The sequence below is a fragment of the Streptomyces sp. NBC_00683 genome (assembly GCF_036226745.1).
Lineage (GTDB): Bacteria > Actinomycetota > Actinomycetes > Streptomycetales > Streptomycetaceae > Streptomyces.
This window is the reverse complement of record NZ_CP109013.1, coordinates 5,844,548-6,073,285: the sequence shown is the minus strand read 5'-3', so window position 1 is coordinate 6,073,285 and position 228,738 is coordinate 5,844,548. Positions and strand designations below refer to the sequence as shown.

The 228,738-nt window shown below is 70.0% G+C and carries 211 protein-coding genes, 5 tRNA genes, 2 pseudogenes and 1 riboswitch (2 of these 219 only partly in view); of the genes and pseudogenes, 128 read left to right on the top strand and 90 right to left on the bottom strand.

Translation table 11 applies throughout. The annotated features are described in order from the left end of the window. Positions 1-700, top strand: the 3' portion of a protein-coding gene (locus OG257_RS27095; RefSeq protein ID WP_329211612.1) for a hypothetical protein. The gene continues 158 nt to the left of window position 1, outside the view; the window shows 700 of its 858 coding nt (coding positions 159-858); the start codon falls outside the window, past its left edge; it ends in the stop codon at positions 698-700. Here the strand turns inward: OG257_RS27095 and OG257_RS27090 are convergent. Further along, positions 651-2,090 (bottom strand): RNB domain-containing ribonuclease, encoded by a 1,440-nt coding sequence (locus OG257_RS27090; RefSeq protein WP_329211610.1) that lies wholly within the window; start codon positions 2,088-2,090, stop codon positions 651-653. The two genes, OG257_RS27095 and OG257_RS27090, sit on opposite strands and share 50 nt — an antisense overlap. Before the next feature lie 167 nt (positions 2,091-2,257). Here OG257_RS27090 and yaaA point away from each other — a divergent pair, with 167 nt between their 5' ends. Both yaaA and eda read left to right on the top strand, forming a co-directional pair. Beyond that, entirely contained in the window at positions 2,258-3,058 is an 801-nt protein-coding gene (yaaA, locus tag OG257_RS27085) for a peroxide stress protein YaaA (RefSeq protein WP_329211608.1), read from the top strand. A 59-nt stretch (positions 3,059-3,117) separates the two neighbouring features. After that, a complete protein-coding gene (eda, locus tag OG257_RS27080) occupies positions 3,118-3,759 on the top strand; it encodes a bifunctional 4-hydroxy-2-oxoglutarate aldolase/2-dehydro-3-deoxy-phosphogluconate aldolase (protein ID WP_329211606.1) in 642 nt (213 codons plus the stop codon). Between the two features lie 28 nt (positions 3,760-3,787). Here eda and OG257_RS27075 read toward each other — a convergent pair whose 3' ends face one another. From OG257_RS27075 to OG257_RS27055, 5 genes are all read right to left on the bottom strand, one after another. Next, the gene (locus OG257_RS27075; RefSeq protein WP_329211604.1) at positions 3,788-4,573 is read right to left on the bottom strand and encodes a sulfite exporter TauE/SafE family protein; all 786 of its coding nucleotides are present in this window, start codon (positions 4,571-4,573) and stop codon (positions 3,788-3,790) included. 9 nt (positions 4,574-4,582) lie between these two features. Further along, positions 4,583-5,827, bottom strand: coding sequence for a bifunctional RNase H/acid phosphatase (locus OG257_RS27070; RefSeq protein ID WP_329211602.1), 1,245 nt, complete (start codon positions 5,825-5,827; stop codon positions 4,583-4,585). Next, entirely contained in the window at positions 5,827-6,570 is a 744-nt protein-coding gene (locus OG257_RS27065; protein ID WP_329215376.1) for a zinc ribbon domain-containing protein, read from the bottom strand. Before OG257_RS27065 ends, OG257_RS27070 begins: the two co-directional genes overlap by 1 nt. Next, entirely contained in the window at positions 6,567-7,403 is an 837-nt protein-coding gene (locus OG257_RS27060) for a Nif3-like dinuclear metal center hexameric protein (RefSeq protein WP_329211600.1), read from the bottom strand. Before OG257_RS27060 ends, OG257_RS27065 begins: the two co-directional genes overlap by 4 nt. A gap of 85 nt (positions 7,404-7,488) precedes the next feature. Further along, positions 7,489-8,529 carry an ABC transporter substrate-binding protein gene (locus OG257_RS27055; protein WP_329211598.1) on the bottom strand — a complete coding sequence of 347 codons (1,041 nt, stop codon included), beginning with the start codon at positions 8,527-8,529 and terminating at the stop codon, positions 7,489-7,491. Between the two features lie 522 nt (positions 8,530-9,051). On the opposite strand from OG257_RS27055, the gene OG257_RS27050 reads away from it, so the two are divergent. From OG257_RS27050 to OG257_RS27005, 10 genes are all read left to right on the top strand, one after another. Continuing rightward, positions 9,052-10,491, top strand: a complete 1,440-nt coding sequence (locus OG257_RS27050) for a hypothetical protein (protein WP_443054578.1) — start codon at positions 9,052-9,054, stop codon at positions 10,489-10,491. Between the two features lie 463 nt (positions 10,492-10,954). Further along, on the top strand, positions 10,955-11,908 hold the full coding sequence (locus OG257_RS27045; protein ID WP_329211596.1) for an ABC transporter ATP-binding protein: 954 nt from the start codon (positions 10,955-10,957) through the stop codon (positions 11,906-11,908). Then, positions 11,908-12,630 (top strand): ABC transporter permease, encoded by a 723-nt coding sequence (locus OG257_RS27040; RefSeq protein ID WP_329211594.1) that lies wholly within the window; start codon positions 11,908-11,910, stop codon positions 12,628-12,630. Before OG257_RS27045 ends, OG257_RS27040 begins: the two co-directional genes overlap by 1 nt. 11 nt (positions 12,631-12,641) lie before the next feature. Further along, positions 12,642-13,808: a sensor histidine kinase gene (locus tag OG257_RS27035; RefSeq protein ID WP_329211592.1), complete on the top strand. Its 1,167-nt coding sequence runs from the start codon at positions 12,642-12,644 to the stop codon at positions 13,806-13,808. A gap of 144 nt (positions 13,809-13,952) precedes the next feature. Then, positions 13,953-14,768: a DUF899 family protein gene (locus tag OG257_RS27030; protein WP_329211590.1), complete on the top strand. Its 816-nt coding sequence runs from the start codon at positions 13,953-13,955 to the stop codon at positions 14,766-14,768. 60 nt (positions 14,769-14,828) lie between these two features. Beyond that, a complete protein-coding gene (locus OG257_RS27025; protein ID WP_329211588.1) occupies positions 14,829-15,134 on the top strand; it encodes a barstar family protein in 306 nt (101 codons plus the stop codon). A 276-nt stretch (positions 15,135-15,410) separates the two neighbouring features. Next, positions 15,411-16,925 (top strand): MFS transporter, encoded by a 1,515-nt coding sequence (locus OG257_RS27020; RefSeq protein WP_329211587.1) that lies wholly within the window; start codon positions 15,411-15,413, stop codon positions 16,923-16,925. Positions 16,926-17,027: 102 nt separating this feature from the next. Beyond that, complete coding sequence (locus tag OG257_RS27015) at positions 17,028-17,684, top strand: class I SAM-dependent methyltransferase (protein WP_329211585.1); 657 nt, start codon at positions 17,028-17,030, stop codon at positions 17,682-17,684. Positions 17,685-17,706: 22 nt separating this feature from the next. Next, positions 17,707-18,684 carry an N-acetylmuramoyl-L-alanine amidase gene (locus OG257_RS27010; protein WP_443054492.1) on the top strand — a complete coding sequence of 326 codons (978 nt, stop codon included), beginning with the start codon at positions 17,707-17,709 and terminating at the stop codon, positions 18,682-18,684. A 188-nt stretch (positions 18,685-18,872) separates the two neighbouring features. Beyond that, positions 18,873-19,700: a hypothetical protein gene (locus tag OG257_RS27005; RefSeq protein ID WP_329211583.1), complete on the top strand. Its 828-nt coding sequence runs from the start codon at positions 18,873-18,875 to the stop codon at positions 19,698-19,700. A gap of 77 nt (positions 19,701-19,777) precedes the next feature. Here OG257_RS27005 and OG257_RS27000 read toward each other — a convergent pair whose 3' ends face one another. Both OG257_RS27000 and OG257_RS26995 read right to left on the bottom strand, forming a co-directional pair. Continuing rightward, the gene (locus tag OG257_RS27000; RefSeq protein ID WP_329211581.1) at positions 19,778-20,557 is read right to left on the bottom strand and encodes a maleylpyruvate isomerase family mycothiol-dependent enzyme; all 780 of its coding nucleotides are present in this window, start codon (positions 20,555-20,557) and stop codon (positions 19,778-19,780) included. 41 nt (positions 20,558-20,598) lie between these two features. After that, entirely contained in the window at positions 20,599-21,183 is a 585-nt protein-coding gene (locus OG257_RS26995; RefSeq protein ID WP_329211579.1) for a hypothetical protein, read from the bottom strand. Between the two features lie 140 nt (positions 21,184-21,323). Here OG257_RS26995 and OG257_RS26990 point away from each other — a divergent pair, with 140 nt between their 5' ends. Further along, positions 21,324-21,617: a hypothetical protein gene (locus OG257_RS26990; RefSeq protein ID WP_329211578.1), complete on the top strand. Its 294-nt coding sequence runs from the start codon at positions 21,324-21,326 to the stop codon at positions 21,615-21,617. On the opposite strand, the gene OG257_RS26985 is transcribed toward OG257_RS26990, so the two are convergent. From OG257_RS26985 to OG257_RS26975, 3 genes are read right to left on the bottom strand one after another with little or no spacing between them, the layout of a single operon-like run. After that, positions 21,614-22,687: a prenyltransferase gene (locus tag OG257_RS26985; RefSeq protein WP_329211576.1), complete on the bottom strand. Its 1,074-nt coding sequence runs from the start codon at positions 22,685-22,687 to the stop codon at positions 21,614-21,616. The genes OG257_RS26990 and OG257_RS26985 overlap by 4 nt on opposite strands. Then, entirely contained in the window at positions 22,684-23,415 is a 732-nt protein-coding gene (locus tag OG257_RS26980) for a class I SAM-dependent methyltransferase (RefSeq protein ID WP_329211574.1), read from the bottom strand. The genes OG257_RS26985 and OG257_RS26980 overlap by 4 nt, the downstream gene beginning before the upstream one ends. Positions 23,416-23,467: 52 nt before the next feature. After that, complete coding sequence (locus tag OG257_RS26975) at positions 23,468-24,781, bottom strand: glycosyltransferase family 4 protein (RefSeq protein WP_329211572.1); 1,314 nt, start codon at positions 24,779-24,781, stop codon at positions 23,468-23,470. Positions 24,782-25,121: 340 nt separating this feature from the next. On the opposite strand from OG257_RS26975, the gene OG257_RS26970 reads away from it, so the two are divergent. The 7 genes from OG257_RS26970 to OG257_RS26940 all read left to right on the top strand — a co-directional run bounded on the left by OG257_RS26970 (position 25,122) and on the right by OG257_RS26940 (position 31,541). Further along, a complete protein-coding gene (locus OG257_RS26970; protein ID WP_329211570.1) occupies positions 25,122-25,742 on the top strand; it encodes a TetR family transcriptional regulator in 621 nt (206 codons plus the stop codon). A 139-nt stretch (positions 25,743-25,881) separates the two neighbouring features. Continuing rightward, positions 25,882-27,111: a substrate-binding domain-containing protein gene (locus tag OG257_RS26965; RefSeq protein ID WP_329211568.1), complete on the top strand. Its 1,230-nt coding sequence runs from the start codon at positions 25,882-25,884 to the stop codon at positions 27,109-27,111. Positions 27,112-27,114: 3 nt separating this feature from the next. Continuing rightward, positions 27,115-27,906: an ABC transporter ATP-binding protein gene (locus OG257_RS26960; RefSeq protein ID WP_329211566.1), complete on the top strand. Its 792-nt coding sequence runs from the start codon at positions 27,115-27,117 to the stop codon at positions 27,904-27,906. Beyond that, entirely contained in the window at positions 27,903-28,652 is a 750-nt protein-coding gene (locus tag OG257_RS26955; protein ID WP_329211564.1) for an ABC transporter ATP-binding protein, read from the top strand. The genes OG257_RS26960 and OG257_RS26955 overlap by 4 nt, the downstream gene beginning before the upstream one ends. Beyond that, positions 28,652-29,539 (top strand): branched-chain amino acid ABC transporter permease, encoded by an 888-nt coding sequence (locus tag OG257_RS26950; RefSeq protein ID WP_329211562.1) that lies wholly within the window; start codon positions 28,652-28,654, stop codon positions 29,537-29,539. The genes OG257_RS26955 and OG257_RS26950 overlap by 1 nt, the downstream gene beginning before the upstream one ends. Then, on the top strand, positions 29,536-30,642 hold the full coding sequence (locus tag OG257_RS26945; protein ID WP_329211561.1) for a branched-chain amino acid ABC transporter permease: 1,107 nt from the start codon (positions 29,536-29,538) through the stop codon (positions 30,640-30,642). The genes OG257_RS26950 and OG257_RS26945 overlap by 4 nt, the downstream gene beginning before the upstream one ends. Further along, on the top strand, positions 30,639-31,541 hold the full coding sequence (locus OG257_RS26940; RefSeq protein WP_329211559.1) for an alpha/beta fold hydrolase: 903 nt from the start codon (positions 30,639-30,641) through the stop codon (positions 31,539-31,541). The genes OG257_RS26945 and OG257_RS26940 overlap by 4 nt, the downstream gene beginning before the upstream one ends. 30 nt (positions 31,542-31,571) lie before the next feature. Here the strand turns inward: OG257_RS26940 and OG257_RS26935 are convergent, their stop codons facing one another. Together OG257_RS26935 and OG257_RS26930 are read right to left on the bottom strand one after the other, a co-directional pair. Further along, positions 31,572-33,560: a helix-turn-helix domain-containing protein gene (locus tag OG257_RS26935; protein WP_329211558.1), complete on the bottom strand. Its 1,989-nt coding sequence runs from the start codon at positions 33,558-33,560 to the stop codon at positions 31,572-31,574. 36 nt (positions 33,561-33,596) lie between these two features. Then, positions 33,597-34,391: a 3-hydroxybutyrate dehydrogenase gene (locus tag OG257_RS26930; protein ID WP_329211556.1), complete on the bottom strand. Its 795-nt coding sequence runs from the start codon at positions 34,389-34,391 to the stop codon at positions 33,597-33,599. A 273-nt stretch (positions 34,392-34,664) separates the two neighbouring features. Between OG257_RS26930 and OG257_RS26925 the strand changes: the two genes are divergently transcribed. Continuing rightward, entirely contained in the window at positions 34,665-36,146 is a 1,482-nt protein-coding gene (locus OG257_RS26925; protein WP_329211554.1) for an extracellular catalytic domain type 1 short-chain-length polyhydroxyalkanoate depolymerase, read from the top strand. Here the strand turns inward: OG257_RS26925 and OG257_RS26920 are convergent. Next, positions 36,128-36,592 carry a hypothetical protein gene (locus OG257_RS26920; protein WP_329211553.1) on the bottom strand — a complete coding sequence of 155 codons (465 nt, stop codon included), beginning with the start codon at positions 36,590-36,592 and terminating at the stop codon, positions 36,128-36,130. The two genes, OG257_RS26925 and OG257_RS26920, sit on opposite strands and share 19 nt — an antisense overlap. Positions 36,593-36,796: 204 nt before the next feature. Beyond that, positions 36,797-36,950, top strand: a riboswitch (cobalamin riboswitch). An 89-nt stretch (positions 36,951-37,039) separates the two neighbouring features. On the opposite strand from OG257_RS26920, the gene OG257_RS26915 reads away from it, so the two are divergent. The 6 genes from OG257_RS26915 (at position 37,040) to OG257_RS26890 (ending at position 43,369) form a co-directional block, all read left to right on the top strand. Then, on the top strand, positions 37,040-38,287 hold the full coding sequence (locus OG257_RS26915) for a prenyltransferase/squalene oxidase repeat-containing protein (protein ID WP_329211551.1): 1,248 nt from the start codon (positions 37,040-37,042) through the stop codon (positions 38,285-38,287). After that, the gene (locus OG257_RS26910; RefSeq protein ID WP_329211550.1) at positions 38,284-38,958 is read left to right on the top strand and encodes an SCO2322 family protein; all 675 of its coding nucleotides are present in this window, start codon (positions 38,284-38,286) and stop codon (positions 38,956-38,958) included. The genes OG257_RS26915 and OG257_RS26910 overlap by 4 nt, the downstream gene beginning before the upstream one ends. Further along, a complete protein-coding gene (locus OG257_RS26905) occupies positions 38,955-40,103 on the top strand; it encodes an energy-coupling factor transporter transmembrane component T (RefSeq protein ID WP_443054490.1) in 1,149 nt (382 codons plus the stop codon). Before OG257_RS26910 ends, OG257_RS26905 begins: the two co-directional genes overlap by 4 nt. Then, positions 40,100-41,833, top strand: a complete 1,734-nt coding sequence (locus OG257_RS26900; RefSeq protein WP_329211548.1) for an ABC transporter ATP-binding protein — start codon at positions 40,100-40,102, stop codon at positions 41,831-41,833. Before OG257_RS26905 ends, OG257_RS26900 begins: the two co-directional genes overlap by 4 nt. Next, a complete protein-coding gene (locus OG257_RS26895) occupies positions 41,830-42,654 on the top strand; it encodes an ECF transporter S component (RefSeq protein WP_329211546.1) in 825 nt (274 codons plus the stop codon). Before OG257_RS26900 ends, OG257_RS26895 begins: the two co-directional genes overlap by 4 nt. 274 nt (positions 42,655-42,928) lie before the next feature. After that, entirely contained in the window at positions 42,929-43,369 is a 441-nt protein-coding gene (locus OG257_RS26890; RefSeq protein WP_329211545.1) for a lytic transglycosylase domain-containing protein, read from the top strand. Between the two features lie 71 nt (positions 43,370-43,440). Here OG257_RS26890 and OG257_RS26885 read toward each other — a convergent pair whose 3' ends face one another. Genes OG257_RS26885 through aroQ form a run of 3 tightly spaced genes read right to left on the bottom strand, consistent with a single transcriptional unit; the run spans position 43,441 to position 46,616 of the window. Next, positions 43,441-45,225 (bottom strand): bifunctional sugar phosphate isomerase/epimerase/4-hydroxyphenylpyruvate dioxygenase family protein, encoded by a 1,785-nt coding sequence (locus OG257_RS26885; protein WP_329211543.1) that lies wholly within the window; start codon positions 45,223-45,225, stop codon positions 43,441-43,443. Between the two features lie 60 nt (positions 45,226-45,285). After that, positions 45,286-46,149: a shikimate dehydrogenase gene (locus OG257_RS26880; protein WP_329211541.1), complete on the bottom strand. Its 864-nt coding sequence runs from the start codon at positions 46,147-46,149 to the stop codon at positions 45,286-45,288. Further along, positions 46,146-46,616 (bottom strand): type II 3-dehydroquinate dehydratase, encoded by a 471-nt coding sequence (gene aroQ, locus OG257_RS26875; RefSeq protein ID WP_329211539.1) that lies wholly within the window; start codon positions 46,614-46,616, stop codon positions 46,146-46,148. The genes OG257_RS26880 and aroQ overlap by 4 nt, the downstream gene beginning before the upstream one ends. A gap of 144 nt (positions 46,617-46,760) precedes the next feature. On the opposite strand from aroQ, the gene OG257_RS26870 reads away from it, so the two are divergent. The 3 genes from OG257_RS26870 (at position 46,761) to OG257_RS26860 (ending at position 50,085) form a co-directional block, all read left to right on the top strand. Beyond that, positions 46,761-47,423, top strand: a complete 663-nt coding sequence (locus tag OG257_RS26870) for a TetR family transcriptional regulator (protein ID WP_329211537.1) — start codon at positions 46,761-46,763, stop codon at positions 47,421-47,423. Positions 47,424-47,685: 262 nt separating this feature from the next. After that, a complete protein-coding gene (locus OG257_RS26865) occupies positions 47,686-49,047 on the top strand; it encodes an MFS transporter (protein WP_329211535.1) in 1,362 nt (453 codons plus the stop codon). Positions 49,048-49,116: 69 nt separating this feature from the next. Continuing rightward, positions 49,117-50,085, top strand: a complete 969-nt coding sequence (locus OG257_RS26860; RefSeq protein WP_329211534.1) for an AEC family transporter — start codon at positions 49,117-49,119, stop codon at positions 50,083-50,085. A gap of 140 nt (positions 50,086-50,225) precedes the next feature. On the opposite strand, the gene OG257_RS26855 is transcribed toward OG257_RS26860, so the two are convergent. Further along, a complete protein-coding gene (locus tag OG257_RS26855) occupies positions 50,226-50,756 on the bottom strand; it encodes a DoxX family protein (protein WP_329211532.1) in 531 nt (176 codons plus the stop codon). Positions 50,757-50,972: 216 nt separating this feature from the next. Here OG257_RS26855 and OG257_RS26850 point away from each other — a divergent pair, with 216 nt between their 5' ends. Beyond that, entirely contained in the window at positions 50,973-51,923 is a 951-nt protein-coding gene (locus OG257_RS26850; RefSeq protein ID WP_329211531.1) for an Lrp/AsnC family transcriptional regulator, read from the top strand. 13 nt (positions 51,924-51,936) lie between these two features. On the opposite strand, the gene OG257_RS26845 is transcribed toward OG257_RS26850, so the two are convergent. Together OG257_RS26845 and OG257_RS26840 are read right to left on the bottom strand one after the other, a co-directional pair. Beyond that, complete coding sequence (locus tag OG257_RS26845; RefSeq protein ID WP_443054577.1) at positions 51,937-53,964, bottom strand: bifunctional glycosyltransferase 87/phosphatase PAP2 family protein; 2,028 nt, start codon at positions 53,962-53,964, stop codon at positions 51,937-51,939. Positions 53,965-54,182: 218 nt separating this feature from the next. Next, positions 54,183-55,289 (bottom strand): serpin family protein, encoded by a 1,107-nt coding sequence (locus OG257_RS26840; protein ID WP_329215371.1) that lies wholly within the window; start codon positions 55,287-55,289, stop codon positions 54,183-54,185. A 61-nt stretch (positions 55,290-55,350) separates the two neighbouring features. Here OG257_RS26840 and OG257_RS26835 point away from each other — a divergent pair, with 61 nt between their 5' ends. After that, positions 55,351-55,827, top strand: coding sequence for a GNAT family N-acetyltransferase (locus tag OG257_RS26835; RefSeq protein WP_329211527.1), 477 nt, complete (start codon positions 55,351-55,353; stop codon positions 55,825-55,827). Between the two features lie 53 nt (positions 55,828-55,880). Here OG257_RS26835 and OG257_RS26830 read toward each other — a convergent pair whose 3' ends face one another. After that, the gene (locus tag OG257_RS26830; protein WP_329211525.1) at positions 55,881-57,923 is read right to left on the bottom strand and encodes an MDR family MFS transporter; all 2,043 of its coding nucleotides are present in this window, start codon (positions 57,921-57,923) and stop codon (positions 55,881-55,883) included. Positions 57,924-58,062: 139 nt separating this feature from the next. Here OG257_RS26830 and OG257_RS26825 point away from each other — a divergent pair, with 139 nt between their 5' ends. Together OG257_RS26825 and OG257_RS26820 are read left to right on the top strand one after the other, a co-directional pair. Next, positions 58,063-59,079 (top strand): peptidoglycan-binding domain-containing protein, encoded by a 1,017-nt coding sequence (locus tag OG257_RS26825; RefSeq protein ID WP_329211523.1) that lies wholly within the window; start codon positions 58,063-58,065, stop codon positions 59,077-59,079. A 198-nt stretch (positions 59,080-59,277) separates the two neighbouring features. Further along, positions 59,278-59,940, top strand: a complete 663-nt coding sequence (locus OG257_RS26820) for an HAD-IA family hydrolase (RefSeq protein ID WP_329211521.1) — start codon at positions 59,278-59,280, stop codon at positions 59,938-59,940. A gap of 78 nt (positions 59,941-60,018) precedes the next feature. On the opposite strand, the gene OG257_RS26815 is transcribed toward OG257_RS26820, so the two are convergent. Continuing rightward, complete coding sequence (locus tag OG257_RS26815; protein ID WP_329211519.1) at positions 60,019-60,753, bottom strand: ABC transporter permease; 735 nt, start codon at positions 60,751-60,753, stop codon at positions 60,019-60,021. Positions 60,754-61,032: 279 nt separating this feature from the next. On the opposite strand from OG257_RS26815, the gene OG257_RS26810 reads away from it, so the two are divergent. From OG257_RS26810 to OG257_RS26795, 4 genes are all read left to right on the top strand, one after another. Continuing rightward, entirely contained in the window at positions 61,033-61,677 is a 645-nt protein-coding gene (locus OG257_RS26810; protein ID WP_329211518.1) for an HNH endonuclease family protein, read from the top strand. 167 nt (positions 61,678-61,844) lie between these two features. Next, on the top strand, positions 61,845-63,530 hold the full coding sequence (locus tag OG257_RS26805) for an alkaline phosphatase D family protein (RefSeq protein WP_329211517.1): 1,686 nt from the start codon (positions 61,845-61,847) through the stop codon (positions 63,528-63,530). A gap of 110 nt (positions 63,531-63,640) precedes the next feature. Further along, entirely contained in the window at positions 63,641-64,099 is a 459-nt protein-coding gene (locus tag OG257_RS26800; protein WP_329211515.1) for a DoxX family protein, read from the top strand. Positions 64,100-64,313: 214 nt separating this feature from the next. Then, positions 64,314-64,976 carry a DedA family protein gene (locus tag OG257_RS26795; protein ID WP_329211513.1) on the top strand — a complete coding sequence of 221 codons (663 nt, stop codon included), beginning with the start codon at positions 64,314-64,316 and terminating at the stop codon, positions 64,974-64,976. A gap of 37 nt (positions 64,977-65,013) precedes the next feature. Here the strand turns inward: OG257_RS26795 and OG257_RS26790 are convergent, their stop codons facing one another. The 5 genes from OG257_RS26790 to OG257_RS26770 all read right to left on the bottom strand — a co-directional run bounded on the left by OG257_RS26790 (position 65,014) and on the right by OG257_RS26770 (position 67,828). Continuing rightward, positions 65,014-65,238 carry a DUF2277 domain-containing protein gene (locus tag OG257_RS26790; RefSeq protein WP_329211511.1) on the bottom strand — a complete coding sequence of 75 codons (225 nt, stop codon included), beginning with the start codon at positions 65,236-65,238 and terminating at the stop codon, positions 65,014-65,016. A 52-nt stretch (positions 65,239-65,290) separates the two neighbouring features. Next, positions 65,291-66,676: a DUF1254 domain-containing protein gene (locus tag OG257_RS26785; RefSeq protein ID WP_329211509.1), complete on the bottom strand. Its 1,386-nt coding sequence runs from the start codon at positions 66,674-66,676 to the stop codon at positions 65,291-65,293. A gap of 1 nt (position 66,677) precedes the next feature. Then, a complete protein-coding gene (locus OG257_RS26780) occupies positions 66,678-67,106 on the bottom strand; it encodes a DUF7144 family membrane protein (RefSeq protein WP_329211507.1) in 429 nt (142 codons plus the stop codon). 156 nt (positions 67,107-67,262) lie between these two features. After that, a complete protein-coding gene (locus OG257_RS26775; protein ID WP_329211505.1) occupies positions 67,263-67,607 on the bottom strand; it encodes a hypothetical protein in 345 nt (114 codons plus the stop codon). Positions 67,608-67,612: 5 nt separating this feature from the next. Then, positions 67,613-67,828, bottom strand: a complete 216-nt coding sequence (locus tag OG257_RS26770; protein WP_329211503.1) for a hypothetical protein — start codon at positions 67,826-67,828, stop codon at positions 67,613-67,615. Positions 67,829-67,947: 119 nt separating this feature from the next. On the opposite strand from OG257_RS26770, the gene OG257_RS26765 reads away from it, so the two are divergent. Both OG257_RS26765 and OG257_RS26760 read left to right on the top strand, forming a co-directional pair. Then, entirely contained in the window at positions 67,948-68,460 is a 513-nt protein-coding gene (locus OG257_RS26765; RefSeq protein WP_329211501.1) for a DinB family protein, read from the top strand. Between the two features lie 4 nt (positions 68,461-68,464). After that, a complete protein-coding gene (locus OG257_RS26760; protein WP_329211499.1) occupies positions 68,465-69,157 on the top strand; it encodes a hypothetical protein in 693 nt (230 codons plus the stop codon). A 202-nt stretch (positions 69,158-69,359) separates the two neighbouring features. On the opposite strand, the gene OG257_RS26755 is transcribed toward OG257_RS26760, so the two are convergent. Then, on the bottom strand, positions 69,360-69,920 hold the full coding sequence (locus OG257_RS26755; RefSeq protein ID WP_329211497.1) for a DinB family protein: 561 nt from the start codon (positions 69,918-69,920) through the stop codon (positions 69,360-69,362). A gap of 135 nt (positions 69,921-70,055) precedes the next feature. Here OG257_RS26755 and OG257_RS26750 point away from each other — a divergent pair, with 135 nt between their 5' ends. Continuing rightward, positions 70,056-70,481 (top strand): hypothetical protein, encoded by a 426-nt coding sequence (locus OG257_RS26750; protein ID WP_329211495.1) that lies wholly within the window; start codon positions 70,056-70,058, stop codon positions 70,479-70,481. Between the two features lie 76 nt (positions 70,482-70,557). On the opposite strand, the gene OG257_RS26745 is transcribed toward OG257_RS26750, so the two are convergent. The 4 genes from OG257_RS26745 to OG257_RS26730 all read right to left on the bottom strand — a co-directional run bounded on the left by OG257_RS26745 (position 70,558) and on the right by OG257_RS26730 (position 73,877). Continuing rightward, complete coding sequence (locus OG257_RS26745; RefSeq protein ID WP_329211493.1) at positions 70,558-70,803, bottom strand: hypothetical protein; 246 nt, start codon at positions 70,801-70,803, stop codon at positions 70,558-70,560. A gap of 112 nt (positions 70,804-70,915) precedes the next feature. Further along, positions 70,916-71,377, bottom strand: a complete 462-nt coding sequence (locus OG257_RS26740; RefSeq protein ID WP_329211491.1) for an SRPBCC family protein — start codon at positions 71,375-71,377, stop codon at positions 70,916-70,918. 333 nt (positions 71,378-71,710) lie between these two features. Next, positions 71,711-73,342 carry an ABC transporter substrate-binding protein gene (locus tag OG257_RS26735; RefSeq protein WP_443054488.1) on the bottom strand — a complete coding sequence of 544 codons (1,632 nt, stop codon included), beginning with the start codon at positions 73,340-73,342 and terminating at the stop codon, positions 71,711-71,713. A gap of 316 nt (positions 73,343-73,658) precedes the next feature. After that, a complete protein-coding gene (locus OG257_RS26730; RefSeq protein WP_329211488.1) occupies positions 73,659-73,877 on the bottom strand; it encodes a hypothetical protein in 219 nt (72 codons plus the stop codon). 257 nt (positions 73,878-74,134) lie between these two features. On the opposite strand from OG257_RS26730, the gene OG257_RS26725 reads away from it, so the two are divergent. The 7 genes from OG257_RS26725 to OG257_RS26690 all read left to right on the top strand — a co-directional run bounded on the left by OG257_RS26725 (position 74,135) and on the right by OG257_RS26690 (position 81,124). After that, positions 74,135-74,551: a hypothetical protein gene (locus OG257_RS26725; RefSeq protein ID WP_329211486.1), complete on the top strand. Its 417-nt coding sequence runs from the start codon at positions 74,135-74,137 to the stop codon at positions 74,549-74,551. A gap of 1,713 nt (positions 74,552-76,264) precedes the next feature. Further along, entirely contained in the window at positions 76,265-76,561 is a 297-nt protein-coding gene (locus tag OG257_RS26720) for a GYD domain-containing protein (RefSeq protein ID WP_329211484.1), read from the top strand. Positions 76,562-76,732: 171 nt separating this feature from the next. Then, positions 76,733-77,479, top strand: coding sequence for a hypothetical protein (locus OG257_RS26715; protein WP_329211482.1), 747 nt, complete (start codon positions 76,733-76,735; stop codon positions 77,477-77,479). Positions 77,480-77,667: 188 nt separating this feature from the next. Continuing rightward, positions 77,668-78,099, top strand: coding sequence for an SMI1/KNR4 family protein (locus OG257_RS26710; protein WP_329211480.1), 432 nt, complete (start codon positions 77,668-77,670; stop codon positions 78,097-78,099). Positions 78,100-78,390: 291 nt separating this feature from the next. Continuing rightward, the gene (locus OG257_RS26705) at positions 78,391-79,083 is read left to right on the top strand and encodes a hypothetical protein (RefSeq protein WP_329211478.1); all 693 of its coding nucleotides are present in this window, start codon (positions 78,391-78,393) and stop codon (positions 79,081-79,083) included. Positions 79,084-80,048: 965 nt separating this feature from the next. Next, a complete protein-coding gene (locus OG257_RS26695; protein WP_329211476.1) occupies positions 80,049-80,489 on the top strand; it encodes a peptidoglycan-binding domain-containing protein in 441 nt (146 codons plus the stop codon). Between the two features lie 236 nt (positions 80,490-80,725). Continuing rightward, positions 80,726-81,124 carry a peptidoglycan-binding domain-containing protein gene (locus tag OG257_RS26690; protein WP_329211474.1) on the top strand — a complete coding sequence of 133 codons (399 nt, stop codon included), beginning with the start codon at positions 80,726-80,728 and terminating at the stop codon, positions 81,122-81,124. Between the two features lie 388 nt (positions 81,125-81,512). Here OG257_RS26690 and OG257_RS26685 read toward each other — a convergent pair whose 3' ends face one another. After that, positions 81,513-82,877: a glutamate decarboxylase gene (locus tag OG257_RS26685; RefSeq protein WP_329211472.1), complete on the bottom strand. Its 1,365-nt coding sequence runs from the start codon at positions 82,875-82,877 to the stop codon at positions 81,513-81,515. A 697-nt stretch (positions 82,878-83,574) separates the two neighbouring features. Between OG257_RS26685 and OG257_RS26680 the strand changes: the two genes are divergently transcribed. From OG257_RS26680 to OG257_RS26665, 4 genes are all read left to right on the top strand, one after another. After that, on the top strand, positions 83,575-84,087 hold the full coding sequence (locus tag OG257_RS26680; protein ID WP_329211470.1) for a hypothetical protein: 513 nt from the start codon (positions 83,575-83,577) through the stop codon (positions 84,085-84,087). 239 nt (positions 84,088-84,326) lie between these two features. Then, positions 84,327-84,848 carry a flavoprotein gene (locus OG257_RS26675; protein ID WP_329211468.1) on the top strand — a complete coding sequence of 174 codons (522 nt, stop codon included), beginning with the start codon at positions 84,327-84,329 and terminating at the stop codon, positions 84,846-84,848. Positions 84,849-85,116: 268 nt separating this feature from the next. Then, positions 85,117-85,788, top strand: coding sequence for an enoyl-CoA hydratase-related protein (locus OG257_RS26670; RefSeq protein ID WP_329211466.1), 672 nt, complete (start codon positions 85,117-85,119; stop codon positions 85,786-85,788). Between the two features lie 253 nt (positions 85,789-86,041). Then, positions 86,042-86,509 (top strand): DUF4240 domain-containing protein, encoded by a 468-nt coding sequence (locus tag OG257_RS26665; protein WP_329215370.1) that lies wholly within the window; start codon positions 86,042-86,044, stop codon positions 86,507-86,509. A 73-nt stretch (positions 86,510-86,582) separates the two neighbouring features. Here OG257_RS26665 and OG257_RS26660 read toward each other — a convergent pair whose 3' ends face one another. Beyond that, positions 86,583-86,756 (bottom strand): hypothetical protein, encoded by a 174-nt coding sequence (locus OG257_RS26660; RefSeq protein WP_329211464.1) that lies wholly within the window; start codon positions 86,754-86,756, stop codon positions 86,583-86,585. Positions 86,757-87,095: 339 nt separating this feature from the next. Here OG257_RS26660 and OG257_RS26655 point away from each other — a divergent pair, with 339 nt between their 5' ends. Next, positions 87,096-87,482, top strand: coding sequence for a hypothetical protein (locus OG257_RS26655; RefSeq protein WP_329211462.1), 387 nt, complete (start codon positions 87,096-87,098; stop codon positions 87,480-87,482). A 212-nt stretch (positions 87,483-87,694) separates the two neighbouring features. Further along, positions 87,695-87,769, top strand: a tRNA-Trp gene (locus OG257_RS26650). Positions 87,770-87,836: 67 nt separating this feature from the next. Here OG257_RS26650 and OG257_RS26645 read toward each other — a convergent pair. After that, positions 87,837-88,043 carry an Imm32 family immunity protein gene (locus OG257_RS26645; RefSeq protein ID WP_329211460.1) on the bottom strand — a complete coding sequence of 69 codons (207 nt, stop codon included), beginning with the start codon at positions 88,041-88,043 and terminating at the stop codon, positions 87,837-87,839. A gap of 1,384 nt (positions 88,044-89,427) precedes the next feature. On the opposite strand from OG257_RS26645, the gene OG257_RS26640 reads away from it, so the two are divergent. The 4 genes from OG257_RS26640 to OG257_RS26625 are packed head-to-tail and all read left to right on the top strand — an operon-like array spanning position 89,428 to position 95,211. Continuing rightward, positions 89,428-90,582: a DNA cytosine methyltransferase gene (locus tag OG257_RS26640; protein ID WP_329211458.1), complete on the top strand. Its 1,155-nt coding sequence runs from the start codon at positions 89,428-89,430 to the stop codon at positions 90,580-90,582. Then, the gene (locus tag OG257_RS26635; RefSeq protein WP_329211456.1) at positions 90,579-92,942 is read left to right on the top strand and encodes an ATP-binding protein; all 2,364 of its coding nucleotides are present in this window, start codon (positions 90,579-90,581) and stop codon (positions 92,940-92,942) included. Before OG257_RS26640 ends, OG257_RS26635 begins: the two co-directional genes overlap by 4 nt. Continuing rightward, positions 92,939-94,591, top strand: a complete 1,653-nt coding sequence (locus tag OG257_RS26630; RefSeq protein WP_329211454.1) for a helicase-related protein — start codon at positions 92,939-92,941, stop codon at positions 94,589-94,591. Before OG257_RS26635 ends, OG257_RS26630 begins: the two co-directional genes overlap by 4 nt. After that, positions 94,591-95,211: a hypothetical protein gene (locus OG257_RS26625; RefSeq protein ID WP_329211452.1), complete on the top strand. Its 621-nt coding sequence runs from the start codon at positions 94,591-94,593 to the stop codon at positions 95,209-95,211. Before OG257_RS26630 ends, OG257_RS26625 begins: the two co-directional genes overlap by 1 nt. On the opposite strand, the gene OG257_RS26620 is transcribed toward OG257_RS26625, so the two are convergent. Then, positions 95,162-95,575, bottom strand: a complete 414-nt coding sequence (locus OG257_RS26620) for a very short patch repair endonuclease (protein WP_329215368.1) — start codon at positions 95,573-95,575, stop codon at positions 95,162-95,164. The two genes, OG257_RS26625 and OG257_RS26620, sit on opposite strands and share 50 nt — an antisense overlap. A gap of 587 nt (positions 95,576-96,162) precedes the next feature. Between OG257_RS26620 and OG257_RS26615 the strand changes: the two genes are divergently transcribed. After that, a complete protein-coding gene (locus tag OG257_RS26615; RefSeq protein ID WP_329211451.1) occupies positions 96,163-96,540 on the top strand; it encodes a hypothetical protein in 378 nt (125 codons plus the stop codon). 594 nt (positions 96,541-97,134) lie between these two features. Here OG257_RS26615 and OG257_RS26610 read toward each other — a convergent pair. Continuing rightward, the gene (locus OG257_RS26610; protein WP_329211449.1) at positions 97,135-98,070 is read right to left on the bottom strand and encodes an S-4TM family putative pore-forming effector; all 936 of its coding nucleotides are present in this window, start codon (positions 98,068-98,070) and stop codon (positions 97,135-97,137) included. Here OG257_RS26610 and OG257_RS26605 point away from each other — a divergent pair. The 3 genes from OG257_RS26605 to OG257_RS26595 all read left to right on the top strand — a co-directional run bounded on the left by OG257_RS26605 (position 98,009) and on the right by OG257_RS26595 (position 99,858). Then, the gene (locus OG257_RS26605; RefSeq protein ID WP_329215561.1) at positions 98,009-98,221 is read left to right on the top strand and encodes a hypothetical protein; all 213 of its coding nucleotides are present in this window, start codon (positions 98,009-98,011) and stop codon (positions 98,219-98,221) included. The genes OG257_RS26610 and OG257_RS26605 overlap by 62 nt on opposite strands. A 300-nt stretch (positions 98,222-98,521) precedes the next feature. Beyond that, positions 98,522-98,719, top strand: a complete 198-nt coding sequence (locus tag OG257_RS26600; RefSeq protein ID WP_329211447.1) for a helix-turn-helix domain-containing protein — start codon at positions 98,522-98,524, stop codon at positions 98,717-98,719. Then, on the top strand, positions 98,719-99,858 hold the full coding sequence (locus tag OG257_RS26595; protein WP_329211445.1) for a tyrosine-type recombinase/integrase: 1,140 nt from the start codon (positions 98,719-98,721) through the stop codon (positions 99,856-99,858). Before OG257_RS26600 ends, OG257_RS26595 begins: the two co-directional genes overlap by 1 nt. A 70-nt stretch (positions 99,859-99,928) precedes the next feature. Here OG257_RS26595 and OG257_RS26590 read toward each other — a convergent pair whose 3' ends face one another. From OG257_RS26590 to OG257_RS26575, 4 genes are all read right to left on the bottom strand, one after another. Next, positions 99,929-100,468, bottom strand: a complete 540-nt coding sequence (locus OG257_RS26590; RefSeq protein WP_329211444.1) for a restriction endonuclease — start codon at positions 100,466-100,468, stop codon at positions 99,929-99,931. Beyond that, positions 100,455-101,360, bottom strand: a complete 906-nt coding sequence (locus OG257_RS26585) for a hypothetical protein (protein WP_329211442.1) — start codon at positions 101,358-101,360, stop codon at positions 100,455-100,457. Before OG257_RS26585 ends, OG257_RS26590 begins: the two co-directional genes overlap by 14 nt. 341 nt (positions 101,361-101,701) lie before the next feature. Next, the gene (locus OG257_RS26580) at positions 101,702-103,327 is read right to left on the bottom strand and encodes a hypothetical protein (RefSeq protein ID WP_329211440.1); all 1,626 of its coding nucleotides are present in this window, start codon (positions 103,325-103,327) and stop codon (positions 101,702-101,704) included. Positions 103,328-103,866: 539 nt separating this feature from the next. Then, positions 103,867-103,941 (bottom strand) — tRNA-Val (locus tag OG257_RS26575). A gap of 197 nt (positions 103,942-104,138) precedes the next feature. Between OG257_RS26575 and OG257_RS26570 the strand changes: the two genes are divergently transcribed. The 4 genes from OG257_RS26570 to OG257_RS26555 all read left to right on the top strand — a co-directional run bounded on the left by OG257_RS26570 (position 104,139) and on the right by OG257_RS26555 (position 107,400). Beyond that, a complete protein-coding gene (locus tag OG257_RS26570) occupies positions 104,139-104,942 on the top strand; it encodes a DUF4097 family beta strand repeat-containing protein (protein WP_329211439.1) in 804 nt (267 codons plus the stop codon). A gap of 73 nt (positions 104,943-105,015) precedes the next feature. After that, a complete protein-coding gene (locus OG257_RS26565) occupies positions 105,016-106,383 on the top strand; it encodes a hypothetical protein (RefSeq protein ID WP_329211437.1) in 1,368 nt (455 codons plus the stop codon). Positions 106,384-106,599: 216 nt separating this feature from the next. Beyond that, a complete protein-coding gene (locus tag OG257_RS26560; RefSeq protein WP_329211435.1) occupies positions 106,600-107,166 on the top strand; it encodes a DUF4383 domain-containing protein in 567 nt (188 codons plus the stop codon). A 9-nt stretch (positions 107,167-107,175) separates the two neighbouring features. Next, positions 107,176-107,400, top strand: a complete 225-nt coding sequence (locus tag OG257_RS26555; protein WP_329211433.1) for an FmdB family zinc ribbon protein — start codon at positions 107,176-107,178, stop codon at positions 107,398-107,400. Positions 107,401-107,474: 74 nt separating this feature from the next. Here OG257_RS26555 and OG257_RS26550 read toward each other — a convergent pair whose 3' ends face one another. Genes OG257_RS26550 through OG257_RS26540 form a run of 3 tightly spaced genes read right to left on the bottom strand, consistent with a single transcriptional unit; the run spans position 107,475 to position 111,955 of the window. Continuing rightward, complete coding sequence (locus tag OG257_RS26550) at positions 107,475-108,281, bottom strand: HAD family hydrolase (protein ID WP_329215366.1); 807 nt, start codon at positions 108,279-108,281, stop codon at positions 107,475-107,477. A 17-nt stretch (positions 108,282-108,298) separates the two neighbouring features. Further along, positions 108,299-110,788 carry a phosphoribosyltransferase gene (locus tag OG257_RS26545; protein WP_329211431.1) on the bottom strand — a complete coding sequence of 830 codons (2,490 nt, stop codon included), beginning with the start codon at positions 110,786-110,788 and terminating at the stop codon, positions 108,299-108,301. Positions 110,789-110,794: 6 nt separating this feature from the next. Next, positions 110,795-111,955, bottom strand: coding sequence for an HpcH/HpaI aldolase/citrate lyase family protein (locus OG257_RS26540; protein ID WP_329211430.1), 1,161 nt, complete (start codon positions 111,953-111,955; stop codon positions 110,795-110,797). Positions 111,956-112,165: 210 nt separating this feature from the next. Here OG257_RS26540 and OG257_RS26535 point away from each other — a divergent pair, with 210 nt between their 5' ends. Continuing rightward, positions 112,166-113,035, top strand: coding sequence for a TerD family protein (locus tag OG257_RS26535; protein WP_329211428.1), 870 nt, complete (start codon positions 112,166-112,168; stop codon positions 113,033-113,035). Positions 113,036-113,068: 33 nt separating this feature from the next. On the opposite strand, the gene OG257_RS26530 is transcribed toward OG257_RS26535, so the two are convergent. From OG257_RS26530 to OG257_RS26505, 6 genes are all read right to left on the bottom strand, one after another. Further along, positions 113,069-113,803, bottom strand: coding sequence for a TerD family protein (locus OG257_RS26530; RefSeq protein WP_329211427.1), 735 nt, complete (start codon positions 113,801-113,803; stop codon positions 113,069-113,071). 147 nt (positions 113,804-113,950) lie between these two features. After that, positions 113,951-115,099: a DUF475 domain-containing protein gene (locus tag OG257_RS26525; RefSeq protein WP_329211425.1), complete on the bottom strand. Its 1,149-nt coding sequence runs from the start codon at positions 115,097-115,099 to the stop codon at positions 113,951-113,953. A 69-nt stretch (positions 115,100-115,168) separates the two neighbouring features. Then, complete coding sequence (locus OG257_RS26520) at positions 115,169-115,744, bottom strand: TerD family protein (protein WP_329211423.1); 576 nt, start codon at positions 115,742-115,744, stop codon at positions 115,169-115,171. 130 nt (positions 115,745-115,874) lie between these two features. Next, positions 115,875-116,450 carry a TerD family protein gene (locus tag OG257_RS26515; RefSeq protein ID WP_329211422.1) on the bottom strand — a complete coding sequence of 192 codons (576 nt, stop codon included), beginning with the start codon at positions 116,448-116,450 and terminating at the stop codon, positions 115,875-115,877. A 139-nt stretch (positions 116,451-116,589) separates the two neighbouring features. After that, positions 116,590-117,048: a peroxiredoxin gene (locus OG257_RS26510; protein ID WP_329211420.1), complete on the bottom strand. Its 459-nt coding sequence runs from the start codon at positions 117,046-117,048 to the stop codon at positions 116,590-116,592. Positions 117,049-117,212: 164 nt separating this feature from the next. Next, entirely contained in the window at positions 117,213-117,653 is a 441-nt protein-coding gene (locus OG257_RS26505) for a DUF3052 domain-containing protein (RefSeq protein ID WP_329211418.1), read from the bottom strand. Positions 117,654-118,135: 482 nt separating this feature from the next. Between OG257_RS26505 and aceE the strand changes: the two genes are divergently transcribed. After that, entirely contained in the window at positions 118,136-120,877 is a 2,742-nt protein-coding gene (gene aceE / locus OG257_RS26500) for a pyruvate dehydrogenase (acetyl-transferring), homodimeric type (protein ID WP_329211417.1), read from the top strand. A 59-nt stretch (positions 120,878-120,936) separates the two neighbouring features. Here aceE and OG257_RS26495 read toward each other — a convergent pair whose 3' ends face one another. Both OG257_RS26495 and OG257_RS26490 read right to left on the bottom strand, forming a co-directional pair. Continuing rightward, positions 120,937-121,362 carry a peptidase inhibitor family I36 protein gene (locus OG257_RS26495; protein ID WP_329211415.1) on the bottom strand — a complete coding sequence of 142 codons (426 nt, stop codon included), beginning with the start codon at positions 121,360-121,362 and terminating at the stop codon, positions 120,937-120,939. 196 nt (positions 121,363-121,558) lie between these two features. Further along, complete coding sequence (locus tag OG257_RS26490; RefSeq protein WP_329211413.1) at positions 121,559-123,169, bottom strand: MFS transporter; 1,611 nt, start codon at positions 123,167-123,169, stop codon at positions 121,559-121,561. A 114-nt stretch (positions 123,170-123,283) separates the two neighbouring features. Between OG257_RS26490 and OG257_RS26485 the strand changes: the two genes are divergently transcribed. The 5 genes from OG257_RS26485 (at position 123,284) to OG257_RS26465 (ending at position 128,654) form a co-directional block, all read left to right on the top strand. Continuing rightward, positions 123,284-123,952: a TetR family transcriptional regulator gene (locus OG257_RS26485; RefSeq protein WP_329211411.1), complete on the top strand. Its 669-nt coding sequence runs from the start codon at positions 123,284-123,286 to the stop codon at positions 123,950-123,952. Between the two features lie 224 nt (positions 123,953-124,176). Further along, positions 124,177-125,391 carry an alpha/beta hydrolase gene (locus OG257_RS26480; protein WP_329211408.1) on the top strand — a complete coding sequence of 405 codons (1,215 nt, stop codon included), beginning with the start codon at positions 124,177-124,179 and terminating at the stop codon, positions 125,389-125,391. Positions 125,392-125,477: 86 nt separating this feature from the next. Next, entirely contained in the window at positions 125,478-126,416 is a 939-nt protein-coding gene (locus tag OG257_RS26475; RefSeq protein WP_329211406.1) for a DUF4429 domain-containing protein, read from the top strand. A gap of 163 nt (positions 126,417-126,579) precedes the next feature. Further along, positions 126,580-127,968: a sensor histidine kinase gene (locus OG257_RS26470; RefSeq protein WP_329211404.1), complete on the top strand. Its 1,389-nt coding sequence runs from the start codon at positions 126,580-126,582 to the stop codon at positions 127,966-127,968. Further along, on the top strand, positions 127,965-128,654 hold the full coding sequence (locus OG257_RS26465) for a response regulator transcription factor (RefSeq protein WP_329211402.1): 690 nt from the start codon (positions 127,965-127,967) through the stop codon (positions 128,652-128,654). Before OG257_RS26470 ends, OG257_RS26465 begins: the two co-directional genes overlap by 4 nt. A gap of 46 nt (positions 128,655-128,700) precedes the next feature. On the opposite strand, the gene OG257_RS26460 is transcribed toward OG257_RS26465, so the two are convergent. Together OG257_RS26460 and OG257_RS26455 are read right to left on the bottom strand one after the other, a co-directional pair. Then, complete coding sequence (locus OG257_RS26460) at positions 128,701-129,720, bottom strand: aldo/keto reductase (protein WP_329211400.1); 1,020 nt, start codon at positions 129,718-129,720, stop codon at positions 128,701-128,703. Between the two features lie 4 nt (positions 129,721-129,724). Then, positions 129,725-130,180: a MerR family transcriptional regulator gene (locus OG257_RS26455; RefSeq protein WP_329211398.1), complete on the bottom strand. Its 456-nt coding sequence runs from the start codon at positions 130,178-130,180 to the stop codon at positions 129,725-129,727. A gap of 74 nt (positions 130,181-130,254) precedes the next feature. Between OG257_RS26455 and OG257_RS26450 the strand changes: the two genes are divergently transcribed. The 8 genes from OG257_RS26450 to OG257_RS26415 all read left to right on the top strand — a co-directional run bounded on the left by OG257_RS26450 (position 130,255) and on the right by OG257_RS26415 (position 137,172). After that, positions 130,255-131,076: a serine hydrolase domain-containing protein gene (locus OG257_RS26450; protein WP_329211396.1), complete on the top strand. Its 822-nt coding sequence runs from the start codon at positions 130,255-130,257 to the stop codon at positions 131,074-131,076. A gap of 109 nt (positions 131,077-131,185) precedes the next feature. After that, a complete protein-coding gene (locus tag OG257_RS26445; protein ID WP_329211394.1) occupies positions 131,186-131,386 on the top strand; it encodes a DUF2191 domain-containing protein in 201 nt (66 codons plus the stop codon). Between the two features lie 31 nt (positions 131,387-131,417). Continuing rightward, the gene (locus tag OG257_RS26440) at positions 131,418-132,113 is read left to right on the top strand and encodes a maltokinase N-terminal cap-like domain-containing protein (protein ID WP_329211392.1); all 696 of its coding nucleotides are present in this window, start codon (positions 131,418-131,420) and stop codon (positions 132,111-132,113) included. A 49-nt stretch (positions 132,114-132,162) separates the two neighbouring features. Beyond that, on the top strand, positions 132,163-132,513 hold the full coding sequence (locus tag OG257_RS26435) for a hypothetical protein (protein ID WP_329211390.1): 351 nt from the start codon (positions 132,163-132,165) through the stop codon (positions 132,511-132,513). Between the two features lie 91 nt (positions 132,514-132,604). Next, positions 132,605-133,009: a hypothetical protein gene (locus OG257_RS26430; RefSeq protein ID WP_329211388.1), complete on the top strand. Its 405-nt coding sequence runs from the start codon at positions 132,605-132,607 to the stop codon at positions 133,007-133,009. A 111-nt stretch (positions 133,010-133,120) separates the two neighbouring features. Then, positions 133,121-135,325: an MMPL family transporter gene (locus OG257_RS26425; protein ID WP_329211386.1), complete on the top strand. Its 2,205-nt coding sequence runs from the start codon at positions 133,121-133,123 to the stop codon at positions 135,323-135,325. 4 nt (positions 135,326-135,329) lie between these two features. After that, positions 135,330-136,514 (top strand): sensor histidine kinase, encoded by a 1,185-nt coding sequence (locus OG257_RS26420; protein ID WP_329211383.1) that lies wholly within the window; start codon positions 135,330-135,332, stop codon positions 136,512-136,514. A 1-nt stretch (position 136,515) separates the two neighbouring features. Then, a complete protein-coding gene (locus OG257_RS26415) occupies positions 136,516-137,172 on the top strand; it encodes a response regulator transcription factor (protein ID WP_329211381.1) in 657 nt (218 codons plus the stop codon). A gap of 12 nt (positions 137,173-137,184) precedes the next feature. On the opposite strand, the gene OG257_RS26410 is transcribed toward OG257_RS26415, so the two are convergent. Next, on the bottom strand, positions 137,185-137,853 hold the full coding sequence (locus OG257_RS26410) for a pirin family protein (RefSeq protein ID WP_329215364.1): 669 nt from the start codon (positions 137,851-137,853) through the stop codon (positions 137,185-137,187). An 81-nt stretch (positions 137,854-137,934) separates the two neighbouring features. On the opposite strand from OG257_RS26410, the gene OG257_RS26405 reads away from it, so the two are divergent. From OG257_RS26405 to fabF, 5 genes are all read left to right on the top strand, one after another. Then, positions 137,935-139,134: a PucR family transcriptional regulator gene (locus OG257_RS26405; protein WP_329211379.1), complete on the top strand. Its 1,200-nt coding sequence runs from the start codon at positions 137,935-137,937 to the stop codon at positions 139,132-139,134. 89 nt (positions 139,135-139,223) lie between these two features. Next, positions 139,224-140,138, top strand: a complete 915-nt coding sequence (locus OG257_RS26400) for an ACP S-malonyltransferase (protein ID WP_329215362.1) — start codon at positions 139,224-139,226, stop codon at positions 140,136-140,138. A gap of 13 nt (positions 140,139-140,151) precedes the next feature. Beyond that, positions 140,152-141,153, top strand: coding sequence for a ketoacyl-ACP synthase III (locus tag OG257_RS26395; RefSeq protein WP_329211377.1), 1,002 nt, complete (start codon positions 140,152-140,154; stop codon positions 141,151-141,153). 63 nt (positions 141,154-141,216) lie between these two features. Further along, positions 141,217-141,465, top strand: coding sequence for an acyl carrier protein (locus OG257_RS26390; RefSeq protein ID WP_014045780.1), 249 nt, complete (start codon positions 141,217-141,219; stop codon positions 141,463-141,465). 79 nt (positions 141,466-141,544) lie between these two features. Continuing rightward, positions 141,545-142,807, top strand: coding sequence for a beta-ketoacyl-ACP synthase II (gene fabF / locus OG257_RS26385; protein ID WP_329211375.1), 1,263 nt, complete (start codon positions 141,545-141,547; stop codon positions 142,805-142,807). A gap of 152 nt (positions 142,808-142,959) precedes the next feature. Here fabF and OG257_RS26380 read toward each other — a convergent pair whose 3' ends face one another. Further along, positions 142,960-143,454: a DUF3145 domain-containing protein gene (locus OG257_RS26380; RefSeq protein ID WP_329211373.1), complete on the bottom strand. Its 495-nt coding sequence runs from the start codon at positions 143,452-143,454 to the stop codon at positions 142,960-142,962. Between the two features lie 362 nt (positions 143,455-143,816). On the opposite strand from OG257_RS26380, the gene OG257_RS26375 reads away from it, so the two are divergent. From OG257_RS26375 to OG257_RS26365, 3 genes are all read left to right on the top strand, one after another. Continuing rightward, positions 143,817-144,731: an SGNH/GDSL hydrolase family protein gene (locus OG257_RS26375; protein WP_329211371.1), complete on the top strand. Its 915-nt coding sequence runs from the start codon at positions 143,817-143,819 to the stop codon at positions 144,729-144,731. A gap of 11 nt (positions 144,732-144,742) precedes the next feature. Further along, entirely contained in the window at positions 144,743-145,735 is a 993-nt protein-coding gene (locus tag OG257_RS26370) for an aldose epimerase family protein (RefSeq protein WP_329211369.1), read from the top strand. Between the two features lie 124 nt (positions 145,736-145,859). Next, positions 145,860-147,782 (top strand): flavin monoamine oxidase family protein, encoded by a 1,923-nt coding sequence (locus OG257_RS26365; RefSeq protein ID WP_443054487.1) that lies wholly within the window; start codon positions 145,860-145,862, stop codon positions 147,780-147,782. 16 nt (positions 147,783-147,798) lie between these two features. On the opposite strand, the gene OG257_RS26360 is transcribed toward OG257_RS26365, so the two are convergent. Together OG257_RS26360 and OG257_RS26355 are read right to left on the bottom strand one after the other, a co-directional pair. Further along, the gene (locus tag OG257_RS26360) at positions 147,799-148,407 is read right to left on the bottom strand and encodes a LysE family translocator (protein WP_329211367.1); all 609 of its coding nucleotides are present in this window, start codon (positions 148,405-148,407) and stop codon (positions 147,799-147,801) included. Between the two features lie 12 nt (positions 148,408-148,419). Further along, positions 148,420-149,202: an EI24 domain-containing protein gene (locus OG257_RS26355; protein ID WP_329211365.1), complete on the bottom strand. Its 783-nt coding sequence runs from the start codon at positions 149,200-149,202 to the stop codon at positions 148,420-148,422. A 111-nt stretch (positions 149,203-149,313) separates the two neighbouring features. On the opposite strand from OG257_RS26355, the gene OG257_RS26350 reads away from it, so the two are divergent. The 7 genes from OG257_RS26350 to OG257_RS26320 all read left to right on the top strand — a co-directional run bounded on the left by OG257_RS26350 (position 149,314) and on the right by OG257_RS26320 (position 157,666). Then, a complete protein-coding gene (locus tag OG257_RS26350; protein WP_329211363.1) occupies positions 149,314-150,468 on the top strand; it encodes a mandelate racemase/muconate lactonizing enzyme family protein in 1,155 nt (384 codons plus the stop codon). After that, positions 150,465-151,484 carry a zinc-dependent alcohol dehydrogenase gene (locus OG257_RS26345; RefSeq protein WP_329211361.1) on the top strand — a complete coding sequence of 340 codons (1,020 nt, stop codon included), beginning with the start codon at positions 150,465-150,467 and terminating at the stop codon, positions 151,482-151,484. The genes OG257_RS26350 and OG257_RS26345 overlap by 4 nt, the downstream gene beginning before the upstream one ends. 93 nt (positions 151,485-151,577) lie before the next feature. Beyond that, entirely contained in the window at positions 151,578-152,567 is a 990-nt protein-coding gene (locus OG257_RS26340) for a hypothetical protein (protein WP_329211360.1), read from the top strand. A 2-nt stretch (positions 152,568-152,569) separates the two neighbouring features. Further along, positions 152,570-153,676, top strand: a complete 1,107-nt coding sequence (gene chvE / locus OG257_RS26335) for a multiple monosaccharide ABC transporter substrate-binding protein (protein WP_329211358.1) — start codon at positions 152,570-152,572, stop codon at positions 153,674-153,676. A gap of 35 nt (positions 153,677-153,711) precedes the next feature. Beyond that, entirely contained in the window at positions 153,712-155,232 is a 1,521-nt protein-coding gene (gene mmsA / locus OG257_RS26330; protein WP_329215358.1) for a multiple monosaccharide ABC transporter ATP-binding protein, read from the top strand. Positions 155,233-155,238: 6 nt separating this feature from the next. Beyond that, positions 155,239-156,480, top strand: coding sequence for a multiple monosaccharide ABC transporter permease (mmsB, locus tag OG257_RS26325; protein WP_329211356.1), 1,242 nt, complete (start codon positions 155,239-155,241; stop codon positions 156,478-156,480). Between the two features lie 28 nt (positions 156,481-156,508). Further along, positions 156,509-157,666 (top strand): aldose epimerase family protein, encoded by a 1,158-nt coding sequence (locus tag OG257_RS26320; RefSeq protein ID WP_329211354.1) that lies wholly within the window; start codon positions 156,509-156,511, stop codon positions 157,664-157,666. Between the two features lie 49 nt (positions 157,667-157,715). On the opposite strand, the gene arfA is transcribed toward OG257_RS26320, so the two are convergent. From arfA to OG257_RS26305, 3 genes are all read right to left on the bottom strand, one after another. Next, a complete protein-coding gene (gene arfA / locus OG257_RS26315; protein ID WP_329211353.1) occupies positions 157,716-159,233 on the bottom strand; it encodes an arabinosylfuranosidase ArfA in 1,518 nt (505 codons plus the stop codon). Positions 159,234-159,414: 181 nt separating this feature from the next. Further along, positions 159,415-159,843 carry an organic hydroperoxide resistance protein gene (locus OG257_RS26310; protein WP_329211351.1) on the bottom strand — a complete coding sequence of 143 codons (429 nt, stop codon included), beginning with the start codon at positions 159,841-159,843 and terminating at the stop codon, positions 159,415-159,417. Positions 159,844-159,909: 66 nt separating this feature from the next. Beyond that, the gene (locus tag OG257_RS26305; RefSeq protein ID WP_329211349.1) at positions 159,910-160,938 is read right to left on the bottom strand and encodes an NADP-dependent oxidoreductase; all 1,029 of its coding nucleotides are present in this window, start codon (positions 160,936-160,938) and stop codon (positions 159,910-159,912) included. 115 nt (positions 160,939-161,053) lie between these two features. On the opposite strand from OG257_RS26305, the gene OG257_RS26300 reads away from it, so the two are divergent. After that, positions 161,054-161,521: a MarR family winged helix-turn-helix transcriptional regulator gene (locus OG257_RS26300; RefSeq protein ID WP_329211347.1), complete on the top strand. Its 468-nt coding sequence runs from the start codon at positions 161,054-161,056 to the stop codon at positions 161,519-161,521. 31 nt (positions 161,522-161,552) lie between these two features. On the opposite strand, the gene OG257_RS26295 is transcribed toward OG257_RS26300, so the two are convergent. Next, entirely contained in the window at positions 161,553-162,254 is a 702-nt protein-coding gene (locus OG257_RS26295; protein WP_329211345.1) for an SCO2400 family protein, read from the bottom strand. A 123-nt stretch (positions 162,255-162,377) separates the two neighbouring features. Between OG257_RS26295 and OG257_RS26290 the strand changes: the two genes are divergently transcribed. The 3 genes from OG257_RS26290 to OG257_RS26280 all read left to right on the top strand — a co-directional run bounded on the left by OG257_RS26290 (position 162,378) and on the right by OG257_RS26280 (position 165,641). Continuing rightward, a complete protein-coding gene (locus tag OG257_RS26290; protein WP_329211344.1) occupies positions 162,378-162,950 on the top strand; it encodes a hypothetical protein in 573 nt (190 codons plus the stop codon). 133 nt (positions 162,951-163,083) lie between these two features. Next, positions 163,084-164,121, top strand: coding sequence for a rod shape-determining protein (locus OG257_RS26285; protein WP_329211342.1), 1,038 nt, complete (start codon positions 163,084-163,086; stop codon positions 164,119-164,121). 14 nt (positions 164,122-164,135) lie between these two features. Further along, positions 164,136-165,641, top strand: a complete 1,506-nt coding sequence (locus tag OG257_RS26280) for a GAF domain-containing sensor histidine kinase (RefSeq protein ID WP_329211341.1) — start codon at positions 164,136-164,138, stop codon at positions 165,639-165,641. On the opposite strand, the gene OG257_RS26275 is transcribed toward OG257_RS26280, so the two are convergent. Next, positions 165,619-166,050 (bottom strand): Lrp/AsnC family transcriptional regulator, encoded by a 432-nt coding sequence (locus OG257_RS26275; RefSeq protein ID WP_329211339.1) that lies wholly within the window; start codon positions 166,048-166,050, stop codon positions 165,619-165,621. The two genes, OG257_RS26280 and OG257_RS26275, sit on opposite strands and share 23 nt — an antisense overlap. 160 nt (positions 166,051-166,210) lie before the next feature. Between OG257_RS26275 and OG257_RS26270 the strand changes: the two genes are divergently transcribed. After that, positions 166,211-167,422 carry a nitrate/nitrite transporter gene (locus tag OG257_RS26270; RefSeq protein ID WP_329211337.1) on the top strand — a complete coding sequence of 404 codons (1,212 nt, stop codon included), beginning with the start codon at positions 166,211-166,213 and terminating at the stop codon, positions 167,420-167,422. 54 nt (positions 167,423-167,476) lie between these two features. Here the strand turns inward: OG257_RS26270 and OG257_RS26265 are convergent, their stop codons facing one another. Next, a complete protein-coding gene (locus OG257_RS26265; protein WP_329211335.1) occupies positions 167,477-169,657 on the bottom strand; it encodes a ThuA domain-containing protein in 2,181 nt (726 codons plus the stop codon). Next, entirely contained in the window at positions 169,654-172,104 is a 2,451-nt protein-coding gene (locus tag OG257_RS26260) for a PQQ-dependent sugar dehydrogenase (protein ID WP_329211334.1), read from the bottom strand. The genes OG257_RS26265 and OG257_RS26260 overlap by 4 nt, the downstream gene beginning before the upstream one ends. Positions 172,105-172,436: 332 nt before the next feature. On the opposite strand from OG257_RS26260, the gene OG257_RS26255 reads away from it, so the two are divergent. The 3 genes from OG257_RS26255 to OG257_RS26245 all read left to right on the top strand — a co-directional run bounded on the left by OG257_RS26255 (position 172,437) and on the right by OG257_RS26245 (position 176,128). Further along, a complete protein-coding gene (locus OG257_RS26255; protein WP_329211332.1) occupies positions 172,437-173,894 on the top strand; it encodes an acyl-CoA synthetase in 1,458 nt (485 codons plus the stop codon). Between the two features lie 19 nt (positions 173,895-173,913). Continuing rightward, positions 173,914-175,251, top strand: coding sequence for a carboxyl transferase domain-containing protein (locus tag OG257_RS26250; RefSeq protein WP_329215356.1), 1,338 nt, complete (start codon positions 173,914-173,916; stop codon positions 175,249-175,251). A gap of 427 nt (positions 175,252-175,678) precedes the next feature. Beyond that, positions 175,679-176,128, top strand: coding sequence for a DUF2690 domain-containing protein (locus tag OG257_RS26245; protein ID WP_329211331.1), 450 nt, complete (start codon positions 175,679-175,681; stop codon positions 176,126-176,128). A gap of 190 nt (positions 176,129-176,318) precedes the next feature. Here the strand turns inward: OG257_RS26245 and OG257_RS26240 are convergent, their stop codons facing one another. Further along, a complete protein-coding gene (locus OG257_RS26240) occupies positions 176,319-177,587 on the bottom strand; it encodes an MFS transporter (RefSeq protein ID WP_329211329.1) in 1,269 nt (422 codons plus the stop codon). A gap of 163 nt (positions 177,588-177,750) precedes the next feature. On the opposite strand from OG257_RS26240, the gene OG257_RS26235 reads away from it, so the two are divergent. After that, on the top strand, positions 177,751-178,119 hold the full coding sequence (locus OG257_RS26235; protein WP_329211326.1) for a cupin domain-containing protein: 369 nt from the start codon (positions 177,751-177,753) through the stop codon (positions 178,117-178,119). Positions 178,120-178,192: 73 nt separating this feature from the next. Here OG257_RS26235 and OG257_RS26230 read toward each other — a convergent pair whose 3' ends face one another. After that, entirely contained in the window at positions 178,193-179,416 is a 1,224-nt protein-coding gene (locus tag OG257_RS26230; protein ID WP_329211324.1) for a saccharopine dehydrogenase family protein, read from the bottom strand. A gap of 128 nt (positions 179,417-179,544) precedes the next feature. Between OG257_RS26230 and OG257_RS26225 the strand changes: the two genes are divergently transcribed. The 5 genes from OG257_RS26225 to OG257_RS26205 all read left to right on the top strand — a co-directional run bounded on the left by OG257_RS26225 (position 179,545) and on the right by OG257_RS26205 (position 185,883). Beyond that, entirely contained in the window at positions 179,545-180,288 is a 744-nt protein-coding gene (locus OG257_RS26225; RefSeq protein ID WP_329211322.1) for a TetR/AcrR family transcriptional regulator, read from the top strand. 447 nt (positions 180,289-180,735) lie between these two features. Further along, the gene (locus OG257_RS26220) at positions 180,736-181,230 is read left to right on the top strand and encodes a hypothetical protein (protein WP_329211320.1); all 495 of its coding nucleotides are present in this window, start codon (positions 180,736-180,738) and stop codon (positions 181,228-181,230) included. A gap of 37 nt (positions 181,231-181,267) precedes the next feature. Next, entirely contained in the window at positions 181,268-183,568 is a 2,301-nt protein-coding gene (locus OG257_RS26215) for a hypothetical protein (RefSeq protein ID WP_329211318.1), read from the top strand. Between the two features lie 63 nt (positions 183,569-183,631). Continuing rightward, a complete protein-coding gene (locus tag OG257_RS26210) occupies positions 183,632-184,195 on the top strand; it encodes a hypothetical protein (RefSeq protein WP_329211316.1) in 564 nt (187 codons plus the stop codon). A 281-nt stretch (positions 184,196-184,476) separates the two neighbouring features. After that, positions 184,477-185,883, top strand: coding sequence for a hypothetical protein (locus OG257_RS26205; protein ID WP_329211314.1), 1,407 nt, complete (start codon positions 184,477-184,479; stop codon positions 185,881-185,883). A 302-nt stretch (positions 185,884-186,185) separates the two neighbouring features. On the opposite strand, the gene OG257_RS26200 is transcribed toward OG257_RS26205, so the two are convergent. After that, a complete protein-coding gene (locus OG257_RS26200; RefSeq protein WP_329215354.1) occupies positions 186,186-187,076 on the bottom strand; it encodes a LysR family transcriptional regulator in 891 nt (296 codons plus the stop codon). Between the two features lie 388 nt (positions 187,077-187,464). Between OG257_RS26200 and OG257_RS26195 the strand changes: the two genes are divergently transcribed. Both OG257_RS26195 and OG257_RS26190 read left to right on the top strand, forming a co-directional pair. Next, positions 187,465-187,998 carry a hypothetical protein gene (locus OG257_RS26195; RefSeq protein ID WP_329211312.1) on the top strand — a complete coding sequence of 178 codons (534 nt, stop codon included), beginning with the start codon at positions 187,465-187,467 and terminating at the stop codon, positions 187,996-187,998. A gap of 199 nt (positions 187,999-188,197) precedes the next feature. Then, positions 188,198-188,332, top strand: coding sequence for a hypothetical protein (locus OG257_RS26190; protein WP_329211310.1), 135 nt, complete (start codon positions 188,198-188,200; stop codon positions 188,330-188,332). A gap of 422 nt (positions 188,333-188,754) precedes the next feature. Here OG257_RS26190 and OG257_RS26185 read toward each other — a convergent pair. The 4 genes and pseudogenes from OG257_RS26185 to OG257_RS26170 all read right to left on the bottom strand — a co-directional run. Beyond that, positions 188,755-188,931, bottom strand: a pseudogene (locus tag OG257_RS26185) (VapC toxin family PIN domain ribonuclease); the annotation flags it as partial. Positions 188,932-189,082: 151 nt separating this feature from the next. Then, positions 189,083-189,156: transfer RNA gene (locus tag OG257_RS26180), tRNA-Ile, on the bottom strand. Between the two features lie 212 nt (positions 189,157-189,368). Beyond that, positions 189,369-189,441 (bottom strand) — tRNA-Asn (locus tag OG257_RS26175). Between the two features lie 5 nt (positions 189,442-189,446). After that, positions 189,447-189,519, bottom strand: a tRNA-Asn gene (locus OG257_RS26170). Positions 189,520-189,700: 181 nt separating this feature from the next. Between OG257_RS26170 and OG257_RS26165 the strand changes: the two genes are divergently transcribed. The 4 genes from OG257_RS26165 (at position 189,701) to OG257_RS26150 (ending at position 195,303) form a co-directional block, all read left to right on the top strand. Further along, positions 189,701-190,012 (top strand): YtxH domain-containing protein, encoded by a 312-nt coding sequence (locus OG257_RS26165; protein ID WP_329211308.1) that lies wholly within the window; start codon positions 189,701-189,703, stop codon positions 190,010-190,012. A 70-nt stretch (positions 190,013-190,082) separates the two neighbouring features. After that, entirely contained in the window at positions 190,083-191,528 is a 1,446-nt protein-coding gene (locus OG257_RS26160) for an FGGY family carbohydrate kinase (RefSeq protein ID WP_329211306.1), read from the top strand. Between the two features lie 116 nt (positions 191,529-191,644). Next, complete coding sequence (locus tag OG257_RS26155) at positions 191,645-193,378, top strand: ABC transporter ATP-binding protein (protein WP_329211304.1); 1,734 nt, start codon at positions 191,645-191,647, stop codon at positions 193,376-193,378. Next, complete coding sequence (locus OG257_RS26150; RefSeq protein WP_329211302.1) at positions 193,378-195,303, top strand: ABC transporter ATP-binding protein; 1,926 nt, start codon at positions 193,378-193,380, stop codon at positions 195,301-195,303. Before OG257_RS26155 ends, OG257_RS26150 begins: the two co-directional genes overlap by 1 nt. A gap of 71 nt (positions 195,304-195,374) precedes the next feature. Here OG257_RS26150 and OG257_RS26145 read toward each other — a convergent pair whose 3' ends face one another. From OG257_RS26145 to OG257_RS26125, 5 genes are all read right to left on the bottom strand, one after another. Further along, positions 195,375-196,463 (bottom strand): RNA polymerase sigma factor, encoded by a 1,089-nt coding sequence (locus OG257_RS26145; protein WP_329211300.1) that lies wholly within the window; start codon positions 196,461-196,463, stop codon positions 195,375-195,377. A gap of 199 nt (positions 196,464-196,662) precedes the next feature. After that, a complete protein-coding gene (gene dnaG, locus OG257_RS26140; protein WP_329211298.1) occupies positions 196,663-198,573 on the bottom strand; it encodes a DNA primase in 1,911 nt (636 codons plus the stop codon). A gap of 91 nt (positions 198,574-198,664) precedes the next feature. Next, positions 198,665-199,924, bottom strand: coding sequence for an NAD(P)/FAD-dependent oxidoreductase (locus OG257_RS26135; RefSeq protein ID WP_329211296.1), 1,260 nt, complete (start codon positions 199,922-199,924; stop codon positions 198,665-198,667). 105 nt (positions 199,925-200,029) lie between these two features. Then, complete coding sequence (locus OG257_RS26130) at positions 200,030-201,370, bottom strand: deoxyguanosinetriphosphate triphosphohydrolase (protein WP_329211294.1); 1,341 nt, start codon at positions 201,368-201,370, stop codon at positions 200,030-200,032. A gap of 36 nt (positions 201,371-201,406) precedes the next feature. After that, a complete protein-coding gene (locus OG257_RS26125; protein WP_329211292.1) occupies positions 201,407-202,324 on the bottom strand; it encodes a sirohydrochlorin chelatase in 918 nt (305 codons plus the stop codon). A 190-nt stretch (positions 202,325-202,514) separates the two neighbouring features. Here OG257_RS26125 and OG257_RS26120 point away from each other — a divergent pair, with 190 nt between their 5' ends. Both OG257_RS26120 and OG257_RS26115 read left to right on the top strand, forming a co-directional pair. Then, positions 202,515-203,255: a SanA/YdcF family protein gene (locus OG257_RS26120; protein ID WP_329211290.1), complete on the top strand. Its 741-nt coding sequence runs from the start codon at positions 202,515-202,517 to the stop codon at positions 203,253-203,255. Positions 203,256-203,322: 67 nt separating this feature from the next. Further along, positions 203,323-205,401, top strand: a complete 2,079-nt coding sequence (locus tag OG257_RS26115; protein WP_329211288.1) for a molybdopterin oxidoreductase family protein — start codon at positions 203,323-203,325, stop codon at positions 205,399-205,401. Here OG257_RS26115 and OG257_RS26110 read toward each other — a convergent pair. The 3 genes from OG257_RS26110 to OG257_RS26100 are packed head-to-tail and all read right to left on the bottom strand — an operon-like array spanning position 205,364 to position 206,798. Beyond that, entirely contained in the window at positions 205,364-205,813 is a 450-nt protein-coding gene (locus tag OG257_RS26110; protein WP_329211286.1) for a gamma-glutamylcyclotransferase family protein, read from the bottom strand. The genes OG257_RS26115 and OG257_RS26110 overlap by 38 nt on opposite strands. After that, positions 205,810-206,148 (bottom strand): divalent-cation tolerance protein CutA, encoded by a 339-nt coding sequence (gene cutA, locus OG257_RS26105; protein ID WP_329211284.1) that lies wholly within the window; start codon positions 206,146-206,148, stop codon positions 205,810-205,812. The genes OG257_RS26110 and cutA overlap by 4 nt, the downstream gene beginning before the upstream one ends. Before the next feature lie 59 nt (positions 206,149-206,207). After that, entirely contained in the window at positions 206,208-206,798 is a 591-nt protein-coding gene (locus OG257_RS26100; protein ID WP_329211282.1) for an NADPH-dependent FMN reductase, read from the bottom strand. Positions 206,799-206,868: 70 nt separating this feature from the next. Between OG257_RS26100 and OG257_RS26095 the strand changes: the two genes are divergently transcribed. The 4 genes from OG257_RS26095 (at position 206,869) to OG257_RS26080 (ending at position 209,759) form a co-directional block, all read left to right on the top strand. Beyond that, entirely contained in the window at positions 206,869-207,663 is a 795-nt protein-coding gene (locus tag OG257_RS26095; protein ID WP_329211280.1) for an aminotransferase class IV family protein, read from the top strand. Positions 207,664-207,718: 55 nt separating this feature from the next. Further along, the gene (locus OG257_RS26090; protein WP_329215352.1) at positions 207,719-208,180 is read left to right on the top strand and encodes a DUF5990 family protein; all 462 of its coding nucleotides are present in this window, start codon (positions 207,719-207,721) and stop codon (positions 208,178-208,180) included. Positions 208,181-208,514: 334 nt separating this feature from the next. Continuing rightward, on the top strand, positions 208,515-209,102 hold the full coding sequence (locus tag OG257_RS26085) for a pentapeptide repeat-containing protein (RefSeq protein WP_329211278.1): 588 nt from the start codon (positions 208,515-208,517) through the stop codon (positions 209,100-209,102). Between the two features lie 24 nt (positions 209,103-209,126). Continuing rightward, on the top strand, positions 209,127-209,759 hold the full coding sequence (locus tag OG257_RS26080; protein ID WP_329211276.1) for a class F sortase: 633 nt from the start codon (positions 209,127-209,129) through the stop codon (positions 209,757-209,759). Between the two features lie 17 nt (positions 209,760-209,776). Here OG257_RS26080 and OG257_RS26075 read toward each other — a convergent pair whose 3' ends face one another. After that, positions 209,777-210,568, bottom strand: coding sequence for a sulfite exporter TauE/SafE family protein (locus OG257_RS26075; RefSeq protein WP_329211275.1), 792 nt, complete (start codon positions 210,566-210,568; stop codon positions 209,777-209,779). Positions 210,569-210,715: 147 nt separating this feature from the next. Between OG257_RS26075 and OG257_RS26070 the strand changes: the two genes are divergently transcribed. The 4 genes from OG257_RS26070 to OG257_RS26055 all read left to right on the top strand — a co-directional run bounded on the left by OG257_RS26070 (position 210,716) and on the right by OG257_RS26055 (position 216,190). After that, positions 210,716-211,963, top strand: coding sequence for an NAD(P)/FAD-dependent oxidoreductase (locus tag OG257_RS26070; RefSeq protein WP_329211274.1), 1,248 nt, complete (start codon positions 210,716-210,718; stop codon positions 211,961-211,963). Then, positions 211,963-214,548, top strand: a complete 2,586-nt coding sequence (nirB, locus tag OG257_RS26065) for a nitrite reductase large subunit NirB (RefSeq protein WP_329211272.1) — start codon at positions 211,963-211,965, stop codon at positions 214,546-214,548. The genes OG257_RS26070 and nirB overlap by 1 nt, the downstream gene beginning before the upstream one ends. Further along, positions 214,548-214,907, top strand: a complete 360-nt coding sequence (gene nirD, locus OG257_RS26060; protein WP_329211270.1) for a nitrite reductase small subunit NirD — start codon at positions 214,548-214,550, stop codon at positions 214,905-214,907. Before nirB ends, nirD begins: the two co-directional genes overlap by 1 nt. Before the next feature lie 116 nt (positions 214,908-215,023). Further along, positions 215,024-216,190 carry an alkaline phosphatase PhoX gene (locus OG257_RS26055; RefSeq protein WP_329211268.1) on the top strand — a complete coding sequence of 389 codons (1,167 nt, stop codon included), beginning with the start codon at positions 215,024-215,026 and terminating at the stop codon, positions 216,188-216,190. A gap of 64 nt (positions 216,191-216,254) precedes the next feature. On the opposite strand, the gene OG257_RS26050 is transcribed toward OG257_RS26055, so the two are convergent. From OG257_RS26050 to OG257_RS26030, 5 genes are all read right to left on the bottom strand, one after another. Continuing rightward, a complete protein-coding gene (locus OG257_RS26050) occupies positions 216,255-216,677 on the bottom strand; it encodes a VOC family protein (protein ID WP_329211266.1) in 423 nt (140 codons plus the stop codon). A gap of 164 nt (positions 216,678-216,841) precedes the next feature. Then, positions 216,842-217,858 carry an ArsR/SmtB family transcription factor gene (locus tag OG257_RS26045; protein ID WP_329211265.1) on the bottom strand — a complete coding sequence of 339 codons (1,017 nt, stop codon included), beginning with the start codon at positions 217,856-217,858 and terminating at the stop codon, positions 216,842-216,844. Positions 217,859-218,358: 500 nt separating this feature from the next. Then, complete coding sequence (gene ppdK / locus OG257_RS26040; RefSeq protein WP_329211264.1) at positions 218,359-221,070, bottom strand: pyruvate, phosphate dikinase; 2,712 nt, start codon at positions 221,068-221,070, stop codon at positions 218,359-218,361. A 569-nt stretch (positions 221,071-221,639) separates the two neighbouring features. Beyond that, the gene (gene dusB / locus OG257_RS26035) at positions 221,640-222,788 is read right to left on the bottom strand and encodes a tRNA dihydrouridine synthase DusB (RefSeq protein ID WP_329211262.1); all 1,149 of its coding nucleotides are present in this window, start codon (positions 222,786-222,788) and stop codon (positions 221,640-221,642) included. Positions 222,789-222,834: 46 nt separating this feature from the next. Beyond that, on the bottom strand, positions 222,835-223,695 hold the full coding sequence (locus OG257_RS26030; RefSeq protein WP_329211261.1) for a helix-turn-helix transcriptional regulator: 861 nt from the start codon (positions 223,693-223,695) through the stop codon (positions 222,835-222,837). Positions 223,696-223,796: 101 nt separating this feature from the next. Between OG257_RS26030 and OG257_RS26025 the strand changes: the two genes are divergently transcribed. Next, a complete protein-coding gene (locus OG257_RS26025; protein WP_443054485.1) occupies positions 223,797-225,269 on the top strand; it encodes an MFS transporter in 1,473 nt (490 codons plus the stop codon). Between the two features lie 60 nt (positions 225,270-225,329). Here OG257_RS26025 and OG257_RS26020 read toward each other — a convergent pair whose 3' ends face one another. The 4 genes and pseudogenes from OG257_RS26020 to OG257_RS26005 form a co-directional block, all read right to left on the bottom strand. Further along, on the bottom strand, positions 225,330-225,563 hold the full coding sequence (locus OG257_RS26020; protein WP_329211259.1) for a DUF6243 family protein: 234 nt from the start codon (positions 225,561-225,563) through the stop codon (positions 225,330-225,332). 145 nt (positions 225,564-225,708) lie between these two features. Next, positions 225,709-227,336, bottom strand: a pseudogene (locus OG257_RS26015) (IS200/IS605 family accessory protein TnpB-related protein). 94 nt (positions 227,337-227,430) lie between these two features. Next, a complete protein-coding gene (locus OG257_RS26010; protein ID WP_329211258.1) occupies positions 227,431-227,634 on the bottom strand; it encodes a hypothetical protein in 204 nt (67 codons plus the stop codon). Positions 227,635-227,726: 92 nt separating this feature from the next. Then, on the bottom strand, positions 227,727-228,738 hold the 3' portion of the coding sequence (locus tag OG257_RS26005) for a glycine--tRNA ligase (RefSeq protein ID WP_329211256.1). It continues 371 nt past the right edge of the window; the window shows 1,012 of its 1,383 coding nt (coding positions 372-1,383); the start codon falls outside the window, past its right edge; its stop codon occupies positions 227,727-227,729.

The window sequence follows — 228,738 nt, the reverse complement described above, 5'->3', positions numbered from 1 at the left end:
GTGGCCGCTGTACGCCGGGCGGAGGCGGGCGGGTTCGGGCCGTCGGGAGGCGCTGGGGTCGGCACTGCGGGTCCTCGTCCCTGTCCCGGTCCGCCGCCTGGTCGCGCACGAGGTGCGGGCTCTGCACAGTCTGTGGCTGTGGCTGCTGCGGCGGCGTCACGAGGTGCCGGCCGAGGCGCTGGCCGTCCCGTACACCGGGCCGCAGACCGCGATGATGTACGGGCTGCTCTTCGTCTCCGTCGTCGAGACGGTGATGCTGGCCCTGGTGATTCCCTGGCCCGTGGTGCACCGCGTCCTGCTCGTACTGGACGTGTACGGGGTGGTTCTGGTCCTGGCCATGCACGCCGCCTGTGTGACCCGGCCGCACGTCGTGGGCGAGGACGGCTCCCTGCGTCTGCGCTACGGCGGGCTCTTCGATCTGCGGATCCCCGCGTCCTCGGTCACCGCCGCGCGCGTCGACCGGCGTTACCTCGAAGGCAGGCTGGTCACGCTGCACCCGGACGGGGTGCTCGATCTCTCCGTGGGCAGTCAGACCACGGTGACCGTGGAGCTCACCGGTCCGGTCAGGTTCGTACGGCCACTGGGGAGGACCGGTGTCGCGCACACCGTCCGCTTCCACGCCGATGACCCGCGCGCCGCGGTCGCCGCCCTCACGCGGGCGCGAACAGCACCTTCGACGAGCCAGGGTCCGCCTGCGTGAGCCGGACCCGCAGCCGTTCACCGAGCGGGAGAGCGGTGCCGCCCTCGATCCGGGCGACGATCGCCGGGTCCTCGATGTGGACGGTGCCGACGGCCGGTTCGTCGTCCTTGACGTCGATCACGTACCCGTCGAAGACGGCGCCCACCTGGTCCTTGAGCAGCGCGGCCTCGACGAGGTCGACGCACTCGCGCTCCACGGTGTTGGCCCGGCGGGTTCCCTCCGCCATCTCCTTCGGCAGTGCGGGCAGCGCCCGGAGCACCCACTCGGGCGGCTCACCGCCGGCGAACGCCGCGAGACACAGTTCGGCGGCGTACCGGTCGACGAGGCGGCGCAGCGGCGCGGTGCAGTGCGTGTAGAGCTCGGCGACGGCGGCGTGCACGGCGGGCGTGGGGAGGTCGCCGTGCTCGAAGACGGTGTAGCCGGCCCCGCGCAGGAGTGTGGTGCACTCCTGCAGGAACGCGGCGTGGTTGCCCCGGTGAGGGTCGAGCGAGCGGACGACCTCGGCGTACGGGACGTGGTGCGGCCAGTCGATGTGCAGGGCCTGGGCACAGAGCCTGAGGCGGGCGACGGCACCGTCGGGGGCGACCGGCAGTGTGCGGAGGATGCCGGTGCCCGACTCCGTCATGATCCGGGCGGCCGCCATACCCGTGAGCAGGGAGATCTGGGCGTTCCAGGCGTCGGCGGGCAGGGGTGCCCGGTAGTCGAGGTCCAGGGTGCCGTCCCGCTCGACGATCTCCTGTTCGGGCACGTTGAGCGAGATGCCGCCCCGGGCGACTTCCTGCTCCTCGCGCAGCAGGCCGATGTCCTTGAGCAGGGCGAGCGGCTCCTCCGCGGTGCCTGCGTCGATCTGCCGCTGAACCCCGGCGTAGTCGAGCTTGGCCCGGCTGCGTACGAGGGCGCGGCGCACCTCGCAGGCGATCTGGCGTCCCTCGGAGTCGAGGTCGATCTGCCAGAGCGCGGCCGGGCGGGTCTCCCCGGGGAGGAGGCTCGCGGCCCCCTCGGAGAGCAGGGTGGGGTGCAGGGGCACTTTGCCGTCGGGGAAGTAGAGGGTGGTCACCCGGTGGTGGGCCTCGGCGTCCAGCGCCGAGCCCGGCCTGACGAACGCGGCGACGTCGGCGATGGCGTAGTGCACCCGGTAGCCGTCCCCGCGCCGTTCCAGGTGCATCGCCTGGTCCAGGTCCGTGGAGGTGGGCGGATCGATCGTGAAGAAGGGCAGGTCCGTGGCGTCCCGGTGGCCCGACAGGTCCGGGGACTTCGCGGCCTCGGCCGCCTCGGCGAGTACGGCGGGAGGGAAGTCGGCCGGCAGATCGAGCTCGGCACGCAGACCGCGCAGGGCCGCCCGCAGCGGGGTGTCGGCTGCGCCGGTCATATGGAGCTGGCGGCGAGGCATGCCACCGAGCGTAGGCCGGGGCGGTGCGGTCGGCATCCCGGTCGGCCCCGCGGGCGCCCCGGGGGCCTCGTGCGCCGGGCCCGTACCCTTACCGGGGGGTTCGGGCGCCGCTACGGGCCTCTGCCACGCCTCTGTCACACCCTCTGTCACGTACGAAGGAGACACCCGTGCTCGTGCTGTTGCCGCCCTCCGAGGGAAAGGCCGCCTCGGGGCGCGGAGCACCCCTGAAGCCGGAGGCCCTGTCGCTTCCGGGCCTCGCCGGGGCGCGGGCCGCGATTCTCGACGAGCTGGTCGAGCTGTGCATGGCCGACGAGGAGAAGGCACGTGAGGTGCTCGGCCTGAGCGAAGGGCTGCGGGGCGAGATCGCGAAGAACGCGGAGCTGCGCACGGCAGGTACCCGGCCGGCCGGGGAGATCTACACGGGGGTGCTGTACGACGCCCTGGACCTGGCCTCACTGGACCCGGCGGCCCGGCGGCGGGCGGGGAAGTCCCTCCTGGTCTTCTCCGGGCTGTGGGGCGCGGTGCACATCGGCGACCGGATTCCTTCGTACCGCTGCTCGATGGGCGTGAAGCTGCCGGGTCTGGGCGCGCTCAACGCGTACTGGCGCGCGCCCATGGCCTCGGTCATGCCGGAGGCGGCCGGGAGCGGGCTCGTGCTGGATCTGCGGTCGTCGGCGTACACCGGGGCGTGGAAGCCGGCGGGCGAGGTCGCGGAGCGTACGGCGAGCGTGCGGGTACTTCAGTCGCAGATGGTGAACGGGGTGGAGAAGCGGTCGGTGGTCAGCCACTTCAACAAGGCGACCAAGGGCCGGATGGTCCGCGACCTGCTGCTCGCGGGGGCGCGGCCGAAGGGCCCGGCGGAGCTGGTCGAGGTGCTGCGGGACCTCGGTCACGTGGTCGAGGCGCAGGCTCCGGAGCGGGCCGGCCGGGCGTGGGCGCTCGATGTGGTGGTCACCGAGATCCACTGACGTTGCAGCATGCGCAACGGTCGTTGCGTGGAGTGCGGTGAGCGCGGCAGGATGAGGTCATGACCTCATCCGCGCCTTCCGCGTCCCCTTCCGTGCTGGACCTCGCCCCCGTCGTCCCCGTCGTCGTCCTCCAGGACGCGGCCGACGCGGTGCCGCTGGCCCGCGCACTCGTCGCGGGCGGACTCCCGGCGATCGAGGTGACGCTGCGGACGCCCGCCGCACTCGACGCGATCCGGGCGATCGCCGCGGAGGTCCCGGACGCCGTGGTGGGTGCGGGCACGGTGATATCCGTGTCGCATGTGACCGAGACGGTCGCCGCCGGGGCGCGCTTCCTGGTCAGTCCGGGCTGGACGGACACGCTCCTGGACGCGATGAAGGCGTCGGGGGTGCCGTTCCTGCCGGGGGTCTCCACGACGTCCGAGGTGGTCGCGCTGCTGGAACGCGGCGTCACGGAGATGAAGTTCTTCCCGGCCGAGGCGGCCGGTGGTACGGCCTACCTCAAGGCCCTGTCCGCGCCCCTGCCGCAGGCCAGGTTCTGCCCCACGGGCGGGATCTCGCTCGCGTCGGCAACGTCGTACCTGGCCCTGCCGAACGTCGGCTGCATCGGCGGCAGTTGGATGGTGCCCGGCGACGCCGTGGCCGCGAAGGACTGGGCGCGGGTGGAACGGCTGGCACGCGAGGCGTCCGCGCTGCGCGACTGAGCGGGAGGACCGGCCGGCTGAGCCGCGGTCAGCGCAGGACCTGGACGGCGTACAGCGTGCCGATCCCCAGGGCCAGGGAGCCCAGCAGGAGCCGCAGCGCCGTCTCGGGAAGGCGGGGCTGGAGGCGGGCCCCGAGGTAGCCGCCGCAGAGTCCGCCGAAACCGCAGACCAGGCCGAGCGGCCAGTCCGGTGCGATGTCGCCCGTGGCGGTCAGCGACAGCAGTGCGTAGGTGCCCGCTCCCGCGAGGGAGGTCACGAACGTGCAGGCGAGGGCCGCGGGTGCGACCTTCGCGACCGGGACCCCGCGCCCGACGAGGATCGGACCGAGCAGGGAACCGCCGCCGATCCCGTAGATACCGCCCGCGACACCGACCGCTACGGCGAGAGCGGTGGTGGCACGCGGTGAGGGCTGCGCGGAGGCGGCGGCGCGGCGCGAGGGGCGCAGGGTCCGGGCGCACAGCCAGGCCCCCAGGGGGAGCAGCAGGACGGCGATGAACAGACGGAAGACGACCGGTCCCGGCACGGCGAAGACCCGGATCACCGCGCCGACCACGACGCCCGGCACCGCGCCCACGACGAGCAGCCGGGTCAGCGGTCCGCGCAGTCGGCCGGTGTTGCGGTAGCGCAGCAGCGCCCCGGGGCAGGACACCACGTTGTACAGCAGGTTGGTGGGGGTCACGGCGGGGCTCGGCACGCCGAGCACGCTGACCTGGACCGGAAGCAGGAACACGGCGCCGGACACGCCCACGGGCGCCGTCGCCACCGATATCAGCAGGCCCGCCACGAAGCCGAGCAGTCCCGTGGACCAGGTCACAGCATCCCGCTACCGCAGGTGCGAGGTGTCGTTCAGGAGCCTCAACGAGGCGTTGCCGTCCGCGTAGTAGGCGACCGTCGAGACGGAGGCGGGAAGGAGCTCCATGCGGAACATGGAGTCCGGCGGGGCTCCCAGTGCCAGTCTGACCATGGTCTTGATCGGGGTGACGTGGGTGACCACGAGCGCCGTGCGGCCCGCATAGCGGGAGATCAGGCGGTCCCGGGCCGCGGAGACCCGGTCGGCCACCTCGGCGAAGCTCTCGCCGCCGCCGGTCGGTGCCGCGTCTGCGGAAGCGAGCCAGGTGGTCAGGTCGGGGCCGTAGCGCTCCCGTACCTCGGCGAAGGTCAGGCCCTCCCACGCACCGAAGTCCGTCTCGCGCAGGCCCTCCTCGATGCGGACCTCCAGGCCGAGCCGGTCGGCGACGGCGGCGGCCGTCTCGCGGCACCGGCGCAGCGGCGAACTGACGATCTCCTGGACCGTGCCGCGGGCCTCGAACGCCTCCGCGGCACAGGCGGCCTGGTGGCGGCCGGTGGCCGAGAGCTCGGGGTCGCTGCCGCCGCTGCCGGAGAACCGCTTCTCGGGGGTGAGGGCCGTCTCTCCGTGCCGGAGCAGGATGAAGGTGGCGGGCGCACCCAGGTCGGGTGAACTCCCCCAGCCCACCTGCGGGGTGACCGCCGCGGCCGGGCGGGCCGCGGCCATCGCGGCGCGTACCTTCGCCGCGCCAGCGACGGCGTCCCCGGGCGGACCGGCCGGGGCCTGATCCGGGGCTGCGGGCGTGCGCCGCGGGGCGTCCAGGGCGGCCGTCGAGGACGACGGCTCCCACTGCCTGCCCCGCTTGCCGGCGTCCATCGCCTCGTTGGCGAGCCGGTCGGCGTGCTTGTTCTCGGCGCGCGGGATCCACTCGTACGTGACGGAGGCGGCGGGCAGGATGCGCGCGGCCTCCGCCGCGAGGGGCTTCATGTCGGGGTGCTTGATCTTCCAGCGCCCCGACATCTGTTCGACCACCAGCTTGGAGTCCATCCGGACGCGCACCTGCACGGGCGCGTCAGGGAACAGGGCCTTCGCCGCCTTCAGACCGGCGATCAAGCCCTTGTACTCGGCGACGTTGTTCGTCGCGACGCCGATGTACTCGGCGGCCTCGGCGAGCGTCTCGCCGGTGACCGGGTCGATGACGGCCGCGCCGTAACCGGCGGGCCCCGGGTTGCCCCGGGAGCCTCCGTCGGCCTCGACGACCAGCTGGTGGGGAGCGGCCATTACAGGCCCGACTCCGAGGTGCGGACCAGGATGCGGTGGCAGTTCTCGCAGCGCAGCACGGTGTCCGGGGACGCCGCCTTCACATCGTTGACCTCGGTGATGTTGAGCTCGAGACGGCAGCCCTCGCAGCGGCGCTGGTAGAGCCGGGCCGCGCCGACACCGCCCTGCTGGGCGCGCAGCTTGTCGTACAGCTTCAGCAGGTCGGCGGGGATCGCGCCCGCGACGACCTCGCGGTCCTTGGTGACGGTGGCGGACTCGGCGTCGAGCTCGTTCGTCGCGGCGTCACGGCGGGCGGTCGCGTCGTCGAGCTTGGCCTGGACGGCACCGACGCGTTCGGTCAGCTCGGTGACGCGCTCCTGGGCGGACTCGCGGCGCTCCATGATCTCGAGGACGACGTCCTCCAGGTCACCCTGGCGCTTGGCGAGCGAGGTGAGCTCGCGCTGCAGGCTCTCCAGGTCCTTCGGCGAGGAGACCGCACCGGAGTCGAGCCGCTGCTGGTCGCGGACGGCGCGCTGGCGCACCTGGTCGACGTCCTGCTCCGCCTTGGTCTGCTCGCGGGTGGTGTCGCTCTCCTCGGTCTGCGAGGCGACCAGCAGGTCGCGCAGCTGGGCGAGGTCGCTGTTGAGCGAGTCGATCTCGGCGTGCTCGGGCAGGGACGTGCCCTTGTGGGAGAGCTGCGACAGACGTACGTCGAGGGCCTGGACTTCGAGGAGTCGGATCTGGTCGGCGGGCGCGGCGTTCAGTTGGGGGCTCCAGAAGAGTGGTGGGTGGTCCAGGGGTCGGTGACCTGCTTCGAGACGTGGACCCGCAGGCCCCATCCGTGGCGGTCGGAAATTGCGTCGAGCTGCGCGGCTGCCTGCTCGCACCAGGGCCACTCGGTGGCCCAGTGTGCGGCATCGACCAGGCCGAGCGTCGAGTGCTGGACGGCCTCGGAGGCCGGGTGGTGACGCAGGTCCGCGGTGAGGAAGGCGTCGACACCACAGGCGCGTACCGCGTCGAAGAGGCTGTCGCCGGAGCCGCCGCTCACCGCGACCCGGTGCACGACGGCGTCGGGGTCGCCCGCCAGCCGGATGCCCTGCGCGGTGGCGGGCAGGCGTGCGGCGGCGCGTGCGGCCAGGTCGCGGAGGGTCTCGGGGTGGTCGAGCTCGCAGATCCTGCCGAGGCCGCGGCGGCCCTCGGGGTCGGTGGGGTCCGGGACGAGGGGGCCGGTGACGCGCAGGTCGAGGGCGCCCGCGAGGGCGTCGGAGACGCCCGGGTCGGCGCTGTCGGCATTGGTGTGCGCGACGTGCAGCGCGATGTCGTGCTTGATGAGGCCGTGCACGACCCGGCCCTTGAAGGTGGAGGCGGCGACCGTCGTCGTACCGCGCAGATAGAGCGGGTGGTGGGTGACGATCAGCTGGGCGCCGAGGCTGCGGGCCTCGTCGGCGATCTGCTGCACGGGGTCGACGGCGAACAGCACGCGGTCGATCTCCGCCCCGGGATCGCCGCACACCGTGCCGACCGCATCCCATCCCTCGGCACGCTCGGGGGGCCAGAGGGCGTCCAGCTCGGCGATGACTTCAGACAGACGGGGCACGGAGGAAAGGCTACCTGTCCTCCGTGCCCCGTCGGCCATGGCTGCGGGCACCCGTGCGGGAGGACCGGCAGCCGGTTGTCAATCGTTACTTCACGAGGTCGGCGCGGAGGTCGCCGAGGACCAGGTTCGCGGAGGTGACGCCGAGGCCGAGGTACCAGGTCTCGTCCGAGACGTCCTTGGCACGGCCTGCCTTGACCGCCCCGAGGTTCTTCCACAGCGGGTTGGACCGGGCGGTGTCGCGCTCGGTGGCCTTCGCGTCGCCGTAGACGCCGGTGAAGATCCAGTCGGCGTCGGCCTGGTCGATGTTCTCCGGGCTGATCTCCGCGGCGAGGTCGTCGATCTGCTGGTTCTCGGGCCGCGGCAGTCCGGCGTCCTGAAGGATCGTGCCGATGAAGGAGGCCTTGGCGTAGAGGCGGATCTTGTCCGGCAGGTAGCGGACCATCGAGATGGTCGGCTTGTCGGGGCCGATGTCCTCGCCGAGCTTCTTCGCGTTCGTCTCGTAGGCGGCGAGCTCGGACTTCGCCTTCGCGGTCCTGTCGAGCGCGGCCGCGTTGAGGAGGTAGTTCTCCTTCCAGGTGAATCCCGGGCGGATGGAGAACACCGTCGGCGCGATCTTGGAGAGTTCGTCGTACTTGTCGGCCGCGCGCAACTGGCTGCCGAGGATCAGGTCCGGCTTCAGGCCCGCGATCGCCTCGAGGTTGAGGCTGTTGATGGTGCCGACGTTCTTCGGGTTGCCCGCGTCCTTCTTCAGGTACGACGGAATGGCCGCGTCGCCCTCGGAGGGGGCGTAACCGACGGGCTTCACTCCGAGCGAGACGACGTTGTCGAACTCGCCGACGTCCAGGACGACGACACGCTTGGGTGCGGCCTTGATCTCGGTCCGGCCCATGGCGTGGGTGAGCGTACGGGGGAACTGGCCGGCCTTCGCGTCCGTGCCGTACTCCGCCGTCTTCTTCGCCGCGTCGCCGAAGTCCTTGCCGCCCGTGGCGACGGCGGCCTTCTTGTCGCCACCCGCGTCGGCGGCGGCCGGACCGCCCGATGCATCGTCTCCTCCGCATGCCGAGAGGGAGAGGGCGGCAGCCACCGCCAGGCCGACTGCGGCGGTACCGCGGCGTCGAAGGGACATCACGTGCTCCAGTTGAACATCACACAGGGAATCCTTAGGGATGCCTTACCTTAGTCACGCGTGTCATCACGGTGCACAGTCACCCCCTTCCCCTCAGTCGAATCCGAACATCGCCACCCTTATGTGTGAAGTGCGATGGCTCGTGTTGTTCGGCAGGAAGTGCGAAAACTAGCTTCGGTTGCCGGAGGTGACCGAAACATGACTGCCTGTGTCATCGAGAACAAGTCCGTGGGGGCCTCGGGGGCTGCCGCGACGGTCGGACCCGTACCGGAAGAGCCCGCGGAGCCGGACGATCCCGCGGAGCCCGAGAAACCCCGCAGAACCGCCGAGCCCGGCATGACCGGCGGAACCGACCCGGCCGACGGGCCCGGATCCGCCGCCGCCCCGTCCCACGGGACCACCGCGTCGGGTGGCACCGGCAGCGCCGGCGGCCCCGCTGTTCCCGGCGTGGCAGGCGCGTCCGCCGCCGCGCCGCTCGGGATCGGTATCTCCCTCGGGACGTACGGGCCGCGCGGGACCGGTATGACGTCGGGGACGTACGCGCCGTCCGGGGCAGGCACGGCCCCCGGGGCGTACGCGACCCTCGCGACGGGCGTGCCCCTGACGCCCGGTGGGACGGACAACGCCCCCGGCATCGCGCCCACCGAGGGCACCCTGACCGCAGCCGCCTCCGGCAGGGGCGACGGGTACGGCCCCGCCGGGACGCCCGGACCGCCCGGTGCCGCCGACGGGAGCGGCGAGCCCGCCCCTCCCACGGCCCCGCCCCGCGACGCCGCACCGGCCGCATCCGGCCACCGTGCCGCGCCGGCCGCCCCGCCGACCGCCCAGCCCACCGCCCCGCCCCGTGCGGAAACGTTCGTACGCTGCCTGCCGCCCGTCCTCACCATCGCCGCGGACCGTACGTACGCGGCGAGGCTCACCACCGCCCCCGGAACCTCCGATCCCGCCTGGTTCCCGGAGCGCTGGACGCTCGACGGTCCCGAGCCCTACGCCGTTCCCCTGCCCCTCGGTCAGCCGGAGGAGGCGGACTCCGATGTGCTGCCGCTCTCCGACGGGCGGGTGCTGATCCGGCGGCGGGTGGCGGACCGGCACACGTTCTCGCTGCTCTATCCGACCGGTCCCGGCACCGGCGAACTTTCGCTGGGCGCCATCGAATGCACGGACCTGACACTCCTGCCGCCGTCACCGGACGGCATGAGCGCCTACGCCCTGCTCCCCGGCGAACGCAGCACCGGTGTATGGCTGGTGGCGGGCGGCGCCTTCGGTCCCGAGCATGTCGCGGATGTGCCGGGCCACTGCTCGGGCGGGACGTGGCTCGACCGTGAGGGGCGACTGCTCTCACTGGACCGGCAGCTGCCCGGCGGCGGGCCGGTGAAGGCGGTGGCCGTGGATCTGGGGCGGGGCGGCGAGGTGACGCCGCTGCTGCAGATCGCGCCGGAGAGCAACGACCGGCTGCTGCTCGCCGATGCCGACAGCGGGCTGCTGCTGCTCCGTTCGGACGCGCCCGGCCATGACCGCCTCGGCTGGGGTGTGCTCGGCAGCTGCCTGCCGGTGCGTTTCCCGGAGTGCCTGCGGCCGGCGGATGTGGCCGTGACGCCGTTCGCCGTACAGCCGGGCCAGGTGCTGATGCCGGAGAGCTGCGCGGTGGCACTGCGGATCGACGGAGCCGCGGGCAGCTGGGTGGGTGTCTGGCGTCCCGCGGGACGGCGGCTGCACCATCTCGCCGCGCCGGAGGGCTGGTTGACCGGTGCCGGCTTCTGGAGCCGGGAGGGGGTGCTCCACCTGCCGTACGAACAGACCGGCGCGCCGTGCGCCGTGGCGCTGCTGGACGCCCCGGCCGACGACGTTCACGGAGTGGGCGCGAACGGAACGCAACCGTCCGTGGAGGCTGCGCCTCCTGCTGTGTGCAAGCCCGTTCCACTGGGCCGGGCGCCTCTCACCGGGCGCCGGGTACCTGGATAAACTCCGACCAGGGCTACGCAGCCGTTACGCGTGGGTGCCGACGGTGACCACGTCGGGTGGCGGTGGCGGGGCTTGCGACACACACGTAAGCGATTGCAACGGGGTGACTTCCCACATGTCTGAAGCCCGAACCGACACGACCCAGACGCGTCCGCCGGGGGCGGACGCCGCACGGGCCGAAGCCGGCGGCTCCGGAAAGCACCGAGGGGGTGCGTCGGCGGAGAACACGAGCGTGCAGCCGCACGGCCGTCACCGCCGTCCCTCCGAAGGGGGTGGCGGAGCGGCGGCCTGATCCGCGCCGCACGGGGCAGAGGGCCGTCACAGCCGCGAGGCTGTGACGGCCCTCTGTCTGTCCCCCGGCCCGACCCGGACCGACACCGCGCCCTTCCATGACATTTGTCATCGCGGACTCCGTACACCCGGCCCCTGCCGTCCGCGCGCCGTGCTCCGTAGCGTCGTGGTCATGACGCAGACAACGGGGACCGCGACGAGCGGACCCGCGGTGGTCTTCACCGCGGTGGTCAAGACGTTCGGCAGGGCGGAACGCACCGTCCGGGCCGTGGACGGCATCGACCTGGCCGTCGGGCGGGGCGAGACCGTCGCCCTGCTGGGCCGTAACGGCGCGGGCAAGTCCACGGCCATCGGCCTCCTGCTCGGGCTCGACGACCCCGACTCCGGCACGGTGGAGCTCCTCGGCCGCAGTCCCGACCGGGCGGTGCGGGCCGGACTGGTCGGCGCGATGCTCCAGGACGGGCGCCCGATCCCCCGGGTGACCGTGCGTGAGCTGATCACCTTCGTCGCGTCCACCTATCCGCATCCGATGCCCGTGGCCGAGGCGCTCGCCCTCGCGGGAGTCGCGGAGTACGCGGACCGGCGCATCGACAAGCTCTCCGGCGGCCAGACCCAGCGTGTCCGCTTCGCCGTCGCGCTGGCCGGCAATCCGGAACTGATCGTGCTGGACGAACCGACCGCCGCCCTGGACGTGGAGGCGCGCCGGGCGTTCTGGGACTCGATGCGGTCCTTCGCGGGGCGCGGCAACACCGTCCTGTTCTCCACGCACTATCTGGAGGAGGCCGACGAGAACGCCGACCGGATCGTGGTCATCGACCACGGCCGGATCGTCGCGGACGGCAGCGGCGACCTGATCAGGCGTTCCGCGGGCGGCAGCCTGGTCTCCTTCGACCTGGCCGGCCGGACGGCCGCAGGGCTGGAGTCGCTGCCTGGGGTCGTGGGCGTCGAGGTGCGCGGGGACCGGGCGCTGCTGCGTACGGAGGACTCGGACGCGACCGTCGTCGAACTGGCCAGGATCGGGGCCGTACGCGGGCTCCAGGTCACCAGGGCCACGCTGCAGGACGCGTTCCTCGCCCTGACCGCGCCTGCGGACCGCGTCGCCGACCACCACAAGGAGACCGTGTGATGTTCCCGTACATCGTGCTCGAAATCCGGCGGACCCTGCGCGACAGCGTGTTCCTCATCTTCGGGACCGGCATGCCCGTGATGATGTACCTCCTCTTCACCAACCTCGGCGGGGCCGGCGACTACGGCGACTGGAAGGCCGCGTCGATGGTCGGCATGGCCGCGTACGGGGCGCTCGGATCGGCCATGGCGATCGGTACGGGCATCGCGTCCGACAAGTCCCTCGGCTGGCTGCAGCAGTTGCGGATCACCCCGCTGGATCCGGGCCGTGCCGTGGCGGGCCGTGCGATCAGCGGCTCGGTGACGGTACTGCCGACCATCCTGGCCGTTCTGCTGGCGGGTGCGCTGGTCAACGGGGTGCGGCTGGCGGCCTGGCAGTGGGTCGCGCTGGTGCTGGTGCTGTGGATCGGCGCGCTGCCGTTCACCCTGCTCGGCATCGGCAACGGCTACCGGCTCACCCCGCAGGGCACGGGTGTGGTCAATGTGGCCTGTCTGATGGGTTTCGCGATCGTCGGCGGACTGTGGTTCCCGCTGACGGAGTTCCCCGGATGGGTGCGCTCCATCGGTGAGTTCACCCCCGCCCACGGGTTCGCGGACCTCGGCTGGGCAACCGTGGCCGGCCACGCGCCGGGCGCCGGGTCGGTCACCGTACTCGCCGCGTGGCTGCTGCTGTTCGGCGGATACGCCATGCTCTCCTACCGTCGGTCCGCCAGGACCGTGTGAGGGGAGCGACGATGGCGCGCGCAGGAAAGAGGCCCCGGCGTCCCGGGCCGCCCGGTCCCTACGCCCTGGTGCCGTGGCTGTTGATGGGGCTCGGTGCGTTCTCCAACCTGTGGCAGGGCGAGTCGCCGAACCCCTGGGTCGGCGGCCTCGGGCTCCTCGCCTTCAACTCCCTCTACATCTCGGTGGTGTTCCGCGGGTTCGACAACAACAGGCGGGACACGCCCACCTCGTACGTGCTGCTGGCCGCGATGGCCGCGGTCACCTTCGGTCTGGCGATCGGCTACGGCGGCAGCTGGCTGCTGTTCTTCCCGCTGCTCTCCCTGGCCTGCGGAACGATCCTGCGGGGCAGGCGGCTCGTCCCGGCGCTGGCCTTCCTCGCCGCCTGCGCGGTGGGCGTCACGGTGTGGCGCGGCGACCACGTCTCGGAGCCGTGGACGATCGGCTACGGCACGTTCCTCTCGGGTGCCGTGACGGCAGCGATCCTCACACTCTCGGAGACGGTGACGGAACTGCGGGCGACCCGGCAGGAACTGGCCCGCACCGCGGTGGAGAAGGAACGGCTGCGCTTCTCGCGCGACCTGCACGATCTGCTGGGGCACACGCTGTCGGTCATCGTCATCAAGTCGGAGGCCGCGCGCAGGCTCGCCCCCCGCGACATCGACGCCGCAATCGCCCAGGTCACCGACATCGAGTCCGTCGGCCGCCAGGCGCTGACCGAGATCCGTGAGGCGGTGACGGGGTACCGCGAGGGAAGCCTCGCCACCGAGCTGGACCGGGCGAGGTCCGCGCTGACCGCCGCCGGTATCGAGCCGGTGGTACGCCGCTCGGGCCCGCCGCTCACCTCGCGGACCGAGGCGCTGCTCGGCTGGGTGGCGCGGGAGGCCGTCACCAATGTCGTACGGCACAGCGGCGCGACCCGCTGCGTGTTCGTGGTCGAGTCCACGCCCGAACGGGTCCGGCTGACCGTCACGGACGACGGCCGCGGTCCGGGCGAGGTGCGGGGCACGCGGCAGGCCGGTGGCACCGGCCTGAAGGGCCTGACCGAACGGCTCGCCGCCGCGGGCGGCTCCCTGGAGTCGGGCCCCGGCGCACAGGGCGGCTTCGCCGTGGCCGCGGAACTGCCCGTGGACACGCCGTCGGCTCCTCACGGCGACCCGTGTGCTGCGCCGAGTCCGTGACCGAGGCCGCGGGCAGGCCCCCGGGCAGCCGCCTCCGGCCCATCGGCCCCAGCGATGAGTTCCGGCCGGGCCGGGAGTCTGTTCCGGTGAGCGTCTCGGGACGTCCTGCGGCGCCGCCCGGTACGAGACACCACGGAGGACACCATGACCACCACGCCCGGCAACGCGAGCAGCGACCTCCCTGGCAAGCCGCCGATCGTCGACCTCGCCACCTGGCAGGCGGCACGCGAGGAACTGCTGGTCCGCGAGAAGGCGCACACCCGTGAGGGTGACGCGATCGCCGCTGCCCGGCGGCGGCTGCCGATGGTCGAGTTCGACGGCACGGTCGAGGTCACCGGTGCCGACGGGCCGGTCCCGTTCCTCGACCTGTTCCAGGGCCGCGACGAGCTCGTGGCCTACCAGCACATGTGGTACGACGGCGCCCCGCACCAGGGGCAGTGCGAGGGCTGCACCACCACGGCCTGGCACGTGAAGGACGCCGCCTACCTCAACGCCCGGGGCGTCTCGTTCGCCGTCCTGACCTCGGGTCCGTGGAAAGAGGTGGCTTCCTACGTCGAGTTCATGGGGTACACCCAGCCCTGGTACTCGGTGCGGGGCGTGGACGCTCCGGTCGGCGGAGACATGGGGTACCTCGCCTGCTTCCTGCGCGACGGCGACCGCACCTTCCTCACCTATTCCACGACGGGCCGGGGCAACGAGCGGGTCAACGCGTCCATGGGCCTGCTCGACATGACGCCGTACGGCCGCGGCGAGGCGTGGGAGGACAGGCCCGAGGGCCGGCCCGTGATCGGCGATGTCCACGACGGGTACCCGTCCGTGGCCGGCCAGTCCTGCTGGAGCTGGCGCTCGGACGCCGACGGGGTCGCCACCTGGGGCCCGACCAGCCGGCCGGTACCGCAGTGGACCCGCCCCGGCGCGACCCCCGTGGAGACGCTGGGCCGGAAGGGCGACCACCACTGACGGGCGTTCGCCGGCGGCCTACCGGACCGCTGTCCGGACGGGGCTGGCTACTCTGCTGCAATGGTCGTGAAGACGGAGTCCCCATTGGTGGTTGACCTGCGAGGACGGTCGATCGAGACTCTCGATGACTTCTGGGACGCCGTCGCCGAGCCCTGTGGACTGCCGGAGTGGTTCGGCCGGAACATCGATGCCTGGCGGGACACCATCCAGACCAGGGGCATCTCCGCGGTCATCGACAGCCACGACATCCTGGTCGTCCACGTGGACAGGCAGGGAGTCTTCGCGGCGCGGAACCGTGAGTCCCGGACGCTGCGTAGCGCTTTCGCCGGGCGACGGTCGCGACTGGTCGTGCACGCCTTGCCCTGACCGCCACACCGTGGCCGGTCGTCACGGCTCAGCGGTGGTCCGGGGGGTCCGTCGTCCCCGAAGCAAGCACTCTCCAGGCGGCGCCGCCCCCGGGGACCCGCTCTCCGGTGAAGCCTCCGGTCTTCTCCGTTCACCGGAATACGGCGGCGGAATACAGCGTGGACACGAAAGCGTTCAGGGTGCACACACTTGGCGGTCGGTGCTGCCCTCGGGCGCACCGCCGCACGCTCGACCCCACCCTTCCCCTGACTTTCCCCCTGCCCGGAGGCCCCACGTATGCAACGGACGACAACCGAACAGCAGGCCGGGGGGCTTCCCGACCCGCGCAAGGGCCGGTCGGGCGGCGTCGTGCCCGTGCTGGCGTTCGCGGGGATCACCGTCGCGGTGATGCAGACCCTGCTCGTCCCCGTCATCAAGGACCTGCCGGCCCTCCTCGACACCGACCCCGCCAACGCCACCTGGGTGATGACGGCCACACTGCTCGCCGGAGCCGTCTCGACGCCGATCATGGGACGGCTCGGTGACCTCTACGGCAAGCGGCGGATGCTGCTCGCCAGTCTCGCCGTGATGGTGATCGGCTCCCTGATCTGCGCGACCACCGACGACCTCGTGGTCATGATCGTCGGCCGTGCGCTCCAGGGCTTCGCCATGGGCGCCATTCCGCTCGGCATCGGCATCATGCGTGATGTGCTGCCCCGCGAGAAGCTCGGCTCGGCGATGGCCCTGATGAGCTCCTCGATCGGGGTGGGCGGCGGGCTCGCCCTGCCCGCCGCGGCGCTGATCGCCCAGCACGCCGACTGGCACACGCTCTTCCTCGGCTCGGCCGCGCTCGGGGTGGTGGCCATGGGCCTCACCGTCCTCGTCGTGCCCGAGCCCTCGCTGCGCGCGGCCGGGCGCTTCGACCTCGTCGGTGCGCTGGGGCTCTCGCTCGGCCTGGTCTGTCTGCTGCTCCCCGTCACCAAGGGCGGCGACTGGGGCTGGACCTCGCCCGTCACGCTCGGGCTGATCGCCGCTTCGCTGGTGATCCTGGTCCTGTGGGGGATGTTCGAGCTGCGCAGCCCGGCTCCGCTGGTCGACCTGCGTACCAGCGCCCGCCGTGAGGTGCTGCTCACCAACCTCGCCTCGATCATGGTCGGGGTCGCCTTCTACGCGGTCTCGCTGGTCCTGCCGCAGCTGTTGCAGCTGCCCGCGTCGACCGGCTACGGGCTCGGGCAGTCGATGGTGGTCGCGGGGCTCTGCGTGGCGCCGCTGGGCGTGACGATGATGTTCGTGGCGCCGCTGTACGCCCGGCTCTCCGCCCGCCGCGGCCCCAAGGTCTCCCTGATGCTCGGCCTCCTGATCATCGCGATCGGCTACGGGGCGGGGCTCGGCCTGATGAGTGCCGCCTGGCAGACCGTGGTGATCGCGGTGGTGCTCGGGGCCGGGATCGGACTCGCGTACTCCTCGCTCCCCGCACTGATCATCGGGGCCGTCGACGCGTCCGAGACGGGCGCGGCCAACGGCCTGAACACGCTGATGCGGTCGATCGGTACCTCGCTGTCGAGTGCCGTCATCGGCATGGTGCTCGCGAACACCTCGGTGCGCATGGGGTCGGTGGAGGTGCCCACCATGGAGGGCTTCCGGACCTCGTTCATGATCGCGACGGGTGCCGTGCTGATCGGCCTGCTGCTGGCCGCGTTCCTGCCGGCGCAGCGGCCCGCGCGCCCGGTCCTGCTGGCGAGCAGTGCGGGCGACGCGCTGGCATCCGCGGCCTCCGACGACGTCCAGGCCCCGGCTTCCGTGCGCCCCTGACCTGCCAGGACCCGCGCAGCCGCACGCCCCCGCCGACAGCACCGGCGGGGGCGTGCGGCACGATGGGGCGCCGATCGATGCCGCACCGCCTGGAGGAAGCCCGTGACCGCCGAGTCCGCCGTCGCACCCGAGCCGGAGGTCCTCGCCGCCTTCGAGGCCGCCAAGGGCTTCATGCCGCTGCGCGAGGGGCTCGCGCTGTACGCCGCGGCGGCCGGGGCGGCCGCGCTCGGGCTGCCGCTGCTCGAGGTGGGCACCTACTGCGGGCGCTCCACGATCCTGCTCGCCGGCGCCGCCCGCGCGGCGGGCGTGAGCGTGCTCACGGTCGACCACCACCGGGGCAGCGAGGAGCAGCAGCCCGGCTGGGAGTACCACGACCCGACGGTCGTGGACCCGGAGATCGGCCTGATGGATACGCTCCCGTCCTTCCGCAGGACCCTGTACAGGGCGGGCCTGGAGGAGCACGTGGTGGCGCTCGTCGGGCGGTCGCCGCAGGTCGCCGCCGTCTGGGGCGGCAAGCTCGGCTTCGTCTTCATCGACGGCGGTCACACCGACGAGCACGCGAACGGTGACTACGAGGGCTGGGCCCCTCATGTCGCCGACGGCGGGCTGCTCGTGATCCACGACGTGTTCCCCGATCCGGCGGACGGCGGCCAGGCCCCGTACCGCGTCCACCAACGGGCTTTGTCCTCCGGCGCGTTCACGGAGATCTCGGTGACGGACTCCCTGCGGGTACTGCGGCGTACGGGACCGGGGATCTGAAGGTCACGGATAGCATCGCGACGTGCGCTACGACGACAGCAGTCCCCCCACCCCGCGCGTTGCCGCCCCCCTGCGCGCCGCCGCGCCCCGCAGGCCCGTGCTCGCCACCGTGGTGCTGGCGTCCGTCTGCCTGACCGCCGCGGGGTGCGGGGGAGACGGTGGTCCCGCTCCCGGGCAGGCACAGCCCCTGCCCGGCAGCAGCGCGGCCGCACCGTCCGGGTCCGCGTCGTCCTCCCCGCCCCCGGCGGCGTCGAAGAGCCCCTCCCCCACGTCCCCGCCGGCGTCCGGGTCCGCCTCCGTGAAGCCGCCGAAGCCGCTGCCGAAGGGCCCGCTGACGGGCAGGACCGTGGTGATCGACCCGGGGCACAACCCGCGCAACCGCGACCGCACGAGCGAGATCAACCGCCAGGTGGACATCGGTACCGGGCACAAGGAGTGCGACACCACGGGCACCGCCACCAACTCCGGTTACGCGGAGGCCCGGTTCACCCTGGATGTCTCACGCCGGCTGCGCACGCTGCTGGAGTCCCAGGGTGCGAAGGTCGTCCTCACCCAGGACGACGACCGCCCGTTCGGCCCGTGCGTCGACGAACGGGCCCGGATCGGCAACGAGGCCCACGCCGATGCCGTCGTCTCGGTCCACGCGGACGGTTCCGCGGCCGGCAACCGGGGTTTCCATGTGATCCTCCCCGCCCAGGTGCGCGGCGGCGACGCGGACACGGCGAGCATCGTGGCCCCCTCGCGCGATCTCGGCGAACGGATCGCGGGAAAGTTCGTCCGCATTACCGGAAGCGCACCCTCCAATTACATCGGCGGCAATACGGGGTTGGACACCCGCAAGGACCTGGGCGGCCTGAATCTGTCGACCGTGCCCAAAGTCTTCGTCGAATGCGGCAATATGCGTGACCCGAAGGACGCCGCTCTGCTCATGAGCGCGGACTGGCGTCAGAAGGCGGCCCTCGGCATCGCCGAGGGCATCAGCAGCTACCTCAAGCGGTAGAACTGCGGTGATAGTGGCGAGACATTGGGGGGATAGCCCGTCCGAGGTCCGGGCAGGCACACAACCCGCCCGGGCAGACGATAGATTCATCCGTACGATGGGGAGCCGCCCCCGAGCTTCGCGCCGTACCCGCCGTACAGGCGGCATCGACGACCGCCCCGACGAGACGACCGACTAAGGACCTTCACGTGAATATCCGCTCCCTCACTCGAGGCGACGGCGTGGTGATCGGAGCAGCGGTCGTGCTGTTCATCGCCTCTTTCCTCGACCTCTCCGGTTTCGACTGCCCCTCGGGCGTCGACTGCTCCGGCTACAGCGCGAACGCCTGGGACTCGCTCTCGCTCCTGATGAGCATCTACCTGGCCGGCATCATCGGCGCGGCGCTGCTGATCGTGAGCCGCTCCATGCCGGGCCGCAAGGTCGTGGGGCTCGACCTCGGTCAGTTCGGCGCCGCCTTCACGGTGTTCGCCCTGTGGACCATGTTCTGGACGATCATCGACGCCAGCAACGCGGGCGCCGGCCTGATCCTCGGACTGCTGGCGACCATCGCGCTGGCCGGCGGAGCGGTGGCCACACCGCTGGTTCCCGCACTCAAGGCCCCGCTCGTGGGCGCCCCGCGCCCCGCGCAGGCCGTGCAGGCGCCGTACGGCGCCCAGCCGCAGCCCGGCCAGGGCTACGGCTACCCCGGTGGCCAGCCGCAGCCGTACGGTGCGCAGCCCGGTCAGCCCCAGCCGTACGGTGCGCAGCCGGGCCAGCCCGGTCAGCCGGACCCCCAGCAGGCGCCGCAGGCTCCGCAGGGCGGTGGAGCACCGGCCGGTGACTTCACACCGTTCTGGTTCGCGGTGCCGGTGGCCCGTCCGCTGTACGGCGAGGACGGCGGCCCGAACCCGATTGCCGAACTCGCGCCCGGTACCTGGTACCTCGCGGTCGAGCAGCGTGGTCCGGGCCTCATCGCCCAGACGCAGGACGGCCGTCGCGGTGTGCTGCAGGACACGACGGGCATCCAGCGCGGCTGAGTTGTCCCTCGAACGATCAGCGGCCCCCCGCCCTTCCGGGCGGGGGGCCGCTGTCGTACGTGGGTCCGGGCGGCCGCTCAGCCGAACGACGAGCGGTCCAGCCAGAAGTCCAGCAGGTCCCTGTCCCCCAGTACTTCCAGTCCTCCCTCGTCCGGCTTCTGCCGCCGGTTGAACGCCAGCATCAGCTCGGTCAGCGGGCCGCGCAGGGCCACCGTCGCCTTCTCGTGGGCGCGGCGCCAGGTGAAGTCCTTCTCACCGAACTCGATCAGCCACTCGGCACTCGGCACATCTGTCGCGTGCAGGTGCAAGGAGCGTCCCCCGCCGCGCAGTTCGGCCGCCTCCGGGTCTCCCTCCGCCTGGGAGAAGGCGACGATCTGGAGCCACTCGTCGATCGTGTCGGCCGCCAGGTCGGGTACCACCTCGTAGACGGTCCCCGTCGCCAGGGCCGCGTCCGCGCGGTGGACGACGGTCTCGTGCGCCATGCGGCGGGCCCAGAAGGCTGTCCGCTGTTCCCACGCCCAGGTCCAGACGGCCGTGTCCGGACCGGCCTCGCGCAGGGCGGCCACGGTCCCTGCGGCTCCTTCGGCCAGCCAGGCGTCGAGCGCGCCCGGATCGTCGCCGCCGGGCCCCTCGGCGTCAGGAACCTCTTCGTCGGGGATCTCCGCGGCGGCCCGGGTGCGGACGATCTCGCCGGCCCAGCGGTGGGCGCCCCCGACGTGGACGACGAGATCGCGCAGACTCCAGTCGGGGCAGGTCGGGACTCTCGCCGTCAGGTCTGCGCCCGTGACCGCTGCTCTCAACGCGTCCGTCTGGAACAGGATCTCGTCGCAGTAGCGGTCGTGCGCAAGGGAGGTCATCCTCGCACCCTAGTACGGCGCGCAGGGTCTCTCAGCTGGATTCATCCGCCCAGTTGGGAGGTGGACGGCACTTTGTCCGTCACCACGGCGCCCGCGCTCTTTCCGGCGTCCTTGATGCTGTCGATGACGCTCTCGAACGCGCCGACGTCCCCGGCACCCGCCTCGCCCTTGGCGAGCTTGGTGGCCATCCCCTTGAGCGATTCGATTCCCGCGGTCAGCGGTGCCACGGCCTTCGCCAGGAGCGGGTCGCCCTTGGCGTTGTCCGCCGCCGCCTTGAGCCTGTTGTACGCGAACGCGCCCGCGAGGCTCGCCTTGACCACCGCGAACGTGCGCCCGTCGGCCCCGCTCTTGAACTTGCCCGCGCGGTAGGGCTTCACGATCCACTGGTACGCGGCTCCGGCCGCCAGTCCCGCGTTGGCCACGAACCGGGCCTTGGCGAACTTCTGGGCCTCGGCCGAGGTCGTGGGGCTCGCCGTCGTGCCACGGCTCGCCGTACCGCTGCTGCTCGCCGTAGCGCTGCTGCTCGTGCCGGTGTCACCGTCGCCGCAGGCGGTCCCGCCCACGAGCACGGTGCAGGACAGCAGCAACGCCACGAGCAGCCGGCGGAGCGGGGCGGAACGGGGCACGGCGGGCCTCCCTGACCGGGCGTCTCACGGTGAGTGACGCGGCTCGGCACTCGCCGCCAGGCTCGCCCGCGCGGAGGCGGCCCGCCACTCGGCACAGGCCGTACGGGTTTCACTTACCGGAAAGCGGCAACCCGGAGAGCATGTCTCCCAGAACAGGCACAGGAAGCAGTACCGCCGCACGACTCATCGCCGTCGTAGCGGACATCATGGCGTTCATCATCATTCTGTGGATCCTGATGTACCTGCTCGACGCCAACCGGGCCAATGACTTGGTGGAGTTCGTCCAGGACTCGGCCCGCTGGCTGGCCGGGTGGTCGTACGACCTGTTCACCTTCGACGAAGCGTGGGCGCGGGTCGTCACGGGCTACGGTCTGGCCGCAGTCGTCTACCTCTTCATCGGGCACGCCGTGGCGGGCCGGGTCCGCCGGTTCTAGCCGCAGCAGTCGGGTTCCAGGCCCGTCGGCAGCCGTTCGCCGCTGAAGACCGCGGTGGTCGCCTCGTCCCCACCGAGCGCGGCCACCGCCAGCAGCAGTGAACCCACGGTCCAGGTGGTGAGTTCCTCGGGCCAGAAGGCCCGCTCACCCTCGAAGACGTACCCCGTCCAGTACATGCCGCCCTCGGCGCGCAGGTGCTGGACGGACTGCAGGATCTCCAGCGCCCTGTCCGACTCCCCGGTCACCCAGAGCGCCAGCGCCAGTTCACAGCTCTCGCCGCCCGTCACCCAGGGGTTGGGCAGCACGCAGCGCACACCGAGGCCGGGCACGACGAAACGGTCCCAGCCCTCCTCGATCCGCTTGGTCGCGGCAGGCCCGGTGAGCGCGCCGCCGAGGACCGGGTAGTACCAGTCCATCGAGTAGCGGTCCTTGTCCAGGAAACGCTCGGGGTGGCTGCGGATCGCGTGGCCGAGCGCTCCGGCCGCCAGCTCCCAGTCGGGCTGCGGCTCCTCGCGCTGTTCGGCGAGGGCGAGGGCGCAGCGCAGCGCCTGGTGGATGGAGGAGGAGCCGGTCAGCAGCGCGTCGGTGACGGGGGTGCCGTCGGGTTCGCGCTTCCAGCCGATCTGGCCGCCGGGCTGCTGCAGTCGCAGCACGAACTCGATGGCGGCGTAGACCGTCGGCCACATCCGGTCGGCGAACGCGTCGTCGCCGGTGGCGAGGTAGTGGTGCCAGACGCCGACGGCCACGTACGCGCAGAAGTTGGTCTCGCGGCCGAGGTCGGTGGGCTGCTCGGGGTCGCCGTCGTGGTAGGCGGCGTACCAGGAGCCGTCGTCGTTCTGGTGACGGGCCAGCCAGGCGTAGGCGCGTGCCGCGGCCTCGTGCTCACCGGCGGCGTCGAGGGCCATGGCGGCCTCGGTGTGGTCCCACGGGTCGAGGTGGTGGCCGCGGAACCAGGGCAGGGCCCCGTCCTCGCGCTGCACGGCGCGCAGCGCGGCCACGGACTCGGCGGCCTGCTCGGCGGTGAGGACTCCGGGCAGGACGAGGTGTTCGGTCCGCTCGGGTGTGCTCACGCCTCGGCCTTCGGGAGGTGCGGCTTGGTCGCGTACGCCACGAAACTCTTGCCGACTACGGGGTTGAGCAGTTGCTCGGCGACCCGGGTGGCCATCGGCTTCTTCATGATGTCCCAGACCAGCAGCTTGTGGTAGGCGCGCACCGGCAGCGCCTTGTCGTTGTCGACCCCGAAGGCGCACTTGAGCCACCAGTAGGGGCTGTGCAGCGCGTGCGCGTGGTGGGTGCCGTAGGGCTTGAGCCCGGCCTCGCGGATCCTGCCGAGCAGTTCGTCGGCCTTGTAGATCCGGATGTGCCCGCCCTCGACCTCGTGGTACGCGTCGGAGAGCGTCCAGCAGATCTTCTCGGGGCCGTAGCGGGGCACGGTGATCGCGATCCGGCCGCCGGGCTTCAGCACGCGGACCATCTCGGCGAGCACGCCCTTGTCGTCGGGGATGTGCTCCATCACCTCGGAGATGATCACGACGTCGAAGGAGTCGTCGGGGAACGGCAGGTTGAGCGCGTCGCCCTCCATCGCGGTGGCCGTGGCGCCCTCGGGGGCCTCGCCGGCCTCCTTCATCGCGGCGAACCACTTCGCGACCTCGCGGATCTCCTCGCCGTTCTGGTCGAGAGCCACCACCTGGGCGCCGCGCCGGTAGCACTCGAAGGCGTGACGGCCGGCGCCGCAGCCCAGATCGAGCACCCGGTCGCCTGCGGCGAGCGGGAAGCGGGTGAAGTCGACGGTCAGCACGGGGGCCTGCCTTCGAGGTCGGAGGTACGGGGTCCGGGGGCCGCGGCGGAGGTCACCTGCGGGCTCCCCTGGCGGCGATCGCCTGACGGTACAGCTCGGCGGTGCCGAGGGCCGCCCTGGCCCAGGTGAAGTTGGCGAGTACCCGCGCCCGGCCTGCCGCGCCCAGGCGGGCGCGCAGCTCCGGGTCGCCGAGCAGCCGGCCGAGTGCGGCGGCCAGGGCCCCCGCGTCGCCGGGAGGCACGGCGAGGCAGGTCTCCCCGTCGGGGCCCGCGACCTCGGGGATGGCGCCGCCGGTCGTGGCGACGAGCGGGGTGCCGGTGGCCATGGCCTCGGCGGCGGGGAGGGAGAAGCCCTCGTACAGCGACGGGACGCAGGAGATCTGGGCGCTGCGGACGAGGCCGACCAGTTCGGCGTCGCTGATGCCCTTGACGAACTCGACGGCGTCCTGGAGTCCGTAGCGCTCGATGGCCTGGGCGACGGGTCCGTCCTCGGCCCGCTTCCCGACGACGACGAGGTGCGCCTGCGGGTTCTCGGTGCGGAGCTTGGCGAGCGCCTCGACGAGGTGGACGAGTCCCTTGAGCGGGACGTCGGCGCTGGAGGTGGTGACGATCCGGCCGGGCACCTCGGCGACCGAGGGGTCGGGCGACCACAGGTCGGTGTCGGCGCCGATGTGCACGACCCGGACGCGGTCCGGGCGTACCCCGAGGTGCTCGACGATCTCCTGCTGGGAGGAGCCGGAGACGGTGAGGACGGACGGCATCCGGCGGGCGACGCGCTTCTGCATGCGCGTGAAGGCGTACCAGCGGCGCACGGAGAGCCGGCGGAGGCCGGATTCCGCTGCGTCCAGGTCGAGTTGACGGTCGACGGTGATGGGGTGGTGGATCGTCGTGACGAGGGGGGCGCCGAGGTCGCCGAGCAGGCCGTAGCCGAGCGTCTGGTTGTCGTGCACGACGTCGAAGTCGCCGCGGCGGGCCAGGAGATGGCGCCGGGCCCGCAGGCTGAAGGTGAGGGGCTCGGGGAAGCCGCCGGTCCACATGGTGGCGACCTCGGCGAGGTCGATCCAGTCGCGGTACTCGCCGCGTCCCGGGGTGCGGAACGGGTCGGGCTGCCGGTACAGGTCGAGGCTGGGCAGTTCGGTGAGCGGAACGCCTTCGTCGAGCACGGGGTAGGGCTGGGCGCCGATCACTTCGACGCTGTGGCCGAGCCGGGCCAGTTCGCGTCCGAGGTGGCGCACGTACACACCCTGGCCGCCGCAGAAGGGGTTGCCCTTGTAGGTCAGGAGGGCGATGCGCAACGGACGGTCACTGTCGGTGTCCGACGCGCCGCTGCCCGTGAAGGGGCCTGACTCTATGGCCTCAGCGGTCACACTCGGCCCCCTTCTCACTGCGTTTTCGCCGGAGCGTAACCGGTCGCGTTAATCTAGAACAAGTTTCAGACTCGTTCGTTCAACAAGCACCGAATCTACCGGCAGGTAGCGTCGGCGTGACGGCCGGATCAGGTGATTCGCGCCACGGCGGGCGCCCTGGCATGCTGTGCGCCCCCGGGGGCCGGTGCCCGCCGGGGAAGGGAACCGGTTCCCTTCCCCGCGGACCGACCGGCTTCGCAGGTCAGCGGCGCGGGCAGCGGCGCCGGTCCACGCCGCGGAGCCGCGGTGCGAACCAGCGGTGCCGCCCTCCGGTGCGGACGGAAGCCTTGGATGGGGACAGATGAGAGCGGAACCCGGACCGGCAGCGCCTCCCCTGACGGAACGCCAGGAGGCACGCCGCCGCCGCATTCTGCAGGCGGGCGCCCAGCTCGCCGGCCGGGGCGGTTTCGAGGCCGTGCAGATGCGCGAGGTGGCGGACGCCGCCGAGGTCGCCCTGGGAACGCTCTACCGCTACTTCCCCTCCAAGATCCATCTGCTGGTCGCCGTCATGCAGGACCGGCTCCAGCATCTGCAGCTCACGCTCCGTAAGCGGCCGCCCGCCGGGGACGACGCCGCCGAGCGGGTCGCCGAGACCCTGATGCGGGCCTTCCGGGCGCTCCAGCGCGAACCGAATCTGGCGGACGCGATGGTGCGGGCACTGACCTTCGCCGACCGCAGTGCGAGCACGGAGGTGGATGCCGTCTCGCGTCTGACGACGGCGATCGTCGTCGATGCGATGGGGCTGGAGGACCCCAGCCAGGAGCAGTTGGCCGTGGTCCGCGTCATCGAGCACACCTGGCACTCGGCGCTGATCACCTGGCTTTCGGGACGGGCGTCGATCGCGCAGGTGAGGGGGGACATCGAGACGGTGTGCCGGCTGGTCGGCCCGCCTGCCGCGGAACCCGGAACCGCCGGGCTCTGAGCGACACGGCCCGGCTTTCCATGTACGGCACCCACACGGTGCCCCCGCCAGGTGAGGTGCCCTGCACCATATCGACGGCGCCACGGTGTTCATACGGTTCGGCCGACATCACCCGAACCATGCCGAGGAGCCGGTCCCCATGCGTCGCAGAGCCGTAGGCACCGTCCAGCACAGAACCCTGACCGCGGCCACGCTGGCGGCCGCCGGACTGCTCCTGGTGGGGTGCACCGCCGCGGGGCAGGCGGGCAGCGACTCCTCCGCCGGCAAGGACGAGGCCGTCAAGGTGGGCCTCGTCTACTCCCGTACCGGACTGCTCGCCGCGTACGGGAAGCAGTACCGCGACGGGTTCATGGCGGGCCTCGACCACGCCACCGGGGGCACCGGCAAGGTCGACGGTCACACCATCGAGGTCACCGAGCAGGACGACGCGGGCGACCCCGGCAAGGCCGTCTCGGCCGCGAAGAACCTGATCGGCAAGGGCTACAAGGTGCTGGCCGGCACCACCGACTCCGGCGTCGCCCTCCAGATGGCCCCGCTGGCCGCCCAGAACAAGGTGCTGTACGTGAACGGCCCGGCCGCCACGGATGCCGTGACCGGGATCAACGAGTACACCTTCCGCTCGGGCCGGCAGTCCTACCAGGACATCCTCACCGCGGGCACGATGCTCGGCGACGCCGCGGGCAAGAAGGTCACCGTCCTGGCTCAGGACTCCACCTTCGGCCAGGCCAATGTCGCCGCGGTCAAGGCGGTGCTCGGCGCGAAGGGCGCGACGGTCGGCTCCGTCCTGGCCCCGCCCAGTGCCACGGATCTGACCCCGTTCGCCCGGCAGGTCAAGGCGGGAGGCCCCGATCTGGTCTTCGTCGCCTGGGCCGGGGCGACCGCCCCCGCCCTGTGGACGGCCCTCGACCAGCAGGGGGTGCTGACCGCGAGCAAGGTCGTCACCGGACTCGCGGGAACGGCCTCGTACCCGGTCTTCGGAGCCGCCGGGGCCAAGGTCTCCTTCCTCGCGCACTACTTCCCCGGCGCGGGCGGCGGGAACGCCGTGGAGAAGGCCATGCTCGACGGGGTCACGAAGGCGGGCGGCACCCCCGACCTGTTCACCCCGGACGGTTTCACCGCGGCGCAGATGATCGTGCAGGCCGTCAAGGAGGGCAGCGCGACCGACACCGCCGCCATGGTGAAGGCCCTGGAGGGCTGGACGTTCGACGGTGTGAAGGGCCAGGAGCAGATCCGCGCCGAGGACCATGCGCTGATTCAGCCGATGTTCGTGGCCAGGCTGAACGGCAAGGGCGCCGCCGCCGAACCCGAGCTGCTGAGCACGCAGCCCAAGGACGCGGTCGCACCGCCCGCGAAGCCCTCGGCGGGCTGAGCGGTGACGGCACCCGGCGCCATCACCGCGCACGACGAGGGAGCGCGTACGACTGCTCCCGTGCTCCGGCTGGACGGGCTCGGCTGGAGCGTCGGCGGGGCGACCATCCTCCAGGACATCACGCTGAGCGTCCGTGAAGGCGAGTTCCTTGCCTTCATCGGCCCCAACGGAGCAGGAAAGACCTCCCTGTTCAACCTGATCAGCGGGCTGAACCCGCCGACCGGGGGCACCCTTTCGCTGGACGGCGCGGACATCACGGGACTGCCCGTGCACACCCGTGCCCGGCGCGGGATCGGCAGGACGTTCCAGACCTCCAGCCTCTGGCCGCAGATGACGGTGGCCGAGCACATCAGGCTGGCCGCACAGGCGCGCCACGGCGGCTCGTACCGCCTGTGGCGGCGCGCTTCCCCGTACACCGCCGAGGTGACCGGCGTGCTGGAGCGCACCGGTCTCGGCCACCGCGCCCGGGCGACGGCCGCGGAGCTGTCCCACGGCGAGAAGCGCAAGCTGGAACTGGCGGTGCTGCTGGTGGGTGAGCCCCGGCTGATGCTGCTCGACGAGCCGATGGCCGGGGTGAGCGCGGAGGAGGTCCCGGCGCTCACCGAGTTGATCCGCACCCTGCACCGGGACGAGGGCCGCACCGTCCTCATGGTCGAGCACCACATGGACGTCCTGCTGGGCCTCGCCGACCGGCTCGCCGTGATGCACCACGGCCGGCTGCTGGCGCTGGACACCCCGCAGGCCGTGACCGCCGACCCGGTCGTCCAGCAGGCGTATCTCGGGGAGGGGCTGTGACGTCCGACCCGAAGGTGCTGCTCGCCGTGCGGGACCTGCGGGTCCTCATCGGCGGCCGGCACATCCTGCACGGCGTGGACCTGGACGTGGCCCGCCACGGGGTGACCGCGCTGCTCGGCCGCAACGGCGCCGGGAAGACCACGACCGTGCGCGGCATCCTCGGTCTCGTCCCGCGCGCCGGGAGCGTGCGGCTCGACGGCGAGGAGACCGTGGCGATGCCCACCCACACCCTGGTCCGGCGGGGCATCGGATACGCCCCCGAGGACCGTGGGATCTTCGCCGGACTGACCGTGGCGGAGAATCTTCGGCTGGCCGAGCGCCGCGGCGCGGGCGAGCCCGCCTATTCCCTGGTGCATGAGCTGTTCCCCGAACTGAAGCTCAGGCAGGGGCAGTTGGCGGGAACCTTGTCCGGCGGCCAGCAGCAGATGGTGGCCATCGGCCGGACCCTGCTCAACGGCAACCGGCTGATCATCGCCGACGAGCCCACCAAGGGCCTGGCACCGAAGGTGGTCACCGAGGTGGCCGGGGTGCTGGAACGGGCGGCGGAGGCCGTGCCCGTACTGCTCGTGGAGCAGAACCTCGCCGTCGTACGGCGCCTCGCCGAACACTGCGTGGTGCTCGCCGACGGCCGGACGGCCCACCGGGGCACGGCGGACGGGCTGCTCGGCGACGCGGAGGCGACCCGCCGGCTGCTCGGCGTCGGACAGGGACCGCTCACCACACACCCCGCGGAGGCGGATTCCTGATGTCCACCATCGTGCTGCTCACCATGACCGGTCTCGGTCTGGGTGCGCTCTACTTCCTCATCGCGTCCGGGCTCTCGCTGATCTTCGGCCTGATGGACGTGCTCAACTTCGCCCACGGCGCGCTCCTTTCCATCGGTGCGTACGGCACCTGGTGGGCGGCCTCCGGGAATCTGCCCGGTGCGGGCGCCGACGGGCCGGGCTTCGTCCTCGCGGTGCTGTTCGGTACGGCGGTGGGCACGCTCGCGGCCGTGCTGCTCGAACTGGCCGTCGTACGCCCCCTCTACACCCGCCCGCGCGAGCAGGTGCTCGCCACGGTCGGTGTGGGACTCGCCGTCCCCGCCCTCCTGTCGGGCATCTGGGGTTCGGACGCCCGGACCTTCCCCGGACCGCAGGCACTGTCCGGCACCTTCGGGCTGCTGGGCGCCGAGGTCCCGGTCAACCGGCTGGTCCTGATCGCGGCGGCGGTGCTCGTCCTGGTGGCGCTGCGCCTCTTCCTCGGCCGGACCCGGCACGGCCTGGTCGTCAGGGCCGGGGTGGAGGACCGGGCGATGGTGACCGCGCTCGGCATCGACGTCCGCAGGGCGTTCACGCTCGTCTTCGCGATCGGTGGCTGCGCCGCCGCACTCGGCGGGGCGCTCGGCGGGCTGTACTTCGGCTCGGTCGACCCCCGTCAGGGCACTTCGCTGCTGATCTTCGCGTTCGTCGTGGTGGTCACCGGAGGCATGGGGTCGGTGACCGGTGCCGCAGTGGCCGCCGTGGTCATCGGCCTGGTCCAGCAGTTCGCCAACTACTACACCGCAGCGGGCCTCGGCGACCTGGCCGTCGTCGTCCTGCTCGCCGCGCTGCTGCTCGTCCGGCCGCGCGGACTGACCGGGAGGCTCGCGTGAGTACCGCCACCCAGACACCCGACCGTACGGACGGCGGGCCGGCACTCACCGTGCCCCCGGCATCCGGGAGGGCCGCCCGGCTGCTGCGCCGGTGGCCGGTCGCCGTGCTGGTCGTCCTGATCGTCGCGCCGTTCAGCGCGCTTCCCCTCCCCGGCCTGCTGGACGGGCCGGTCGGCAGCCCCGGAAGTCTCCAACTCCTCGCCACCTGCCTGCTGTTCGGAGCCCTGGCCACGGGCTACGACCTGCTGCTCGGCCGTACGGGCCTGCTCTCCTTCGGGCACGCGCTGTACTTCGCCGCGGGCAGCTACGCCACCAACATGTTCCTGCTGGAGGCGGGCCTGCCGTTCGCCGTCGCCGCGGTGCTGGGGCTGTGCTCCGGAATCGCGCTCGCCCTCGTGCTGGGGTCGGTGAGCCTGCGGGTCACGGGCATCGGCTTCTCGATGGTGACGCTCGCCTTCGCCCAGGCCGGCTCGATCCTGGTCTCCCGGAACCCCGGCGGTCTCACCGGCGGCGAGGAGGGCCGGGCGGCCCCGGCGGAGCTGCTGCCGTCCTCACTGGTCGGCATCGACAACACCGCGAACCTGTACTGGATCGCCCTCGCCTACCTCGTCCTCACCCTCGGCGTCGTCCACTGGGCGGTCCGCTCCCCCACCGGGCGGGTCTGGGAAGGCATCAAGGAGAACGAACGCCGGGTGGAGATCCTCGGCCTGAAGCCGTACGGGTTCAAACTGACGGCCTTCGTGCTGGCCGGAGCACTGGCGGCGGTCGGCGGCCTCGTCCACCTCCTGCTCACCGGCGGCTCCACCCCGCAGACGACCACCTCCGACTTCACGCTCTCGCTGCTGGTGATGGTGGTCCTGGGCGGATCCGGCACCCGCTGGGGGCCGATGGTCGGCGGCATCCTCTACACCTGGGCGGACCACCGGCTCGGCGACCTCGCCGGCTCGGGAGCGGTCGCCGAACTGCCCGCCGTGCTGCGGGTGCCGCTCTCCCAGCCGCTGTTCCTGCTCGGGGTGCTGTTCGTGGCCGTGGTACACCTGCTGCCCGGCGGCCTGGCCCGCCTGCCGTCCCGTCTGCGCCGACCCCGTAAGGAGAACCCGTGACACCGTACGAGGAGATACGTGTCCCCGTGACCGGCGGCGAACTGGCGGCGCTGCGCTGGCCCGCCCGGGACCCCGGCGCGCCGGTGATCGTGGCCCTGCACGGCATCACCGCCAACGCGCTCTCCTGGGGCGCCGTGGCGGGGGTGCTCGCGGGCCGCGCCACCCTGGTCGCCCCCGATCTGCGCGGCCGCGGCGCGAGCGCCGCGCTGCCCGGCCCGTACGGCATCGCCGCGCACGCGGACGACGCCGCCGCACTGGCCGGGGCGCTCGGCCCCGGCCGGGTGGTGCTGGCCGGCCACTCGATGGGCGCGTTCGTGGCGGCGCTGGCCGCCGTGCGGCACCCGGGCCGCTTCGGTCCGCTGGTGCTTGTGGACGGCGGATTCGGCTTCCCCGCCCCCACGCACCTGTCCGCGGACGAACTGCTGACGGCCGTGATCGGCCCGGCCATGGACCGGCTGTCGATGACGTTCACCGACCGTGCCGCGTACCGGGCCTTCTGGCAGGCCCACCCGGCGTTCCGGTCGGATGCCTGGTCGCCGGAGGTGGACGCGTACATCCAGCGCGACCTGACGGGCGAGGAGCCCGCGCTGCGCTCCGGCTGCCGGCTGGAGGCGGTCCGCACGGACGGCATGGGCCTGTTCGAGGACGAGGTGCTGTCGGCGGTGCGCAAACTCCAGGAGCCCGCCACGCTGTTGTGGGCGGAGCGCGGCCTGATGAACGAGGAGCAGGGCCTGTACGACGAGACGCGACTGGCGGCGGCGGGCCTCTCCGGCACAGGGGTACGGGCGGTACGGATCGACGGCGTCAACCACTACACGGTGCTCACGGGCGAGCCGGGAGCCACCCGGATCACCGAGACTCTGCTGGCGGCCTGCGGACCGGAGAGGCAAGGCGGCTGAGAGCAGGACCCGCACCCCGGGCGGCCCGGATCACTCGTCCCGGCCGCCCGACAGCAGTTGCAGCCGCAGCGCCAGCTGAAGCTCCAGCGCCCGGTCCGGCTCGTTCCAGTCGCGGCCCAGCAGCACCTGGATCCGGTCCAGCCGCTGCACCACCGTGTTCACATGGACGTGCAGCTCGTCCTTGGCCCGGATGAGGCTGCCGCCCGCGGCGAAGTACGCCCTGAGCGTCCGGACCAGGTGCGTGCCGCGCCGCTCGTCGTACCGCAGCAGCGGGCCCAGCACCGCCGTGACGAAGCCGTCCACGTCCTTCGCGTTGCCCAGCACCACACCGAGGAAGCCGAGTTCGTCGACACAGGCGCCCTCGCCCGCACGCCCCAGCACCCGCATCGCCCGCAGACAGCGCGCGGCCTCCGCATGGGCGGCGGCCAGTTCGCGCGGGCCCCGGGCGGGCCCTGTGCCCGCGACGGTGACGGGTGCCTGGACGAGGTGCCCGAGCTGCGTGGCCGCCGCCCGCGCGGCCTCGCCCGCGGCCGCGGCGGACATCGGTGTCCGGCCGTCGCAGTCGATCAACAGCACTACCGTGCCCGCGTGTTCGGCACTCACTCCGTGGATGTCGCCGCCGAACAGGTACCGCATCGCCGCGCCTCCGAGCTTCTCCCGGGCCGCCGCCTCCGCCACCAGCAGCAGATGCGGCCGGTCCAGATCGATGCCGAGCCGTCTGCCCCGCTCGGCGAGTCCCGCCGGGTCGCGCTCCGGGTCGCTGAGCAGATCACTGATCAGCTCGCCGCGTATCCGGTTCTCGGTCTCGGCGACCGTGCGGCGCAGCAGCAGGAGCAGACCGGTGACGACAGCGGCGCGTTCGAAGAGCCGCCGGTCGGAGTCGTCGAGGCGGTCGGGCCTGTGCAGCACCAGACTGGCCAGGAGTTCCTGCCCGGCGAGCACGGCGCAGATCCACCGCCCGTCGCGGTGCACCGCGCGCCCCCCGTTCCGGGACTCCTCCGCGGTCCCGGCGAGCCAGCCCGCGTCCATGCTGTCGACGGCGAACACCCCGCCCTGCGGTGATACGGCCGCCAGCGGCCGCCCGACCGGATCGTGAATGGTCAGGGCGCTGTCCAGCAGCCCCGCCACGGACGCGGCGACATCCTTGACGTCGCCCCCGCGCAGCACCAGGTCGGTGAGCCGGTCGTGGGCCTCCTCGGCCCGTTGCATGGCGGCCGAGTGGGCGCGTACGGCGGCGTTGGCCTCGGCGAGTTCCGCGTTCGCCCCGGCGAGTTCGGCGAGGGCCGATCTGGTGTCGTCCAGCGCCCGGGCGGTGTCGATCGCGATCGCGGCGTGGGCGGCGAGCGAGCACAGCAGGGCCACCTCCTCGGGACTGAAGACGCGGGGGGCCCGGTCGGCGGCGAAGAGGACGCCGATGACCTTTCCCGTACCGCCACGGCTGGAGCCGAGCAGCAGGGGCACTCCCAGGATCGCGACGAGCCCTTCGTCGAGCACCCCGGCGTTGATGTTGTGGGTGTGGCGGAAGCGGTCGTCGGTGCGGTAGTCGGGGGTGGCGTACGGGCTCGCGGTCTGCGCCACGAGTCCGCCGAGGCCCTCGCCCAGTTCGAGGCGCAGCCGCTGGAAGAGGACGGACACCGATCCGTCGGTGACCCGCATGTAGGTGTCCCCCGCCTCCTCGTCGGGGAGCGTGAGGTAGGCGGTGTCGGTGCCCAGCAGCATCCTGGCCCGCCGCACGATGGCCTTCAGCACATCGTCCAGGTCCCGGGAGGCCGCCAGGTCGCCGGCGGTGTCGAAGAGGGCGGTGAGCTGGAGTTCCCGGCGCCGGTGCTGGCGCAGGACTCCCCTGATCCGCAGTGCGGTCGCGGCCGCCCGCTCCACCTCGGCCAGTTCGGCGGCGGGCACCCCGGCGGCCCTGGCCTCCGAGGTGACGACGCCGAGCTCCTCGGCGGGGGCGTCGTCGGCCAGCAGGTCGAGGAGGCGCGCCAGGAGAGGGGCGGCGGAGGGGGACGGTTCAGACATGGGCGGCCATCGTTCTTCGGGGAGCGGGGGGGGAGGTCAGTTGGCGGTCCAGCCGCCGTCCATCGCGAGGGAGGTTCCGGTGATGTGTCCCGTGCCGGGACCGCACAGCCACAGGACGGCGCCGGCCACGTCGCCGGGTTCGATCAGCCGCTTGATGGCGCTGCGCTCCAGCATCACCCGGCCCACCACGTCCTGCTCCGAGATGCCGTGGCTGCGGGCCTGGTCGGCGATCTGGTTCTCGACGAGGGGGGTGCGGACGTAGCCGGGGCTGACGCAGTTGCTCGTCACCCCGTGCTCCGCCGCTTCGAGTGCGACCACCTTGCTGAGTCCCTCCAGTGCGTGCTTGGCCGAGACATAGGCCGATTTGTAGGGGCTGGCGCGCAGCCCGTGTACGGACGAGATGTTGACCACGCGCCCCCAGCCGCGTTCGTACATGCCCGGGAGCGTACGGCGCAAGATGCGGAACGGTGCTTCCACCATCACCCGGTGGATCAGTGTGAAGCGGTCCGGCGGGAAGTCGTGCACCGGTGCCACATGCTGCAGCCCCGCGTTGTTGACCACGATGTCCGCGCCGTCGGGCAGTGCGTCCACCGCCTCGGCGACGGAGAGGTCGGCCACCCAGGCCGTTCCGCCGATCCGGTCGGCCAGTTCCTTGACGGCGTCGGCGGCCTTGTCCACCACGTGCACATGGGCGCCCGCGGCGGCGAGGGCCTGCGCGCAGGCCAGCCCGATGCCGCTCGCCGCACCGGTGACCAGGGCGGTGCGCCCGGCCAGGGACCGGTCCGCGGGGGGCGTGGGGGGTTCGTGATCGGGGGTCCGGGAAGTCTGCATGAGCGTCACCGTAAGGACGTCTCCGCCCGCGTCACACGGGGTCGGTGCACACACCCTCGGGCGACGGCATGGTGGCGGCGTACATGGTGCGGGCGCAGCGGCGGGCGGGGGTATCCGGGGCGGGAGCCGGACGCCGGAGGGCCGGGGGCCGGACGCAAGAGGAGTGCCGCACACAGCACGGCGCAGCGGATGTCCCCCTGCCACATGGGCGGCGACCGGCCCGGCTCATAGGTTCCGGCAGCAGTCCGCACGTCCGACCAGGGAGGCCCCACCGTGCGCCCACCGATCCTCCGACGCCTGTTCCGCCGCGTCGCCTCCACCGCAGTCCTCGGTCTTCTCGCCGCGACCCTCGGTACGGCCGTGACCGCCCCGCCGGCCGCGGCCGCCGCCGGTCTGACGCAGGTCACCGGCTTCGGTACGAACCCCGGCAATCTGCAGATGTTCGCGTACACCCCGGACAACCTGGCGGCCGGAGCGCCGCTGGTCGTCGCCCTGCACGGCTGCACCCAGACGGCCAACGCCTACTACACCAACTCGGGCTGGCCGAAGTTCGCCGACGCCTGGGGCTTCGACGTCGTCTTCCCGCAGACGACGTCGGCGAACAACTCGCTGTCCTGCTTCGGCTGGTTCGACCAGGCGGAGAGCACCCGGGGCCGGGGCGAGGCCGCGTCCATCGTGCAGATGGTCGAGTACGCGAAGCGGACGTACGGCTCCGACGGCCGCCGGGTGTACGTCACCGGGCTCTCCGCGGGCGGCGGCATGACGGCCGATCTGCTCGCCGCGTACCCGGATGTGTTCGCGGGCGGGTCCGTGGCCTCCGGGCTGCCCGCGCAGTGCGCCACCAGCCAGGCCGCCGCGTCCGGCTGCCAGACCGGGCCGCAGAAGCTGACGCCCGCCCAGTGGGGCGACAAGGTCCGCAACTCCTACCCCGGCCACACCGGGCCGTGGCCCCGGGTCGCGATCTGGCAGGGCACCTCGGACTACACGGTCTACCCGGCCAACGCCACCGCGCTGCGCGACCAGTGGACCGATGTCTGGGGCATCGGCCAGACCCCGTCCAGCACCCGGAGCCTGCCCGGCAACACCACGCAGACCACGTACGACGACGCCTCCGGCCGGCCGGCCGTGGAGATGTTCTCCGTGTCCGGCATGGGCCACGGTCTGCCGGTGAGCCCGGGCTCGGGTGCCGATCAGTGCGGGTCGACGGCCGCGTACTTCCTGAACACCATCTGCTCCGCGTACCACACGGGTGTGTTCTGGGGTCTGGACCAGGGCGCCCCGGGCGGTGGGGACGGGCTGCCGGCCCCCGCCGGGCTGAAGGTCACCGGGGTCACCGACAGCACCGCGTCGCTGTCGTGGAGCGCGGTCGCGGGAGCGGCCTCGTACAAGGTGTTCCGCGACGGCACCGCGGTGGGGTCGCCCGCGTCGACGTCCTTCACCGACACCGGGCTCTCCGCCGGGGCCTCCTACCGCTACACCGTGGCGGCTGCCGACTCCTCGGGCACGGCCGGAGCCGTCACCTCCGCGGTGACCGCGACGACCTCGGGAGGCTCGGCCCCCGCACAGTGCTTCACCGCGACGAACTACGCACATGTGGCCGCGGGGCGCGCGTACACCTCGGGCGGTTACGTGTACGCGAACGGCTCCGCGCAGAACATGGGGCTGTACAACGTGTTCGTCACCCACACGCTCAGGGAGTCACCGGCCGGCCACTTCGTGATCGCCGACTCCGGTTGTCAGGCCGGGTCCTCGTAGTCGCCGCGGATCGATGCGGGCAGCTCGCAGCCGTCCTCGACGGCTGTGAGCGACACGATCTGCTCCGTGCCGAAGCCCTCCATCGCGTAGTGCCGGGCGTACACCTTCCAGCCCCGCTTGGCGAGGGTGCGGAAGGTGACGTCCTGCTCGGCGTGGCTGGAGACGATCTCCCAGTCCTGGCTGCGCAGCGCCTTGACCGTGGCCTCGAAGGCCCGGGCCGCGTCCGCCGCGGGCGCGTCCCCCATCCAGGGCGCCACGCAGTCCTGCCAGGCCCCGTCGGGCATGCCCGCCGTGGAGGTGTCGCCGGGCGGGAGCCCCGCCGCGTCGGCGAGGGCCGCTATCTCGTCGCCCACCGTCTGCTTGGTGAACGGTGCGGTGGGCGAGGGTGACGCCTTCGGCGCACTGTCGCTCCCGCCGAGAGGACCGCAGCCTGCGGCCATGGTCATGAATGCGCTCACCGCGGCCGTCACGGCCACCGTTCTTCTTGTACGCACAGGTGCTTCCCGCCCCGGTCGTTCCTCCCCACGGGCGGGTGCCCGTGCGATCCCCGCCGGAGTTTCGCATGCACTCTGACCTGCTGGGAAGGCCTTTCCTCCGTCGTCCTGCGGCTGGTCCGCCGCGTGCGGAGCCGTCCGCACACAGAGGCCCCGAAGCGCCCCGGTAGAGTGAGCGCGTCGTCATCATGCCCGTACGGGGGGAAGCCGGTGCGAATCCGGCGCTGACCCGCAACCGTCATCCGCCTCAGGGGCGGAGAGCCGGAATGCCCCGTCCGTGAGCGTGACCGGCTCGCGCCACCGGAACCCCGGTGGCCGGCACCGTCGAGGTATACGGGGCCGGAGCCCGGTGCATCCGTGTGCCCGTGCCCGGTCCTCGCAGGAGAGGCCCAGCCCGCCATGACCGTACGCCGCCGCGCGGCAGCACTCGCGATCACCGCCGTGCTCTGTTCCGCAGCCGCCCCCGCAGCGGTCGCCGCACCGAGTCCTTCCCCGTCGGCGGACCTGCCGGCCGGTCTGTACGGGACGAAGGACCCCACGTACGACGGTGTGTGGCGACAGTCGCTGGCCTTCCTCGCCCAGAGGATCGAACTGGTCACGCCCGCCACGGAGTCGGTGGACTGGCTGGTGGGCCAGCAGTGCGACGACGGCGCCTTCGCCTCGTACCGTGACGCGTCCAAGCCCTGCGACGCGAAGACGGTGGCGGACACCAACGCGACCGCGGCCGCGGTCCAGGCCATGGTCGAGCTCGCCGTGCACCGCGAGGTCGTGGACATGGGCGTCGGCTTCCTCAAGTCCGTACAGAACGAGGACGGCGGCTGGGGGTACAACCCGGGCAGCCCGAGCGACGCCAACTCCACCGCCGTCGTGATCGGAGCGCTGGCCCGCGCGGGTGTGCCGCTGGCCGACATCACGACCGACTCGGGGAAGACGCCGTACACGGCGCTGCAGACGTTCGCCCTGCCGTGCGGCGGCGAGGGCGGCGGCGCGTTCGCGTACCAGCCGGACAAGGACGGCAAGCTCACCGCCAACGCGGACGCCACGGCGGCCGCGGTGCTCGGCGCGATGGGCAAGGGCATGGCCGCCGGCAACTCCAACGCGGTGAAGGCCCCCGTCTGCCACAAGGGCACCGGTCTCACGGCCGAACAGTCCGCGCAGAACGGCGCCTACTACCTCGCGGGCGCGCTCGCCAAGTCGGGCCATCTGGACCTCCCCCCGATGCCGGGTGCCGAGGACTCCGCACCGCAGCCGGACTTCGGCAACACCGCCGACGCGGTCGTCGCCCTGGCCGCGTCCGGCCACAAGGACAAGGCGGCCGGAGCGGTCACCTACCTGCAGAAGAACTCTCAGGCCTGGGCCAAGGAGGGCGGCCCCGCCGCCACCGCCCAGCTGGTGCTCGCCGCACACGCGACGGGCGCGGACGCCCGTGACTTCGGCGGCGTCGACCTCGTCAAGCAGCTCAACGCGTCCGGGCCCAAGCCTGCCGCCACCGCCGTGCCCTCGCCGACCGCGTCGGCGCAGCAGTCGAAGGACACGAGCAGCGACGACGGCGGACTGGGTGTCTGGTGGCTCGTCGGTATCGGTCTCGCCTTCGGTGCGGGCATCGGCTTCCTGCTCAGCGGACGCCGGAAGAACCAGGGCCTGTGAGGCGCACGCCGGTCACCGCGGCGCTTCTCCTCCTCATCGGCGTCCTGCTGACCGTGCTGGGCGCGGGCAGCGCGCAGGCGGCCGGTTACCGCTACTGGTCGTTCTGGGAGGGCGACGGCGGCAAGAACTGGGCGTACGCCACGCAGGGCCCGTCCCTGGTCCGGCCGGACGACGGCGCGGTGCAGGGTTTCCGGTTCTCGGTGAGCGAGGACTCCCAGGATTCGGCGCAGCCGCGCAGGGCCCCGGACTTCGGGGCGATCTGTGCGGGGACCCCCGCGAAGGACGGCACCAAGCGGATCGCGCTGGTCATCGACCCGGGCACGGCGGCGGACGCCCCGGACGGCGAGAAGCCGCCCGCGCTGCGTACCGCGTGCGCCCAGGTGGAGCCGGACGCGAGCACCGCCGAGGCGCTCGCCTCCGTGGCGAAGCCGCTGCGGTACGACAGTTCCGCGATGCTCTGCGCGATCTCGGACTATCCCGCTTCGGGCTGCGGTGAGCAGGTCGGCGAGGACTCCGGTGCCTCGGACACCGGCGATCCGGCCACGGCGTCCGCCACGGACGACGCCTCCGACGGCTCCGGCGGCGGCCCGTCGGCCGGTGTGCTGGCCGGGGTCGGCGCGGTCCTCCTGCTCGGTATCGCCGCGGTGCTGCAGGCCCGACGCCGGCGATGACGCGTTCCACCGGCACGGCCCGGCTCCACCGTGCGCTGCTCGCGCCCGAGGCCACCCGCAGCAACGCGCTGCCGGCCGGGGCCTGGTGGCTGTGGGCGCTCGGCCTCGCCACGGCCGCGTCCCGTACGACCAATCCGCTGCTGCTCGGGCTGCTGGTGGGTGTGGCGGGCTATGTCGTGGCGGCCCGCCGCACGGACGCGCCGTGGGCCCGCTCGTACGGTGCCTTCCTCAAGCTGGGGCTGTTCGTCGTCGGTGTGCGGCTGGTCTTCTCGGTGTTCCTCGGATCACCGATCCCCGGCACGCACACGGTGTTCACGCTGCCCGAGGTTCCGCTGCCCGACTGGGCGCGGGGGGTCAGGATCGGCGGCCGGGTCACCGCGGAGCAGCTGGTCTTCGCGTTGTACGACGGGGCGAAGCTGGCCACCCTGCTGATCTGTGTGGGGGCGGCGAACTCGCTGGCCAACCCCGCCCGGCTCCTGAAGTCGCTGCCGGGCGCGCTGTACGAGGCGGGAGTCGCCGTCGTCGTCGCGATGACCTTCGCGCCGAACATGGTCGCCGATGTGGTGCGGCTGCGGACGGCCCGGAGGCTGCGGGGGCGTGCGACCGGCGGGGTCGGGGCGGTGCTCCAGATCGGTCTGCCGGTGCTGGAGGGCGCGCTGGAGCGTTCGGTGGCCGTGGCGGCGTCGATGGACGCCCGGGGGTACGGGCGCACGGCCCAGGTCCCGCCCGCCGTCCGGCTCACGACGAACGCGCTCACGCTCGGCGGGCTGCTGGGTGTGTGCGCGGGAACGTACGGGCTGCTGGCCGTGCAGGGCGCGGTGTACGGGCTGCCGCTGCTGCTCGCCGGGCTGGTCGCGGCAATGGCGGGGCTCAGGCTCGGCGGGCGCCGCTCCGTCCGTACCCGCTACCGGCCGGACCGTTGGGGTGTACGCGCCTGGCTGGTCGCGGGCTCGGGCGCGGTGGTCGCGGCCGCGATGATCTGGGCGGGGAGCGCCGATCCGGCAGCGCTGCGCCCCGGTGTCGTACCGCTGACCGCTCCCGTACTGCCGCTGTGGCCCGCCGCCGCGGTGCTGGCCGGGCTGCTGCCCGCCGTGGTGGCGCCCGTCCCGCCGCCGAACTCCCGCACGTCCAAGGAGCAGCCGTGATCCGGTTCGAACAGGTTTCGGTGCAGTACGAGGGCACGGACCGTCCCACGCTCTCGGGCGTCGACCTCACCGTCCCGGAGGGTGAGCTGGCGCTGCTCGTCGGCCCGTCCGGGGTCGCCAAGTCGACGCTGCTGGGCGCCGTCTCGGGTCTCGTGCCGCACTTCACCGGCGGTGTGCTCAGGGGCCGGGTCACGGTCGACGGCCGTGACACCCGTACCCACAAACCGCGTGAACTCGCCGATCTCGTCGGCACGGTGGGCCAGGACCCGCTCGCCCACTTCGTCACGGACACGGTCGAGGACGAGCTGGCGTACGGCATGGAGTCGCTGGGCCTCGCCCCCGATGTGATGCGGCGGCGCGTCGAGGAGACGCTGGACCTGCTGGGTCTGGCCGAACTGCGCGACCGTCCGATCGCCACGCTCTCCGGGGGCCAGCAGCAGCGCGTCGCGATCGGCTCGGTCCTCACTCCGCACCCCAAGGTCCTGGTCCTCGACGAGCCGACGTCCGCGCTGGACCCGGCGGCCGCCGAGGAGGTCCTGGCGGTGCTCCAGCGTCTGGTGCACGACCTGGGGACGACGGTGCTGATGGCCGAGCACCGGCTGGAGCGGGTGGTGCAGTACGCGGACCGGATCGTCCTGCTGCCCTCGCCCGGCGCCGCCCCGGTCATCGGCGCGCCCGCGGACATCATGGCCGTCTCGCCCGTACGCCCGCCGGTGGTGGCCCTCGGGCAGCTGGTGGGCTGGGAGCCGCTGCCGCTGTCGGTGCGCGACGCCCGGCGCCGGGGCGCGGAGCTCCGGGAGCGGCTGGCGCAGGTGCGGCCGCCGTCCGGGCCCGCCGCCTCCCCGTCCCCCGTCGTCGCCCCGCTCCCCGCTCTTGCCGCCGCGCCCCCGGGGCTGATCGGCCGGCTGCTCGGCCGTGGCCCGCGCACCGCGCCCGGACCCGGTGCGGACGACCCCGTCACCCGGGTCGAGAGGCTCGGCGTGCGGCGCGGGCGCGTCGAGGCGCTGCGCCGGGTGACGCTGTCCGTCGCGCCCGGCGAGACCGTGGCGCTGATGGGCCGCAACGGTGCGGGGAAGTCGACCCTGCTGTCCACGCTCGTCGGAATGATCGAGCCGACCACGGGTTCCGTACGCGTGGGCGGCCTGGTCCCCTCCCGTACGGCCCCGCGCGACATGGTGCGCCGGGTCGGGCTCGTACCCCAGGAGCCACGCGATCTGCTGTACGCCGACACGGTCGCCGGCGAGTGCGCGGCGGCCGACTCCGACGCGGGCGCGCCCGCGGGCAGCTGCCGTGCCCTGGTCTCCGAGCTGCTGCCCGGTGTGCCGGACGACACCCACCCGCGCGACCTGTCCGAGGGGCAGCGGCTCGCCCTGGCCCTGGCGCTGGTGCTCACCGCCCGGCCCCCGCTCCTCCTCCTGGACGAGCCGACGCGCGGCCTCGACTACGCGGCGAAGGCCCGCCTGGTCGGGGTGCTTCGCGCTCTGGCCGCCGACGGCCACGCCATCGTCCTGGCCACCCACGACGTGGAGCTGGCGGCGGAGCTGGCCCAACGGGTGGTGATCCTCGCCGACGGAGAGATCGTCGCCGACGGCCCGACCCGGCAGGTCGTGGTCTCCTCCCCCGCGTTCGCCCCGCAGACCGCGAAGATCCTGGCCCCGCAGGAGTGGCTGACCGTGGCACAGGTACGTTCGGCGCTGGAAGCGTCCGACCCCGGGGAGCCCACCGCATGACCGGCTCCCGTCCGGCGCGCCCGGTCCGTATCGGCCCGCGTGCCGCTGCCGCACTCGTCCTGGTCAGCGCGATCGGGGTGATCGCCTTCGGCTGGCCGCTGCTGGCCGGCGAGGGCTCCGGTGTCACCGCCCACGCCCAGGACGCGCCGTGGCTGTTCGCCGCGCTGCTCGTCCTGCTCGTCGGCGTGGTCGTCGCGACGATCGCGGACGGCGGCCTGGACGCGAAGGCGGTCGCGATGCTCGGCGTCCTCGCGGCGGTGGGCGCCGCGCTGCGCCCCCTGGGGGCGGGCACTGCGGGCCTTGAACCCATGTTCTTCCTGATGGTGCTGAGCGGCCGGGTCCTGGGCCCGGGCTTCGGTTTCGTGCTCGGCTCGGTGACGTTGTTCGCCTCCGCCCTGCTCACGGGAGGGGTGGGTCCGTGGATGCCGTTCCAGATGCTGTCGATGGGCTGGTTCGCGATGGGCGCGGGCCTGCTGCCCGGGCCGGAGCGGCTGCGGGGCAGGGGTGAGGTGCTGATGCTCGCCGCGTACGGATGTGTGGCGGCGTTCGCGTACGGCACGGTGATGAACCTGCAGGGCTGGACGCTCGTGACGGGCCTCGGGTCCGGGATCTCCTTCGTCGAGGGCGGCCCGCTGCACGAGAACCTGGTCCGCTTCCTCGCGTACTGCGTGGCCACCTCGCTCGGCTGGGACCTGGGCCGCGCCGTCCTCACCGTGGTCCTGACCCTCACGATCGGGCCCACCCTGCTGAAGGCGCTGCGGCGGGCCACCCGGCGTGCGGCCTTCGAGGCCCAGGTCACATTCGAGGTCCCGAAGGCGTGAGGGCGCCCACAGGACCTCGGTCCTGTACGACCCGGCCCCGTAGGGCGTGATCCCCGGCCGGGGCCGCGTTCCGGGCGGCGCGTCCGTGGCTTTCGGCCCCCTGGTACTACGCAGGGTCGTATCAGCGGTCGTTGCGCGGCCCGGTCCGCGTCGCTGACGATGGATGACGTCGCCGAGCACCGCAGCGTCCGTACGGACGGACCGCGGTCCACGAGTACCGGTCCCGCACATCAGGACCGGCCGCGACCTCCCCGTCCCCGACGTTAGGTTCCACGTGTCGTTTGCCCGTCGCATCCTCGCCCAGCCCCGCATCACCCGTCGCAGGGCCGCTGTCACCGGCGCCTCCGTGCTGCTGGGTGCCACCGGACTGGCCATCGGCGTGACCCCGGCGATGGCCGCTGCGCCCGCCGCCGCTCCGACGACCGCGGCGAGCGCGCAGGACACGGCGAAGAAGATGATCGACGACAGCGCCCAGTACGAGTGCTTCAACAAGATCGTGGACCACGAGAGCGACTGGGACGTGCACGCCTCCAACGCCTCCTCCGGTGCGTACGGCCTGGTCCAGGCCCTGCCCGGCTCGAAGATGGCATCGGCGGGCTCCGACTGGCAGACCAATGCCAAGACGCAGATCAAGTGGGGCGTCGACTACATGGAGGACCGCTACGGCAGCCCGTGCGGCGCCTGGGACTTCTGGCAGTCCAACGGCTGGTACTGATCCAGCGGCAGACACATGGCACAGGGCCCCGACCGGTTCACCGGTCGGGGCCCTGTGGTGTGCGGTCACGTTCACGTCCGCTGGGCGGCGAGCCGGACGGGGGCGTTCTGGGCCCCGTAGCCGTCGTATCCGCCGGTGCGCTCGACGAGTTCGAAGAAGAGACTGCCGGTCGTCACCGTGTAGCAGTGCCGGAACTCCCCCTTCTCGTCACGGTCGTAGAGGATGCCGAGTTCGCGGTACGTCTCCAGCTCGCCGGGGGCGAACTCGTGGCGCGCGGCCAGGTCGTCGTAGTAGTTGGCGGGCACCGGCAGCAGTCGCGCGCCGGCCGCGCGGGCCCGGCGGACCGCGGTGACCAGGTCGTCGGTGGCCAGGGCCACGTGCTGAGGGCGTGCGGGGTCGTCCGTGGGGGACGCCCCCACGCCGAGGGCGATGCGTACGGTTCCTTCGGGATTGCTTGCGGCTCGGCTGCGGAGCAGGCCGTACGGGTCCGCGAGGTCGATGCTCGCGTGCGGCAGGAGGCCGAGCACGCTGCGGTGGAAGAGGGCCGCCTCGTCGAACTGGTGCCAGGGCTGCGTCAGCGCGACGTGGTCGATGCGGGTGACGCCGATGCCGCCGGGCGGCGTGTGCGGGGCGGGTGCGAAGTCGCCGGTCCAGTCGGGGTGCCCGGGACGGCCCGTGGCGCAGAAGAAGAACTCGGTGCCGTCGGGCGCGGCCACCGCGTCCAGCGGTGCGTCCCGGGGTGCGCGGCGCCTGGGCAGTACGGGGGCGAGGAGGGACTCGGCCCGGGCGGACGCCGCCGCCGGGTCGGGGTTCTCCAGGCCGATGGCGGTGAGCGAGGGGTCCGGCCGGTGGCTGCCGGTGTCGGTATCGGTGTTGAGGAGGATGCGGGCCTCGCCCTGTTCCCAGAGGTCCACCGGCTTGCCGGAGTGCCTGGCCGTGCGGGAGAAGCCGAGTGCGGTCAGCAGGGGCGTGATTCTGGCCGTGTCGGCGGTGGCGATCTCGACGAAGGCGAATCCGGTGGGGACGACCGGTGCCGGAGGCGCGGTCAGACCGGCGGACTCCTGCAGCAGGGCGAGGGAGCGCTGGGCGTCCACCGCGGTGCGGCCCGCGTCCGCCTGACGGAAGACGTCGTTGAAGACCTCGAGGGAGAGGGGGCCCTGGTAGCCGGCCCGCACAGCGGCCCGGACCAGCCCGGCGACGTCCAGGTCCCCCTGGCCCGGGAAGCAGCGGTAGTGGCGGCTCCACTGCAGGACGTCCAGGGCCATCAGCGGGGCGTCGGCGAGCTGCAGGAAGAAGATCCTGTCGCCGGGGATGTCCGCGATCCCCGCGGGGTCGGAGCCCCGGGCGAGGATGTGGAAGCTGTCCAGGCAGACGCCGAGAGCCGGATGGTCCGCGGCTTCGACGATGCGCCAGGCGTGGTCGTACGTACTGACGTGACGGCCCCAGGCCAGCGCCTCGTACGCGATGCGGATGCCGGACTCCTGGGCGAGGTCGGCGAGTCGGCGGAGCTGGCCGGCCGCGAGCGCGTCGTCGTCGAGGGTCTGCGGGGAGACGCTGGAACAGACCAGGACCGTGTCGGCACCGAGCCGCCGCATCAGCCGGAACTTGTGCTCGGCACGCCGCAGGTTGCGGGCGAACACGTCCTCGGGGACGGCCTCGATGTCACGCATGGGCTGGTAGAGGTCGATCGTCAGGCCGAGGTCCGCGGTCCGTTCCCTGATCTCCTCCGGTGTGAGAGGGCTGCCGATCAGGTCGTTCTCGAAGATCTCGACGCCGTCGAAGCCTGCGCGCGCGGCAGCGGTGAGCTTCTCGGTGAGCGGGCCGCTGAGCGAGACGGTGGCGATGGACGTACGCATGTCGGTCCTCCGGGCTTCGGGGATCGGGGATCGGGCTTCGGGGGTCCGGGGGTCCGGGGTTCAGCGGGTGGACGTGAGATCCGCGATGTCGGCGAGCATGCGCGCGGTGTCGGGTTCACGGCCGGTGAAGAGCCGGAAGGAGTCGGCGGCCTGGTAGGCGGCCATGCCGCCGCCGTCGAGGGTGGCGCAGCCGAGCGCGCGGGCGGTGCGTACGAGGGTCGTCTCCAGCGGGCGGTAGACGACCTCGGCGACCCACAGGCCGGGGTGCAACAGGTCCGCGGGGAGCGGGAGTCCGGGGTGGGCGGCCATCCCGATGGGGGTGGCGTTGACCAGTCCGTCGGCGTCGGCGGTCCGCTCGGCGATGTCGAGGAGGTCCGCGGCTTCCGCCCGCCCAGGACCGAAGTGCAGGTTCAGGGAGCCGGCGAGGGCCGCGGCCCGTTCGGGAACGGCGTCCAGCACGGTGAGCCGGCCGGCGCCCAGGGCGAGCAGGGCGTGGGCGACGGCCGCTCCCGCGCCGCCGGCGCCCAGCTGCACGACCCGGTCCAGTGCCGCGTCGGGCAGCCCTCGGGCGAAGGAGGCGGCGAAGCCCGTGGCGTCGGTGTTGTGGCCGGTCGCCCTGTTTCCCTCGAAGACAACGGTGTTGACCGCGCCGAGCGCCTCGGCCTGCGGGGAGAGCGCGTCGAGGTGGTCCAGGACCTGCTGTTTGCAGGGGTGGGTCACGTTGAGGCCGTCGTACCCCATGTCGCGTGCGGCGCGCACGAGTTCACCGGTCCTCTCCGGCGGGACACCGAGTGTGCCGATGTCGATGAGGCGGTACAGGTAGCGCAGCCCCTGCCGGTCGGCTTCCCGTTCGTGGAGCGCGGGGCTGAGCGAGGGGCCGATGCCGGAGCCGATGAGGCCGACGAGGTACGAGTCCGGGCTCAACGGTTCTCCTCCAGGAGCTGGGCGAGGTGGGCGAGGGCCATGGCGTACCCGTGGGCACCCGCCCCGCAGATGACCGCGTCGGCGACGGCCGAGACGTGGCTGTGGTGGCGGAACGCCTCACGCCGGTGGATGTTCGACAGGTGCACCTCCACGACGGGCAGCTCCACGGCGGCGAGCGCGTCGCGCAGGGCCACCGAGGTGTGGCTGTACCCGGCGGGGTTGATCACGATCCCCCGGTGGGCCGTTCGGGCCTCGTGGACGGCGTCGATGAGCACGCCCTCGTGGTTGCTCTGCCGGCAGTCGGCGCGCAGACCGTGCTCCTGTGCGGTCCGGCGGCAGAGCTCCTCGACGTCGGGGAGGGTGCCCGTTCCGTAGACGGCGGGCTCGCGCAGACCGAGGAGGCCGAGGTTCGGCCCGTTCAGCACGAGGACCGGGGCGCCGTGGGGTGTGTCGGCGTGGTTCGGCATCGCTCACCTCCCATTAATGTACGGACTGGTTAGTTAGTCTTACCGAATGTGGGCCGCCCTGGGAAGACCCCGGCCCGGATCGGCCGCCCCGCCCCCCGGCTCCTAGAATCGCGAGCACTCACCGACTGCCCGCGAAGGATCCGGATGACCAGCACCGAAGGACCCGCCCAACCCGCTGGGCGCACCCGCGACGCGGCCCGCACGCGGGAGGAGATCCTCACCGTGGCCACGCGGGAATTCGCACGTCTGGGCTACACGGGGGCCCGGGTCGACGAGATCGCGGCCAGCACCCGCACCACGAAGCGCATGATCTATTACTACTTCGGCGGCAAGGAGCAGTTGTTCACCGCGGTGCTGGAGCGGGCGTACAGCAGGATCCGGGAGGCGGAGCAGCTCCTGGACGTCGAGCACCTCGACCCCGTGGCCGCGGTCCGACGGCTGGCGGAGTTGACCTTCGACCACCACGAGGACCACCCGGACTTCATCCGGCTCGTCAGCATCGAGAACATCCACGAGGCCGAACACATCGCCGCTTCCGCCGAGTTGAGCCGCATCGGCTCCCCCGCGATCGATGTCCTGCGGCGCATCCTGGACTCGGGCCGCGCATCGGGGCTGTTCACGGCGGACGTCGACGCCGTGGACCTGCACGCGATGATCAGTTCCTTCTGCTTCTTCCGGATCGCGAACCGGCACACCTTCGGGGCGCTCTTCGGCCGCGACCTGGTCGCCACGGACCGGCGGGAGCACTACCGGACCATGCTCGGCGACATGATCATCGCCTATCTGACGGCCGACCGGGCAGCCTGAATCCCGCAGCCGGGGCCGGTCCGGGAGCAGGGCCGGCCGAGGCGGCCGGGGAGCGGGCCGGGTGCACCGCGGACCGGGTGAGTTCTGCGCGGACTCTTGACAGGGGCGTCATCTCCTCGCAGCATCCGTAGCCATCCGCAACTAACTACCTAGTGCGTTAATTAGCCGCACCGCCCGCTCCCCCGCTCCCTCCACCCGCTCGCCCCACCCGCTCGCCCCACCCGCTTGCCCCCCGCACGGAACGTCCCCGAAGGAGTACGACGTGACCGTTCACGACCCCGCCACCGGTCCACCGCTGCCTCAGACCCAGCCCCGTAAAGCCGCGCTCGCCGCCTGGATCGGCAGCGCCCTGGAGTACTACGACTTCTTCATCTACGGCAGCGCGGCCGCGCTGATCTTCCCGAAGGTCTTCTTCGACGAGTCCGATCCCGCGAACGCGACGCTGCTGTCGCTGGCCACCTTCGGTGTCGCCTACGCCGCCCGTCCCGTCGGCGCGCTCTTCCTCGGCCATGTCGGAGACCGGGTCGGCCGTAAGAAGATCATGGTCTTCACACTGATCCTGATGGGCCTGTCGACGTTCCTCATCGGCTGTCTGCCCACCCGGGAGCAGATCGGTGGTGCCGCTCCGGTCCTGCTCGTGCTCCTCCGCATCCTCCAGGGCATATCCGCGGCGGGTGAGCAGGCCAGCGCCAACTCCATGAGCCTGGAACACGCACCGGCGCACCGGCGCGGCTACTTCACCAGTTTCACCATCAACGGAACGCAGGCCGGTCAGCTCATCGCGACCCTCGCCTTCATCCCCGTCGCAGCCCTCCCCGAGGAGCAACTGCTCTCCTGGGGCTGGCGCGTCCCGTTCTGGCTGAGCATCGCCGTCGCGGTGACGGGTTACGTCATCCGCCGCACCCTGGAGGAGACACCCGTCTTCACCAAGCAGGCGGCGACCGAGGGCGTGGCGAAGCTGCCGCTCGCCGTGCTGCTCCGCGACCACTGGGCCGATGTACTGCGGGTCGTCGGGTGCGCGGTGGTCGCCACCGTCAGCACGATCTTCACCGTCTGGGCGCTGTCGTACGCGACCAGCGACGCCGTGGGCATGGGCCGCACCGGGATGCTGTGGGTCGGCGCCCTGGCCAATCTGGTCGCCCTGTTCACGATTCCGCTGTGGGCCCGGCTCTCGGACCGCATTGGGCGCAGGCCCGTCTTCCTGATCGGCGCCATCGGAAGCGCGGTGGTCATGCCGCTCTACCTGTGGGCGATCTCCACCGGCAGCTACCCCCTGGTGCTGGGGCTCGGCATTCTCGTCTTCGGTGTCGTCTACAGCGCCGCCAACGGCATCTGGCCCTCGTTCTACGCCGAGATGTTCCCCACCCGGGTCAGGCTCTCGGGCATGGCGATCGGCACCCAGACCGGCTTTGCCATCGCCGGTTTCGCCGTGGCCTTCGCCTCGCAGATCGCCGGCCCCGACGGGGACAACTGGGCAGGCGTCGCGCTCTTCGCGGCGGCACTCTGCCTGCCGCCCGTCATCTCGGCGCTCACCGCCCGTGAGACCGCCCATGTGGCGACGGAGCACCTCGGGGAGCGGAGCGGCGAGGTCACCCCGAAGGCCGGGATGTCGGTGGGGGTCTGACCCCCGCCCCGCCCCGCATCCTGCTGTGGCCCGGCCCCCCGTACGGCCGGGCCACGGCACGCAGGGATCATGAGCCGCATGCATGACCTGCTCTCCGCCTTCGCCCCCATCTGGACGCTGACCGCCATCGGTTACGCGGCCGGGCGGGGGCGACTGCTCGGGGAGCAGGCCGAGGCGGTACTCGGCCGCTTCGTCTTCCATGTGGCCATGCCCGCGGCGTTGTTCATGATGGTCTCGGACGCGCGGCTTGGTTCGTTCGTGAACGCGACGGTGATCGCCTTCGCCGCGGGCACGGTGCTCGTCTCCGGTCTCGGCCTGCTGGTGGCCCGGCGCTTCTTCGGCCGCAAGACGGCCGACGGTGCGATCAGCGGAATGGCGTCGGGCTACGTGAACTCGGCCAACCTCGGAATTCCGGTGGCCGTCCAGGTGCTGGGCGACGCGTCGTTCGTCGCCCAGGTCATCCTGTTCCAGGTGCTGGTGGTGTCGCCGGTGATCCTGACGCTGCTGGACTCCGGCACGGACCGGGTGAACACTCACTGGCGTGCGGGTCTGCGCCGCATGCTGACCATGCCGGTACGCAACCCGGTCATCATGGCCTCGCTGCTCGGCGTCTGCGTGTCGGCCACCGGCCTGCGACTGCCGGAGGCGTTCACCCACTCCTGCGATCTCCTGGGGTCCGCAGCCGTTCCCACGGCCCTGATCACGCTCGGCCTGTCGCTGCACACCCGCCCGGAACCGGCGGCATGCGCGGCCCCGGTCGGCCGGGCGGAACTGGGGACCGTGGTGGCTCTCAAGACGCTCGTGCAGCCCCTGATCGCCTTTGCCGTCGGCGGCCCCCTGCTCCTGGACCTCGACGGCCCCCAGCTCCTCGCGGTCGTCCTGTGCTCCGCGCTGCCGACCGCCCAGAACGCCTTCATCTACGCCGGCCAGTACGGGCTGGACACCACGCTCGCCCGCAATTCGGTCGTGGCGTCAACGGTCGTGTCGATGGCCACGCTGTCCTTGGCGGCCTGGGCGCTGGGACCGTCGCACGGCTGAGCCGTTCGAGTGGCGGCCCCGCGGTTTCGGGCGGATGCTGGTCAGACGCGGCGATCCCGGCCGAAGGGGTACCGGGGAGGCGGAAGTCTCCCCGGTACCCCTTCGGCCACTCCCGCAGCCCCCTCGGAGCTCCGTCCCCGTCATCGGCGGGCCACGGCGGTGTCGTCGGTGCCGCGCCGGATCACACCCGGCCACGGCCGACCGGTGTCACGGGCGGCCGCCCACAGGGCTACGGCGATGAAGACCAGCTGCTCGGGAATCCTGAACCACAGCGGCGTGGCCGGGTCGCCGTCGAACGGGATGTTCTCGACGGCGGCGTAGACATTGGCCGGGAACATCAGCACGAAGAGCACCGCCAGGCCGATCCCCGCCGCCGTACGTGTGCGGGTCCGGACGAGGCCGACCGCGCCGGCGAGTTCCAGTACCCCGGTCAGGTAGACCATCACGCGGGGAAACGGGACGAACGGCGGCACCATGGCTGCCATGTCGTCGTGGCCGGGCATCATGCCCATGCCCCGGGGGGCGAAGTGCGCGGTCGCGGTGGCCACGAGCATGACGGCAAGGCCGTGTGCCGCACTGGTTCGCCCGCTCGCGAACCGGCTGACACCCAGCAGACCGAGGAGGCGGAATCCCAGCGTCGGGCCGGCAAGGAGCATGAGGGTTCCGAACACGGTGTCCTCCGACAGAGACGAGATGCGCAGAGCGAACAGGGCTGCGCGGGAACGGCTCAGCGCTCCCGCGGCGTGAACTTCAGGCGTGGCGGCCGTCGTTGCCGTGCGCACCGGTCGAACAGCGCCGCCATGGGCTCGATGCTGCATCGGCCGCGAGCTCCGGATCCCCAACTCCCGTCCCCACGCCGCAATCCGACACCGCCCTACACTGGTCCGGTGGATTCGGTCACGCTGGACGCACTCGATCTGCGGCTCCTGCACGCCCTCCAACTCGACGGGCGCGCAGCCTTCAGCAGGATCGCCGACGTCCTCGATGTCTCCGACCGCACCGTGGCCCGCCGCTTCGGCCGGCTCCGTACCACCGGGATCGCCCGCGTGGCCGGGGTGACCGACAGCCACCGCACCGGCCATGCCGAATGGCTGGTGCGTCTGCGCGTCCCGCCCCCCGGCATCGTCCCGCTCGCCCGCGCGCTGGCCCGCCGCCCCGACACCGCCTGGGTGACGGTCGCTTCCAGCGGCACCGAGATCATCTGTGTCTTCCACGTCGCCGAAGAGGGCCCGGCACCCCTGGGCGCGCTGGGCCGCCTTCCGCAGGGCACGCAGATCGACGCGCAGCGTCTGCTGCGCCCGGCGATGGACCACCGCTGGACGGGCCGGACGTCGGCGCTCACCGAGGAGCAGATCGCCGCGCTGAGGCCGGCCCCGACCGCCGGCACCGCTCCGGTCCCCCTCACCGGCCTCGACCGCCGGCTGCTCCCCGCCCTCGCCGCGGACGGCCGTGCCGCCTACCCGGATCTCGCCCGGCAGGTCGGCTGGTCGGAATCCGCCGTACGCCGCCGTCTGGACGAACTCCGCCGGTCGGGCGTTCTCCGGTTCGACGTCGAGATCGACTCGCGCCTCTTCGGCTTCTCCGTGCAGTGCCTGCTCTGGCTGACCGTCACACCCGCCCGGACCGCCGGCGTCGCCCGGGCCCTGGCCTGCGATCCCGAAGCGGCGTTCGTCGGCAGCACGACAGGCACCCACAACCTGTTCGCCATCGCCGTCTGCCGGGACGCCGACGCCCTTCACACCTATCTCACCGACCGCATCGGCTCACTCGACGGCGTCGACCGCATGGAAACCGTGCTGATCACCAGCTACACCAAACGAACCGCCCCGGCGCCCTAGGGACCGGGGTACGTCAGCGTTTGCTGCCCACCGGCTCGCCCACCGGGTTCCCCGCATCCTCCGCAGGTCCGGTTCCGGCCGCGGGACCCGCCGCCGCAACAGGCTTGCGCCGGAGGGTCCGGGGCCCGGACAGGACGTACGTCAGGCCGAAGCCCATGCCCACGACGGCTGCGCCGCCGACCGCGTCCAGCACCCAGTGATTGCCCGTGGCGACGATCGCGGAGACCGTGAAGAGCGGGTGCAGCAGGCCGAGTGCCTTCATCCACGCCTTCGGCGCGAGCATCACGATCACCACACCGCACCACAGCGACCAGCCGAAGTGCAGCGACGGCATCGCCGCGTACTGGTTGGTCATCGACGTCAGCGTCCCGTAGTCCGGCTTCGCGAAGTCCTGTACGCCGTGGACGGTGTCGATGAAGCCGAGGCCCGGCATCAGCCGCGGCGGGGCCAACGGGTAGAGCCAGAAGCCGATCAGGGCGAGGACCGTGGCGAAGCCGATGGAGCTGCGGGCCCAGCGGTAGTCCGTGGGCCGCCGTACGTACAGCACACCGAGGATCGCGAGCGGCACGATGAAGTGGAACGTCGAGTAGTAGTAGTCGAAGAAGTCCCGCAGCCAGGTGACCTCCACGACCGCGTGGTTGGCCCAGTGCTCGATGTCGATGTGCAGCCACTGCTCGATGGAGTGGATCTGCCGGCCGTGCTCCTCGGCCGTGGGGCGGCCCGCGGTCGCCGCCAGTCGCACCTTCGCGTAGGCGGAGTAGACGACCCGGATCAGCAGGAGTTCCAGAAGCAGGTTCGGTCTGCTGAGCACCCGCCGCCAGAACGGCAGCAGCGGCACGTGTCTGAAGCGCGAGGCGACGGGTTCGGCGTAGTCCGTGGGGACCGGCCGCTGCCAGTGCGGCGAGGTGCGCGACAGGAACGGCGCCACGCAGGCCGCCCCGAGCGCCGCGATGAGCAGCACGTTGTCGCGTACGGGAAGGAGCACTCCGATGTTCGGCAGCAGCATCTTCCCGGGCAGCGTGAGGACGAGCACCACGACGGCCGGCCAGACCAGCCGGTCCGAGGCCCGGGTGCCGACCCGTCCCACGACGGCGAGGAGCACCCACAGCAGCTGGTGCTGCCAGGCCGTCGGCGAGACGGCGACCGCCACACAGCCGGTGACGGCGACGGCGAGGAGCAGCTGTCCGTCCTGGGCGTAGCGCACCGCGCGCCGCAGCCCGAGGAAGGTGACACCGGCGGCCAGGACCAGGAGGAGCGCGATCTCCAGGGGGCCTTCGAAGCCGAGGCGGAGCAGCGCGCCGTGCAGCGTCTGGTTGGCCAGGCTGTCCGGGCTGTCGCCGAGTCCGGCGCCAGCGACATGGTGCACCCAGTAGGTCCAGGAGTCGCGCGGCATCGCCGCCGCGGCCAGCGCGGTGCAGGCGGCGAAGGCGGCACCGCCGGTCACGGCGGCCTGGCGTCGGCCGGTGAGCCAGAGCAGCCCGGCGAAGAGCAGGACGGCCGGCTGGAGGGCCGCGGCGATGCCGATGAGCACACCGGGAAGGCGTTCGCCGCGCGCGGCGAAGCAGGCGACCAGCACCAGCAGGACGGGCAGGATGCTGGTCTGTCCCAGGTACAGGGCGTTGCGGACGGGCAGCGACAGCATGAGCAGGGCGATCGCGACGGGCGCCGCGAGGAACGTGGTGCGGCGGCTCACGGGGGTGGGCAGGGCGCGGGCGGCGACCAGGCCGAGCGCCGCGACGAGCAGCAGGGACCCGAAGGTCCACACCACGCCGAGGGTCTGCTCGGCCGAGGCCGTCAGGGGTTTCAGCACCAGTCCCGCGAAGGGGGTGCCGGTGAACCGGCCGGCGTCGTACACGGATCCCGCCACGTGCAGGACCCCGTTCTCACCGATCCAGGTCTCCAGGTCGGTGAGGCGTTCGCCGGGGGGCTGCCGCAGCACCACCGCCATCTGCCGTACTGCCAGCACGGCCACGAGCAGCCAAAGGACTGTCCGGGCCGCCCCGGTCCTCGTCCCCAGGTCCGCCGTCGCGTTCCCCCGCACACTGCGCTCCGCATCTGCCACGCGCGCCGCCCCTCCCACCGTTCGTGCACCATCCCCTCGAGCCGGGTATGTGCGGATGAAGCCTCGCATTGCCCCATCAGGAAGACCCAATCAACCCCCTCTTCGCCTGACTGTCACCACGCATTTGCCCGAAAGAATGCTCAGAACATGAAAACCGTCCCTCCGCGGTGCCCGGAATCCGGCGGTCCGGTTGCTCGTCAGCCCTCGTGGACGGGGGCGTCCGCCTGCCAGCCCGCGAACAGGGGCACGTCCGCGGAGCCGTCCAGGACGACGATCCCGAACGGGCGGTCGAACGCGAGGTGCCGCACCACCCGGGGCCGGGGCGCGGCCGCTCGTCGCATCGCCACGACCGTGACCGCCGCGGCCTCCACACCCTCCTCGGCGATCGTCAGCACGGCCTCCTGGACCACCTCCGAGACATGGAGGGGCTGGGACGACAGCCCCGAGAAGTCCGCTTCGGCCGCACTGGTCGCGAGCCGTACACCGAGCGCGGGCAGCTGTTCGGTGACCTGGACGTTCGTACGCAGGGTGAATCGAGGAACCCCGATGGTCGCCTGGTCGGCGTCCAGCGGGGCACCCTCCTCCCGGGGCGCCCACGCGAGGGGCAGGACCTGCGCCGCCCCCGCACCGGGCTCCCCGAGGACGAGCCTGACGCGTGCCGGAGCCGCCCCGCCCGGCTCCGTACGGCAGCGGAGCTCCACGACGTACGCGCCCGCCACCGCCCACGCGTCCCGAAGCGGCACCGACGCGTGCATCGTCGCTGCCGGGCGGGTCCTGCCCGCCGCGTCCGTGAACGGGACCTCACGGGTGCGGTTCGCGTCGAACGAGGTCTCCCAGAACGCCTTCAGAGCCAGCGCGTTGACCAGCGCCAGAGCGACGCCGTCGAGCTGCAACGGGAGCCGTTCGATCAGGCCGCCGGTCCTCTCGCGCACCCAGGCGTCGATCTCGTCCGAGTCGAGCGGCCCGAACCCGATGTCCGGCAGGGCGTCCATGTACTCCTGACGGACAGGCACCCTGCTCCACACCCGGGTCGCCACCCTCAGCGCCTCGGTACGCCCCCACTCCCGCGCCGCCTCCGTCACGACGGCTGCCGCCGCCTCCTCCGCCACCCCGAGCACCGAGCGGAGTTCGTCGGCCGTCGCCCCGCGGGCTCCGGCGGCGACGGCGGCCATCGCCAGCCACAGCCCGGCCGGCGAGCAGACGAAGCCGCCTTCCTGACCGGGCCCGGCCAGCTCCCGTATCCACTGCTCGCCGAGCCGCTGCACCGCTGCCGCCCGGGCCGCCGGGTCGGAGTACTGCACCATCACTGCCCCCTGCACGTATTAATGGTTCGTCATCCGGTCGTACCGAAGCCAGAATGAACCAATGACCTGGATCGTTGCCCCCGAGCACTTCGGCACGCCCGACGCGGAACTCCTGCGCAGGGACTACTACGACGAGGTGGCGAGCCGCTACTGGGGACGGCCTGCGACCACCGGGGAGATCGACGAGGGGCTGACCGGCGACGGCGTCGAACTCCTCGCCCGGCCCACCGGCGAGTTCGTCGTCGGCAGGTACGGCGGCAAGGCGGCGAGCTGCGCGGGACTGCGGCTGGTCGACGCGGGGACCGCGGAGCTGACCCGGGTGTACGTACGCCCCGGATTCCGCTCCACCGGGGGCGGCGGGCTGCTGCTGGCGGCGATCGAGAGTGCGGCACGTGCCTTGGGAGTGCGGCAGATCCGGCTGGACACCCGCAACGACCTGGTCGAGGCACGCGGGCTGTACGCGAAGCACGGCTACCGTGAGGTTCCGGCGTTCAACCAAGGGCCCTACGCGGAGCACTGGTTCGCCAAGGAGCTGTGAGCCGCGGCCCCTGTATCCCGTAGGACACGGGATACAGGGGCCGGTCGGGTCCGTCAGGCCAAGTGGTCGCGGGGCGGTTCGGGCATGTGCGGCCGTTCCTTGCTCGACCCGCTGACCTCGGCGGTCAGCTCCGCGACGAGACGCACCAGGTCGGTGGGCCGCTCCGGACCCCACCAGTCCCCCAGCATCTCCGCCAGGGACTCCTCACGGGCATTCGACAGCTTGACCACGGCCTCGGCACCCAGGTCGGTCAGCACCATCTCCAGGCCCTCGCGCCGGACCAGGCCGCGCTCCTCCACCTGGCGGGCCGCCGCGAGGATCACGTGAAGTGGCACGGGGGCGGCCTCGGCCAGCCTGGCGGGTTCGACGGTGCCGTGCCGCTTGATCCGCAGCAGCAGCCAGCTGGACGCGGGCAGCAGGTCGTATCCGGCCCTGGCGGTGATCTTCTCGTAGATCTCCCGGCGCCCCTCCCGAGTGGCGAGCACCGAAAGGGCGCGGGCGCACTCGTCGTACGAGGAACGCTGGACCGGGTTCGACGCCAGGGTCTCGCTGGTGTCGGGGGCCCTCACCGAACCGCGCAGGGGGTCCTCCCTGAGGAACCAGGCGACGACGAAGGCGACCACGACGACGGGTGCCGCGTAGAGGAAGACGTCGGTGATCGAGGTCGAGTACGCGCTGAGGACCGAGGGGCGCAGGTCGGCCGGGAGCCGGCTGATGGCCCGTGGGTCGGCGGCGAGGGCCTCGGCGTCGACTCCGGGCGGCAGGGAGCGCCCGGCGAGCGCGTCGCCGAGTTTGCCGGTGAGCCGGGTGGTGAAGATGGTGCCGAAGACAGCGACGCCGAACGAGGCCCCGATGGACCGGAAGAAGGTCGCTCCGGACGTGGCGACCCCGAGGTCCTCGTAGCTGACGGCGTTCTGCGCGACCAGGACCAGCACCTGCATGACCAGGCCGAGCCCGGCGCCGAAGACGAAGAAGCAGATGCTCATCTGCCAGGTGGAGCTGGTCTCCGAGAGCTGGTGGAGCAGCATCAGACCGGCTGCGGTGAGGGCGGTCCCGACGAGCGGGAAGACCTTCCAGCGGCCCGTCCGGCTGACGATCTGCCCGGAGGCGGTCGAGGTGATCAGCATGCCGAAGACCATCGGCAGCATGTGCACACCGGACATCGTCGGCGAGATGCCGTGCACCACCTGGAGGAAGGTCGGCAGATAGGTCATCGCACCGAACATCGCGAAGCCGATGATGAAGCTGATGACCGCGACGAGGCTGAAGGTCCTGATCCGGAACAGCTTCAGTGGCAGTACGGGTTCGGCCGCCCGGCGCTCGACGCCGATGAACGCCACGAGGAGCACGACGGCGAGGACCGCGAGGGCGATGATCTGGACGGAGTCCCAGTCCCAGGTGGTGCCTCCGAGTGAGGCGACGAGGACCAGACAGGTGGCGACGGAGGCGATGAGGAAGGTGCCCAGGTAGTCGATGGTGTGCTTGGTGCGGCGGACCGGAATGTGCAGCACCGCCGCGATGACGAGCAGTGCGACGACCCCGATGGGCAGGTTGATGTAGAAGACCCAGCGCCAGCTGAGGTGTTCGGTGAAGAAGCCGCCCAACAGCGGCCCCAGGACGCTGGTCACACCGAAGACCGCACCGAACAGTCCCTGGTACTTGCCACGTTCACGCGGCGCGACGATGTCTCCGACGATGGCCATGGACAGCACCATCAGCCCGCCGCCGCCGAGTCCCTGGAGCGCTCGGAAGCCGATCAGCTGCGGCATGTTCTGGGCCATGCCGCAGAGGGCCGAGCCGATGAGGAAGATGACGATGGCCGTCTGGAAGAGCTTCTTGCGGCCGTACTGGTCGCCGAGCTTGCCCCAGAGCGGGGTCGCCGCCGTCGCCGCCAGCATGTAGGCGGTGACCACCCAGGACAGGTGGTCCAGGCCGCCCAGCTCGCTGACGATCGTCGGCAGTGCGGTGGAGACGATGGTCTGATCGAGTGCGGCCAGCAGCATGCCGAGGAGCAGTGCGCCGATGGCCACCAGGACACTCCGCCGGGACCTGCCCTCGCCCGGTGCAAGGGGCGGCGGGCTCAGCTGCTGGGCCATGAACGTCTCCTCGGGTCCGCTTCTCCCCCATCCTGGCCGCTGTGTCACGTTATGGCCTGCCGAGCAGCGGTGCGGGCGTTGGGCTTCCCGGCGGCGGCCTGCATAATCGCAGGCAGTTCAAAGGGGAGGGGAACCCACGATGACCGGACATATATGCCCGGAGTGCGGCGGCGAGCAGAGTGCGAGACCGGGACCCGGGGGTGCGGGCCCCGGGAGCACAGGGCACCGGTGTGCCTGCGGGACCCGTACGGCCCAGTTGCCGGGCGAGGAGCACCGGGCCGCACGCTCGGCCGAGATGGCCGCGGCCGAGGACTTCGATCCGCTCCGGATCCGGCCGTACGTGACGCTGTCGAGTGACGCCGGTCAGGAGCACACCGCCCCCGCGGCGGCCACGACGATGCCGATCTTCATGGGCGGTGCGGCGGGTGCCGGTGCCGTGGGAGCCGGTGCGGCGGGCGATGCCGCGGGCCGGTTCCCCGACGCCGACCCGGTGGACGAGAGCCGTCGGCGTACCGCCGCCGCCTACGCGGGCGGTGGCCCCGAACCTGTTCAGCCGCGCCGTCGGCGGCCGTTCGCCGTCCTCGCCGCGGGCGTGGCTGTGGTCGCGGTGGTGGGGACGGCCGCCTTCGCGGGCGGCCTGTTCGACAAGGATGACAGCCGGGAGGAGGCCCTGCCCGAGGTCGCGACGAGCGTCCCTGACGCGAGCGGACCCGCGGACTCCGTGTCGGAGTCCCCGTCCGCTTCCCCCTCGTCGACACCCTCGCGGTCCGCCTCCGCGTCACCGTCGTCGTCGCCCTCGGCGTCCGCGTCGAAGAGCCCGTCCGCGTCCCCTTCCGCCACTGCCTCCCGGACGCCGTCACCCTCGGCGACCGCGACGCAGTCCCCGGAGGAGACTTCGGCGCCGCCCGCCCAGATCGCCGGGCCCACGCTGCGGCGCGGTGACCAGGGCGCGGAGGTCGCCGAGCTCCAGCGCCGGCTGCAGGAGATCTGGGTCTACCGCGAGCCGGACAACGGGGAGTACTCGGAGCGCGTGGAACGGGCTGTCCGCGAATTCCAGACCTGGGTGTCGGTCCAGAGCGACCCCCCGGGCGTGTACGGACCGGAGACCCGTCGCGCGCTGGAGGCGCAGACGACCGGCAACGGGCGGCATTCCTGACGCGCGGATGTACGGGAAGGGGCGGCCCGGCCGTGCGGGAAGGGGCCCGGCCTGCGGGATTGGCGTTCCGGCGACGGTTTTTGTATCGTGATGGAACAAAGTAGCCTCCGCCCGTTTCCCCTGACCGGCGGGCGGGGCTGCTTGTTCTCTTGACCTGCCCCGTGCCGGTCGCACTTCCCCGCGCTCTGGAGCCTGCCGATGTCGGCCACCGTCCTCGAAGCCCGCGCCCTCCTGTTGGACATGGACGGCACCCTCGTCAACTCCGACGCGGTGGTGGAGCGCTGCTGGCGGCGCTGGGCGCTGAAGCAGGGGCTCGACCCCGAGGCGGCGCTCAAGGTGGTCCACGGACGCCAGGGGTACGCCACGATGGCCGCCCTGCTGCCGGACCGCCCCATGGAGCAGAACTACGCGGAGAACCGGGTCATGCTCGCCGAGGAGACCGCCGACATCGACGGCGTGGTGCCCATCGGCGGCGCCGCCGCCTTCATGGCGTCCCTCGCCGGCCTCCCGCACGCGCTCGTGACCTCGGCCGACGCGGCGCTCGCCCGGGCCAGGATGACGGCAGCGGCCCTGCCGATGCCGGAGATCCGGGTCACCGCCGAGCTGGTCGGCGCCAGCAAGCCCGACCCCGAGGGCTTCCTCAAGGGTGCGGCCGAGCTGGGCTTCGCCCCGGCGGACTGCATCGTCTTCGAGGACTCCGAGGCGGGCATCGCCGCCGGCCGGGCGGCCGGCATGCGGATCGTGGGCATCGGCCCGCGCGCGGCGGCGCTCTCCCCGGACGCCCACGTCGAGGACCTGACGCGGCTCCGGGTGGAAGCGGTCGGCGACGGTTCGATCCGTCTGCACATCGACGCGGCCTAGCCCTCACCCTCACCCCGCGTACCCACGCGCCTCACATCGGCGCGCCCCGGCCCCCGCACGCGCCACACCCCGCACGCCTCATCCGCGGTGCAGGCGCCCCCGGGCCACCAGTTCCAGCACGAGCGCGACGGCAACCGCCTGCACCGCCATCAGTGCCACCAGGACGAACAGCTGCACGGCGCCCGCCTCCACGGGTGAGGCGCCGCCCAGCAGCATGCCGACGAAGGCACCGGGGAGCGTGACGAGCCCCACGGTCCGGGTCTGGTCGAGCCCCGGCAGGAGCGCGTCCGACGCCGCCGGGCGGGCGATCTCCAGCCGGGCGTCCCGGTCGGGCAGGCCGAGCGCCATCCCGGCCTCGACCTCGCCCCACCGGGTCCCGAGCTCGTCCAGCGCGCGCCGCCCGCCGAGCACGGTCGCGGTGAGCGCGCCCCCGATGAGAATGCCCGTGACCGGGATCAGCGCGATGCCCCGCACCGGGACGAGCCCGGTGAGCAGCAGCGCACCGACGACGGGGACGACTCCGGCACCGATCGGCAGCGCCGCCCACCGCCAGGTGCGGTTGGTGGTGATCCGGCGCCCTGCCGTCCACACCGCCACCGCGAACATCAGCGCCAGGAAGCCGAGAAGCGGCCCCGCCGAGCGCACCACCCAGCCGATGAGCAGGGATACGACGGTGAGTTGCACCGCGGCCCGCAGCCCGGCGACGACGATCTCCCGCGCGCGCCCGAGCGAGGCCGCCGCGGCGACCGTGGCGGCGAACACCAGGAGTACGGCGAGAGCGACACCGAGCGTGGGGGTGACCGGAAGCAACACCCGGCCACCCTAGGTGTTTTGGGAGCTCTCGCCCGCTCACACCGCCACGAACCACCCGGAACCGGATCGCGCACGCCCGGCCGAGCCGTCCCGCCGCCAGATCCCTTCCTCGAACACACTTCGGACCGGACGTCAGACCGAGTCGCCCTACCTCTTGATGTGACGTGCGCATGTCGCCACTCTGTTACCTGGCGACCATCCCCTGGAAACCCGGCGCCGCCAGGATGACCGGGCCCACAGGCCGCCCGCCCAAGTTCCCCCCACATCAAGGGAGTTCTTATGTCCGGTATCTACGCGCGTCGCATAGCCGTCGTCGCCGCCTCCGCCGCACTCGCCGCCACCACCGGGCTCCTCTCCGCCCCGGCCGCCCAGGCCGCCATGCCCACACCGGTCAGCGCGTCGACCGCCCGCACGTACCTCAGCCAGCTCACCGTCTCCGCAGAGGGCTCCTCGACCGGCTACAGCCGCGAACAGTTCCCGCACTGGATCACCCAGTCGGGCGCCTGCAACACCCGCGAAGTCGTCCTGAAGCGCGACGGCACGAACGTCGTCCAGGACTCCGCCTGCGCCGCGACCAGCGGCAGTTGGTACTCGCAGTACGACGGCGCCACCTGGACCGCCGCCTCCGACCTGGACATCGACCACATGGTCCCGCTGGCCGAGGCATGGCGCTCCGGAGCGAGCAGCTGGACCACGGCCCGGCGCCAGGCCTTCGCCAACGACCTGACCCGCCCCCAGCTCATCGCGGTCACGGACAACGTCAACCAGTCCAAGAGCGACCAGGACCCGGGCGAGTGGCTGCCGTCGCGCACCGCGTACCGCTGCACCTACGCGCGCGCCTGGGTGCACGTGAAGTACTACTACGGCATGAGCGTCGACTCGACCGAGAAGAGCGCGCTGCAGTCCGTGCTGAACGGCTGCTGACACCGAGCGGCCACGGAACCGCTCCTTGACCGGCCGCCGCCCAGGCCCGGGCCCACGGAGCGGAACCATCCCGCCCTCCTCCGTCGTTCCGTACCGTACGGAGCCATCGGCCACGGCGACCCGTACCGTACGGAGCCATCGGTCACGGCGACGCGAGGAGGGCACACATGGCCGGGCTACGCCTGGGACCACTGCTGCGGTACGTCGACTGGGAGTCCGGTTCCCGGGCGACGGTCTGGGTCGAGGCGAGCCGGCCCTGCACGGCCGAGGTCCGCTGCGCGGACGGCGCGTCGGGTTCCACCCCGACCTTCGCGGTGCAGGGGCACCACTACGCGCTGGTGGTGGTCTCGGGCCTGACGCCCGGCTCGACCACGGCCTACGAGGTGTTCCTCGACGGCCGCCGCGTCTGGCCGCCCGAGGACTCACGCTTCCCCGCGAGCACCATCACCACACCCGCTGTTCCGCGGCCGGAGGAGACCGGACCCGTCCGGATCGCCTTCGGCTCCTGCCGCTGGGCGGCCGCGCCCGAGCAGGAGCGCGACCCCATCGGCCCGGACGCCCTCGACACCCTGGCCGTCGAGCTCGCCGCCGACCCCACGGCCGTACGTCCCGATGTGCTCCTCCTCCTCGGCGATCAGGTGTACGCGGACGAGACGTCGCAGGCCACCCGGCGCCGGCTCTCCGCACGCCGCGACCTGAACGAGCCGCCCGGCGCGGAGGTCGCGGACTACGAGGAGTACACCCACCTCTACGACGAGTCCTGGCGCGACCCGGAGGTGCGCTGGCTGCTCTCCACGGTTCCCAGCTGCATGATCTTCGACGACCACGACGTCATCGACGACTGGAACACCAGCGCCGCCTGGCTCGAGGACATGCGGCGCACGCCGTGGTGGCACGAACGGATCGTCAGCGGCCTGATGTCGTACTGGGTGTACCAGCACCTCGGCAACCTCTCCCCCGACGCCCTGGCGGCCGACCCGCTGTACGCGGCGGTACGCGCCGCCCCGGACGCCACAGAAGTACTGCGGGAGCACGCCGCCCGTGCCGATGCCGATCCCACACACACCCGGTGGAGCTACCGGCGTGTTTTCGGCCGAGTACGGCTGCTGATGGTCGACACCCGGGCGGCCCGGGTTCTCGGCGAGCAGCAACGGTCGATGCTCGACACCGAAGAGGCCCGCTGGATGCGCGACGAGGCCCTCGCCGACCCGGACGCGTACGACCATCTCCTGATCGGCACCTCACTGCCGTGGCTGCTGCCGCCGCTCATCCATGACGCGGAGAGCTGGAACGCCGCGCTGTGCCGTGGCGAGCGCGGCGGCCCCGACGGGCGCTGGGCGCGCTTCGGGGAGAAGGTGCGCCGCGCCTCTGACCTGGAACATTGGGCGGCCTTCCCCGAATCCTTCAACGAGTTGACGGAGCTGCTGCGGAAGGTGGCCGGCGGGCCGGACGCTCCTGCCACGGTATGCGTGCTCTCGGGCGATGTGCACCATGCGTACATCGCCGAACCCCACTGGCCGGATCCCTCACCGGGCGCCACTCCCGGCGCACGCATCATGCAGCTGACCTGCTCCCCCGTGCACAACTCGATCCCCGCCACGATAAGAGCCGGATTCCGTTTCGGCTGGAGCACGCCCGGCCGGTGGCTGGGACGCGCGCTGGCGCTCCACGGCCGGACGGGAGCGCCGCCGATGCGCTGGCGCAGGACGGGCGGACCATGGTTCGGCAATCAGCTGATGACCTTGACCCTGCATGGCCGGAAAGCTGCGCTGACATTGGTTCAGGCCAGACAACAGCCCACAGGCGCGCAGTTGGAGACGGTCCTGGAGCGCACACTGACATCGAACAGCTGATCATTTTCAGCCAGTTGCGAATATGTTGAACTTGCAAGTAATAATGAGGTCTACCTAACCTGAAGGGCCCCGCTCGGTTCACGTCCCCAGACCGAAGGAGCCAACCCCCCATGTCCGCACGTCTGAACAGGGCCCAGCCCTACGCACTCGGACTCTTCCGTGCCGTCATCGGTTTCCTCTTCGCCTGCCACGGCGCCGCCTCGCTCTTCGGCGTCCTCGGCGGCGCGATGGGCGGCGGCACCGTGCCTTCCGGCACCTGGCCGGGCTGGTACGCAGCCGTGATCCAGCTCGTCGGCGGCACCCTGGTCGCGCTCGGCCTCGGTACCCGCGCAGCCGCCCTCGTCGCCTCCGGATCCATGGCGTACGCGTACTTCAAGGTTCACCAGCCGGAATCGCTGTTCCCCCTCCAGAACGGCGGCGAAGCGTCGGCCGTCTTCTGCTGGGCCTTCCTGCTGCTGGTCTTCACGGGCCCCGGTGCCGTGGCCGTGGACCGGCTCTTCTCCTCCCGCACGAGCGCCGCCGGCGAGGACCAGCGTCCCCGCGAGAACTCACCGGCCGTCCCGGTCTGACCGACCGGCCGCCGGCCCCGGTCACGTACGCCCCGGCACCCCGCTGTCATGGGGGGCCGGGGCGTACGTGACCTGCACAACATCACCCGCCCCACGGCGAACTCCGGGGAAACGGCAGGCGTACTCTGAACCGCTGACCCTGCCGCTCCTGCCGCTCCCCTGCGACGCCGCGGCGTTGACACGGTGACATGGGGAAACGGACGGGGAGTAGAACGTGCTCGAGAGTGTGGGTGCGCTGACCGGCAGCCCATGGATCTACGCAGTGGTCGCCCTCTCGGTACTTCTGGACGTCTTCCTGCCCGTCCTGCCCAGCGGTGTGCTGGTGATCACGGCGGCGACGGCTGCCGCGGCGAGCTCGACGACGGTCACCGCCAACCCCGGCGAAGCCACCCAGCAGGTGCCTTCGCTGCTGGTGCTTACCCTGTGCGCTGCCACGGCCTCGGTGCTCGGCGACCTCGTCGCGTACCGCCTCGCATGGCGCGGCGGCGACCGCCTGGACCGGGCCATCGCCCGCTCCCGCCGTCTCACCACCGCACAGGAGCGCCTCGGCGCGGCGCTGAGCCGCGGCGGCGGCGCCCTCGTCGTCATCGCCCGCTTCGCCCCGGCAGGCCGCTCGGTCGTGTCCCTGGGCGCGGGCGCCGCCCACCGCAAGGTGCGGGAGTTCCTGCCCTGGTCGGCGCTGGCCGGGGTGGCCTGGGCGGGCTACAGCGTGAGCCTCGGCTACTTCGGCGGCCAGTGGCTGGGCGCGAGCTGGCTGGGCACGGCCGTCTCGGTCCTCGCCCTGTTCCTTGCGGGCGCCCTGGCGGCGCTGGTCGTCCGGCGGCCGCCCCACGCCCGGCGAGCACCGGTCGTCACCGGAGCCCCGGCAGGCAGCTGACACCGCCCGACCGGCGGCCGGTCAGGCGGTCCCGGGCTCACACCCGGGCGGCGCTGCCCCGGATCTCCAGGCCGTCGAGCAGGCGGTGGGTCGCCTCCGCGATCTCGGCGACGGCACGGTCGAAGACCTCCTGGTTGTGCGCGGCGGGCGCACGGAAGCCCGACACCTTGCGTACGTACTGCAGGGCGGCGGCTGTCATCTCCTCCTCGGTGGCCTCTTCGGGGATGGCTGGCGGACGAAGCGTCTTGATACTGCGGCACATGTCTCCAGTGTGTACCGCGGCACCGACAGCGGCACCGAAGAGAACCCGCGGCCTACCGTTCGTCGAGCCGCTCGACGGCCGGGATCACATAGCTCCCGTCGAGAACGGCCTGCTCAGGGGTGTGGAGCCGCATCACGGCCCGGAAGTCACCGGCGGGCGCGGGCAGCCAGTTCGCCGCCTGGCCGGGGTCCGTCGGCCGCTGCCGGGACAGGTACAGCGTCAGCGACCCGTCGGCCGCGTGTACGACACCGGGGGTACGGTCACCGATCGCGTACCGGTCCGCCGGATTCTCGACCAGGTGGTTGCCCGGGACCTCGTACACGGTCACGGACCAGAACCCCTCGACGGGAGGCGGCCGGCCCAGGCGCAGCGCATAGCTGTGGGTCCCGCTGAGCAGGCGTCCCCGGGAGTCGCTGCGGGTGTGCGCGCACACCGCCTCGTATCCGTGCGGCCCCCAGAGCGCCTGCCGTGCCGCCACCGCCCTGACCAGGTACGACGCCTCGCGGTCCGGGATCCTCCACTCCGGCGAGCTGATCGTGCCGACGCCGAAGTGGTCGAGGTTGTGGTCGAAGAGGTGCGGGTTCATCTCCCACGCGCCCGGCGCCGTGTCCGCGCCCTCCCGGGCGTCGTCCCGGTATCGGCACGCCTCCGCCACCCGCGCCCTGCCCAGCGCGAGCCCCTGTGTCAGCGCCCGCAGGAGACCGGGCCCGGCCGACACGTACGGCGAGAGGCCCTCCTCCAGGAGCCCCAGGGGCTGGAACCGGTCCTGGTAGGCACGGTCGGCGGCAGCGGGCGGGAAGTCGGCCATCCACACCCGGAGCCGTTCGAAGAACCGGAGGGCCTCGGGTACGTCGGAGTCGGGCGCGGGCAGACCGGTCCGGTGGGCGTGGGCTCCCAGGTGCGTGAGCGTGAGCTCCTGCTGGAGCGCCCGGACACGGGGCATGTCGTCGGGCCCGTCGCACGCGATGCGGCCGACGAGGGAGACGACGGAGGTGGGTGCGTCGATCACCCCCGTCACCACGTCGGGCACGGTGCCGGACCAGCCGGGCGGCACGATCAGCCAGTCGCCCTCGCCCGTACCGGTCGCCCGCCGCCCGACATAGGCGAAGGTGCCGCTCCACGCGTCCACGAACTGCAGCGCGTAGTACGCACCGCCGGTGTCCGGCACATGAAGCCTGACCGGGCCGCCGGACAGGTCGAGCTGCGCGATCGCGTCGACGGTGTCGACCGCCGCGTTCGCGACGTTGTCGGCGGGAACGGCGGGCCGCGCGGCGTGGGCGAAACTGTTGAAGGGTGTCGGCGCCAGGACCCCGAAGCCTTCCTGCAGGCACGCTTCGACCGCCGACAGCGCGAGGACCAGCGGGGAGCCGTAGACGTATGCCTCGGCGGCCAGGGCAGCCGTACCGTCCCGCTCCCGGCCACCGCGCCCGCCACTCACGTCAGAAGGCCGCCTTCGTCCGGTCCGTGCACAGGGCCCAGATCACGAAGGCGTCGATGGCGATCGAGACGATCGCCCACACCGGCTGGTACGGCAGCCACATGAAGTTGGCGATCAGGCTCAGCGCGGCCAGCCCGACGCCCACGCCGCGGGCCCAGAGCGCGCCCTTCAGGATGCCCGCACCGACGATCACGAGGACGATGCCGAGAACGAGGTGGATCCAGCCCCAGGACGTCACGTTGAACTTGAACGTGTAGTCGTTGATGCGGGCGTACACGTCGTCCGACGCGATGCCCGCGATCCCCTTGATCACGGCCAGGACACCGTCGACGAGCAGCAGGACACCGGCGAACATCACGCCCCCGGACGCCCACGCGCTGCCGGACCCCGGGCTCGGGGAGGTGCCCGGCGTGGGTACTGACTGGGCCATGGGTACTCCTTCGGTCGTCGGATGCCCGCCGCCGCGGCCACGGGCAGGTCCGACGCTGCGCGACACGGCCGCCCGCGACTACCCGGACGCAGCCGTTCGGGTGAGGGGGCCACGCCGCGGTGCAGTCCGAGCCCTCCGCTCGTGCGGGGTCCGGGCTCAGGGGCCGCCGACGCTCACGACATGCCCCTGGGCGTCGACGGTGAGGGCGACCCGCTCGACCTTGTTCGTCAGCGCGACAGCGACCCATACGGCGCCCCACACGAAGCACGAGAAGACGGTCAGGAAGGCGTGCAGCACATGGTTGACCGGCTGCCCGCGCACGAGGACGGCCTGAGTCCCCGACCGGGACTCCACACGCCATCCGCCGGCGATCCGCCGGCTCACCACCCAGTCGAGAATCAGCCCACGCTGTATGACGTCGGGTGCCGCCCCGCCCGCCCCGTAATACCCGGGAGGAGGTTCGAGGGACGCCTCGCCCCGGCGCGCTCCACGAAGCTTCATGGGGCTCACCTCCAGGTATCGAGGTCTCCGCCTCGCCACTCGATCAGCTCGGGTTGGTCCAGGTCGATCTCCTCCACCCCCACGGCGAGCCCGGCCTGCCGCAGAAAGGCGGCCACATCCCCGCGCCCGTGCGCCAGCCCGACGATCTGCCCCCGCACGGTCACCCGCCGCCCGCCGGTCGGCGAGGGCGGATACACGATCACAGGTGGATGTCCGGACATGCCTCCACGGTCCCCCGCCCCCCGCCGGACCGCATCCCGGGAGGCACTTCAGCGGCTGCGTTCGTCCGCTGTGAAATCCCGGTGCGCCGGGTCCCCCGCCCCGACTAGCCTCGGCGCCCATGCCACTTCCTCGTACACGCCCTGATTTCACAGCGGACGAACGCAGCCAGCTCGTGGGCTGGCTCGACCTCCAGCGTTCGATCGTGCAGTGGAAGTGCGAGGGGCTCTCGGACGAGGACGCCCGCCGGTCGGTCCTCCCTGGGTCCCCCTTGATGACCGTGGCCGGGATCGTCTCGCATCTGCGCTGGGCGGAGCACTGCTGGTTCCAGGTTCTGTTCCTGGACCACCCGGCAGCGGGCAACCCTCAGTTCTCGGGTGTCGAGGACGCCGACTTCACGGCCGAGGGCATTCCGCTCCCCCAACTCCTCGCCGAGTACGACCGCCAGTGCGCCGCCTCCAACGAGTTCATCGCCACGCACGCGCTGGACGACATCGGCCGGAACCGCGCGTACAAGGCCGGCTCGGCATCACTGCGCTGGATCCTGTTCCACATGATCGAGGAGACGGCCCGCCACGTCGGCCACCTCGACACGATCCGCGAGCTCCTCGACGGAGAGACAGGCCATTACTGACACCATGGGCGCAGCCACGGATGGAGCCGCCGCGTGGGACGCACGGCTGGGCTGGGCGTTCGGGCTGACGGCGGAGGACCCGGCCGAAAGGGCTGCGGCGCTGGACGCCCTCGCTGATGCCCAGGAAAACGTGCGGGCGGCTCTGGGCCGGTACAACGAACTGTGGTCGCTGAACCTGTCACCGGCCGGCAAGGACCCGTGGCAGGATCCGGCCTTCCTGCGCGCCTACGAGGCGTACCGCGAGGCCGGGAGGCACGCGCTGCCCGACGCACTGTGGAACCGCCCGCCCGGGGACATCAGGACCTGGCCGGGCCTGCCGTACGCACTGCTCTTCCTGGAATGGGAGGCACGGTTCCCGCAGGAGTGGACCAGGCACGCCAAGAAGTGGGGCACGAAGCAGCTGCTCCTCCGCGCCGTGGCGGTCCCCGGCCACGGCGAGACCGCCCGGACGAAGCTCACCGACCTGGTCGAGATCGTCGTACGGAGGCCCTACCGCTGCAAGGACCGCGAGTACGTACACGTAGCCCGAGCCATCGACAGCGAGGATCTGCGCCGCCGGCTGGAGACGGCGGCCCGGTCCGACACCCCGTGGGCGAGACGGCACGCAGGCTATGTGCTCCGGCTGCTCGATCACCCCGAGGTGCCCAACACGATCCATGTCTGGCAGAAGTGGCTTGCGGCGGAACGAACCGGATGAGTCCGAACCACTGTCCCAGGACGGCCGGTTACCCACCGCCTCGTGACACCTGCCGGCGGCGGCCTCGACCTCCGACCGCCTCCCGAACGGCCCCCGCCACCGCGGACGACCGTCCAACCCCCGTACCGACCGACGACGTCGACACAAACTGTGGACGGGCTGCCTCAGACCACAGGACAACGAGCGGCGCCCACCGCCTCCGTCACTGACCCACCCGTCCGTCGACGCACTCGCGCAACAGATCGGCGTGCCCGCAGTGACGGGCGTACTCCTCGATCCTGTGCACCATCAGCTCCCGTACGGCGATCCCGTCCTTACCCAGACGCTCGCCCAGATCCGGGTGTCGGGCCAGCGCGGCATCGGTCGCTGCCTGCTCGCGCTCCAGATCGGAGTACGCGGCGTCGACCACGGCCTGGTCGGCGACAGCTCCGTCGAAATCCGCGTCCCTCTTGCCGTACAGCTTCGGCACCGGATCACCGTCGCCGATCCAGTTCTGCCAGTCCCGTTCCACCTCGACGAGGTGGCGGAGCAGCCCGAGCAACGACATGGTCGACGGCGGAACCGACCGCCGGGCCAACTGCTCCGCATCCAGGCCCTCGCACTTCATCCGCAGGGTCAGGCGGTAGTCCGCCAGGAAGTCCTGCAGCGTCGCAAACTCGCCCTCCGAACCGGCACCTTCGCTGTTGCGGGGGTCCTCGTCCGGGTCGGCCCACATGTCGGGGTAGGTGGTTGCCTGGGTCCATCGTGCGGGTTGATCATTCATGCGCCCATGCTCGTCGGCGAGAGCCTGGGGCCGCTACTTCTTTACGGTTGGCCGCCGAGGGACCGTACCCCTCCTCGCCCAGCCGGCGCGCATGCTCAGCGATGCGGTGTGGCATCGATCATGGAGAGAGGTCATATGCGAACCCATCGCTACAGAGTGCAGAAGGGTGGCTTCGGGCTGTTTCTCGGAATAGCGGCCGAGGCCACCAGGCTGTCCGCCCCGCCGACCAACGGCACCCCCGTAAGCAACCGGGTCTGGCTGGACGCTTCCGAGGTCCGCAACGCCTATTACGGGAGTCGGCTGACACTCACCGAGTCTGAAGTCGCCTCGCTGCAGGTCGGCCTGGGCAAAGTCTCCGGCGCCATCGAACTCGTCGAGAGCAGCCCCTACGTCCTGATCGCAGTCCGAGCACTGGAGATCGTCGAGGCCGACTACGCGGAGGTGGCTCTTGCTCCGGCAATCGCAGGATGGGCGGAATCGGAGTGGTCTCTGGCGCCCCGCCGCTGCAGCGCCCTCCGTGACAGCACCACCGGCCAGTACACGCTGCACTGGGACGAGTGACCTTCGCACCCGATGGTGCCGTCGTTCGGCTGCTTCCTCTCAGGCAACGTCCCTACGCTGCCCAGTGATCAACCCATCACGAACTCTCGGTGAAGCGGACGGACCAGGCGTAGCCGCTCAAGCTGTCGTCCGGAACTCGCCGGACCTCTCTGACCTGGCAACCGTCGTGGGCGTACTTGAGGGCGAACCGGTCGTGACGCTGCGCGTCGGTGAGATCCTCCATGGACAGAGGCGCTCCGACGACGAGGTCTTCGTGAAGGACTGAGTCCTGCGCGGCGCTGTCCGAGCATGCCGAGCAATGATGCGTTTCGGGTAGGGCCATGCGATCAGTGTGCTCCTACCTGGGAGCCCCGACGCGCACAGAGCTCGTCGCCGCGCTGTCGGTGTGGTCCTCCGATGGCGATGCTGCGGTCAGGGCGCCGCGATCATTCGTCTCAGGTGAAGGTGCCGCAAGCGCTTCCGTCATGTTCGCGCATCGCGATCCGGGCGAGCTTCGTCAGCATCATTCCGTTGCGGACCGCGACGAAGTAGTCCACGGGGAGTCCGTGCATCCGGGTGCCGGGGCCCCGGAGGGGATGCCAGTCGAGGGTGAAAAGAGTGTTCCCGCCCCAGGGGATCAAGGTCATGGCGATGCGGGCCGCACCGAAGGGATCTGCCTTCGCTTCCAGTTCCAGGCGGTGTCGGGGCTCACAGATGCGGACGACGCAGGTGTCGTCGAGGCTCAGGGGGCCGGCGCCCACTCGGACGTTCAGGCGGGCTCCCACCTCTGGCCACTGCGGGTCCACGGCGAGGACCTGCTGGGTTCCTGTCACCCACTCCCCGTAGCGGTGGCCGTCGGACAGCAGGCGCCACACCTCGGACGGCGAGCTCAGGATCAGACGGCGGTTCCGGGCCACGCTGATCACGCTCCTTCTGGAGGCTGCGGACATGGAAGGCGCCGCCGATCATGTCCGGCCGCCCATGGGCTTGGCCTCCAGCCTCCTGCGACCGCACCACATGCACAGTCCGACAGGTCCAGACGGGTGGGTCGACCTGCCCTCACTCACTCCACAGGCGGACGGGCTGGGCCCCTCGGCCGGCGGAATCGAAGAGAAACGAGGAAGGCCCAGGCTCCCGGTTCGGTACCGGAAGCCTGGGCCTTTGCCGTGGTTCCTGAAGGATGCCCAGAGGTTCGGGCCTGAGCGGTCCGCCTCGTCCGGCTAGAGCTTGATCAAGCTGACAAGGCTCTACTAGAACTTGCTGATCTCCCAGAAGCGGAAGACGGTCGACGCGTCCAGGGTCCATTCCAGACCGGAGACGTTGTCGTACGCCACCGCGTACTGCTTGCCCTGCCACAGCGGCAGGATCGGCAGGTCCTTCGCCACCGTGTCCTGGAGCTCGTCGAAGGCATCCTGGGTGGCGCCGCGATCGGCCTGGGCGGAGGTGCCCGGGATGATCCGGTCTGTGATGTCGTTGTTCTCGTAGCCGTTCTGCAGGACGTTGTCCTTGCCGAAGAACGGCTGGGTGAAGTTGTCCGGGTCGGGGTAGTCCGGGACCCAGCCCTTCACATAGACCCCGAGCTCACCGGCCGCGATCCGCTCCTCGTACTGCTTGATGGGAAGAGACTTGACCTGCGCGTCGAACAGTCCGCTCGCGTTGAGCTGCTTGGCGATCGCCCGGAACTCGTTGTCGGTGGCGGGGCCGTAACGGGTCGGCGTGGACCACAGCGTGAGCTTCACCTTGTCGGTGATGCCCGCGGAGCGCAGTACCTGTTCGGCCTTGGCCGGCTGCGGGCTCCCGCCGTACTTGTCGAAGAACGCGGTGTTGTGGGCGGTGATACCGGCCGGGACGATCGAGTACAGCGGGCTGGCCGTGGAGTGGTAGACCTCGCTGACGAGGGCATCACGGTTCACCAGGTACGCGATGGCCTTGCGCACGGGGAGCTTCCCGACAACCGGGTCCTTCATGTTGAAGACCAGGTGCTGCACTTCCGCGCTGGTGCCTTCGACGATGTCGATGCCCTTGTCGGCCGCGGCGCTGGATTCCTCCAGCTGGGCAATGTCCTGCGCGGCCAGACCACGGTAGGCGACGTCGATGTCCCCCTTCTGCAGCGCGGAGGCCAGCTTCTTCTGGTCGCCCCGGAAGAATTCGAGGGTGATGCCCGAGTTCTTCACCCGCGCTGTGCCCTTGTAGCCGGAGTTGACCGAGAACACGGCCTTCGACTTGTCGAGGGACTTCAGCGCGTAGGGCCCGGAGCCGACGGCCTTGCCGTCCTTGCGCAGGCTGTTCGCCGGGTACTCGCTGTGGTCCACGATGGAACCGGCGCCCGAGGCGATCTTGCTGGGGAAGGTGGCGTCGGGAACCTTGAGCCGGAAGACGACCGTACTCGGGTCCGGAGCGGTGATCTTCGCGATGGTGGAGAGCAGCGGCGCGGGGCCTGCGGGGTCGTCGATCCTGATCGCCCGCTCGAAGGAGTACTTGACGTCCTCGGAGGTGAGGCTGTTGCCGTTGCTGAAGGTCAGGCCGTCACGGAGCGTGCACCGGTACACCTTGTTGCCGTCCTCGAACGCACAGGACTTCGCCGCTTCCGGCTCCGGTATCGAGCCGGCTCGGGGAAAGCTGAGCAGTGACTGGAAGACGTTGTTGAACAGCAGCCAGGACCCCGGGTCGTAGCCCGAGGCCGGATCCGCGGACAGGACGTCGTCCGACATGCCCACGACGACCGATTCGCCGTGTTCGGCCGCGCCTCCGTCGGTCTGGGTGCCGCAGCCGCCCAGCAGAGCCACCGCGAGACCGGCCCCGATGGGAGCGATTGTCCGCCGTTTGAGTACGTTCACAGAACTGCCTCTTGATTTTCTGGCGGCCGCGCGGGGGGCAGTCATCGCTGCTCCTAGCCTCGGTCCGCGGTCCCCTCCAGGCATGCGGAGGCTCCGCAAATCCGGACCGGGGAGGTGAGCACCTTTGCCCCGATCATAAGGGTGAGGGGGAAGCCCCTCGTCTGCCCCCATTGCCTTGGCCAGCTGATCTTCGGCAGCCGGTGCCGCGGGGCGGCCGTCGGAGGCGACCCGCAGTGGTGCGGCCGGTCAGCTGGAGGGACGCCCCGCGTCGTGGTTCCGTTCGGCCACCGCTTGCGTGGCGGTTGCGTCAGGACGACGGCGGCAAGCAGTCGACCGCTGTCACACAGGTCTGCGAGACCCCTCAGTTGCGGTGAAGCATGCCCCTGCCAGTTGTCAGTGCGTGTCTTCCGGATGAGGCCGTGGGGCGGCGGCGGGCGCGGACCAGGTGGACGCCCTTCAGGGCGTAGACGGCGGTCAGGAGCGCGAAGCCGGAGAGGGCGAGCCAGAAGCAGGATTCCGACACTGCGAGAGACAGCAGCAGGCCACTCAGGAGCAGCGGGGAGCTGACGGTGTCCAGCAAGTCGAGACGCGCCTTGGAGCGCACTGCGGAGCCGGGTCCGCGCAGCCGGCTCCGAGGCAGTGAAAGCCCCGGACCGTAATCGGTCCGGGGCTTTCAAGGCGGTCACAACGTAGAAGCGGCTGAGCCGGTAGTTCGCTGGCCTGCGGGCGAGCCACGACGTGACCGTCGTTCCCCGTAGCCCCCTCTCGCTCTCGACCGGTCGGGCACGCAAGGGGCACACCACCCGGCTTGCTGAGCGGCTCGGCTAACCTGCGCGCGTGCGTGCCGAAGAGATCTCCACCTGGATCGTCGACCACGATGCTTCGATCAGCACGGTCGAGCTTGCTGCGGCGTTCGACGCCTATCTCTGCACCCTCCCCTGGGCGGGGCAAGGCATCGACTGGCGGGGGCTGCCATGCCGGACCCTCGCGCTCGATGGCATCTCGGACGATGAGGTAGTGCGTTGGGCTGGAGCGACGCCTACGGGAACTCACGACCACGTCCTGGTGATCGACTCTGCAACCGAACCCGGTGTCATCTGTGCTTTCGACGATGCCGTGCGTGACTTCGAGCTGCTGTCGAACCGCCCAGAGCTCTACATTTGCGGCTTGGACCTATTGGGCCCATCACCCGAGCCGATGTTTGAGCACTTCATCGAGCGTCGCTCGTTCATGACCCTCAACGCAAAGCTGTGAGCTACCGAGGCAAGCCGGATGCCCTCATCAGGCAGGGGAAGGAACAGCCATGATTCTTCGCGGGGTGCTCGAACTGATCGCCGGAGGGGGCCTGATAGTAGTGGCCTGCGACTACCGCAACGTAGCCCTATGGGTTTGGGATTGGGCGGATGTGGCGGTTACGCGGAGGTCCCGATGGGGAACGCCCTGGAAGAGCCCTGCCCGCATGCGAACCGGGTTCGGGATCGTGGGAGCCGTGTTCGTGGTGCTGGGTCTGGTGACCGTGTCGGGCTGACAGCGCGACCACCCGACCCGCCTCTGTTGCCCCATCCCCGTCAGGTCGGTAGACGGACACCCACCACGGAAGATCCCGAACCTCGCAGCACCGACCTGCCGCCTGCGTCCATCGGGACTCGCCAAGAAGCGGCCGCCATTGGTGTCAGCCGTTGATGTCATCGCGCGATGGCGGTCTCGACAGACTCTCGCTCTGCCGCAGCAGCGTGTGCGGTGCAACCGACATCGGCGGCCTGCCTTGCCTCGGTCTACCGCGCCCCCGTCCTGAACCACTTGACAGCCACTACGGCGACACCTGCGGCGGCAACGACCGCGACGACTACACCGATGACGTCTCCCGGGCCCAACAATCCGAACATCTGCGTCTCCTTCGCTGCCTTGTGGCAGTAGCCCGCGACACACGATCGTGTTCCGCGTGGAGATCAACATGGCAGCCAGTCCCCGCCTTTGGAAGCCCAAGCGGCAAGTCTTGAGGACCATCTGAGCTTGGCTCGTACCTGACGGGGGCACATGGCGGCCGAGGGACCGCCTGCGCGGAAGTATTCCGTTCGTGATGGAGAAGGGCAGCCGGATCGTCCACCAGGGCGGTGAGATCGACCCCGTTGGGTGGAGGGTGCTGGCGAACTGGTGCTTCACCGGCGGCCATTGACGTCAGGCAATTGCGGCGAAAGCCCCGGGGCGCTCAGCCACGCTGTTCGTCGGCGCTGTCACACAGTTGGACACTCACCGCTCAACGGCCAATCACCTACAAGGCCGTTGTCAGTGCCGGCCTTTAGGGTCTCAATCGCGCGGTCGGCTTCCGGGGGTTCCAGCTCTGAAGTGAATGGTTGCATCCCCGGCCTGTCTGGGGGCGGCCCGGAGAATCGTCCGGGACCTAACCGACGGTCGGGCTTCGTCGATGGCCAGCAGACCACCTGCCAGAGCCGACCGCGCACCTTCCTTCTCGTGGGCATCACTTGATCCGTAGCTCTATCCGGATCGGGCAGCAAACGTCACGCCGACCACGGCGAAGCGCCGGAGAGACGTCGGCGAGCGGGGGTGATTGCTGAGGTCTCGGTACGGCACTGCTGTGCGCCTAGTTTGGCTCGGTGGTCTTGCTGCTCCGGCGAGGTATCCCGCGGTAGGTGACCCGGAGGCTGACGAGAGCAAGCACCGCTCCGCCGATCGGCCGGCCCATGGAGCCTCCGTCGCGGTAGTCCCTGATGCCGTTCGCGAAAAGGAGGGCGGACAGGGCAGGAGTGAGCCATCTGGATCGCACGGTCAAGCGACGCTCGGGCCGTGAGCAATCGCCCCCGTGAACATCAGAACTGGCTGTCAGCCCGCCCCGGGATGCCTGTGGTCGCTCGTGTTGCTCGTTCGGATGCGCATCTCGTGCATGTTCTGGCTCAAATGTCCACGCTTGACCTCACGATGTGTCACTCCTCGTGAAGGTGAAAGAACATGCCGACGTACGTCACCTTGCTGAGCTGGACCGATCAAGGGATCCGTAACTACAAGGACACCGCAAAGCGCTCCGAGGCCTTCGGGTCAGCGGTACAGAAGCTCGGCGCGAAACTCCTGAGCATCTACTGGACCGTCGGTCCGTACGATCTCGTGGCCATCGTCGAGGCGCCCGACGACGAGACTGCCACGGCAGCACTCCTGCAACTCGGCGGGGTGGGCAATGTCCGTTCCACGAGCCTGCGAGCTTTCGGCCCGGAGGAGATGGAGCGCATCGTCGCCAAGGCGGCCGGCTGACGACCCACGCCGTTCAGGACACGCAGCGCGAGGTGGTGAGTCACCTGGTCCGGACGCTGAAACGGCAGCGTCCGGACCGCGGGTAACCACGTCCGACCATGATCGGTTGGGGGCCTTTGCACTAGTGGGCGCGGCCATAGTGTGTGAGAGCTCAGCACTAGGCTCCCCCGCATGAATTCCTCTTCGCCTCCTGGTCCCGCACCGCTCAGGCAGGAGCCTCTCGAGGAGCCGAGCGTCAAGGACGAGAACGACGATGCGCTGATCGAGAAGCTTCGTGCTCGGGCGTGCGATCCGGGACGGCGCTTCGACACGGCTGACGTTCCCGCTCTATGGATTTCCGAGCGCTATGGCAGCGCGCGATTGGAGCAGCGCCAGGACGTCATCAGGTCGTACTGCAGCGACGGGACGGTACAGCTCAAGTCCGACGTCGAGGAGGTGGCCGCCTACTACGCTGACGCTCCCCGCGGCCCACTGTTTCCGCCGCTCTCCATCGCGGATGCCGATAAGGCAGAACGCAGAATCGGACGCCGTCTTCCCGAGCTTCTACGGCGCGTCTACACCGAGGTCGCCGATGGAGGCTTCGGTCCCGACAGCGGTCTGGCCTCGCTCACCGACGGCAACCGGGCCCCGGGGCACCTGACTGACTGGCCGAGCGCGGTCAGCATCCATGAACGCAACCGTACAAGCGGAGTGCCGGCTACGTGGCTGCACCTCGCTTACGGCGGATGCACGATGGAGTGGCACCTCTCACTCACCGCGGTCGGTAACCCGGTACTGCTCTACGACGCCGACGGTTGGGTGCCCAACGGGGGCCAGGACGCGCACGACGGCCTGAGACACGCATCGTCCTCACTGCGTAATTGGCTATGGACCTGGGCGGATGGCGGAGACGTTTGGGATGAGGCACTCAACCGGTGAAGGCTCGCCATGGCAGGTGTCACCTTCTGATCTGTGGCTCTGCAGAGATCGGCCGGAGACGGTCGTACAGGTCGCGTTTCGGCTCCACGAGGACGCTACGGGGTGGGGGCGGTTGCTGTGTTTGCCGTACCCGGCTGCTGTACAGCGCCTGCCGTCTGGACTGTCGGCCTTCGACCTAAGCTGCGCCTATGTGGAAGGAAGCCGCTGCCGAAGCCTTGCCCGAAGTCGAGTTCCGGGCACCCGTTGACGCGACCGCTCTCGCTGAGGCAGTGCGTCGCCTTGGCCGAGACTTGCCGGCGCAACTCACTGCTTTGCTGATGGAGACGGACGGGATAGTCGGCGAGTACGGGACAGACGTCGTCTGGTCCCTGGATCGGATTTTGGAGCAGAACCTGCTGTTCCGGTCCCCCGATACGTTCCCGGACCTGTACATGCCCTTTGATCCGTTGCTGTTCTTCGGCGACAACGGCGGGGGCGACCAGTTCGCGTTCGTGCTGACGCCCGAGCGTCCGGACATCTTCGTCTGGGATCACGAGGATGACAGTCGGCTGTGGGCTGCGCGCGAGCTGAAGGACTACCTGCACCGTTCCCTCGCGGGCGATGGCGACTGGTACCGGTAGAAGGACATGCTGGCCTCTGTGTCCCTGGTTCGGAAGAGGCGTATGCGGCTGGCAGCTGCCTAGCCTCTCCCCGGCCTCAACGGAGCGCGATCGGCACCGCTGTTTCCCATGGGCCCCCGCTGCGTCCCGCTGGACCGGGCACGCAACGGGCACGGCCAGGCACTGTCCGGGGCGGATCACGCGACCGTCGGATTGTTCGTTCGTCGTTCCCGGCGTGGGGCGGGGTGATCTGACGAATGCCGAGCGTCTGGCTGGAGCCGTACCTGCCGGCGCCAGGCAGAATACGGACGCATGACACACCCCGCGGCGGACTGGTCGCAGCTCACACATGCGTACGGGCCCGCAGACGACATACCTGGCCTCTTCGCCCGTCTCAACGGCGGCAAGGAGGACGAGAAGGTCTGGCACGACCTCTGGTCGGCGCTTTGTCACCAAGGCACCGTGTACGAGGCGAGTTACGCCGCCCTGCCGGCCCTCGCCGACATCGCGTCTGGTCGCGCGCCCGGCGAGCGGAAGCAGGCGGTACTCATGGGCGGCTTGATCGTCGCCGAAGCCGACGCGACGCTGCGTGGCCGTTACGCCTCCCAGATCACTGAGTTGACGTCGGTGACCCACGCCTGCCTGACTGACGTCCCGGCCGACGAGCCGGAGACGTTCGTGTACCTCGCGCAGTGCCTGCTCGCCTTCGAAGGTGTGCCGATCTGGTCTCAGCAACTTGAACTGCTCTTCGAGGAGTTCGAGGCCGAGTGCTCTGAGTGCGAGGCGCTCACCTGCATTCTGCTGGGCGAATACGCGGACCAGAGTGACGCCGAACTGCATCCGGCGAGCCCGGACGAGCTGACCGGCGTCGGCGGCCGGATCTACAACATGGCGCGTGACGCCGGCCATGACCAGGTTGCCGCGTGGGTAACCCACCTCTTCGGGCATGCGAACTGTCCAGAGTGCGGAACAAGGTTCAGTATCCCGGTGTGTATTGCCGGCTAGGGACACCCTTACACGATGGTGCGCGCGAGGCAGTCGACCGAGCGGGCCGCGCTGAGCCACCCGCAATCGGACCTCGAGCGGCAGCGGGAGGTTGCGGCCGGCCTCGACCAGCTCGTACGGGCTCGGCGTGAAGGGGCGGATGACCAGGCTCCCGGCACGGATATGGCACGCAGACTTCTTCGTCCCGAAGCAATGCGAGCGACTGGGTAACCTGCGGCCAAACCGGTCGTGACCTAGGCGGACCGACCGCGAGTGTCCGTGATTGTGTGCCCGGGTACGGGGCCGTTCTAGCGCAGTTGGACGCTCAGCCGCATCTGGTGAATGTAGCCCGGGGTGTGCAGATCGAGTCGGGTGGAGGGCTTGGACTGCTACTACGGGCCATCGCCCCTGCCGGCCTCCGCCGACTACCCACCTCTGCTCCTATCCCGTCTGCCGTCGACCCACACTCCGTGGAGCGGGCGTGGTTCAGGGCGTCAAGGTGGAGCGCGCCACTGTACGAACGACCTTGACGCCCTATGCGCGCGACTGCTCGGCTCTGCCTGGGTCGGTGGTCGGGATGGGAACCCCACGACGCTCACCTCGAATCCGCCGACACCCACGAACGGCGCCCCTGCCATCCCGGAGTCTGAGCGCCCCCGCCGGAGGCATGCCCTTGGCCCGCGGATCGGTCTCGACTCATGCCCTCGGGCCTATTAAGCGGGAGCGGGCGAGCCCGGCGGCGTCCACGGTGAGCTCGATCATGACCCTCTCACTGTCCGGTGCGCTGGGCCTGCGGCCGTCCCTTCGACTCTGATCGAAATTGGTCGCGGTAGCAGGCCTGATTACCACAGTCTGGTGGTCCACAGTGTTGGGGCCTTGATGCTGCGGGAGAGCTGCGATGCGAGGACGCGAGGGATCACGGGAGGGCCGCAGTACCCGTATCCCTCAAGGCTGAAGCGCGTGCCACGAGTAGCAGTCGGTCTGCGGTGATCGTCAACGGATCACGGCACGAGAGAAGCGAGACGACCTTGCGCAAAAACATCGCGATTGCCTTGACAGCTGCGACGTTGATCGCCGGCACCGTAACCGCTCCTGCAGCCTTCGCCGGGGCTAGTAGCGCTCAGGCGTACACCTGTCGCTACTCCGTTTCGGGAGACAGGGCGTATGCCGGCTACTACAGCGGCAATACGGTCATCCCGAGCTCCAGCGGGGTGTCGAGTGCGGGCATCGAGGCTCAGTGCCTGCTCAAGAGGGCAAAATTCGACCCCGGCACGATCGACGGTGTCTTCGGGCCCAACTCCCGAGCCGCTACCAAGAAATTCCAGACCCTGATGAACAACGCGTTCGGCTACGGCATCGCCATTGACGGCATCGTCGGCCAGGACACATGGCCTGCGCTGCGGTGGTACGCCGAGTACAACGCCTGAGCAGCCGTCACCGTCCACGGCTCGGAACTTATTGATCAAGAACGCCGTCCCGGCGCCGTCGGCGCCGGGACGGCGGCTTACACGGAGTCGGAGCAAGCGGCCGTCGTCCGTGTCGGCGCCGGGCTCCACACACCCGCAAGCAGCAGGCCGGCCGTCCTGAGCCGGAGCACCCGCCACCAGCAGCAGTTGCCCGACGGCCGTGCTGCCGGACCACGACATGAGAGAGACGAGACGACATGCGCAGAAGCATCGCGACGGCTTTGACAGTCGCCACACTGATTACCGGCACCATCGCCGCGCCTGCCGCCTTCGCCGGCACCACCACCGCTCAGGCGTACAGCTGCGGCTTCGACGTCCAGGAGCCCTATGCGTACGCCGGCTACTACGAGGGCATGACGGTCGTTCCGAGCTCCAGTGGGGTGTCGAGTTCGGGCATCGAGGCTCAGTGCCTGCTCAAGTGGGCAGGATTCGACCCCGGCACGATCGACGGTGTCTTCGGGACCAACTCCCGAGCCGCTGCCAAGCGATTCCAGACCATGATGAACAACTCGTACGATTACACCCTCGCAACCGACGGCATCGTCGGCAGCAAGACATGGCCTGCTCTGCGAACCTACGTCTGCTACCGAGCGTGATCATTCGTTCCGCCGGCTCTGTGTACCTGCCGTATGCACGGTGAGTTCGAGCGCGGCCCTCCCGCTGTCCCATCCTGCTGATCCGGCTCGGCCGGGTCCGAGCTCGGTCGGCTGTGCGGAAGATCTTGTTCCCCACGGCTGGCCCAGGGCTCAGACCCCGGCATTTGCCCAGCTCGCCCGAACCTGGGTCGGCTGATGTCGGCGGCGGGCCCCAGGAGCAGGCGAGCACGGCCCCGTGTGGAGCTGGTGTACGGGGCTGACGTCTGGCCACTGGACGAACCACGTCGGGGCCCGGCAGATCGAGAGCTCCCGTGGGCCTCCTGGGGGCTGCACACCGGGCATCGGGTGACTGAGCGTTCGTTCTGGCACGGCTGGCTTTAAGAGCGCGTCAGTAGCCGGTTCCCTGCTTGACCTGGGCCCGCTCGGCTTCGTGGGTCATGCCCTTGTCGTCCAACGTGCGACAGGCGTCCTCGATGTCCTGACTGAGGCGATCGATCTGCTCCCGGCTCAGGGTTTCCTTGACCAGGGCGCGCATGATCTTCACCCGCTCCGCGTTGGGCGGGAGCGTGTACGCCGGCACCATCCAGCCGCGCTCGGCCGAGAGCTGCCAGGCAACGTCTGACTCGTCGTAAGCGTGCTTACCGGCGAGACGGAATGCGACCAGGGGCAGCTGCTCGAGGTCACTGCCGATCACTTCGAAACGGCCGCTGCTCCGCAGGTTGTCCGCCAGCGCACGGGCGTTCTCCTGCATCATCTTCATCACGTACGTGTAGCCCTGGCGACCGAGCCGGACGAAGTTGTAGTACTGCGCGAGCACCATCGACGCGCCGGTGGAGAAGTTCAGTGTGAACGTCGCGTCGGTCTTACCCAGGTAGTTCTCGTAGAACACGAGGTCCTTGGCCAGGTCGGACTCCTCGCGGAAGATCAACCAGCCGATACCGGGGTAGACCAAGCCGTACTTGTGACCCGAGACGTTGATGGAACGGACCTGTTCGAGCTGGAAGTCCCATTTGGATTCCGGGTAGAGAAAGGGCCATACGAAGGCGCCGCTGGCTCCGTCGACGTGGATCGGAATGTCGAGGTCCCGTTCCTTTCGGACGTCCCGCAGGAGCTTGTCGATGCCGACCACGTCATCCTTGTGGCCGGTGAACGTGGTGCCCAGGACGGCGACGACGCCGATCGTGTTCTCGTCGAGGTGGGGCTCCACGTCCTCCGGGCCGATCGTGTACTTGCCTTCGGCAAGCGGGATGATCCGCGGCTCGACGTCGAAGTAGCGGCAGAACTTTTCCCACACCACGTGGACGTCCCCGCCGAAAATCAAGTTGGGCCGGTCGATCGACAGGCCGGCCGCCTTGCGGCGTTCCCGCCACTTCCACTTCAGCGACAGCGCGCCGAGCATGATCGCCTCGGAGGATCCCTGGGTCCGGCATCCGGCTGTCTTGCCCGGCGCGTGGAAGAGATCGGCGAGCATGCGCACGCAACGCTGCTCGATCTCGGCGGAAATGGGGTACTCGGCGTGGTCGATGAAATTGCGGTGGAGGTTCTCGGCGATGAGCCGTTGCGCCTCCGGCTCCATCCATGTGGTGACAAATGTGGCGAGGTTGCGCTGTGGATCTCCCTCCATCGCGAGATCCACATCCACCAGCCTCATCGCGTCCGTCGCGGCCATGCCTACCTCGGGGAAGGCCTCCGAGGGAGCGGGCACGGTCAAGAACCGGTTACCGAACAGGGCCCCGTCGTCACGCTTGGTCATGCCGAGGATTCAAACAGCGCCGGTGCCTTCCTGCGCGAGGGACACGCTGAGGCAGGCAGTTGGGCACCACCAACAAACGGTCTCTCGGCCCCCAGGATTCCACCGCGCACTGGGTGGCTGCAGGGCGGGATCCGAGCATGGATCTGCTTGCTGCGGGATCTGTCGTCGGCTTCTACGGTAGGGCCCCTACCGGGACGGTCACCGCGGTTGCTTCGGCCTCGGCCCCCGGAGTGATGGGGCTTCGGCGTGCGGAACCGGTACAGCAGGACGAGGGCCACTGCGGGGATGGCCAAGTAGAGCAGCAGAACGATGAGGGCCTGCGTGGTGCCGTGACCGTCGAAGTAGATCGAGTTGCGGAGCAGGATGTACGCGTTGCGGGGTGGCAGGTACGGCCCGATGTAGCGCCAGAACGCCGGGAGGTATGAGCAGCCGCACCCAGTCACACCAAGGGCGACGGTGCTGTTGACAGCCGCTCAATACTGCTGCCGTCCGCCGTCGTTGATGTCAGTCGCGGATGTCAGGCTGCCCTCTCTGCCCCTCTCTGCTGCACTGCTGACCGTCCATCACATCGCCGTCAGCCCTTACCACATGAGGCTTCGACCATGCCATCCAAGGGTCACCAACAGCATCTTGAACATGTTCAACTTTTGTGCCAGGGTATCGAGGACACTTACACCGATGAGATCGGCACAGCAGGATGACGATCGCTCGTGCGGGCACGATGCTCGGCGTCGCAATAGCTGGCGGCGCGATGTGCATGCTGCTTACTGGTTGCTACAGCCTCGCCGTTGCGATCCACGATGCCCCGATGCCCCCGGGTACACCTCAAGCCGTCGCCGATGAGCAACTGGTCGGGGCTTGGCGGGACGAAGAAGGTGGGAGTGTCACCTTCGCCGCAAACGGCACTTTCGTTGCCAAGGGCATCTGCGGCGATTTCTCGGACTGGAGTGGCCAGCTTCCGGACCCTGTGGATTCCCACTCACTGAGTGGCAGCGGGTCGTGGAAATCGTCCACCTGGACTCCCCCCGACGAGTCCGAGCCCGTCACTGAAGTCACGATCCGCTTTTCCGGCTCAAAGAAGGTGTCTGGGCAGTACACGGCTGGAGGAACCGCAGGCTCGGTCAAGCTCTGGGTGTACATGGGCAACTTGGACAACTATGACCTGTGCGTCGCGAGCAGGTCTTCAGCGTCATCAACCACGGCTGACTGAACCGCATGACCAGTTCTCCTGGGTCTTGCTGCCGCTCTCTTTTCGGGGACAGCGACCGCCTCGATGCGAACTATCGGCACAGCGGTCACTGAGGGCTGTCGACGTGTCCACACGGGGGCTGGGGATCAGCTGATGGTCGCTGTGGTTGCGGTACTTCTCTGCTGTACTGCTGGCCCTGGGGCGGACCGATACGGGGCGGTGGAACGGTGAGCGTAGGCAGTCGCGGAGTGCTGGGAGTTGTGGGCACAGCAGCCGATGGAGTCGAGCAACTACGCACCGGACTGGTAGAGCCAGCCATCGCCCTTGGCTGGCAGGTGGCCGTGACCCTGACGCCGAATGCCGGCCGATGGCTGAGGGCAAACGGCGAGCTGCACCGACTGGAGGCACTGACTGGTCTGCCCGTGCGGGACACACCTCGTCTGCCGACTGAGCCCCGCCCCCACCCGGTCGCCGACTGCTACGTCGTCGCCCCGGCGAGCGCGAACTACGTTGCCAAGCTCGCGACGGGAATCGCCGACAGCCAAGCCCTGACGCAGGTAAGCGAGGCGCTGGGCACCATCGAGGTCCCAGTGGTGGTGTTCCCTCGGATCAACGCGGCCCATGCGCGGCACCCAGCATGGGAGGGGCACATCGAGACTTTGCGAAAGGCGGGTGTGGAGCTGGTGTACGGGGCTGATGTCTGGCCGCTGGACGAACCACGTCGGGGCCCGGCGGATCGAGAGCTTCCTTGGGCCGCGATCTTGATGGCAGTCCAGGCCTGAGCCGCGTCATGGAGCGCATCACCATCGCAGGTGTCCCCCTCTCCTGGCCAAACCCTCTGGTGGTGGACGGAGGGCTCGCGGCACCCCTCGCATCCAGAGCCCTCCGCCCTAGATACGTTACCGGTAGTTCCGTTATTATTCGTACTGGCCAGTAACCGTCGAGCCGCCGCAGTCCCTGTGATGCCGGTGCGGCACTGGTCTGACCTGAGCGGTCGCGCTGCAGCCTTGACCGGCCACCTTGCGATCGATCCACTCTGAAGGAGCCGCTATGCCCACGCTTGACCGTCAGGACAACGTCTTCGTTCTCGACCTCGGCGACGGCGAGAACCGTTTCCACCCCGACTGGATTGCCTCGGCCAATGCCGCACTGGACGAGGTGGAGAAGGCCGGAGGACCCCGCGCCCTGGTGACCGCCGCCACCGGGAAGTTCTACTCCAACGGCCTGGACCTGGAGTGGCTGTTCGCCCACGCCGACCAGCACCAGGGCTACGTCGTCTCGGTCCAGGAGCTCTTGGCGCGGATGCTGTCCCTGCCGGTGGTCACCGTGGCAGCTCTGCAGGGACACACCTTCGCAGCCGGCGCGATGCTCTCCCTGGCACACGACTTCCGAGTGATGCGCGCCGACCGCGGCTACTGGTGCCTGCCCGAAGCGGACATCAACATCCCCTTCACCCCGGGCATGTCCGCCCTCATCCAGTCCCGGCTGGCACCGCAGTCCGCCCACGAGGCGATGCTCACCGCCCGCCGCTACGCAGGCGGCGACGCCCTGACCGTCGGCATCGTCGACCGCGCAGTTGACGAGGACGCTGTCCGCACCACCGCCATCGAGATCGCCCAAGCTCAGGCCAGCAAGGCCGGCGACACCCTCGGCACCATCAAGGCCCGCATGTACGCCCCGGCTCTCGCCGCCCTGCGGGACACGACCAACCCCCTCGGCTAGACACGAATAGTGCACAGCTGTGGATGCCAGAAGGGCCCCACCTCCGGAAGTCCGGAGGTGGGGCCCTTCTGAACTGGTGCCCCCGGCAGGATTCCCACCTGCGACACCCGCTTTAGGAGTTCGGTTGGCGTCCTGGCCGTGGGTGGGGCGCTGCTGACGGCTGCTGCGGACAATCGAGTGCGACCGCCTCCGTCCGCCGTCGTTGATGTTGGCCGTGGATGTCAGACCAGCCTGGCATGCTGCGCCCGTGAGAATGCCATGGGCCGACTTCTGGGCGCTGATAGCCACCCTGAACGGCGAAGCAACTGAAGAGAGCTGCCGTCGCCTCGCTGAGGAGCTGAGCCGCCGCCCTGTCCCCGACATCATCGGTTTCGCGGAGCGCCTCGCCGAGGCCGTCTACCGCTTGGATCAAGAGAAGTTCGGCACCCTGCCGGTGGTCGACCTGAAGGCCCGGCTCGGCAGCCCGTTCCCGCAGTCTTCCGACGTGTTCCTGTACACGCGTTGCGCTGTGGTGGCCGCGGGGCAGGCCGTGTGGGAGAGCGTCTTCTTCGACGCCGACAAGTTCGCGCCCTACACCTCAAGCGAGTGTGACGGCGAGTGGCTGCTGTACGTGCCGGACAAGGCGTACGAGCTGGCCACCGGTGAGGAGTGGGACCGCTCGACCCGGTACTGCTTCGAGAGCTACTCCAATCGAGACGGTTGGCCAGACCTGCGGGACTGAGTCGCGCTACCGCTTGATCCGTGAGCGACCGTCGTCCCCCGCGGGTTCCCGCTCGTTCGGGCAGGCGGGCACGCTAGCCGCGCGGGGTGGGAACCTGCTGCCAGCCGTCGACCGACCTGGTGACGAACAGCACACGGTAGACCTCGCGGGTCCATACCGAAGCCCCTTCCACGTGCTCGGGGAGCTCCTCGAACGCTTCTTCTTCCGAGTCGTAGCTGTACTTCCGGCCCTTCGAGTCCCGGATCATCCATTCTCTGCCAGGCAGTCCCGCTAGTCCCATAGCCACGACGATCTTCCCTCCCCATTGGTGTGGGCGAGATCGTAGCCGCTGAGTCTCGGTAGTGGCCGACGATGAGCTTTGTGCTGTGGCCTCATCCTTATCAGGTCGGTTACACACCGCTGCTGGGCCAGGAGATGCAGTCGGTTCATCGGCCTCGGTGGTCGTCGGTGATCGGCCGTGACCGCCCGCGTTTGCTGCTGTTGGTGTCAGGCGCTGATGTCAAGAGAAGCGCCGGGCTGACTGGCACGACGAAGACGGCCTCGCCAGGTTCGCGCCGGAAGACTTGGCCGTACGGAGGAGAAAACGATGAAGGAGTGGACCGAAGATGAGTACCTCCTCTATGTGAACGCCAGGGAGGGTTCCTGCCTCTGGGAGATCCTGGCGGACCGTACGCAGAGCGAGGACGAGGAGCTCTGGAAGAAATACATCCCGGTCTTCTCCCAACTCATCGTGCGCTGGCAACGCCTCGGGTTCCTTAACGTTCGCCGAGGGCCCGAGTGGCCGGCAGCGTACGTCGGCGATGACGTTCCGACCGATCAGGTGGCTGCCCTCGTACAGGACCCAGCCAGCTGGAAGTACGAGGAGGAGCCGACCATCTTCATCGCGGTGACGGTCGGGGACCGGCCAATCACGGAACTGGAGGAGCACATAGGGGAATCTCCATGGACCAGCCAGTCCGACCAGCGATCTTGAAAACCGTCGTCGCAGCGATGTGACCGTGGGTTCAAATCCCACACCCACCACAGATGAACGGCCCCTGACCAGGTGATTCGGTCAGGGGTCGTTCTCATACGCGCTGTCCGTCAGTAACCGTGGTTCCCCGTCAGTTCCCGGCCGAACGGGCACGGGAAGGGCACGGATACTGCCTCGGCAACAGCGGGAGTCCTTAGGATGGTGGACGGGGCGGAGCTGTAGCGCAGAGGTCGTCGCGCGCGGTCTCCAAAATCGCGAGGACGCTGGTTCGAATCCGGCCGGTTCTGCCTTCTCGCCGTATCCGGCGAGTCTGCCGTGTACCAGACGGTACTGGTACTGGTTCGGAGTGTGGCCCTACATCGCTTCGTCTCGGGCCAGAATCAGGCTGACCGAACCCTCTTCGAGATTGATGCCGCCCTCAAGATGCTCGTGGTACCCGTCCCGGAGTTCGGGATCTGCGAGCCCTATGAGTCGCTCAGCCAAGTCGCGCAACCCTGCGGCATTGGCCACAACGGTGATTTCGGTTGCTGAGCCGTACACCTTGATCCTGGGTTCATCCATGAGGTCACGCTATAGCGGGCCTTCACCACCCATCTCAACCCACCACTCACCCCAGTTCGGCCGGCACCCGCGAACGGCGCCCCCTCCATCCCCGGAGTCTGAGCGCCCCCGCCCGAGGCACCTCTTTGGCCCTCGGAGGACCTCATAGCTTCGCTCGCATGCACGGAGCGCGCCGCCGGGCGCGGCCAGCCGGGGCGAAGACAGAGGCAGGCCGCGCCGCTGAGGCGGCGCGCGCCCGCGCCGTGCGCGGGTCTTGATGAAGTAGAGAAAGTTCTACCGCACGTGTGAGTGGTCCGGCCGGCAGAGTTCGACGACGCTCTAGCACGACACCTTGGCACGACACCTCCCCCCCGCTGAGAAACGAACAAGGCCCAGGCACCCGGTTCTGTACGGTGACCTGGGCCTTCGTCGTGCTTCCTGCTGGGTGGGCGCGGACGGTTTCGAACCGCCGACATCTGCTTTGTAAGCCTGGCGCCGACCGAAAACCGGTCTCGGCTGGTCATCAAACTCGCGAGGCCACCGGGCCCATCTACGCACACTGCACCACTACACACCCGGGTTGACCGCGGCTGACCGCTCCATCTGGCACGGAACTGGCACGTCTGCCCTCGGAATCGACGCCACCAAGGTCCCGGTCTTACGGACCTCTTGGGTAAATCGTGCTCCCACATTGCGCCCATGCCATCTTGCGTGCATCGGGAGCCTGGACGCACGGTTCAGGTGTTACTGCTCAGCGTGTTCGGCGCTCATCAGGGAGGGGCGGTACTCGTGGGCTCAGCAAGTGAATGGGCACGTGAAACGTTCGGCGATGCAGTTGGCGAACTGGTGGACTTGATCCCAGCGTGCCTCTTGCGGGCTCGCAACGGGCATGAGGGCGTCCACACTCAGGCGAGGACCCTGGTTCAGAGGTGACGGTTGAGCATACGTCGGTGCCGCACGTCGCACGCGGTGCTCGGCGAGAAGGCCGGCAGCGGGACGCCGACGACGCTGCGCGTCAGAGGTTGGTTGTTTCCTGGGCAGCACGCTGAACTACGCCGTTGGCAACATGCGCGCCCGGTTGTTGACTTGCTCGCACCAGGCGCGACAGGCGTCAGCTAGGTCGGTGAAAGTCCAAGGGCGGCGCGGAGGCGACCGCGCGCATCCAGCCGCCAGCTATCTCGGCGACGTCGCCTGAACCGCGACGCCAAGTAGCCACAGCCCAGAAGGTGATCAGGAGATCCGTAGGTCCTGGCGAGGTCGTCCGATCGTGCGGCATCATGATATTCGGACTAAGACTATGGTTGGAAAGAAGTGCATGTCTGAGACTGCGGTCGTTCCTGCGCGCGTTGCCGCTCGCCACCCCTCCCTCCTGTTGATGAGGAACACGCACGCTCGGCTCGCGAGTGTGGAGTTGTTCGCGGGCGCTGGCGGGCTCGCACTGGGTTGTCAGGAGGCTGGGTTCGACCCGTTGGCGACCCTGGAGTTAGACAAGTGGGCCTGTGACACGGTGCGACAGAACCAGGCCCGCGGAAGCGAGCTCGTCGCGAACTGGCACGTCGAGGAGGGCGATGTGCGGGACTTCAACTGGTCCCGCATCACCGACGAGGTGGATCTCGTCGCCGCTGGCCCGCCGTGCCAGCCGTTCTCCATTGGTGGCCGCGGCAAGGCGGACGACGACGAACGTGACATGTTCCCGGCCACGGCGGAGGCGATCGCCCACCTGAGGCCCCGCGCGTTCATCATCGAGAACGTGAGGGGTTTGGCGCGCCCGAGGTTCGCCGACTATTTCCAGTACATCCAGGCCAGGCTTTCGCTGCCCCTCCTCGCCGCGAAGCCCGACGAACTGTGGGGCGACCACCTGCGGCGGCTCCGGGCGGCAGGCGAGGACGTCACCAACCAAGAGTTGGCCTATCGGGTCACCCCGGCCTTCGCGAATGCAGCGGACTACGGCGTGCCGCAGCAGCGCCAGCGCGTCTTCCTGGTCGGTTTCCGTAACGATCTCGACGTGACCTGGGAATTCCCGCATGTCACGCACTCGAGGCGCGCGCTTCTGCATGCTCAGTGGACAACTGGCGAGTACTGGCAGGAACATGAAGTGCCCAAGGCGAAACGCCCGGAACGGCCTAACGTCCCCATACCTGCGGAACTGCGGCCAGACGAGGTCCAAGCGCGCTGGCGCACCATACGCGACGCGCTGACCGGTCTTCCAGAGCCAACGGTGATAGGTACTGCGGGCGTCCTCAACCACGTCCTTCAACCGGGAGCTCGTTCCTACCCTGGTCACACCGGCAGTCCGGTGGACTGGCCCGCGAAGACGCTGAAAGCAGGGCGTCACGGGGTCCCCGGCGGCGAGAACATGCTGCGTGAGGCGGATGGCTCCATCCGCTACTTCACGATCAGGGAAAGTGCTCGCTTGCAGACCTTCCCGGATGACTACGAGCTGCATGGCCCTTGGGGCAAGGCGATGCGCCAGCTCGGCAACGCGGTCCCAGTCGAGTTGGCGCGGGTCGTGGCCGACAGCGTCCGCGCCGCCCTGCGCGCGGAGGGATCCGAAGCATGACGGAGACGGAGACGCGACCCGGCACCCTCAATTTGACGCCCTCCCCCCGGATCTTGGAGATGATCGCGGAGGTCGACCTCCAACTTCACCAGTGTCTATGTGAGTTGATCGACAACTGTCTCGACGAACTCGTCGAGGCCACCCGTGTCGATGAAACGCTGGAACCTCGAATAGACATCACCCTGCCCACCGCGGGCAAGGTGAACCGGGGTGCCAAGGTCGTCGTGAGCGACAACGGCCGGGGGATGTCTCCGGCGGAGTTGCGGTACGCCCTGAGCGCCGGCACGTCGGGGAAGCAACGGTTCGGCAGCCTCGGCCTGTTCGGCATGGGCTTCAACATCGCCACGGCCCGCCTTGGCACGATAACGGAGGTCCGTTCGGGACGGCGTGGCGACGACCAATGGATCACCGCCACCATCGATCTTAGAGAGATGCAGCGACGGTCGTCGTACGAGGTGCCCCTACGTTACGAGCAGAAGGATCCCGACGAGCACGGCACTCTCGTCTCGGTGACGAACCTCCGCGAAGACGTAGTCGTCAAGTTGAAGTCGGCGAGTTCGATCCGGGAGGTCAGCAAGAACCTAGGGCGGATCTACACGTACATGCTTCGTGATCCCGACGGCCCTCATTCGGGCGCGCAGTTGATGGGCGGTTTGAACCAGCGCCTGTACGTCAACTCTCGCCAGGTGCCCCCTCTCGTGCCGTGTATCTGGGACCCGACCCGGTCGGTCATGTACAAGGCTGCGGAGGCGCCTGCTGCGAACCAAATCCACGTGCCACTCACCAACGCCTTCGCCTGTATGAACTGTGGGCGCTGGTACACCTCAAGGTACGACCGGTGCGTCGATTGCGAGAGCACTGACATCGAGGAGCGTGAGCGCCGGATCGTGGGCTGGCTGGGCGTGCAGAGGTTCGCTGATAAGTCCGACTTCGGTCTGACGTTTCTCCGGAGCGGGCGCGCGATTACGACAAGGGACAGGTCTCTGTTCGACTGGGAGGGGCCAGACGGAGACATTGAGCTGGAGTATCCGATCGAACTCGGTATGGGCCGCATCGTCGGCGAGATCCATCTCGACCACGCGCCGGTCAACGTCCGCAAGACCAATTTCGACACGTCGTCACCGGAGTGGCGATACATGGTCGAGAAGGTACGAGGCGACCTGCCCTTGCGTCCACAGCTGGCCAAGCGCCTGTTCAATCGCGAGAACGACTCTCCGATGAGTCGGTTCTTCAACGCCTTCCGGGAGAACAAACCGGGTGTCCGGTACCTCATGCCGGGCAACGGCAGTACCGCCATCCATAATGAGGCGAAGAGATGGGCACAGAAGTTCCGCAGCGGGGATCCGGAGCATCAGACCGACGATAAATGGTACGAGGCTGCGGCCGATCATGATCGGGTCAAGAATGGGCCACCGCCGGAGCCGGCACCGCCCTCCGACGAGGATGACTGGCTCAAGGGAGAGGGGCTTGGACATCTAGGGACGGCGGCGGACGACGGCGACGGCCACTCACCGTCCCAAGATCAGAAGCAGCCGGAACCAGCCGCGGAGACACGGCCGGAGACCGAGGAGCAACGCTTCGCGAGGTACAGGGAGCACGCGACGCTGCTTCCCGACACTGACCGTGAAGTTCGCCTTGGTACCGCTCAGGCGATCCTTCGCGTCTACGTCACGTCCGGAGTCGAACTGCTCAAGGACGGTCAGCGGCAGCCAGCGGTGGTTCGGATCGTAGCTGGCGAGGTAGAGATCTACGTGGACTCCAATACCACGCTGATCGCGCGGTACGGGTGGTCCCCACTGAACGTCGCGCTCGTCTGCGCGGCACCGCAGTTGAAGAGCGTGTACTCCGTATCGGGCTCCATTGACGGATTGGTGACCTCGATCCTCGAGCAGTTCCCGGACCGGCGGGTGGACTCCAGCGCGGTGCGTAGTCGCGCGGAGATGCTGCTGGAGGGCTTGCGAGATCGGCTCGCCGATCTCACCTCGAAGGACGCGGCCACGTTTTGGTCCGCCCTGTCCGGTCAGTCGAAGAGGGCCGCCGAGTCGTACGCCATCGCGGTGGCACCGGACGTCGATTGGAAGGCGGCGGTGGAAAACGGAGAGTTCGCGCGCTACCTGGGAGTCGAGGGCGTCCTCGACCTCGTCTCGAGCGGTCCCGAACTGGTACTGGACGGCGGGTTGTTCCGCACCACTTACGCTGCGCTCGGCGAGGAGACGCAGGCGGACCAAGTGGCCCGTGTTAGCGCCTTCCTCACCGACCTTAAACGGATGGTGACGGGCCCACCCCTGCAGAACACCTTGGAACTGTCCCGCCTGCTCCTTACCGCGGACCTACTAGACGCGGAGATCGTTCAGGCATGAACAGATCGTTCCTAGAGTCGGCCTTCCTCGTTGAGGAAGGCCCGAAGGGCTTCACGCGCCAGCTGGAGCGGTTGCTCGGCCTGATCTCGTTCACGGATGTGGTCAACATCGATGGTCCCGGGGATAAAGGTGCTGACCTCCTTGGCCGACTCAACGGTGAGGATTGGATCTTCCAGTCGAAATGGAAGAAGTCGGGCAATGTGGATCGCGATGCCGTGGACGAAACCCACGCGGCCATGCGGCATTACGCGATTCACCGAGCGGTCGTGGTCACCAATCGGGCGTTCACCCAGAAGGCCAAGAACCGGGCGGACGCACTGAGGGACGTCGGAGTCAACGTGACCCTCTGGGACGGCCGACGGCTGGCGACGATCTACGATCGCGCTCCGGAGAGAGTCACACCGTTCAACCTCCACCCCTATCAGGACCGTTCCGTGGAAGCGGCCTGGGCCGCCCTAGAGGACACCAGCGAGGCACTCATCTACCTCGCTACGGGCCTTGGCAAGACGGTCGTCGCCGGCAGGTTGCTGCGACGATTCCTCCTCGCCAACCCAGGAGCCAAGGTGCTGGTCACCGCGCACATGATCGACCTCGTGGAACAACTCGAACGGGCGATGTGGCGGGACATCCCCAAGGACGTGCCGACCCGTCTGCTGCACGGCGATTCGAAACCCGATTCCCTGCCAGGCGTCACCTTCGGCGTATCGAACACAGCACGTGACTACATCCAAGCGGGCTACGCCCCCGAGCTGGTGATCGTGGACGAGGCGCACCACGTGGGGGAGACCGGGAACTACGCCACGATGATGGGTCTGCTACCCAAGGCCAAACGGATGGGTGTGACGGCCACGCCCTGGCGGGGCGACCGATACGACATTGAGCGGACCTTCGGCGAACCAGTCGAGCGGGTGTCCATCTCGGAGGGCATGAGACTGGGCTACCTCGCTGACGTGAAGTACCGCGTGTTCGCCGACAACATTGACTGGGACTTCGTCCGCCACGCCTCCGAGCACGGCTATTCCATCAAGGACCTGAACAAGCGTCTCTTCATCCCCGAGCGGGATGAGTCGGTTCGGGGACACCTCGAGAAGGTCTGGGACCAGACCACGAACCCGCGGGCCATCGTCTTCTGCCAGACGATCGAGCACGCCGAGCGGATGCGCGACCTGCTCGCCCGACGGCCCGGCTGGGAGCGGTCCGAGACGCTGCACGCCAGGCTGAAAACACGGGAGCGGCGGGCACGGCTGCTCAACTTCCGTACAGGAGAAGTGCCCATCCTCGTCGCCGTGGACATCCTCAACGAAGGCGTCGACGTGCCCGACGTCAACATTCTCTGCTTCGCGAGGGTGACCCACAGTCGACGCATCTTCGTGCAGCAGCTCGGCCGCGGACTCCGCCTTCGCAAGGGAAAGACCCACGTGGAGGTACTGGACTTCGTTAGCGACATCCGACGGTTGGCCGAGGTATACGACATGCGAGAACAGGTATCCGAGGGCGAGATCGAGCAGGTATCAGTCGGACGGAACCAGTTCGAGTTCGAGGACCTGAGGGTAAAGGGACTCTTGGACCAATGGATGGCCGACGTGGGTGACCTCGGGGGAGCCGATGACAACGTCCGTTTGGAGTTCCCGCCCGTCGAGGGGGGCTGATGGCGACCCTGCCGGAACCGATCCGCTTGGAGATCTTCGCGGAGCTAGCCCGCCACTTCGACGCCATGCGTTGGGAGGAGGTCTCTTCGCCCGCAGCGACGGAGATGTACGACCGGTTCGTCAAGGATCCCAAGATCGGCGGGCGACTCGCTAGGTTCTTGCCCACGGAGAAGATACGCCCGTGGATCAAGGACGGACCGGCGAAGCAGTACCGTCGGGCGCTCGAAGGTGTCGGGCCGATGGCTCAGATGACGAGACGCGAGTACCCCGGTCCGCAGTCGGTCGTACGGCTCGCCATGGGCTCGGGGTGGACCCTCCGCGCGCAGACACTTGACGTGAAACCGATGCGTTGCCTCGCCGATGGCCCCGATAGTGAGTCGGCCTTCATCACCTGGGGCCCAATGAGCAGCCTGCAGGGCATGGTCTGGCACGCTTGCCTACGCCGGGCGGAGTCCGAGTCGCAATTGATCACCATCGCCGTCACCAAGCCCAACACCGCACCGCTGCCCGACGACGATTGGCGCCTCTCGCTCTCTCTAGCCACCATCTTGAGAGCACGATGCGAGCAGATCACCTACGCGGTATCTCGGAAGGCGACCGCCGACGCACGGACCGTCTGATCACTTCGTCCTCGATCTTGTCGGCTACCTCGACCGGGTCAGCGTGCTCCCAAAAACGAAGAACGGTCCATCCCGCCAACGTGAACTCCCTGGTGGAGTCCTGATCACGACGTTGATTCTCAGCGATCTTGGCCGCCCAAAACTCCTTCCGGTCCCCCTTTGCCGGCCGAAAGTGCTCCGGACAGCCATGCCAGAAGCACCCGTCGATCAGGACAGCGACTCGCTGCTTTGTGAAGGCAATGTCGACCGTCCGCTTCAATGTGGGCACGGGCTTGAAGTTCACCCGGTACCGGAGACCGCGCCGATGCAACTCCCGACGCACTTTTATCTCGGGTGCGGTGTCGCGCCCTCGGATTCGGGACATACGCGCACTGACGACCGGGTCGACACCCGCAGACATCAGACCCCTCCACTCGAACTCTTAGACTCCAGCGGCGACCTCGACAGTTCACACGTCCGTCAGACGCCGACGAGATCCGCTAGAACGAAGTCCGCGACGAGGTCGACGGTTGCATGAGGCGAAGCGAGGAACCGGTCGTCAGGCTAACCCCGACTTCAGCCCGTCTCCCCGGCACCGAAGGCCAGCCGGCGGGCACTGAACCGCTCCGGGGCTGGTGGAGGCGGTCTGCCCCGCCGCCGATTCCTCGGGCGGGCGCTTCCGGTCGGAAGGTCGCCGAGGTAGCCAGGATCCTGAACATCAGCGAGTAAACCAACTTCAGCTCAGTCCTCTTGGTCCGGCCTAGCTACTATGACACTCCCGTCCACAGGCTGCAGCGCGACACCAGCAGAGGTCTTGACGGGCCCGGCGCTTCGAGGAGGCCACCGATGCGGGATGACGCCGCTAGACGGTCGCCGCTGAACAGCACCACTTCTGGACGATGAAGTGCATCGACTCGCACCATTCATTGGCTCCTCCCTGCCATCCTTGAGATCCGCGAAGGAGGGGGAGCCATGGCAGACGAACGACGGTCGGAAATCCTCGACCATCTCAAGGACCAGCACGGTCTCGCCCGGGTCACTATGGCTTGGGTGCGCAACCGGTACGACACCAGTTGGGACAAGCTCAGCCGACCGAGAGCAGATGCGATTGCAGCCTGGCTCAAGTCTCAGGGGATTATTCACCAACCGGCCGAATTGCCATCTCGTGAAACCGAACGTGTGATCTTGTACGCTCAGTTCACCAGCATCGGCATCTTCATGGCAGCGGCGCGGGGAGAGGGATTCTTCGAAGACAACTCGGAGGCCGCGCTACTGATGTTGCAGGGCTACGCCGCGTCCTTGGCCAAGCACGAGTCGAACGGCGTCGCGGAGAGCGCGACCGTCGAATGATCACGCAGGCATCGAACGCTGTGGTTAACCTCTCGCCCCAGCAGGTACCCGGCCATCCGTCGCCGGCGGCGTCCTGGCGGCCGCAGTCTCTGCCCGCGCCCATCCCGCCCGGCGGAGCTGCCGGTGTCCCACTGGTGCTTTGCCCTGTCCGCCCGCCACTGTAGTTCCCTGCAGTTCCCCGCACGTCCGATCGCAATGGGGCACGGACCTCTGTGACCCGAAGCAACTCGGGATATTCGCTGTCCTTGGGCTGCTCTACCTGTCACCTGCGCTGATGGTCCGCTGACGTCCACGGTTGTCTACGGGTGTGCGTTGTGGTTGTCGCGCAGTTAGGCACTCAGTGCGTCTCGCGCGTGGAGCTGTGGTGCAGCCTCGTAAAGGTCGCCGTAGGCTTCCCAGCAGTCGATGCTGCCGTCGTCGTACACGCTGCCGATTTACCAGTCATCGTCATCGCCGGGCTTCACGAGACACATGCTGTGGAACCCGAAATCGATCTCTGGCGCGGCATCTCGTGCCCCTTGCCGACACTGACCCACTTCATTGGCCGATCGGGACCTAGGGCGAGAGCCTTTCCCGACCAGTTAATGGACGGACTTACGCCAGCCCTCGGGTACGAGCCTGGTCTACGTAGTCGTTCGAGCTGACGCGCATCACCTTCTCGGCCTTCTTGCGGAAAATCCAATAGAACCAGTCGGGGATGATTGCATTCGTCTGCCGGATCAGGCAAAGGCGATCTTGAATTTCGCGACACTTTTTGATGCTCGGTAGGCCGCGGCCTTCCAATGCAGATTCCCATATTTCGGAAATCTTCGATTCGGTCTTTTCTTTCACTTGTACACTCTCCGCGTTGGAGCGCCACATCTCGATGTACTCGCGAAATGTAGGGACGAGGGGCGTTACCACGGCAAACATTGAACTGGCGAAGGAAAGCTGAAGGAAGTAGCAGACAAGCACAATTGCAGCAATCCATGTGATCATGGCTGACATGATCACTGCTGCCCATCTGCGATGGCTAGATACACCCCAGGCTAGATTGCTGCGCTGGCAGACAAGAATATCTAGAGGGCGGACGAGCGTGCTGGTGTTGCCATACCAATTTTCGAGGCCGCCGCCTTTGTGTCGATGGGCTGCCTCGACTACTAGGGCGTTGGTTGGACGATCAGACAGCACACTGTTCCAGGGAAGTTGGAATACACTGGTATCAAACTCCTCCTGTACGCTAGCAGCTTCCTTACTCTTTCTCTTTTCTCTCGCGCTACCCAGAACGCTAATCAACAGGAGAATGGCGGCTGAGGTGAATCCAATATGGGCCCGAGCTGCTGGGAAGTAGAGCGCCAGGGAGACGCCAATCGCGCCAGCCGTCAATACAATTGTCAACCGTATATTGTGAATCAGCTTGGCGTCCTGGTAGAGCCGACGTTGAGCCGCAAGGAGGCGCACTGATCTTTCGGTGTTCTGGGCTTCACTGATGAAGGGATTTGTGGGCCGGGAGTTGTTCCGGGGCCTGTCACGCGGCGACTTCCCCGTCATGAGCGACCTGGACCCTGCCCTGGTCCTGCTCGAAGAGCACGGATGGATCCGCCAGCAGCCCGTGCCCCCGCGCACCGGACGCGGCGGCCGGCCCCCTCCCCCGCGCTTCGACACCCACCCCAGCATCACCCCGCCGCTCGCTGGCGCGTGACAGAACCCCGAATCCGCTGACAGAACTGACAGAACTCCCGCCCTAGCCCACTGACCTGCGGAAACAACCGTGATCATGGTTGTGACAGAACCTCCGAAAACTCTGACAGAACCTCCCCGCCCAGAAACGGGCGCTCTGACAGAACCCCGCTCCCGGAGGTTCTGTCAGAGTTTTTTGAGGTTTTGTCACGCGGCCAAGAACCGGAGAAACAGCAGGTCAGCGGGCTACCAGCGAGGTTCTGTCAGTTCTGTCACGGAATCCCGGCCCATCGCCCCCACCTGGACGATCCGAGGAGCCCCGGTGACCGCCCCTCTGCCCACCACGCACAGAGCACTGACCGTTCCCGAAGTCATGGACGCCCTCAGGCTCAGCCGCTTCACGGTCTACAACCTCATCCGCTCGCGGGAGCTGGCGAGCATCACCATCGGCCGAGCCCGCCGCATCCCCGCCGAGTCTCTCCGCACGTTCATGGAAACCAAGCTGGAGGAAGCCGCCTGATGGCCCCGAAGAAGAGGAACCCCAACGGCGCCGGAAGCATCTGGCAGCGCAAGGACGGCCGTTACGAAGCCCGCGTCTATGTCCCCCAGCCCGACGACACCCGCAAGCGCAAGACCGTCTACGGCGCCACCTGGGAGGAATGCGACACCAAGCGGCAGGAGTTGGTCCTGCGCGACAGGCAGGGCATCCCGACCCCCACCAGGTCGGCCAAGCTCTCCGAGTGGCTGCCCTACTGGCTTGAGGAGTTCGTCAGGAACGACCGCAAGAAGACGACCTACGCCAAGTACGAGACACACGTCCGCCGCTATCTGATCCCGCACATTGGCTCCAAGCGGCTGGAGACCTTGGGTGCAGCGGATGTGCGGCGCCTGCTCACAACTGTGACGGCGCAGGCATCGACTGCCACAGCCAAGGAGTCGCACCGCGTCCTGCGTAGCGCGCTCACAGCAGCCTGCCGCGAGGAACTGGTCAGCAGGAACGTTGTGATGCTGGTGCCAGCCCCGCGGGTGCAGCCCCGAGAACTGAAGCCGTGGGACCTAGAACAGACGGTCGCGTTCCTCGAAGCCGCTAGGAACGACCCGCTCTACGCGGCCTTTGTTCTCGCTGCGGCTCTCGGACTACGACGGGGCGAGACCCTGGGGCTGCGCTGGTCTGACATCGACTTTGAGCGCCGCACGCTCACCGTGCGGAATCAGCTTCAGCGCGTACAGAAGGAGTTGTACGCCGACTCGACAAAGAACCGGCGTACGCGCGTCATCCCCGTTCCGCTGATGTGCGTCGCGCCCCTGCGCTGGCAGCGTCTGCGGCAAGCCGCCCAACGCCTGGCAGCAGGAGGTGCGTGGCATGGCAGTGACTACGTGTTCACCACTCGTACCGGCCGCCCTAACGAGCCGAGGAACCTGAGCCGCTCCTTTGAGCGCATCGCGGAGGAGGCGAAGCTGCCACGTATCCGGCTGCACGACGTTCGGCATGGATGCGCGACTCTCCTGTTCGCCGCTGGTGTCCCGGCGCGCGTCGTTATGGAGATTCTGGGACACTCCCAGATCGCCGTCACCATGAACATCTACACCCACGTTTCCGACGAGAATCGTCGCGAGGCGATGGGGCACATGGACCGTCTCCTCAAACGTCGCAAGTGACCTAAATAGCGGAGCAGCAGTCCCTCGCCAGCAGGCGGGGGACTGCTAATGCTCACCGTTACCCGCGCCCTTAGGCGAGCGTGAAAGTTCCCGCGCAATGCAGATCCAAGAATCTCTTGTGAAGCAGACTCACAAAGTCTTGGGTCGTCGCAATTTTGGAAATGTCATCAGACGTTACTAGAAGAATTTTAACGCCTTCAAACAGTGACAAGCTGGCCTGATGAAAGGCGGAGGTTTTCTGAACGGGATCCCCCGTGACACCATTCGCCGCAACCAGAACACCCAGCGAGCAACCGCGATGACGTATCTTGGTCGCAAAGAATGCTACTGCCGCCGAATCGACTGGCGCGCTCCAGTTTTTACACTCTACGAGAAATATTTCGGGCAGCATCTTAAGCCCGTCAGGCTCTCGAAAATTACTGATCGACAAGTCAACTTCTTCAGAGATGAACTGATTCAGGCTATTCCTCTGAGCTTGACACCCGGGCACATTGCTGAATAGATATTCGAGAACATCTTCGTAAAATCGCCCCCGGTCCGCAGTTCCGTTACTAAGATTTTGGGCCGACGCGAGAAGGTTGGCCAGCCTCTGCGCATCAATGACTGTCACGCCGACCCTCCCGATGCATGAGTTCATTTCGGCGCGCCACGATGATGCGGTTGAGTGAACCGGCTTCCACTGCATCAATCAGCTCACGAGCAGACAGGGCCCATATTGGAAGACGAGGATGGAAGGAATGGAGCTCGTTAGACCCAGCCAAGTCGTGATAGACGATCAGACCAAAATTCACAGATCGCATATACATCACGTCGGTGAGCTTCTCGGCGTCCTTCCTCAGCACCCCGGGCCTAATCTTTTCACCGATCTTGCATTGCACCAAAATGGGGCCGCCAAGGACTTCGCTTGCGCCATCCACCCAGACAGCTAGATCGAATCCGCCATCCGGCGCCCCAGGCTGGCTCAGAGCAGAAACTGTACCAGCACCAGCAAATACATCCTGGATGAGCTTCTCATATTCCCAGCCGAAACGGCCGGTGGCGTAGCTACCACCCCCAAGAGCCTTAATTGACCCACCCGATAGCCGATCAAGACGACCGTTAAAGTCGACTGCCACTCTAGAGGCGGTTGAGGTTGACTTCCCCTTAGTGTGTCGCCCTCGTCTCGCCCGGAGTTTTTCCGCGAACTGCTCGATATGCTGGCTGATAGCCTCGCGATTCGCCAACTCAACTTCGACCCTTTGAAGTCCAGCAAGTGCCAGCGGTATATTTCGAGGGGAATTTGTAACGAGGAGGACCGGAATCTCTCGACCTAGCGCCACGCCAATTTCAAGGTAGGTCACAGCCGGAATCGATTCAGACTGGCCATCGAGCACAGCACAGAGAAAATCGATATCGGGAATGGACTCTGAAAGCCAGTCGTCCTCCAGATCCTTGCTCAGGATGAACTCTATGCCGCCAGCAGCGAGCGGCGCGATGGGGGCAGTGAACGACTGATCGCTCACGGATAGGAGGCACTTCACGCACTCACGCTACAGCCGAACAACAAGGCACGGCAGCCGATCTGGAAGTTCGTAGGCGCCCGACCGCAGGGGCAACCATGGCCTTCCGTCACCTACTACCGCCAACGCCCCCGCAGCGGGCCGCTGCGGGGGCGTTCTGGCTGGTGGGCGCGGTCGGTTTCGAACCGCCGACATCTGCTTTGCAAGCCCTGGCGCCGATCATCGGAGAGTCTTAGCTGGTCAACAGCGCCACACCTGCGAGCGCTTGTCTACACCGCCGCACACCCCGGTTGACCGTGACTGACTGCTCGATCTAGCACGCGCTACGTCTCAGCCAGCTGCGATCACGTGGGCTCATGGCGGGGCAACAGTCGTGCCTTATAGGACGCGCTATGGCCTGGAACGATACGCAGCTGAAGCAGCTCATCACTTTCCTGCTCTGCCACCGCCGGCCACTCAGTCACCTGAGCGCTTTCAAGAATGTTCTCTAGGCGACCAAGATGCAATTCTCTTCCTGCGATGCGTAGAGACATCTCTTGAACAGCTTTAAACGCAACAGCATTGTCCGCACTTACGGCGCGCCAACGCTCCACACCTTCCCTGGTGATGTCGATTACTACTTCATTCCAAGTACCAGAAGTTTCCTCACCCTCGATCAGGCGCACAGCACGCCTCAAATCAATCTCCTCCGCACGCGTCAGCTCGTCCGGGATGGGGAAGAAGACACCTGCCGCCTGTTGGACTTTCGCTAGCGCCGAAAGGAAAGCATAATACTCATCACCATCCGGGAGTAGCTCCTCGTCCACCGGGAAGAATTCGATCGGCTGTGAGACACCTACACTAAAGGCAAACTTATTACCGGGCCGCATGGTCGCCCAGAACCGGGCAGTCGGCAGAACCATCATCGGAAGCACTCCCGATTTAGGTACCACAGTAAAGTTAATGTTGACCCTCTTGGTCTCGAAGTTCGTCCGCACAGTCACACGGAAAAGGCCAGAGTGGTCAATCAGCTCCATCTGCCCTCCCTTACTTCCAACGTACCGAGTGTCAACGCACATTGGAATATTGGCCAGGACTCGATCACTGTCATCCACAGTGATCAGTCGGAAGTCGATGTCCCTTTCCCCCTCAAGCCGAGCACCGCCCAGTTGCAAGCTACCACCGGACCATTCCCCGCCGAATCCCGACGGAGCATCGATAGAAATACTATGGATGTACTCCTCGGCCACTTTGCCTGGAACGCCATAGTTCAGAGTCTCCTGAAAGCGCTCTGACGCCGAAACTCCTTCTGGGGTTTGAGGAAAGGCGAGCTTCGTTCTAACCGTAATCGGCCTATCGAGTTCAGCGCCCACATAACGCGGCATTACAGTGGCCCTTACACTGCCATCAGAATGCGTAGCAAGCTGAAACACATAGTGAGGATCGATCTCATTCAATCGCACAGAAAGCGATCTGGCCCGGGCGACGGCATCAGCCACACCGTTCCCCAGAGCCGCCTTTTCTTGCCCCATTTCCTTCAGTGCCTGGATGATCTCAGAATTACTATCCCCGATGTAATAGCGAGCAATCTCGGGATGCTTCGCCATTTGCCCATCCAGCCACGTGCGACCTCGCGTGAACTCGCTCATGAATGGGAAGGCCTTTCTGAGGTCGTTATACCAAGTGAGCTCACCAGGCGTGAGGTCTGTGGGCATGACGAGGTGCCAGACGTGCGGGTTCAGGGCCTTCGCCTTCTTCAGCGACCTTTGCACTTGTGCGCGTTGGGCCTTTTCGACCCTCCTGGTAAAACTCTTGATTTCATAGATAACTAGACCGCTTGGCTCTGGGACCTGCACGTCCCGTCCACCGTCTCCACCAGAGCCATCAATCCGCTGGGTTTGCTTGTGGAGTCGACTGATCAAGACCGCAATGAGATCTTCGATCTTCTTAGGGTCAATGTCTCGCCAAGGCACAGCATTGGGGACGTTCACAGCGACTCCTCAAGCCCGTCAAGCGGCAACTATCGGACCATCCTCCTGCAAGACGGAGGACAGATCACGTCCTTAGACCAATACGTCCGGCAGCACCAAACTGAGGGGGTGGAGCAGCTTTGGCCGCTGTCCTACCCGGGTTTGGGAGAGAGCATGATCGGGGGGCCGTACGCTGGCCGGCAGCTCGGGCAGGCTGTGATCCTGCCCGGAATCTGAACGAGTGGCCCCCTGGTCTTGCTCGACGCGGGACCCGAACCGGGGAGGTGGCTAAAGCCGTGGAACCGACCGCCCCAGCCGCAGCGGGTCTCCCCACCCCATGCCGGCCGTTTCTCTCGGGCTGGTGTCGCGCTCGGTGGGCCACCGCCCGGCCGGGGCAGCCGGGGCGAAGACAGAGGCGGCGCGCACCGTGCTTGCGCGCCGCCTTGAACCCGTCGGGAAGGTTTCTACTCACGCAACCCGGCACGCTTACGGCCCGAGAGACTGCCGTCACCCACTACCGTCAACGCCCCCGCAGCGGCTCGCTGCGGGGGCGTTCGGGCTGGTGGGCGCGGACGGTTTCGAACCGCCGACATCTGCTTTGTAAGAGCAGCGCTCTACCCCTGAGCTACGCACCCGTGGATGAGGCAACAGATTACATGGCTCACGCCCCCGCCCGGCAATCCGGTTACGTGACGGACCGGCCGGGAGCCGGTGTGGTGGCGTGCGGGGGGTAACCCCACCCCCGAGAGGGGAGCCGTCCGGATCGTTCGCGGGGTGCGTCGTACATACGGTGGGAGCACACCGGCAGCGCTCTCAGGGGGATCCGATCGCCATGACTTCTCGTACCCGTACCCGTACCCGTACCCACACTCGCTCACGTACCGGGACGCTCGTAGCGGCCGCCGGTGGGACCGTTCTTCTCGTCGTGGCCCTCAGTGGCTGCGGCAGTACGGATGTGGAAGGTGCGCCCGCCGAGCACAAGTCGTTCGCCTTCAGTGGGAAGACCCTCACCATCGACGCCGGGAACTCCTCGCTGGACCTCGTGCCCGCCGATGTGAAGGAAGTCGAGGTGACCCGACGTGTCGACGGCTGGGTCGTGCTGGGCAACGGTCCGGATGCCAGCTGGAAGCTGGAGGGCGACAAGCTGACGTTGAAGGTGAAGTGCGAGGCGATGATCAGTGACTGCGCCTCGCATCACCGGGTCAAGGTGCCCCGCGGGGTGGCGCTGAGCGTGAACGCGGACAACGGCAGGGTCACCGCGTCCGGGTTCGACACCCGGCTCGTGCTCGACTCCGACAACGGCGGGGTCGTCGTACGCGACTCGAGCGGGCCGCTCCGGCTCCAGAGCAACAACGGGTCTGTCGTGGCCGAGGAGTTCTCCGGTTCGTCGGTGGTCGCGCGTTCGGACAACGGGTCGATCAGGCTCGGGGTCACCCGGGTACCGGACCTGGTGGACACCATCAGTGACAACGGGGGTATCACCATCGAGCTCCCGAAGGGCGACGGGACGTACGCCGTGACCGCCCAGGCGGACAACGGTGACGTCTCCGTGGACGTACCGCGCAGCGACAGCAGCCCGCATGTGGTGAAGGCGCGCAGCGACAACGGTGAAGTCACCGTCCGAAGCGCGAACTAACGGACCCGTGTGTTCGTCCTTACCGGGTGGGAGAATGTACCGGGGACAGGGCGAATCGGCACGGGAGAGGGATGTGACGGCGACACACGCGCGGCCGCAGGCGAAAGCGAGTGGAAGTTCCGCCGTCAAGGACGTCCTGGTGCTGATGCTGCTCCCGGTGCCCCTGATCGCAGCCGCACTGCCGGCCGCCTTCGCGGGCGGGGGCACGCGGCGCTGGTTCGGTGGGCGTGGTGAGAACCAGAGGGCCGAGGCCCAGGCGGCGAAGGACGAGGCCGCTGCCGCGTTCTACGAGCTGGACACCGCCCAGCGGGATCTGCAGATCTCCATCGAGACGATCACCGCGGTCGACAGTTCGTCCCGTGCCCGCAAGGCGGCGGAGGACTTCGCCGCTCTGGGCAGACGGATCGACGAGGTCAGCCACACGTACATCACCGCGGTCGACGCGCACGACCTCGACCGCGACGATCTCGAGCCCGCCGCCGCGGCCGGTGCCAGGACCCAGCTGACGCGGGCCAAGGACGATCTGGTGCGGGTGAAGGGCGAGCTCGACCGCTTCGCCGCCGGACTCGGGTCGCTGCTCGGCAGTGCGGAGACGCAGCTCGCCCGGCTCGCTCCCGCCGTGGAGCGGGCCCGGCAGGCGCTCCTCGGCGCAAGCAACGCGCTCGACGCCGTACGGGCGTCCGGTCTGCGTGCCGATGATCTCGCCGCACGGCTGGCTGCTCTCGCGCCGGAACTGACCAAGCTGAATCAGGGTGCCGGGCGGCACGGCGTGGCCGAGACGCTTCAGCGCGCCGACCAGGTGCTGCGCGATGCCGAAGCGATGCGGGCGGAGGCGGAGAGGCTTCCGGAGCGGGCTGCCGAGATCGACCGCAGGCTCGTGTCGCTGCGTACCCGGGCCCAGGCGCTGACGACGCGCGCCGGGCAGGTCGAGCCGGTGCTCAGTGAGTTGCGGCGGCGCTTCTCGGCGGCCTGCTGGCAGGACCTGCAGCCCGTTCCCGACCAGGCCGCGGTCAACATCCGGCAGGCGGAGGAGAAGCTCGCGGAGGCCGCTACGGCTCGCGACGAGCAGAGCTGGGCCGATGCGACCGCCCGGCTGAGTACGGTCCGGGCCCTGCTCAACGCGACCGACGAGGCGGTGTCCGCCGCCGGTGACCGGTTGCAGCGTCTGGACGCCGTGGCCAAGGATCCGCAGGTGGAGATCGACCGGACCCGGTTCGCGATCCGGGACGCGCAGCGCCTCGCCATGGCCGGACGCCACACCCCCGATCCGCTCCATGCCCGTCCGCTGGACGATGCCGTGGCCCGGCTCGAGCGGGCCGTCGCCGGGCTCGAGGGGCGTCACCCCGACTACTGGCACTTCCTGACCGAGACCGAGGCGGTACGGCAGACGACGGCCCGCGTGGTCTCCGCGATCCGCGAGGAGCGTGGCGGCGGCGCCTAGGGACCGCCAGCGGACCTGCCGGGGCCGGGACCCCTGCGGCCCGAGGTACGCGCACGTCCGGGCTGGGACGGCCTCGCGTACGTCCGGCAAGCCCCACCACCGGTCCGATTTGTCCATGGCGGCCGGTGGGCCGATCCTGGAGGTACGCCGCGGTTCCCGCTGGTGTGTTCTGGCCGCACGGGCCGGTTCTGGCCGCACGGGCCGAAGGAGGCCGCCATGGCCACTCATGTCCTGCATCCCACGGGCCGGCGCCGCAAGGCCACCCGGCTCAACGAGCATCTGCCGGTGGACCACCGGCTCAGCCAGGTCTACCGGGTGGGAGCCGGACTTGCCGGGCTGTTCCTCCTCGCCTTCGGCATCCTGGGGCTGATCGACCGGATCGGTTTCTTCGACACCGGCGGCGACACGGTGGCGGGCCTGAACACCAACGGTGCGCTGAGCATCCTGTCCATCTGTGTCGGGCTGCTGCTCTTCGTCGGGATGGTGATCGGCGGGAACTTCGCCTCGACCCTGAACATGGTCCTGGGCATCGTCTTCATCCTCAGCGGCTTCGTGAATCTGGCCCTGTTGGACACGGGCCTCAACTTCCTCGCCTTCGAGATGCAGAACGTGCTGTTCAGCTTCGTGATCGGGTTGCTGCTGATGATGTTCGGCATGTACGGGAGGGTCAGCGGCGGTCTGCCGCACGACAATCCGTACTGGCGGTCCCGTCACCCGGAGCAGGTCATGCGCGAGGAGCGCCGCAGCCGCCCGATGCCGGAGGTCGCGAAGAAGAGGCCCTAATCTGGGGCCATGCCTCGTTACGAGTTCCGTTGCCGCCCCTGCGGCGAGACGTTCGAAGTCAGCCGTCCCATGGCGGAGTCCTCCGATCCGGCCTCCTGCCCCGCAGGGCACGAGGACACCGTGAAGCTGCTCTCCACCGTGGCTGTCGGCGGCTCGTCCGCCGGTGCAGCGGCCTCGGCTCCCGCACCGTCCGGCGGTGGCGGTGGCTGCTGCGGGGGCGGCTGCTGCGGTTGATCCCAGCGGGGCGCCGCGTAGAGGGTGATCCCAGCGGGGTGCCCCGTAAAGGGTGATCCGTCGGCGGGGCCCGCTCAGCGGCCCGCCCGCGGCGCGGACGCGCGCAGCAACCGGCTCAGGATCTCTTCGCCCGCGGCAACGCCCCGCTCCCGCAGCACCTGGACGTTCGGCGCCCGCCAGCCGCTGTCCGCGAGTTCCCCGTGCCCCGGGCGCCAGGCGTGGTCGGCGGCGAGCAGCAGGTCCGCGTCGAGGAGTGAGTCACCGGCGGCGAGCGTCGTCGTGGCGCCGCAGCGGGCGGCGACCTCGTTCATCGCGGCGCTCTTGGTGAGCGGCTTGGGGACGGCGTAGATCTTGCGCCCCTGGAGGGAGACCGTCCAGCCACGGGGGTCGGCCCAGGCGGCCAGCTCCTTCACCCAGCCTTCCGGAAGGAGCGGGCGCTCGACCACGAGATAGGCGAAGACGTCCTCGGCGACCCGTTCCTTGAGCAGCCAGGCGGGATCGGCCGTGGCGATCAGGTGGGCGCGGACCTCGGCGAGCGTCGCGCATTCGTCGGCGAGCCGGCGGGCGACCTGCGCCTGCCAGTCCGGGTCGGAGACTCCGTCGACCAGGATGTGTCCGCCGTTGGCGCATATGGCGTACCGGGGTGCTGGGCCGGGGAGGTGGATGCGCCCGTACTGCTCGCGGGTCCGGGTGGTGGTCGGTACGAAGACCGTGCCGCGGGCCAGTTCGTCGAGCAGCGCGGCAGCCTTCTCCGTCATGTAGGAGAGCGGTTTGTGTCCGTAGACCTCGACGCAGAGCAGCCGTGGGGCCTCCGCGTCCGGCATGGACAGCTGGAGCGCGGCCGCCGAGTAGATGAGGGTGCGGTCGAGGTCGCTGGCCACCAGCGTCACGGGCGCGCTCACTGTCCCGCCACCGCCTTGCCGTCCGCGCCCGTCGCGCCCCGGGTGAACTTCGGGTGGATCAGTCCGACGCAGGTGTACGGGAGTTCGCCGACCTCCTCGACGGGGACGCCGCGCTGTTCGGCGAGCAGCCGTACGTGGTCGAGGTCGCTGCCCGCGCCGCGCTTGGCGAGGATCTTCCACGGCACGCGGCGCAGCAGCACCCGGGTCGTCTCGCCGACGCCGGGCTTGACGAGGTTCACGTCGTGGATGCCGTACTCCTCGCTGATCCGTTCGACGGCGGCCCAGCCCTCCCAGGTGGGGGCGCGGTCCGCGGCGAGCATCTCCTTGGCGTCGGCCTCGACGGCTTCGGCGACCTCGTCGAAGCGGGCGGCGACCGTGTCGAGGAAGAAGCCGGACACATCGGAGTCCGCGAGTTCCCGGTAGAACTTCGCTCCGTGGAAGTCGTCGGGGCCCACGAGGTCGGCTCGCAGGACCGTACGGGAGATCAGTCCGGAGACCGTGGAGTTGAGGCAGGCGGACGGGATGAGGAAGTCCTCGCGTGTTCCGTACGTGCCGACGCAGCCGCCCGGGTCGGCCAGTACCGCGATCTCCGGGTTGAAGCCGTCGAACTCCTCGAGTGCGGCGGCGAGTTCGCGGGTGATGGCGCCCTTGCCCGTCCAGCCGTCGACGAAGACGACGTCCGCCGGGTCGTGATGGGCGGCCAGCCAGCGCAGGGCGTTGGCGTCAATACCGCGGCCCCGGACGATGGAGACGGCGTAGTGCGGCAGGTCGAGTCCGTGCCGGTGCTGGGCCCAGCGGCGCATGAGGACCCCGACGGGGGTGCCGGCGCGGGCGAGCGAAACCAGCACGGGGCGGGGGCCGCGTTCGGCGAGCACCGTCTCGGTGACCGTTCCGACGGCCCGGGCGATACGGGCGGCCGAGGTGTCCAGGGCGGCCTTGAACAGCGCCTGGTACTGCGGGGTGGGCTGGTACTCGACGGGCAGCGATTCGGCGTAGTGCGCGCCACCGCTCTGTATCGCCTCCTCGCGTTCCTCCGTGGGTGCCTCCAGCACGGTGTCCGAGAGGTCTTGGAGCAGCCAGCCGACGTCGTCCGCCGCGTAGGAGGAGAAGGCGGGGCCCCGGAGGGGTTCGGGCAGCATGGAGGCTTCCTGCCTTTCGAGGGTGGACGGGCGAGCGGGCGACGGGGCGTACGAGGGGACGACCGCGAGCAGAACCCGGTCCGTGTGCGCGGCGAGCCGGGCGAGCAGCCCGTCGGGGGCGTGCAGCGCGGCGGTGTCGGCGGTGGAGTCGACCACGGCGACGACGGCGTCGAAGCCGGCTCCCGCGACGTTGTACGCGTACCGGTCGCCGGGCCCGTCCGCGGGGTCGTCGTGGGCCGGGAAGACCAGGCGGGTGCGAATCGCGTAGCCGGGGTCGTCGACGGCGAGGACGGGCGAGCGGGTGGTGGTGGAGTACCGCACGTCGGCGGTGGTGGCTTCCTCCAGGGCGGTGCCCAGCCGCAGCGGCGCGTACATCAGCTCCTCGAAGCCGAGGACGAGCACCCTGCGGGCGTCGCCCAGCGCGTCGGCGATCCGGGCGGCCATGTCCGGCAGGGCGGCCTCCAGGGCCGCACGGTGCACGGGGGTGAAGCCGTGGCGTCCGCCGTCGGGGAGCCCGGCCGGCCAGCCCAGCCCGACCCGTACGGGGGCGGGGCGGGCACCGCCCGGGGCGGGCGCCCCGCCCGAGGAGTCCTTCTCGTGGGCGGCGACGAGTGCGCGGCCCTTCGCCAGGACGCCTTCGGGCAGCCGTACGGTGCCGCGGGCGCGGGCGACCAGGTCGACGCGGGCGCCGATCTCCTCGGCGAATTCGGCGAGCCGCCCCTGGTCGGCCTCGGACCTCATGTCCACCAGGGTCACGACGACGTACCGCTCCCGGGGGTAGCGCACGTGGAGGTCGCGGATGGTGTTGAGCACGGTGTTGCCGGTGGAGAACTCGTCGTCGACCAGGACCAGCGGTGTGCTCGGGGAGTCCTCGGTCGCCGCGCCCGTCAGCAGGTCCGGGTCCTCGGGGAGCAGCAGATGGGACGTCGCGTGCGAGTGCGCCTCCTCGAAGCCGCCCGCCGGCCGGACGCCCTCGACGGGGCGGCGGGTCGAGTGGAGGTACGTGGCCACCCCGAGCCCGTCCGCGACGGCGTGGCCGAGGCCGGTCGCCGTTTCCGCGTACCCGAGGACGACGGCCCGCCGGGCCTCTGCCTCGCCCAGCAGGTCCCGCACCCGTTCGCCGAGCTCGAACCCCGCCCCGTATACGAGCGACGGCCGCTGCGGCACATGCTTGCCCAGCACGTTCGACACGAGCAGGTGGGCTCGCTTCGGGTTGCGGCGCAGGGCGAGGCCCAGCAGCTCCCGGAGCTCCCCGTCGCCGACGAGTTCGACCCCGAGCCGCTCGGCGACCCAGTCACCCGACCACTTCACGTCCACTGCCTCTTCTCCCGTTACGTGCTCGCCCATGGCCACTCAGTCCGCCAGACCCGCGGCCAGGAGCTCGACGAAGCCGACGTCCTCCTTGGCCACTCCGAAGACCTCGGCCCGCTGCAGGGTCCGCTCGGCCCAGGCGCGGTGGGGTTTCACTTCGTTCATCTTGTTCGTATACGCCGAGCGCAGCACCCCGCCGCCGCCCCGTTCCGGCCGCAGGATGTCCTGCGCGTCACTGAACTCCTCGTGGCTCACGACCGACAGTGCGTGCACCGGCAGGACGTGGGACGGGTGGATACAGGTCTTGCCGAGCAGCCCGTTGGCCCGGTCGAGCTCGATCTCGCGCAGCAGTCCGTCGAGGTCGTGCTCGATGAGGGCGGTGCGCAGCTCCTCGGCACGGCCCATGAAGGGGCTGCGGCGCAGCTGCGGTTTGAACATGCGCTCCTGGAGGCGGAAGTACTCCCACACCGGCCCGGTGATGGTGAAGCCGGTGCCGTCGGCACGGCCCAGCACGTTGACGACGTCACCGATGACCGCGCCGACGATCTGGACGTCGTACGCCGTCATGTCGGGGGCCCGGCGCAGACCGTACGCGGAGCAGAAGTCGGTGACGCCGAGGCGCAGCGCGAGGACGCGGTCCCGGTACTTGTCGACGGTGCGGGCGATTCCGCGGAGGGCGTCGCCCCTGGTCTCCAGGTGCAGCAGCTCGGGCGATTCGAGGACCGGCATCGCGAACAGCCGGCACCCGCCGGCGGCTTCCGCCGCGGTGAGGGCCTCCAGGAACAGCTCTCCCCGCTCCTCCGTGAATTTCGGAAGTACAAATCCGGACAACAATCGGACCGAGGTGCCGAGGCGCTCCACGAGATCGGAAATCTGTTCCGGCTCGCGGACCCTGATGAAGAGCAGCGGAAGTTCGACACCCCGCGAATCAAGATCGGCGAACTGTCTGACCAGGTTCGCCTCGGCGCCGACGACTTCGGCGTCGTCGATCGAATCCTCCAGGCAGAGCACCATCGAGACGACGCCGCGCCTGGCCTGCTTGATCACGTCCTCGGCCAGTTGCGGCCGGGTCGCCGGGCTGTAGAGGGTGGCGCCGAGGGCCACCGAGAGCATGCGGGCGGAGGAGCCTGCGTCGAATTCGCACGGCTCCCGGAAGAACAGGCCCTCTCGGGCAGTGGGCGAGATGTGCCCGAAATGACGCATGTGATTCCCCCGTACTGCCTGACAGGCCGGACAACGTATGGCCGGTAATAGTACGTACGGACAGGTGTCGACAGTTCCCCAAGAGTATGAACTTCGGGTAACCCGGCCATTTCTCACACTCTTCGCGGAGTGTCCCGACTCCGCCTGCTGACACCTCCTACCCGCGTGTTCGGACCCCCGCGTTGTCCGGGAGGCCCACGAGCAGGCAGGATGACCGGCATGACGCACGCGATGCTGAAGGGCTCGAACGTCCCTCTCGACGCCATGGCCGTACGGGCTGTGCTGCGCTGGACCCCGGGCGCCGGGGTCCCGGACGTGGACGCCTCCGCGCTGCTGCTCGGCGCCTCGGGCCGTGTGCGTTCGGACGAGGACTTCGTCTTCTACAACCAGCCCCGGCATCCCTCGGGCCTGGTGCGACGGCTGCCCAAGCGCAGTGCCGCCGGCGGACTGACGGACACCATCGAGGCGGACCTCTCCGCGCTCGACCCGTCCGTGGACCAGGTGGTCATCGCGGCGTCCTGCGACGAAGCGGCCTTCGAACAGGTACGTGACCTGCGGATATCGCTGTACGACTCCGCGTCCGCGGACGGCGATCCCCTCGCCGTCTTCGATGTGCGCGCGGAGACCGGCGAGGAGACCGCCATCATCTGCGGCGAGCTCTACCGGCGCGGCGACGGCTGGAAGTTCCGCGCGGTGGGCCAGGGGTACCCGACGGGCCTGGTCGGACTGGCCACCGCGTTCGGGATCTCGGTCGACGAGGCGGAGGCGGCCGCGGAGCCGGACCCGACCCCGCCCGTTCCCGAAACCACCACGTCGGCGCCCTCGGCGGCCGTGTCCGGCCCCGACTCGCAGGCCACGGTCCAGCACCAGCAGCCCGCGTACGGCTACCCGCAGCCCGCCGCGCAGCCCCAGCCGGCCTACGGCTACCCGCAGCCGACCTCGGCGCCCGGCTACGGCTACCCGCAGCCCGCCTCCGCACCGCCCGCCTACGGCTACCCGCAGCCCGCGGCCGCGGCGGCGCACGCTCCCGATCCGGCGTTCGTGCTCCCCCCGCAGGGCCCGCAGTTCATCCGGCCCTGAGCCGGCGGCGCGGTCGCCCTTCACGGTGCTCACTCAGGCCCGCGTCTTGTAGCCGCGTCCCCACTGCATGCCGAAGCCGTACAGCCGGTCCAGCTCCGACTGGAAGCCGTATACGAATTTCACCTCGCGGCGCACGATCAGCTCGCCCTTGACGTTGTCCACCGTGAAGACGGCGCAGGAGCGGGCCTGCGGTGCCCGTTCGTCCAGCTCGATCTCGATCCGCGGGCCGTTGCCCGGATAGAGCGTCACCTTGGCGTGCGTGCGGTCGAAGGCCGGGGTCTGGTCGTAGATGTACACGAAGAACAGCAGCCGTTTGATCTCGTCCCGCTTGTCGAGGTTGACGTAGACCGTCTCGCCCGACGGTGCGCCGAAGCGGTCGTCGCCGCTGAGCCGGATGTACGGCGGGGCGTTCAGATCGCCGATCAGGTTGCCCAGCGGCTGCACGACACCCTTGGTGCCGTCCGTCAGCTCGTACATGCAGCCCAGGTCCAGGTCGACGTTGACCACACCCTGGGTGTGCGCCTGGACCACATCGGGGGTGAAGAGCTTCAGCGGGCGGAGCAGCCTGCCGCTCTGCCGCGACCTGCCCTCGATGTCCGAGGTGCGCATCCGCCAGGAGAGGTTGACGCGCAGATTCCCCGACAGGGCTCCCTGCTTGTTCAGCGAGACCGTGGCGTGCCGCCTGGACAGCACGATGGAGTTCGTCGCGGCACTGCCCGACTCGAACTGGTTTTCCCGCCCCGGCCACAGGCTGTCCCAGAAGGCCATCCCAACCCCCACATGTATCGGTAGAGCCCGACCCCGCACACGCCCCGAACGTCACTGCGGGGCGGCCACCGGCCGGGTCCGGGTGTTCCCGGAGACCCGCCGCTGTGGGCCGCCCCGCAGAGAGAGCGTTCCTCAATCCCTACCGGGTCACACCCCGGAGGAGACTTCCGCCTTGGAATCGGAGCCGCCGCCGTCGCCGCCGGCTGCCTCGAGCGCCTTGTTGCGCCGCACCGAGGACCAGAAGGACCAGCCGATCAGCACGACGCCGACGAGCCCGGTGATGAGCTCGTTGATCTCGTACTGGATGGTGACGAGCAGGATGACGGACAGCGCGCCGATCGCGTAGTGCGCGCCGTGCTCCAGGTAGACGTAGTCGTCCAGCGTGCCCTGGCGGACCAGGTACACGGTGAGCGAACGGACGTACATGGCACCGATACCGAGGCCGAGGGCCATCAGCACGATCTCGTTGGTGATGGCGAAGGCGCCGATGACACCGTCGAACGAGAAGGACGCGTCGAGCACCTCGAGGTAGAGGAACATGAAGAACGCGGCCTTGCCGGCGAGGACGACCGCGGAGACCGGCTTACCGGCCTTCCTGGCCTCTTCCTCGGCCTCGTGCTCGCGCTCCTCCTCCTCCTCGAGCTTGTTCTCGAAGAATCCGGAGAGACCGCCGACGACGAGGTAGGTGATCAGACCGGCGATGCCGGAGAGCAGTACGGTCTCCGCCTTGTCCGCGTGCCCGCCACCGTGCTGGTGCGCGTGGGTCGCGAACGTCATGGCCGAGATCAGCAGGACGATCAGCGCGACGCAGACCGACAGCATGTCGACCTTGCCGAGCTTGGCGAGCGGACGCTCGATCCAGCGCAGCCACTGGATGTCCCGGTCCTCGAAAATGAAGTCGAGGAAGATCATCAGCAGGAACATGCCACCGAAGGCGGCGATGGACGGATGCGCGTCCGTCACCAGTTCCTTGTAGCGGTCGGGGTCATTGAAAGAAAGATCAATGGCCTCGATGGGCCCGAGGTTTGCGCTGATGGCAACGATCACGACAGGGAAGACCAGCCGCATACCGAAGACCGCGATGAGCACACCGATGGTGAGGAAGATCTTCTGCCAGAAGGCACTCATCTTCTTCAGGATTCCGGCGTTGATCACCGCGTTGTCGAAGGACAGCGAGATCTCCAGGACGGACAGGATCGCGACGATTCCGAAGGCCTGCCACCCCCCGTAGATCACCGCTGCGACCAGGCCGAGCGCGGTGACCGCGAACGACCAGCCGAAGGTTTTCAGGACCACTGGCTACCCCATCATGTTGTACGGGTCTCCCCCGACTGAGTACGGGGCTCCCCCGCGCCGTGCGCGGCTTTACGAAACGTTGACCCCGAAGTCTAGAGCGATGCCCCGAAGCCCCGACGCGTACCCCTGCCCCACTGCACGGAATTTCCACTCCCCGCCGTACCGGTAGAGCTCACCGAAGATCATCGCCGTCTCGGTGGAGGCGTCCTCACTGAGGTCGTAGCGCGCCAGCTCCTGGCCGTCCGCCTGGTTGACCACGCGGATGAAAGCATTACTGACCTGCCCGAACGTCTGACCCCGATTGTCGGCCTCATGAATCGAGACCGGGAAAAGGATCTTGTCGCAGTGGGCGGGAACCTGGGTGAGGTTCACGATGACCGACTCGTCGTCGCCCTCGCCCTCACCCGTGAGGTTGTCGCCGGTGTGCTCGACGGAGCCGTCGGGGCTGGTGAGATTGTTGTAGAACACGAACCACTCGTCACCGAGCACCCGGCCCGACTGGCACAGCAGCGCGCTGGCGTCGAGGTCGAAGTCGGCTCCGGTCGTGGATCGTGCGTCCCAGCCGAGCCCGATCAGCACCTGGGTGAGATTGGGTGCGGCCTTGGAGAGGGAGACATTGCCTCCCTTGGCAAGCGTGACGCCCATGCTGTGTCCTCCCCGAGTCGATGGACGGTCTTTCGAACGCACGACGCCCGTGGGAGGGGCGCGGCGCTCTGCCGAGCTGCGTCCGGCGCCGCACATCGTGCGGCGCCGGACGTGGTGGAGCTGAGTCGGCTCAGACGTTGACGCCGAAGTCCTGCGCGATACCGCGCAGACCCGAGGCATACCCCTGGCCGATGGCACGGAACTTCCACTCCGCGCCGTTGCGGTAGAGCTCGCCGAAGACCATGGCGGTCTCCGTCGACGCGTCCTCGCTCAGGTCGTAGCGCGCGAGCTCGCTGTTGTCCGCCTGGTTGACCACGCGGATGTACGCGTTGCGCACCTGGCCGAAGCTCTGCTGGCGGCTCTCGGCCTCGTAGATGGAGACCGGGAAGACGATCTTGTCGACGTCGGCCGGGACACCGGCGAGGTTCACCTTGATGACCTCGTCGTCGCCCTCGCCCTCACCGGTGAGGTTGTCACCGGTGTGCTCGACCGAGCCGTCGGGGCTCTTGAGGTTGTTGAAGAAGACGAAATTCCCGTCGCTGCCGACCTTGCCCTCGGTGTTCGTCAGCAGAGCGCTGGCGTCGAGGTCGAAGTCACCACCGGTGGTGGTACGGGCATCCCAGCCCAGACCGACGATGACCGCGGTCAGGTTCGGCGCGGCCTTGGTCAGCGAGACGTTGCCGCCCTTGCTGAGGCTGACTCCCACGAGTCCTCCAAAAGTGTTGAGAGGGCCGGCAGACACCAGCGCCCCCGTCGTGCGTTGGCATCGGATCAACGATTGGATCCTAGTGACCGGTTCCCGGCCAAAACAGGCTTTTGGCCGGGCGCCCCCAGGAGATCCGGGATCAGAGCGAGTCCAGCGCCTTGATGTAGTCGTTCAGGTCACGCGCGTCGGGCAGGCCGTTGACCACGGTCCAGCGGACCACGCCCTCCTTGTCGATGATGAAGGTGCCGCGCACCGCGCAGCCCTTCTCCTCGTCGAAGACGCCGTATGCCCGGGATGTCGCGCCGTGCGGCCAGAAGTCGGAGAGCAGCGGGTACTCCAGACCCTCCTGCTCGGCGAAGACACGCAGGGTGTGGATCGAGTCGTTCGAGACGGCGAGCAGCTGGACGTCGTCGTTCTCGAAGTTCGGCAGTTCGTCGCGGAGCGCGCAGAGCTCGCCCGTGCAGACGCCGGTGAACGCGAACGGGTAGAAGAGGAGGACGACGTTCTTCTCACCGCGGAAGTCGGAGAGCTTCACGGTCCGCCCGTGGTTGTCCTTCAGTTCGAAATCCGGAGCAGGCGTGCCGATCTCGATCGCCATGAAACGCATCCCTTCGCAACGTCACCACTGACCCGGACTGGTCCGTCCGGGTGATTCACACCCTACGCAGGGCTCCGGGCCGGACCCGAGCAGGCCCGGACGGGCGCGTACGAAGGCCCCCGGCGGCGCAGTGCCGTCGGGGGCCTCGATGATGGAAAGAACGCTCAGCGCTGCTTGGCCTTGGCCCCCTTGGGGGTGACCAGACGGCTGCCCGTCCAGTCCTTGCCCGCGCTGATGCTCTTGGTCTGGGCGAGACCAGCTGTCTGGGCAGCCTCGTTGATGTCGCTCGGTTCGACGTATCCGTCGCGGCCGGTCTTGGGCGTCAGCAGCCAGACCGCCCCACCGTCCTCGATCAGACCAATGGCATCCACCAGCGCGTCCGTAAGGTCGCCGTCCTCGTCGCGGAACCAGAGCAGGACGACGTCAGCGACGTCGTCGTAGTCCTCGTCGACGAGTTCCTGGCCGATTGTGGCCTCAATGCCCTCACGGAGCTCCTGCTCGACGTCGTCGTCGTAGCCGATCTCCTGGACCACCTGTCCGGGCTCGAACCCAAGCCTTGCGGCCGTGTTGGTCCGTTCCTCCGCGTGGTCCGCGGTCGCGCTCACGGGTTGCCTCCTGATCATGTTTCGGAAAATGCTTCAGCCACGCGCGTGCGCGGGGCATTGGCCGTAGTCCACACGGGCTCGGCGAATCGCGCAAGTACCCGGCGTCCGAGACCGCCTAAACGGTGACGTTCCCTGCCACGTCGCCGCAACTTCCGGCATGTCTCCTGCGGGGCCGGCGATGGTGTCCGGACCCTTTACGTCCTTACTCAGCTTATGCCGTTTCGGTCCGCCATTCGGAGTCGAACAGCCTTTGGGAACACATGGCCGGGTTGGGCGTATGGTTGCGGTTTGGGCCGGAGCGCCCTCGTGCCGCCGATACTCGTTCCCGGACCCGGCGTCCGTGAACCCTGTGTTACCCCACAGTAGAGATGACGTTTACGCCCTCGCGGTACACGATGGAGTCGGCGTACAGCAGACGCCCCGGGGGTACGTTCCCCCGCAACCAGGCCCCGAAGAGCACCACCGAACAGCGAAGGAACAGCGTGGCTTCCGGATCCGATCGCAATCCGATCATCATTGGCGGCCTTCCGAGCCAGGTCCCGGACTTCGATCCAGAAGAGACCCAGGAATGGCTCGACTCCCTCGACGCCGCCGTCGACGAGCGGGGCCGTGAGCGGGCCCGCTACCTGATGCTCCGGCTCATCGAGCGCGCGCGGGAGAAGCGCGTCGCCGTGCCGGAGATGCGCAGCACGGACTACGTGAACACGATCGCCACGAAGGACGAGCCGTTCTTCCCCGGCGACGAGGAGATCGAGCGCAAGGTACTCAACGCGACCCGGTGGAACGCCGCGGTGATGGTCTCCCGCGCCCAGCGCCCCGGGATCGGCGTCGGCGGCCACATCGCCACCTTCGCCTCCTCCGCCTCGCTCTACGACGTGGGCTTCAACCACTTCTTCCGCGGCAAGGACCAGGGCGACGGCGGCGACCAGATCTTCTTCCAGGGGCACGCCTCCCCCGGCATCTACGCCCGCGCCTTCCTGCTCGACCGGCTGAGCGAGACGCAGCTCGACGCGTTCCGCCAGGAGAAGTCGAAGGCACCGCACGGACTGTCCAGCTACCCGCACCCGCGGCTGATGCCGGACTTCTGGGAGTTCCCGACCGTCTCGATGGGCCTCGGCCCGCTCGGCGCGATCTACCAGGCCCGGATGAACCGCTACATGGAGGCGCGCGGCATCGCCGACACCTCCAAGTCGCATGTGTGGGCCTATCTCGGTGACGGCGAGATGGACGAGCCCGAGTCGCTCGGCCAGCTCTCCATCGCCGCCCGTGAGGGTCTGGACAACCTCACCTTCGTGGTCAACTGCAACCTGCAGCGCCTCGACGGCCCGGTGCGCGGCAACGGGAAGATCATCCAGGAGCTGGAGTCGCAGTTCCGCGGTGCCGGCTGGAACGTCATCAAGCTGGTCTGGGACCGCACCTGGGACCCGCTGCTCGCGCAGGACCGCACGGGCATCCTGGTCAACAAGCTGAACACCACGCCGGACGGCCAGTTCCAGACGTACGCCACCGAGACGGGTGCGTACATCCGTGATCACTTCTTCGGTGACGACCCGCGGCTGCGCGACATGGTCAAGGACATGTCCGACCACCAGATCCTGCACCTGGGGCGCGGCGGCCACGACCACCGCAAGGTCTACGCGGCGTACGCGGCGGCCAAGGCCCACAAGGGCCAGCCGACGGTGATCCTGGCGCAGACGGTCAAGGGCTGGACGCTCGGGCCGAACTTCGAGGGCCGCAACGCGACCCACCAGATGAAGAAGCTCACGGTCGAGGACCTCAAGCGCTTCCGTGACCGGCTGCACATCCCGATCACGGACAAGCAGCTGGACGAGGGCTACCCGCCCTACTACCACCCGGGCCGCGACTCGGAAGAGATCCAGTACATGCACGACCGCCGCCAGGGTCTGGGCGGCTACGTCCCGACCCGTGTGGTGCGTGCCAAGCCGCTCCCGCTGCCGGACGACAAGGCCTACGCGACTGCGAAGAAGGGTTCGGGTCAGCAGTCGATCGCCACCACCATGGCGTTCGTCCGCGTCCTGAAGGACCTCATGCGGGACAAGGAGATCGGCAAGCGTTTCGTGCTGATCGCGCCCGACGAGTACCGCACCTTCGGCATGGACGCCTTCTTCCCGAGTGCGAAGATCTACAACCCTCTCGGCCAGCAGTACGAGGCGGTGGACCGTGACCTCCTCCTCGCCTACAAGGAGTCGCCGACCGGCCAGATGCTGCACGACGGCATCTCCGAGGCGGGCTGCACGGCCTCGCTGATCGCCGCCGGTTCCGCGTACGCCACGCACGGCGAGCCGCTGATCCCGGTGTACGTCTTCTACTCGATGTTCGGCTTCCAGCGGACCGGCGACCAGTTCTGGCAGATGGCCGACCAGCTCGCGCGCGGCTTCGTGCTGGGTGCGACCGCCGGCCGGACGACGCTGACCGGTGAGGGCCTCCAGCACGCGGACGGACACTCGCAGCTGCTCGCCTCGACGAACCCGGGCTGTGTCGCGTACGACCCGGCGTTCGGGTACGAGATCGCGCACATCGTCCAGGACGGTCTGCGCAGGATGTACGGCGGGACGCCCGAGGAGAACGAGGACGTCTTCTACTACCTCACGGTGTACAACGAGCCGATCCAGCACCCGGCCGAGCCCGCCGATGTGGACGTCGACGGCATCCTCAAGGGCGTGTACCGCTACAGGAGCGGCGAGAAGGGCCAGATCCCGGCCCAGATCATGGCGTCCGGTGTGGCCGTCCCGTGGGCGGTCGAGGCGCAGCAGATCCTCGCCGACGAGTGGAACGTGAAGGCGGACGTCTGGTCGGCGACCTCCTGGAACGAGCTGCGCCGCGAGGCCGTGGACGTGGAGCGGTACAACCTGCTCCACCCCGAGGAGGAGCAGCGCGTCCCGTACGTGACGCAGAAGCTCTCCGGCTCCGAGGGCCCGTTCGTGGCGGTCTCGGACTGGATGCGTTCGGTGCCCGACCAGATCTCGCGCTGGGTGCCCGGTGCGTACCAGTCGCTGGGCGCCGACGGCTTCGGCTTCGCCGACACCCGTGGGGCGGCTCGCCGCTACTTCCACATCGACGCGCAGTCGATCGTGCTCGCGGTGCTCACGGAGCTGGCGAAGGAGGGCAGGATCGACCGTTCGGCGCTGAAGACGGCGGTCGACCGGTACGCGCTCCTGGATGTGGCGGCGGCCGACCCGGGTCCCGCCGGCGGCGACGCGTAACGGCGCGGAGCATGGTGTGAAGGGCGGCGGGACCTCAAGGTCCCGCCGCCCTTCGGCGTTCAGTTCTCCCAGATCTTGAAGGCCCTCACCGTGTACGGGGAGCGGGGCACCCAGGTGCCGCCGCCCGGGTAGGTCTCGAACTCGCCGGTCTCCTCGCACTCGGCCGACTGGTAGGTGGTGACGGGGCGCCCGGTGCGGTTGACGAGGGCCTGGGCGTGGCCGCCGGCCGGCAGGGGGACGCAGCTCTCGACATCGACCGTGGACAGTTCATGGGTCTGCCTGGGCCCGGTGAAGTCGGGTTTCGCCCAGAGGCAGAGCTGCCCGGCCCCGCACGGCGCGAGCCCCGCCGGTGCGGCCTGCGGGGCGCTCCGTGAGCGCCCCTGGGCGTCGGGCCCGTGGTGGGCGGCGGGTGCTGTGCCGGCCAGAGCCGTGGCCGGGACGAGCGCGGTGGCCGCCAGGGTGGCGGCGAGAACGGTCGTACGCATGGTGGATCAACCCCCGTGGTCGAGCGAGCCTGAGTGGCTCGGTGTCCGCACTCTGACCTGCGGGGCGGCGCGCCGGGAAGGGGTGGGGCCCGGGACCACCCTGATAGGCGACAGCCCCGCCGGAGGAGTCCGGCGGGGCTGTCGGGTGCACTGTGTTGACGCCGCGGCGCAGCGGGTGCGCCGGGGCGGTGCGGGATCAGATGTGGCCGGCTCCCGCGGACGCATCGGCATTCGCACCGCGCTTGGTGAGCATGGCGACCAGGGCGGCGACCACGGCGACGATGCCGGCGACCATGAACGCGGAGCTCATGCCCGACACGAACGTGTCATGGGCGACGCCCGCGATCTTCGCGGCGACCTCCGGCGGGGTGCCGGGTGCCACCGGCGGCATACCGACCTTGATGGCCGAGGACGCCTGCTCCAGTTGGGCGGAATTCACCGGCGGGAGTTCGGCGGCCTTCCAGTTGTCACCGAGCTTCGCGTCGACCTGGGAGGCCATGACGGCGCCCAGGACTGCCGTACCGAGGCTGCCGCCGACCTGCATCGCGGCCTGCTGCAGTCCGCCCGCGACACCGGAGAGCTCCAGCGGGGCGTTGCCCACGATGACCTCGGTGGCGCCGACCATGACCGGTGCGAGGCCGAAGCCGAGCAGCGCGAACCAGAGCGACATGGTCAGGGTGCCGGTGCCGATCGTCAGCTGCGACATGCCGAACATGGCGATCGCGACGGACACCATGCCGCCGACGAGCGGCACGCGCGGGCCGAACCGGGTGATGGCCGCGCCGGCGAGCGGCGAGCCGACGATCATCATTCCGGTCAGCGGCAGCAGGTGCAGACCGCTGTCGACCGGGCTCATGCCGTGGACGTTCTGCAGGTAGAAGGTGACGAAGAACAGCCCGCCCATGAAGGCGAAGGCCATCAGCACCATCAGGACCACACCGGCCGAGAGCGGCACGGAGCGGAACATGGCCAGCGGGATGAGCGGCTCGCGGACGTTCTTCTGGGAGAGCGCGAACACGAAGAACAGGACCACGGCGGCGCCGAGGAAGCCGAGGGTCCTGGCGTCGCCCCAGCCCCATTCGGAGCCCTTGATGAGCGACCAGATCAGGCAGAACATCGCCTGCGACAGCAGCACGATGCCGCCGATGTCGAAGGACTTGGCCGCGTTCTCGGCACGGTGGTCCTTGAGGATCACCAGACCGAAGACCAGCGCGATCACGCCGACCGGCACGTTGATGAAGAAGACGGACTGCCAGCTGACGTGCTCCACGAGCACACCGCCGAGGATGGGACCGCCGGCGGTCGAGGCGCCGATCACCATGCCCCAGATGCCGATCGCCATGTTCAGCTTCTCGGCGGGGAAGGTGGCGCGCAGCAGGCCGAGCGCCGCGGGCATCAGCAGGGCGCCGAAGAGGCCCTGGAGCACACGGAAGACGATCACCGCCGTCACGCTGTCGGCGAGGCCGATGGCCGCCGAGGCCGCGGCGAATCCGGCGATGCCTATCAGGAAGGTCTGGCGGTGGCCGAAGCGGTCACCGAGCTTGCCCGCGGTGATCAGGGAGACCGCGAGTGCGAGCATGTAGCCGTTGGTGATCCACTGGACGTCGGCGAGCGAGGCGCCGAGGTCCTGCTGGATCGCGGGGTTGGCGATCGCGACGATCGTGCCGTCGAGCGCAACCATCATCACGCCGATGGCGACGGCGAAGAGCGTCAGCCAGGGGTGGCCGCGCAGCCCTTTCGCCGGTGCGGGAACAAGGGTGTCTTCGGGCTCCCGCGGCGCCTTCTCGACTGTGGTCTGACTAGTCATGCGGGGAGATTATGTCAGCGGCTGACAGTTGACAAACCAATTCACAAGTCAGTAACTGTCACGTAGCTCACAGGTAGGCTGATCAGGTCAAAGCGACAGAAAGAGGACCTCTACGTGACACGCAGGCAGACATCCGGAGCCCCCGCTTTCGCGGCTCCGGTCGGATTGCGCGAACGCAAGAAACAGCGCACCCGTGAGGCTCTGCTGCACGCCGCCCTGGAGCTCTTCACCACCCAGGGGTACGACCGGACCACCGTCGACGAGATCGTCGACGCGGTCGACGTCTCCCAGCGCACCTTCTTCCGCTACTTCGCGAACAAGGAGGCGGTGGCCTTCGCCGTCCAGGAGATGGGGGAGTCGCACTTCCTCGCGGAACTGCGTCAACGCCCCGCCGCGGAGGCCCCTTTCGAGGCGATGCGCAGGGCCACCCTGAACGCCTGGGACAGCATCGCCGACGCCCTCGAGGACGACGTCACCGTCGAACTCCACATGCGCACCTTCCAGATGATCGAATCGACCCCCGTACTGCTCGCCGCCCTCATGCGGCGCAGCGTCGATCTGGAGCACCAGGTGGCTCTGCTGATCGCGGAGCGTGAGGGACTGGACCCGGAGACGGACCCACGGCCCCGGGTGGCCGTCGCGGCGTTCTCCGGGGTGATGCGGCTGACCGGACAGCTGTGGGGACGACGGCAGGACGCGAGCGTGGACGCGCTCCGGGCGCTGACCGAAATGCACCTGGACCGGCTCGGACCAGCACTTGCCGGGGACTGGCGCACCACTTAGGCGTACCGAACATCTGTGCCGCACACCTCACCACCGCGGCATGTCCCAACTCACAATGCCCCGGCCCCATTACGCTTTCGGGGTCCCGAACGGGCTCCCGGCGCGCCGGAGCGTGGGCTCCGCACACACGGAGGGTGAGGTCACGCCGCCGAATTCCTCGCAGCCGGGTGATGTGCGTCACCCCCATCACGACGGCCTGTACGCGTCTCCTAGGGTGGGGCTCAGTGACTTCCTTCGACTCCTCCCCCACGCTCACCGCCTGGCGCGCTCTGCTCGCCGTGGCGGTGGTGTTCGTGATGCTGGCGACCACCGGGTGGACCGCCGTGCGTCATCAACACTCCGAAGCGCCACGCGAGATCGCGTTCGCTTCCTGGGCCCGTGACCGGATAGCCGGTCACGCCCTCCCGGACACCGACGCGCCGCCGTACCGGCTGGCTCACTTCTTCGCCACGCTCACCGCGGGCCAGCAGGTCGCTCTGGCCGACAAGTACCCGCTCGTGGTGGGGAATCTGAACGGCGCCCCGGTCACCCTTCGCTACCGCGCCAACCGGCATGCGCTGGCCCTGGCCGAAACCGTGGAACAGCAGCGGACGCAGGACACGAGACTCTCGCCCGACGGCCGCCACCAGGCGGTGCTCCGGCTTGCCCGCTTCCGGTCGATGCTCGCCGGGGACCGGCAGATCCTCGCCTTCGACCCGTCCGGCAGGGGCCACGCCGCGGAGGTGTTCGGCGACCTCGACCGGGCGAAGCGGATCTCCGTGATCGTTCCGGGCGTCGACACGAACCTGCTGACCCTGGAACGCACCGGCCGCAAGAAGAACGCCGCCCCCGTCGGCATGGCGCAGCAGCTGTACGGCGCCGAGCGCGCGGCCCGTCCCGGGACCCGTACGGCCGTCATCGCGTGGGCGGACTACACCGCGCCCGCCGGTATCGGCATGGACGCCGCCCTGGGCGGACTCGCCGCGGACGGGGCGGTGCGGCTGAACGCGCTCGTGGAGGCGCTGCCCGGCACCTCGGCCGTCTCGCTGTTCTGCCACAGCTACGGCTCGGTGCTGTGCGGGGTCGCCGCGAAGGGCGAGCTGCCCTCCAGGGTGTCCGACATCGCGGTCGCCGGCAGTCCGGGCATGCGCGCGGACAGTGCCGAGGCGCTGGACACCGGCGCCAGGGTGTGGGCGATGCGGGACGGCGACGACTGGATCCAGGACGTGCCGAACATGGCCGTGGGCGGGCTCGGGCACGGCGCCGACCCGGTCGACCCGGAGTTCGGCGCGCGCATCGTGTCGGCGAACGGCGCGGTCGGGCACAGCGGCTATTTCGAGCCGGGCACGGACAGCCTCAGCAACTTCGCCGCCATCGGGGTCGGGGCCTTCGACACGGTCAGCTGCGCGAGCACCGACCGGGCGTGCCACCGCGAGATTTCCGGTGATCCGGAAGCCTGACGCGCGTAGAGAACCGTGAACGGCCTTGCGGGGATTGCCTGTACCGAGGGGGGACGTGCGAGCCTGTGCCGCATACGATGAGGCACATGGGTGATGTGCTGGCCGGAATTCATGCCACCTGGGAGTTCGATACCGACTCCCTGCTCATCCGCTTCGAACGGGGGATCCGCACGCCGAGGCTCTTCCAGAGCCTGCGTGAGCGCCGCATTCCGTATGCGGCGCTGTCGTCGGTGACACTGACCCCGGGCAGGCGGGGGACGGTGGTCCTGCACGCGGTGCCGAGACCGGGCGCCGATCCGCTGCTGGAGGCTGCGGCGGGGCAGCTGAAGGACGGCTGCGACCCCTACCGGCTGGTGCTGCCCGCCGAACGCGAAACGCTCGCCGAGTACTACGCCGACGAGCTGCGGGCCCTGCTCGGACCGGACGCGGCGAAGCATGCCGACCGCTTCCTGGTCACGGCCCCCGAGGCGCCGATGAACTTCAAGGCGTACGACGGGCGGGCCGGCTTCGACGGGGTCCGGGTCTCCTTCCGGTGGTCCTGGACGGGCGCGTCCAGCGCCAAGTGGAAGGCGGGCGACCAGACCTTCCCGGTGGCCGATCTCAGCGGCGTGCAGTGGCGGTCGCCGGAGGCGCTCGAGGGCTACCTGCGGCTGGTGACGCGCGGCGCGGCCGGTGACGCGGACGAGGGCGGTCCGGTGCACACCCTCGGGCCGGACACGGCGCAGGGCGCCCCGCATCCGGCCGTCCCGCACATACCGGTGGACCAGGATCCGGCCGCTGTCGTCTTCGGCCTCGGCTACGGGCCGGTGCACGAGTCGCTGCCCTTCGCCGCGGCCGTGCTGGAATCCGTGCGCAGGACCCAGTCGGTGCCCGTCGCGACAGCCCCCGCCGTGGTGGGCGGCGGGCGGCGTGATCCGGCGGACATCGCCGAGCGGATCCGGCACCTCGGGGAGCTGCACCAGGCCGGTCTGGTGACGGACGACGAGTACAGCGCGAAGAAGGCGCAGCTGCTCGCGGAGCTGTAGGGGCCGAGCCGGGCGGCGACGAGCGGGCGGAGCTGTTGTGGGCGGGCCGTTCCCTGCCTGCGGGCGGAGCCCCTCCCCCTACCCCGGTACGGGGTAGGCCCGTCGCGCGACAGCACCGGGGTATGACGCCACGAGCCGGCACGCTGCCTAGGCTGAGCGGGCGATGTCCACCTCCTCCGGTCACCCCGAGCCCGCCGACGGCCTGCTGAGCGCCGCCGCCCGTCATCTGCGCGGGTTCGCCCACGCGCTCTCCCACCCCTCCCATCCGCCGGTCCCTCTCCTCGCGGACGCCCCGAAGCGCCGGCGGCGGCTCGTGCCGTACGTGGCCGTCGCTCTCCTCGCCCTCCTGTTCGTCCCCGTCACGTACAGCGTCCTGATCTCGGACTACGGCCTGGGGGGCGGTACGGCGGGGGTGCTCGCCGTCGCTCAGGCGGCACCGCTGCTGATGCTGGCGCACCGGCCGCTGCAGGCCTGGTGGATCGTCTTCGGCGCGGACGTCGTCGGCGCCCTGATCCTGCTGCGGCCCACGGCCACGGAGTTCGGCGTCCGGCCGCTGCCGGCCGCGGTCACGGACCCGGCGGACACCATCTGGCCCTGGACGCCCCCGGTGATCATCGGCTACCTCTTCGTGCTGTTCGCGCTGGGCCTGCGCGAGCCCCGGAGGACCCTGACGGCCGTCTGGCTGATGACGGGCGCGGCGGGCCTGCTGCTGCACGTGATCGCGCCCGGCCGCAGCAACGGCAGTGCCGTGCTGCTGATCGTCCTCGGCGCGGTGGTGCTGGTCGTCGCGGCGGCGCTGCGGGAACGGGGCGACGCGCAGCGCAGGCTCGCCGAGCAGGAGACGATCAGTGAGGCCGAGCGTGCCGGGCGGACGCTCCTGGAGGAGCGGACCCGGATCGCCCGCGAGCTCCACGACGTGGTCGCACACCACATGTCCGTGATCACGGTGCAGGCCGACTCGGCCCCGTACCGGATCGGCGGGCTGCCCGAGGAGGCGCGCGCGGAGTTCGAGGCGATCGCGGCGAGTGCGCGCGAGTCGCTGACGGAGATGCGGCGGCTGCTCTCGGTGCTGCGCAGCGACGGTACGGACGGGGAGCGGGCACCCCAGCCGGGGATCGACCGGATACAGCAGCTGGTGGAGGCCACGGTGCGGTCGGGGCTTCCCGTGGAGCTCTCGATGGGTGCGCAGGTGCCGAAGGCGGTGGGGGACGGCCTGTCCCAGGCCGTCGACCTGTCCGCGTACCGCATCGTGCAGGAGGCTCTGGCCAATGCGGTCCGGCACGCCCCGGGGGCGCGCACCCGGGTCTCGGTCACGACGGCCGACGGGCACGTGACGGTCCTGGTCGTCAACGACCGTGCGCAGCGCCCCGGTTCACCGCTGGAGACGGCCGGAACGGGGCACGGGCTGGTCGGGATGCGTGAACGCGTACGGTTGACCGGCGGCACGCTGGACACCGGCCCACTGCCCGACGGCGGCTTCCGGGTCGCCGCGCGGCTTCCGCTGTCCGGCCGCCCGGTCCCGTCGAATTCCCCGGCCTCGGAGGACTCTTGAGCATCCGCGTGATCATCGTTGACGACCAGGCCATGGTCAGGGCGGGGTTCGCGGCGCTGCTGTCGGCGCAGAGCGACATCGATGTGGTGGGAGAGGCGCCGGACGGTCTGCGGGGCGTCGAGGTCAGCCGCAGCCTCTGTCCCGATGTGGTCCTGATGGACGTCCGGATGCCGGAGATGGACGGGCTGGCCGCGACCCGCGAGCTGCTGTCCCCGTCCGCCGGGGAGTCCCACCGGCCGAAGGTGCTGATGCTGACCACCTTCGACGTGGACGACTACGTGTACGAGGCGCTGCGCGTCGGGGCATCGGGCTTCCTGCTGAAGGACGCGCCCCCGGCCGACCTGATCTCGGCGGTACGTGTCGTGGCCGCCGGGGACGCGCTGCTCGCGCCGTCCGTGACCCGTCGGCTGATCGCGGACTTCGCACGCCAGCGGCCGTCCGGAGCCTTCCGGAGCGGCCCCGCCCTGCGCTTGCGGGGGCTGACGCCGCGCGAGACGGAGGTACTCGAACTGGTGGCCCGCGGCCTGTCCAACCAGGAGATAGCGGGTCGGCTGGTGGTCGCGGAGCAGACGGTGAAGACACACGTCTCACGGATACTCGCCAAGGCCGATCTGCGGGACCGGGCACAGGCGGTGATCTTCGCGTACGAGTCGGGGCTGGTGACGCCGGGAGCCGCGGAGGCGTGACCGGGGCACGTGCGTGCCGCACCCCGGGCGCGCCCCCGCGCGGCAGCTACTCGCGTGCGGCCGAGGTGCTGCTCATGTCCGGGTAGCGGTCCCCGGCGACCTGCCCGGCGATGGGCTCCAGTTGCTCCAGCTCCTGCCCCGTCAGGGTCAGCCGGGTCGCCCCGGTGTTCTCCAGCAGACGGCTGCGCTTACGGGTGCCGGGAATCGGCACCACGGCCAGTCCGTGTACTTCGGCGCGCTGCTGCACCCATGCGAGGGCGACCTGCGCGGCCGTCGCACCGTGTGCCGCCGCGATCTTGTGGACGGGCTCCAGCAGGGCCGCGTTCGTCTTCGCGTTCTCGCCGGTGAACCGTGGCTGGTGCTGGCGGAAGTCGCCCTGTGACAGGTCCTTGCCCGCGTCGGCGAACGCCCCGGTCAGGAAGCCGCGGCCGAGCGGCGAGTACGGCACGAGGGTCACTCCGAGCTCGGCGGCGGCGCCCACGGCACTGCGCTCCACGTCCCGGCTGAAGAGCGACCACTCGGACTGCAGGGCGGCGATCGGGTGCACGGCGTGCGCCTCGCGGAGCTCGGCCCCGGTCACCTCGCTCAGCCCGAGCTGCTTGACCTTGCCCTGCCGCACCAGTTCGGCCATCGCGCCGACCGATTCGGCGAGCGGGACGAGCGGGTCGCGGCGGTGCATGTAGTACAGGTCGATGACGTCGGTGCCGAGCCGGCGCAGGCTGTCCTCGACGGCCTGCCGGATGTACGCGGGGTCGTTGCGCACCCCCCGGTAGTGCGGGTCGTCGGTCCGCTCGATGGCGAACTTCGTGGCCAGCGTGATCTCGTCGCGGTGCGCGGCGACGAAGGGCGCGAGGAACGTCTCGTTGGCGCCGCGCCCGTAGACGTCCGCGGTGTCGAAGAGGGTGACACCCGCCTCCAGCGCCGCTTCCAGGGTGTCCCGGGCGGCCGCTTCGTCGGTGTCACCGTAGAACTCGCTGATCCCCATGCAGCCGAGCCCCTGGACGCCGACCCGGGGACCGCCGCCGAGCTCCACGGTCGCGATCCGGCCGGTGCTGTTGTCGCTCATGTCGTCAGGGCCTTTCCGACGCCGCACGGGCGCCCGCATAAAAGTCGATCTTGAAGTCGAGTACGGCGAGGGTGTCCTGGAGCTCCGCGATCCGCGTCTTCACGTCGCGTCGGGTCGCTTCCAGGAGTTCCTGCCGCTCCTCGAACGTGTGCTCGCCCTCGCGCAGCAGTTCCGCGTACCTGACCATGTCCGCGACCGGCATCCCGGTCAGCCGGAGCTTGCCGACGAACGCCAGCCAGTCCAGGTCGCGGTTGCTGAAGCGGCGCTGGCCCGTGTTCGAACGGTCGACGTGCGGCATCAGCCCGATCCGCTCGTACCAGCGCAGGGTGTGCGCGGTGAGTCCCGTGAAGGCGACGACCTCGCTGATGGTGTAGCGGTCCCGGCCCTCGGGGCGCGGATGGGCCTTGGGGGCCGAGGCGCAGGTGTCGGTCCGTGCGGAAGTGCTTGCCATCACCGTCATACCTCCACGCTAGAACCTTGGAGTGCACTCCAAGCAAGCGGATTCGGCGGCGTTCTCGGTTTAGGCTCATTTGCATGCAGAGCCTGGCGATGATCGAGAACTGGCCCGTCCCCACCGCGGCGGCGGCTGTCGTACGAGCGGACGGCACCCTCGCCGGTGCGCACGGTCCGACCGCGCACCGTTTTCCGCTCGCGTCCGTCACCAAACCGCTCGCGGCGTACGCGGCACTGGTGGCGTACGAGGAGGGCGCGGTCGAGCTGGACGAGCCGGCCGGCCCCGAGGGCTCCACCGTCCGCCACCTCCTCGCGCACACCAGCGGCCTCGCGTTCGACGAGCACCGGGTCACCGCCCCTCCCGGCAACCGCCGGCTGTACTCCAACGCGGGTTTCGAGGTGCTCGGCGACCACATCGCGAAGGCCACCGAGATCCCCTTCCCCGAGTACGTACGCCAGGCGGTCCTGGAACCGCTGGGCATGACGGCCACGACGCTGGACGGCTCGCCGGCCAGGGACGGCGTCTCCACCGTCGACGACCTGGTCCGCTTCGCCGCCGAGGTGCAGGCACCCCGGCTCCTCGACCCGCGTACGGTGCTCGAGGCCCAGACCGTCGTGCACCCGGGCCTCAAGGGCGTACTCCCCGGCTACGGCCACCAGAACCCCAACGACTGGGGGCTCGGCTTCGAGATCCGCGACTCCAAGTCGCCGCACTGGACGGGCCTTTCGTCCTCCCCCGCGACCTTCGGCCACTTCGGCCAGTCCGGCACGTTCCTGTGGATCGACCCGGCGGCGGGCGCGGCCTGCGTCGCCCTGACCGACCGGGCCTTCGGCCCGTGGGCCGCCGAGGTCTGGACCCCGTTCACCGACGCGGTACTCCAGGAGCTGGCGGCCGGTAGCTAGTGCCGTACCGGGCGACGTGCGCCCCGTCGTCGTCCTGTGCCACACAGCTGCGGGAACGGGTCGCTGCTGTGCGGCTGTTAGAGTCCCCGACCGACGAAGGGGGTCGCTCGTGGCCAAGGTCAGCATCAGCCTCGATGCCGAACTGGTGGTGGAAGTGATGGTCCTGGCCGGTATCGGCTCGCCCCAGGACGCGGTCGAGGCGGTCGTGCGTGACTACATCGCCCGGGGACACCGCACCGAGGCACGCACCGAGCTCAGGGAGCAGAGCCTGCGCGAGGTCGAGGTCAAACCGCAGGATCCTCAGGGCTGACCACTGCGACTCAAGGGAAAGAACTTTCCGCATGGCCGTCATCCACCGCACCGCCCTCGCACCGACAAAGCTGGAACTGCTCGCCTCCTGGCTGCCCTCCCGCCCGTGGTACCGCGGCGGCGCGGGTGAACCCGAGCCGGCCAGATCCGGCGGCTTCCGGCTGGACGACCCGCAGGGCGAGGTGGGGATCGAGTTCATCGTGGTCACCGACGCCTCCGGCCCTCACCCCACCGCCTACCTGGTGCCGCTCACCTATCGCGGTGCCCCGCTCGACGGGGCGGAGCACGCTCTCGTGGGCACCATGGAGCACGGGGTGCTGGGACGGCGCTGGGCCTACGACGGCTGCCACGACCCGGTGCTGGTCGACCGGTTCGCCGCCCTGATCGAGGGCCGGGTGCAGGCCCAGGACCAGAACACCAGCAACACCCCCGACCGGGAAGTCACCCGCTCCTACATCGGTGAGGGACCGGTCTCGACGGCCTTCACCACCACAGCCACGGACGACCGGGACGGCACCACCCTGACTGTCGCGCCCGGCGCGACCATCCGCCTGCACCGGGCCCTGCGGCCCGCCCCGGACGGTTCGCCGTCGCTGCCGCGGGGAGCGGCCGGCCACGTCTCCGGTTCCTGGAGCACGGTGGACGGCGCCCGGGCCCGGGGGCTGTTCGCCGTCCTGCACACGGACTCCGGGGCACAGAACGATGCGCGAAGGGGCCGTGCCTCGTAGAAGGCCGGCATCTCTTCGGCAGCGGGAACACCGCTGGAGCGCTCCCTGGGTGCGCTACCGCGACGTTCCCGGCCTTTCGGGAGCGGCGAACGCAGCCGTCCGCGTGCTCGAACGGGAGCGGCTGACTCCGGGCGTCGTGTCCGTCGCCATGAGCGTGTGGTCCGCCCGCGTCCACGGAACCGAACGCAGGTGGAGGCAGTGGGAGGCCGAGTTCACCTGCCCGTGCTGCGGCGGGGGCTGGGCCAGGGACACGCTGCAGGAGGCACTGTCCCTGTTGCCGCCGAGGGCCTCGGCGGAACTCCGGGCGCAGGTCGGACGCCTGGACGAGGTGCTGCTCGGGCGTACCCACCACGAGCCCGCGGCGGACGCGGGGTCGGCGTGGTGGCATCGCCGGTGCTGACCGCGCGCGAACCGCCGACCGGGCCCCGTCCCGCCGGTCGGCCACCACCGCGGCGGACCTCCGTGGACGGGCTCCGCTAGATTCGGCCGCTATGCGATCACGATCACACGAGTACGACCAGGATTTCCGCGACCGGGCCACGCGCATACGCAGTTGGGGCCTGGCCCTGCTGTCCTTGGCCGCGCTGCTGTGGGTGTGGTGTGCCGTGTTGCTGCTCACGCCGTACGCGGTCGACGAGACGCCCGACGACAAGTACCCGCAGGAGTGCGAGTCGCGGCTGTTCACCGACCGCGGCACCGCCAACGAGGGCTTGTTCCGCGGGGATTACTGCGCGGACGAACGCGACTGGCCGGAGGCCGTCGCCCTGCTCGGCCTGTCCCTGCCGGTGTCGGTCGTCGGCGCGGCGCTCTTCACCACCGGCACGGTGACGCGCCGGATGAGCGCCCACGGCGAGGCGATGCGTGAGCTGGACAAGCCCAGGGAAGCGAAAGCCTGAGTTCCCTACGGGTAGGGGTGGCCCCAGCCTCGTTGTCCACCGGCCGGTGGACAAGAGGTTCAACCGGCAGGACGTGCCGGGCGCGGTACCTCTGCGGCCAGGATTTCTGGCATGAGACAACTACCTGTACGCATGGCCCGATGGAGCGCCCGGCACGCATGGCGGGCGATCGTCGGCTGGTTCGCGTTCGTCGTTCTGTGCCTCGGAGCCGGCATCGCGGTGGGCACGAACGAAGCCACCACCAAGGACTTCTGGGTCGGTGAGGCGGGACGCGCCGAGGCGATGGCGACCGAAGGCGGCCTGGAGCGCTCGCCCACCGAGCGGATCATGATCCGGGCCAGGTCAGGGCCGCTGGACCTGACCGCGGCCGGTTCGGCGGCCCAGGACGTGACCGAGCGGATGCGGAACCTGCCCGAGGTGGAGAGCGTGGCGGCTCCCGTCCGCTCGAAGGACGGCAAGGTCCTACTGGTCTCCGTGGTCCTGAACGGCCCCGAGCTGGAGGGCCGGAAGAACGTCGTGCCGCTCCTGGAGCAGACGGCGGCGGTGGGCGCGAACCACCCGGACCTGGTGGTGGAGGAGACCGGATCCCCTGCCATCAGCAAGGGCGTCAACGACCAGCGCGGAGAGGATCTCGCCCTCTCCGAACGCATCAGCCTGCCCGTCACCGTCATCACCCTGCTGGTCGTGTTCGGCTCGGTGGTCATGGCTGGTGTGCCGCTTCTGCTGGCTCTCTCCTCGATCGCCGCTGCCATCGGGCTGTCGATGATCGCCTCGCACCTTCTCCCCGACGCCGGAGTCGGGATGAACCTCATCCTGCTCATCGGCCTGGCGGTGGGCGTCGACTACACGCTCTTCTACCTGAAGCGTGAGCGTGAGGAACGGGCCCGCGCAGGCGGCCGGCTGAGTTCGGAAGCCCTCGTGGAGCTGGCGGCGGCGACCGCGGGCCGGGCCATCGTGGTGTCGGGCCTCGCCGTGATCGTCTCCACGGCCACCCTGTATCTGGCCGGCGACGTCATCTTCTCCTCGCTGGCGACCGGCACCATCCTCGTCGTGGCGGTCGCCGTGGCCAGCTCGCTCACGGTCCTCCCGGCACTGCTGGTCAAGATCGGCCACCGGACCGAACGCCTCGCCTCCCGCAAGGCAGCCCGCCGTGCGAAGCGCGGGAAGCCGGCCCCGACCGCGAAGCCGGAGACCGGGCGGGTGTTCGGCGCCCTCCTGCGGCCCGCCCGGACCCGCCCCGTCCTCACCCTGTGCCTGTCGGTCCTCGTCATGCTCGGCCTGGCCGCACCCGCGCTCGGACTGAAGCTCGTCGACCCGGGCAAGGACACCTTCTCCCGCGACATCCCGGCCATGCAGGTCCACGACCGGCTGACCGGGAGTTTCCCCGAGCTCTTCGTCAAGCACGAGGTGGTCGCCCGCTCGGCCCCGGAGCGGGCCGCCCAGGTGAAGCGGGCCCTTGCGGACCTCGGCCGCCGCGCCCAGGCCGACCCGCTGTTCGCCGGGGACACCGAGCCGACGGTGCGCACATCGGCCGACGGCAGGATCAGTGTGCTGGAACTCGCGGTCCCCTTCCCCGCGCCCTCCGCCGAGGCGATCGAGTCACTCGTCCACCTCCGCCAGGACCACATCCCCGCGACCGTCGGCCAACTGTCCGACGTGGAGACGGGGGTGAGCGGCGACGTGGCCCGGGGCCGCGACTACGTGGCCCACGAGAGCGGCAAACTGCCGCTGGTGATCGGGTTCCTGCTGCTGATGACCTTCCTGATGACCGCGTGGGCGTTCCGCTCGGTGGTCATCGGCCTCGTCGGCGTCGCACTCAATCTGCTGTCCGCCGGTGCCTCGCTCGGCATGCTGGTCCTGTTCTTCCAGGGGACATGGGCGGAGGGCCTGCTGGCCTTCGACTCGCTCGGCGCGATCGCGTCCAGGGTGCCGCTGTTCCTCGTCGTGATCCTCTTCGGCCTGTCGATGGACTACCAGGTGTTCGTGGTCAGCCGGATCCAGGAGGCCAGGCAGAACGGCATGCCGGCCCGCGAGGCGGTGCTGGAGGGCATCAACCGCTCGGCCAAGGTGGTGACGAGTGCGGCGATCGTGATGGTGACGGTGTTCGGTGCGTTCGTGGCCCTGCACCTCACCGAGATGAAGCAGATGGGATTCTGTCTGGCCGTGGCCGTCCTCCTGGACGCCGTGGTCATCAGGCTCATGGTCCTGCCGTCGGTCCTGCTGCTCCTCGGCGAGCGCGCCTGGTGGCCCGCCCGCCCCGCGCGCGGTGCACGGGACGGGTTCCCTGCCGCCGCGCCGCTGGAAAAAGTAGGCTGACGCGATGGATCAACGGCCACAGCCCGACGACGAGTTGCCCGTACCGTCACTGCACCGGTGGAACGCCGTCCTGTGGGTGCTGCTGGGTGTGGTGCCGCCGGCCATCGCGGTCGCGGACGCACCCGGAACGACGAGGTACCCGACGCTGGCGCTGCTGGCCGTGCTCGCGCTGTGTTACGGAGCGGTGGGACTGTTCCCGGGCAACCCCGTCCTGCGCCCGCTTCCGTATCTGTACGTACTCGTCGTGGGCCTCGGCGCGATGTCGTACCTGCTCGACGGTGGCGCGGCACTCTTCGTCGTGACGTTGCCGCACTTCTGGATCTACACCACGAGCACGCGGGCCGCGATCGCCGTCAGCGGCCTCGCGTGCGCGGGGGTGGTGGCCGGCAACGTCGTACGGCAGGGCTGGGACGGGGAGTTCTTCACCGGGAACGTCGTCTTCACGCTGATCGGCTACGCGGCGGGCGTGCTGGTCGGGCTGGGACTGCGCCGTGTCGCCGAGGACGGTGACGCGCGTGCCCGTCGGCTGAGCGCCGAGCTGGAGGGCGCCCGGCTCCGGCTGGTCGAGGCACACAAGCGCCAGGGTGCGGCGGACGAGCGCGAACGGCTGGCCCGGGAGATCCACGACACCCTCGCCCAGGGCTTCGCGTCCATCGTCGTGCTCGCGGAGGCGGCCCGGTCCGGACTGGAAACCGATCCCGCCAGGAGCGCGCAGCAACTGCTCGCGATCGAGAACACCGCACGCGAGAACCTCACCGAGGCACGTGTCCTGGTGGGGGCGGCTCCGCAGAGCGGTGTCGCCGCAGGCTCCGTGGCGGACACCCTTCGCCGGACCCTGGACCGGTTCACGGAGGACACCGGGATCGGCCTCGCCTCGGAACTGCCGGACGTCGCCTGCGACCAGCAGACCCGGATCGCCCTCCTGCGCTGCACGCAGGAGTCCCTCGCCAACATCCGCAAGCACGCGGCGGCCTCCACCGTGGAGGTGGTGCTCACGGCCCAGCCGCACGCCGTGGAACTGGAGATCACCGACGACGGCCGCGGCTTCGTGACCGAGGACTCCCACGGCTTCGGGCTCAACGGCATGCGCAAACGCCTGGCCGAACTGGGCGGTGAGCTCACCGTCACCAGCTCGGTCGGCGACGGCACCCGCGTCCTCGCCATGATCCCCACGAACGGGCAGGTCTGATATGACGAGCAGTGCACTTCCGGAGGGCAGGCTCCGAGTCGTCGTGGTGGACGACCACACGGTGATGCGGGCCGGGGTCGTCGCCCTGCTGGCCGACGAGCCCACCATCGACATCGTCGGCGAGGCCGGCGACGGCCGGGCTGCTGTCGAACTCGTGGAGCGGCTGGAGCCGGATGTGGCGCTGGTCGATCTGCGGATGCCCGTCCTCGACGGGACGAGTGCCACCGCTGAGATCGTCGCCGGCCGCTTCCGGACCCGGGTGCTGATCCTGACCACGTACGACACCGACGCGGAGATCGAGCGCGCGGTCGAGGCCGGCGCGGTCGGCTACCTGCTGAAGGACACCACGCGCGAGCAGTTGGTGGACGCGATCCACTCCGCGTCCCGGGGCGAGACCGTTCTGGCCCCGCGGGTCGCGGCGCGCCTGGTCGCCCGTATGCGCAGGCCCGCTCCGGTGGCGCTGACCAGGCGGGAGGTGGATGTGCTGGGCGCGGTCGCCGACGGGCTGTCCAACGTGGAGATCGGCCGGCGGCTCGTCATCTCGGAGGCGACGGTGAAGACGCATCTGCTGCGGGTCTTCGCCAAGCTCGACGTCAGCGACCGTACGCACGCGGTGGTCAAAGCCCTTGAGCGCGGGCTGCTGGACAGACGTCGGTAGGCCGGCCGCCCCTCACACCTGCCCGAGTTCCCACATCAGCACCTCGGCGGCCGTCAGGGCCAGCAGTTCCAGCCCCCGGGACTCCGTGATCCGCGCCGAGTCGCCCGCCGCGAGCTCCTCGCCGTCGAGGCGGACCTCGCCCCGTACGACGTGGACGTAGACGCCCGCCGCATCGGGCACGGCGGTGCGCTCGCCCTCGGCCTGCCTGCGGACATGGAGCATCGCGCGCGCTTCCGGGAGCGCGTACGGGGTCGAGTCGGCGATCCCGGCGACATGCGTGTACGAGGGTTCCCCGCCGGGTGTCAGCGGGGACAGCCACATCTGAACGAACGTCAGCGGGTCCTCCCCGTCATTGCGTTCGACGTGCCGCACCCCGCCGGCCGAGCTGAGGTGCTGGACGTCACCGGCCCGTACGACGGTGGCGTGGCCGGCGGAGTCGCGGTGGGTGAGCTCGCCCTCGACCACCCAGGTGACGATCTCGGTGTGGCTGTGCGGATGCTCGTCGAAGCCGGCCCCCGGAGCGAGACGCTCCTCGTTGCAGGCCAGTACCGGCCCGAAGCGAAGGTTGTCGGGGTCGTAGAAGCGCCCGAAGGAGAATGCGTGCAGCGTCTCGATGCCCACGGAGACACCCGGGGCCGGGTCCCCACCGCGGAAGCGGTCGCCGGAGCGGCGTACGTCCATCACGGCTCCACGGTAGCCCTGCGGGGCGACCCGCGGCCCCGCCCCTCCGTACCGCTGCCCCGATAAGGCAGTCTTGTGTCCGTGCCCCGACCCGATCCTGAGCAGCCCGCCGCGAACGCCGCCCACCTCCATGCCGCGACCCTCAAGCGGCTCGAGCAGGCCTCCGGCCGGCTTGCCGCCAACGCCATCGCCCGCATGGACGAGACGCTGCCGTGGTACCGGGCGATGCCACCGGAGAACCGCTCCTGGATCGGTCTGGTCGCCCAGGCCGGGATCGCCGCGTTCACCGAGTGGTTCCGGCACCCGGAGGCGCCGCAGGCCATCTCCACCGATGTGTTCGGTACGGCTCCGCGCGAGCTGACCCGGGCGATCACGCTGCGGCAGACCGTCGAGATGGTGCGGACGACGATCGAGGTGATGGAGACCGCGATCGAGGAGGTGGCGGCTCCCGGCGACGAGTCGGTGCTGCGCGAGGCGCTTCTCGTCTACGCCCGGGAGATCGCCTTCGCGACCGCCCAGGTGTACGCGCAGGCCGCCGAGGCGCGCGGCGCGTGGGACGCCCGGCTGGAGTCCCTCGTGGTGAACGCGGTGCTGTCCGGCGAGGCCGACGAGGGTGCCGTGTCGCGGGCCGCGGCGCTCGGCTGGAACTCCCCCGAACACGTCTGCGTCCTCCTCGGCACGGCTCCGGACGGGGACAGCGAACTCACCGTGGAGGCGATCCGGCGGGCGGCCCGGCACGCCAAGCTCCAGGTCCTGACCGGGGTGCTGGGCAACCGCCTGGTCGTCATCGCGGGCGGCAGCGACAACCCGCTGAACGTCGCGAAATCGCTGATCGGCCCGTATGCGGCCGGTCCCGTCGTCGCCGGTCCCGTGGTGCCCGACCTGCTCGCCGCCACCCGGTCCGCGCAGGCCGCAGCCGCCGGACTCAAGGCGTGCTCGGCGTGGCAGGACGCGCCGCGGCCCGTACTGTCCGACGATCTCCTTCCGGAGCGTGCGATGGCGGGCGACCCTGCCGCGCGGGATCAGTTGGTGGAGGAGATCTACAGACCGCTCGAAGAGGCCGGTTCGGCGCTACTGGAGACGCTGAGTGTCTATCTGGAGCAGGCGAGCAGCCTTGAGGGCGCCGCCAGGATGCTGTTCGTGCACCCCAATACCGTCCGCTACCGGCTACGACGTGTGACCGACGTCACCGGCTGGTCGCCGTCCGACGTCCGCTCCGCGTTCACGCTGCGGATCGCCCTCATCCTGGGGCGCTTGGCCGCCGGAGATCCTCAGTCCTAGACTTTTGTCGGACTTCAACAATTCCCCTGACGGTTCTTCGTCCCTGTCCCCACGGGCGTGAGGAGCCGTCCACAAGAGAGAGTGTGAGTGTGCTCGTACTCGTCGCTCCCGGCCAAGGCGCTCAGACGCCCGGCTTCCTGACTCCCTGGCTCGAACTCCCCGGTGCCACCGACCGCATCGCGGCCTGGTCCGACGCCATCGGGCTCGACCTTGCCCACTACGGCACGAAGGCCGATGCGGACGAGATCCGCGACACGGCGGTGGCACAGCCGCTGCTGGTCGCCGCGGGTCTCCTGTCGGCCGCCGCCCTCGACGCCTCGCCCGGCGCCGTCGCCGGCCACAGCGTCGGTGAGATCACCGCCGCAGCGCTCGCCGGTGTCATCGGCGACGAGGCCGCGCTCCGTTTCGTACGGACCCGGGGGCTCGGCATGGCCGAGGCCGCCGCGGTCACCGAGACGGGCATGGCCGCGCTGCTCGGCGGCGACCCTGCCGTAACGGTCCCTCACCTGGAGAAGCTGGGACTCACCCCGGCCAACGTCAACGGTGGCGGGCAGATCGTCGCAGCGGGCACCGCGGCACAGATCGCCGCGCTGGCCGAGGACATGCCCGAGGGTGTGCGCCGCGTGGTCGCGCTCAAGGTGGCCGGCGCCTTCCACACGCACCACATGGCTCCGGCCGTGGAGAAGCTGCGTGCCGCCGCCGGTGCCCTGACGGTAGCCGACCCGAAGGTCACGTACGTGTCGAACGCCGACGGGAAGACGGTCGCCGACGGCGCCGAGGTCATCTCGCGGCTCGTCGGCCAGGTCGCCAACCCGGTCCGCTGGGACCTGTGCATGGAGACCTTCAAGGAGCTCGGGGTCACGGCCATCATCGAGGCCGCCCCCGGAGGCACCCTCGTCGGCCTCGCCAAGCGCGCGCTGCCCGGCGTGAAGACCCTGGCGCTCAAGACCCCCGACGACCTCGACGCGGCCCGCGCGCTCATCTCCGAGCACGCAGGCGCCTAAGGAGCCCGAGAGCATGTCGAAGATCAAGCCCAGCAAGGGCGCCCCGTACGCACGGATCATGGGTGTCGGCGGCTACCGCCCGACCCGTGTCGTGCCGAACGAGGTGATCCTCGAGACGATCGACTCGTCCGACGAGTGGATCCGCTCCCGCTCCGGTATCGCCACCCGCCACTGGGCCTCCCCCGAGGAGACCGTGTCGGCCATGTCCGTGGAGGCCGCCGGCAAGGCGATCGCAGACGCCGGGATCACTCCCGAGCAGATCGGCGCCGTGGTCGTCTCCACCGTCTCGCACTTCCAGCAGACCCCGGCGATCGCGACCGACATCGCCCACAAGATCGGCGCGGGCAAGCCCGCGGCCTTCGACATCTCCGCCGGCTGCGCGGGCTTCGGCTACGGCCTCACGCTCGCCAAGGGCATGATCGTCGAGGGTTCCGCGGAGTACGTCCTCGTCATCGGTGTCGAGCGCCTCAGCGACCTCACCGACCTGGAGGACCGCGCGACGGCCTTCCTGTTCGGCGACGGCGCGGGTGCGGTCGTCGTCGGCCCCGCCAAGGAGCCGGCCATAGGCCCCACGGTCTGGGGCTCCGAGGGCGACAAGTCCGGAACGATCAAGCAGACCGTGGCGTGGGACGTCTTCCACGCCGACCGTCCGGAGAAGTTCCCGGCGATCACGCAGGAGGGTCAGGCGGTCTTCCGCTGGGCCGTCTTCGAGATGGCCAAGGTCGCCCAGCAGGCGCTGGAGGCGGCCGGGATCACCCCGGAAGACCTGGACGTCTTCATTCCGCACCAGGCCAATATGCGGATCATCGACTCGATGGTGAAGACTCTCAAGCTGCCGGAGCACGTCACGGTCGCGCGTGACGTGGAAACCACCGGCAATACGTCGGCCGCCTCGATTCCGCTCGCAATGGAGCGGCTCCTGGCGACCGGTCAGGCCAAGAGCGGCGACACGGCGCTCGTCATCGGCTTCGGGGCGGGTCTCGTCTACGCCGCGACGGTCGTTACCCTCCCCTAGGCACACCGGACCTTTCGGCCCGTACGCCCGAACCCCGCAGAAACACATCGAAGGAGCGCCAAAATGGCCGCCACTCAGGAAGAGATCGTCACCGGTCTCGCCGAGATCGTCAACGAGATCGCCGGTATCCCGGTCGAGGACGTCCAGCTGGACAAGTCCTTCACCGACGACCTGGACGTCGACTCGCTGTCCATGGTCGAGGTCGTCGTCGCCGCCGAGGAGCGCTTCGACGTCAAGATCCCCGACGAGGACGTCAAGAACCTCAAGACGGTCGGCGACGCTGCCGACTACATCCTGAAGCACCAGGGCTGATCCGAGCCCGTCCCGTGTGTCGCCACCCGGCGGTGGCGCCGCTGATTCACGACCCTCTACACGTGGAGAAGATTTTCCAGTGAGCCCGACCAATCGCACCGTGGTCGTCACCGGTATCGGCGCAACCACTCCGCTGGGTGGCGACTCCGCATCGACCTGGGAAGGTCTGATGGCCGGTCGTTCCGGCGTCAAGCCCCTCGAGGGCGAACGTTTCGCCGAACTGCCTGTCCGGATCGCCGCCCTCGCGGCTGTCGACCCGGGCGACGTCCTGCCCCGCCCGCTCGCCCGCAAGCTGGACCGCTCGGCGCAGTTCGCGCTGATCGCGGCCCGTGAGGCCTGGGCGGACGCCGGCTTCACCGGCAAGGCCGGTGAGGACGAGAAGATCCAGCCCGAGCGTCTGGGCTCGGTCATCGCCTCCGGTATCGGCGGCGTGATCACCCTGCTCGACCAGTACGACGTGCTGAAGGAGAAGGGCGTACGCCGCGTCTCCCCGCACACCGTTCCCATGCTCATGCCCAACGGCCCGGCGGCCAACGTCGGCCTCGAGGTCAACGCCCAGGCCGGTGTCCACACCCCGGTCTCCGCCTGCGCGTCGGGTGCCGAGGCCATCGGGTACGCCGTCGAGATGATCCGCACCGGCCGTGCCGATGTGGTCGTCGCCGGCGGCACCGAGGCGGCGATCCACCCGCTGCCGATCGCCGCGTTCGCCAACATGATGGCGATGTCCAAGAGCAACGACGAGCCCGAGAAGGCCTCGCGCCCGTACGACACGGGCCGTGACGGCTTCGTCCTCGGCGAGGGCGCGGGAGTCGTGATCCTGGAGTCCGCGGAGCACGCCGCCGCGCGCGGCGCGAGGGTCTACTGCGAGGTCCTGGGGCAGGGCCTGTCCGCGGACGCCCACCACATCGCGCAGCCCGAGCCGACCGGCCGGGGCATCGCCGCCGCGATGCAGAACCTGCTGGACGCCACGGACCTGAAGCCGTCGGAGGTCGTGCACCTGAACGCGCACGCCACGTCCACGCCGCAGGGTGACATTGCGGAGATCAAGGCGCTGCGTGCGGTGCTGGGCGACGACCTGGACCATGTCGCGATCTCCGCGACGAAGTCGATGACCGGTCACCTGCTGGGTGGCGCGGGCGGCATCGAGACCGTGGCGACGGTCCTGGCGCTGCACCACCGGCTGGCACCGCCGACCATCAACGTCGACAACCTCGACGAGGCGATCGAGGCCGACATCGTCCGCGGTGAGCCGCGGGCACTGCCGGAGGGTTCGATCGCCGCGATCAACAACTCGTTCGGCTTCGGCGGCCACAACGTCGTCCTGGCGTTCCGCTCGGTCTGACCCGTCACTGCCGCGAGGCCCGCTTCCCGTCCGGGAGGCGGGCCTCCTGCATTGCGCGGGCCGTGCCCGGGGCTGCGCCGGGCCGTGCGGGGCACGGAGGACAAACGTTTCAGCTCGGCCTGTCCCGGGTCAGGGCGGGCCGAGGTGCCGGGTCACACCACCTGGTGGAGCCAGCGGACGGGCGCGCCCTCGCCGGCGTGGCGGAAGGACTCCAGCTCGTCGTCCCAGGGCTTGCCCAGGAGCTTGGCGACCTCCGCCTCCAGGTCGCTCTCGCCGCTCACGGACCGGGCCAGGGCCGCCCGCAACCGGTCCTCGGGGATCAGGATGTCGCCGTTCATGCCGGTGACCGCGTGGAAGATGCCGAGGCCGGGCGTGGAGCTGTAGCGCTCGCCCTCCGCCGTGGGGCACGGCTCAGCCGTCACCTCGAAGCGCAGCAGGTCCCAGCCACGGAGGGCCGAGGCGAGCTGGGACGCGGTGCCGGCTCTGCCCTTCCAGGAGAATTCGGACCGCCAGGTACCGGGGGCGGCCGGCTGTCTGATCCAGTCGAGCTGGACCCGCACACCGAGTACGCCCGCCACTGCCCATTCGATGTGCGGGCACAGCGCGCGCGGTGCGGAGTGAACGTACAGGACTCCACGTGTCGTCACCGGGACCTCCAGTGTGGGACGAGGTTCGCCTTCCCCAGCGGCCTCGCGCCCGTACCGCCTCTTCCCGGTCGGCTCCCGAGGTTGTCAACAGTAAACAGCATCGGGAGTGAATCTCCTGAAAAGGGACAGTATGTGACGTGAGGTAACTTACCGGAGCTGCCCGTTTCGGATGCCGGCCGGCAAGGCGTCACTGGTTCGACGGGGAAAAGCTACCGTGCGCCGGGGCCGGGCGTGTGACGTACCGTCGGTCCTGGGCCCATGATTCCCCAGCATTCACCCGCGAGGGCGCGCGGGCCCACCACCTGGGGCTGTCGGGTTGTGCCAGGGGCACAATCACCTGTGTGACCGGAGGGGAAACTGGGATGCCTGAGTGTTCGTCACGCCGTGGTGTCCGCGGTGTCGCCGCCGTGCTGACGGCTCTTTCGTTCGTCGGTGCCGCCGCGCTGACGGGCTGCACCGGTGGTTCGTCCGCGACCACGAAGGGCGCGGCCAGGCCGCAGAGCCCTTCTCCCTCGCCGGTCCGGGTGTGGGATGTGAGCCCGGCGTCCATCGCCGCCGTGGGGGACTCCATCACCCGGGGCTTCGACGCCTGCTCGGTGTTCGCCGACTGCCCGGAGGTGTCGTGGGCGACCGGCACGGACGACGGGGTGAACAGTCTCGCGGAACGGCTGCTCGGCGCGTCGAAGGCGCCCTCGCACAGCTGGAACCACGCCGTGTCGGGAGCCCGGATGGCCCAGCTGCCGGAGCAGATGGTGCTGGCCGCCAAGGAGAAGCCGGACCTGGTGACGGTGATGATCGGCGCCAACGACGCCTGCCGGGACTCGGTGCGGCTCATGACTCCGGTGGCGGACTTCCGGGCCTCGTTCGAGGCGTCGATGCGGCAGTTGCGCGGGGCGGCGCCGAAGGCCCAGGTGTACGTGTCGAGCGTGCCGGACCTCAAGCGGCTCTGGTCGACCGGGCGGGGCAACGCGCTGGGCAAGCAGATCTGGAAGCTCGGGATCTGCCGGTCGATGCTGGGCGACGCGGACGACATGGGCACGGCGGCCGTCGCGCGGCGCGACGCGGTGCAGGAGCGGGTCGTCGCGTACAACGAGGTCCTGCGGGACGTCTGCGCGAAGGATCTGCGCTGCCGGTACGACGGCGGGGCGGTGTTCGACTACCGGTTCACCGGCGAGCAGCTCAGCCAGTGGGACTGGTTCCACCCCGGCCGTGACGGCCAGGCCAGGCTGGCCGAGATCGCTTACCGCAATGTCACGGCGGCCGGACCCCCCGCGTAAAGTCCGTGATCATGACGACGGGTACAGCGGCACACGGCGAAGACTTCTCCACCCTCGCGGACGGCACCGCCGTCCGGCGCTGGACCCTGGAGCGGGACGGCACGCGGGTGCGTGTGCTGACGTACGGCGCCGTCGTGCAGTCGGTGGAGGTGCCCGGCCGGGACGGCACCCGGGCCGGGGTGGCCCTCGGGCTGCCGGACGTCGCGGACTACGAGAAGTACACCGGTCCCTACTTCGGCGCCCTGGTCGGGCGGTACGCGAACCGGATCGGGGGCGCCGCCTTCGTACTCGACGGGCAGACGCACCGGGTGACGCCGAACGAGGGCCGCAACCATGTGCACGGCGGGACGCGCGGCTTCGACAAGCGGGTGTGGGACGCCGAGGAGGTACCGGACGGTGTGCGGCTCTCCCTGGTCGCGGAGGACGGCGAGGAGGGCTTCCCGGGCCGGCTGGCGGTCTCGGTGACGTACACCCTGGACGAGGGCGGGGCGCTGCGGATCGCCTACCGGGCAACGACGGACGCGCCGACCGTGGTGAACCTGACCAATCACACGTACTGGAATCTGGCCGGCGCGGACAGCGGGAGCGCGCTCGGGCACGAACTGCGGCTCGCGGCCGGGCTGATCACGCCGTCGGACGCCGAGTCCATTCCGACGGGCGAGTTCGCTCCGGTGGACGGGACCCGGTTCGACTTCCGGGAGCCCAGGCCGGTGGGCCCGGAGTACGACACCAACTACGTGCTCGACGCGACCGGCGAGGAGCCGGTGGCCGAGCTGTACGACGCCGCCTCGGGGCGGCTGCTGACGGTCCGTACGACGGAGCCGGGTCTGCAGCTGTACACCGCCGACCATTTCGAGGGGCGGCCGTTCGTGCCGTGCGCCGGGATCGCGCTGGAGACGCAGCACTTCCCCGACTCCCCCAACCGTCCGGAGTTCCCGAGCACGGTGCTGCGGCCGGGCGAGGTGTTCGAGTCCACGACGGTGTACGGCTTCTCGGTGCGCTGACACCCGAATCCACCGCGATGACCTGCGTCAACACCGATTCAGCAAGATCACCGGCGGGTGAATCGGGGCCGTGGGGGCGCGTCCGCGGCTCCCCCGGACGGCCTCACGCAGCAGGGTGATCGACATGATGTTAAACACCGCTGATTCATCGCCCGTCCTGCCTTCCCGCCGCTCCCTGATCGCAGGCGCCACCGCCGGCGCGGCGGCCCTCGCCGTGACCGCCGCCGCCCCGTCCGCGGGTGCCGCGGTGCCCCGGGCCGCGGCTGCCGCACCCGCCTCCGACTGGGACGACTGCCTCACCGTCGCCCGCGCCGTCCTCGTGCGGGACGAGAACGACCGTGACCTGGTGCCCGGTTACCGTGAGGTCCTGCTGGGGAAGGGTCTGCCCCGCACCTCCGCCGCGCGCAAGAAGGTCCTCGTCGTCGGCGCGGGACCGGCCGGGCTCACCGCGGCGCGGCTGCTCCACGAGGCCGGTCACACGGTCACCGTGATCGAGGCCAACGGCAACCGTGTGGGCGGCCGCATCAAGACCTTCCGGGCGGGCGGCCACGAGCAGTCGGAGCAGCCCTTCGCCGATCCGAAGCAGTACGCCGAGGCCGGCGCGATGCGCATCCCGGACAGCCACCCGCTGGTCACCGGACTGATGGCAGCCCTCGGGCTGAAGACCCGCCGCTTCCACCTGGTCGACGTGGACGGCGAGGGGCGTCCCGCCAACCGCACCTGGATCCATGTCAACGGTGTCCGGGTCCGCCGCGCCGACTACGCGGCGAAGCCGCAGTCGGTCAACAGGTCCTTCGGTGTGCCCGCGGCCTACGAGAGCACACCCGCCTCGCAGATCGTCCGGGACGCGTTCGCTCCGGTGCGCAAGGAGATCGAGGGCAAGGAGGGCAGTGCCCTTGTCGAGGGCTGGGCGACCGTGCTCCAGCGGTACGGGCACTTCTCGATGTTCCGGTACCTGACCGAGGTGGCCGGGCTCGACGAGCGCACCGTCGACCTCATCGGCACCGTCGAGAACATGACCTCGCGCCTCCACCTCGCCTTCCTGCACAGCTTCATCGGGGCCTCGCTGATCAGCCCGGCCACCTCGTTCTTCGAGCTGCCCGACGGCACCGCCACGCTGGCCGACGCGATGTACGCGAAGGTCGAGGACCTGGTCCACCTGGACCGCCGGGCCACCCGGATCAGCCACACCGAGGACGGGGTGAGCGTCGAGACGGTCTCCGAGGGCCGGGGCGGTCCCGTCGTCCGGGAGACCTTCACCGGCGACCGGGCGATCGTCACGGTGCCCTTCTCCGGGCTGCGGCACATCCCGGTCACGCCCGCGCTCTCGTACGGCAAGCGGCGCGCGATCACCGAGGTCCACTACGACGCGGCGACCAAGGTGCTGCTCGAATTCAGCCGCCGCTGGTGGGAGTTCGACGAGGCGGACTGGAGGCGGGAGCTGGACGAGGTCCGCCCCGGCCTGTACGACGACTACCGGCTGGGCAGGGCGCCGGCCGACGGTTCGCTGCTGGGCGCCCACCCGTCGGTGCCCGGCGGCCACATTCCGCCCAACCAGCGGGTGCACTACGCGGCCTGCCGGGCCACCGCCCGCAACCAGCCCGAGGCGGCGCACGTCATCGGCGGCGGCTCGGTGACCGACAACGCCAACCGCTTCATGTACCAGCCCTCGCACCCGGTCGAGGGCAGCGACGGCGGGGTCCTGCTCGCCTCGTACAGCTGGGCCGACGACGCCCTGAAGTGGGACTCGCTGGACGACGACGAGCGCTACCCGCGCACGCTGGGCGGAGTCCAGGACGTGTACGGGCAGCGCATCGAGGTCTTCTACACGGGCGTGGGCCGCACCCAGTCGTGGATGCGCGACCCGTACGCGTACGGCGAGGCGTCGGTGCTCCTGCCCGGCCAGCACACCGAGCTGTTCCCCGATGTGCGCACCCCGGAGGGGCCGCTGCACTTCGCGGGCTGCCACACGTCCATCAAGCCCGCCTGGATCGAGGGCGCGCTGGAGTCGGCCGTGCGGACGGCTCTGGAGGTCCACGGCGGCTGAGACCGCCGGGAGCGGTTCAGCGGGCCAGGCCCAGGGTGACGCCGAGGCCGACCAGGACCGAGCCGATGGTGCGGTTGAGGGCCTTCTGGCGGCGCAGCATCGCGGTGCGCAGGTGTGAGTGGGAGAAGAACAGGGCCACCAGACCGAACCACCCGAAGTGGGCGAGCGACATGAACAGCCCGTAGCCCGCCTGCTGCCACAGGGCCGTGTCCGGCCCGACGACCTGGGTGAAGGTGGACACGACGAAGAGCGTGGTCTTGGGGTTCAGCACATTGGTGAGGAAGCCGGTGCGCAGGGCCTCGAGTCCGCTCAGGCTTCGCTTCTCGCCCAGGTCGACGGTGAGGTCGCCGCGGTCGAGGAAGGTGCGTACGCCGATGTAGACGAGGTAGGCCGCGCCTGCCAGCTTGATCGCGGTGAACAGGGCGGTGGACGAGGCGATCAGCAGGCCGACGCCGAGCATGGTGTACGTGACGTGGACCAGGACGCCCGCGGCAACTCCGGTGGCCGCGAGCAGGCCGGACGGACGGCCGTAGAGGTAGCTGTTGCGGACCACCATCGCGAAGTCCGCGCCGGGGCTGATGACCGCGAGCAGGGTGATGAGGGCGACGGCGAGGATCTCGGTCATGGCGGGCGCTCCTCAGTCCTTGTGAAGGGTGTACGGCGACGGGGCGGGTGCCGGAGCAGGGGGCGCCGTGAGGTCGCGGGCCAGCAGCGTGGCCCCGGCGACGGCTCCGGGCATCAGGAGGACGGCGACGAACGGGACCAGGAAGGACAGAGCGAGCGGGACACCGAAGCCGAGCACCAGCATGCGGCGCCCGCGCAGCATCACGAGCCGGTCCTTCAGGACCATGCCGCGGCGCTGGAGTGCCACGGCGGTGAGCTCCTGGGCGAGGAAGTAGCCGGTGACGCAGAACCCCAGGGCGGGGACCACCGTCTGCCCGACGACCGGAATGAATCCGAGGGCGAAGAGCAGCACCCCGTACAGCGCGACGCGCAGCAGGATGCGGACGGAGTCGCCGGCGGAGATCCACAGCTCGCGCCAGAGCGGCAGCCCCGACTCGGGCACCTCGCCGCCCTCGCTGCGGTCGACCTCTTCGGAGAGCGACTCGTAGAACGGCTGGCCGACCAGGAGGGTGACCGCCGTGAAGGTGACGACCGCCAGGAACAGCCCGAGGACGAAGACCAGGACGACCAGGGTGTTCCGCAGCAGCCCCAGCCACGGCGAGGACCAGTCGTCGGCGAAGGGGGTGGCCCAGGCGACGAAGTCGTCGCCGCCGTAACCGAGTCCGATGAGCGCGCCCGCGTACACGACGAGTGTGACGAGGCCGGGCAGGAGACCGAATCCGAACCACCGGCCGTGCCCGAAGGCCCAGCGTTGTCCCTTTATCAAGTAGCCGAAACCCGCCCCGAGATCACTCATATGCGTCAGCGTACTTGCGCGAACCATTGACACTGCCCCGGGCCCGTCATTACCGTCACGCCAGCATTTCGAACGAGTGACGAAATATCGAACAGTCGAGAGGTAACAGCCGTGCGTATCACCGGAATCAGCACGCATGTCGTCGGCACGCCGTGGCGCAACCTCACCTATGTCCAGGTCCACACCGACGAGGGCCTCACCGGAGTCGGAGAGACGCGGATGCTGGGGCGCACGGATGCGCTGGTCGGCTACCTGCACGAGGCCTCGACCAATCACATCACGGGGTCCGACCCGTTCGCGGTGGAGGACCTCGTGCGCCGCATGAAGTACGGCGACTACGGGCGGGCCGGCGAGATCGTGATGTCCGGCATCGCGGTCGTCGAGATGGCCTGCTGGGACATCAAGGGCAAGGCCCTCGGGGTCCCGGTCTGGCAGCTGCTCGGCGGGAAGGTGACCGACCGGGTCAAGGCGTACGCGAACGGCTGGTACACCACCGAGCGCACCCCCGAGGCGTACCACAAGGCGGCGCAGGCGGTCGTGGAGCGCGGCTACCGTGCCCTGAAGATCGACCCCTTCGGTACGGGTCACTTCGAGCTCGGCCAGGAGGAGACCCGGTACGCGGTGTCCCTCATCGAGGCCGTACGGGACGCCATCGGGCCCGACACCGAGCTGATGCTGGAGATGCACGGGCGGTTCAGCCCGTCGACGGCGGTGCGGATCGCCCGCGAGATGGCGCCCTTCAGGCCTGCCTGGCTGGAGGAGCCGGTGCCGCCGGAGAACCTCAAGGCGCTCAGCAAGGTGGCGGAGAAGGTCGACCTGCCGATCGCGACCGGTGAACGCATCCACGACCGGATCGAGTTCCGTGAGCTCTTCGAGTCGCAGGCCGCCGACATCATCCAGCCGGACGTCGGCCACATCGGCGGCATCCTGGAGGCCCGCAAGCTCGCCGCGACCGCCGAGACCCACTACACGCTGATCGCCCCGCACAACGTGGGCGGCTCCGTACTGACGGCGGCCAGCCTCCAGCTGGCGGGCTGCACGCCCAACTTCAAGATCCTCGAACACTTCAACGACTTCGCGGACGCCGACATCAAGAAGGTCGTCAAGGGCGCACCGCACGTCGATCCCGCCACCGGCTGTTTCGAACTCTCCCACGCCCCCGGGCTCGGCGTGGAGCTGGATGTGGACGCCGCTGCCGAATTCCCGCAGCAGCAGGCACGGTTCGACCTGTGGGCCGACGGCTGGGAGAAGAGGCAGCCCAAGTGACGTCGCTCTCGCGTTCGTTGACCATCGAGCGGCCCGGCAGCCACCGGCTCTCCGAGGGGCCGCTCCCGGAGCCGGGCCCCGGCGAGGTCCGGGTGCGGGTGGCCGCGGCCGGAATCTGCATGAGCGACCGCGAGGTGTACGACGGCCACCGGGACCCGGCCTATGTGCGCTATCCGCTGGTGCCCGGTCACGAATGGTCGGGGACCGTCGACGCCGTGGGCGAGGGTGTCGATCCCGCGCTGCTCGGGCGGCGTACGGTCGCCGAGGGCTTCCGGTCCTGCGGGCGCTGCGAGCGGTGCCGGTACGGGGAGACCTCCCTGTGCACGGCCGGGTACGACGAGACGGGCTTCACCCGGCCCGGCGCGTTCGCCGACCACGTGGTGGTCCCGGCCCGCCTGCTGCACCTGCTCTCCGACGACGCCGACCTGCGGGCCGCGGCCCTGCTGGAGCCCGCCGCGGTGATCGCGGCGGCGGTGCGGGCCGGGTCTCCCGAGCCCGGTGAGCGGATCGCGGTGCTGGGGGCGGGGACGCTGGGGCTGCTCGCGGTCCAGCTGCTGGCGGCGGTGTCGCCCTCGGAGCTGACCGTGATCGACCCGCGGGAGGAACGGGCTTCCCTGGCACTGGACTTCGGGGCGGGCGAGGCCCGTACCCCGAAGGAGGCGATGGAGGTACGGGGCCGCTACGACCTGGTCGTGGAGACCGCCGGCGCCCCGTCGACCGCGGCCGACGCGTGTCTGCTCGCACGGCGCGGCGGGCGGGTGGTGCTCACCGGGATGTTCACCCCGGGAGCCGTGGGCATCGATCCGGTGCACCTGTCGCTGAGCCAGCTCACCGTGCGCAGCGTCTTCGGGGCGCCGTCGTCCGCCTGGTCGTACGCGGTGCGGGCGTTCACTGCCGGGCTGCTCGATCCGGCGCCGCTGATCACCCATGAGTTCCCGCTGGAGCGGTTCGCCGAGGCGGTGGCGCTGGTCGGCGCCGGGGGTCCGGAGACCGGGAAGGTGCTGCTGCGCCCGTGACGGGTCCGCCCTGAGTTGCTCCGCACCCGCGCGTACCGGCGCACACCCCATGATCCGAACTTCGTCCGAAATACCGAACATGAAGGACCAGTCGTGAACGACGTCTCAGTCTCTTCCCCTGGTGCCGTCGGCCCCCGCCGCCCCGGCGACGCCGTACTCACCGCGCTCGGACTCGGCGCCGCGCCCCTGTCCTCCGCCGACGCCTCCCCGCACTCCTTCCCCGACGGCGGGAGTTGGCGCACCGAGGTGCCGTCCGTGGAGGGTCCGGAGGCCCTCGGTGTCGTCCTGAAGGAGTCCGCCCGCCTCGGCGTCCCCGTGCACCGCATCAGCCAGGGCAGCGGCATCTGGATGCTGACGGACGCGGAGATCACCGAGATGGTGGAGGGCTGCGCCGAACGCGACATCGAGCTCTGCCTGTTCACGGGTCCGCGAGGCACCTGGGACACCGGGGCCTCGGTCCGCACCGACTCCGGCGGCGCAGGGCTGCGCTCCCGGGGCCACGACGCCCTCGCCGGCTGTGTCGAGGATGCCCTGCGGGCCACCGGGCTGGGCGTCACCTGCCTGCTCGTGGCCGACGAGGGGGTCCTGTGGACCCTGCACCGGATGCGTGAGCAGGGCCTCCTGCCGGCCGGCACCACCTTCAAGGTCTCGGCACTGATCGGACCGGTGAACCCCGCCTCGTACTCCGTGTTCGAGCAGCTCGGCGCCGACTCGATCAACATCCCGTCGGACCTGTCGCTCGCCCAGTTCACCGAGATCCGCCGGGTCTCCCGGGCCCCGATGGACCTCTACATCGAGGCGCCGGACGACCTCGGCGGCTATGTGCGGATGTACGAGGCGGCCGAGCTGGTACGCCGCGGCGCCCCCATCTACCTGAAGTTCGGCCTCTCCAGGACCCCCGGCATCTACCCCTACGGCCATCAGCTGCGCGATGTCGCACTGAACTCGGCCCGCGAGCGCGTCCGGCGCGGCCGCCTCGCCCTCGATCTGCTGGCCCGGCACGGCGCCGACGGCAACATGTCGCCGCTCGGATCCCGCCTTCCCGGCCGGCTCAACCGGTTCCCTCTCACCCCGAAGGACTGACCATGCGCACCACACGAGCCGCAGCTGCAGCAACCGTCATCGCACTCTCCCTCGCTCTCGCCGCCTGCGGGCAGAGCGGCGAGGGCGGCAGCAAGGAGGAGAAGAAGGGCGGCGAGGGATCCACGATCGGCATCGCGATGCCGACCAAGTCGTCGGAGCGCTGGATAGCCGACGGCAAGAACATGGCGGCCGAGTTCAAGAAGCTCGGCTACAAGACCGATCTGCAGTACGGCGAGGACGACGTCGACCAGCAGGTCTCGCAGATCGAGAACATGATCACCAAGGGTGTGGACGTCCTGGTGGTCGCGGCCATCGACGGCCGTGCGCTGGGTGATGTGCTGCGCCAGGCCGGCGAGCAGGGCGTCAAGGTCATCTCCTACGACCGGCTGATCCTCGGCACCGAGGACGTCGCGTACTACGCCTCCTTCGACAACGAGAAGGTCGGCGAGCTGCAGGCCGGGTACATCATCGAGAAGCTCGGGCTGAAGGACGGCAGCGCCAAGGGCCCCTTCAACGTCGAGCTGTTCGCCGGGTCGCCGGACGACAACAACACCCGGTACTTCTTCCAGGGCGCCTGGAAGACCCTCAAGCCGTACATCGACAAGAAGCAGATCGTCGTCCGCTCCAAGCAGACGAAGCTCGACCAGGTCACCACCCTGCGCTGGGACGGCGGGACCGCCCAGAAGCGCATGGACGACCTGCTCACCAGCGCGTACTCCTCGGCGCAGGTGGACGCGGTGCTCTCTCCGTACGACGGCATCTCGATCGGCATCATCTCGGCGCTCAAGTCGGACGGTTACGGCACGAAGGCCAAGCCCTACCCGGTGGTCACCGGGCAGGACGCCGAGGTCGCCTCGGTGAAGTCGATCATCGCGGGCCAGCAGACCCAGACCGTCTACAAGGACACCCGGGCGCTCGCCAAGCAGGCCGTGCAGATGGCGGACGCCGTGCTGAACGACAAGAAGCCCGAGGTCAACGACACCACCACGTACAACAACGAGAAGAAGGTCGTGCCGTCCTTCCTGCTCGACCCGGTGAGTGTCGACAAGACCAACTACCAGGCCGAGCTGGTGGACTCCGGCTACATCAAGGAGAGCGACCTCAAGTGAGCGGGCCACTGGGCGGCAGCGGACCCGTCCTCCAGATGCGGTCCATCGTCAAGACCTTCCCCGGGGTCAGGGCCCTCTCCGATGTCTCGCTGACCGTCGCCGAGGGCGAGGTGCACGCGATCTGCGGGGAGAACGGGGCCGGCAAGTCGACCCTGATGAAGGTCCTCAGCGGCGTGCACCCGCACGGCAGTTACGAGGGGGACATCCTCTTCCGCGGCGAGCCCTGCGCCTTCAAGGACATCCGGGCCAGCGAGGCGCGCGGCATCGTGATCATCCACCAGGAGCTCGCCCTGGTGCCGTACCTCTCCATCGCCGAGAACCTCTTCCTCGGCAACGAGCACGCGCGCCGCGGCGTCATCGACTGGAACGAAACGCTCCGGCACGCGGCGGCGCTGCTGAAGCGGGTCGGTCTGGACGAGCACCCGCAGACGCGGGTCGCCGACCTCGGGGTCGGCAAGCAGCAGCTCGTGGAGATCGCGAAGGCGCTGGCCAAGGAGGTGCGGCTGCTGATCCTGGACGAGCCGACGGCCGCGCTCAACGACTCGGACAGCGAACGGCTCATCCGGCTGATCAAGGAGCTGAAGGGCCAGGGCATCACCTCGATCATCATCTCGCACAAGCTGGGCGAGATCGCCGCCGTGGCCGACTCGGTGACCGTCATCCGGGACGGCCGTACGGTCGAGACCCTGGACGTGGCGGCGGAGTCGACCACCGAGGACCGGATCATCCGCGGCATGGTCGGGCGCGATCTCGACCACCGCTTCCCGCCGCGTTCTCCGTACGAGGGCGAGTCCGGGGCCCATCCCGCCCTGGAGATACGCGACTGGACGGTGCACCACCCCATCGACCAGCACCGCAAGGTCGTCGACGGTGTCTCCGTGGAGGTCCGGCGCGGCGAGATCGTCGGGATCGCCGGGCTGATGGGCGCGGGCCGGACCGAGCTCGCGATGAGCGTCTTCGGCCGGTCCTACGGCCGCGGCATCAGCGGCCGGGTCCTGAAGGACGGCCGGGAGATCCGCACCCGTACGGTCCCCGAGGCCATCGGGCACGGCATCGCGTACGTCACCGAGGACCGCAAGCAGTACGGCCTCAACCTCATCGACACCATCGGCCGCAACATCAGCCTCAGCGCCCTGGGGAAGGTGGGGCGGCGCGGCATCGTCGACGAGCACGAGGAGACCCGGGTCGCCGAGTCGTACCGCACCTCGATGAACATCAAGGCCCCGACCGTCTTCGAGCAGGTGGGCCGGCTCTCCGGCGGCAACCAGCAGAAGGTCGTCCTCAGCAAGTGGATCTTCGCGGGTCCGGACGTGCTGATCCTGGACGAGCCGACCCGGGGCATCGACGTCGGCGCGAAGTTCGAGATCTACACCGTCATCGACAAGCTCGCCGCCGAAGGGCGGGCGGTCGTCCTCATCTCCTCGGAACTGCCTGAACTGCTCGGCATGTGCGACCGCATCTACACGATGTCCGCAGGCCGGCTCACCGGGGAGGTCCCGCGCGCGGAGGCCACCCAGGAAGTTCTGATGCGCCACATGACCAGCGACAAGAGGTAACGGAACATGTCCACGGCCACCACCGAAACACCGAAGAGCCCGGGGCCGTCCCGGCCCGGGTCCGGTTCCGCTTCGTCCACGCGCGCACTGCTCATGGACGCCGCCCGGCGCAACATGCGCCAGTACGGCATGCTCATCGCGCTCGGCCTGATCGTCGCGCTGTTCGGGATCTGGACCGACGGCGTCCTGCTCAGGCCGAACAACGTCACCAACCTGGTCCTGCAGAACAGCTACATCCTGGTCCTGGCCATCGGCATGATGATCGTGATCATCGCCGGCCACATCGACCTGTCCGTCGGCTCACTGGCCGCCTTCGTGTCGGCGGCCTGCGCCGTGATGATGGTCGAGCACGATGTGCCCTGGGTCCTGGCCCTGGTCCTCGCCCTCCTCCTCGGAGCGGTCGCGGGCGCGTGGCAGGGCTTCTGGATCGCGTACGTGGGCATCCCTTCGTTCATCGTGACGCTCGCCGGGATGCTGCTCTTCCGCGGCGGCACCCAGATCCTGCTCGGCAGCCGCTCCATCGGACCGTTCCCCGAAGGCTTCCAGAAGATATCCACCGGCTATCTGCCGGAGCTCGGCCCGGAGACCAACTACCACAACCTGACGCTGGTCCTCGGGTTCATCGTGCTGGCCGTGGCGCTGCTCCAGGAGGTCCGCGACCGCAACCGGCAGAAGGAGTACGCGCTCGAGGTCCTGCCCCGCAACATCTTCCTGGCCAAGTGCGTGGCCATCGCGGCGGCCGTCCTGGCGTTCACCATGACGCTGGCCAGCTACCGCGGTGTCCCGGTCGTCCTGCTGCTGCTCGCCGTGCTGCTCATCGGCTTCGGCTACCTCATGCGCAACGCGGTCATCGGCCGCCATGTGTACGCGCTCGGCGGCAACCAGGCGGCGGCGAAGCTCTCCGGGGTCAAGGACAAGCGGGTCATCTTCCTGGTCTTCGTCAACATGGGCGTCCTCGCCGCGCTGGCCGGAGTCGTCTACGCGGCCCGGCTGAACGCGGGTGTCCCGCAGGCAGGCACCAACTTCGAACTGGAGGCCATCGCCGCCGCGTTCATCGGCGGCGCCTCGATGAGCGGCGGCGTCGGCACGGTCTTCGGCGCGGTCATCGGCGGCCTGGTCCTCGGCGTACTGAACAACGGCATGTCCCTGGTGGGCATCGGCACCGACTACCAACAAGTGATCAAGGGCTTCGTGCTGCTGGCCGCGGTCGGCTTCGACGTCTGGAACAAGCGCAAGGTCGGCTCGTAACACCCCCTCTTCGAGAAGGAGTTGTCTCATGACCCGCACCAGCAGACGCACCGTCCTCGCGGCCACAGCCGCTGCCGGGCTGGCCGTGGCGGCGGGCGCCCCCGCCGCCCACGCCACGACGTCCGGACGCACCCCGTCCAGGGAACTGTTCGGCACGCTCGCCGACGGTACGAAGGTGTACCGCTGGACGCTCTCCAACGGAGGGACCCGGCTGAAGGTCCTGTCGTACGGAGGGGTCGTCCAGTCGCTCGAGGTCCCCGACCGGCAGGGCCGTACGGCGAACGTCTCGCTCGGCTTCGACAACCTCCCCGACTACGCGGCGAAGTCCCCGTACTTCGGCGGTCTGATCGGGCGGTACGGCAACCGCATCGCGGAGGGCCGGTTCACCCTCGACGGTGTGACGCACCAACTGCCCGTCAACGACGGGCCGAACAGCCTGCACGGCGGCGACCGGGGCTTCGACAAACGGGTCTGGGACATCGAGCCGTTCACCGCGCACGGCGAAGTCGGCCTGGTCCTGAGCCGGACCAGCCCGGACGGCGAGGCGGGCTACCCGGGGACGCTCACCGTCCGTGTCGTCTACACGCTGACGGCGCGCGGCGAGTGGCGGATCGACTACGCCGCCACCACCGACCGGGCCACCGTCCTCAACCTCACCAGCCACACCTACTTCAATCTGGCGGGCGAGGGCAGCGGCAGCATCGACGGCCACGTCCTGGAGCTGGCCGCCTCGCGCTACACCCCGGTGGGCGCGACCCTCATTCCGACCGGCGAACTCGCGAAGGTCGCCCGTACGCCCTTCGACTTCCGGCGGGCCGGGGTGATCGGCGAGGCCGTGCGCACGCCGCACGAGCAGATCGGGTACGGGCAGGGCATCGACCACAACTACGTACTGGACAAGGGGCTCACGAGCCGCCCCGAGTACGCCCTGACGGTCACCGAGCCGGGCTCGGGCCGGGTGATGAAGATGTACACGACGGAGCCGGGCATGCAGTTCTACACCGGCAACTTCCTCGACGGCACGCTGACCGGGACCTCGGGCCGGGTCTACCGCCAGGGCGACGCGTTCTGCCTGGAGTCCCAGCACTTCCCGGACTCCCCCAACCAGCCGTCGTTCCCCTCGACGGTGCTGCGCCCCGGTGACACCTACCGTTCGACGACGGTCCACGCGTTCTCGACGCGCTGACCGCGCCCCTTGGAGCGGCGCCCCCGGCAGGGGGCGCCGCTCCTCGCTGTCAGGCCAGCCGGATCATGTTCCAGGACATCGGTTCCAGGGTGGCCCTGAGCGTGCCGTCGACGAGCACGGTGCCTTCGGCGGCGTGCGGGGCGACCCGCTCGGGCTCGGCGAGGGTGTTGCGGGCCTCCGGGTCCGCGTCGGCGACGACCAGGTGCTCGGCGACCTGCTCCAGGTCCAGTCCCGCCAGGGCCACTTCGAGCGGCAGGGCGGTGTCCTGGCTGCGGTTGACCGCGAAGACGGTGACCGCCCCGGAGCCGGGGTCGCGCACGGCGGTGGCGTGCAGCAGATCCGCCTCGCCGTACTTCGCCGTCGCGTACGTGGGTGAGTCCACCCGTACGTCCAGGACCTGGCCCCGCCCGTACCGCGCGGCCTGGGCGAAGGGGAAGAAGGTCGTCTGGCGCCAGGCGGGACCGCCGGGCTCGGTCATGATCGGAGCGATCACGTTGACGAGCTGTGCGAGGCAGGCGACGGTGACCCGGTCGGCGTGGCGCAGCAGCGCGATGAGGAGGCTGCCGAAGACGACGGAGTCCGTGACGCTGTAGTTGTCCTCCAGCAGCCGCGGGGCCTCGGGCCAGTCGAGCGGGTTCTCGGCCGCGTCCTGCTGGAAGCGGGCCATGTACCAGACGTTCCACTCGTCGAAGGAGAGGTTGATCTTCTTCGTCGACTTGAGGCGGGCGCCGACGTGGTCGCAGGTGGCGACGACGCTCTCGATGAAGGACTCCATGTCCACGGCCGAGGCGAGGAAGGAGCCGCGGTCGCCGTCGGTCTCCTCGTAGTAGGCGTGCAGGGAGACGTAGTCGACGAGGTCGTACGTCTCGGCGAGCACCGTCGCCTCCCATGCGGCGAACGTCGGCATGGAGCGGCTGGAGGAGCCGCAGGCGACGAGTTCGACGGACGGGTCGATCTGGCGCATCGCGCGGGCCGTCTCGGCGGCGAGGCGCCCGTACTCCTCCGCGGTCTTGTGGCCGGTCTGCCAGGGGCCGTCCATCTCGTTGCCCAGGCACCACAGCTTGATCCCGAAGGGGTCCTTGTCGCCGTGCGCGATGCGGCGGTCGGACAGTTCGGTGCCGGCCGGGTGGTTGGCGTACTCCTGGAGCTGGATGGCTTCCTGGACGCCGCGGGTGCCGAGGTTGACGGCGAGCATCGGCTCGGCCTGCGGGCCTATCTTCCGGAGGAAGCCGATGTACTCGGAGAGGCCGAAGCGGTTCGTCTCGGTGGAGCGCCAGGCCAGGTCGAGACGGCGGGGGCGCTCGTCGGCGGGGCCGACGCTGTCCTCCCAGCGGTAGCCGGACACGAAGTTGCCGCCCGGGTACCGGATGGCGGTGACGCCGAGCTCGCGGACGAGGTCCAGGACGTCGGTGCGCAGCCCGGCCTCGTCCGCGGACGGGTGGCCCGGTTCGTGGATGCCGTCGTAGACGCAGCGGCCGAGGTGTTCGACGAAGGATCCGAAGAGCCGGGGGTCGACCTCGCCGACGGTGAAGGCGGGGTCGAGGGTGAAGCGCGCGGTACGGGTCATGACTTCCTCACGGGTCGACCGGTCATGTTCGATATATCGAATGCTGCTCGTAACTTCGAACGGACCGTAGGGTCCAAGCTCCGTGAAGGTCAATGCTCTTGCGCGTTTTCACGGCCGGACACGGCCGAGGGCCGCACCCCGTCACGGGATGCGGCCCTCGGTCGTACGCGCGGTGCCCTGGTCAGGCGACGGACAGCTCGACCTTGATGTTGCCGCGGGTGGCGTTCGAGTACGGGCACACCTGGTGCGCCTTCTCGATGAGCGACTGGGCGGTGGCCCGGTCGACGTTCGGGATGGAGGCGGTGATCGCCACCTCCAGGCCGAAACCGCCCGCTTCGGTCTTGCCGATGGATACCGACGCGGTCACCGTCGAGCCGGTGATGTCCGCCTTCTCCTTGCGGGCGACGACACCGAGCGCGCCCTGGAAGCAGGCGCTGTAGCCGGCCGCGAAGAGCTGCTCGGGGTTGGTGCCCGCGCCGCTGCCGCCCATCGCCTTCGGCGGGTTGACGACGACGTCGAGGTTGCCGTCGTCGGAGGAGACGCGGCCGTCACGGCCGTTCTCAGCGGTGGCGACAGCGGTGTAGGCCACGTCTATGTGCTCAATGGTCATGCCGGGAAATCCTCCTGCTGATGCGCCGCGACTCGCGCCCACGGACCGCGGCGGCCTGCACCGAGCCTAACGGGTGGTGTCGAGCGAGACGATCATCTTGCCGGTGTTCTCGCCGCGCAGGAGGCCGAGGAACGCGTCGAAGCCGTTCTCGATGCCCTCGACCTTCGTCTCGTTGTACTTGAGCTCACCGGAGGCGAGCCAGCCGGCGACCTCCTGGACGAACTGCGGCTGGAGCGCGGCGTGATCGCCGACGAGGATGCCCTGCAGGCGCAGCCGCTTGCCGATGACGAGCGCGAGGTTGCGCGGGGCGGGGGTGGGCTCGGTGGCGTTGTACTGCGCGATCATTCCGCAGATGGTGGCGCGGCCGTGCACGTTGAACGAGGAGAGCGCGGCCTCCAGGTGCTCGCCGCCGACGTTGTCGAAGTAGACGTCGATGCCGTCCGGGGCGGCCTCGCGGAGCTGGTCCTTGACGGGGCCGTTCTTGTAGTTGAAGGCCGCGTCGAAGCCGTACTCCTCGACGAGGAGCTTGACCTTCTCGTCGGAGCCGGCCGAACCGATGACCCGCGAGGCGCCCTTGATCTTCGCCATCTGGCCGACCTGGCTGCCGACCGCACCGGCGGCGCCGGAGACGAACACGGCGTCGCCCTCCTTGAAGGAGGCGACCTCGAACAGGCCCGCGTAGGCGGTGAGCCCCGGCATGCCGAGCACGCCGAGGTAGGCGGAGAGCGGGGCGAGCGAGGCGTCGACCTTCACCGCGTGCTTGGCCGGGACCGAGGCGTACTCGCGCCAGCCGAGGCCGTGCAGGACGTGGTCGCCGACCGCGAAGCCCTCGGCCTCGGAGGCGATGACCTCGCCGACCGCGCCGCCGTCCATCGGGTGGTCGAGCTTGAAGGGCGGGGTGTACGACTTCACGTCGTTCATCCGGCCCCGCATGTACGGGTCGACCGAGAAGTGCAGGTTGCGGACGAGGACGCGGCCCTCACCGGGAGCAGTCACCGGCGCCTCGCGCAGCGCGAAGTCCGTGGCCTCGGGCCAGCCGTGCGGGCGGGCGACAAGGTGCCATTCACGACTGGACGTGGGAAGTGCTGCAGACATGGGCTCGGGTTCTCCTCGGCGCTCACGGGACGGGAAGCAGAAAATGCTTCATGACATGAAACAACCATGCGCCCAGATATTTCACCTTGTCAAGTAATTGGGTATCCTGAACGTCATGGCCACCTCACGTACGGACCCTCTGACCCTCGAAGTCATCGAACTCATCGGTGGCGTCGTGGCGCGCTACCACGAGGAGTACGACAGGGCCGCGGCGACACACGCACTGACCGGCGCGCAGGCCAGGGTCCTCGGGCTGCTCTCGCTCCAGCCGATGCCCATGCGCAGGATCGCCCAGAAGCTCAAGTGCGAACCGTCGAACATCACGGGCATCGTCGACCGTCTGGAGCTCCGCGGCCTGGTGGAGCGCCGCCCCGACCCGTCCGACCGGCGGGTCAAGCTGGCCGCCCCGACCGAGGATGGCATGCGGACGGCCCGGCAGCTGCGGGACGCGCTCGACTTCGCCAGGGAGCCGCTCGCCGAGTTGTCGGACGCGGAGCGGTCGGTGCTGCGGGACCTGCTGCGCCGGATGCTCGGGGCGGACACGGCCCCGGAGACGGCCGGGGACTCCGAGGCCGCGGCCTAGGCCCTGGTCCGGACGAGAGGCCTGAGGGGCCTCAGGTGCAGAACCACAGCCAGCGGGTGCACGTCTCGCTCGGTGACGGGGTGGGGGTCGGGTCCTTCGTGGGCCCCGGCTGCGTCGGGCCGGATGTCGGCTTCCCGGGACTCGACGGATCGGCCGGCGCCTCGGTGTCGTCCGGATCCGAGGGCGACGGGGAGCGCGGGGCGTCCGCCGGAGCGGAGGCCGACGCGGACTTCTCCGGCGAGGGGGAGCCGCTCGGCCCGTCACCGGCCCCTTCGCTGTGGGAGTCACTGGCCGGGACCACGGGGGGACCGTCCACCGGCTCCGGGTCGCCCGGCTCCTCGCTCGCCGGGAGTTCCGGGACCGGGTCGACAGCGGCGGTCGTCGACTCGCTCACGTAGTCGGCGGCGCCGTCGTCACCGTCGGGTTCGATGGCCAGCTCGGCCAGGCTCAGCGCGCCGACGGCGAGCACGACGCCGATCCCCGTCAGGAGGATCCCGCGGCCGCGGCGGCGGCGTTTACGACGGCCGCGCCCACGCCCTTGGGCGGCGGCGACCCGGGCACGACGGCGGTGCCCCACGGACCCGGAGGTCTCGAGGGTTTCGCCCGGCTGCTCCGGCTCGTGACCGGGGTACAGCGGGTCGGCGTAGGGGGCCAGCGCGTCGGCGGGCGTTCCGCAACCGGCGCAGGCCAGGGCGCCGTTGAGGTGCCGTCGGCACGGGTGGCAGTAATCCATGGCGCCCGCAGACTAGACGCGCGAGGAACAACGGAGGAAGCCGCTCAGGTGAGGATCCTGTGTGGAAGCGCTGATTCCGAAGCGCGCCGCCCGATACGCGTGAGACGCGGCAGGATGGGCGCCATGACCGCTCCCGCCCCGTTCGGGCCGCTCCAGTTCCAGCTCGTCCTGCTGCGCCGGATGGCCGATCACCAGCCGGATCTGGTGGAGGACGCCCGCCATGAGCTGAGCGCCTCGCTCGCCGAGATGCGGGAGGCGAACCGGCGCTGGCAGGCCATGCTCCGCGCCCCCCGGGGCCGGGGCGCGCTGCGCCGCTACCGCTCGGTGCTGGGCGAGCCCGAGAGCTCGGTGCGCCGCAAGGTCGGCGACCTGGAGTGCGACGCGCTGTTGTGGCCCCTGCCCCTCTGGCCCGATCTGCGGTTCGAGGTGATGGCCGGTCCCGGCGGGGCCGTGTGGAACGAATGGCTGGTCCGGACCCCTGGGGCGGCAGGCCCCGAGCTGCGCACGACCGGGGACCTGCTCCCCTGGTCGTGCACCGTGGACGAGGTGGCCCGCGCCTTCGCTCCGGTCCGTCCGATGGAGGGCAGCGCACCGACCCGGTGGGCGCTGGCCGTCACCGACCCCGTCGACCACCGTCCGTACGTCGCCGAGTTCACCTGGGGCCTGTTCCAACGGCTGCTCCCCGGCCTCGCCTGAGATCTGGCACCCCGTCAGCACCGGGTCCCTCCTACGGCTCACCCAGCGCGCGCGGCGCCCTCCCCGGCGCGACGATGCCAGGAGAGCCGGCTGCCGCCGGTACCCCCCGTCAGCGCTCTCGGGAGAACCTGCCGTGACCGTCAGTCTTGAGCAGTTGCGCCGTTGCCATGTCGCCGTCGACCTCGGGGCCGCGAGGACCCGCGTGTACATCAAGGGAGTGGGACTCGTCGTCGACGAGCCCAGTGTCGCCGCCGTGAACACCCGTACCGGATCCCTCATCGCCGTCGGCGCCCTCGCCGAACAGATGACCGGCCGTACGCCCGCGTACATCCGGGTGGTCCGCCCGGTCTCCGGCGGGACCGTCGTCGACATCGAGATGGCCCAGCGCATGCTGCGCCACCTCCTCGGCGAGAAGCTCCGCCGCCAGTTGCGCCGCAAGCCGCGGCTGCGCGCCGCCGCCTGCACCCCCCACGACGCCGATCCGCTCGCCCAGCGGGCCACCGTCGAGACCCTCGTCGGGCTCGGTGCGCGCCGGGTGGAGCTGGTCGACACCCTGATCGCGGCGGCCGTCGGCTGCGGGCTGCCGGTGGAACAGCCCACGGCCACCATGATCATTGTGTGCGGGGCGGCGACCACCCAGATCGCGGTGCTCTCGCTCGGCTCGATCGTGACGGCCGTACGCATCCCGATCGGCGGCGAGGCCATCGACCACGCGGTGATCCAGCACCTGCGCCAGTACCACGAGCTGATGCTGCCGAGCCAGTCCGTGCGGCCCCTGCAGGTGGCGCTCAGCGGCAACGGTCTGACCCTGAACGGCCCGGAGACGACGGAGATCCACGGCCGTGACGTGGCCACCGGCCTGGCCCGTTCGGTGCAGGTCGACACCGCCGCCGTACGGAAGGCGATCCACGCCCCTCTCACCGCCGTGCTCGACGGCCTGGGCAAGGTGCTGCGCGACTGCCCGCCCGATCTGGTGGCGGACATCGCGGACTCCGGAATCATGATGGTCGGCGGCAGCGCCCTGCTTCCCGGACTCGACCAGATGCTGCGCGACGCCACCGGGGTGCCCGTGCACATCGCCGAGCGGCCCGATGTGTGTTCCGTGCTCGGTCTCGGCGCCATGCTGGACGGCAAGGTCCAGCCGCTGGTCCTCAGCCCGCTCGTCGGCTGAGCGCCGGGTTCCGTATGGCCGAGGCAGATCTTGAACTGCGCACCACGCTCCAGCACATCGTGGACACCGCCACGGCCCTGACCGGGGCACGTTACGGCGCCCTGAGCATCCTCGAACCGGAACACCGCCGCTTCACCGACCTGTTCACCACCGGCCTGACCGACGCCGAGCGTCTGCGGATCGGCCGCCTCCCGGACGGTCACACGGGAATCCTGGGTGTACTCGTCGACGACCCGCAGCCGCTGCGCCTGGACGATCTGACGGCCGATCCGCGCTCCTCGGGCATGCCGCCCGGGCACCCTCCGATGCGCTCCCTCCTCGGGGCCCCCGTCCGGGTGCACTCCGAGGTGCTCGGCAGTCTCGTCGTCACCGAACGGCGCTCGGGGCGCTTCACCGACACGGACCTGGCGCTGCTGAGGCTGCTCGCGTCCCAGGCGGGTGCGGCGATCGGCGGTGCCCACCTGTACGAGTCGGCGCGGCAGCGGGAGCGGTGGATCGAAGGAACCGCCGCGGTCACCCGGGCGCTGCTGACCGGAACCGCCACGACGGACGCCCTGATGACGGTCGCCGAACGGGCCAGGATGCTGGCCGGGGCATCGGCCGGGGTGATCCTCCAGCCGACCGGGGACGGCGGGATGGAGATCGTCACGGCCTCCACGCTCGATGATCCGGCCGGTCTCGTCGGCACGGTCATCGAGCCCGGCTCCCCCGTCCTCGTCCAGCTGCTGGGCGGTGAGGAGGTCTTCATCGAGGATTCGGCCACCGACCCGCGGATGACGACGCACGTGCGCTCCCGCTTCGGGCCCAGCATGATGCTGCCGCTGCAGAGCGGCGGCCGGCTCATCGGCACGCTGGCCCTCCCCCGGCGGCGCGGCGACCGCCCTTACACGACGGTGGACCGGCTGCTGGCGTCGCAGTTCGCCTCCCAGGCCGCCCTGGCCCTGGTGATGGCGGACGCCCAGCACTACCGGGAGCAGCTCGCGGTCTACGAGGACCGTGACCGGATCGCCCGCGATCTCCACGACCTGGTCGTCCAACGGCTGTTCGCGACGGAGATGATGCTGGAGTCGACCCGCCGCAAGGACGTGTCGGGGGACAGCGGGACCGATGAGCTGCTCGGCAGGGCCGTCGACGAGCTGGACTCCACCATCCAGGAGGTCAGGACCGCGATCTTCGCGCTCCAGCAGCCGCCCGCCGACGCCCCCACCACCTTCCGGGGCAAGGTGCTGCGCGAGACCGGCGGTGCGGCGGCGGTGCTGGGCTTCCAGCCGTCGGTGCACTTCGCGGGTGCGGTGGACGCCCTGGTGCCGGAACCGGTGGACGAGCAGTTGCTCACCGTTCTGCGCGGGGCGCTGGCCACCGCGCACCGGCGCGCGGGGGTGTCGGCCATCGAGGTCGAGGTAGACGCGACGGCGCGGGAGCCCGACGGGCGCGCGGCTGTGCGCCTCGTGGTGGCCGACGACGGGCGTGCCGAGGACGGCACGCGGTCGCCGACCGTCATTTGGCAGGCGCCGCTCTGAGGGCGATCCGGGTGTTGGAGTGGGCGACACCCGCGTCCCGTTTGAGCCGGCGCAGCAGTGCGTCCAGGGAGCCGGGGTCGGCGGCCGTGGCCCGTACGAGATAGTCGTGGCTGCCCGTCACGTGCACCACCTCGGTGATGCCGGGCAGCATGAGCACGGAGCGTTCGAACTCCTCGTTCGTCGTGTCGAGGCGCAGCGTCACGTCGATGAAGACGACGAGGCCCGAACGGGTGTCGGCGGCCGGGTCGACGATGACGGTGAAGCCGCGGATCACCCCGTCACGGCGCATGTGGCGTACGCGGTCGCCCGCAGCGTTGGCGCTGAGCCCGACGCGTACACCCAGATCGCGGTACGAGATCCGGGCGTCCTCCTGGAGAATGCCGAGGATCTCTCTGTCCAGCCGGTCCATACCAGCGATTGTCGCAGCCCCGGCCCGGAAGCGGCGGGCGAGCGGTGCCCGGCGGGGCCCCGGGAGGGCCGCTGCACCATGGGGCGCCTACGGGGAGAAGCCTTCCCCGTATGGAGCAGTCCCACGGGCCGTGCCCGCCCGTGCCCAGTTGACTTGCCGTGTGGATACAGCTTCCGAGCAGGCCCCCGCCCCGGACCGGAATCGGTCCGCTGCCGCGTACCGCAACCTGATCGTGGCCACCGTCGGCTTCACCCTGACCTTCTGGGCGTGGAACCTGATCGCACCGATGTCCGGGGACTACAAGGAGCGGCTCGGGCTCGATTCGTTCCAGCAGTCGCTCCTCGTCGCGGTGCCGGTGCTCGTCGGCTCGCTGGGCCGGATCCCGGTGGGCGCGCTCACCGACAAGTTCGGCGCCCGGCTGATGTTCCCCGTGGTGTCGGCGCTGACGATCGTCCCCGTACTGCTGCTGATCCCGGCGAAGGACTCCTACGGGGCGATGCTCGCCGTCGGCTTCCTGCTCGGTCTGGGCGGTACGACGTTCGCGATCGGCATCCCGCTGGTCAACTCGTGGTTCCCGCCCGCGAAGCGGGGGCTCGCCCTGGGTGTGTTCGGGATGGGCATGGGCGGCGTCGCGCTGTCCGGCTACTTCACGCCGCGCATCTCGAAGCACGGTGACAACCTGCCGTTCCTGATCGTCGCCGGGGCGCTGGTGGTGTACTCGCTGCTCGCGGCAGTCCTGATCACGGACCGCCCGGACCGGAAGGTGCCGACCGACTCGCTCGGACACCGGCTGGGGCAGGCGGGCCGGCTGCGGGTCACCTGGGAGCTGTCCGCCCTGTACGCGATCGGCTTCGGCGGCATCGTCGCGTTCGGCGTCTATCTGCCGACGTACCTGAAGACCTGGTACGAGATGTCGCCGACCGAGGCCGGCACCAAGGCGGCCGGCTTCGCCCTGGTCACGGTGATCTTCCGGCCGGCCGGCGGCTGGCTCTCCGACCGGATCCACCCTGCCCTGGTCACGTCGGCGGCGCTGCTGGTCGCGGCGCTCATGGCGATCGTCCAGGCCTTCGACCCCCCTCTGGATCCGGTCGGCACGATCGCGCTGCTCTGCATGGCGGCGGGGCTCGGCACGGCGAGCGGCAGCGTCTTCGCCCTCGTCTCGCAGGTGACACCTCAGGCCAAGGTGGGCAGCGTGACGGGCATCGTCGGCGCGATGGGCGGTCTCGGCGGCTTCGTACCGCCGCTGGTGATGGGCGCGATCTACAGCGCCAAGGGCTCGTACTCGATCGGCTTCATGCTGCTGTCCGACCTGGCGCTGGCCGGCTGTGTGTACGCGTACGGGCGGATGCGGACCCTGCGGCCGTCGAGCTGAGCGGACGGGGAGGGACGGCGGCGGCCCGCCCGGACGCCGCCGTCCCTCCTCCGTTCAGCGTGCGGCTGCCGCGGCCGCGCGCCGTTTCCCGAACTCGCCCACCCAGTACGCCGTCCGGTCCAGGTACGCCGTCTCGGCGGCGGCCCCGGTCCTTCCGTAGGCCCCCGAGAACGTCTGGTAGCCGTGTCCGGCGGGCGGGGTGCTCGACGCGGGCTCGATCGAACTGCCCTCGTGCCACTCGTTGAACGAGGTGACGGAGACCCAGGAGGGCGATCCGCCGATGGCCGGGTCGAGAGCGTTGTTCCACTCCAGGTCGTAGGAGGCGCCGTCCTGCCGGCCCAGGGTGGGAGTGGTGTTGCCGGGAACGGCCCGGTCGTCGATGTATCCGGGGGCCACGGAGGGCGCCCAGACCAGGCCGTTGGCCCTGGCGTAGTCGCCGGCCTGCTTCCAGCCGGGGGCGGTGGCTCCGGCGATGCCGTCGTAGGTGTAGATGCCTCCGAAGTGGGCGACCTTGCTGGTGTCGGTGGTCTGCGCGAGAACGATGGCACTGTCCCGTACGGCGTCCAGCGCCGACCAGTCCTGGATCTTCAGGCTCTCGAAGATGTAGAACGCGGGCCGGTTGCCGTGCCCGGCGTCCCGGTAGTAGGCGGGGTGGTTCCCGAACTTCCCTTCCAGGTAGCCGATGTCGTCGACGACGGAGGCCGCGGTCCGGTCGCCGTACGGTTCGATGTGCCAGGCGACCCGTATGCCGTGGCGGGCGGCGGCGTCCAGGACGTCCGCGGCGATGGAGTCCTCGTAGCCGCCCTGTCCCCACCAGCTGTAGACGATGACGCCCGCGCCGGACTGCTGGACCCACCTCATGTGCTGGTCGACGGCTCCGGCGATGTCACCGGAGTCGTACGGGCCGAGCTTCGGGTAGAGGTCGGCGCCGATGTCGTCGGGCGGGGTGTGGCCGCCCTGCTGCCAGTGGCGCCAGCTGCCGGACGTGGCGGGGGTGCCGTACCAGGGGTAGTAGAAGAGGTGGACGTCGGACGAGCCTTCGGCGACCGGGTCCGGATCGTGGGACAGGGTGAAGGTGTCGATGTCGAAGAGGGAGCCCGCTCCGCCGGTGAAGCGGAGGAACAGCGGTCCCGATCCGGTGGCGGTGAGGGCCGTGGACACCTCTGCGAAGGTGTCCCAGCCGCCGGTCGGGGTGATGTCCACGGAGCCGAGGAGCGTGCCGGTGGCCGAACCCGCCCGGATCTCGACGGTGCCGCCCGCCCCGGCCGAGGACACCCTGGCCGTGAAGGAGGTGGCCCCGGCCGTCTCGGTGCCCGCGTAGCCCGCCCAGTCACCGTTGTCGATGTAGCCGAGCGTGGCGCCGCCGCCGGCTCCCGCGTGACCGGCCGCCTGCACGCCCGAGCCGGAGGTGAAGGACTCCGCCTCCACGGGTTCGTCCCCGGTGCCGGGGTCGTCGGCACCGCAGTCGGCGCTGACCGCGCCGGCCGCGTACTGGATGCCGCCGAGCAGCAGTTGCCGGAACGCCGGGTCGGAGTACGACTCGGCGGTGTGGCCGAGACCGGTGTAGAAGGACCGCCCCTGCTCCTGCGGATGGCACCAGGTGATGGGGTGGTCGCCGCTCATCTCGCCGCCGGTGTAGCTGCTTTCGTCCAGGGACTGCAGTACGTGGACGTCGTCACGCGGATTGGTGCGGTAGTTGTACCACTCGTCGGTACGGGTCCAGGTGTCGTCCAGGTGCGCCGTCGCGGGGTGGGCGTGGTCCTCGGTGGTGAGGTCGGCCTGCTGGATCGCCGGATGGCTCTTGAACCAGGCGCCGACGAGGTGCTCGTACTCCGGCCAGCCGTACTCGGTGTCGGCGGCGGCGTGGATCCCGACGAATCCGCCGCCGCCGTTGACGTACCCCTTGAGCGCGTCCTGCTGTGCGGTGTCCAGGACATCGCCCGTGGTGCTCAGGAAGACCACGGCCGCGTATCCGGCGAGGTTCTGCGGGGTGAAGGCGCCCGCGTCCTCGGTGGCTGTGACGGTGAAGTCGTGTGCTGCGCCGAGCTGTTGGATGCCGGTGATCCCGGCCGGGATGGAGTCGTGCCGGAATCCTGCCGTCTTGGAGAAGACGAGGACCTGGTACGGCTCCGCTGCCGCGGCGCTCTGCACACCGGGGGCCAGGAGCGCCGCACCGAGTGCGAGGGCCGCGGCGCAGGCGACATGGCGTACGTGGCGGGCGAGTCGGCGTCTCATCGGCTGACCGTTCCTTCCGTGTCGAAGGTGAAGGCGTCGATATCGAAGAGGTTCCCCTGGCCCGTGGGCCCCTTGAGGACCAGGAACAGTTCGGTGGGTCCGGCCGGGGCGCCGGCCACGTCGGCCGAGACGTCCACGAAGTTCTCCCAGCCGCCGGTCGGGGCGACGGTGAGGGTGGAGAGCAGCGGGCCGGTGGTCGATCCCGCCCGCAGTTCGATCGTTCCGCCGGGGCCCGCGGAGGAGACGCGCGCCGAGACGCGGGTGGCGTTGTCCAGGGTGTACGGCGCGAAGGAGATCCAGTCGCCGTCGTCGGTGAAGCCGACCGTGGCCCCGCCCTCCGCGGTGCCGTGGCCCGCGACCTCGATGCCGGACTGGGCGTCGAAGTGCTCGCCCTGCCGGTGCCGGGGCTGCAGGATGCTGTCGCTGTGCGAGGTGAGTCCGCCCGCGTCGGTGTACTCGGCGTCGAAGACCCCGTAGATGTTGGCCGCGCTGTCGTGCTCACCGTCGACCGGGACGTCGATGGTGCCGGTGCAGCCGTTCTTCGACGTGATCTGGTGGCGGTGGGCGTCGTGGCCCAGCAGATAGGTGACCTTGACCTTGGAGCAGTCGACGGTGCCGTCCTCGGGGTCCGAGACGGTCACGGCGAACGGCACGGTGTCGCCGAAGGAGAACAGTTCGCCGTCGGCGGGTGCGGTCAGGGTGACGGTGGGGGCGGAGTTGCCGGCCGTCACGACGAGGCTCGCGGTGCCGGTCAGCCCCTCGGGGTCCTTGACGGTGAGGGTCGGGCGGTAGGTGCCCGCCGCGGTGTAGGTGTGGCTGGGGTCGGCGGCGGTGGACGTCGCACCGTCACCGAAGTCCCAGGTGTAGCTGATCGCCCCGCCCTCGGGGTCGGTACTGCCCGCCGAGGAGAAGGCGACGGTGAGCGGCGTGGGTCCCGAGGTCCTGTCGGCGGTGGCCTCGGCAACGGGGTTGCGGTTGCTGCCGCCGATGTGTTCGACGCGGTAGAGGGCCTGGTTGCCGGAGCCGGTGCCGTAGTCGAGCACGTACAGCGCGCCGTCCGGGCCGAACGCGGAGTCCATGACCTGTGTCCCGGTCCACGGGAAGGTCTCGATGACCCCCGGTGAGCCGTCGGCCTTCACCTCCACGGGTTTGATCCACTTACGGCCGTACTCGGTGGCGAAGAAGCGGCCGTCGAGCGACTGCGGGAACTTCACCGCCGAGTCGAGGTTCGCGTCGAAGTCGTATACGGGCCCCGCCATCGGCGATTCGGAGCCGCCGCCGAACTCGGGCGGGGATCCCGCGTCGCCGGCGTACCTGATCCAGGCCGCCCGGGCGGCCGGAAGGGTGGGCAGGCCGGTGTTGCGGAAGGAGTTGTTCGCAGGTCCGCCCGCGCAGTCGTACTTTCCGGCGGCGGGGCCGGCGGGGAACGTGTACTCGTTGTACGTCTCCGAGGCGGTGTTCGTCCCCGTGCAGTACGGCCAGCCGAAGTTGCCGGGGCTCGTGATCCGGTCGAACTCGACCTGGCCGCTGGGGCCCCGGTTCGGATCCGTGGTGCCGGAGTCGGGGCCGTAGTCACCGATGTAGACGGTTCCGGTCGGCTTGTCGACGGACATCCGGAAGGGGTTGCGGAAGCCCATCGCGTAGATCTCCGGACGGGTCTTCGCCGTGCCGGGGGCGAAGAGGTTTCCGGCCGGGACGGTGTAGCCGCCGTCGGCCGTCGGCTTGATCCGCAGGAGCTTGCCCCGCAGGTCGTCGGTGTTGCCGGAGGAGCGCTGGGCGTCGAACTGCGGGTTGCGGTCGGCGCGTTCGTCGATCGGTGAGTAGCCGCTCGACTCGAACGGGTTGGTGTCGTCGCCGGTGGTCAGATAGAGGTTCCCGGCGGCGTCGAAGTCGATGTCCCCGCCCACGTGGCAGCACTGGCCCCGGTCGTTGGGTACTTCGAGGACGACCTTCTCACTGGCGGTGTCCAGGGTGCCGTCGGGCTTCAGGGTGAATCTGGACAGGTTGAGGTGGCCCTTCCAGGCCTCGAAGTCGGCGGCGGATCCGGTGACGGGGGCGTCGCCCGGCGGGGTGTTCAGGGCGGGCGAGTAGTAGAGGTAGAGGTAGCGGTTGACCGCGAATCCGGGGTCAGCGGCTACGCCCTGCAGCCCTTCCTCGTCGTGCGTGTAGACGTCGAGTTTTCCCGCGGTCCGTGTCGCGCCGGAGGCGTCGGTGAGGCGGACCGTACCGTCGCGGGCCGTGTGGACGACGGACCGGTCGGGGAGCACCGCGAGTGACATCGCCTCGCCCAGCTCGGCGCCGCCGAGAGCGAGTTGGACCTGCTGGTAGTCGGCGGCGGGAATGTCGGCGGTGGGCGCCGCCGTGGCGGTGCCGGCGGCGAGGCCTCCCGTCAGCATCAGGGCGAGTGCGGTGGCGACTCTGGACCATGTGGGGGGACGCAAGGGCATGAAGCTTCCTTCCTGACGGTGCGTGGGGTTGTCAGGCATGGCGCTGTCGTGCTGAGCGAGTGCGAGGCGGTGCGTGCGGTGCCGTGCGCTGTGCTGCGTGCCGGGCTGCGTGTGTGCGTGGCGTGCTGCGTGCGTGTGCCGCGCGTGGGGCGGGCAGACAGCTTTTTTCTGCTCCGACGTAACGCAACGTCTCTTCTGCGTGAGCTTTTTGCATGCTGGCAACGCAAAATTAATTTGTCAAGGTCGTGTCAAAATTCCGCGCCCGTGCCCCGTGCAGCCATCTCCAGCCCGATTCCCCCGGCACCGGAGGCGGTTGCCCCTAGGCTCGGAACGTGATCTCTCTTCTGCCTGCGCTGCACGAGACATCCGGCCCCACGGCTTCCCGGGAAGCCGTCCGGTTCGGCGAACACGTCCTGACCTACGCACAGCTGGCCGGCGCGTCCACCTCCCTCGCGGGCCGGATCGCCGGCGCGGGGCGGGTCGCCGTCTGGGCCACGTCCACCCCGGAGACGGTGGTCGCGGTGGTGGCGGCGTTGCTGGCGGGCGTGCCCGCCGTACCGCTCAACCCGAAGACGGGTGAGCGGGAACTGGCGCACATCGTCGCCGACAGCGCGCCCTCGGTGGTGCTCGCCGGGGCGGCCGACGTACTTCCGCCCTCGCTGGGCGGCCTGGAGCGGCTGGACGTCGACACGGCCGCGGCGGCCACGGACCCGCCTCCGCCCGAACCCTCCCCCGGATCGCCCGCTCTGATCGTCTACACCTCCGGCACGACGGGCCCGCCCAAGGGCGCGATCCTGCCCCGCAGGGCGATCGCCGCGTCGCTGGACGCACTGGAGGACGCCTGGCGGTGGACCGCTGACGACGTCCTCGTGCACGCCCTGCCGCTGTTCCATGTGCACGGACTGATCCTGGGCGTCCTCGGGCCGCTGCGCCGGGGCGGTTCGGTGCGCCACCTCGGCCGGTTCACCACCGAGGGCGTGGCCAGGGAGCTCGCCTCGGGCGGCACGATGCTGTTCGGCGTCCCCACCATGTACCACCGGCTGGCCGGGGCTCTGGGCGATCCGGCCGGCTCCGGGAGCCTGACCAAGGCCCTCGCGGGTGCCCGTCTGCTGGTTTCGGGCTCGGCGGCGCTGCCGGTGCACGACCACGAGCGGATCGCCGCCGCGACCGGCCGCCGGGTCATCGAGCGGTACGGAATGACGGAGACCCTGATGAACACGGGGGTGCGCGCCGACGGTGAGCCGCGCCCCGGGACGGTCGGGCCGCCGCTGTCGGGCGTGGACCTCAGGCTCGTCGAGGAGGACGGCACCGTACTCGACGACACCGTGTCGATCGGCGAGATCCAGGTACGCGGACCGAACCTCTTCACCGGCTATCTCAACCGGCCCGAGGCGACGGCCGGCGCCTTCACCGAGGACGGCTGGTTCCGTACGGGCGACATGGCCACGATCGACGCCGACGGCTATGTGCGGATCGTCGGGCGCAAGGCCACCGACCTGATCAAGAGCGGCGGCTACAAGATCGGCGCGGGCGAGATCGAGAACGCCCTGCTGGACCATCCAGGGGTGCGCGAGGCGGCCGTCACGGGTGAGCCGGACGACGACCTCGGCGAGCGGATCGTCGCCTGGGTCGTGCCGGCCGACCCTGAATCACCGCCCGGCGAGAGGGAGCTGGCCGACCATGTGGCGGACCTGCTCGCCCCGCACAAGCGCCCGCGCGCCGTCCGCTACCTGGACGTCCTGCCCCGCAACGAGCTGGGCAAGATCATGAAGAGGTCGCTCGGTGCCTAGCGCCCACGGCGGCGGCCGTATGTCGGCGCGGGAGGCCATCGCCGCCGTCACCGCGAGCTTCACCGAGCACCACCTGCCGATGGACCAGGCCCCTTCGGACGGCCCGCTCGGCTGGACCGGTTACGCGGACTCCCGGGCCCGCGCCACGGAACGGACCGGCGAGGAGGAGTCGGTACTCCACGGGGTGGCCGTCGTCGACGGCCTCTCCTGCGTCCTGATCTCCTTCGAATTCGGCTTCCTGGGCGGCTCCTTGGGCGCACGCACCGGTGACCGCCTGGAGGCCGCGTACGCGCTGGCCCGCGAACAGCGGCTGCCGCTCGTCTCGCTCGTCGCGACCGGTGGCAGCCGGATGCAGGAGGGCATGATCGCCCTGGTCCAGCTCCAGCGGGTGGCCGCCGCCTCGGCACTGCTGCGGGCGGCCGGACTGCCGCAGATCGCGGTCCTGCGCGATCCGACGACCGGAGGCGGCTGGGCGACGGTGGGGGCGGGCGCCGATGTGGTGCTGGCGCTGCCCGGTGCGCAGATCGGCTTCGCCGGGTCCCGGGTGCGGCCGGCCGGCGCCGATCCGTACGCGTACAGCGCCGAGGGCCAGCTGGCCGCGGGTCAGATCGACGCGATCGTGCCTCCCGGGGAACTGCCCCGGACCTTGAGCCACTGGCTGCGGGCACTGACGGTCCCCGGTCCGGCGCAGGCGGCTCCGGTACCGGCCGCGCTCGCGGCCACGGGGCTGCCGGGGACCGGCTGGGACGCGGTGGAGCAGGCCCGCTCGGCGGCGCGGCCGCGGGCCGAGGCGTATCTGGACGCGTACTTCGACCACCGGCTGCCGCTGAACGGCGACCGCTGCGGCGGTACGGATCCGGGGCTGCTCGGCGGTGTGGGGCTCCGCGGCGGGCAACCCGTGGCGTACGTCGCCCAGTGCGGCACCGCGACCCGGCCGGCCGGCTACCGCACGGCGGCGCGGGTGATCCGGCTCGCGGACCGGCTCGGCCTTCCCGTGCTGACCCTGATCGACACCCCCGGCGCGGCCAACGACGCGGAGGCGGAACGGACGGGCGCCGGCGCGGCCATCGCCGACGCGTTCGCGGCGATCGCCTCCGCCCGGGTCCCGGTGACGACTCTCGTGATCGGCGAGGGGGGCTCGGGCGGTGCGCTCGCGCTGGCCGCGCCGGACAACACCCATGTCACCGCGGACAGCTACTTCTCGGTGATCGCACCGGAGCTGGCGGCGGCGATCCTGAAGCGCGGCCCGGACCAGGTGCGTTCCACCGCCGACCAGCTCCGGCTGCGCCCGCAGGACCTGGTGGAGCTGGGCATCGCCCGCTCGGTCGTGGGCCGGGCCGGGCCGGCGGGGAGCTGAGTCACGTACGGCGCCGGGAGCGTCCGTTGTCCGATGTGACGGGCGATCAAATTTGGTCACTGAACTGTCATCTCTGTGCAAACTTTGTGAGCGATCAGCCCATCCTCGCCCTGATGAGAGATCAAATACCCTAAATATTTTCGCTAGTTGCGTCATGAACATGGCGCTAATGTCATCCGCGGACGCCGGGGGGATCACGGGCGTCCGCCGCCCCTGGGGCGGTTCACGGGGGAAGGCTACGTGCGGTGCACCGCCGCCCGACGCGAGATGCGCGCCAACGGCGGGCCGACGCGGCGGGAGGGCATGCGCCGCGCCCCACCGCACCGGTGGGGCAGGGCCGGCTCCCGCGACGGCTGGTCCGCTCACCGCCGGTCCGGGGTCCTGCTGGCGCAGCGCACGGGGCCGGCTCGCCTTTCAGGAGAAGTACGTGAAGACCGCAGTAACCCGTTTCGCCACCGTGTCCGCAGCCACCGTGGCCCTCTGCCTCATTCCGCTGGCAGGCACCTCGTACGCGGCCAGTTGTAGCGGCGCCGGCTGTGACAACCAGGGGCCCAGAGCGACGGCGTGCGAGACGGCCGACGTGGCCACCCAGCGCACCATCACCAACAACGGCCGCAAGGCCGAACTGCGCTGGTCGTTCGGCTGCCAGGCCGCGTGGGTCCGGGTCACCGACGACTCGAGCAACTCCATCTACAACTCGTTCGGCTACATCGAGAAGTACGACTCGGCCGGCAAGCTCCTCCGCTCGCTGAACGTCGAGATCCCGCACGGCGGCAGCGACTGGTCCAACATGCTCGGCGGTTCCAGCTACTACTACCGTGTCTGCGTCAAGTTCCAGGGCAACGAGTACCCGATGACCTGCAGCACCAAGTTCTGACCGGCACCCCGGCCCAGGGTCTTTCGTCCGGATCCGGTCGATCCGGACGAGAGCCCCGGCTCCGGCACCCCGGCGGGCTCTCGGCCGACCGGTGAGTACCCCCGGTCGGGCCTTCTCCCCGATCGCCCCTTCCGCGCGAGCGGCTCCACACCCGTGTGCCCTGCACCAGGGTGTCCGCGGCCTGCCTGGGCTAGGGCTGCGGGTCCCGGGCGTCGTACCTCGCGAAGGCGCGCCAGCGCAGCCCCAGCAGGCAGACCACCAGCACGCACGCGATCCCGCCCCCGGTCACCGCCAGGGCAGGTGAGGTCAGGTCGGCGACGGAGCCGGCCAGCAGGTCGCCGAGTCGTGGCCCGCCCGCCACGACCACGATGAACACGCCCTGCAGCCGTCCCCGCATCTCGTCGGGCACCGCCGCCTGGAGCATGGTGTTGCGGAAGACCATCGAGATGGAGTCCGCACACCCGGCGAGGGCCAGGAGGATCAGCCCGAGCCAGAGCTGCCGGGTCAGCCCGAACACGGCGATGGCCATGCCCCAGCAGGCCACGGAGACGAGCACCGCCAGCCCGTGCCGGCGGATCTGCCCCAGCCACCCGGAGAACACACTCCCCAGGAGGGCCCCCAGCGCCGGGGCGGCGACCAGCAGACCGGTGGTCTTCGCGTCGCCGCCGAACCAGACCACGGCGACCACCGGGAACAGGGCGCGCGGCTGGGCGAGCACCATGGCGCTCAGGTCGGTGAAGAAGGTCATCCGCAGATTGGGCCGGGTACCGAGGAAGCGGAGCCCGTCCGCGACGGACGCCCGCTTGGCTCCCTTTTCGCCTTCCGCCCGGTCGGGAAGCATCGAGGGCAGGCGCCACATCGCGTACAGCGAGGCCGTGAACGTGAGCGCGTCGATGGTGTACGCGGCGCGGTAGCCCCACCAGCCGACGATGAGGCCGCCGAGCATCGGCCCGACCAGTCCGCCCGTGGTGGAGGTCATGGCGTTGAGCGCGTTGGCGGAGGGCAGCTGCTCGGCCGGCAGCAGCCGGGCGATCATGGAGCTGCGGGCCGGGGAGTTGAGGGCGAAGCACACGGACTGGAGGGCGACCACCGCGTAGAGCAGTCCTACGTGTTCCACGCCGGCAAAGGTCACGGCGGCCAGTCCGACGGAGAGCGCGAACGACCCGGCCGCGCTGAGGAGGCCCAGCTTGCGCCGGTCGACGGTGTCCGCGACGGCCCCGCTGTACAGGCCGAGCAGCACCAGCGGGACCAGTGAACACAGGCCGATGAGTCCGACGGAGAACGCGGACCCCGTGATGTCGTAGACCTGGAGCGAGACAGCCAGCGCCGTCATGCCCTGCCCGATCCAGGAGACAGTGTTCCCGAACCACAGCCGCCGGTAGTCCGGCGAGCTCCGCAGGGGGGTCAGGTCGGCGAGTATGCGCGTGCGGGGTACAGGTTGTTCGGCCGTTTCGGTCACAAGGGATGGTAGCCACCGGCCTGTCCCGGTGTGTCACGGGCAAGCCCCGGACCGGCCGGAGCGACGTGCGGGCCACGAGCGCGACGAAGTGTCCGGGCGCCCCGGGGAAAACGCCACACCATGTCACCCCCGGAGCACCGTGCGCCCCGGCTAGCGTCGCCGCATGACTCACAGCCTCGTCGTCCACGTGCCCGACACCGAGCTCGAACCCGAGCCGCTCTCCCCCGCGCAGATACTCTCCGGCACACCGGAGGTGACCGGCAAGGTCGTCTGGGAGTCGGTGGACGGCCGCCGGTTGCGGGGCGTCTGGCAGATCACTCCGGGGATCGTCACCGACACCGAGGAGGACGAGATGTTCGTCGTACTCAGCGGTTCGGCCACCATCGAGGTGGAGGGCGGGCCGACACTGACGGTCGGCCCGGGAGACCTCGCCGTACTGCACAAGGGCGACCGCACGACCTGGACGGTGCACGAGACGCTGCGCAAGGCGTACGCGATCGACCTCGGGGAGGGCGGGACGCCGTCGTTCTGAGGGCTGTCCGTGGTCAGGGCCCCGCCGTGGTGCGGCCGGCCGGGTGAGCCCTCGCCCGGCCGGCGGCGGACGGTCAGCCCTCCTCGCGCAGGCCCCACGGCGACCCGTACTCGGTGAGCAGGTCGAGGAAGGGACGGGGCGGCAGGGCTTCGGGGCCCAGGATGCCGCTGCCCGACCAGGCCCCGCTCGCGACGAGTTCGAGGGCGACGACGGGGTTGACGGCCGTCTGCCACACCACGGCCTGGGATCCGTACTCGCGCATCGACCACTGGTTGTCGACGACGTGGTAGAGGTAGACCTCACGCGGCGAACCGTCCTTGGTGCCCTTGACCCAGGTGCCCGCGCAGGTCTTGCCGGTCATGCGGTCGCCCAGGGTGGCCGGGTCGGGCAGACAGGCCGCGACCACGTCACGCGGGGAGACCTCCACGGGTCCGGTCGCCGAGGGGACGGTGACCTTCTTGGTGGAGTCCAGGCCCAGTTCGTGCAGAGTCTTCAGTTTGGCGATGAAGTCGTCGCCGAGGCCGTACTTGAACGTGACCCGGCGGGCGTCGATCCAGCGCGGGATGAGCAGGACCTCCTCGTGCTCGACGTTGACGCACTCCACCGGGCCGATGCCCTCGGGGAAGTCGAACACCTCCGGTTCGCTGAAGGGGGCGGTGGTGAACCAGCCGCGGTCCTTCTCGTAGACCACCGGCGGATTGAGGCACTCCTCGATGGTCGTCCAGATGCTGAAGGACGGGGCGAAGTCGTAGCCCTCGACCGCCAGGTCGGCTCCGTCGCGGACGCCGATCTCCTCGATCTCGTCGAAGAGTTCGTCCGCCGCGTAGCGGGCGAAGACGTCCGAGAGGCCCGGCTCCACGCCCATGCCGACCAGGGCCAGCCGTCCGGAACGCTCCCAGGCGTCAGCCTGTTCGAACTGTGCGTCGCCGAGCTTCACGCCGCACCGCTCGTACGGAAGGGTCGCGTGCGGTGCGGACAGGGACATGGCCATGTCGAGATAGTGCGTGCCGGCCGCGCGCGCCGCGTTGAACAGCGGCATCACGAACCTCGGGTCGGTCGCGTTGAGCAGGGCGTCGCAGTTCTCCTCGGCGAGCACCTGCCGTACCGCGTCCTCGTCGGAGGCGTCCAGGCGCCTCGCGCTGAACCGGTCGCCGTGTTCCCGGAGCGCGCCGACGGCCGCCTCCGCACGTGCGAGGTCGTAGTCCGCGACGACCATGTGGCTCAGGAATTCGCGGCGGGCCGCGATCCGGGTGACGGCCGTGCCCACGCCGCCCGCTCCCACGAGAAGTACTCGCATCTCACACACCTTTCGGTTGCCGGAAACAGATGTCTCCGGCGCTGGGCACGATGCAACGGGACAGCCGGGGGTAAGGTCAACGGCGTTGGCATAAGGGTCCCGGGGTGCGGCGAGCAGGGAGAGTCGGCGTGGCGAAGCACGTGGTGCCGGAGGCGGAACGGCGCAGGCGCAGGCCGACGCGGCAGGGCACGGTGCTGTCCGAGAAGATCATCGTGCAGACCGCGCTGCGGATGCTGCGCGAGCACGGAAGCACCGGGCTGACGGCCCGCAGACTGGGCACGGCCCTGGGCGCCGACCCCAGCACCCTCTACCGGTACTTCGCCGGCCTGGACGATCTGACCAGGGCCATCGGCGAGGAGCTGATGGGCCAGGCGCTGGACACCTGGACGGCCACCGGGGACTGGCGGTCCGACCTGCGATCCCTCGGCCGGGCCATCCACGCCTCCTATCTCGCCCACCCGCAGGCCGCCGTGCTGACCGCCAGCCGGGTCACCGGCCGTCCGCGGGAGATCGCCGTGGACGAGACGATCCTCGGGATCCTGCGCGGCGCGGGCTTCCCGGACGCGGACGCGGTCGTCGTCTACCACGCGTTCATCGACCTGAGTCTGGCGTTCGCCGCTCTGGACGCCGGGTCACTGGCGCTGACGGACGAGGCCCGCGCGGCGGACGAGGAGATGTGGGATTCCACCTACGCCGAGCTGTCGGCCGACACCCACCCGCACATCGCCGCCACCGCGCGGCTCCTGGCCGGGCGGATGACGCAGAGCGCCTACCCCGTGGTCCTCGAGACGCTGCTGAACAGCGCGGCCGGGCAGCTCACGCGGATCCGCGACCAGGGGAACCCCCGTGCCGCGGACGAACCGCGGCACTGACGGAGCGGGAGAACCGATCGGCTGGTCCCCATGCGGGTCCACGACTCATCCCGGCCGGCGCAGAGAGCACCCTTCTCCGACGCCTGAGGAACGCCTGCCCGACTCGCGCCGACCGCGCCGAGAGAGCGAATTGTCACCCTCGGTGACGGCGACGACCTGCGTCTCGACCGCTGCCGTCCGACTGCGCACACACCGCACGCTCGGATGCGCTGTCGATCGGCTCACCACCCTGCTGCAGGTCGCCGGCGAACAGACCGGACCCGTCCGGACGAATGAAGACATTCGAGCCGCGTCGCTCCCGGAGCCTCCACGAGATGCGCACAACCACTGTTCAAGGATCCGACTCCGCCCCACGTGAACATCTTGGCGAGTTGCTAGTTTGACCTGAAGCCGAGGCGCCCACCGGGCGCGACGGGACGGGACAGGTACGCGGGGGACGGGTTGTCCATGGCATGGGACGAGTGGGAGCAGCTGAAGGCGGACGCTGCCGAGCGGCAGTCGACCGGGATGCGATTGAACCAGCTCGACCCCGGGGGCGGCGGCTCCGCGGCTCTGCCCGCACAGACGGGCGACCTCAAGGTGGACCACAGCGATCTGGCGAAGATCGGCAGCCAGGCGCACGAACTGTACGACGACCTCTGGAACAAGGCCCGGGTGGCCATTCCCAGCAGTGACAAGGCCGCCGGTGACCTGAGCGGTCAGGGCTTCGCGCTGGGCGGCGGGCTGAAGCACGTGTCGAACCGGTGGGACGAGCAGCTGAAGTCGCTCATGGACGCGTGCGCCCACATCTCCAACCACATGCAGGTCACCAAGAAGGTGCACGCCGGTGACGAGCACTACATCCAGCGGCAGGTGAGCAGCATCGAGGCCCTGGATGCCGGATTCGACGAGCGGGTCGGCGAGGCGGGCAAGAAGAACCCGGCGTACGAGCCCAAGAAGTAGCGGCGCGACCACAGACGTACAGGAGAAACGACACCTCATGGATCTCGACGCGCTGCGCTTCGCGAACTTCACGACGCTCGACGGAGCTGTATCCGACTGGGGCCTGCTCGTACGGCACCTCGTGGATCTGAAGAAGCAGGCCGAGGACGGGCTGCACAAGGCCGCCAACTCGGCGAACTGGGCCGGCTTGAACGCTCAGGTCACCAAGGAGTTCGTCGGCAAGACCGCCGGCGAGTTCGCCGATGCCCACACGCAGGCCAACACCATTCACAAGATCCTCAGCGACACCCGGGACGAGCTGCGGCAGTACAAGAAGGATCTCGAGGCCGCCATCAGCCGCGGGAACAAGAAGAATCTGACCGTCACCAGCACCGGCGGGGGCGGTTTCACCGTCACCATGAACATCCACCCGGACCGGGCCGCGAAGGGCACGTCCGTGCCGGAGCACAGCGAGAGCGATGTCACCGCGCTGCGCGACGAGGTGCAGGGGATCCTCAAGAAGGCCTCGGAGAGCGACGATTCGGCGAGCAAGGTACTGACGGCGATAGCCGACCAGGCCAAGATGGGCTTCTCGGACGCCAACTACAAAGATCGCGACTCCGCGGCGGAGGCCGTCCAGGCGGCGGAGGACCTCGCCAAGATCGCGGCGAAGAACCCCAAGGACCTCACACCCGCCGAGTTCGACAAGATCAACGACGGTCTGACCAAGTACAAGGACGACCCGCTGTTCGCCGAGCGGTTCGCCACGCAGCTCGGCCCCAAGAAGACCCTCGAGTTCTGGCAGGGCATCAACGACCCCGCCGTGAACCCGAACGTCGGCCGCGAACGGCTCGACAAGCTCGACGACCTCCAGCGCAATCTCGGTCTGACGCTCGCCACCGCCACACAGAGCGACTCCGCCGACATGACGAGCTGGAAGGGGAACATGGTCAAGCTCGGCGACCAGCCCATCGGCCGGGACGGCGGCGGCCCCATGGGCTTCCAGGTCATGAGCAACCTGATGCGGACCGGCGACTACGACGACCAGTTCCTCAAGAGCTACGGCACCAAGCTCATGGAGACGGAACGCAGGCTCACCGGCAACGGCGAGCACGCCAACATGGCGTGGCAGCACATGGGCATGGACCCGTGGCTCAACCGGATCGGTGACGACAGCGGCGACGACCCGCTGACCGGTTACCTCAAGGGGCTCTCCAACAGCCCGGACGCGGCCACCGACTTCTTCAACGAGGGGTACGTCTCCAAGGAGGACTCCCCCTTCGAGCGCGACACGGACGACAACGGCAAGAAGGGGAAGGTTCCGCTCTCCAACTTCGAGTACCTGTTCGAAGAGCGGGAGTGGCCGCAGGAGAGCAACCTCAAGGGCGACGACGACAACACCGGCCGCAACAACCTGGCCCTCGCCCTGGAGGCCGCGACGACCGGGCACCCGGCGGGCGAGCTGCCGACCGCGGACACTCCGGCCCACAACGACGAGCAGACCAAGCTGTTCGAGTCCATCGTGTCCTCCGTCTCTGACGACAACGAGCGGCTCACGAAGCACAGTTACATGTCCGACAGCATCGGGCAGATCACCTCGGAGTACCTGCCGGACATCAACCGGGCGATGACCGACGACCAGGACGAGGACACGAACAAGCTGTTCCCCGTCGCCGGTAGTTCCGCCACGCTCAACCACCGCGACGTGAACGCCCTGTTGGTGACCGTCGGACAGAATCCCGAGGGGTACGCGGCCGTGGAGGTGGCCAACAAGGCGTACATGGCCAATCTCATGGACTACCACATGAACCCGGACCTGCCGGCCGACGCCCGCTACTCGAACGACACGCAGTTCGCCATCGAGCAGGTCGCGCACGGATCGGGCGAGGTGTCCGGCACGCTGGCCATCGGCCGCCAGGAGGCGGTCGCCGGCCCCGCCGAGGAGTCCGACAAGAAGTTCGACCAGTCCGTGGGGCAGTGGAAGAACGCCATCTCCGGAGGCATCGGCACGGGCATCGGCGTCGGCACGTCGTTCATCGCCAGCCCGATCGGGGGCGCGGTGGCCGGCGGCGTGGCGGAAACGGCGAGCAGCATGGTCCTCGAAGCCCTCTTCAAGGACGCCGAGGGGCACGCCAAGGACGACGCGGGCGGCGTCATGGGCGAGAAGTGGGAGAGCGGCCTCGACCAGAACGCGGGGTACACCGAGAAGGCCGTGGAGAACGCGGCGAAGGCGCACCACCGCGACGACCTGATGGACGAGAGCATCGACGAGAAGGCACGCGCGGCCGCCCAGGAGGGGTACCGGGCCGCGGGTACGAACACCGACTTCATGTCCCCTCACTTGAAGACGGACATCTGATCGCATGTCCGGGGACGGCGCCCGCCGCGTCGTCCCCGTCCGACCTCCGAAAGGCTTCTCGCGTTGTCTGTCCGCGGATCTCTCCGGCGTCACCGGTTCATCGGCACGGCCGTCTCCCTGTCGGCCACCGTCATCCTCGCCTCAAGCCTGTCGGCGTGCTCCGGCGACAGCGACGACTCGGCCGAGAAGACGTACACCGTGCCCGCGTCACTGTGCGGGGTCGCCGTCGACCCCTCGCTGGTGAAGGCCTTGCTGCCCGGCGGGGATTCCGTCTCGTCGGCACCCTCGAAGCCGAACGGCGGGACGGCCCGCTGCGACGTGTCCGTGGACGACAAAGCGGCCCTGCGCCTCACTCAGACATGGTGGGGGGCACGGGAGAGCGCGACGACGGTCGCGCAGGGATACGCCGACACGGACGACGGGACGGTGTCGGACGACGGCCGCTTCCTCTACGCCGGGAAAGCCGGCGTCGGCAAGACTGCTTCCTGCACGTCTTCGGAGCACCCGGATCAGGACCTCTACGCGGTGGTCCAGGTCCTCGGCTCCGACATCGACGACCAGGCGGCCATGAAGAGTCTGATCACCGACTACACCAAGGCGGTCGAGCGGTCGGCGGCCTGTCGGTGACCTTGCAAGGACCGGCTGACCGCTGACTCCGGCTACCGGCCGGGCCTCCCCTCGGGCTGCCGGGCCTCGAGGGGAGGGGCGAGCCCGGCTCGGGCGACTTCAAGCCGCTTTGGCCATCAGGCAGCAGACTCACGTCCACGGCCTTCGTCGATGCTTGGCCGGAAAGCGCTCATCGCGGTGGGGCGGAGGACCGTCGCGGGCAGACTGGCCGGGCATGCATGGGGGAGCGAGCTGAGGGGGCGTCAGGGATGGGCCTACGGTGGGCGCGCGGCGGTGGTTCGGTGACGGCGTATCACATCAAGCGTCTGCCGACCGGGACTCTGCCCGAGGACGGTGTCGACGCCTGGTCCGTGACCGGGGACGGTGTCGCCTCCCGGTCCATGTCCCGAGGCGGCGTCGCCACCTGGCCCGTGGCCGACGCCGAACGGTGGCGGAGGGCGGCGGTCCCGGCCGTTCTCGCCCCGGCCGTGGGCGGCTGGGCACTGGCCGTCCTGGTGGCGGCGGCGTACGTCCTGCTGTTCGGGCTCTCGTCCGCGTCCGCGGCCTGGCACAGCGGGCCCGGGGATGGGACGGACTGGCTGAGGTATCCGGGTCTGATCCTGCTGACCGCCCTGCCGCTCTGGTATCGGTACGTTCCGTTCGCGGCCGTACCGGCGGCCGTGTTCGTCGCTGTGGAAGCGGTTCTGACTCTGGCCCGGCCCGGCGACGTGGACCATCCGGCGACGGCCGGGTGGCTGGTCGTCCTCGCCGCCTGCGCCCTCGCGTTCGGGGGAAGCTGCCTGCGGCTGCGGGCCCGACGCCGACAGCGGTCCCTGGCCCTCGCCGCTGCGGGAGAGCGCCGCTTCCCGCTGCCCGAAGGCACCCCGGAATCGGACGGCCACCGCGGCCACCAGCAGGTCTACCTCGGGCTGGCGCTCTGTCTGGTCGCCGCGGCCATCCTCACCGACGGCCTGTTCGGGGAACCGACCATGTCCGGCGTCGCCTACGACGCCGTCGGGCAGCAGGGCATCGGACTGGTGCTCCTCATAGCCGGTTCGACCTTCTACGGCCGGGGCCAGCTCGCCCACCGGGCGGCCTGGCGGCTGTCCGGGGAGCCCCAGCCCGCCCTGATCGTGGGCGTGCGCGCCGGGGCGGACGGACGCCACTGGGTGTGCGCGGACGCCCTCACCCGCTCGGCAGCCCCCCTGATCGCGTACGTTCCCCGCATGAGCGACACCCGCGCCAGGACGCGGCTCCTCGGCAGCAGCTCGGCGTACGGGGTGGGGAACGGGCACCACGACATCGACCCGAAGCACGAGCCCTTCGAAGCGGTCCTGTACGGCACCCCCGCGGAGGGCGACGAAGTCGTCCTCGAATACGCCTGCGCCGAGTACCACCGCCACCAGGAGATGGGGCGGATGTACGCGACCGTGACCACTGCCCCGCTCCGCCCGGACCGCCGCCACGGGCTGGGCCCGTGGGAACCGGCGGACGGCCCTGCCCGGCAGCGTGAGCGGCTCCGCGAGGGCCGGGAGAGAGCGGAGCGCCACCGGGAGGCGGAGCGCGAGGCGGAGGAGCGCCGCAGGAACCCACCACCGCGCGGCTCGTCGACCCGGGGGCGCGGGAACGACTCCGGCAACCGGCACAACGGGGGCGGCTGCGGCTCCAGTTGCGGGTCCAGTTGCGGGTCGGGTTGCGGCGGCGACTGAGTCCCGTCAGCCATCAACAGCTTGCCGTCAACAGCCAGTTGTCAGTGGCCGGGCGTCGACAGCGGGTTCTTTCGGAACGGTTCACCCTCGGGCGAACGGACAGAGCCGGTCACCTGCCCGCCGGTCCGGAGAGTCGTCCTTGAGCGTGCGCAGGTCCCAAGTGCGGAAGTGCAGGTTCCGGGGCGGGGCGAAGGCTTCGAGGGGCCAGGGCGGTCACTCCGACACCCGTCAGAGACTCGAGCCGGCAGCCACAAGCCCCGCACGAAGGGGCCGATGTCGCATCGCCCGGCGCCGGCGTCTCGTCACCTTCCGCTCAGCCCTGAGTCCTGCACCGCTTGCGCGAGCGCCCGGACAAGGTCCGTCTCCCCGGCCGTGGGCCAGATGAGGACCCAGGTTCCCATCGGGGCGTCGTACGGATGCAGGTACCGGAGACCGGGCCACTGGTAGCAGTCGGCGGCGTCGCCGTGGACGAGGCAGATCGCCTCACCTGCCGCGACGACGGCGGCGACTTCCTGGATCGTGGAGACCTTGGGCCCGCGCCGGATCGGCCGGCCGCCGGGGGTGTGGGTGGGCACGAGCGTCTGCTGCCAGTACTCGGGGATGGGTGCTGCGGAGTACGGCAGGGGCCAGTCCGCCAGGTCCTCCATGCTGACCTTGCTGCGGGCGGTAAGAGGATGATCGGCGGCCACCATGAGGACCAGGCGCTTGGTCGCGATCACTGGACCAACGGTGAGATCCGGCTCACGGACCGGCAGCCAGGAGGTCGCCACCTGGACCGAGCCGTTCCGGAGGGGGCCGAAGGGGTCCGAGAAGTTGATCTCCTGGACGCGGAGCCGGACCTCGGGGTGCCGGGCCTGGAAGAGGCCGATGACGTGCGGGTAGTAGTGCACCTGGGGCCCGTGCAGACCGATGGTCAGCGTGCTCGTGGTGCCCCGGGCAGCAGCGGTGGCCGCGCGGGTGCCGTCGAGTATCTGCTGATAACCCGCACCGAGGTCTTGCCGCAGCTGAGCTCCGATGGCGGTGAGCTCGACCTTGCGGCTGCTCCGGGCGAAGAGGCGCGCGCCGATCCGTCGCTCCTGCTTGGCGATCGACTGGCTCACTCGCGCCTGTGACACGTGCAGCCGGTCTGCGGTCCGGCCGAAGTGCAGTTCCTCGGCCAGAGTCAGGAAGATCTCGATGTCTCGTAGTTCCATCACGTGCCCCCAGCCTCCACCGATAACTCCGGGGTTATCAGACCATGTTCAGTCGGGGGTTGTTCGCCCGTATCCCGCGCCGCATCGTGGGTCACGTCCTCTCCGAGGACGCCCATCGGTACTCAGCGCAGGCGCGCAGGGAGATGACGTGCTCACACCGCTCGCATACGGAGAAGGGGCTCGTGGACAGTCGCACGCTGACCGATTTCATGTCCTGACGTCCGTCGGCCGATGAGTGTCGAAATCTGGTGGCACTGTCTGGACTGATGCCCCTGGCGTCGAAGGTGTCACGGTCAAGAGTCTGACGGGCCGGTACCGGCCAGGCCTGTACGGCTGATCGAAGGTCCGCCGCAGGGACTCCACCGCAGCGCTCATTGGGTTCCCTGCGATGCCCCAGGCCCTGCTGCTGGGCTGCTACGGCCGCCACACCCTCACCACCCCGCCCACCACGGACCAGCCACCGGTGAGCGCAATCAACGTAAGGATCACCGCAATGAAGAAGCGCATGGCGCTTTCCAGCGCCGCCTGTGCGGCCGTTCTGGCCGTACTCCCCCTGGCCGGCACCGCCTCCGCGGCCGGGTACACCGTGACGCACACGTCCGGGCCGCACACCGGCGACAAGTGCACCTGGAGCAACAGCTGTGCCGGCTCGGCGTCGTTCGTCCATGACGGCGACCACCTGCTGGTCTGGGACAACGTTGGTGACGGGCACTCCGTGGTGGTGGAGTACGAGCGCTCCGATGTAGGCGGCAGCGACTACATACGCGACTGGAACCACTACAGCAAGTACACCAGGCTCGACATCGACATGGACATCCCCGAGGACGGATGGATCACCTACCGGGTCTGCCTGGGCGACTACGGCAGTCGCAGCGTCCTGAGGGACACCTGCTCCTCCTTCTTCTGGGAATCCGCCGACTGATCACCGCGCCATGACCGTCATGCAGCCGGGCTGATGCCGCCTGAGAACACCTCGAGCCCGGACTCTTCCCGCTCACGGCGGTGAACGGGTCCGGGCCCGTTCACGTTGATGAGCAGCTTGCCCTCACAGGCGCACCGACTCCCGTCCCGACCCTGCCCTGTTTCTCGCCCAGCGTCATCTGCTGCCGCTGGAGGCGATCGTGACCGTTCGCGGCACCAGCGAAAGCGCCGATGAGCTCTGGGGCGACCCGGTGCCCTTTGCCGTCGCCGACTACGCGGTCGCGCCGTGGGACGGCCTTGCCGTCGAACTGGGCGGCTTGCTCGTCATTCGCTGAATTCCTGAACGCTCTCGCGGAGGGGCTCACGCGAGGCACCGGTCCGTTGACGGCCACGGCTACGCCTGGGCTCCACGAAAGCGCCTTGGTGTGGGGGGCCGCTGCCGGGGGACCGCTCCCTGACGTTGTGGCCGGCGTCCGGCTCCCGTTCAACGAGCACGCGCGGCGCTGCCGAGGGCACGCCCTGCAAGGGCGACTCGAGGCGGCGCCACATGCAGGGCATCGAGATCCGCCTCGGTGAGGTCCCGATGGGGATCTCCTGCGGGTCTTGCCCGGCGGCGGACCGAAGTCGACGGACCGGCCGCACGAGGCGGCCTGTCGGCCGTGCGTCGGGATGCCGTATCCGGGTGAGCCCGGCGTGGGAATCGCCCAGTTATGTGGCTATCCGCGTGAACCGGTTCGCGTTCGATGCCGGCGAAGAGTCAGGCGCGTGCGTCCCGTTGCTGCACTTCCTTGAGGACCGCCGCCACTGTGGCAAAGTCGTTGTCCACGTGGAGCACCGTGTGACCGTGATGGACCGCTGTCGCACACACCAGGAGGTCGATGGCTCCAGCGGCGCGGTGCTGCGCCCGCAGGGTGAGCTTGTACTGCGCGGTGTCGCACAAAACCCCAGGTCAAGGCCGCACAAGGCTCGCCTTGAAGTGCGAGGCCTCACGTTCGCCGCATCTCCGGGCAGCGTCCGCTGCACGGAAAACGCCCCAGAAAAACGCGTTTCCCCAGGTCAGAACGTTTCTGCCTGGGGATGCTGGGTGGGGCGGGTGGGACTCGAACCCACGGCCGACGGATTATGAGTCCGCTGCTCTAACCGGCTGAGCTACCGCCCCGTTTCGGCGTGGCGCGTACATGTGTGCGCACCGTCTGCCGCAGCATAGCCGGTCATACGATCTCCTGCTGCGGATGGTCGGCTTCGCATGACCATGAAGACCGCGCTGCGTGCTGCCCGGTTCCGGCCGGTGCGAAATCGCCCCGAAAGAGTCGTCGGGAGGGCTTCGGCGGGCATACGAAAGAGGACCCCGAGGGGTCCTCTTCCTTACCGCTCCCCCGACTGGACTCGAACCAGTAACCCTCCGGTTAACAGCCGAATGCTCTGCCAATTGAGCTACAGGGGATCGCGCTCCCCCGACTGGACTCGAACCAGTAACCTGCCGGTTAACAGCCGGCTGCTCTGCCAATTGAGCTACAGGGGATTGCTGCGTTGCATCGAATCGTACCTACCTGGCGGCTGCCGAGCGGCGCGCGTTCGCTGCGACACATACATTAGCGCAAGCAGGGGGGTGCTCCGCCAATCGGTATGGCCCGGGGTGATCTCGGGTGCGCGCGGGTAGGCGGCCAGCACACGTCCCACAGAGCGAAGGAAGGGTGGCAGCCATGCGGTACCGGCTCACGTTCATCGCCGGAGTGGCCCTCGGTTACGTGCTCGGCACGCGAGCCGGCCGCGAGCGCTACGAGCAGCTGAAGAAGTCCGCGCAGCGGTTCGCCGAGAATCCCGCCGTGCGCAACGCGGCGGAGTCCGCCGCGACCGGTGGCCGGGAGTTCGCGGGCAAGGCCTACCACTCGGTGAGCGAGAAGGTGGGGGACAAGGTGCCGGTCTCCGTCTCCGACCGGGTGCGTTCGCTGCGGGAGCGCAGTGGCCACAACGGTCACAGCGGCAGCGACGACTGGGGCACGACGAACACCTGACCCGGCCCGTTACCGGGTGCCGAGTGGCGCCCGGTACGGCAAAGCTCCGCCGGTGCGGCAGAATCTGTGTATGGGCATAGTCGCCGGCTTGGACAGTTCATCCGCCTTCACTCACATCGTCGTCTGCGACGCGGACTCGGGTGCGGTGCTGCGGCAGGGGTACGCCGCGCACCCCATCGAGGCCAAGGCCTCCGAGGTGGATCCGCAGGCATGGCTGCTCTCACTCGGTGAGGCGGCTTCCGGCGGTCTGCTCGAAGGCGTGCAGGCCATCGGCGTGTGCGCGCAGCAGCACGGTCTGGTGCCGCTGGACCGCCAGGGCAATCTCGTACGTCCGGCGCTGCTCGGGAACGACCGGCGGGCGCAGGTCGCCGCGGCCGATCTGATCGACGGACTGGGCGGCCGGCAGGCCTGGGCCGAGGCCGTCGGGTCCGTCCCGCAGGCCGCGCAGCCCGTGGCGAAGCTGCGCTGGCTGGCCCGGACCGAGCCGGAGAACGCGCAGCGCGTCGCCGCCGTGGTGCAGCCGCACGACTGGCTGGTGTGGCAGCTGCTCGGCCGGCCCAACCGCCGGACCACCGACCGCGGTGCCGCGTCCGGCACGGGCTACTGGTCGGCGGGCTCCGGCTCCTACCGTCCCGATCTCGTGGAACTGGCCCTCGGCCACCAGGCCGCACTGCCCGAGGTGCTCGGTCCGTCGGACGCCGCGGGTACGACACCCGAGGGGCTGCTGATCTCGGCGGGCACCGGCGAGACGATGGGCGCGGCGTTCGGGCTCGGGGTCGCCGCCGGTGACGCCGTGGTGTCGCTGGGCGCCTCGGGTTCGGTGATGGCCGTGCACCACGAGGCGCTGGCCGATCCGAGCGGAATGATCACCTCCTTCGCCGACGCGACCGGCATGCACCTGCCGGTGGTCCACACGTCGAACGCGGTACGTGCGCTGCGCGGCACGGCCGAGATGCTGGGCCTGGCCGATCTGGACGAGCTGTCCGCGCTGGCCCTGAAGTCGACACCGGGTTCCTCGGGGCTCGTGCTGCTCCCGTACCTGGAGGGCGAGCGCACCCCGCAGCTGCCGCACACCGCGGGAACGCTGAGCGGGCTGCGGCGCGAGTCGATGAAGCCGGAGCATCTGGCGCGGGCGTCCTTCGAGGGAATGCTGTGCTCCCTGGCCGACGCGCTGGATGTGCTGCGAGGCCGGGGCGTGGAGGTGCGGCGCGTGTTCCTGCTGGGTGCGGCGGCGGAGCTGCCGGCCGTGCAGGCGCTGGCCCCCGCGGTGTTCGGTACGCAGGTCGTCGTGCCGCAGCCCGCCCAGTACGCGGCGCTGGGTGCCGCCCGGCAGGCGGCGTGGGCGCTCGGGGTCTCCCGGGGGTCCCTCGACCCGCGTACTCCCCCGGCCTGGCAGGGTGCGGCGGCGCAGGTGCTGGAGCCGGGCGAGGAGCTGGCGGTCGGCCGGGCCGTGCGCCAGCAGTACCGGGCGACCCGGGACCAGGTGCATCCGGGGGCGTTCGGCGGCGCCGTCTGAGGCGTGCGGGAGCCGGCCTGATTTGACCTGGGCTTGAGCAAAAGTGTTGGAAGTTGTGGGTCGGCGTACCGCAGGATGGAGCGGCCTTTGCCGTCCGCCGACTCCGAGAGACACGCGTGCTCATAAAACTCCTGCGGGCCTACCTGCGCCCGTACAGAACCCCCATCGTGCTGCTGGTGCTGCTCCAGCTCCTGCAGACCTGCGCCACTCTCTATCTGCCCAGCCTCAACGCGGACATCATTGACAACGGTGTCGTCGCGGGAGACACGGGCTACATCCTGGAGTTCGGCGGCGTGATGATCGCCGTCAGCATCGCCCAGGTCCTCTGCAACATCGGCGCCGTCTACTACGGGGCTCGGACCGCGTCCGCGCTCGGGCGGGACGTGCGGGCCTCCGTCTTCGACCGGGTGCAGTCGTTCTCCGCACGCGAGTTCGGGCGCTTCGGTGCTCCTTCGCTGATCACCCGCACGACCAACGACGTGCAGCAGGTCCAGATGCTCGTCCTGATGGCGTTCACGCTGATGGTCTCGGCGCCCATCATGTGCGTGGGCGGCGTCATCATGGCGCTCGGGCAGGACGTCCCGCTGTCGGCCGTGCTGCTGGCCGTGGTCCCGGTCCTCGGTGTCTCGGTGAGCCTCATCGTGAAGAAGATGCGGCCGCTGTTCCGCACGATGCAGGAGCGGCTGGACACGGTGAACCGGGTGCTGCGCGAGCAGATCACCGGTAACCGTGTGATCCGCGCCTTCGTCCGGGACGGCTACGAGGAGCGGCGCTTCCGCGGCGCCAACACCGAGCTGACGGATGTGGCCGTGTCCACGGGCCGGCTGATGGCCCTGATGTTCCCGGTCGTCATGACGGTGGTGAATCTGTCGTCCATCGCCGTGGTCTGGTTCGGTGCGCACCGCATCGACAGCGGCGGCATGCAGATCGGTGCGCTGACCGCGTTCCTCGCGTATCTGATGCAGATCGTCATGTCCGTGATGATGGCCACGTTCATGTTCATGATGGTGCCGCGTGCCGAGGTCTGTGCCGAGCGCATCCAGGAGGTCCTGGAGACCGACTCGAGCGTGGTGCCGCCGACGGCCCCGGTCACGGAGCTGCGCAAGCACGGCCATCTGGAGGTGCGGGGCGCGGAGTTCCGCTACCCCGGGGCCGAGGAGCCCGTCCTGCGCTCGGTCGACCTCGTGGCGAGGCCCGGCGAGACGACCGCGATCATCGGGTCGACGGGCAGCGGGAAGTCGACGCTCCTCGGGCTCGTACCGCGGCTGTTCGACGTGACGGACGGCGCCGTGCTGGTCGACGGCACGGACGTGCGGACGCTGGATCCGGTCCTGCTTGCCAAGACCGTGAGCCTCGTCCCGCAGAAGCCGTACCTCTTCTCGGGCACGGTCGCGACGAACCTGCGGTACGGAAACCCCGACGCGACCGACGAGGAGCTGTGGCACGCGCTGGAGGTGGCCCAGGCCAAGGAGTTCGTGGAACAGCTGGAACACGGTCTGGACGCGCCGATCTCGCAGGGCGGCACCAATGTCTCCGGTGGTCAGCGGCAGCGCCTCGCGATCGCCAGGACGCTGGTGCAGCAGCCGGAGATATACCTCTTCGACGACTCCTTCTCGGCGCTGGACTACGCGACGGACGCCGCGCTGCGCCGGGCGCTGTCCCAGGAGACGGCGGGAGCGACCGTCGTGATCGTGGCGCAGCGGGTGTCCACCATCCGTGACGCCGACCGGATCCTGGTCCTGGACGAGGGCCGGGTCGTCGGGACGGGCAGCCATCACGAGCTGATGGACGGCAATGAAACCTATCGGGAGATCGTGCTCTCCCAGCTGACGGAAGCGGAGGCCGCCTGATGGCAGGGCCGGGCGGACGGATGATGGCCGGAGGGCCTACCGAGCGGTCCATGGACTTCAAGGGGTCCGGGAAGCGGCTGGTGAAGAGGTTCAGCAGGGAGAAGTCCTCGCTGTACCTGATGCTGGGCGCCGGAACGCTGAGCGTGGCGCTCTCGGTGGTCGGGCCGAAGATCCTCGGTGGGGCCACGGACCTCATCTTCGCGGGTGTCGTCGGCCGGCAGATGCCGGAGGGCACGACGAAGGAGCAGGCCATCGACGGCTTGCGGGAGCGGGGCAGCGGCGGGCTCGCCGACATGCTGTCCGGGGTGGACTTCACCCCCGGTGAGGGCATCGACTTCAGCGCGGTGGGCAACGTCCTGCTGGCGGCCCTGGTGATCTACGTCGGCGCGGGTCTGCTGATGCTCGTGTCGACCCGGCTGTCGATCCGGGTGATCAACCGGGTCGTCTTCCAGCTCCGCGAGGACCTCCAGACGAAGCTGGCACGGCTGCCGCTGTCCTACTTCGACCGGCAGAAGCGCGGCGAGGTGCTGAGCCGGGCGACCAACGACATCGACAACATCTCGCAGACGATGCAGCAGACGATGGGCCAGCTCATCAACTCCCTGCTGACCATCGTGGGCGTACTGATCATGATGTTCTGGATCTCGCCGCTGCTCGCCCTGGTGGCGCTCGTGACGATCCCGCTGTCGGTGTTCGTCGCGGCCCGGGTCGGTAAGCGCTCGCAGCCGCAGTTCGTGGCGCAGTGGAAGGTGACGGGCAAGCTCAACGCCCACATCGAGGAGATGTACACCGGGCACACCCTGGTGAAGGTCTTCGGACGGCAGAACGAGTCCGCGAAGGACTTCGCCGAGCAGAACGACGCCCTGTACGAGGCGGGCTTCAGGGCGCAGTTCAACAGCGGGATCATGCAGCCGCTGATGATGTTCGTCTCGAACCTGAACTACGTGCTCGTCGCCGTCGTCGGCGGGCTGCGGGTGGCGTCGGGTGCCCTGTCGATCGGTGACGTGCAGGCGTTCATCCAGTACTCGCGCCAGTTCTCGATGCCGCTGACCCAGGTCGCCTCCATGGCGAACCTGGTGCAGTCGGGTGTCGCCTCCGCCGAGCGGATATTCGAGCTGCTGGACGCCGAGGAGCAGGATCCCGACCCGGAGGAGGCCGAGCGGCCCGGGGAGCTGCGCGGCAACGTCTCGCTGGAGAACGTGTCCTTCAGGTACGACCCGGAGAAGCCGCTCATCGAGGATCTCTCGCTGAGTGTGGAGCCCGGCCACACCGTCGCGATCGTCGGTCCGACCGGCGCCGGCAAGACGACGCTGGTCAATCTGCTGATGCGGTTCTACGACGTGACGGGCGGCCGGATCACGCTCGACGGCGTCGATGTGGCGAGGATGTCGCGCGACGACCTGCGGTCGGGCATAGGGATGGTGCTCCAGGACACCTGGCTGTTCGGCGGCACGATCGCGGAGAACATCGCGTACGGCGCTTCGCGCGAGGTCACCCGGGAGGAGATCGAGGAGGCGGCGCGGGCGGCCCACGCCGACCGCTTCGTCCGTACCCTGCCGGACGGCTACGACACGGTGATCGACGACGAGGGCTCCGGGGTCAGCGCGGGCGAGAAGCAGCTGATCACCATTGCGCGGGCGTTCCTGTCGGACCCGGTGATCCTGGTGCTGGACGAGGCCACCAGCTCGGTGGACACGCGTACCGAGGTGCTGATCCAGAAGGCGATGGCCCGTCTCGCGCACGGCCGGACGAGCTTCGTCATCGCGCACCGGCTCTCGACGATCCGGGATGCCGACGTGATCCTGGTGATGGAGAACGGCTCGATCGTCGAACAGGGCACGCACGACGAGCTGCTGGCGGCCAAGGGCGCCTATGCCCGGCTGTACGCGGCGCAGTTCGCGCAGGCGCTGGCCGAGGTCGACTAGCAGAGGCGTGCTGACGGGCCGTCCGGCTGCCAGCCGGGCGGCCCGTCGGCATCTGCCGCCGGGCCGGCCGGTCAGTCCAGGTAGCCGCGGAGCTGGTCGGCGAAGGCGTGGTCCCGCAGCTTGTTCAGGGTCTTGGACTCGATCTGCCGGATGCGTTCGCGTGTCACACCGAAGATCCGTCCTATTTCCTCCAGCGTGCGGGGCCGGCCGTCGTCCAGCCCGTAGCGGAGCTGGACCACCTTCCTCTCCCGCTCGCCGAGGGTGGAGAGCACCGCCTCCAGGTGTTCGCGCAGCAGGAGGAACGCGGCGGACTCGACGGGCGACGTGGCGTCGCCGTCCTCGATGAGGTCACCGAAGGCGACGTCGTCCTCCTCGCCGACGGGGGCGTGGAGCGAGACCGGCTCCTGGGCGAGACGCAGGACTTCGCCGACCCGTTCGGGCGTCAGGTCGAGCTGGACGGCCACCTCTTCGGCGGTCGGCTCGTAGCCGCGCTCCTGGAGCAGCCTGCGCTGGACGCGCACGACCCGGTTGATCAGCTCGACGACATGCACCGGGACCCTTATGGTCCGGGCCTGGTCGGCGAGGGCGCGGGACATCGCCTGGCGGATCCACCAGGTCGCGTACGTGGAGAACTTGTAGCCCCGGGCGTAGTCGAACTTCTCGACGGCCCTGATCAGCCCGAGGTTTCCCTCCTGGACCAGATCGAGCATGGTCAGTCCGCGGCCGACGTAGCGCTTGGCGACGGAGACGACGAGGCGGAGGTTGGCTTCGATGAGCCGCCGCTTCGCCATGCGTCCCATCACCACGAGCCGGTCCAGATCGACCGCGAGCCGGGTGTCCGGGTCAGGGGTGCCGGCGAGGCGTTCCTCGGCGAACAGTCCCGCTTCGACGCGGCGCGCCAGTTCCACCTCCTCGGCGGCGGTGAGCAGCGGAATCCGTCCGATCTCCCGCAGGTACTGGCGGAAGAGATCGGACGACGGACCGCCGGCTTCCGTGCGGCTCCGTGGCTCCGGGGGTTCGGGAACCTCCACCGGTTCCTCCATCACCGGGTCGGGTGCACCCTGGGGCGGACCTGCCGCCTCGGGATGACGCGTGGCCCGGTTCTGCGCGGGAATCGCCGGGACATGCTCGGTCGTGGTCGTCACGGTCCGGGTCTGCACGGGGGCGACCTCCAGGTGATCGCTGCCGGATCGCGGGGATGGGGGTCCGCGCCTTCGGTGGACCGTCCGCGCTCCGATGACTCAGGCACCGGCACCCAGTGTGGGGTACGACACATCGCTGCCACGAGGGGCGTGCGGTGACTTTCTGAGTCCGGTCCGTGACCGGGTGATTACCGGACGGGGCCGGCAGCTGTACGGATCAGAGCGCGTCGGCGCCGTTGCTCCGCAGCGACTGGGCGTACTGCTGGAGGACCCAGACCTCGTTCTGCGCGGCGGCCAGATGGTCGGGGGCCACGTTGCTTCCCAGGCGGGCGAGGCTGCCCTGGACGTCGTCGATCCTGCGGTCGACCGCGCGCAGGCGGACCTGGACGAGCTGCATGCCCGCGTACGTCTCGTCGATGGACTTGCCGTGGAACACCTCGACGGCGAGCTCGGTGACGAGGTTGCGCACGGTGTCGTCGGGCGCCACGTCCAGGACGTTGACCAGGTAGTCGCGGGTCTCGGCCAGCCCCTGCTCGGCGCCGCCCGCCTCCGCGATGCACTGGCGCACCGCCGCGTAGGGCGGCGCGGTGAACTCGTCGATGCCGTAGGCGTCGAAGGCCGGGGAGACCAGGGCGGGCTTCTGCAGGGCGAGCTTGAGCAGTTCGCGCTCGGTGCGGTGGGCGGGGCTGCGGAGGTTGAGCGCGGGGCCGGAGGGGGCCGAGGGGGCCTGGGCCTGCTGCGGGGGGCCGCCGCGGGAGGGGCCGCCGCCCTGTGCGGGGCCGCGGTCGCCGCCCCGGTCACGGGCCCAGCGGGCGATCTGGCCGACGCGCTTGACCACGAACTGGGTGTCGAGGATGCCGAGCAGACCGGCCAGCTGGACGGCGACCTCGTGCTGCGACGAGCTGTTCTTGATCCGGGCGACGACGGGAGCCGCCTCGTCGAGCGCGGCCGCGCGGCCGGCCGGGGTCTCCAGGTCGTAGCGCCCGACGATCTGGCGCAGCGCGAACTCGAAGAGAGGGGTGCGGGGTTCGACCAGGTCGCGGACGGCGTCGTCGCCCTTGGCCAGTCGCAGGTCGCACGGGTCCATGTTGTCCGGGGCGATCGCGATGTAGGTCTCGGCGGCGAACTTCTGGTCGTCCTCGAAGGCGCGGAGGGCCGCCTTCTGGCCGGCGGCGTCCCCGTCGAAGGTGAAGATGACGCGGGCGCTGCCGTTGTCCATCAGGAGCCGTCGGAGGATCTTGATGTGGTCGTTGCCGAACGATGTTCCGCAGGTGGCGATGGCGGTGGTGATCCCGGCGAGGTGGCAGGCCATGACGTCGGTGTAGCCCTCGACGACGACGGCCCGGCTGACCTTGGCGATGTCCTTCTTGGCCAGGTCGATGCCGTACAGAACCTGGGACTTCTTGTAGATCGAGGTCTCGGGGGTGTTGAGGTACTTCGGGCCGTTGTCGTCGTCGCGGAGCTTGCGGGCGCCGAAGCCGACGATCTCTCCGGAGGTGTCGCTGATCGGCCACATGAGCCGGCCGCGGAAGCGGTCGATGGGGCCGCGGCGGCCGTCCTGGGAGAGGCCGGAGCTGATGAGCTCCTTGTCGCTGAAGCCCTTGCCGCGCAGATAGCGGGTGAGGTGGTCCCAGCCGGCGGGGCTGTATCCGACGCCGAAGTGCGCCGCGGCATCCTGGTCGAAGCCCCGCCCGGCGAGGAACTTGCGGCCGATCTCCGCCTCGGGGCCGTCCAGCTGCTCGCGGTAGAAATCGGCGGCGATCTTGTGCGCCTCGACCAGCCGGATGCGTTCGCCGCGCTGGTGGGAGGGGTTGTAGCCGCCCTCCTCGTACCGCAGGGTGATGCCCGCCTTGGCGGCGAGGCGCTCGACCGTCTCGGAGAAGGTGAGGTGGTCGATCTTCATCACGAAGGCGATCGTGTCGCCGCCCTCCTGGCAGCCGAAGCAGTGGAAGAGACCCTTGCTCGGGCTCACCTGGAAGGAGGGGGACTTCTCGTCGTGGAAGGGGCACAGCCCCTTGAGGTTTCCGCCGCCCGCGTTGCGCAGTTGGAGGTACTCGGAGACGACGGCGTCGATCGGGACCGCGTCCCGGACCGCCTTCACGTCGTCGTCATTGATCCTGCCTGCCACGAGTGAAGTCTACGGGTGGGGTCGGACATCCGGGACCGGCCGGCGGCGGGGCCGGTGCGCAGGCCGCCGGCCGTCCCGGGTGTCCGACGGGTCAGAGCAGGGACGCCAGCGGCACCGACGGGTCGCCCAGGGCGTCCGGGTCGGTCTGCTGCCCGGCCCGGATCAGGTCCTGGATGCTTTCGGTGACATCCCACACATTGACGTTCATCCCGGCGAGCACCCTGCGGTCCTTGAGCCAGAAGGCGATGAACTCCCGCTTCCCCGCGTCCCCGCGGATGACCACCTGGTCGTACGAGCCCGGCGGTGCCCAGCCCGAGTACTCCAGCCCGAGGTCGTACTGGTCGGAGAAGAAGTACGGGACCCGGTCGTAGGACACCTCCTGGCCGAGCATGGCGCGGGCGGCGGCCGGGCCGCTGTTCAGCGCGTTGGCCCAGTGCTCCACCCGCAGCCGGGTGCCGAGCAGCGGGTGGTCCACGGCGGCGATGTCCCCGGCGGCGAAGATGTGCGGGTCCGAGGTGCGCAGGGAGGCGTCCACGGCGACGCCGCCGCCGTGCGCCCGGTCGGCCATGTCCAGCCCGGCCGCCTCGGCGAGCGCGGTGCGCGGTGCCGCGCCGATCGCGGCGAGCACGTCGTGGGCGGGGTGCTCCTCACCGTCGTCGGTGCGTGCTGCGAGGACCAGTCCGTCCTGCCCGGTGATCTCGGTGAGGCGGGCGCCGAAGTGGAAGCGGACGCCGTGCTCGGTGTGCAGATCGGTGAAGATCTGGCCCAGCTCCGGGCCGATGACGTGGTGGAGAGGGGTCGCGGAGGGTTCGACGACGGTGACCTCCGCGCCGTAGCCCCGGGCTGCGGCAGCGACCTCCAGACCGATCCAGCCTCCCCCCGCGATGACCAGATGGCCGTTGTCCCGGCCGAGGGCGGCGAGCACGTTGCGCAGCCGGTCGGAGTGGGCGAGGCGGCGCAGGTGGTGGACGCCGACCAGGTCGGTGCCCGGGATGTCGAGGCGGCGCGGTTCGGCGCCGGTGGCGAGCAGCAGCTTGTCGTAGTGGACGACGGTGTTGTCACCGAGCTGTACGGAGCGGCCGTCCCGGTCGATGGACGTGACCACCTGGCCCAGGTGGAGTTCGATGTCCGCCCGGGCGTACCAGGCCGTCTCGTGGACGAAGACGCTGTCCCGGTCCTCCTTCCCGGCCAGATACCCCTTGGACAGGGGAGGCCGTTCGTACGGATGGTCGCGCTCATCGCCGATCAGGATCACCCGGCCGGTGAAGCCCTCCGCCCGGAGTGTCTCGGCCGCCTTGGCTCCTGCCAGTCCTCCGCCGACGATGACGAACGTCCGGTTTGCGTCGACCACTTGATGCCTCCTCGGTGCTGTGCTGCGCGGCGCCGCCAGCTGCGAGCGTCCCGCACGCAGCGTGATGGCGAAAGAGGGTGTACCCCGATCGGTCACATCCAGGTGTCATGTGCCCTGTCGTGGACCAGTCTGCCGAACCCCGGTGAGAGTCCCGTGCAAGGAGCGCGCCGAGGCGTCCGTGAGGGCGGCGATCTGGTCGACGAGGACGCGCTTGCGGGCACGGTCGTCGGGCGCCGCCCCGTACAGGGCACGGAACTGCGGTTCGAGGCCCTCAGGGGCGCGGGCGGTGAGCGCGGCGGCGAGTTCCGCGATGACGATCCGCTGGTCGGCGCGGATGGCCTCCTGCTCGGCGCGCTGCATGACGTAACGGTCGGCGACGGCCTTGAGCACCGCGCACTCGTTGCGGACCTCGGGCGGGACGACGAGTTCGGCGCCGTACCTGCCGAGCCGTCCCGGTCCGTACGCGCCGTGGGTGGCGGACTCGGCGGCGAGGCAGAACCGCCCGATGAGCTGGCTCGTCGCATCCTTGAGCCGGGCCTGGGCGACGGCGGACCCGTCGTAGCCGTGCGGCCACCAGTCCTGGGCGACGAGCCGGTCGAGGGCGTCGGCGAGCTCCTGCGGGTCGGTGTCCGCGGGGACGTAACGGCCGATGGCGACCTCCCAGATGTCCCTGCGCTCCGGTTCGGCGAAGAGGCAGCTGGGGTCGATGTGCCCGGCGTGGAGTCCGTCCTCGAAGTCGTGCACGGAGTACGCGACGTCGTCGGACCAGTCCATGACCTGGGCCTCGAAGCACTTGCGGTCCTGCGGCGCGCCCTTGCGGACCCACTCGAAGACCGGCAGGTCGTCCTCGTACACCCCGAACTTCGGTGAGCCGGGATCGGTCGGGTGCCCGCCGCGCGGCCAGGGGTACTTGGTGGCTGCGTCCAGGGCGGCGCGGCTCAGGTTGAGCCCGACGCTGACGAGCTCGCCGCTCCGGGTGTCGCGGACGAACCGTTTGGGCTCCAGCCGGGTCAGCAGGCGCAGCGACTGGGCGTTGCCCTCGAAGCCGCCGCAGTCCGAGGCGAAGTCGTTGAGCGCCTGTTCGCCGTTGTGGCCGAAGGGCGGGTGGCCCATGTCATGGGCGAGGCAGGCCGTCTCGACGAGATCGGGGTCGCAGCCGAGCGCGGCGCCCAGTTCGCGGCCGACCTGGGCGCATTCGAGGGAGTGTGTGAGCCGGGTCCGGGGGCTGGCGTCCCAGGCGTGGCCCCGGGTGCCGGGGGTGACCACCTGGGTCTTTCCGGCGAGCCTGCGCAGGGCGGCGGAGTGCAGTACCCGGGCGCGGTCGCGCTGGAACGCGGTGCGGCCGGGCCGTTTGTCGGGCTCGGTGTCCCAGCGCTCGGTGTCGGCCGTGCCGTAGGGCGTGGCGGTGTACTCCTGTGTGTCCCGGATGTCGTGCGTACCGTCCATGACCTCGACAGTAAACGGCCGGGCCGACAGGACGGCTCAGGCCGACGCCAGCAGTCGCTCGCCCGCCAGGGATCCTTCGGCCGTCACCCGGTCGTACCGGTGCAGCAGCAGCCGTGCCATGGACGGGTGTGCGCCGAGCGGTGCGGAGGCGATCCAGGGTGCTGCGGCGGCTGCCGCCGTGGCGAAACGTCCGGGTGCGGTGAAGTACGAGGCGACGGCGACCCGGTGCCGGCCTCGTGCGGCGAGGGCGCGCAGGGCGACGGGGACGGTGGGTGTGGCAGCCGACGCGTACGCGGGTACGACGGGCACTCCGCCGAGACGGTCGCTGAGCATGCGTGCGGTGCGGCGGGTGTCGACGGCGGAGTCCGGATCGCGCGATCCGGCGGCTGCGAGCACGACGGCGGCGCTGCGGCTCCGGCCGTCCTCGGCCTGCCAGCCGGCGTCGACGAGCCGTTCGTAGAGCGTCTCGACGAGCATCGGGTGCGGCCCGAGGGGTGCGGCGATCCGGGTGCGCAGGTGGCCCGCCGCCGATGCGGCCAGTGGCAGGTCGTGCCTGACGTGGTGACCGCGGCCGAGCAGCAGCGGCACGAGTACGGCGTCGCCCGCCGGGATGGCGTCCAGCGTCGCCGGAAGCAGCGGTTCGTTCAGTTCGATGTGGCCGAGCCGTACGTCGAGGCCGGGGCGCAGGTCCCGTACCCGTTGCAGGAGCTCCTGGACGGTGTGCAGGGCCTGTGGGTTCCGGCTGCCGTGCGCGACGGCGACCAGGGTGGGGGCCGGGGGCCCCTCGTTGCCGCGGTGGGCGTCGTTCCGGGTGCGGTGCATGGGCCTGCGGGTTCCGTTCAGGGAGACGAGGCTGAGCTGGGTTCCGAGCTGTGAGGTGATGCGGGTCAGGAGTTGCGCCGTGCTGTCGAGGGGCAGGGGCTCACGAGGGTGTTCCGGTGCCGTCTCCGTCATGGACCGATGGTGCCGGGCGGACGTTGCCGTGCCGTTTCGCACCGGTGACGGGGGTTTTCCGCTGTCCACACGGGCCGGCCGCGGCCGGTGTCAGGACCGGCGTTTCGCATCAGCCGGCCTGTTCGGCGAACCCTTTGCCCCTTCTGTTCGTCCCGTTACATGAGAGAACCGGTACCGGACAGGGGGATTCATGCGGCTGAGGTCACTGAGGCGGCCGAAGGCTCCGGCGTGGCTCGCGGCGGCACGGCCGCGGCTGCCGCGCTCACGGCGCGGGCAGCGGCGGCTGGTGCAGGGGCTGATGACCTTCTGCGTGGTGGCCCTGGCGCCCGCGACCTGGCTGCACGCCGCGGCGGACGCCCGGGTGCGGACCACGGCCGACGCCCCGTCGCAGCAGGTCGCCGTGGTGTTCGGGGCCGGACTGTGGGAGGGCAGGCCGACGCCGTACCTCGCGCACAGGCTGGATGCCGCCGCCGAGCTCTACCGGAGCGGCAAGGTCAAGGTCGTGCTCGTCACCGGGGACAACAGCCGGGTGGAGTACGACGAGCCGGATGCCATGCGCACGTACCTCACCGGGCGCGGGGTGCCGGACGGGCAGATCGTCAGCGACTACGCCGGGTTCGACACCTGGGACTCCTGTGTCCGGGCCAAGAAGATCTTCGGGGTCGACCGGGCGGTCCTGGTGAGCCAGGGCTTCCACATCCGCCGGGCGATCGCCCTGTGCCGGACCGCCGGAATCGACGCGTACGGGGTGGGGGTCGACGCCGTACACGATGCGACCTGGTACTACGGCGGGACCCGGGAGGTGTTCGCGGCGGGCAAGGCCGCCCTGGACGCCGTGTTCGAACCGGATCCGCACTTCCTGGGGCCGCGCGAGCCCGGAGTGACGGAGGCGCTCGCCGCCGACCTCACCGCCGGGGGCGGCCGGGGCTGAGGTGCGCGTACCGGGGGCGTAACCGGACGCACCGGTGTCCGTAATACCCGGCTCGCACGCTGGGTGTATGGCCCGCACCGAGACATCCACCCATTGCCCGTACTGCGCGCTGCAGTGCGGGATGAAACTGCGACCGGGTACCGATGGCGCGGTGCCCGAGGTCGTGGAGCACACCGATTTCCCCGTCAACCGGGGTGCCCTGTGCGGCAAGGGGCGCACCGCGCCCGCCGTGCTCGCCGCCGGTGTGCGGCTGACCGAGCCCCTCGTGCGCGACGAGGTGAGCGGCGAGCTGGTGCCGGCCGGCTGGGACGAGGCCCTGGACCGGATCGCCGGTGCGCTGCGCGGGACGCGGGCCGGGCACGGGGCGGACGCGGTGGGTGTCTTCGGCGGCGGCGGGCTCACCAACGAGAAGGCCTACGCGCTGGGGAAGTTCGCCCGGGTCGTCCTCGGCACGTCCCAGATCGACTACAACGGGCGCTTCTGCATGTCGTCGGCTGCCGCGGCGCACCAGCGGGCGTTCGGGCTCGACCGGGGGCTGCCGTTCCCCCTGGAGGACATTCCGCGGACCGGGTGCGTGATCCTGGTCGGCTCGAACCTCGCGGAGACGATGCCGCCCGCGCTGCGCTATCTGACCGAGCTGCGGGAGAACGGCGGCCGGCTGATCGTCATCGATCCGCGCCGCACGAGGACCGCCGAGCAGGCCGATCTGCATCTGACGCCCCGGCCGGGCACGGATCTGGCGCTCGCGCTGGGGATGCTGCATCTGGTCGTGGCGGAGGGGCGGGTGGACGAGGAGTTCGTCCGCGCCCGCACGAACGGCTGGGACGGGGCCAGGGCGGGTGCGATGGCGCACTGGCCGGAGCTGGTGGAGCGCATCACCGGGGTGCCCGTGCCGCAACTGCGCGAGGCGGTGGAGATGTTCTGCGGTGCGGAGACCGGGATGGTGCTCACCGCGCGCGGTCCCGAGCAGCAGTCGAAGGGGACGGACACGGTCGGTGCGTGGATCAACTTCTGCCTGGCCACCGGCAGGGCGGGGCGTCCGCTGTCCGGGTACGGCTGCCTGACCGGCCAGGGCAACGGCCAGGGCGGCCGGGAGCACGGCCAGAAGGCCGATCAGCTGCCGGGCTACCGCAAGCTCACCGATCCGGCCGCACGCCGCCACGTGGCCGGGGTCTGGGGCGTCGACCCCGACTCGCTGCCGGGGCCGGGGCGCAGCGCGTACGAGCTGCTGGACGCGCTGGGGCAGGACGTGAAGTCCTTGCTGGTGATGGGTTCCAACCCGGTCGTCTCCGCCCCGCGCGCCGGGCACATCGAGGAGCGGCTGCGGTCCCTGGACTTCCTGGCCGTCGCGGATGTGGTGCTGTCGGAGACGGCGGCGCTGGCCGATGTGGTGCTGCCGGTGACCCAGTGGGCGGAGGAGAGCGGCACCACGACCAATCTGGAGGGCCGGGTGCTGCTGCGGCAGCGGGCGGTCACGGCTCCGCCGGGGGTGCGCAGCGATCTGGAGGTGCTGAACGCCCTGGCCGGGCTCCTGGGGCACGGGAAGGGCTTCCCTGCCGATCCCGAGGAGGTCTTCGACGAGCTGCGGCGGGCCTCGGCGGGCGGGCCCGCCGACTACGCGGGCATCACCTACGCCAGGATCGCGGCGGAGGACGGGGTGTTCTGGCCCTGCCCGGACGAGGAGCACGCCGGGACGCCTCGGCTGTTCCTCGACCGGTTCGCGACGGACGACGGGCGGGCCCGGTTCGTGCCGGTCACCCACCGGCCGGCCGCGGAGGAGACGGATGCCGCGTACCCGGTCGTGCTGACCACGGGGCGGGTCGTGTCCCAGTACCAGTCGGGGGCGCAGACCCGCCGGGTCGACGAGCTGAACGCGGCCGCGCCGGGCCCCTTCGTGGAGCTGCATCCGCGGCTCGCCGAGCGGATCGGGGTGGCGGAGGGCGATCGGGTCGCGGTCACCTCACGGCGCGGGCGGGCGGTCGCGCCCGCCCGGATCACGGTGGGGATCCGGCAGGACACCGTGTTCATGCCGTTCCACTGGCCGGGCGAGGGCCGGGCCAACACCCTGACGAACCCGGCCCTGGACCCGGTGTCGCGCATGCCGGAGTTCAAGGTGTGCGCGGTGCGGGTGGAGGCCGCCGGGTGAGCCAGGCCCCGGAGGGGATGGGTGTCCCGCCCGTGCGCAGGGTGCGGGTGACGGCGGTGGCGGCGAAGTAGACCCAGGCGCGGACCGGCTCGGCCGGCCCCGGTCCGGGGATCACCTGCCGGACCACCCGTTCGTACAGGTTGCGCGGGTGGTCCGGGCCCAGGTACTCCTCCAGGTGGTCCAGGAGCCCGAGCAGTTCGCCGTACGACCCGGGCGCGGCGGTCACGAGTGCGCCGTGGACCGTGCCGTGGCCCTCGACGGCGTACGGATATCCGGGGCCCTCGTAGAGGAGGGCTCCCGGCAGTACCGCCGGCTGTTCCGCGCTCGTGCGGCCCCGCAGGAACAGGTCGTGGTTGCGCTCGCCGGGGAGCAGCGTGCCGTACACGAAGAACGGCAGTACCGCGTCGGTCACAGGGCCGCCGCGGATGACGTCTCCGCCGTCACCCAGGCGAGGTAGCCGGCGTTGCCGCGCACCACGGGCGTCGCGATGATCTCCGGGGTGTCGTAGTCGTGCGCCGCGGCGAGGTGCGCCTCCAGCTCGTCGTACCGCTCGGCCTTCGTCTTGAACAGCACCTGCCATTCCTCGGTGGTCTCGATGGCGTTCTGCCAGCGGTAGACGGAGGTGACGGGTGCGGAGATCTGGGCACAGGCGGCGAGGCGTGCCTCCACGGCGCCCCGGGCCAGGAGGTGGGCCTTCTCCTCACTGTCCGTCGTGGTCAGTACGGTCAGCCATGCCGGCTCGGTCATCCCCGGGGCTCCTCGGTCTCGACGGCGTACGGGCCCCTCGATTGTCGTCCCCGGACGGGTCAGGCGCCGTACGGATGCCGTTCCCTGGCCTCACGCAGGGCGCGTCCCCACCAGACCAGCTGGTCGAGCATCGTCTTGGCCGCGGCGTCGGAGGGTGCCGGGTCCTTGGGCCTGCCCCGGTCGTCGAAGAGCGCACCCGCGTTGTGGAAGGAGACGGTGTCGCGTACGGAGACGGCGTGCAGCTCGGCGAAGACCTGGCGGAGGTGCTCAACGGCCCTCAGGCCGCCGGAGATTCCTCCGTAGCTGACGAAGGCCACGGGTTTGGCCTGCCATTCGGCGTAGTGCCGGTCGATGAGGTTCTTCAGCGGGGCCGGGTAGGAGTGGTTGTACTCGGGGGTGAGGACGACGAAGGCGTCGGCCTGTGCCAACTGGGGTGCGACGTGCGCGAGTCGGGCACCGGGATGGGGAGAGGGGGCCTCCGATTCGGCGACGTCGATGAAGTCGGTCTCGATGTCCGGGTGGCCCGCGGCCCGGTCGAGGAACCACTCGGCGACGACGGGACCGAAGCGGCCCTCGCGGTTGCTGCCGAGGATGACGGCCACCTTCAGCGGGGCGGCGGATGCGGTGGGAACGTTCGTGTCGATGTCCATGCACCGCAGACTCACACCTCAACCATGATTGAGGTCAAGTCGCGGCGTGCCACGGCCTACGGTGGAGCGCATGACAACTCCCGCACCCGTGCCGTACGTCGAGATCAACGGCCACCGGGCCACCGAGGAAGACCTTCGGATCCCGGCGTTCGCAGGCTTCGGCCATTTCACAGCCATGCAGGTCAGGGACGGGATGGTGCAGGGGCTCGCCCTGCACCTGGACCGGCTGGACTCGGCGAGCCGGGAACTCTTCGACCAGCCCCTGGCCGGGGAACACGTGCGCGGGCTGATCCGGCACGCGCTCGAAGGCGCCGGGGTACGGGACGCGTCGGTGCGGGTGCACGGCTACCTCCCGCCGGGCGACACGGCGACGACCCCGATGGTGACGGTGCGGCCGCCCGCACGGATGTCCACCGAGCCGAAGAGCCTGATGTCCGTGCCGTACGCGCGCACCGCGCCCCACATCAAGCGCACGAGCGACTTCGGCCAGACCTACTACGGGCTGCTGGCCGAGCGAGCGGGCTTCGACCAGGCGTTGCTGACCGCACCGGGCGGTGTGGTGACCGAGGGCTCCATCACCAACATCGGCTTCTGGGACGGCACTTCGGTGGTCTGGCCGGACGCCCCCGCACTGACCGGCATCACCATGGCCCTCCTGGAGAGCGGCCTCGCGCAGGCCGGCCGGCCGTCGGAACGGCGCCCGGTGACACTGGAGGGCGTGGGCGCCTTCCGGGCGGCCTTCGTCACCAACTCGCAGGGCATCGCGCCGGTCCGCCGGATCGACGAGGTGTCCTTCGCGGTCGACGAGGAGCTGATGAAGCAGCTGGGGCAGATCCACGAGGACGCCCCCTGGGTCGCCGTCTGAACCGTGAGGGGCGCTCCGTGCACCACCGGAGGGCAGGTGCAGGAGCATGGGGACCATGCAGATCCATATCGAAGCCTCAGAACTCCCGGGCCGCTCCTGCCGCCCGGGCACCGACTTCGCCGGTTTCGACAACATCCACGTAGGCGTGCAGCGCAAGGACAGACCCGGCGAGCTGCTGGGACTGCATCCCGGCGACGCCCCCTCCGCCACCTGGACACTGGACTGCACCGCCACCCCGACCGCCGACGGGATCGAGGTCGCGGGGCCGTACATCCAGAACCGGCTCGGCGGGCGCTTCGTCTACCTGTCCTGGGGCACCGTGGACGAGTCCGGCGTCTTCACCATGTTCCGGCGCGCCAAACTGATGATGGCCGATGTCGACGGGAGCGTCCTGGACGCCGCAGCCCGGACCGGGCACCTCACCGCGCGGCTACGCCTGACCGACGCCGAGGGGCAGCCGCGGTGCGCCCGCGTACGCCCACCGGACATCACCTGGTCCGCCACGGACGGGGCATGACACCGCCCCCACCGGTCCCAGGGGGGATTGGGCCGGTGAGGGCGGTTGCCGTGGGGGCGGCGGGGGGCGCCGTCCCGTGGGGGGTGTGAACCTTGTGCCCGGGTCCTTCAGGACCATACATGTGATGTGCGTCACATGTCACGGTTCGCGGCGTCACTCGATCGGCACCCGGCGGCTCCACTAGCCGGCATCACCGCCACGACCTGCACCGGGCCGGACGGCCGGGTGCGCCCGACGGGTCCGTACGAGTGAAAACTGACCGTGCGTCAGCTGGCGGAGGACGGGCGCCGCCCGTTGTCTCGGAGGGACACACCCGCCTGCCCGGAGGATTCCCATGCGCAGCCCTGCCCGCCTCGTGACCGGTACCGCCGCCGCGGCCCTCACCGCCGTCGCGCTCGGCCTCGCCACCGCCCCGTCCGCGTACGCCGAAGGCGTGGTGGCGAGGCCGGAGTCGCCCGCCTGGCCGGCGCCCCGGACGGATCCGGGGACGGAGACCGAGGCCGGCTCCGGAGCGGAGACCGACCCGAAGGCGCAGACGGTACCCGGGACGGACACCGACCCGGGTACGGAGACGGACCTGACCGAGACCGATCTCACGGAGACCGACCTCACCGAGACGGAACTGACGGAGACCGAGCTGACGGAGACCGAGCTGGGGACGGTGGTGCGGCCCGGAACGAGCCCGCGGCCCGAGCCCGTCAAGCCGCCGCCCGGGACGAAGCCCTCGCCGGTCAAGCCGCCCGTGTCCCCGCCCGGGACCTGGCCCGAGCGTCCCTCCGGGCACGTCAGGACCGGCGTCGGCGGCAGTGCCGGACCCGACACCGTCCAGCTCGCCGTGGGCGCCGGAGTCCTCGGCTCCGCCGCCGTCGGCGGTGTCTGGCTCCTGCGCCGGCGCCGCACGGACGGCGCGCAGGACGGCTGACGGCGACACCGCGAGGACGACGACGTGGACAGGACGACCCTGAGGTCCAGGGCATGGCTGGTGGGCATCGCCGCACTGTGCGGCATCTGGCTCGTCCAGAACGGCGCGGCCACCCGGACCGTCGCGCCCCAGCCGTCCACGGCCGAAGCCTTCGCCGCGGGTCCCGAACTCCGGCCGGGATCGGCGGTCGCCGAACCGCTGCGCCCCTCCGAACCGGTCCGCATCCGCATCCCCGGCATCGGTGTGGACGCACCCATGATGCGCCTGGGCCTCGGCCGGGACGGCAGCCTCGACGTACCGCCGGCCGGGAACCGCAACATCGCGGGCTGGTTCAAGGGCGGCGCCCCGCCCGGCGCGAAGGGCACCGCGATCGTCGCCGGTCATGTCGACAACGCCCAGGGGCCGTCGGTCTTCTACGCGCTCGGGTCGCTGAAGAAGGGGACCGTGGTCGAGATCGACCGCAAGGACGGCCGCACCGCCGTCTTCTCGGTCGACGCGATCGAGGTGTACGACAACGAGGACTTCCCCGACCAGCGGGTCTACGGAGCCTCGCCGCACGCGTCCCTGCGGCTGATCACCTGCGGCGGCGGCTTCTCGCAGCAGACCGGCTACCTGGGCAACGTGGTGGCGTACGCCCATCTCACCGAGGTGCGGTGATCAGGCCGACCGGGTGATCAGGCCGACCACTGGTCGAAGCCCAGCTTGGCGACCAGCGAGAACACCACGACCAGCAGGACCCCGCGGACGAAGTCGCTGCCCTTCCTGAGCGCCATGCGCGCTCCGAACATGCCGCCCGCCAGATTGAATACGGCCATCAGCGCGGCCAGCTGCCACAGCACGGTGCCCTGGTAGGCGAACATCGCCAGCGCCCCGGCGTTGGTGCAGACGTTCACGATCTTGGCGGTGGCGGACGCCGTCACCAGGTCGAGGTGGAGTACGGCGGTCAGGGCCAGCACCAGGAAGGTTCCCGTGCCCGGCCCGAACAGCCCGTCGTAGAAGCCGATACCGCCGCCGACCAGCACGATCGCGGTGACGGTACGGGCCCGGGTGACCTTCCTGCCGGTGCCGTCGCCGGCCGCGGCACTGCCGAAGGACGGCCGCAGCATGACGAAGGCCGCGACGCCGAGCAGCACCACCATGATCACCGGGCGCAGCACGTCGCTGCTGATCCCCGCGGCGAAGAAGGCGCCGGTCATCGACCCGGCGAGGGCCATGAGCCCGATCCGTACGGCGGTCCCCACCTGCACCGGCGCCTTGCGTACGTAGGTCACCGCGGCCCCCGAGGTGCCGACGATGGCGACCGCCTTGTTGGTGCCGAGGATGTGCGCGGCGGGAACGTTCGGCAGGCCCAGCAGCAGAGCGGGCAGGAGGAGGAGCCCCCCGCCGCCGACCACCGCATCGATCCAGCCCGCCGCGGCGGCGGCCAGGCAGAGGAGGACGAGGGTGGTCAGTGTTATCTCGGGCATGTCCGTGACCTTAGGCAAGCGATAGGTGCCCGGTCCAACCAGTTGCCCGGCCCTCACAGAGGGGGTCCGTGCGCGCTGAGCGCAAGGTTCCTCCCGGGAAACAGGAGGGATGCGGTCGGGTAACACCGGCCCCGCAGTCTCTTTGACATGAGGACACAGAGCGGGAACACGGCGCGTGTGGTGGTGATCGGCGCCGGGATGGCGGGCGCACGGCTCGCCGCCCGGGTCCCCGGTGTCACCGTCATCGGTGAGGAGGAGCACGCACCGTACAACAGGGTGCTGCTCGCCGAGGTGCTCGCCGGACGGTACGAGCCCGACGTCATCGCGCTGCCGCCCGCCGAGGTGCGGCGCGGGGTGCGGGTCGTACGGATCGACCGGGCGGACCGGCTGGTGCACTGCGACGACGGCAGCGTCATCGGGTACGAGCGCCTGGTGCTGGCCACCGGCTCCAACCCGGTGCTGCCGCCGCTGCGGGGCCTCGGCCACATACTGCCGGACGGGGTGCATCCCTTCCGCACCCTCGACGACTGCCTGGCCCTGCGCGCCGCCGTACGCCCCGGGGTGCGCGCCGTCGTCATCGGCGGCGGGCTCCTCGGAGTCTCCGCGGCCCGTGCGCTGGCCGAGTGCGGCGCCCAGGTGGTGCTGGCCCAGCAGGGCGAGCACCTCATGGAGCGTCAGCTGGACGCCGAGTCGGCCGGGCTGCTGCGAAGCCATCTGGAGGCCCTCGGCGTCGAGGTGCACACCGAGTGCCGGGTGCGCGGTCTGCGCTGCACCGACGGCGCCACCCCCGCGGTACGCGCCGTGGAGCTCGCCGACGGCTACGAGCTGGAGGCCGAGATCACGGTGCTGGCCTGCGGGGTCCGCCCCAGGACGGGCCTGGCACAGGCTGCCGGGCTCGACGTCCGCAAGGGCGTCGTCGTCGACGACGAACTGCGCACCTCGGACCCGTACATCCACGCGGTCGGCGACTGTGCCGAGCACCGCGGCACCGTGTACGGGCTGGCGGGCGCCGCGCTGGAACAGGCGGACGTGCTGGCCGAGGTACTGGCCGGCGGCTCCGCCCGCTACGAGGGCACCAGGGCCCTGACCCGGCTCACCCTGCGCTCCCCCGCCGCCGTCCCTGTCGCCGCCGGTGTCGCCGGTGCTCCGGGCGGTCTCGACCTGGCGGCCTTCGGCGACTCCCGTCCGATGCCCGGCGACGACGTGATCCGGCTGGCCGACGCCACCCGGGGCGCGTACCGCACGGTCGTCGTCCGGGGCGACCGGCTGGCCGGCGGGGTGCTGTTCGGCGATCTCGCCGCGGTCGGCACCCTCGCCCGGACCTGGCAGGACGACGAACCCCTCCCCGCCGACATGTCCCTGCTCCACCTGCTCACCAACGACGGAGGCTTCTGATGCCGGTGTCCACTCCCCCGACCGCCCCCACCGCAGGCGTGCCGACGATCGTGGTCGTCGGGCACGGCATGGTCGGCCAGCGGTTCCTGGAAGCGCTCGCCGACCGCGGGCTGACGGCCGCCGAGGGTACCGCCCGGGTCGTCGTCCTGTGCGAAGAGCCCCGCCCCGCCTACGACCGGGTGCAGCTGACCTCGTACTTCTCCGGGAAGACGCCGGAGGACCTCTCGCTCGTCGAGCCGGACTTCATGGCCCGGCACGGAATAGAACTGCACGTCGGCGACCCGGCGGAGAGCGTCGACCGCGAGGCGCGCACGGTCACCGCGCGCTCCGGGCAGACCTTCACGTACGACACGCTGGTGCTGGCCACCGGCTCGTACCCCTTCGTTCCGCCGGTTCCCGGCAAGGACACCGAGGGCTGCTTCGTCTACCGCACCATCGAGGACCTCCTCGCGATCGAGGAGTACGCGAAGACCGCGACGACCGGCGCGGTGGTCGGCGGCGGGCTGCTCGGCCTGGAGGCCGCGGGCGCCCTGAAGGGCCTCGGACTCAGCACGCACGTCGTGGAGTTCGCGCCCCGGCTGATGCCGGTCCAGGTCGACGACGGCGGCGGCGCCGCACTCCTGCGCACGATCGAGGACATGGGGCTCTCCGTCCACACGGGCGTCGGCACCCAGGAGGTCACCGCGGGCGACGACGGCCGGGTCAACGGCATGTCGCTCTCCGACGGCTCCTCGCTCGCCACCGACCTCGTCGTCTTCTCCGCCGGTGTCCGCCCCCGCGACCAGCTGGCCCGCGACTGCGGCCTGGCGGTCGGCCCGCGCGGCGGCATCATCGTCGACGAGGAGTGCCGCACCTCGGACAGCTCCGTGTTCGCGATCGGTGAGTGCGCGCTGGCCTCGGACGGCCGGGTGTACGGGCTGGTGGCGCCGGGCTACGAGATGGCGCTCGCGGTCGCCGAGGTGATCGCGGGCAACGCGGCCTCGTTCACCGGCGCCGACCTGTCGACGAAGCTGAAGCTCCTCGGTGTGGACGTCGCCTCGTTCGGTGACGCGCACGGCGCGGCCGAGGGCTGCCTCGACGTGGTCTATTCGGACTCCCGCTCGGGCGTCTACAAGAAGCTGGTGATCGGCCGGGACGGCACGCTGCTCGGCGGGGTCCTGGTCGGGGACGCCGACCAGTACGGCACGCTGCGGCCCATGACCGGCACGGTCCTGCCGGTCGCCCCGGAGCAGCTGGTGCTGCCGGCCGGCGCGGGCGGCCCCGTGACGCTCGGCCCGTCCTCGCTGCCCGACGAGGCAGTGATCTGCTCCTGCCACAACGTGACCAAGGGCGCTATCTGCGAGCACACCACGCTGCCCGAGGTGAAGAAGTGCACCAAGGCGGGCACGGGCTGCGGAAGCTGCGTCAAGGTCATCGGACAGCTGCTGCCGCAGCCCGAGGACCAGGGCCTGTGCGGCTGCTTCGCGTACACCCGCAGCGAGCTGTACGAGATCGTCCGCACCCTGGGTGTCACGACGTACGCCGGGCTGCTGGACTCGCACGGCCGCGACGAGGCCAAGGGCGGTGACGGCTGCGAGGTCTGCAAGCCGACGGTCGGTTCGATCATCGCCTCGCTGGCGCCGACGGTCGGTGCGAGCGGCTACGTCCTGGACGGCGAGCAGGCGGCCCTCCAGGACACCAACGACCACTTCCTCGCCAACCTCCAGCGCAACGGCTCCTACTCGATCGTGCCGCGCATCCCGGGCGGTGAGATCACCCCGGAGAAGCTGATCGTGATCGGCGAGGTGGCCCGGGACTTCGGCCTCTACACGAAGATCACCGGTGGCCAGCGGATCGACCTGTTCGGCGCCCGCGTCGACCAGCTCCCGCTGATCTGGACCCGTTTGGTGGACGCCGGTTTCGAGTCGGGGCACGCGTACGGGAAGTCGCTGCGCACGGTGAAGTCCTGTGTCGGGCAGACCTGGTGCCGCTACGGCGTGCAGGACTCGGTGAAGATGGCGATCGACCTGGAGCTGCGCTACCGGGGCCTGCGTTCGCCGCACAAGCTGAAGTCGGCCGTCTCCGGCTGCGCCCGCGAGTGCGCGGAGGCCCGCGGCAAGGACTTCGGGATCATCGCCACGGCGCAGGGCTGGAACCTGTACGTCGGCGGCAACGGCGGCGCCACACCGCGCCACGCGGACCTGCTGGCCCAGGACCTGTCCGACGCCGAACTGGTCCGCCTCATCGACCGGTTCCTGATGTTCTACATCCGTACGGCGGACCGACTGGAGCGCACCTCGACCTGGCTGGACCGGATCGAGGGCGGCCTGGACCACGTACGGGACGTCGTCGTCCACGACTCGCTGGGGCTGTGCGACGAGCTGGAGCGGCTGATGGCCGACCACGTCCGCGGCTACCGCGACGAGTGGGCCGAGACCATCAACGACCCGGAGCGGCTGCGCCGCTTCGTGACCTTCGTCAACGCCCCCGACGCACCCGACCCCTCGGTGAAGTTCGTCCCCGAGCGTGACCAGGTCAAGCCCGACCTGGACATCCTCGCGGGCCCCGTGCTCGCCATCCGTACTCTCGAAGGGACTCCCTCCTGATGACGACCCAGACGTTGGAAACGGCGCAGGACACCCGGACGATCCAGCTCGCGGACGGGGACGGCTGGCTCACGGTCTGCGACCGCGACCTGCTGACCCCGGGGCGCGGTGTGGCGGCCCTCCTCCCGGACGGCCGGCAGGTCGCCCTGTTCGTGGACCGGGCGGGGCGTGCGTACGCGATCGACAACCGTGACCCGTTCACCGGGGCGTACGTCCTGTCCCGGGGCCTGGTCGGCTCCGCGGCCGGGCGGCCGTTCGTGGCGTCGCCGCTGCTGAAGCAGCGCTTCGATCTGGAGACGGGCGCCTGCCTGGACGACGACGAGGTGACCGTGCCGGTCTTCGCGGTCCGCGCGGACTGATCCCGTTCCGTTCACCGCCTGTTGACGCTCCGTCAACTGCGTCCCTCTACTGTCCTGACGTTCGCCCCGCCGGGCCGACCGGACCGGCGGGCCCTCACGTCACCCGTGGAGTGATCGTGGAACGTCGGACCTTCTTGCGCACAGCGGTGATCGGTACGTCGGCGGCGGCCTTCGGCGGCACCCTGTGGCGGGGTGCCGCCTTCGCGGACCCCGCCCAGCCGGCCGCAGGACCCTACGGCGCGCTGCAGGCCGCCAACAGCAACGGCATCCTGCTGCCGAGCGGCTTCACCAGCAGGATCATCGCCCGTTCGGGGCAGACCGTCCCCGGCACCTCGTACGCCTGGCACAGCGCACCCGACGGCGGTGCGACGTTCACCGACGGCAGCGGCTGGATCTACGTCTCCAACGCCGAGGTCTCCTCGGGCAGCGGCGGCGGGGCGAGCGCCGTGCGCTTCAACTCCTCCGGGACCGTCACCGGCGCCTACCGGATCCTGTCCGGCACGAACAACAACTGCGCGGGCGGCCGGACCCCGTGGAACACCTGGCTGTCCTGCGAGGAGGTCAGCCGCGGCTTCGTCTACGAGACGGACCCCTGGGGTGTGAACGCGGCCGTCCAGCGGCCCGCCCTGGGCCGTTTCAAGCACGAGGCGGCTGCCGCCGACCCCGACCACGGGTACATCTACCTCACCGAGGACGAGACGGACGGCCGTTTCTACCGCTTCCGCCCCACCACCTGGGGCAATCTGTCCGCCGGCACCCTGCAGGTCCTGGTGGCGGGCTCCGGCACCTCTGGCCCGGTGACCTGGACGACGGTCCCCGACCCGGACGGCTCGCCGACCCTGACCCGCTACCAGGTCTCCGGCGCCAAGGTGTTCAACGGCGGTGAGGGCTGCTTCTACGCCGCGGGCACCTGCTGGTTCACCACCAAGGGCGACAACCGGGTGTGGGCGTACGACGCCGACGCGTCCAGCATCTCGCTCGCCTACGACGACTCGCTCGTCACCGGCGGCAGCGCCCCGCTGACCGGCGTGGACAACGTCACCCGGTCCGTCTCGGGCGACCTGTACGTCGCCGAGGACGGCGGGAACCTGGAGATCTGCCTGATCACCCCGGACGACACCGTCGCGCCGTTCCTGCGGGTCAGCGGCCAGTCCGGCTCGGAGATCACCGGCCCCGCGTTCTCCCCGGACGGCAGGCGCCTCTACTTCTCCTCGCAGCGCGGGACGAGCGGGAGCTCCTCCGGCGGCATCACGTACGAGGTCACGGGGCCGTTCCGCAGCTGAGCAGGACCGCGGCCCCACGTCGCCGTTCAGGCGCCGTGGGGCTGTTCTCCCCGTCCGTCGGCCATCAGGCCTGGCCACCGCTCTCGACCGCCGCCGGGTCCATCCACACGACCTCCCAGATGTGGTGGTCGGGGTCCTGGAAGGAACGGCCGTACATGGAGCCCATGTCCATGGGCTCGTTGGCCGGGGACCCGCCCGCGGCGAGCGCGGCGTCCGCCATCTCGTCGACCTTGGCTCTGCTGTCCGCGCTCAGGGCGATGAGGACCTCCGTCGTCTTCGACGCGTCGGCGATCTCCTTCTTGGTGAAGTCCTTGAAGCGAGGCTCGCTGATGAGCATGGCGAAGATCGTGTCGCTGATGACCAGACAGGCCGTCGTCTCGTCGCTGAACTGCGGGTTGAAGCCGAAGCCGAGCTTCCCGAAGAAGTTCTTCGTCGTCTCCAGGTCCTTGACCGGCAGGTTCACGAAGATCATCTGAGGCTGAGGCATGATTTCCACTCTTCCGTCCCTGCACTTCGCGTGCTCCGTGGCGCTGTTTCGCGCGCTTTCGAGAGGTAGACGGCAACGCCCGGCAGAACTCATCGCTCGCGACGGATTTCTTCCCGGGCCGACGGCCCGCACCGTCCGCGACGGCTCCCGGGGTGCCGGGCCCGTCAGGACATCGCGAGCGGGGCACCGCCCCTGAGCAGTGAGTCGCCCAGCGGGGTGAGGGTGTGCAGGACCGAGCTGCCGTGGCGCAGGGTCAGGACCAGGCCGGCCTCGCGCAGCACGCATGCGTGCTGGCTCGCCGAGGCCAGGGACACCCCTGTCCTGCGTGCCAGCTCACTCGTCGTGCAGCCGTTGCCTATGGCCCGCAGGACGGCGGAGCGGGTGTGCCCGACGAGCCGCCCCAGCCAGGGGCCCGGCTCGGCGAAGGCCGGGGCGGCCCGGTGGGTGACCGGGTAGACGAGGACCGGCGGGAGGTTCGGGTCCCGGTAGACGACCGGGGTGCCACGGCAGAAGAACGAGGGCTGCAGGAGCAGGCCCCGCCCGTCCAGGTGCAGCTCGCGGTCCACCGGGTAGTCCGCCTCCAGCACGGGCTCCCGCCAGCGGATCATGGGCGGCAGGGTGGACAGGAGCTCCTCCGTGCCGCCGTCCAGCAGGGCGCGGCCCCGGATGGCCCGGTCGGCCTCGACGCTCGCCCGGACGTGCTGCCAGTAAGGCTCGACTGCGGCGCGGTGGTAGCTGCGCAGGGCGGCTATGAGGCGTCCCAGCGGTTCCGTACGCCCCTCGGCGAGCGCGTCCAGCAGGGCCGCGGGGGTTCTGCCGCCGCCGGGTGACCGCTGCGGGCGGGGGCGGTTTCCGGCCAGTAGGGCCAGTTCGCCATGGAGGCGTTCCACGGGAGTGTCGCGCATTGCCTCCATTCCCGCGTCCAGACCGAATGGCTCGGCGACTTCCTGGGTCGGCGTCAGGAAGTCGGGAAAATAGCCGCGGGGCGGAACCACCGCGGAGAGCAGACGCGTTTCACCGTTCAACCGGGTCCGGGATTCGCTGCGCCATTTCCCGAAGACCGTGGAACCCCTCCTGTCCCTCAACCGGTGAAAACTGAGAATGGTTTCCCACATTGCGTCGGGCCTGGCGGCCATCCGCACTCGGGAAAGGTCCTCTCCGGACACATGGATACGAAGCACCGAACCCCCACTGTTGCAACCGCAATCGCCCCCATCGAAGGGTATGCATATCGTCACAGGACGTCACCACGGGGTTTCGGCCACAGTTGAAACGTCTCGCCCGCATCCTCGCCAACCGAAAAGCTGTACGACGTCGGGTACGCATCCGGCGCCACCGAAAGAGCGGGTGAGGGCCGTGGGGGGCTTTGCCTGTTCGGCGGCGGTGTGCGACGGTGCGGCTCCGTACCCGACGGGGGTAAGCCGGGTGCGGTCCATGGGTGGGGATCCATGGACCGCACCCCGGTCCGTTCGGCAGGGAATTTGCTCACCGAACGAAGAAAAGCAACAACCCTCAACAACACTCAGTGGTTCGTAATTCAAATGACGAAGCGGCGGCACCCCCGCACAGGGTGCCGCCGCTTCCGGGTTTTCCGGAGCCGCCGTCGGATCGGTGAGGGTACGGATGATCCGCCGGCGGCCACGGAGTCGTGGTCGCAGGTGTCAGTGGGCCGGTGGTGCGCTCAGCGGCTGTCGCTGCCCTTCGAACCGGCAGCGGCGCGGCCCGCCTCGAGCCTCGCCACCGGAATACGGAACGGCGAGCAGGAGACGTAGTCCAGGCCCACCTCGTGGAAGAAGTGCACCGACTCCGGGTCACCGCCGTGCTCACCGCAGACACCGAGCTTGAGGTCGGGCCGGGTGGCCAGGCCGGCCTCCACGGCGCTGCGTACGAGCGCGCCGACGCCGTCCTTGTCGATCGTCTCGAACGGCGACACCCCGAAGATGCCCTTCTCCAGGTACGCGGTGAAGAACGAGGCCTCCACGTCGTCGCGGGAGAAGCCCCACACCGTCTGGGTGAGGTCGTTCGTACCGAAGGAGAAGAACTCCGCTGCCTCGGCGATCTGACCGGCGGTCAGCGCGGCGCGGGGCAGCTCGATCATCGTGCCGATGGTCAGCTTCAGCTCCGTACCGGTGGCCGCCTCGACCTCGGCGATCACCTGGTCGGCCTCCTCGCGGACGATCTCCAGCTCCTGGACCGTGCCGACGAGCGGAATCATGATCTCGGCGCGCGGGTCGCCCTTCGCGTTCTTGCGCTGCGCCGCCGCTTCCGCGATCGCGCGGACCTGCATCGCGAACAGACCCGGGATGACCAGGCCGAGACGGACACCGCGCAGACCCAGCATCGGGTTCTGCTCGTGCAGCTTGTGCACGGCCTGCAGGAGGCGCAGGTCGTTCTCGTTGGCGTCCTTGCGGGACTCGGCGAGCGCGACCCGTACGGAGAGCTCCGTGATGTCGGGCAGGAACTCGTGCAGCGGCGGGTCGAGCAGCCGGACGGTGACGGGCAGCCCGTCCATCGACTCGAACAGCTCGATGAAGTCGGCCTTCTGGAGCGGCAGGAGCGCGGCCAGGGCGTCCTCGCGCTCGTCGTCGGTGTCCGCGAGGATCAGCTTCTCGACCATCTCGCGGCGCTCGCCGAGGAACATGTGCTCGGTGCGGCACAGGCCGATGCCCTGGGCACCGAAGCGACGGGCCCGCGAGGCGTCCTCGGCGTTGTCCGCGTTCGCCCGTACCCGCAGCCGGCGTACCCGGTCCGCGTACGCCATGATCCGGTGCACGGCGGCGACGAGCTCGTCGGCGTCGTCGGCGCCCGCGTGCATGCGGCCCTCGAAGTACTCGACGACCGGGGACGGCACGACGGGGACCTCACCGAGGTAGACCTTGCCGGTGGAGCCGTCGACCGAGACGAGGTCGCCCTCCTCGACGACCGTGTCGCCGACGGTGAGCCTGCGGCGCTTGGTGTCGACCTCGATCTCCTCGGCGCCGCAGACACAGGTCTTGCCCATGCCGCGTGCGACGACGGCGGCGTGCGAGGTCTTGCCGCCGCGCGAGGTGAGGATGCCTTCGGCGGCGATCATTCCGTCGAGGTCGTCGGGGTTGGTCTCCCGGCGGATGAGGATGACCTTCTCGCCGGACCGCGACCACTTGACCGCGGTGTACGAGTCGAAGACGGCCTTTCCGACGGCCGCACCCGGCGACGCGGCGATGCCGCGGCCCAGGAGCACGGTGCTGGCCGCGTCGTCGAAGCGCGGGAACATCAGCTGCGCGAGCTGGGCGCCGTTGACGCGCTGGAGCGCCTCGGCCTCGTCGATGAGGCCCTGGTCGACGAGCTGGGTGGCGATCCGGAAGGCGGCACCGGCGGTGCGCTTGCCGACCCGGGTCTGGAGCATCCAGAGCTGACCGCGCTCGATGGTGAACTCGATGTCGCAGAGATCCTTGTAGTGGGTCTCCAGCGTCTCCATGATCTTCATCAGCTGGTCGTACGACGCCTTGTCGATCGACTCCAGATCGGCGAGCGGAACCGTGTTGCGGATGCCCGCCACGACGTCCTCGCCCTGCGCGTTCTGCAGGTAGTCGCCGTACACGCCCTGGTGGCCGCTGGCCGGGTCACGGGTGAAGGCGACGCCCGTACCCGAGTCGGGACCCAGGTTGCCGAAGACCATCGAGCAGATGTTGACGGCCGTGCCGAGGTCGCCGGGGATGCGCTCCTGGCGGCGGTAGAGCTTCGCCCGGTCCGTGTTCCACGAGTCGAAGACGGCCTTTATGGCCAGGTCCATCTGCTCGCGCGGGTCCTGCGGGAAGTCGCGTCCGGCATCCCGGTTGACGATCTTCTTGAACTGCTTGACCAGCTTCTTGAGGTCGGCCGCGTCGAGGTCCACGTCGACGGTGACGCCCTTGGCCTCCTTCGCCGCCTCCAGCGCCTCCTCGAAGAGTTCGCCGTCGACCCCGAGGACCGTCTTGCCGAACATCTGGATGAGGCGGCGGTACGAGTCCCAGGCGAAGCGCTCGTCGCCGGACTGGGCGGTGAGCCCGACGACCGAGGCGTCGGAGAGGCCGATGTTGAGGACCGTGTCCATCATGCCCGGCATCGAGAACTTGGCGCCGGAGCGGACCGAGACCAGCAGCGGGTCGTCGGCCTGGCCGAGCTTCTTGCCCATCCGGTCCTCGAGCGCCGTGAGGTGCGCACTGACCTCGTCGCGCAGCTCGGCCGGCTCGTCACCACTGTCGAGGTAGAACTTGCACGCCTCGGTGGTGATGGTGAAGCCCGGAGGGACCGGCAGCCCGAGATTGGTCATCTCGGCGAGGTTTGCACCCTTGCCGCCCAGAAGGTCCTTGAGCTCCTTGTTGCCCTCGGTGAAGTCGTAGACGAACTTCTGGGGATCTTTGTTTTCCGACACGGGTCTCGACTCCTCGAGGACGCGGTGGCTGCCCTGACGGCGAGGAACATACCCAGATCGAAGGTGTCTCGGTACGTCCACTTGCGCGTCATGAGGTCTCAACCACCCGTCCGCCAGCAGATCGAAAGTGGTGCGGGAGGTCAGCCGGACGGGTGGACTCGTTCACTTCTTGAATCAATGACTACCCCGAGTGTCCGCAGATCGCCCGTTCGGCGACAGCGAGTAGTGGTTGCGTCGATCGATCAAAGTAAAGTCGCCTGGCACCCAGTGCCATCATTTGAGAAGTACAGCATGCGAAAGAGTGCTCATCTGAGCCACTCACTCCTCAAGGGTGGCGAGAATCACGCCCCCGAGCCCGCTCAGATGTCATCATCCGGACGCCGAAGAGGCGGCGAACCGTCACCCAGCGATCACTTAGACATCACAGATCGTGAACATGGACCCTCGAAGGGCCGCTCGCACGCCGCACTCACGCTCACCTCGCGTCGAATCACGCCGGATCACACTCAAAAGCCCGCTCAAACGAGCGGGCCAGAAAGTTGGGCACTCCGTGCCCCGCGCAGCGGTGCTCAGCCCCCGGAGGTGTCCAGCTCCGCGTCGGCGCTCACGCCCGCGCAGTCGTAGGGGTCCTTGAGCCAGCCGTCGGGCAGCGCCACGCGGTTGTTGCCGGACGTACGCCCGCGAGGGCCGTCCGCTCCGTCCGGCCACGGCTGGTCCAGCTCCAGCTCCTGCAGCTGCCCGCCCAGCTCCTCCAGCGAGGAGGTGACCGCCAGCTTCCTGCGCATCTCCGAGCCGACCGCGAAGCCCTTGAGGTACCAGGCCACGTGCTTACGGAAGTCGATCACGCCCCGGGTCTCGTCGCCGATCCACTCCCCCAGCAGCGTCGCGTGGCGCAGCATGACGTCCGCGACCGCGCGCAGGGCCGGCGCCTGCCTGGTCTCCGTACCCTCGAAGGCGCTGACGAGGTCGCCGAAGAGCCAGGGCCGCCCCAGGCAGCCGCGGCCGACGACCACGCCGTCGCAGCCCGTCTCGCGCATCATCCGCAGGGCGTCGTCCGCGCACCAGATGTCCCCGTTGCCGAGGACGGGGATCTCGGGGACGTGCTCCTTGAGGCGCGCGATCGCGTCCCAGTCCGCGGTGCCGCCGTAGTGCTGGGCGGTGGTCCTGCCGTGCAGGGCGACGGCCGTGATGCCCTCCTCGACCGCGATACGGCCCGCGTCGAGGTAGGTCATGTGGTCCTCGTCGATGCCCTTGCGCATCTTGATGGTGACCGGCAGATCGCCCGCGCCGGCCACGGCCTCGCGGAGGATCGCCCGCAGCAGGGGCCGCTTGTACGGGAGCGCGGAGCCGCCGCCCTTGCGGGTGACCTTGGGGACGGGGCAGCCGAAGTTGAGGTCGATGTGGTCGGCGAGGTCCTCCTCGACGATCATGCGGACCGCCTTGCCGACGGTGACCGGGTCCACTCCGTACAGCTGGATGGAGCGCGGGGTCTCGCTCGCGTCGAAGTGGATGAGCTGCATGGTCTTCTCGTTGCGCTCGACCAGCGCCCGGGTGGTGATCATCTCGCTGACGAACAGCCCCTTGCCGCCGGAGAACTCACGGCACAGGGTGCGGAACGGGGCGTTGGTGATGCCGGCCATGGGGGCGAGCACGACCGGCGGCTGCACGGTGTGCGGGCCGATCCGGAGCAGCGGGAGGGCAGGGGCGAGCGAGGTCATCCATCCATTGTCGCGTACGCGGGACGGGGCTCGGGATGCCGTCGGTTCAGGCTCCCACCGGAGACAGGTCCAGCAGTCGTTCGAGCCCCTGCCGGGACTCCTCGTCGGCGGGGACGTACGTCACGAGGCGGGGGCCCGCCGACGGGCCGAGCCAGAGGTCGGTGTGGTCGAGGCGGAGCAGCCCCACCCGGGCGTTGCGGAACAGCTTGGTCCGCCCTCCGGGGCCCACGACCTCGTGCCGGGCCCAGATCTCGCCGAACTCCGGGGAGGCGGCCTCCAGGCGGCTCAGCAGTGTCTTCCAGGCCGGCTCGGCCAGGTGCTCCGCCATGGCACCGCGGAACTTGGCCGCCATCACCCGGCGCATCTCCGCCAGGTCGACCACGGAGGCGCGCCAGTCCTCGTTGGTGTAGGCGAGGAGCATGCAGTTGCGGTCCTCGGGAGCGACGGCGTCCAGGTCGCACAGCAGCCGCCCGTAGGTGCGGTTGTAGGCGAGGATGTCGTACCTGCTGTTCTGGATGCAGGCCGGGTAGGGCTCCAGCTGCGTGAGCAGGGCTTCGAGGGACGGGGTGACCCCGGCGCAGCGGGAGCCCGGCGCGGGGTCGACGGCGCCGGCGAGGGCGAAGAGGTGCGAGCGTTCACTGGGGTCCAGCAGCAGCGCGCGGGCCAGCGCGTCGAGGACCTGCGGGGACACGTGGATGTCGCGGGCCTGCTCCAGCCACGTGTACCAGGTGACCCCGACGGCGGAGAGCTGTGCCACCTCCTCGCGGCGCAGGCCGGGGGTGCGCCTGCGGGGGCCGCGGGGCAGGCCCGCCTGCTCGGGGGTGATCCGCTCACGGCGGCTGCGCAGGAACCCGGCGAGTTCGTGCCGCCTGATGTCGGTCTCGGGAGCCTCGGTCACCATCGTCATACCCCCAGCGTGCCGAACGGCCCGGCGGTCTGCCAGGTGCTGCTTCTACCAGGATAAAGACACTCTGGTACCAGGCTGGGATCAGGTCCATCGTCGTTGACGTGAGTGAATCCCCTGTACTGACCAAGACACCCGCCGCCACCGGCACACCCGTGGGGCGGCACGACCGCACCACGCCCGTGCTCGGCCGGCTCGGTCTGTTCACGGTGCTGCTCGGCGCGGCGCTGCCCCTCATCGACTTCTTCATCGTCAACGTCGCCCTGCCCACCATCGACCACGACCTGGACGCGGGCCCCGCCCTGCTGGAACTGGTCGTCGCCGGCTACGGGCTCTCGTACGCCGTGCTGCTCGTCCTCGGCGGGCGGCTGGGCGACATGGCGGGGAGGCGCAGGCTCTTCCTCATCGGGATGGCGGCCTTCGGGCTCACCTCCCTCGCCTGCGGGCTGGCTCCCGACGCCTGGACCCTCGTGGGGGCCAGGGTCGCGCAGGGTGCCGCCGCGGCGCTGATGCTGCCGCAGGTGCTCGCCACCATCCAGGCGGCCACCGCGGGGCACCGCCGGGCCCGGGCCATGAGCCTGTACGGGGCGACGGCCGGCCTGTCGATGGTCGCGGGCCAGATCCTCGGTGGCGTCCTCGTCTCCGCCGCCCCGCTGTCGTCGGTGTTCGGCGAGAGTGCGGGCTGGCGGTCGGTGTTCCTGGTGAACGTGCCGGTGGCCGTGGTGGGGCTGGTCCTGGCCGCCCGCTCCGTGCCGGAGACCCGCTCGGACCGGCCTGCCCCCGTCGACGTACCGGGCACGCTGCTGCTGGCCCTGTCCCTGGTGACGCTGCTGGCCCCGCTGACCGAGGGGCGTGCGGCGGGCTGGCCGCTGTGGACCTGGGTCTCGCTGGGGCTGTTCCCCTTCACCGCGTTCGCCTTCTACCGGGTGGAGCAGCGGGCCGACGCACGCGGACAGACCCCGCTGGTGCCGCCGAGCCTGCTGCGGCTGGAGTCACTGCGGCGCGGTCTGACGCTGGTGGTGCCGTTCTCGATCGGCTTCGGCGGCTTCATGTTCGTCATCGCCGTGGCCCTCCAGCAGGGGCTGAGGATGGGCCCGGCAGCGGCGGGGCTGTCGCTGGCGCCCATGGCCGCGACATTCTTCGCGGCCTCACTGGCCGGCCCCCGGCTGGTGCACCGGTTCGGCAGCCGGGTCGTGACGGCCGGCGGGATCATCCAGGGCGTGGGCGTCGTGGTGCTGGTGCTCACCGTGTGGCGGGGCTGGCCGGACCTCGGACTCCTGGGGCTGCTGCCGGGTGTCGCGATCGCCGGGCTGGGGCAGGGGCTGCAACTGCCCGTCCTGTTCCGCATCGTGCTGTCCGACGTACCCGCCGAGCGGGCCGGGGTGGGCGGCGGGGTGATGACGACGACTCAGCAGGCCGCGCTGGCGCTGGGGGTGGCGACGCTCGGGACGCTGTTCCTCGCGCTGGCGCCGGGGGCGGGGATGCGGGACGCGCTCGTGGTGACGCTGCTGGTGCAGCTGGCGGCGGTCGTGCTGACGACGCTGCTGAGCCTGCGGCTGCCCCGTGCCGTCGGGTGAGGAACGAGGTGGGCCCGGATCACCGTGGTGGTGATCCGGGCCCACTGTCGTACCGGTAGGTCAGCTCTGTGCTGACTGGCCGTCCTGCTCCGAGGAGGCGTCCGCGGATGCATCGGCCTGGGCGGAGCCGGAGCCCTCGGCGCGCTCACGCATCTTGCGCACCAGCTCCTGCTTCTGTTCGGCCGCGGTCCGGCGGTCGGCGTCGCGCGCGGGGCCCGCGCCCTGCTGCTCGGCGCGGGACAGCTTCTTGCGCTGTCCGCCCACACCGAGGAGGTTGTTGCGGCTCTTGGCCACGGGGTTCTCCCATTCGTGGTGAGAAGTGAGTCTGAAGAGATCAGCGATCTCAGGGATCGATTCGGTGGGCGACGGGCCCACGGGCCCGTCGCGCTCTCACTCGTAGATCTGGAAGAACGAAGACATACCGAAAAAGGTACCGTCCCTAGCCAGGAAGCACGAGTGAGTTCTGGACCCACTCACGTTTTCTGGGCGCATCCCGAACGGTGTTGGATGCGCTGGGTTCCCGCTTTCGCGTCCCGTTCGGCTGCACGCCTCCTGGGGCGTGGTCCGTTGCGGGTGGGCGGGTTCCCTCACGTCCTCGTGCACCTGGTGCGGCCTGGGCGGTCCGATGCCCGACACGATCACTCCGGTCGTGTGGGGGCGGTGCCGTCCGACGCCGGATCGGGTGTCCGAGGGCGCGTCGCCCGATCGCGATACCTGCGGCATCGTGACGGGAGATTCTGCGGTGCGGGGTGGTCAGCGGTTTCTGCCAGTACTGCCCACCCCACATCGACGTGTAAGCAGCGTCGACCGCGACGATCGCCAAGCCCTGTTCAGCGGCCATGGAGACGAGCCGGGTCTTGAGCTTGCCGGTCGGGATGCCGGAGATCAGCTGCCGGAAGTGCTTCTTCCGGCCGTGCTTCTCCCTCGTCTTCTCCATGGTGAAGTCGAGGTCCTCGATACCGATCGCTGCCACGCCACTCTGCTTGGCCCAGTTGATGAGCCGGGTCAGGGCGTGGCGGATCTGGGCGTCGCGGTGCGTGGTGGTGCCGGACAGGTCGTAGGCGAAACGGTGCGGGTTACCGACCGGTTGCCGTGCGGGTCGAGCCGGTACGCGGCGAAGTGGTCGGCGTTGGTGTCGACACCGATCATGCCCCTGGCCCGGGCCGCCTCCAACGGGATCGTCCGGATGATCGGGCGTTGCCAGGACGCGGTCAAATACCAGCGGTTGCGTTCGGTGTCGAGGTGGATGCGGTAGGCGACAGCCCGGTTCCCGGCGATCCGGTCGGCCCACTCCACACCCCGGTGCGCGAACGCAACGGTCGCAGTGAGGGTGTAGCGACCGTGCTTGGTGTTGGCCAGGCGCGCCAGCGGGGCGGGCAACTTGATCGACACCTGGCCGTCCGGGGTGACACGGATCGTTTCGTTCCCGAACCGCTTCCCCGACTCACCATCCGCAGCAAGAAACCAGCGCTCCGCTTCCCACCGCCCACGCCACTGCCCCTCGGTGAGCCTGGCCTCGGCCAGGTGGTGGCGGGTGTTGAGCAGGCGTTTGCCACCCCGGACGACCCGTACCCGCCCTGCACGCCAGTCCGCGACCACTACCGTGTGCCGCGCCTCCAAAACTACGAGGCGACGCGACTTGTTGAACCACTCGCCCTTGGACCGGTAGCCACCCGCCGCACGCTTGGTGCCCCTCTCCCCGATCGGGAGGGACAGCCGGTGCCGCAGCATCCTGATCCCTGCATCGAGAGTGCGGATGTGTGCGGCCTGACAACGGCGGGCGAGCGCCCACTGGGCATGGGTCGCCTTCGTGATCGCTCCGGCGATCCGCGACGACGACGTCTTCGTCAGCTCCCGCTTACGCGATGCCCACGTATCAGCACTGTGATCCAGACCCTGCGCGCATCGGGCCTTGAGGTCACGGGAGGCGAGCGCACCCTGATGTTCACCGACGGCACGCAGGACCTTCTCGTCCTGCGATGTGAGGTGCTTCAGGCGGTCCCTCACCGCCACCCCGGACGGACCCGGCACCACGAACGACGCCGCCAACCCCCGCACACCACCCACCACAACACCCCCCAAAGGCTGCGCACCTACGCCCAGCACAACGAGCAACCACCACCAAGGTCACCCGATTTTCGGCCGCGGGGCGGGGAGCCCCTCAGGCGCTCGGGTCGACCGTCGCCTGGTGGGACTCGGCGAGGTGCTCCTCGGCCTTCAGCCACGGCAGGAACTGCGCGCCCTTGCGCCACCCGCAGGTGTCGCAGGTCAGCTGCCTCTGCATCCCCGACTTCCGGACGTGGACGACGTGTTCACGTCCGTGCTGGTCCCATCTGCTGACCTTGCTCGTGGTCATGGACGGCATCCTGGCCTCCTGTGGACGAGTGCGCCCAGTGTGCACGAAGCCCCCGGCTCCCTGCGCGGGAACCGGGGGCTTCGTTATGAAGCTGCGCGTGCTCAGCAGCCCAGCAGGCGGGAGCCGAGGTAGCCCTGGATCTGGTCCAGGGAGACGCGCTCCTGCTTCATGGTGTCGCGCTCGCGCACGGTCACCGCGTTGTCGTCGAGGGTGTCGAAGTCGACGGTGACGCAGAACGGCGTACCGATCTCGTCCTGACGCCGGTAGCGGCGGCCGATGGCACCCGCGTCGTCGAACTCGATGTTCCAGTTCTTCCGCAGGTCCGCGGCGAGGCCCTTGGCCTTGGGCGACAGCTGCGGGTTGCGGGACAGCGGCAGGACCGCGACCTTGACCGGCGCCAGACGCGGGTCGAGGCGCATCACGGCGCGCTTCTCCATGACGCCCTTGGCGTTGGGCGCCTCGTCCTCGTTGTACGCGTCGAGGAGGAATGCCAGCATCGAGCGGCCGACACCGGCCGCGGGCTCGATGACGTACGGCGTGTAACGCTCGCCCTTCTCCTGGTCGAAGTAGGAGAGGTCCGTGCCGGAGGCCTTGGAGTGCGCCTTGAGGTCGAAGTCGGTGCGGTTCGCGACGCCCTCGAGCTCGCCCCACTCGCTGCCGCCGAAGCGGAAGCGGTACTCGATGTCAGCGGTGCGCTTGGAGTAGTGGGAGAGCTTCTCCTGCGGGTGCTCGAACCACCGCATGTTCTCCTCGCGCAGGCCCAGGCCGGTGTACCAGTTCCAGCGCTGCTCCATCCAGTACTCCTGCCACTGCTCGTCCTCGCCCGGCTTGACGAAGAACTCCATCTCCATCTGCTCGAACTCGCGCGTGCGGAAGATGAAGTTGCCCGGAGTGATCTCGTTCCGGAAGGACTTGCCCATCTGCGCGATGCCGAACGGCGGCTTCTTGCGCGAGGTCTGCTGCACCTGACCGAAGTTGGTGAAGATGCCCTGGGCGGTCTCGGGGCGCAGGTAGGCGACCGAGCCGGTGTCCTGGGTCGGGCCGAGGTGGGTGGAGAGGAGCCCCGAGAACGCCTTGGGCTCGGTGAACGTGCCCTTGTTGCCGCAGTTGGGG

Coding starts and splice junctions, on each gene's coding strand:
- OG257_RS27090 (WP_329211610.1), bottom strand. CDS start 2,090: ATGCCTCGCCGCCAGCTCCATATGACCGGCGCAGCCGACACCCCGCTG.
- eda (WP_329211606.1), top strand. CDS start 3,118: ATGACCTCATCCGCGCCTTCCGCGTCCCCTTCCGTGCTGGACCTCGCC.
- OG257_RS27070 (WP_329211602.1), bottom strand. CDS start 5,827: ATGGCCGCTCCCCACCAGCTGGTCGTCGAGGCCGACGGAGGCTCCCGG.
- OG257_RS27055 (WP_329211598.1), bottom strand. CDS start 8,529: ATGTCCCTTCGACGCCGCGGTACCGCCGCAGTCGGCCTGGCGGTGGCT.
- OG257_RS27050 (WP_443054578.1), top strand. CDS start 9,052: ATGACGTCGGGGACGTACGCGCCGTCCGGGGCAGGCACGGCCCCCGGG.
- OG257_RS27045 (WP_329211596.1), top strand. CDS start 10,955: ATGACGCAGACAACGGGGACCGCGACGAGCGGACCCGCGGTGGTCTTC.
- OG257_RS27040 (WP_329211594.1), top strand. CDS start 11,908: ATGTTCCCGTACATCGTGCTCGAAATCCGGCGGACCCTGCGCGACAGC.
- OG257_RS27035 (WP_329211592.1), top strand. CDS start 12,642: ATGGCGCGCGCAGGAAAGAGGCCCCGGCGTCCCGGGCCGCCCGGTCCC.
- OG257_RS27030 (WP_329211590.1), top strand. CDS start 13,953: ATGACCACCACGCCCGGCAACGCGAGCAGCGACCTCCCTGGCAAGCCG.
- OG257_RS27025 (WP_329211588.1), top strand. CDS start 14,829: ATGGTCGTGAAGACGGAGTCCCCATTGGTGGTTGACCTGCGAGGACGG.
- OG257_RS27020 (WP_329211587.1), top strand. CDS start 15,411: ATGCAACGGACGACAACCGAACAGCAGGCCGGGGGGCTTCCCGACCCG.
- OG257_RS27000 (WP_329211581.1), bottom strand. CDS start 20,557: ATGACCTCCCTTGCGCACGACCGCTACTGCGACGAGATCCTGTTCCAG.
- OG257_RS26990 (WP_329211578.1), top strand. CDS start 21,324: ATGTCTCCCAGAACAGGCACAGGAAGCAGTACCGCCGCACGACTCATC.
- OG257_RS26970 (WP_329211570.1), top strand. CDS start 25,122: ATGAGAGCGGAACCCGGACCGGCAGCGCCTCCCCTGACGGAACGCCAG.
- OG257_RS26965 (WP_329211568.1), top strand. CDS start 25,882: ATGCGTCGCAGAGCCGTAGGCACCGTCCAGCACAGAACCCTGACCGCG.
- OG257_RS26950 (WP_329211562.1), top strand. CDS start 28,652: ATGTCCACCATCGTGCTGCTCACCATGACCGGTCTCGGTCTGGGTGCG.
- OG257_RS26935 (WP_329211558.1), bottom strand. CDS start 33,560: ATGTCTGAACCGTCCCCCTCCGCCGCCCCTCTCCTGGCGCGCCTCCTC.
- OG257_RS26930 (WP_329211556.1), bottom strand. CDS start 34,391: ATGCAGACTTCCCGGACCCCCGATCACGAACCCCCCACGCCCCCCGCG.
- OG257_RS26920 (WP_329211553.1), bottom strand. CDS start 36,592: ATGACCATGGCCGCAGGCTGCGGTCCTCTCGGCGGGAGCGACAGTGCG.
- OG257_RS26915 (WP_329211551.1), top strand. CDS start 37,040: ATGACCGTACGCCGCCGCGCGGCAGCACTCGCGATCACCGCCGTGCTC.
- OG257_RS26905 (WP_443054490.1), top strand. CDS start 38,955: ATGACGCGTTCCACCGGCACGGCCCGGCTCCACCGTGCGCTGCTCGCG.
- OG257_RS26895 (WP_329211546.1), top strand. CDS start 41,830: ATGACCGGCTCCCGTCCGGCGCGCCCGGTCCGTATCGGCCCGCGTGCC.
- OG257_RS26885 (WP_329211543.1), bottom strand. CDS start 45,225: ATGCGTACGTCCATCGCCACCGTCTCGCTCAGCGGCCCGCTCACCGAG.
- aroQ (WP_329211539.1), bottom strand. CDS start 46,616: ATGCCGAACCACGCCGACACACCCCACGGCGCCCCGGTCCTCGTGCTG.
- OG257_RS26870 (WP_329211537.1), top strand. CDS start 46,761: ATGACCAGCACCGAAGGACCCGCCCAACCCGCTGGGCGCACCCGCGAC.
- OG257_RS26860 (WP_329211534.1), top strand. CDS start 49,117: ATGAGCCGCATGCATGACCTGCTCTCCGCCTTCGCCCCCATCTGGACG.
- OG257_RS26840 (WP_329215371.1), bottom strand. CDS start 55,289: ATGGTGCAGTACTCCGACCCGGCGGCCCGGGCGGCAGCGGTGCAGCGG.
- OG257_RS26835 (WP_329211527.1), top strand. CDS start 55,351: ATGACCTGGATCGTTGCCCCCGAGCACTTCGGCACGCCCGACGCGGAA.
- OG257_RS26830 (WP_329211525.1), bottom strand. CDS start 57,923: ATGGCCCAGCAGCTGAGCCCGCCGCCCCTTGCACCGGGCGAGGGCAGG.
- OG257_RS26825 (WP_329211523.1), top strand. CDS start 58,063: ATGACCGGACATATATGCCCGGAGTGCGGCGGCGAGCAGAGTGCGAGA.
- OG257_RS26820 (WP_329211521.1), top strand. CDS start 59,278: ATGTCGGCCACCGTCCTCGAAGCCCGCGCCCTCCTGTTGGACATGGAC.
- OG257_RS26810 (WP_329211518.1), top strand. CDS start 61,033: ATGTCCGGTATCTACGCGCGTCGCATAGCCGTCGTCGCCGCCTCCGCC.
- OG257_RS26805 (WP_329211517.1), top strand. CDS start 61,845: ATGGCCGGGCTACGCCTGGGACCACTGCTGCGGTACGTCGACTGGGAG.
- OG257_RS26800 (WP_329211515.1), top strand. CDS start 63,641: ATGTCCGCACGTCTGAACAGGGCCCAGCCCTACGCACTCGGACTCTTC.
- OG257_RS26790 (WP_329211511.1), bottom strand. CDS start 65,238: ATGTGCCGCAGTATCAAGACGCTTCGTCCGCCAGCCATCCCCGAAGAG.
- OG257_RS26780 (WP_329211507.1), bottom strand. CDS start 67,106: ATGGCCCAGTCAGTACCCACGCCGGGCACCTCCCCGAGCCCGGGGTCC.
- OG257_RS26775 (WP_329211505.1), bottom strand. CDS start 67,607: ATGAAGCTTCGTGGAGCGCGCCGGGGCGAGGCGTCCCTCGAACCTCCT.
- OG257_RS26770 (WP_329211503.1), bottom strand. CDS start 67,828: ATGTCCGGACATCCACCTGTGATCGTGTATCCGCCCTCGCCGACCGGC.
- OG257_RS26765 (WP_329211501.1), top strand. CDS start 67,948: ATGCCACTTCCTCGTACACGCCCTGATTTCACAGCGGACGAACGCAGC.
- OG257_RS26760 (WP_329211499.1), top strand. CDS start 68,465: ATGGGCGCAGCCACGGATGGAGCCGCCGCGTGGGACGCACGGCTGGGC.
- OG257_RS26755 (WP_329211497.1), bottom strand. CDS start 69,920: ATGAATGATCAACCCGCACGATGGACCCAGGCAACCACCTACCCCGAC.
- OG257_RS26750 (WP_329211495.1), top strand. CDS start 70,056: ATGCGAACCCATCGCTACAGAGTGCAGAAGGGTGGCTTCGGGCTGTTT.
- OG257_RS26745 (WP_329211493.1), bottom strand. CDS start 70,803: ATGGCCCTACCCGAAACGCATCATTGCTCGGCATGCTCGGACAGCGCC.
- OG257_RS26735 (WP_443054488.1), bottom strand. CDS start 73,342: ATGACTGCCCCCCGCGCGGCCGCCAGAAAATCAAGAGGCAGTTCTGTG.
- OG257_RS26720 (WP_329211484.1), top strand. CDS start 76,265: ATGCCGACGTACGTCACCTTGCTGAGCTGGACCGATCAAGGGATCCGT.
- OG257_RS26715 (WP_329211482.1), top strand. CDS start 76,733: ATGAATTCCTCTTCGCCTCCTGGTCCCGCACCGCTCAGGCAGGAGCCT.
- OG257_RS26710 (WP_329211480.1), top strand. CDS start 77,668: ATGTGGAAGGAAGCCGCTGCCGAAGCCTTGCCCGAAGTCGAGTTCCGG.
- OG257_RS26705 (WP_329211478.1), top strand. CDS start 78,391: ATGACACACCCCGCGGCGGACTGGTCGCAGCTCACACATGCGTACGGG.
- OG257_RS26690 (WP_329211474.1), top strand. CDS start 80,726: ATGCGCAGAAGCATCGCGACGGCTTTGACAGTCGCCACACTGATTACC.
- OG257_RS26685 (WP_329211472.1), bottom strand. CDS start 82,877: ATGACCAAGCGTGACGACGGGGCCCTGTTCGGTAACCGGTTCTTGACC.
- OG257_RS26680 (WP_329211470.1), top strand. CDS start 83,575: ATGACGATCGCTCGTGCGGGCACGATGCTCGGCGTCGCAATAGCTGGC.
- OG257_RS26670 (WP_329211466.1), top strand. CDS start 85,117: ATGCCCACGCTTGACCGTCAGGACAACGTCTTCGTTCTCGACCTCGGC.
- OG257_RS26665 (WP_329215370.1), top strand. CDS start 86,042: ATGCCATGGGCCGACTTCTGGGCGCTGATAGCCACCCTGAACGGCGAA.
- OG257_RS26660 (WP_329211464.1), bottom strand. CDS start 86,756: ATGATCCGGGACTCGAAGGGCCGGAAGTACAGCTACGACTCGGAAGAA.
- OG257_RS26655 (WP_329211462.1), top strand. CDS start 87,096: ATGAAGGAGTGGACCGAAGATGAGTACCTCCTCTATGTGAACGCCAGG.
- OG257_RS26645 (WP_329211460.1), bottom strand. CDS start 88,043: ATGGATGAACCCAGGATCAAGGTGTACGGCTCAGCAACCGAAATCACC.
- OG257_RS26635 (WP_329211456.1), top strand. CDS start 90,579: ATGACGGAGACGGAGACGCGACCCGGCACCCTCAATTTGACGCCCTCC.
- OG257_RS26630 (WP_329211454.1), top strand. CDS start 92,939: ATGAACAGATCGTTCCTAGAGTCGGCCTTCCTCGTTGAGGAAGGCCCG.
- OG257_RS26625 (WP_329211452.1), top strand. CDS start 94,591: ATGGCGACCCTGCCGGAACCGATCCGCTTGGAGATCTTCGCGGAGCTA.
- OG257_RS26620 (WP_329215368.1), bottom strand. CDS start 95,575: ATGTCCCGAATCCGAGGGCGCGACACCGCACCCGAGATAAAAGTGCGT.
- OG257_RS26615 (WP_329211451.1), top strand. CDS start 96,163: ATGGCAGACGAACGACGGTCGGAAATCCTCGACCATCTCAAGGACCAG.
- OG257_RS26605 (WP_329215561.1), top strand. CDS start 98,009: ATGAAGGGATTTGTGGGCCGGGAGTTGTTCCGGGGCCTGTCACGCGGC.
- OG257_RS26610 (WP_329211449.1), bottom strand. CDS start 98,070: ATGACGGGGAAGTCGCCGCGTGACAGGCCCCGGAACAACTCCCGGCCC.
- OG257_RS26595 (WP_329211445.1), top strand. CDS start 98,719: ATGGCCCCGAAGAAGAGGAACCCCAACGGCGCCGGAAGCATCTGGCAG.
- OG257_RS26570 (WP_329211439.1), top strand. CDS start 104,139: ATGACTTCTCGTACCCGTACCCGTACCCGTACCCACACTCGCTCACGT.
- OG257_RS26560 (WP_329211435.1), top strand. CDS start 106,600: ATGGCCACTCATGTCCTGCATCCCACGGGCCGGCGCCGCAAGGCCACC.
- OG257_RS26555 (WP_329211433.1), top strand. CDS start 107,176: ATGCCTCGTTACGAGTTCCGTTGCCGCCCCTGCGGCGAGACGTTCGAA.
- OG257_RS26545 (WP_329211431.1), bottom strand. CDS start 110,788: ATGGGCGAGCACGTAACGGGAGAAGAGGCAGTGGACGTGAAGTGGTCG.
- OG257_RS26540 (WP_329211430.1), bottom strand. CDS start 111,955: ATGCGTCATTTCGGGCACATCTCGCCCACTGCCCGAGAGGGCCTGTTC.
- OG257_RS26535 (WP_329211428.1), top strand. CDS start 112,166: ATGACCGGCATGACGCACGCGATGCTGAAGGGCTCGAACGTCCCTCTC.
- OG257_RS26530 (WP_329211427.1), bottom strand. CDS start 113,803: ATGGCCTTCTGGGACAGCCTGTGGCCGGGGCGGGAAAACCAGTTCGAG.
- OG257_RS26520 (WP_329211423.1), bottom strand. CDS start 115,744: ATGGGCGTCACGCTTGCCAAGGGAGGCAATGTCTCCCTCTCCAAGGCC.
- OG257_RS26510 (WP_329211420.1), bottom strand. CDS start 117,048: ATGGCGATCGAGATCGGCACGCCTGCTCCGGATTTCGAACTGAAGGAC.
- OG257_RS26495 (WP_329211415.1), bottom strand. CDS start 121,362: ATGCGTACGACCGTTCTCGCCGCCACCCTGGCGGCCACCGCGCTCGTC.
- OG257_RS26490 (WP_329211413.1), bottom strand. CDS start 123,169: ATGACTAGTCAGACCACAGTCGAGAAGGCGCCGCGGGAGCCCGAAGAC.
- OG257_RS26475 (WP_329211406.1), top strand. CDS start 125,478: ATGGGTGATGTGCTGGCCGGAATTCATGCCACCTGGGAGTTCGATACC.
- OG257_RS26470 (WP_329211404.1), top strand. CDS start 126,580: ATGTCCACCTCCTCCGGTCACCCCGAGCCCGCCGACGGCCTGCTGAGC.
- OG257_RS26460 (WP_329211400.1), bottom strand. CDS start 129,720: ATGAGCGACAACAGCACCGGCCGGATCGCGACCGTGGAGCTCGGCGGC.
- OG257_RS26455 (WP_329211398.1), bottom strand. CDS start 130,180: ATGACGGTGATGGCAAGCACTTCCGCACGGACCGACACCTGCGCCTCG.
- OG257_RS26450 (WP_329211396.1), top strand. CDS start 130,255: ATGCAGAGCCTGGCGATGATCGAGAACTGGCCCGTCCCCACCGCGGCG.
- OG257_RS26440 (WP_329211392.1), top strand. CDS start 131,418: ATGGCCGTCATCCACCGCACCGCCCTCGCACCGACAAAGCTGGAACTG.
- OG257_RS26430 (WP_329211388.1), top strand. CDS start 132,605: ATGCGATCACGATCACACGAGTACGACCAGGATTTCCGCGACCGGGCC.
- OG257_RS26425 (WP_329211386.1), top strand. CDS start 133,121: ATGAGACAACTACCTGTACGCATGGCCCGATGGAGCGCCCGGCACGCA.
- OG257_RS26420 (WP_329211383.1), top strand. CDS start 135,330: ATGGATCAACGGCCACAGCCCGACGACGAGTTGCCCGTACCGTCACTG.
- OG257_RS26415 (WP_329211381.1), top strand. CDS start 136,516: ATGACGAGCAGTGCACTTCCGGAGGGCAGGCTCCGAGTCGTCGTGGTG.
- OG257_RS26410 (WP_329215364.1), bottom strand. CDS start 137,853: ATGGACGTACGCCGCTCCGGCGACCGCTTCCGCGGTGGGGACCCGGCC.
- OG257_RS26395 (WP_329211377.1), top strand. CDS start 140,152: ATGTCGAAGATCAAGCCCAGCAAGGGCGCCCCGTACGCACGGATCATG.
- OG257_RS26390 (WP_014045780.1), top strand. CDS start 141,217: ATGGCCGCCACTCAGGAAGAGATCGTCACCGGTCTCGCCGAGATCGTC.
- OG257_RS26375 (WP_329211371.1), top strand. CDS start 143,817: ATGCCTGAGTGTTCGTCACGCCGTGGTGTCCGCGGTGTCGCCGCCGTG.
- OG257_RS26370 (WP_329211369.1), top strand. CDS start 144,743: ATGACGACGGGTACAGCGGCACACGGCGAAGACTTCTCCACCCTCGCG.
- OG257_RS26365 (WP_443054487.1), top strand. CDS start 145,860: ATGATGTTAAACACCGCTGATTCATCGCCCGTCCTGCCTTCCCGCCGC.
- OG257_RS26360 (WP_329211367.1), bottom strand. CDS start 148,407: ATGACCGAGATCCTCGCCGTCGCCCTCATCACCCTGCTCGCGGTCATC.
- OG257_RS26355 (WP_329211365.1), bottom strand. CDS start 149,202: ATGAGTGATCTCGGGGCGGGTTTCGGCTACTTGATAAAGGGACAACGC.
- chvE (WP_329211358.1), top strand. CDS start 152,570: ATGCGCACCACACGAGCCGCAGCTGCAGCAACCGTCATCGCACTCTCC.
- mmsA (WP_329215358.1), top strand. CDS start 153,712: ATGCGGTCCATCGTCAAGACCTTCCCCGGGGTCAGGGCCCTCTCCGAT.
- mmsB (WP_329211356.1), top strand. CDS start 155,239: ATGTCCACGGCCACCACCGAAACACCGAAGAGCCCGGGGCCGTCCCGG.
- OG257_RS26320 (WP_329211354.1), top strand. CDS start 156,509: ATGACCCGCACCAGCAGACGCACCGTCCTCGCGGCCACAGCCGCTGCC.
- arfA (WP_329211353.1), bottom strand. CDS start 159,233: ATGACCCGTACCGCGCGCTTCACCCTCGACCCCGCCTTCACCGTCGGC.
- OG257_RS26310 (WP_329211351.1), bottom strand. CDS start 159,843: ATGACCATTGAGCACATAGACGTGGCCTACACCGCTGTCGCCACCGCT.
- OG257_RS26305 (WP_329211349.1), bottom strand. CDS start 160,938: ATGTCTGCAGCACTTCCCACGTCCAGTCGTGAATGGCACCTTGTCGCC.
- OG257_RS26300 (WP_329211347.1), top strand. CDS start 161,054: ATGGCCACCTCACGTACGGACCCTCTGACCCTCGAAGTCATCGAACTC.
- OG257_RS26295 (WP_329211345.1), bottom strand. CDS start 162,254: ATGGATTACTGCCACCCGTGCCGACGGCACCTCAACGGCGCCCTGGCC.
- OG257_RS26290 (WP_329211344.1), top strand. CDS start 162,378: ATGACCGCTCCCGCCCCGTTCGGGCCGCTCCAGTTCCAGCTCGTCCTG.
- OG257_RS26280 (WP_329211341.1), top strand. CDS start 164,136: ATGGCCGAGGCAGATCTTGAACTGCGCACCACGCTCCAGCACATCGTG.
- OG257_RS26275 (WP_329211339.1), bottom strand. CDS start 166,050: ATGGACCGGCTGGACAGAGAGATCCTCGGCATTCTCCAGGAGGACGCC.
- OG257_RS26265 (WP_329211335.1), bottom strand. CDS start 169,657: ATGAGACGCCGACTCGCCCGCCACGTACGCCATGTCGCCTGCGCCGCG.
- OG257_RS26260 (WP_329211334.1), bottom strand. CDS start 172,104: ATGCCCTTGCGTCCCCCCACATGGTCCAGAGTCGCCACCGCACTCGCC.
- OG257_RS26250 (WP_329215356.1), top strand. CDS start 173,914: ATGTCGGCGCGGGAGGCCATCGCCGCCGTCACCGCGAGCTTCACCGAG.
- OG257_RS26235 (WP_329211326.1), top strand. CDS start 177,751: ATGACTCACAGCCTCGTCGTCCACGTGCCCGACACCGAGCTCGAACCC.
- OG257_RS26230 (WP_329211324.1), bottom strand. CDS start 179,416: ATGCGAGTACTTCTCGTGGGAGCGGGCGGCGTGGGCACGGCCGTCACC.
- OG257_RS26220 (WP_329211320.1), top strand. CDS start 180,736: ATGGCATGGGACGAGTGGGAGCAGCTGAAGGCGGACGCTGCCGAGCGG.
- OG257_RS26215 (WP_329211318.1), top strand. CDS start 181,268: ATGGATCTCGACGCGCTGCGCTTCGCGAACTTCACGACGCTCGACGGA.
- OG257_RS26200 (WP_329215354.1), bottom strand. CDS start 187,076: ATGGAACTACGAGACATCGAGATCTTCCTGACTCTGGCCGAGGAACTG.
- OG257_RS26195 (WP_329211312.1), top strand. CDS start 187,465: ATGCCCCAGGCCCTGCTGCTGGGCTGCTACGGCCGCCACACCCTCACC.
- OG257_RS26165 (WP_329211308.1), top strand. CDS start 189,701: ATGCGGTACCGGCTCACGTTCATCGCCGGAGTGGCCCTCGGTTACGTG.
- OG257_RS26160 (WP_329211306.1), top strand. CDS start 190,083: ATGGGCATAGTCGCCGGCTTGGACAGTTCATCCGCCTTCACTCACATC.
- OG257_RS26150 (WP_329211302.1), top strand. CDS start 193,378: ATGGCAGGGCCGGGCGGACGGATGATGGCCGGAGGGCCTACCGAGCGG.
- OG257_RS26130 (WP_329211294.1), bottom strand. CDS start 201,370: ATGGACGGTACGCACGACATCCGGGACACACAGGAGTACACCGCCACG.
- OG257_RS26125 (WP_329211292.1), bottom strand. CDS start 202,324: ATGACGGAGACGGCACCGGAACACCCTCGTGAGCCCCTGCCCCTCGAC.
- OG257_RS26120 (WP_329211290.1), top strand. CDS start 202,515: ATGCGGCTGAGGTCACTGAGGCGGCCGAAGGCTCCGGCGTGGCTCGCG.
- OG257_RS26115 (WP_329211288.1), top strand. CDS start 203,323: ATGGCCCGCACCGAGACATCCACCCATTGCCCGTACTGCGCGCTGCAG.
- cutA (WP_329211284.1), bottom strand. CDS start 206,148: ATGACCGAGCCGGCATGGCTGACCGTACTGACCACGACGGACAGTGAG.
- OG257_RS26100 (WP_329211282.1), bottom strand. CDS start 206,798: ATGGACATCGACACGAACGTTCCCACCGCATCCGCCGCCCCGCTGAAG.
- OG257_RS26095 (WP_329211280.1), top strand. CDS start 206,869: ATGACAACTCCCGCACCCGTGCCGTACGTCGAGATCAACGGCCACCGG.
- OG257_RS26090 (WP_329215352.1), top strand. CDS start 207,719: ATGCAGATCCATATCGAAGCCTCAGAACTCCCGGGCCGCTCCTGCCGC.
- OG257_RS26085 (WP_329211278.1), top strand. CDS start 208,515: ATGCGCAGCCCTGCCCGCCTCGTGACCGGTACCGCCGCCGCGGCCCTC.
- OG257_RS26075 (WP_329211275.1), bottom strand. CDS start 210,568: ATGCCCGAGATAACACTGACCACCCTCGTCCTCCTCTGCCTGGCCGCC.
- OG257_RS26070 (WP_329211274.1), top strand. CDS start 210,716: ATGAGGACACAGAGCGGGAACACGGCGCGTGTGGTGGTGATCGGCGCC.
- nirB (WP_329211272.1), top strand. CDS start 211,963: ATGCCGGTGTCCACTCCCCCGACCGCCCCCACCGCAGGCGTGCCGACG.
- nirD (WP_329211270.1), top strand. CDS start 214,548: ATGACGACCCAGACGTTGGAAACGGCGCAGGACACCCGGACGATCCAG.
- OG257_RS26050 (WP_329211266.1), bottom strand. CDS start 216,677: ATGCCTCAGCCTCAGATGATCTTCGTGAACCTGCCGGTCAAGGACCTG.
- dusB (WP_329211262.1), bottom strand. CDS start 222,788: ATGACCTCGCTCGCCCCTGCCCTCCCGCTGCTCCGGATCGGCCCGCAC.
- OG257_RS26030 (WP_329211261.1), bottom strand. CDS start 223,695: ATGACGATGGTGACCGAGGCTCCCGAGACCGACATCAGGCGGCACGAA.
- OG257_RS26010 (WP_329211258.1), bottom strand. CDS start 227,634: ATGCCGTCCATGACCACGAGCAAGGTCAGCAGATGGGACCAGCACGGA.